The following is a 230686-nucleotide window of genomic DNA, read 5'->3' as shown; positions in this document are numbered from 1 at the left end:
TCTACGCACCGCCGGGCGAGCACCCGGAAACGCCGACCCTGTGTTCCGCGCCGATCACGGTCGGCCGGCGGCTGGCGGCTGAGCATGGCTTCACCCTGATCGAAGGGACCGCCGCCTGGGCGGATCCGGCCGGCCTCGTCAATCGCCTGACCTATGAAGGCCTGCGCGACGAGATTCTGGACCAGCTGCACGCAGCGCTTCCGGTGGACGCCGTCGTGCTTGGTCTTCATGGCGCCATGGTTGCCGATGGCTACGAAGATACCGAGGGCGATTTTCTTGCCCGCGTCCGCGACATCGTCGGCCCCGACATTCTCGTTTGCGCCGAACTCGACCCGCATAGCCATCTGACGGCCAAACGCCTGGCAGCGGCGGACTTCTTCGTCTATTTCAAGGAATTCCCGCATACCGACTTCGTCGACCGCGCCGAGGACCTCTGGCGCATTGCGCTCGACACGCTCGCCGGCCGGATCAAGCCGGTGATGTCCGTTTTCGATTGCCGGATGATCGACGTCTACCCCACCTCACGCGATCCGATGCGCTCTTTCGTCGACAAGATCATGCGGATGGAAGCGGAAGACCCGGACATTCTCTCCATTTCCGTGGTCCATGGCTTCATGGCGGGCGACGTGCCGGAGATGGGGACGAAAATGGTCGTTCTCACCGACGGGAAGCCGGGAAAAGGCGCCGTTCTCGCGCGCGAACTCGGGCTTGAGCTCTTCGCCAAGCGCGGCACATTCATCATGCCGCAGATCGATGAGCAGGAGGCCGTCTCCCGTGCGCTTGCAGCGACCAGTGGACCGGTGGTGATCGCCGACGTCTGGGACAATCCCGGCGGTGGCACGGCAGGCGATGCGACGGTGCTGCTCGCGGAGCTGCTGGCCCGGGGCGCAAAGGATACCGCGGTCGGCACGATCTGGGATCCGATGGCCGTGCAGATCTGCATGGCGGCCGGCGAAGGCGCCGAAATCGGGCTGCGCTTCGGCGCAAAATCGGGGCCTGGAACCGGCAACCCGATCGACGGCATCGTTCAGATCGTCAAGCTGGTCCGCAATGCCGAAATGCGCTTCGGAGAAAGCTACGCGCCTTTTGGCGACGCCGCGCATATCCGTCTCCAAGGCATCGACATCATCCTGAACTCGACCCGCGCGCAGAGTTTCGACCCTAGCCTGTTCTCCGTGATGGGCATCGACCCGACATCGAAGAAGATATTGGTGATCAAGTCGACCAATCACTTCTACGCGTCCTTCGCGCCGATCGCCTCGGAAATTCTCTATTGCTCCGCCGGCACGCCCTATCCGAACAATCCGGCCCGTACGGCCTACCGCCGGGCGCCGCGCGATATCTGGCCTATGGTGGAGAACCCGCACGGTACGGAACGGGGAGCGGCGTGAGGCGCTCGACTTTATCTAGGCCGCTGCATTGATGGATGAATTGTAGAAATCCACGTAGCGAGCCGAAAGGCCTGGAAGCAGGCGGTCGAGGACGAGCAGGGCGATCTGGAAGGCGGAAGCAACATCCGGTGTCTCCTGGATCAGTTTGGTCAGATAGACAACTTCCTCACCATAGTTGTGCGGTGTCTCGCCCACATCCTTGATAAAGGTGCCCAAGGCAAGGCGCGCGTTCGACATCTGGGCGCCCTGGCGCTCCTGTTCGGAAAGTCGCAGGCCGGCCCACATCAGGAAAACATGCGTATCGACGAAACGCAGGAGCGGGGAGAATTTCTCGGCCTCTTCGGGCAAACCTGCCTGCCTGAATAACCGCGCCTTTGACGCCTCCACGCCCTCTCTCCCCGTCCAGCTCCCAAGGTCGTAGCGATAGATCGTCGCCGGATCGTAGGCGAACTTTCCGGCGGCGGCAAAGGCGAAGGAAAGAGCCCAGTCGCAATAGCCGCCGCGCGTCGGATGAGCTTTCTGAAAAAGCGTCGCCAAACCCCGGAAGACATCGGTACGATAGCTGCTGTAGTAGGTGCTGTTGTTTCCCCTCGCCTTGGCATTGTATTCGAGCACGCGCGTGCCGGCGTCGTCAGCCGTGAGCGTGAAACGATCCACTTGCTGCACGCCTTGCGTTGCCGACCATGCATAGCTTCGCGGACGAATGCCAATGGTGTCTTTCGGGAGGTCGACCAGGCTGATGCGCTGAATGCCATCAAGCAGGTAGATCTCGTCGTCATCGCCCATCGGCATGACGAACGGTGTTTCCACATGCGAAAGCGCGTTCAACATATTGACAGCCGGATCGTCACCTTCCGGAACAACGTAGGTGAGGCGGTCGGAACGGTTCTCGAAATACGCTCTCTTGGCGGCATCACCGGAGTTGTCGGAAACGATCAGGCGGCAATCGGCCTTTTCCGCATAGATCAAGGCGGTCTCGATCGCCGCGCGCGCGTTTTGCAGATTGCGATTGCTCGGCATGGAGATAGAAAGCTGGGTCATCGTCGGCAATCCAAGGTGTTGCTGAAACCTCGCATATAGAATGCGACGACTGCCCCAGGCTTGCGCGTCCTGATCTCCCGCAAAACCGCCGCCAGTTTTGCGCCAGTTGCCTTCGCTATTGATGGGCATACCAGATTTTGACGGGATAAAAGATGTCGGCACCTCTGCCAAGGGCGCTCCAAAGCTACAAGGCCCAGAAATACAACGATGCGCTGGAAGCACTGTCGCCGCTGCTTCGAAAACCGCAGTCCCTTGGCATGGATGTCCTGCTGATTGCGGCACAATGCTACGCAAAGACAAATCAGTACGCGAGCGCCGCCGACTTCTACACGAGAGCCGCAGACATGGGCGGGCCGAAGCAGGCGATGCTGCGGACCCTGGCGGCGAATATGCTGAAGGAAGCCAATGAGTCACGCGCGGCCTTGAACAGCGCGCGCATCGCCGCGAAGTCGGCCGCTTTCGATGCTCACGCGGAAGAGAGTTATCGCCGTTATCTGCACGAGTTTCTCTGTCTGGACGAAAGGCTGATGGACGACCAGCGGGTTCTCGACCGGTTGAAGGCGGGGGATGCCCGCTATTTCGACTTCGAATTTCCGCATAACAATATTCTCTGGTGTGCCGACGAAAGCATCAACGCTCGCCAAACCAAGATTCACAACGCGACCGCATTTACGCAGCAAACGAGGGCCGCGCGCCGCGCCGTTCCGCATGCCTTCCAGCAAAAAATCCGCGTCGGTTACCTCTCGGGGGATTTCGGCGATCAGCATCCGACGATGCGCCTGTTTCAGGGCGTGCTTCTCCAGCATGACCGGCAAAAGTTCGATGTGACCCTGTTCTGCCATACCGACGAAGAGACAATCAAAAAAGACCGGGGGATGCGGGCGAAGTATCCAAACGTGATCCAGCTTGGCCACCTGTCCGATCGGGACGCCGCAACCCTCATCCGTCAAAGCGGTATCGACGTTCTCGTTGACCTGAAGGGCCATACCAAGGGTGCCCGGCTCGGCTTGATCAATCTGGGTGCTGCGCCGATTCAGGCAGCCTATTGCGGTTATCCCGGATCCGGGACCGGCATCGATTGCGACTACATCATTGGCGACGCGATCGTCACCCCCGAAAGCAGCCGGCCCTTCTACCACGAGAAGTTCTGCATTCTCCCGGACACCTACCAGCCCAATGACGATACCTACAGGCCGCTTCCACCTGCCACCTCACGACGGGAACTCGGCCTCCCTGAAGACCGCACCGTCTTCGCCTCCTTCAACGCCACGAAGAAAATATCGCCGGCGACGGCGCAGCTCTGGGCGGATATCCTGCTCAGGGCCGAAGAAAGCGTACTCTGGATGATGTGCCCCGACCGGTTTGCCCGTGAGAATTTCGCACAGTGGATGGAAAATGCGGGGATCGGCCCCGATCGTATCATCTTCGCCGATCCCGCCGGCTATGCGGACCATATCGCCCGCCTGCAGGCCGCCGATATCGGCCTGGACACCTTTCCCTGCAATGGCCATACGACGACGTCGGACAAGCTTTGGGCCGGTCTGCCGGTCCCGACATTCAAGGGCAGCCATTTCGCCTCGCGCGTCAGCGAAAGCCTGCTGCGGGCAATCGATCTGGAGGAACTCGTGGCATCCGATCCGCAGGGTTACGTGGATCTGTGCGTCTCGCTCGCCCAATCACCGGACAGGGTCCGAACCTTGAAGGAAAAGCTGAATGCCAATCGCCGGACTGCACCTCTCTTCGACACGCGGCGCTTCACCCGCCATCTTGAAACGGCCTATACGATGATGGTGGATCGGGCGACACAGGGCCTCGAGCCCGATCATATCCAGGTGCCGCCGATGGAGACGCATGGGGCGGGCCGCGGCTGACCGGCGACAGAGTTAAACGTTAGCCACCAGGCCGAGCCTTGACGTGCAAAGCTCGGTTTCCGCGCCCGCAAGCCCGGGACGGGGCATATCTCAGACAGCGCCGGCCTTCAAAAGACCCATGTCGACATCGGTCAATTCCACCCGACGCTCCAGCGCAAGGCCCGCAGTGTCAAAGAGGTGGCAGTCGGCAGCGCCAATGCCGATCGGAACCGTTTCATCCGTCCGGATCGCCGCGCTGCCGGGCAGCATCGCGCAGAAATTCTCGCTTTCACCATCGAGCGAGGCATAGGCGACCGTCTGGGCGCCGAGCCGTTCGATCACCGATGGCACCACCGTCATCGAAAGGTCGGCGCTGCCGATCTGGATGTGTTCCGGACGAATGCCGAGTGTCAACGGCTGTCCGACGAGATCGGAACGGCCGGCAACGGGGATCGTCACCGCCTGTCCCTTGTATTCGACCGCGACACCGGCATCACCGACGGCCTTGCAGACGACGGGCAGCATGTTCATCCTCGGATTGCCGATGAAGCCCGCGACGAACATGTTGGCCGGTTTGTGGTAGAGCTCGAGCGGCGCTCCGGTCTGGGAAATTTCACCTGCATTGAGGACGACGATCCGGTCCGCCATCGTCATCGCCTCGACCTGGTCGTGGGTGACGTAGATCATCGTGGCCTTCAATTGCTTGTGCAGCTTCGCCAGTTCGATGCGCATATCGGCCCGAAGCGCCGCGTCGAGGTTGGAAAGCGGTTCATCGAACAGGAAAATCTTCGGCTCGCGCACGATCGCCCGGCCGATGGCCACACGCTGGCGCTGACCGCCGGACAGCAATCCCGGCTTCTGCTGCAGCCGCTGGTCAAGGTGCAGGATGCGGGCGGCGTTCTCGACCTTCGCCTTCAGTTTTTCCTCCGGCATCTTTTCGACGCGCAGCGGGAAGGCGATATTCTCGAACACCGACATATGCGGATAGAGCGCGTAGGACTGGAACACCATGGCGATCCCGCGCTTGACCGGCGGCAGGTCGTTGACGCGCTTGCCGTCGATCATGATATCGCCCGAACTGGTTTCGTCGAGACCGGCGATCATCCGCAGCAATGTCGACTTGCCGCAGCCGGACGGTCCGACGAAAACGACGAACTCACCTTCTCTGACCTCGAGCTCGATGCCTTTCAGCACCTCGAACGTGCCGTAGAATTTCTGAACCTTGTTGAGATTGAGCTGTCCCAAGAATGTGTCTCCGGCCGCCGGCGAGAAGCGGCCCGTTCGTAGCAGAAAGGTATGGACCGCGAGCCTTGAAAGCTCGCGGTCCGATGATCTTATTTGTACTGTTCGATGTCGGCAGCAGCCTTCTTCAGCGCGTCAGCCGGTTCTGCCTTGCCGGTCACGACCGACTGGACCATCTCGATGATCGCGTTCTGGAAGCCCTTGTAGTCGGTAAAGAGCGGTTCCGGGCCGCCAAAGGCGATACCGTCGATGAACGGCTTCCAGGACGGATCGGCCTTGACGAATTCATCGACCTTGGCACCAGGACGCAAGGGGGTCAGACCGGCGCCGCCCTGCAGTTCATACTCGTGCTGGATATCGGTCGAGGTGATGTATTTGGCGAATTCAGCCGCCTTCTCCTCGACGCCGGTTCCCTTGAATATCGCCAGACTGTCGGTGATCAGAAGCGTGCCTTCACCCTTGGCGGACGGACCAAGCGGCAGGGGTGCGACCCCCCAGTTGATCTTGGTGTCCTTCAGCCGCGCGGCTGCACCCGAGCCGGCCTGGATCATGCCGACCTTGCCGTCGAGGAAAATCGCACGGATTTCGTTCTGTTCGTAGGCGGTGGCACCTTCGACGGAATAGGGCGTGATGTCCTTGTAAGCCTGCAGTGCTGCCAGCACTTCGGGGCTGTCCATGACGATCTTGTCGCCATCGATCACCTTGCCATTGTTGGTATAAACCCAATGCATGAACTGGTGCATCGTGTTGTCGAAGGTCTTGGCGGGCAGGCCATAACCGGCAATGCCGGTCTTTTCCTTGATGGCCTTGGCGTCTGCGATTTCCTCAGCCCAGGTCTTCGGCGGGGTTTCCGGGTCGAGGCCGGCGGCCTTGAACAGGTCCTTGTTCCAGTAGAGAGCCTTGGTCGAGAAGGCGATCGGTACACCCCACTGGTTGCCTTCGAAGGTTACCGTATCGACGATGTTCGGATAGTAGGCCTTCTTTTCGTCATCGGTCATCGGGACCGGGATGATCAGATCGTTCTGCGCGAATTCCTTCAGCGTGCGCGAGCCGACATAGGCCATGCCGACCGGCGTGCCGGCAGCGGCAAGCGTCGTCGCCTTGTCCTGGCATTGTTCCCACCCGACAACCTCGGGCGCGATCTTCCAGCCAGCGTTCTTGCCTTCCCATTCCTTGATGTATTTTTCATGGATCGGGTCGATCTTGTCGCCGCAATAGATCCAGCTGATTTCCTGGTCAGCGGCCTGTGCGGTCATCGCGCCGAGTGCGGTAGAGCCGAGCAAGGCGAGGGCAAATAGCCCAGTCTTGAATTGAATTGTCACGTTTAAGCTCCCATTTTTTCTCTGGTGGTTTGGTTTATTGTTTCACCGCGCCCGCGGTCAGCCCGCTGACGAGATAGCGTTGAAGGAAGAAGATCACGATCATGGCCGGCGCGATGCCGACGAAGCTCGCGGCCATAAGCTCGTTCCAGATGACCTCCTGCCGGCCGAAATAGGCAAAGAGACCGACCGGCAGCGGCGCATATTCCGTCTTGGAATTAAAGGTCAGCGCGAAGATGAATTGTTGGGCGTAGGAGCCGATGAAGGTGGTAATCGCAACCACCGTGATGCCCGGCATGGCGATAGGCAGGATCACGCGGCGCAGGGTGTAGAAATGGCTTGCGCCATCCACGAAGGCAGCCTCGTCGAGTTCCTTTGGGATGCGCATCATATAGGTGCGCAAAAGCCAGATGGCGGAAGGGATCAGGAAAGCGACGCCAGGTACGATGATGGCGAAATAAGTATTCAGCAAGCCGAAGGAGCGCATGAGCCGGAACAGCGGAATGAGCAGCACCGCGCCCGAAAACATGTTGACCGCGAGGAAGGCCCCCAGCAACTGGCTCGATCCCTTGAACTCGAAGCGGGCAAACGCGTAGGCCGCAGGGACCACCAGGATCAGGACGACGGCGGTGACGATGGTCGAGATGAAGAAGGAATTGAAGATGTAGCGTGCAAAGCCCGGAACGCTCACCCACATCGTCCGGTAGGCTTCGAAGGAGCCGTTGACGGGAATGAAGCGGTAGGGCGAGGAAAAGAGCTGGCTGAGCGGCTTGAGCGAGACGAGGAACCCTTCGACGAAGGGCGCCAGCACGAAGGTGAGAAACACCAGGATACCGGCATAGATGCCGATGAGTTCGTACCACGTATAGCGGTTGATCAGCAGGGAAGGCGCTCTCATCGCTTGTCTCCGGAAGAAAGACGGCTGGTCAGGCGGAAATAGCAGACGCAGAAGATCGACAGGAAGATGCAGATCAGCACGGCGCGGGCAGCCCCCTCCCCGTACTTGTTCGACCCGATCGCCGTGCGATACGTGTCGATGATCATCGTCGTGGTCTCGCCGCTTGGGCCGCCGCGGGTGAGAATCCAGATGATGTCAAAGGAGTTGAAGGTCGAGATCAGCGACAGCATCGACATTGTAATCATCGAAGGGACAAGCAGCGGCAGGGTAATGCGGCGGAAACGATAGAAGCGGCCGGCGCCATCGGTCCAGGCGGCTTCATAGAGATCCTGCGGAATCGACTGCATCGCCGCGAGCATATAGAGCGTGACCATCGGCACGCCGATCCAGACGTCGGTAATGACGGTCGCCCAGAAGGCCGTCGAGCCCTGCGCAAGAAAGGCGATCGGCCCATCCGCCAGACCAACGCGCTGCAGGACACCGGAGATCATGCCGAACTGACCGTTGTACATCCAGCCCCACATGAAGATACCGATCGCCATCGGCACGATCCATGGCGGCATGGTCAGGACGCGGAAGAGCGCCCGGCCGGGCACGGCGGCATTGAGCATCGAGGCACCGAACGTGCCGATGATCATCTTGATTGACACCGAGAAGAAGGTCCAGACGAAGGTGCGCAGGATGACCTCGGCGAAGGTCGCATTGAAAATCTTGCCGTAATTGACCCAGCCGACCCAGTTCGTCGTCTTCTTCAGCGAGGCGTCGGTGAACGACAGGATGAACGTGTCCACCAGCGGATAGGCCACAATCACCGTCACATAGAGAACGGCCGGCAGCAGAAGGATCCAGGCGAAGATGAGAGTGCTGCGTTGAACGTTCATCTCCAGCCCCTCCTCACGCTGCGCGGGAATGGAGGGCTTCGTCGAAGCGGTCCCAGACGGGCCGCAGATCGACGACGCTGCGCTTGCGTCGCGCTTCATCCATGGACAGCGCCAGGATACCGGCTTCAAGCGCATCGAGCGTCGAAACGGGCAGCGCGCGGCCGTCGCGGACATGGCCGATGATGTCGGTCGCCATCTGTTCGTCGGCGCCGTAATGCTGCGACAGTTCCGTCGCTGCGTATTTGTTCTCGACGACCTTTTTTCCGCTTAGCATTTCGTGCACATCGAAATAGCCGCGGATGAAATCGCCCTCGGCCATACCGCGCGAACCCATGATGCAGAAACGTCGGAACTGGTCCGGCACGTTGAGATTGGTGTGGAAGTTCATGCCGACGCCGTTGGCATATTCGACGATCGCCACCTGATAATCGATGATGTCGCCGTCGCTGTCGAAAACCTTGTCGGAGCCCATCCAGCCGCTCGGCTTGCGGTGGAACAGTTCGAGGTCATTGATGCCTTCGCGGGCCGGATCGTTGGCCGGAATGAAGCTCTTGCGGCCGCCGAAGCTTGCGACCCGCTCCGGCCGTGCGCCGACGATACCATTGTAGAGATCAAGGTCATGGCAGCATTTTTCCAGCATGAAGCTGCCGGAATAACGCTCGTAGCGGCGCCAGTCGCGCATGAAGAAGGCGCCGTGATAGGGCTCGATATGCTCTGACGCTTCGATCGAGACGATCTGCCCCAGCGTTCCGGCAGCCTGTGCGGCGCGCAGGTCGCGATACATCGGCGCATAACGCAGCACGAGGCCGACCATCAGCCGTTCATGCCCGTATTTCGCCATCAACCGGGCAAGCTCAATGCTCTCTTCGACAGTCGTGACGACAGGCTTTTCGCTGAAGACCTTCAGGCCGGATTCCAGCCCGATGCGGATATGATCGAGATGCATGTGATTGGGCGAACCGATCATCAGAAGATCGAGCTTCTCGTTGGCGATCAGTTCTTCCGGCGTCGCATAGGCAGTGCCGGCGGAAACGCCCTTTTCCAAAAGACCAGGCAAACCGGCCGGGTTCGGATCGACGTAACCCGCGATCTCGAAGCTTTCATCCATGGCCTTGAAAACATAGCCCAGATAGCCAAGACGGAATCCGAGCCCGATGATGCCCACTTTCATTCTTCTGCTATTCCCCGTTTATTGTCGTAATTTATTTTCTCAGATTGAGGCAGATTTTCAAACCCGTCAACCGAAATTCGCGGAATTCCTACTTTTATGAAATTCATTTTCATGGAAGCCATTTCCGCGTGGCAGCTAGGCAAAGGTTGCAAACCAAAATTCCGACCCGTCACAACCATGAGGAACGAGCATCCTCAAGCATCTATTTACGGCTTCAGCTGCCGTACGGTCCGCTTGGCATGTCCGCCGAAAACAGTGCCGCCCCCCCGAATGACTGCACGGCAGCGATGTTTCATCGACTATCGGAGACCTGGTCCGTCAGCGTCTTCTATCCGCCATTGATCAATGCGAGGACGAGCTGGTGGATGTTGCCGCCATTGCTGAGCTCGGCGCGGTCGAAATCACGGCTCTGCTGCCGCTGCGCACGAGAGAGTTCCCCCAGACGCGTCGTCAATTCCGTCCTGATCTTCTGGCACTTCGGATCGCCGGAAACGGTCAGGCCCACGGACACGGCCTCGATCTTCCTGACCATGTCCTTGATCTGCTCGCCGTGCACCAGTTCGTGTTTGTGCACACCCGCCAGGAAGATTTCCCACTGCTTCGCGGTGGCGGCCGGCAATTTTTCGGCAGGTTTCGGCAGCGTATAGGTAATCGTCAGCTTCGGGCGCGCCGAGACGAGGACGCAGGCACCGCCTTGCGGCTCGTATTTCCTGGTCCAGGTCAGCTTGAAATTGGTAAATGCGATCGCCCGGCCGGCATTCCCGACCTTTGGGCCCCGTTCGCCGATCGACGCATAAAGCTCCGCACCTGTGCTGCCGACTATCGAATAGGGCTGCACCTTCTCGACGGCTTGCCACTCCGCGCGCGCGGCGACCGGCAGCGAGGCCAGGCAAGCGGTGAGCACACAAAACCACACGCCTGTTTTCACGCGAAACCTCGCAGGTTCATGCTTCATTGCGGATCACCAGACTGACGCTCCAGTTTTTATCGAACACGCACTCGCCGGGCAGCACATCATTGTCTCCTGACGGGCCTCATGCGGGATGTCGAGCACGGAGACTATGGCCCGGTCGGCTGACAGACAATGCCATCCGCCGTCAAGGCAGCGGATGGCAAGCTTTGAGGGCCTCAGTTCTTGACGGTGTCTTCGAGGAAGAACCGGCCGAGCGGGTTCTGGTCGAAGTTCGCGATGTTCTTGCGCGATACGTTGATATAGGGGCTGTAGTAGAGGTCGATCCAGTGGACGTCGTCCTTGGCCATTTTCTGGATATCGACATACATCGCCTCGCGCTTGACAGGATCGAGCTCAAGCCGGGCGGCGGCCACCATGTCCTTGACCTTGTCGTTCTTGTAGCGGGTCATGTAGTTCATGTTGGTGTCGTGACCGAGAACGAAGGTGGTCTTCTGGTCCGGATCGAGAATGTCGTTGGTCCAGTACATTACCGAGATATCGTAGTCGCCGGCCACCAGCATGTCCCAGCTCTGGCTCGGATCCACCTTCTGCAGATTGACCGTGACGCCAGCCTTCTGAAGCTGCTGCTGCAGGAGAACGGCGATCTGCTCGTCAACCTCGTTGCCGGCATTGACGATATAGTTCAGCGACAGATCGGATGCGCCGGCCTCGGCCAGCATTGCCTTCGCCTTTTCCGGGTCATACGGATACTGGTAGTTGGCATCGTAATGATAGAGCGACCCTTTCGGGATATAGGAGTTGGCGACTTCGCCAAGGCCGAAGGTCACGGTATCGACGATCGCCTTCTTGTCGATTGCCATATCCAGTGCCTGACGAACTTCCTTTTTCGCCAGCGCGCCGTGCTCATGGTTGATCAGCAGATGATCTTCGCGGGTCGAGGTATCGATATGAACGTCAAGGTTCGGATCCTTCTTCAGCTCCTCCACGCGCGAGAACGGCACGAAGATCGCCGTATCCAGTTCACCGGTCTGAACGTTCAGCATGCGGGTGTTGTCGTCCGGCACCGAGATCCACTCGACGCCGTCGAGCTTCACCCGGTCCGCCTGCCAGAAATTCGGGTTCTTTTCGAGGATGACGCGGTCGCCGCGGCGCCATTCCTTGACGATAAAGGCGCCGGACGATGCGGTGGGCTTTTCGGCGAAAGCTTCCTCGCCTTCGGCTTCCAGGGCCTTCTTCGACAGCACTGAAACGTTCGGCAGCGCCAGTGTCGACAGGAACGGCGCAGACGGCGTCTTCAGCTTGACGACGAGCGTGCGGTCGTCGGCGGCTTCCGCCGTTTCGACGATCTTGTAGCTGTCGCTCCACAGCGAGCCTTCATTGTCGCGAATGCGCAGCAAGCTGAAGGCCGCGTCTCCAGCGGTGATCGGCGAGCCGTCGGAGAATTTCGCGTCGCGGATCTTGAACGTGTAGGTCAGACCATCATCGGACACGGTCCAGCTTTCGGCAAGGCCGGGCTCCAGCTTGGTGCCGGTCTTGTCGACGCGGATCAGCACGTCGAAGACGTTGGAGAAAACCCAGTTGTCGACATTCTGCGCCGACTTGATGGGGTCGAACGTGGTCGAATCCTCGCGGCGTCCGATGGTAAGCACACCGGCGGCTTCGGCGATGCTGGCTCCGAATGTGACCACGGCAAGCACCGTGGCTATGCTTAAAGTCTTCCATCTGCTCTTCATTGTCGCTGTTCCCTTTGTTGTTATTGCATGCTGATGAGTGGCTGGCCTCGAACGACCGGCGCCGCTTTCGGCTCGCTCCGTGGGGGCAAATCCCCCCGAGGCAACGGCTTGTCCGGGTCGATATCCGGAATGGCGCCGATCAGCGCCGCCGTATAGGCGTGGCGCGGGTTGGCGAACACCGCGTCGCAGCGGCCTTCCTCGACGATTTCGCCGCGATACATCACGACGACCCGATCACAGAGATTGCGGACGATGGCGAGATCATGAGCGATGAACAGAAGCGTCAGGTTCATCCGCGTTTTCAGATCGCGAAACAGGTCGATGATCTGCGCCTGGATGGTAACATCGAGGGCAGCCACGCATTCATCGGCGATGATCAGTTTCGGATCGACGGCGAGCGCCCGCGCGATGCCGGCGCGCTGGCACTGGCCGCCGCTCAGGCTGCGCGGGCGACGGGTCGCGAATGCGCGGTCCAGTTCGACCAGGTCGAGCAATTCGCCAACGCGTTCGGGAATGCGCGCAGCCGGCGTATTGCCCTGCACCTTAAGAACTTCGGCGAGCATGTCGCCGATGGTCAGGCGCGGGTTGAGGGCATTGTAGGGATCCTGGAACACCATGGCCGCCTCGGTCCGCAGCTTGGCCAGCGTCTGACGGCGCTGCTGGGCCAGATCGGACCCCGCAAAGCTGACATGGCCCGATGTCAGCGGCGTGAGACCGAGAATGGCGCGCGCCAGCGTGCTCTTGCCGGACCCGCTTTCGCCGACGATGCCGACGGTCTCGCCCGGCATGATCCGCAGGCTGACACCATTGACGGCGGCGATCTCTGTCTTGCCCTTCTTGAAAATCCCCAGACCCGGCGCCGGAAAGCGCACCACCAGATCGTCGATTTCCAGCAACGGCTGGAGAGCGATTGGCAGTGCAGCAGGCGTGAGCGGCGTTCCTCCGCTCTCCTCCGGCATCGACGGATGGCTTTTCAACAAACTCACCGTGTAGGCATGCTGCGGCTCGGCAAGCACGCGGCGCTTGGGGCCATGCTCCAACAGCTGGCCGTTGCGCAGCACGGCGATGCTGTCGCAGGTCTGGGCGACGATGCCGAGATCGTGGGTGATCAGGATGATCGACAGACCGCGTTTGTCGCGAAGGTCCATCAGCAGACGCAGGATCTGCGCCTGGATGGTGACGTCGAGGGCCGTGGTCGGCTCGTCGGCAATCAGGATCTTCGGATTGCAGGACAGGGCCACCGCGATCATGGCCCGCTGACGCATGCCGCCGGAGAACTCATGCGGGTAATTGTCATATTGCCGCGCGGGGTCGGGAAATCCGACCTGGCCAAGAATTTCGACCGCAGCGGCTCGTGCTTCCCGCGGATCGAAGCCCTGATGATAGCGGATGCCTTCGGCAATCTGGTCGCCGATACGCATGACGGGATCGAGATGGCTGGTCGGATTCTGGAAGATCATGCCGATCTCGGCTCCGCGCACTGCGCGCATCGCGTCTTCGCTGAGCGTCGCCAGATCCTTTCCGTCAAGCAGAACGGTGCCGCCGGTAATAGCGATCGCGGGCGATGGCAGAAGCTTGACGAGCGCGCGGCAGATCATGCTCTTGCCGGAGCCGCTTTCGCCGACGAGCCCGAGGATTTCTCCCCTGGCGAGGTCGAAGGAGACGGCGTCGATGAGCGTGCGGGTTTCCCCGTCGATCGGAACCTTGACCGTCAGGTCACGGATGGACAGAACCGGGCCGCTCATTCGTTCACCCCCAGCCACTCGCCAAGACCATCGCCCAAAAGGCTGAACCCGAAGGCCAGCACGACGATGGACAGGCCGGGAAACAGCGTGATCCACCAGGCCGTTGTGATGAAGCTCTGGCCCTCGGCAACCATCACGCCCCATTCGGCGACCGGCGGCTGGACGCCGAGGCCGAGATAGCTGATCGCCGCGCCGTTGAGCAGCACCAGCACCGCATCCGACATGGAAAAGACGATGGAGCCGGCCACCGCATTCGGCAAAAGATGCCGGAACATGATGCGGGCGCGGCTGAAACCGAGGCTGACGGCGGCCACCGCATAATCGCTGCTTTTCAACACCAGCATCTGCGCCCGGATCAACCGCGCATAGGAGACCCAGCCGACCAGGGCCATGGCGATATAGAAACTCGATAGCCCAGGGCCGAGAATGGCGATGATCGACAGCATCAGCACGAGAAAGGGAAAGGCGAGGATGATGTCGACCAGCCGCATGAAGACCGTATCGACGATGCCGCCGAAGAAACCGGCAACCGTGCCGATGAAGGTTCCGATCAGAAACGGAAAGACGACGCCGATGACGGCGATCTGCAGGTCGATGCGCGTGCCCCAGATGACGCGCGAGAGAATATCGCGGCCGAAATTGTCGGTGCCGAACGGATGGGCAAGCGACGGCATGGCGAGACGGACGGCGGCGTCCTGATAGATCGGATCATAGGGCGAGATCAGCGGCGCAGCGAGCGCGACAGCGAGGAACAGACCAAGGGTTGCGGCGCCGATCGCCAATGTCATGTGACGGCCAAGAAAGCGGCTCCACGGTACATTCATACGGGTGGCGGCAAGGGCTGAGGTCATAGCCGGACCCTCGGGTCGAGACTGACCGTGACGATATCGGCCAGGAAATTGACCAGCACCGTCGCACAGGCAAAAACCATGGCGACCCCCTGCACCACCATGTAGTCGCGCGAGAAGATGGCGCGCACCAGAAGCTGCCCCATACCGGGAATGGCAAAGACGGTTTCGACCACGACGGTGCCGCCGATCAGCCAGCCGATGTTGACGGCGAGCAGATTGACCGTCGGCACCAGCGAATTGGGCAGGACATGTCGCCAGAAGACGATGCTTTCCGGCATGCCGCGCGCCCGCGCCGCCGTCGCCAGATCCGATTTCAACGCAACGATCATCGCCGCCCTCAGACTTCGCGTCAGCACCGCCGAGAGAGACAGCGCGATGGTGAGGCTCGGCAGGACGAGATGGGCCAGCTTGTCGCCAAGCGTTTCGCCATAGCCGGACACCGGAAAGACGCCGAGCCGGACGGAAAACAGGATGATCAGCATGAGCGCCAGCCAGAAAGGCGGGAAACCGATGCCGAGCGTCGAGACGATCCGCACCACATGATCAGCAAGACGGCCGTTGTTGCGCGCAGCGATCGCCGCCATCGGCACCGCGATCAGGATCGACAGGGCGACGCTGGTCAGAACCAGCGTCAGCGTCGGCTCGATGCGGGTGGCGATCAGCTTCAGCACGTCGATCTTGTAAAGGATCGACTTGCCCATCTCTCCCTTGCCGAGATTTTCGAGAAAGTAGAAATATTGCAGCCAGAGCGGCTCGTCGAGGCCGTATTGCGCCCGGATGCGGGCAATTGCCGTCGGTGTCGAGCGTGTGCCGAGCAGGACGCGGGCCGGATCGCCGGGAATGAGCCGCACCAGAATGAAGGTGATGATGCTGATGCCGAAAAGCACCGGCAGGAACTGCAATGGCCGGGACAGAACGAACCTATAGCGGTGCATGCGCGCGCACCCCTTTCTGCCACCGGATATCGGCCACCATCGGCATTGTTATTGTCATCACGCCGTCCCACGCCGTGAAAGGAAATCGAGCAGGGCCGGATAATAGGCCTGCGGATTCTCATAAAACGGCATGTGGCTCGCGTTGGCAAACACCTTCAATTCGGCATCCGGCAGGCCGAGCTTCATGCGTAGCGCGCAGGCCGGTGTCAGTTCGTCATGTTCGCCGCAGGTGATCAGCACCGGAACCGTGATCTTCGGCAGGTCCGGCACCCGGTTCCAGTCCTTCAGGTTGCCAATATAGAGAAACTCGTTCGGTCCCTGCATGGTGCCATAGGGACCCATGTTCCAGTCGTCGAGCGACCGTTTGACCGGCGCCGGCCAGTCCGGGAGACGGCAGACGTGCCGGTAGTTGAGGATGGTGATCGCCGCCAGATATTCCGGGTGATCGATCGTCCCCTGCGCCTCGTGCTTCTGCATCATGGCGACAGTTTCCGACCCCAAAGCCGCCCGCAGACGCTCGAGTTCCCCAACCAGATGCGGCATATCGGCAACCGTATCCTCGAGGATCAGCGTCTTCAGGTTTTCCGGATAGGTCAACGCATAGTCGATGGCAAGCCAGCCACCCCAGGAATGGCCGAGCATATGCACCTTGCCGAGGCCCAATGCCTTGCGCACCGCCTCGGTTTCCTCGACATAACGGCCGATCGTCCAGAGGCCCGCATCGGTCGGTCGATCCGACGCGCCGGTGCCGAGCTGGTCGAAAGCGACGACGCGGTATCCCTTGTCGATGAGGCAGGAATGCGCCTCACGCAGGTAGTCGCACGGCAGTCCCGGTCCGCCATTCAGGCAAAACACCACCTCGTCGCCGGTTCCAAACGAATAGGCGACGACCTTGAAGCCATCGACCGCGACCTCATATCGCTCATCCGGCTCGATCTCCCGCCACATCGCTGTCTCCACCAAGAAATTCCTTGCCCATCTTTTGAGCATGGCTAATTTTTAGCGGAATAACGGCTCTGCGCCAGCTATAAGAAGTGATAGGATCGCTCCCGGCAGGTTCAGCCGCATGTAGGATGTTGGAGTTCAGCTATGCTTGACGATATCGGTGAGATCAGACAGCGCTTCTCGGCGGCGGCGACGCTGGAAGGCCGCATCGACCAGGTTTTCGAGGCGATGAAGCAGCTGGGCTTCGACGCGCTGATCTACGACTATACACCGGTGCCCTATGATCTGGCGGGCGATCTGATGATCCCGTCGCTCATGAAGCTGCGCAACATTTCCGACGATATGCATGAATACTGGTGCGAACGCGGTTATTTCCGCATCGATCCCGTCCAGCAGCTGGCACTGCGCACCACGACGCCATTCTTCTGGAACTACGACAGGAACGCCGGCACGCTGATCAACCGTTTCATGAACGAGGAGACGGCACCGGTGGCGCATTATCTGCGCGAGCGCGATATGTCTTGTGGAGTCACGGTGCCGGTGCACATGCCGCGCGGCGACTACGCCACCGTGACGGGCCTGCGTCTTGGCGACAAGCGCGATTTCGAGCGCGATGCCGGCCATTCGCTTGCCGATTTTGGCCTGCTTGCCCACGTTTTCCATGAAACCGCCTATCCCGTTTTTGACCGCGATGCGCGCGCATCGACGAAGATGCGGCTGACCGAGCGCGAGCGGGAATGCCTGCGCTATTCTGCCGAAGGCCTATCCGCCAAGGAGATTTCGCGGATCATCGATCGTTCAGTGCCGACCGTCGTCATGCATCTGAACGCAGCGGCGAAGAAACTCGGCGCGAAGAACCGGACCCAGGCCGTGGTGCGCGCCACCCATTATCGCCTGCTGGAAGACACACCCTATTACTTATGATAGCTGCCGCCTCCGCCGCGCCCGCACTATGGTTTCTCCATCTCGAACGAACGGATGGAGACGAATGTGGCGACGGTGGCTGTTGAGGAAGGTTTCGTGCCGTTTCGCGAATACCGGACATGGTATCGCATCAGCGGGTCGCTGGACTCCCCCCTTTTGCCGCTGGTGGTCGCCCATGGCGGACCGGGCTGCACACATGACTATGTCGATTCCTTCAAGGATATCGCCGCCCTCGATGGCCGTGCCGTCATCCACTACGACCAGCTCGGCAATGGCAACTCCACCCGGCTTCCGGACAAAGGTCCTGAGTTCTGGACGGTTCCGCTGTTTCTCGAAGAGCTGGACGCGCTGCTAAAACATCTCGGTATCGCGGAGCGCTATGCTTTTCTCGGCCAGTCCTGGGGTGGGATGCTCGGAGCCGAACATGCCGTGCTGCAGCCAAGGGGGCTGAAGGCGCTGGTCATCGCCAATTCGCCAGCCAATATGCACACCTGGGTTTCGGAGGCCAACCGCCTTCGCCGCGATCTGCCGCAGGATGTTCAGGACACGCTTCTGGCGCACGAGGACGCCGGCACGCTGACAGATCCCGAATACATCGCTGCGTCGCGGGTGTTCTACGACCGCCATGTCTGCCGCGTCGTGCCCTGGCCGCCGGAAGTCGCCCGCACCTTCGCCATCATGGACGAGGACAATACTGTCTATCGCAACATGAACGGCCCGACCGAGTTCCATGTCATCGGCACGATGAAGGACTGGACGATCGAGGATCGCCTGTCGCAAGTCCAGGCTCCGACCCTGTTGATCTCCGGCCGTCATGATGAGGCAACCCCGGAAGTGGTGCGTCCCTACGTGGAAAATGTCCCCGATTGCCGCTGGGTGGTGTTCGAAGACTCCAGTCATATGCCACATGTCGAGGAAAAAGCGCTTTGCCTTGCGACGGTCTCGGACTTCCTCAAGCAGCATGATTCCTATTGATACGGCGCGTTCGCTTGCTCAGCCGAATTTCGAACCATTCGCCGTCAGATAAACGGCATAGAGCGAACTTGTCGCGGTGATGAACAGCCGATTGCGCCTGGCGTCGCCGAAGGTCAGGTTCGAGACGATCTCGGGAATGCGGATCTTGCCAATCAGCGTTCCGTCCGGATCGTGGCAATGGACGCCATCCCCGGCGCTCGCCCAGATGCGCCCTGTCCGATCGACCCTGAAGCCATCGAAGAACCCATTCATGCAGGTCGCGAAAACCTCTCCGCCCGATAACCTGCCCTCATCCGACACCGAAAAACGCCGGATATGACGCGGTCCGTTTTCCAGATGGCTGGCGCCGGTATCGGCGACATAGAGAAGCCGCTCGTCCGGTGAGAAAGCAAGTCCGTTAGGCTTTTCGAAGTCATCGACAACTTTCGTCACGTCACCGGATTGTGGGTCGACGCGATAGACATGGCAGCCGCCGATCTCTTCTTCGCCATAGTCGCCTTCATAATCATGCATGATGCCGTAGGACGGATCGGTAAACCAGATCGAGCCATCGGATTTGACGACGACATCATTCGGCGAGTTGAACCGCTTGCCCTCGAACCTGTCGGCAATGACCTCTACCGTGCCGTCGAAATCCGTGCGCGTTACCCGTCTGGTCAGGTGCTCGCAGGTCACGAGCCGGCCCTGATTGTCCACCGTGTTGCCGTTGGAATTGTTCGAGGGCTGCCGGAAGACCGACACGGCCCCGCTGGTCTCGTCGAAGCGCATCATGCGATTGTTCGGAATGTCCGACCAGACAAGAAAGCGGCCGGGCGCGAACCAGGCCGGCCCTTCCAGCCAGCGCCCTCCCGTCCACAGCCGTTCTACGCGCGCATGGCCGACGAAACATCCAGCAAAGCGCGGATCCAGAACCTCGAACCCCGTCCCCTCAATCTCCCCGAACATACAAACTCCCCCTTCATTGCAATTTTTACCCTGTGCCGGCTGGCGGCCGACCGGTTGTTTCTTGTTGATGATAACGATAACATGATCGCTGATAAACAGGTTTTTGAGACGGTCGTCCGGACGGGAACAGGCAATGACGAAGACATCCGACGGCAAGGTTGGCGACAGCAAGGCGGGCGAAGCACCGACCATGAACGATGTCGCCCGCCGCGCCGGCGTTTCGGCCATGACCGTATCCCGTGCCATGAAGGAAGGCAGCCACGTTTCCAAGGCGACGCGCGAGCGGATCACGCAGGCCATCAATGAACTCGGCTACGTCCTCGATCAATCGGCCGGCAGCCTTTCTTCCCGGCGCACGGGCTTCGTCGCGGCGATCATTCCGTCCATCAACAACTCCAACTTTTCCGACACGGCGCGCGGCATTACCGATGCACTGGAGGGAACCGGGCTGCAACTGCTCCTGGGCTACACCAATTATTCGGTCGAACGGGAGGAGGAACTGATCGAAGCCATGCTCCGGCGGCGGCCCGAGGGCATCATCCTGACCGGAGGCGCCCACACGCCGAAGGGGCGGCGCATGCTGGAGCAGGCCGGCATACCGGTGATCGAAACCTGGGACACGCCAGCCGACCCGATCGACAAGGTCGTCGGCTTTTCCAATGGCGCCGCGATGGAACTGCTGGTCGAGACGCTCGCCGCCAAGGGTTACGAACGCTTCGGTTATATCGGCGGCACCACGGCGCGCGACACGCGCGGCAGCCAGCGGCGTGCCGGGTTCGTGCGGGCGCTGGAACGACTGGGCCTGCCCTCCGATCGGGTGATCTCCTTCGGCGTCCCGCCGATCTCGATGGAACAGGGTGCGCAGGCGGTCGTCAGCATGCTCGAGCGCTGGCCGGATACGCAGGTCGCGCTCTGCGTTTCAGACCTTTCGGCCTTTGGCGCGCTAATGGAATGTCAGCGCCGGGGCATGCGCGTACCGGATGACATCGCCATTGCCGGTTTCGGCGACTATGAAATCGCCGCCTGCTGTCATCCGCGCATGACGACGATCAATGTCGATTGCTACGGCATCGGCCGTCAGGCGGCGCTGAAATTGACCCAGACCATACAGGGGCCATCTGCCGAAACGCCGGAGCGCATCACGCGCACCGGCTTCCGCGTCATCGAACGCGAAAGCACCTGATCAGAACGACAGCTGCACCTTCATCGACCGGCTGCGGTCACCGGCCGCCTCGAACGCCGCCACGGCGTCATCGAGATCGAAGATGCCCGTCAGCAGCGGCTTCACATCGACCCGGCGGTGGTTGATGAGATCGACGGCCAACGCGAACTCCTCGTGGAACCGGAAGCTGCCGCGCATGTCGATTTCCTTCGACACGATGACGTTCTGCGGGATGGAAACATCGCCGCCGAGCCCGAGCTGCATGAGGATGCCGCGCGGTTTCAAGACCTCTAGTCCGGAGCGAACGGCCCGCTCATTGCCCGAGGCTTCGAACATCACGTCGAAATACCCCTTGTTGGCGGAATAGGCGGCAAGCCTGTCGCCGTCGGTGGCAACATTGATGGTGCGGTCGGCACCAACCGCGAGTGCCTTCAAAAGAACGGCGTCCATCACGTCGGTGGCAACTATTTCCTGCGCGCCGTGGGCGCGGGCGGCAAGGATGCACAATGCGCCGATCGGACCGCAGCCGGTGACCAGCACGCGCTTGCCGAGAAGCGAGCCCGCCCGGTTGACCGCATGCAGCGTAACGGCGAAGGGCTCGGCAAAGGCCGCCTCGTTGATGGAGACGCCATCGGCCACCTTATGGCACTGCCAGCTCTCCGCAACGAGCCGCTGGCGAAAGGCGCCCTGAATGTGCGGCATGGGCATGGCACTGCCGTAGAACCGCATGTTGAGGCAATGGTTCTGCCGCCCTTTCAGGCAATAGTCGCAGGCGTTGCAAGGCCGGCTCGGGGACACGGCAACACGATCGCCGACGGCGAGACCGGAGACGCCGCTGCCCAGGACCTTGATCGTGCCGGCGATCTCGTGGCCGAGGATCATCGGCTCGCGCAGCCGGATCGTGCCGAAGCCGCCGTGATTGTAGTAATGCAGGTCGGAACCGCAGATGCCGCCGGCTTCGATGGCGATCTCGACCTGGCCCGGCCCAGCTGTGCCCGGATCGGTTTCTTCGACGCGCAGGTCTTTTGCCGCATGGATGACAACGGATTTCATGATGACTTTGCTCCTCGTCTCAGGCAACCGGTGTCAACAATGGGGCGCCGGAAAAATGCGCCGCCAGATTGTCGCGCACCAGCTTGCCCATCGCTTGGCGCGTTTCCACCGTGCCGCTGCCATGGTGCGGCTGCAGGACCGTGTTTTGCAAGCGCGCAAAGCGCGGGTCGATGGCCGGCTCGTTCAGGAACACGTCCAGCCCGGCACCCCGGATCCGGCCCTGCTCAAGCGCATCGAGCAAAGCCGCCTCGTCCACGGTGGTGCCACGCGAGATGTTGACGAAGATACCATCCGGCCCCAGTGCGTCAATGACTTCGCCGCTGACGATGCCGCGCGTGCCCTCGCCTCCCGCAAGGGTGACGACGAGAAAATCGGATTGCCTGGCGAGCGCGACCAGATCGCCAACGAAGGCATAGGGAAGGTCCGGCTTCGGCGTGCGGGCGAAATAGGAGAGTGTGCAGTCGAAGGCGGCCGCGCGCCGGGCAAAGGCAGTTCCGATCCGCCCCATGCCGACGACGCCGACGCGCTTGCCGCAGACACGGGTCGTCAGATGCATGTTGCCTTTCACCCATTGCCCGTCGCGGACATGGGCGTCGCCGGCGGGAATCTGCCGCGCAGCGGCAAGCAACAGCGCCATGCCGAGATCGGCCACGTCCTCCGTCAGCACATCCGGCGTGTTCGTCACGTGGATACCATTTTCGCGGGCAAAGCGCAGATCGATCGCATCGGTGCCGACGCCGTAGCAGCTGACGATTTCGAGCTTAGGCAGCCTTTTCATCAAATCGGCGGAAGCACCGAGCTCACCGCGCGTCGCAATCGCGCGAACGCTATCGGCATGTTCGGCGAGAAACGCATCCCTGTCTTTTGACTCCCAAAGCCGATGGATGACATAGCGGCTGTCAAGATCCTCCATGTCCCATGTGGGATAGGGGCCGGTCATAAGAACCTCTGGCTTGGACATGTTTACCTCCTGAATTTTCTTGCTTGACTTGATATGTTATCGATAACATATGTGTCAATAGAAACCGGGCGCTGTAAACAGGCAGCGCAAGATGAAACGGTTCGGAAGATGCTGGGAGGCTTTTGAATGGGATTTCCATTGTTCGACTTGAGCGGACGCCGGGCACTGGTGACCGGATCGAGCCAGGGCATCGGCTACGCGCTCGCCGAAGGACTGGCCGCACACGGCGCCGAGGTCATCCTCAATGGCCGCTCGCCGGACAAGGTCGAAGTCGCGGTCGAAGCGCTGCGCAAATCGGGTCATGCAGCGCATCCGGCGGTGTTCGATGTGACGGACAAGGATTCGGTTGCAAACGGGGTCGCCGCGGTCGAAGCGGACCTCGGAGCGATCGACATCCTCGTCAACAATGCCGGCATGCAATTTCGTACCCCGCTCGAGGACTTTCCGGCCGACAAGTGGGACCTGCTGCTCTCCACCAATATCTCCAGCGTCTTTTATGTCGGCCAGGCCGTTGCCAGGCACATGATTGCGCGCGGCAGAGGCAAGATCATCAATATCGCCTCCGTCCAGAGCGAGCTGGCCCGTCCGGGGATTGCGCCCTATACCGCGACCAAGGGCGCCGTGAAAAACCTGACACGCGGCATGTGCGCCGACTGGGCGAAATACGGCATCCAGATCAACGCGATCGCGCCCGGTTATTTCAAGACGCCGCTCAATCAGGCGCTGGTCGACAGCGCCGAATTTTCTGGATGGCTGGAAAAGCGCACGCCGGCGGGCCGCTGGGGCAATGTCGATGAACTGGTCGGATCGGCGGTTTTCCTTGCCGGCAACGCATCCTCTTTTGTGAACGGACACACGCTCTATGTCGACGGCGGCATTACCACCTGCCTTTAAAGGCCCGATCATCGTCATGGGCGTCAGCGGCTGCGGCAAGTCTTCCATCGGCGAGCGGCTTGCATCGCATTTGGGCCTGCCCTACGTCGAGGGCGACAGTCTGCATCCACCGGCCAACATCGCCAAGATGTCGGAGGGCATTCCGCTTGATGACGGCGACCGCTGGCCATGGCTTGAAATCATTGGAAAGCGTCTCGCCGAAGCGGACGATGCCGGCATCGTCATTTCCTGCTCGGCCCTGAAGCGGATCTACCGCGACCAGTTGCGGCAGGCGGCAGGCCGGCCCCTCGCCTTCGTCTACCTGAAGGGATCGCGCGATATCCTGTTGCAACGGATGACGGAACGTCCGGGGCATTTTTTCAAGGCTCCGCTGCTCGACAGCCAACTGGCGACCCTGGAAAGTCCTGAAGGCGAAGGTTTTATCGTGACTGTCGATATCGCCCCCTCGCCCGACGCCATCACCGCAAAGGCCCTCGAAGGCCTTGCCGCCCTGAACGGAGTTAAACCATGACCGATATGCAAGCCTGCAGGGTCGCCGTCATCGGTGCCGGCATCATGGGGTCGGCCATCGCGACACGGCTGATCGAGACCGGGCAGACCGTCACCGTGTTCGACCTCGATCCGGTCAAGGTCAAAGCGCTGACCGACAAGGGCGCCAGCGCAGCGGCCTCGGTGGCCGAGGCGACACGCAACAACGACTTCGTCATTCTCAGCCTCAATCATGCGAATATCGTCCGCGCCGTTGTCTTCGGACCGGAGGGGATCAGTGCCAGTGCGGATGCAACAAAGCTCCTCATCGACATGTCGTCGATCGATCCCGTCGATACGGCCGAGATGTCGGCGCGACTGGCAAGCGAGACAGGGATGAAATGGGTCGACTGCCCGCTTTCGGGTGGCGTGCCGGGCGCGCTTGGCGGACGGCTGACCATCATGGCCGGCGGCGAAGAGGCCGATGTCGAGCGCGCCCGCGCCGTCATGCAACACCTCGCCCGCAATTATACGCGCATGGGCGGAAGCGGCGCCGGGCAGACGACCAAACTGATCAACCAGCTGTTCTGCGCGGTGATCTTCCAGGCGGTGGCCGAGGCGACGAAACTGGCTGAGGCCGGCGGCGTCGATCCGGCCTCCATCCCGGCAGCCCTTGCCGGCGGCCGCGCCGATTCCAGCATCCTGCAGGAGTTCATGGGCAAGTTCGCCACCCGCGACTACGCGCCCACCGGCCGGATCGACAACATGCTGAAGGACCTGGATTCATTGCAGGCCTTCGCGCTGAAGACCAAGACGCCCTTACCGATGACCGGCCAGGTCGTCGAAATCCACCGGCTGCTTTGTGCGGCCGGACTGGGTGCGCGCGATTCCGCCGAGATGATGCGCCTGCTCGACGGCACGCTTTCCTGACAAAATGTGGAGTGGGACGAACATCGGTCCTTGACTAACCGGATATGTTATCGATAACATATCTCAATCGACGCTTTGGGAGGAGCAGAGATGGACAATCGCAAACTCATCGAGTTCAAGGGGATCACCAAAGTCTTTGGCGGAACCCGCGCGCTCGAAAACGTCTCCATCGATCTGCTCCCGGGCGAAATCCTTGCGCTTCTCGGCGAAAACGGCGCCGGCAAGTCGACGCTGATCAAGACGCTTGCCGGTATCTACAAGCCCGATGGCGGCCAGATCCTGTTTCGCGGCGAGCCCTACAGCCACCGCCCGCCAAAACCCAACACCCGCCAGCCCGTCGCCTTCATCCATCAGGATCTCGGCCTGATCGAATGGATGACGGTCGGCGAGAATGTCGGCCTGGCGCAAGGCTTTTCACTCCGCTCGCGGCTGATCGACTGGCGCCGCACGGAAGATCGTGCCCGCGAGGCGCTGGACCTGGTCGGCTGCGACTTCGACCCCAGCACCCGCGTCCAGGATCTTACCCGCACGGAGAAGTCGCTGGTCGCCATTGCCCGGGCGCTCGCGGTCGAAGCCGACGTGCTGGTTCTCGACGAGCCGACCGCAAGCCTTCCGGCCGACGAGGTCGAACGACTGTTCAACGCCATCCGTCCCCTCAAGGAACGCGGCGTCGGCATGATCTATGTGTCGCACCGGCTGGACGAGATTTTCCGCATCGCCGACCGGGTCGCCGTCTTGCGCGACGGCAAGCTGGTGGGCCAGCGCCCGGTCAGCGAGACAAAGCCGGACGACCTGATCGAAATGATCGTCGGCCGCCCGGCCAACCAGCTTTTCGTCAAGGCCGCCTGCACGCCCGGCAAGACAGTCCTTTCTGCGAAAAATCTGATCTGTGCCGGCACTGGCCCCGTGTCCTTTGATATTCGCCAGAACGAACTTCTCGGCCTTGTCGGCCTGCGCGGTGCCGGACAGGAACTGATCGGCCGCGCGCTGTTCGGCTGCGAAGCCTTTGGGGGCACGATCCACCTCAACGGCGAAGCGCCCGATCTTTCCAACCCGGTCGCAGCGATGAAATCCGGTATCGGGCTGATCGCGCGCGACCGGACGGAAGAATCCGTTGCCATGTCGCTGTCGCTTCGGGAAAACACCTTCATAAACCCCGGCGCATCCGGTCGCGGCCTGTTCTCGTTCCTGTCTCCGGCCGACGAGGCTGAACAAGCCCGCAAGATCGGCGAAACCGTGGGCTTGCGCCCGAACGACCAGAGCCTGCCGATCGAGGCATTGTCGGGCGGCAACCAGCAAAAGGTTGTCGTCGGCCGCTGGCTGGTGACCGGCCGCAAGCTGCTGGTTGCCGAAGATCCGACTGCCGGTGTCGATGTCGGCGCCAAGGCCGAGATTTACAAGCTGATTGCCCGGGCGCTCGAAGCAGGCCTGGCTGTCGTCGTCGTTTCCACCGATTTCGAGGAAATCGCCCATATCTGCCATCGCGCGCTGGTATTTTCGCGCGGCCGCATCGTTGCCGAACTTCAGGGCGAGGCCCTGACCACATCCGCCGTCATTTCCGCCGCTTCGGCATCGGAAGCCGCATAAGAGACCACGGGAGCCAGAACCATGCAATCGATCGAATCCACCGCGCTTGAGCCGACGCGCAGCGAACTGGCCGGGCTTACAATGGGCCAGAAGATCGCCCGCTACATCCCGGTCTATGGCCTCGTCATCCTGACGGTCGCCCTGATCCTGCTGTTCTCGATCCTTTTGCCCGGCACCTTCCCGACGCTGCTCAACCTGCGCTCCATCGTCTCCGACAAGGCGATCATCGCGCTTCTGTCGCTTGCCGCAATGATCCCGATGGCATCCGGCCGCATCGATCTCACGGTCGGCTACGGCATCGTGCTGTGGCATATCCTGGCGATCAGCCTGCAGACGATGTTCGGCGTGCCATGGCCGATCGCCGTTGTCATCGTGCTGGCGCTCGGCGCCTTCACCGGTTTCCTCAACGGCCTTCTGGTCGAGGTGGCGCGCATCGACAGCTTCATCGCCACGCTCGGCACCGGCACCATTCTATACGCACTGGCGCTCTGGCACACCGGCGGCCGGCAGGTGGTCGGGGTGCTACCGGAAGGTTTCTATGCGCTCAACGGAACCATGGTCTTCGGCCTGCCGATCACCGGCTTCTACGTGATCGCCATCGCCGTCGCGCTCTGGGTCATCCTCGAATACCTGCCGATCGGCCGCTATGTCTATGCCATCGGCGCCAACCCGAAGGCTGCCGCCCTGAACGGCATTCCCGTTCGTCGTTTCGTCATCGGCGCCTTCGTCTCTTCGGGAACGCTTGCCGCCCTTGCCGGCGTCCTGCTCGCCTCGAAGCTGCGCATCGGCCAGGCCAGCGTCGGGCTGGAATACCTGCTGCCGGCGCTGGTCGGCGCCTTTCTCGGCTCCACCACCATCAAGCCCGGTCGGGTCAATGTCTGGGGCACAATGACCGGCGTTATCATTCTGGCGGTCGGCATTTCCGGCATCCAGCAGATCGGCGGTTCGTTCTTCGTCGAGCCGCTGTTCAACGGCGTCACCCTGCTCGTGGCCATCGGCATCGCCGGGTATGCCCAGCGCAAGAGGGGCGCTGCGGGTAAAGCGGCGGCACCAGGTCTGCCGGTCAAGATACAGAAAAACTGAGGGAACCTATTTTGCAAACCGCACCATCTTCAAAGGGAGGAAGAACCATGAAACGCAGAACACTGATCCAGGGCTCGGTCGCCATGCTGGCGCTGATGCTGGCCGGCCCGGCGCTCGCCGATGCCATGGCGGATGCCAAGGCAGTCGTCGACAAATACGCCACCCGCGTTACCGGTTGGGACGGCCCGAAAGCCAGCCCCAAGGCGCAGGAAGGCAAGACGATCGTCGTCCTGGCCGGCGACCTAAAGAATGGCGGCATCCTCGGTGTCACCACCGGCGTCGAGGAGGCCGCGAAGGCAATCGGCTGGGAGGTCAAGGTGCTGGACGGCGCGGGCTCGATCGGCGGCCGCACGGCAGCCTTCGGCCAGGCATTGGCCCTGAAGCCCGCCGGCATCATCATCAACGGCTTCGATGCCGTCGAGCAGGCCCCGGCCCTCGAGCAGGTGAAGGCCGCGGGAATTCCGCTCGTCGCCTGGCATGCGGGTCCGGTCATCGGTCCGGATGAAAAGACCGGCTTGTTCGCCAATGTCAGCACCGACGCCATGGAAGTCTCCAAGGCAGCGGCGGACTATGCCTATGTCGATGCCAAGGGCAAGCCGGGGGTGATCATCTTCACCGACAGCACCTACGCCATCGCCATCGCCAAGGCCGACAAGATGAAGGCCGAGATCGAGGCGCTGGGCGGCACGGTTCTCGAATATGTCGATACGCCGATCGCCGAAACCTCGCAGCGGATGCCGCAGCTGACGACGTCGCTGCTACAGAAATACGGCGACCAGTGGACCCATTCGCTTGCCATCAACGACCTCTATTTCGACTTCATGGGTCCGTCTCTCGCAGCCGCCGGCAAGGGCGGGACGGATGCGCCGATCAACGTTGCGGCCGGCGACGGCTCGGAATCGGCCTATCAGCGCATCCGCGCCGGCCAGTTCCAGAAGGTGACGGTTGCCGAACCGTTGAACCTGCAGGGCTGGCAGCTGGTCGACGAACTCAACCGCGCCTTCGCCGGAGAAGCCTGGTCCGGCTACCTGTCGCCGCTGCATGTCGTCACGTCGGACAATGTCGAATTCGATGGCGGACCAAAGAACAGCTTCGACCCGGACAACGGCTATCGTGACGAATACAAGAAACTCTGGGGGAAGATGTAGCAGCCTCCCAGGAGCTGGGCATCGCGAATGATGCCCTTTTTTCTTCAGCAATGCGTTCAGACGAAAGCAATCCCATGATCATTCGCTACGCCCTTTTCGAAGGGGAAATCCACGCGGGCAAGGAAACGGAATTCCGCGCCTATGTGAAGGAAAAGCTCGTGCCGCTCTGGACCCGGTTTCCGGGCGCCGAGGAGGTACGGGTGCTGGATGGTGCCGACCGCGATGAAGGCGCGCCCGTCTACGCCATGGCGCTTGCCATCCGCTATCCCGATATCGAGACCTGCAACAGGGCGCTGCAATCGGATGTGCGTTTCGAAAGCCGTGCCGTTACCGGCGGACTGCTGGAGATGTTTTCCGGCCGCGTCCATCACCATGTCTTTACGGCGAACGAGTATCCGACGGTTTAGAGGGCTCTTTGTCGTAGAATGGCGGCCACACGTTAATACGTATGGCCAAGACAGAACGACCATGCCGGCCTTACTTGCCGAGGCGCGTCAATTGCAGCGTTTCCGTCGGCATTTCGCCAAACGCCTCACGATAGAGAACCGAAAAACGTCCCATGTGGGTAAAACCCCAATTGCGGGCCACATCTGAAACTGAAATGCGATCGTGCTTGCCGGCGACAAGCTCGCGGCGAACGCTTTCCAGGCGCAACTGGCGCAGGTAGTTCAATGGCGTCGTTTCCTTGAACTGCTGGAAGGCCACCTGCAACGAACGGATGCTGACGCCGGACGCTTGAGCGATATCCTCGACATTGATGGGGCTGGCAATATTCGCGATCATGTAGTCGATCGCCCGTTTCACCTGCCGCGGCATGGCCGGCGACGCGGGGCGCTCCAGCAGCGCCGAATAGCGGTGTGGCACGCTTTCAAGCATCGCGACCATGATCGTTCGAAAGAAATACTCCGTGGAGCGCGCCGAGATATTTTCCGGTGGACCATTGGCGAGATTGTCCCAGAGGAGTTGCCCAAATGCGGCAAGCTTTGCACCGGCACTGGAGTGCATGTCGCATTCGGTGAAAAGATCGAGGTCATGGATCACCGGCATGTCCAGAAGCTCGGAGAGTTGACGGATTACGGCTTTGCGGCTGAAGGCAATGCCTATGTGGCTTCGCTCGGGATGCAGCCGCAACATCCGGGTCTGGGAGAGATCCGTCGCGATAAGCCTGCCAGGTGTCGATACGAACTGGCGTCCCCGTGTCTCCACCTCCATCGCTCCCGCAAGCGGCAGGTAGATCGCAAAGGCGTCGGGCGGCTCGGAGAAGCTGACTTCCATTCCGGAGCGGCATATGCCCGACCAGATGTCGAAATCGCCCGTCGAGAAATGCGTATCTTCCACCGAGATTGAGGCCCCCCTGTTCAACGTACTGACGCGAACGGGCTTCAGGGTCTTTGCATAGTGTTCACGCATCTGGTCGACGTCCGCCTCGACAACCTTGAAACGGGAGACCTGACCGGGTCTGCTCATCGCAGGCGGCGCCCCGACGGAATGGGCAACTGAACGTCGGAGAGCATTGTTGGGATTGCGACGACGCAGAAAAACATTCGCCCGGCGGGGCCGTCGCCCTCTCGCCTTTCATGCTTCATTATCAAAGCCAGCGTCTCCAGTCATCTGCCTCAGCACGACGAATAGTATGATTATTACACATATTAGCACATTCGCAAACGTTTTTTGGAGCACTTGAATATCCGGTGCGCGAACAAGGTGTCCGGTCCGCGCTCGAAATCGATGGAAAGGCGGCGACCGTCAAACAGAAGGTTCAGCTTTCGGCGGGAAACCGATATTGGCTTGTTAAAGCTAAAAGCGGATTTATACGGGACTTCAAGTTGAAAAATCGACCAGAAGCGGCAAAATGCAACCTTAATGATACTTTCTAAAGGAAGCCACAGTCTTTACGCGAAAACCACTGTTGCCGTCAGAGTGATATTCTTCCCGAAATCGCATGCGTAAACTGGATATTGTTTCGTCATTTGAGTGCACCAAAAATATTACTATTTACTTGTTACTAATGTTTCTAATGCACCATCGGCTTATCAAAAAGCTGAACTGGTGTATCCGGAAACATGCGTCTCATCTCTTTCGCCGCCGCTCGCTCGCGGTTGAAATCCCTGCTCGGTGACAGAAACGGAAACGTTGCGCTGGTCGTTGCAATCACTGCGGTGCCGATGCTTCTCGCCGTCGGCGCCAGTCTTGACTATACCCGCGCCTACAACGTCCAAAACAAGATGCAGGCCGATCTTGACGCCGCCCTGGTGGCAGCCATCAAGCAGGTCGACACCAATGACGAAGTCAAACTGAAAGCAAAGATTGCCGATTGGTTTGAGGCGCAGGCAGACAAGCGGGATTCCAGCTACGACCTGGCGGAAATCAAGATCGACAAATCTGGCCACACGATTACAGCCACGGCCAAAGGAACGGTGCCGACGACGTTAATGTCCCTTGCCGACATCAATTCCGTACCTGTTAGCGTCGCGAGCGCCATCAAAGGTCCGGCCACCTCCCACCTGGAGGTAAATATCGTCATCGACAAATCCCCCTCGATGCTCCTGGCAGCGACAAGCCAAGGCCAGACACTGATGCGCAACAACGCAGGTTGCGAATTTGCCTGCCACAGCACCAATGATCCGGTCACCGTTCAGAAAAAAAAATATCCAACCTACTACGCTTACAGCAAAGCAGCGGGCGTCAAGCTGCGGTCCGACGTCGCGCTTGAGGCGGTGGGCGAGGTTCTCGACATGATCGATAGCGCCGACAATACCCATACGCGGATCAAGGTCGGCCTCTATGGGCTCGGGGAAACAATTTCAGCAGTGTTACCCCCGGATTACTCGACCAGTTCGGCGCGCAAGAAGCTGTCCGATGATAAAAGTAAACTTACAAGCGCAAGTTCGATGGCATCAACCGATTTCCAAACCGCACTCATGGCCCTGAAGACCAAGGTTGGCCCAGCCGGCGACGGCTCATCCGCCAACCAGCCGCTAAAGCTGGTTCTCCTGCTGACCGACGGCGTGCAATCGAAACGCGAATGGGTCACCACGGGCGCCAGCAACTGGGGCAAAGTGGCACCGCTCAATCCGGATTGGTGCGCTTACCTCAAGGAGAGCAAGGCTACCGTCGCTGTTCTCTATACCGAATATTTGGCGATCCCGGCTGATTGGGGATACAACGCCACCGTCGCCAAAACCATGAATAGCAGTGACTGGAAATCGACATGGGGTGGAACGCTGCGCAGCGGCGTCAGCGGCACCACGAGCCGTCAGGACTATATTCCGATAGCGCTGCAGGATTGCGCCTCGTCGTCTGACCTTTTCGTTTCCGCCTCGTCGGAAGATCAGATCAAAAAGGGTCTTTCAGCTCTGTTCACCCAGTATCTAACCTCCGTGCGGCTGACCCAATAATGCGCCCGCGGATCGTCCATCGACTTCTGAAAGATAAATCCGGCGTCGCAGCAATCGAGTTCGCGCTCCTGGCGCTGCCGCTCTTCGTGCTCATTTTTGGCATCGTCGAACTTTCGGCAATGTTCTTCGTCAATACCGCTCTCGATTCCTCCGTGCACAAAAACGCCCGGCTTATCAAAACCGGGCAGGCGGCCGAGCAAAAAATGTCCCTGACGACGTTCAAAGCACGGGTCTGCGGCGACATGGTCTACATGTTGAACTGCGAAAAAAAACTGCTTGTGTCGGCCACAGTCATCACCGACGTCTCGACAGCCGGCGGCATGACGCCCATCGATTCCGAGGGCAATGTCACGGTCACCGAGAGCTTCAACATCGGCTACGGCAGCGACTATATTCTCGTGCAAGCTTTTTTGCCCTGGCCTCCGGTCGTCAATCTCTACTCCCTCTCCAGTCGAACACTGTCTGATGGGAGCTATCTTTTGGGCGCTTCCACATTGTTCCGCAACGAACCGTTCTGAGGAGGTCCACATGAAATCCTTTCAAGATCATTTCGTGTCACGATTGTTGCGGCGCTTCAGAGAAGATCGTGCCGGCGCATCGGCGATCGAATTCGTCCTGCTACTCCCTTTCCTGTTCCTCCTGCTTGCCGGAACCGTCGACCTCGGACAGGGACTGACAGTCCAGAGGAAGATGAACCAGATTGCGTCCACGACGGCCGAAATCGTGTCGATGCAGAGCAGCTGGACCCATTCCGATATCTCGACCATCCTTTCAGGAGTGAGCTCGATCCTCGAGCCGTATGACCTCACGGGTCTCACCATTCTCATCTGTGTGGTGAACATCGACACGAACAATAAAGCGACGGTGGTCTGGTCGGCAGCTTACCATACAACAGCTCTTCCCGCGGGACAGGCGTCACCCATCGATATTCCCAAGGATTTGCGCGAAGACGATACGCAAATGATCGTGACGCGCGTTCAATACAAACTGGAAACCGTTTTCTCGGCCTTGTTTGAACGTTTTACCGGTATTCATGGCTACGAATATGACCGGCATTTCCTCACAAGGCCGCGCAACGGCAACACAATCAGCTACAGCTGAGGATCGCAGCGTCGGCGGCAAGCCGACGGCCGGTTATATCACGATGCGCTCACGACAAAGGCGCTTCAAAAATTTCACCCAGCCGACGACGGAACATGATCGACACGGAACAACGCGAGGGATTTTATGTCTGACAAACGTCTTTTTACATAAGCCGAGATTGCAAGGCAGACACGATTGAAGCAAAGTGCTAATATTCAACTTTAACGACGCCATGAGGGCATTTATGAACAAGGTTCCAAATTCGATTGACGTCCATGTTGGAAGTCGTATCCGCTTCCGGCGAACGACGCTGGGGCTGAGCCAGGAAAAGCTGGGCGATGGCCTTGGCATAACATTTCAGCAGGTTCAGAAATACGAAAAGGGAACCAATCGCGTGGGCGCCAGCCGCCTGCAGAACATTGCTTCGATCTTGAGTGTTCCCATATCTTTTTTTTTCGAGGAAACAGCGATTGCGGCGGGGGAAGGACCGAACGAGATATCCGACATCTCGATGTTCATTTCCAGCTCTGAGGGCTTGGCTCTAAACAGGGCGTTCATGTCGATATCCGATCCCGCAGTGCGTCAGAGCATTGTCAAGCTGGCGAAATCGGTTGCCAAAAACGAAATCGGAAAGGACGCGACGGGGTAAATTTCCGTGGCGCGAACGGGATACTTTCTCCACACATTTGGAGAGCTGAAAGTGCTTGATCCCGACGGCCGGCAGATCTTCCTGCCGGAACGGGGTATTGTGATCCTTGCCTATATGCGTGCCAGTCAACGGTCGGAGGTGTCTCGCGAAATCCTTGCAGGCATGTTGTGGCCGGATGTCGATCGGAGCATCGCATTCAAGAATCTTCGCTCGACTTTGCTTCGCCTGCGAACGGCGGGGCAGCTGAGCGAAGTTCCTCTCGCTGCCGATGGAAAAATGATCCGGCTTCAATCGGATGCATTGCGGTCGGATCTGGATTGCTTCCTTCCTGGTGACGACAAGCTTTCTCGCCTGCGCTTGATCGTTGAGACGATGAAGGAAGAATTCCTCGCCAACGCGCGGAATGTAAATGGTCCCTTGAAGCGGTGGATAGAGGGGCAACGCAGGAGCTATGGCGAGCTTTTAAGGGCCGCGGTCATTGATGCATCCCCGATTGCGTCCGAGCGAGCGGATATACGAGCCGTTAAAATCGCATGCGTTCAAATTCTGCAACGCTCACCGAATGACATGGATATTCGCAATATCCTGGATCGGGCCAAAATCATCGAAACCGGTGACGCACCCGACAGACTCTTTGCCGTTCCGCACAGCCTGCAAACCACGCCGGATACGGCAATCAGCGTTACGCCAACCCCTTCGCAAGCCGAGCGGCCGCTTCTGCCGCGGGTTGCCTTGCTTCCTCCGGACACGGCGGAAGATTCGCGTGTCAACGGATCGGTTGCGAATGCCCTTATCGAGGACGTAACGATTGGGCTGTGTTCTCTCCGGACAGTTTCTGTCGTTGCTCCTTTTACGTCGGAGCGTATTCGAGAAGCGGACGACAAGGCGGCAGTACTCGAAAAGCACGGCGTAATCTATGCGCTCGATACCAAACGATCGGGCGAAGGCCTGTTCACGCAGCTCATTTTTCTGCCGACGGACGAGATAATCTGGGCAGAGCGCTTTCCTCTGACGGCCGAAGGATTGACCACGCAGCGCAGCGAGATTTCCCGGACAATCACGCAAACCATTGCGCGCCAGGTGGAAGAATCTGCGACGGCACAGCTCGATTTCGAGGCGCGCCCGCAAATGTATCTGAATTACCTTCAGGGCATGCAGCATTTGTCGGAACTGTCCCTGCCCGGGATTCGCAGAGCAAGGAAGAAGTTTCGCGAGACCCTGCGCCAATACCCGGATTTTGCGCCCGCACTTGCCGGGATGGCACGTACCTTGACGACTGAATGGCTTCTCACAGCGCGCGGAGACGAAGAGCTGCTTGCCGCTGCCGAGCAGAAGGCAAAGGCTGCGGTTCATCACAATGCCGGACTGGCTGCCGGGCACCGAGAGCTGGGCGTCGTTCAACTGTATCTGCAAAAGCTGGATGAAAGCCTGGAGGCTTTGTCGATCGCCGAAACCATTAGCCCTCATTATGCCGATGCGCTCTACAGTCACGCCGATAGCCTCGTCCACGCCGCGAAGCCAAAAGACGGTTTGAACAAGATCGAAAAAGCGATAGAACTCAATCCACTTTGCCCGGACCTCTATTTCTGGACGGCGGCAGGTGCCAGCTATTTCCTTGGAGAATTCGAAGACGCGGTCGCTTACGTCGGCAAGATGCAGGACGGGCGGCCGGCAGACCGATTGCTTGCGGCAAGCTGGGGCATGCTGGGGGAAAAGAGCAAGGCGCGCAGCTGCCGCCAACGCGTCTTGAGGGACAATCCAAGCTTTAACCTCGAACGCTGGCTCGAGGTGGTGCCAAACAGAGAAAATTGGCAGCGAGAACTTTACCGCGAAGGCCTGATCAAAGCAGGCTTCTAACACAGGAAAACGAGTATGGCGAAAGTAGTGGTAATTGGCATTCCGGGTGAAACAGGCCTTTGGCTGGCGGATCTGACAGCCGGAACGGTAACGGCATTGCCCAAGCCGTTGTCGGGCGACCTTGCAACGGCGGAAGCACTTCGCAGCGCCGGCGGGGCGATCATTAAGGGCGTCGATTTCGCTGTTGCGGTGTCTTCCGCAGCGCAGGTCTTCGCCGGTCACTATGACGGCTGATGACAGGACATGGGTAGGAGACGCAAGCTCCTACCGCATCTCTACGCCTCTTGAGACGCTTTCCCGCGTCGAGCCGCTTCTGAAAAATTTCGGCATTACCCGGGTTGCGCGCCATACCGGTCTCGACAATCTGGGAATACCGGTCTGGTGCGCCTATACACCGAACTCAAAGTCGATTGTCATCGCTCAAGGCAAAGGCATCACCGACGCTGATGCCAAGGCATCCGCCGTGATGGAAGCGTTGGAGCGGGTTGTGGCGGGGCATCCGAGTATCGACATCGTCACAGGTACGATGAGCGGATTGGCGAATCAGCGACGGCTTGCCGATCCGTTGCCCAGCCTGATTGCGGGCGGGCAATCTGATTTACGCCCGGATGAGACGATCGACTGGGTTGCCGGCCGAAATCTCCTGAACGGACAAGAGATTTTCGTACCGCTTGAGGCCGTCATTCTGGATCGTACCCGGCAGGACAATCGCTACTGGATGTCGTCAGACGGCCTGGCGTCGGGCAATAGCGATGATGAAGCGCTTCTCCACGGTCTTTTGGAGCGGATTGAACGCGACGCCTACGTGCTTTGGCAAGTCGCACCGGCCAACTACCGGCATTCGCGATGTGTCGAGCCCTCATTGTATGGCGGCGGAGCCATGGCAGATATTCTCGCGCGCATCGAAAGAGCCGGCCTGGTCCTGCGCCTGTTCGACATCACCTCCGATATCGGCATTCCCTGCTTCACGGCTTTTCTCGGTCCTGCCGGTGTTTTATCCAACAGGCCCCTGCGGTACGTCGAGGTGACGAACGGATCCGGCGCACATCCATCGCCCTCGGTCGCCGCGCTCCGTGCCGTAACGGAAGCGGCGCAATCGCGGCTGACGTATATCAGCGGCGCCCGCGATGACGTCTCCGCGCAGACATACCGGGCATCATTGCCGGATGAAACGCGCGTCTTGTTCACCTGCGCCCCCAAAGAGATGCCGGGTCATCGACAACCGATCCTGCCTACGACCGCTTCGATGATTGAGCATGTGCTGGAGAAATTAAGCGAAGCAAACATTCCATCCGCCATTGCCCTGCGTCTCTCAAGCGGCGATTGGCCCTTTTCCGTCATCAAAGCGCTTGTCCCTGCTCTGGAAAACCCGGATGGAAAGCGCGCCAGACGTTTCGGCGCCCGCGCTATCGCGCGGACCTTGTGGCCATGAAGGTTGTTTTTGTCGGACCAAGTCTGCCGGACGCCGCGCAACTCCGTGCGGCTGACATAACTATTCGCCCGCCGGCGATCCAGGGCGATATCCGAAGAGCGATCGATGAGGGATACAGCCGCATTGGCCTGGTCGATGGCGGTTTTGAGTATCAGCCGCCGGTTTGGCATAAGGAAATACTCTATGGACTGTCCATAGGCGTACGAATCTATGGTTCCTCAAGCATGGGCGCGCTTCGTGCTGCCGAATGCGAGGATTTCGGAATGATCGGCATTGGAACGGTATTCGACGGATTCAAAACCGGAAAGCTGATCGATGATGCCGATGTTGCCTTGCTTCACGGTCCTGAAGAGTTGGGATACCCCGCGCTGACCGTGCCGCTGGTGAATGTCATCGCAACACTCGACGCCCTGCACGAGAATGGCAGCGTGCCGTCCGCGCAACGGGAAATACTGGAAATCAGTGCGCGAAATATCTTCTACAAGGAGCGCACCTGGGGAAAGATCGTCTGCGACAGCGGTCTTGGCACGGACCTTCTGCCCTTACTGAACCGCGGAATGGTCGACGTCAAAAGACAGGATGCCCGGCAATTGCTGGCCGCAATGCAGCGCGCATCGGATGATCCGAGCAAAGAGACCCCGGCTTGGCAGTTGAACCTTCCCGCTTTCTAGCATTGGAGCATTCAATCAAGGCGTGTGCAACGCTCGTGCAACGCCACTTATTCCAGATCTTGTCTACAATTGCCCTCGAAACCTTCAAAACGTGTAGGAATTTTCGAATGGACAGCCTCATCAACGTCTCATCTGAAGCCGAAGAATTCGCCACAATCGCACGAATGCTAACCCACATTCGCGACAGTGCGCGTCAACTTGATGCATCTGCGCTTGAATATTGCATCGAAATGGCGATGAAAGCAGTTTCGAACGAATTAAGGAGCCGAGACGACGTTCCGTTGGCGGATTTCGAGATTGTGCTCAGGCACCTTCAATAGAAGCATTCTGCTGCGTTCCTCGTAGATTTGTGCCCATTCGAACAAACGGACAGGGCCTGCCCCGTGGATTTGACCGATCGGTGGCCGAGAACTGGCGGCCTGCGCCGATAAGGGCGCAGGCGTCATCTGCTTCATTCATCTTCATTCTCGTCATCAGCCGCAAGGCTCATCGCATCCGCCGATATCTGGTGCCTGCTGAGGAGGCCTGCATCCTCAAGCATCTCGATATCGGGCAGATCTCGCAGAGTATCGAATCCGAAGGCGGACAGAAATGCGGGTGCTGTGACATATGTATAGGGAGCGCCGGGTGTCGGGCTGCGCGGGCCGGACGCAAGAAAAGCAGCCTGCCGCAGGGATGCGATCGTGTCGCGGCTGACCTCCTTGCCGAAAATCTTCGATAGCTCGCTGCGGGTTACCGGCTGGAAATACCCGATCGCCATCAGCACGGTCGCTTCATAAGGAGACAGATCAGCCGGCGGCTCTGTCGGTGCGCCGGACGCTCGAATGATGTCGGCATAGGCCGGCTTCGTGCGATGCAGCCAACCGCCGGCGACCGCCACCAGCTCATAGGGGCGGCCGCGCAAGTCCTCGCGCAGATCGTCGATCAGCAGATCGATGCTGCAATCACGGCCGACGACGCGGGCAAGTGTTTCCCGGCTGACAGGTTCCGCGGAAGCAAAGATTACGGCCTCGACCCGGCTCATCCATTCGCGCCAACGCAGATCCGGCGGCAGGTGCGCCAGTTCGGTGTCGATCGGGGTCGATTGCTTCGGTAGCCGCCTCGCCATCGCTAAAGTCCATAAATCCGGAAGGCTGAGCGACCAGACAGCTCACGCACCGCGTCGAGTTCGATCAGCCGCTCGAACAGCCGGCGTGATGCAAACCGCGAGAGTTTTGGCGTCTGCAGCGTACCGGAGACGGCATCCTCCCCGAGCAGCAGCCGGATTGCGTCGCCTGCCCCCTTTGCTCGAAGCTTCGGTGTTACGGCCGCCAGACGGTCGGCACGCCGGGCAATCTCCGTTGCCAGCCGGCAGCCCTCGGCCGCGCCCAGCGCCAACGCCACGCACACCGCCCGTTCAAACGCCGGCTCCTCCGGCCGGACACGTCCCCGGCCCCCGGCGGTGCGAAACGCAGCGGAATAACGTTGTGCCATCAACAGCGGCACGGGGCACTCCCAGCGCATCGCTTGCGCCAGCATCCAGTCGGCCAGCCACCAGGCCAGAGTTTCTGCGTCCGGACGCAGAGCACAGACGCTGGTTGCGATCGATGCGGCAGCAAATGGGCCCGCCTTTCCCGATCGCATGATATCGTCGATTACGCCCGGGACACTCGCAAGCTCGCCGCTCCACCGCAAACCAAGGAGATCGGCGACCGCACGCAGGCTTTTGGCATCAATGGTCGCCGCAGGCGAAGCCGGACAGGATGCCAGGCGGCTCCACGCCATATAAATGGCACCGGCCGGCCCCGTCTCGTCGCCGGGTTTACGCAGCACAAAGGCGTCGCGCAAAGCCGCTTCGTCCTCGCCGCGACCGGCAAACTGCACGGCGGAGACGGCACATTTCAGTGCCTGCCGCTGCCGCCACACGCCGATCCATTCCGGCGCGGCCCGGACGATAGCATCCAGCGAATTCAATGCGCCACCGGCCAGGAACGCGGCTTCGACAGCGCTGATCGCCGTCCCGTGCGCCGCCGCCCATGCCGGCACGAGCGGCGGGCGATAGGCAGCAATGGTGGTGGGCAAGCGCTTCGAATCCATACAACAACAATAGCGAAAATGCGCGGTTTGCGCGACAAAATTTGACGTCAACCGCACAGCCGGTCTCGCAAACACAACAGCCTATAACGCCTGCAGCCGCGACGGCACGATGCCCGCAGTCAAGCCGAGGCCGATCAGCCGGCTCAAGGGTGGTCCATCCGAACAAGATTGTCGCTCTTTCCCTGAGCGATGATCCGCGAGAATTACTGTCCGTTTCGCGAATTGTCCTGAACTTCGAGTGCCTTGCTGAAGCTGAGCGCGATGATGGTGCAGATCGCGCCGGAGAGCAGGTAGTAGCCGACAAAGGGCAGGCCGAATTTGCTGGAGAGCGTCAAGGCGACCAGCGGTGCGAAGCCTGCGCCGACGAGCCATGACAGATCGGACGTCAACGCCGCACCGGTATAACGATATCCTTGGCCGAAGCGGGAGGAGACGACACCGGACGCCTGCCCGAAGGACAGGCCAAGCACGCCGAAACCGATGATGACGAAAGCATCCACCCCGGTCGATCCGGCACCGATCAGCCACGGCGCGATGAAGCTAAAGACAGCGATGATGATGGCACAGACCATCAGCTGTTTGCGGCGGCCGATCCTGTCGGCGATCAAACCGGAAATGATGATCGAGACGATGCCGACGGCGGCACCTGCAACCTGCACGACCATGAACGCGCCGACGGACTGATCGCCGAACAGGGTCATCCAGCCGAGCGGGAAGATCGTCACGAGATGGAACATCGCAAAGCTCGCCAGCGGCACGAAAGCGCCGATGATGATATCGCGGCCGTGAAACCGGATGACCTCTGTAATCGGCTTGGCCTGAAGTTCGTGTTGTTCCAGCAGAGTGCCGAATTCCTTGGTCATGACCAGGCGCAGGCGGGCAAACAGGGCGACGACATTGATCGCGAAGGCAACGAAGAACGGATAGCGCCACCCCCAGCTCAGGAAATCGGTGGTCGAGAGATTGGCGACAAAAAAGCCGAACAGGGTGCTGGCAAGTGCAAAGCCGATCGGTGCGCCGAGCTGCGGGATCATCGCGTACCAGCCGCGCTTGTTCTGCGGCGCATTCAGCGCCAGCAGTGACGCCAGCCCGTCCCAGGCGCCGCCCAGTGCAAAACCCTGTCCGAGGCGAAAGAGCGCCAACAGCGCGATCGACCAGTAGCCGATCTGGTTATATCCCGGCAGAAAAGCGATCGAGGCCGTCGAGCCACCGAGCAGAAAGAGGGCGATGGTCAACTTCGTACCGCGGCCATACCAGCGGTCGATGGTCATGAACACGATCGAACCCACCGGCCGGGCAATGAAGGCAAGGGAAAAGATCGCGAAGGAATAGATCGTTCCCGTCAGACGGTCCGGTGCGAACGGAAACACCAGTTGCGGGAACACCAGCACCGAGGCGAGACCATAGACGAAGAAGTCGAAGAACTCGGACATCCGGCCGATGATCACACCGATGGCAATGTCTCCGGCGGATGCCGGCTTGTCGTCGTGAATCTGGCGGGCATCGCGCTCCAGCGAGGACGATGATGGTCCATATTCGGTTGCGATGTTCATGGATGCCTCCGTCATTGAGACCATTTCGAATAAAGCCTCTGAACGATGTTGATCAACTTCACCGGCTTATCAAGAGCCGATGAAGGAATAAATTGTCACATGGCATCAAATCGGCGCTTGAAATGATCAGCGGGACAGCCGTTTAATGCCCGACGACCCTGGAAGATCGCGTCCCCGGCATTAGATGATTTTTTCAACGGTATGGCCGAGACCAAATCCTTCTAAAACTACTCATGATTTCAATCAGGTGCCTTGCGACATTATACTGCACCGCAACGAATTTGCTGCACTGCGACCAAACACCTCATATCGCTGTCACGTCCAGTGTCTTAGTCCGAAGGTCAATGAAACAAACAAGAGCGTAGAGACGTGCAAAAGCTGGCAAGGTTTTCCCGCCTTTTCTCCCTCCTGCTGCCGATGCTTTCGCTGGCGGGCTGCAACATGGTCGTCATGTCACCCTCGGGCGATATCGCCAACCAGCAACGCGATCTGATCATCGTATCGACGGTGCTGATGCTTTTGATCATCGTTCCGGTGCTTTTCCTGACGCTGCTGTTTGCCTGGCGGTACCGCCGTTCGAACACGACGGCGACATACGACCCCGACTGGCATCATTCGACACGGCTCGAAATCGTCATCTGGTCGGCACCGCTTGCGATCATCATCGCGCTTGGCGCGGTTACCTGGATCAGCACCCACAAGCTCGACCCCTACCGGCCGCTCGACCGGCTCGATGCGGAACGAACCGTTCCGGCAGATACCAACCCCCTGACAGTGGAAGTGGTCGCGCTCGACTGGAAATGGCTGTTCTTCTATCCGGATCTCGGCATTGCCACCGTCAACGAACTGGCCGCTCCGGTGGATGTGCCGATCAATTTCAAGATCACCTCGTCATCCATGATGAATTCCTTCTACATCCCCGCTCTCGCCGGACAGATCTACGCCATGCCCGGCATGCAGACGAGGCTGCATGCGGTGATCAACAAGGAAGGCGTCTTTGACGGCTTCTCCGCCAATTACAGCGGCGACGGCTTCTCCCACATGCGCTTCAAATTCCACGGTTTGACCCAACAGGGTTTCGACAAATGGGTCGGCCGCGTGAAGTCGCAAGGAACCGCGCTCAATCGCGATGCCTACCTGAAGCTCGAAAAGCCGAGCGAGAAGGAGCCGGTGCGCTATTACGCTTCGGCCGAAACCGGCCTCTACGACGCGATCCTCAACCTCTGCGCCACGCCCGGCAAGATGTGCATGAGCGAGATGATGCATATCGACATGATGGGCGGCGGCGGCAAGGAGAGTGCGGAAAATCGCCAGAAGCTCGAATATGACAACCGTCACGCTGGCGACGGCGAAGCGGCGCCTGGCGCGACCTTCCCGGCAACGGGGACTCCGGCCCGCAGCGACGAGAAGCCCAACGGTACCGAAGACGGCGGCGCGGCACCGGCGGACGGCGACATGAATGGCATGGACATGCACGACGGCCATTCCATGCCCAGCATGGACCATGGCAGCGGCGATCCGGCGCCCGCGCAACTCAACAACTGAACCTGGCGCTTTACGCCGTTAAGACATCGATGAACGGGTACTTCCATGTTTTCCAATCTTGACCTGCAGAAGTTCGTCTTCGGTCGGTTGACCCTTGAGGCCATCCCCTATCACGAGCCCATCCTCGTCGCGACTTTCGCGGCCGTTGCCCTTGGCGGCCTGGCACTTGTCATTGCGCTGACCTATTACCGGCTCTGGGCCTATCTCTGGAGCGAATGGTTCACCAGCGTCGACCACAAGAAGATCGGCATCATGTATGTCATCCTTGCGCTCGTCATGCTGGTGCGCGGCTTTTCCGACGCGATCATGATGCGCATCCAGCAGGCCATTGCCTTCAATGGCTCCGAAGGCTACCTGCCGCCCCACCACTACGATCAGGTGTTCACCGCGCATGGCGTGATCATGATCTTCTTCATGGCGATGCCCTTCGTGACCGGACTGATGAACTTCGTCGTGCCGCTGCAGATCGGCGCGCGCGACGTTTCCTTCCCGTTCCTCAACAACTTCTCCTTCTGGATGACCACGGCGGGCGCCGTCATCATCATGATGTCGCTGTTCGTCGGCGAATTCGCGCGCACCGGCTGGCTTGCCTATCCGCCGCTGTCGGGCGCCGATTACAGTCCCGGCGTCGGGGTGGATTATTACATCTGGGGCCTACAGGTGGCCGGCATCGGCACGACGCTGTCGGGCATCAACCTGATCGCCACCATCGTCAAGATGCGCGCACCGGGCATGACCATGATGAAGATGCCCGTCTTCACCTGGACGTCGCTCTGCACCAACGTGCTGATCGTCGCGACCTTCCCGGTTCTGACCGCAACCCTCGCGCTTCTCTCGCTCGACCGGTATGCGGGCACCAACTTCTTCACCAATGATCTCGGTGGCAACCCGATGATGTATGTGAACCTGATCTGGATCTGGGGCCACCCGGAAGTCTACATCCTCGTGCTTCCGGCCTTCGGCATCTTCTCCGAAGTGGTTGCGACCTTCTGCGGTAAGCGCCTGTTCGGCTACGCCTCGATGGTCTATGCGACGGTCGTCATCACTATTCTTTCCTATATCGTCTGGTTGCATCACTTCTTCACCATGGGATCTGGTGCCAGCGTCAATGCGTTCTTCGGCATCACCACGATGATCATCTCGATCCCGACCGGGGCGAAGATGTTCAACTGGCTCTTCACCATGTATCGCGGCCGCATCCGCTATGAAGTGCCGATGCTGTGGACGATCGGCTTCATGGTCACCTTCGTCATCGGCGGCATGACCGGCGTTCTGCTCGCCGTGCCTCCGGCGGACTTCGTGCTGCACAATTCGCTGTTTCTCATCGCCCATTTCCACAACGTCATCATCGGCGGCGTGGTCTTCGGTCTGATGGCCGGCGTCACCTACTGGTTCCCGAAAGCCTTCGGCTTCAAGCTCGATCCGTTCTGGGGCAAGATGAGCTTCTGGTTCTGGCTGACGGGTTTCTACTTCGCCTTCATGCCGCTTTACGTCCTCGGCCTGATGGGAGTCACCCGTCGCGTGTCGCAGTTCGAGGATCCGTCGCTGCAAATCTGGTTCGTCATCGCTGCCTTCGGCGCGTTCCTGATCGCGCTCGGCATCCTGTCCTTCCTCATCCAGCTCGTCGTCAGCTTCAAGCGGCGCGAACAGCTGGCGGACTTTACCGGTGACCCGTGGGACGGCCGGACGCTGGAATGGTCGACTTCGTCGCCCCCGCCCGAATACAACTTCGCCTTCACGCCCGTTGTTCATGATCATGATTCCTACTGGGACATGAAAAACCGCGGCTACGCCCGTCCCGTTTCGGGCTTCAAGGCGATCCATATGCCGAAGGGTACAGGCACCGGCGTCATTCTGTCGGGCTTGAGCGTCGCCTTCGCCTTTGCCATGATCTGGTACATCTGGTGGCTGGCAGCCCTGTCGCTTGTTGCCATCATCGTCGTCTCGATCGCCCATACGTTCAACTACAACAGGGATTTCTACATTCCCGCGAACGAAGTCGTCGAAACGGAAGACAAGCGCACCGAGCTGCTTGCCGGGAAGGTGTAGGACCGTGAGCAATCCCATGATCGATACGACCGAAAAGCCGCAGTTCTACCTCACGGAAGAGCATCACCCCGAAGGCAGCACGATGCTCGGCTTCTGGCTCTACCTGATGAGCGACTGCCTGATCTTCGCGGTGCTTTTTGCCACCTATGGCGTGCTTGGCCGCAACTATGCCGCCGGGCCTTCACCGGCGGACCTGTTCGACCTGACACTGGTGGCAATCAACACGGCCACGCTGCTGCTATCGTCCATCACCTACGGCTTTGCCATGCTGCAGATGGAACGCAACGCCAAGGCGGAGACGCTGTTCTGGCTGGGAATTACCGGCCTTTTCGGGGCCGTGTTCATCGCGCTTGAGCTCTACGAGTTCATTCATCTGATCCATGAAGGGGCAGGACCGTCGCGCAGCGCGTTCCTGTCGGCCTTCTTCACGCTGGTTGGCACGCACGGCCTGCACGTCACCTTCGGCATCGTCTGGCTGGTGACGCTGATGGTGCAGGTGAACAGGCACGGGCTGATCCCGGCAAACCGGCGCCGGCTGATGTGTCTGTCGATGTTCTGGCACTTCCTCGACGTCGTCTGGATCGGTGTCTTTTCCATTGTCTATCTGTTGGGAGTTCTCGGATGAGTTCGCACGCACCCGTACATGAGGATGCTCACGAGGCCCATCACGGGCACAGCCACGGGCATGAGGCCGGCCACGGCAGCCTAAAAAGCTATATGACCGGCTTCGTGCTTTCCATAATCCTCACCGCCATTCCCTTCTGGCTGGTCATGGGCGGCGTGTTCGAGAGCCGAGCGATAACGGCCGTTTTCGTGATTGCGCTCGGTGCCGTGCAGATGGTGGTTCACATGATCTACTTCCTGCACATGAACACCAAATCCGAAGGCGGCTGGACGATGATGGCTTTGATCTTCACCATCGTCATTGTTGCCATCGCGCTGTCCGGTTCCTTCTGGGTCATGCATCACCTGAACACCAACATGATGCCGATGAGCCCGGAAATGATGAAGAACATGCCGTGATGAACAGGACAGGCGACCGGCCAGCCGGCCGCCTCGGGTTCATGGGATGAGCGAACAGCACGCATTGAAAACGCAGCACCGGCGCTCGCCGTTCATCCTTGCGGTTTTCGGCGGGCTCCTGCTGCTTGTGATCATGGGGTTCGCCGCGCTCGGAATCTGGCAGCTCGAGCGACTGTCTTGGAAGCTCGACCTGATCGCCCGAGTCGATGCGCGTGTGCATGCGGCACCAGTACCGCCGCCGGAACGTTCCGAATGGCAAAACATCAATGCCGCTGCTGACGAATACCGGCGGATCACCGTCAGCGGTACGTTTTTGAATGACAGTGAAACCCTGGTCGGCGCCTCGACGGAACTCGGCCCCGGATTTTGGGTCATGACGCCATTGGTTCTTGCCGATGGAACCACGGTCTTCGTCAATCGCGGCTTTGTCCCAAGCGACAGGCGCGACCGGAAGACGCGGCCCGACAGTGAGACAAACGGGATCGTCACCGTCACCGGGCTGATGCGGATGACCGAACCCAAAGGCTCTCTCCTGCAATCGAACGATCCAGCCGCCGGCCGCTGGTATTCCCGCGACGTCGCGGCCATCGCCCAGAGTCTGGGCATGAAGGACGAGGCGCCCTACTTCATTGACGCGGAGGCAGCCCCCGTTCCCGGCCAGTTGCCGGTTGGCGGGCTGACGAAGATCGTGTTTCCCAACAACCATCTCGTCTATGCGATCACCTGGTTCGCACTGGCCCTTATGACCGTTGCCGGTTGTGCCATCGCGATCCGCCACGAGTGGGCGGCCAGGGACCGGCGATAAAACAGCTCAACGCGCTGAATTCATGCCTTCATAAAATGCCTCGCTCTCGTGCCGGCCAATACCGTCTCCGATGGATCATCTGAGCGTATCGTAGAAGCCAGGAGGAATTGGCGTGTTCCGATTGTATCGGGGACCAGAAGTTGGTGACGACCGCCTTGCCGCGGTGGCACCATTCCTTGCCGAATGTCGTTGGGGCCGGATCGGCCATATGGATGGTTGATATCCGGCCGTACTCATTCAACGCATGGTCCACCCCACTGTCCAGAATTGCGCTTTCCAAAGAAAACGATTGAACTTTTTTATTTTGAAAAATATAAATGTTCACAACAGGCCCGGAAGATGGGTAAGCACGCTTTTGGAGGATCACCATCATGTCTCATCCGCAATTGGCCGCGGAGCTTCTTCGCTATCAGGAGAAAAACGGTCCCGTGACCATCGGGCTCGCGGGTGCCGGTCAGATGGGCACGGATATCGTCGTTCAGGTTTCGCTGATGCCGGGCATGCGGATCGGCGCCATCTCCGAGGTTCGGCCACAGGCAGCGATCGACGCGGCATTGCTGGCAGGTCACGATCGCGGCGATATCATACTGGCTTCCGGCGCTTCCGATATCGACCGTGCCATCGAAGCGGGCAAGATCGCGGTGACCGAGGATCTCAATGCGCTGGCTGCTGCGGGGCGCATCGATGTCATCATTGACGCGACGGGCAACCCCAATATCGGCACGCTGTTCGCGCTGGAAGCGATGAGGAACGGCAAGCATATCGTCATGCTGAACGTCGAGGCGGATATCACCATCGGGCGTTTCCTGAAGGACGAGGCTCGCAAGGCCGGCGTCGTCTATACGGGGGCCGCCGGCGACGAGCCCGCCTGCACGATCGAGATCATCGGCTTTGCCCGCAGCCTCGGCTTCGACATCATCGCCGCCGGCAAGGGCAAGAACAATCCGCTGAAGATCGACGCCATCCCGGCCGATTATCAGGAAGAGGCCGCGGCGCGGAACATGAACGCGCGGATGCTGGTGGAATTCGTCGATGGTTCCAAGACCGCCATCGAGATGGTGGCGATTGCCAATGCGACAGGCCTGGTGCCGGACGTTCCCGGCATGCACGGCCCGACCGCGACGCTGGAAGAGCTGGCCGACGTCCTCTGCCCGAAGGCAGACGGCGGCATTCTCAACCGCAAGGGCGTGGTGGACTACTCCATCGGCAAGGGCGTCGCACCCGGTGTCTTCTGCGTCATCGAAACCAAACATCCGCGGGTACTGGAACGCATGATCGACCTGAAGGTCGGCAAGGGTCCCTATTTCACGATCTTCCGGCCCTACCACCTTACAAGCCTGGAAGTGCCACTTTCGGCCGCGCGTGCCGTGCTATTCAAGCAGGCGGATCTCGAACCGCTCGATCATCCGGTGGCGGAGGCTGTCGCTGTCGCCAAGACCGATCTTGGCGCAGGCCAATCGCTTGGCATGATCGGCGAGAACGACTATCGTGGCTATGCCATGACCTGGGAGGATGCCCGCCACAAGGGTGCCATTCCGCTCGGGCTTGCCGAAAAAGCCAAGGTGATCCGGCCCGTCAAGACCGGCGAATTCCTGACCTACGAGAATTGTGTGCCGGATGACAGCATGGTGATCACGCAAATCCGCAAGCGGCTCGACCAGGCCGACGGCCAGTTCGTCACGCCCGCCGTGGCCTGAGGCAGCATGCGCGATCTCGTCATCGGCATCGACGCCTCGACCACGGCCATCAAGGCCGTGGCCATGCGCCGCGACGGCACGGAGGTTGCGCAGACACGTGCTACCTATCCGCTTTCAAGCCCCGCGCCCGGCCATTTCGAACAGGATGCCGAGCACTGGTGGACAGCCCTTCTCGAAGCGCTCTCGGCACTCGCGCGGATCGTTGATCCCGCGCGTTTCGCCGGCCTTTCGATCGCCCACCAGCGCGAGACCTTCACGCTTATCAATGCAGCGGGAAAGCCGCTGATCCCCGCGATTCTCTGGCTTGACGAACGCGCGCGACCGCAGGTGGCCCGGCTTTCCGAAGAGCTTGGGCGGGATACGATCCGGGAATGGAGCGGCAAGCCGCCGGATCCGACGCCCGCGCTTTATGCGCTCGCCTGGCTGAAAGAACATCGAAGCGACCTGCTGCGATCGGCCCACGCGATCGTCGATGTGCATGCTTTCCTCGTCCGCCGGCTGACCGGCGAACTGGTCACCAGCACCGCGTCCGCCGATCCGCTCGGCATCTTTTCGCCGGTGGCGGGGAAATGGCATCCGGAACTGGTCAAGGCGGCAGGGCTCACGAAGGAACAGCTCCCCCGGCTGGTGGCGCCGGGCGAATTGTGCGGGACGCTGACGCCCGAAACCGCCGGTTTGACAGGGCTTCCCGCAGCATTGCCGATCTTCGCAGGTGCCGGAGACGGGCAGGCCGCCGGCCTCGGCATGGGCGTCACGGAGCCTGGCAAGGCCTATCTTTCGCTGGGGTCGGGCGTGGTCAGCGGCATGTTCTCCGATCGCTATGTGACCAGCGACGCCTACCGGACGCTGACGGCACCGATATCGTCCGGGTTCATGCTGGAAACCGTGCTGCGCTCCGGCATGCAGCTTGCCGACTGGGCCGTGCGGACCCTCAATGCCGGTTCCGCAGCGGAACTGGAAGCCCTGGCAAAGACGGTGCCCCCCGGCGCCGAAGGCATGATGGTGCTGCCCTATTGGGCAGGCGTCATGAACCCCTATTGGGACGAGGCGGCGCGTGGCGTGATCATCGGTGCTGCCCTCCACCACAAACCGGCCCATATTTTCCGCGCGACACTGGAAGGCATCGCCTTCGAGCAGGCGATAGCCACGGCGGCGATGGAGAAAAGTTGCGGCGTACAAGCGACAGGTTTCGTGGCTGCGGGCGGCGGAACGAACTGCCGGCTGCTGCTCGACATCATGGCAACCGTACTCGACCGACCGCTTTCAGTCTCCCCTGTCAATGAGGCCGCTGCACTTGGCGGCGGCATGCTGGCAGCAATGGGAGCCGGATGGTTCGCATCCGCCGGAGAAGCCGGCCTTGCGATGCGGATGGAAGCAGCGGAAACCGTCTATCCGGTGGCAAAGCTTGGCGATTTCTACAGGAAGAAAGTGGCGATCTATCGGGATATCTATCCGGCGACCCGCGATCTGCATCGGCGGTTGCTGAACGATTGATTTGCAGGATCAGGACGCCAGCAGCGCCTTTGCGGCTTCCTCATCGGTAATCAGGGCCGAGACCGTCACCCCGCGCAGGACGGCCAAAATGCTGGCCGCCTTTTCCCGCCCACCGGAAACCAGAATGACGTTCGGAACGTCGCGCAGCTCCTGGACCGGGAAAGCACAGGCGCGCCGGTTGACGTCGTGATCGATTACCCGGCCATCCGCATCCAGAAACTGGCAAAGCAGGTCGCCAACGGCACCGGCAGCCTCAAGTTCCTCAAGTTCGCTTGCCTTGATGAATCCATAGTTGGCGATGGGGCTTTCCGGTGACAGCGAGCCGACGCTGATAACGGCGATATTGGCGCGCTTGGCCCGGAAGATCGAATCCTGAACGCTGCGCTGGCTCATGAACATCGCCTGCTGGTCGGGTCGGTCTGCATAGGCGGGCACCGGCAGAAGATAACATTCGGCGCCGATCTTTTCGGCAAGCTCCCAGGCGCATTCAGTCGGGTTCATCGGTTGCGCCCGGGTAAGCCCGCCCAGCAGCGAGACGACCGTGGTACGGCTGAGGCTGCGGCGCGGCAGCTGGTCGATGGCGAATTTCAGCGTCCGCCCCCAGCCGAGCGCGACGACATCGTCGGGATTGATATGATCGGCGAGATAGGTTGCCGCCGCATGGCCGATCATCATCGGCGCATTGCGGCTTTCGGCAGGCGCCGGCGTCACCACCGCGTCCTTCAGCCCGAACCGCTCCTTCAGCTTCTGCTCCAGCACCACGCATTCGACGACGCTGTCGCGGATACGGAACTGGACGATGCCCTCTTCGCGGGCGGCCGAAAGGATGCGGTGAACCTTGATACGGCCAATACCGAGTTCCTCGGAAATGCGTTCCTGCGTCAGACCCTCGACATAATAGTGCCAGGCCGCGCGCGCCTTCAACTCGCTATCGGCGTAGCGGCTGCCATTGTCCCGGCCGCTGGTCTCGTTGTCGCTGCTCATGAAAGCGCTTGCCTCTGCCCCTGTGGCCCTGCCGACGCCGAGCGGCGCCCTACCTATATGTTTATCCATAAAGCAGGCATTGGCGCCCGGCAAAAGGCAAGTTTGAATTTTCAACGCGAAACGCATTCCAGCCGCGTGACACCGATCCGTCTTCAATGTTCGCATTCGGCTCTTGACAATCCCGGCGCCTCGATATTAGCTGAACAAATATATATACGAAAGATAAATTGTTCACTCGGGAGGATGATGTGACGTTTTATCGGAGAGATGCCAACTGCATCCACCGCCCGGCGAAGCATGAGGATGCCAGCCGATGAGTTCCCATATGTCCGAAGCCAAGCCTGCGACGGCCACGTCCGTTGGCGACATGCGTCGCTCGGCGGCGGCCTTCCTGTTTGCCGGAAGTCGCGGCCCGTTGATCGGCCTCGTTCTGCTCTGCCTGGTCCTGTCGGTTTCCACCGATACGTTCCTGACCGTGCGCAATATCCTCAATGTGATGGACCAGATCACCGTCATCGGCATCATGGCGATCGGCATGACGCTGGTGATCCTGATCGGCGGTATCGACCTGTCGGTCGGCTCCATCCTTGCCATCGCGATGATGGTGATGGGCTATGTCGGCCATCCGGACTACATGAACCTGTCGCTGCCGGTCGGCATTCTTGCCGGTCTGGCGGTGGCGGCGCTCTGCGGGCTTGGGTCCGGCCTGATGATCACGGCGATGGGCCTGCCGCCCTTCATCGCAACGCTGGCGATGATGTCCGTGGCACGCGGCCTTGCCAACATCATCACCGACGGATCGCAGATCGTCGGTTTTCCGGACTGGTTCACCAGCCTGTCGATCGTCCGCCATTTCGGCTTCGTGTCGCTGACGGTGGCGCTGATGATCCTTCTGACCGTCGCCACCGGCATCTTCCTGAAGTACCGCGCCACCGGCCGCAACCTTTATGCGATCGGTGGCAGCCCGGAAGTGGCGCGCCTATCAGGCATTCCCGTACGCAGGCTGACCAACTGGGTCTATGCCGTGTGCGGCCTACTGGCCGGCCTTGCAGGCGTTGTTCTGGCAGCACGACTCGACTCGGTTCAGCCCAGTTCCGGCCTCGGCTATGAGCTCGATACGATCGCAGCCGTCGTCATTGGCGGCGCCAGCCTTTCAGGTGGGGTCGGCAGTATCGGCGGGACGGCGGTGGGCGTGCTGATCATCGGCGTACTGCGCAACGGGCTCAACCTGCTCGGCGTCTCGCCGTTCATCCAGCAGATCATCATCGGCGTCGTCATTGCGCTCGCCGTTGCAACGGACGCGTGGAAACGCCGCGCGAAGTGAAGGTTCGTCCCGGTTCATCGGGCCGAATGTGAGGAGATCCGTCCGGATGCGGACGGGAAACGGATCGGGGAGATCCATCAAGCAAGACCGTGACGTATTCCGCGACCCAGCGGCGACCACGGCACAAGAGGAGGAATGCAATGTTCAATCGTCGTACCGTCATGATGGCCACCGCCGCCCTGATTCCGTTCCTTGCCATGTCCGGCATGGCAGAAGCCAAGGATGCCAAGAAGATCGGCCTCGCGGTCGCCAACCTTCAGGCCAATTTCTTCAATCAGATCAAGCAGTCGGTCGAGGCCTATTCCAAGGAGAAAGGCATCGAGGTCGTCACCGTCGACGCCAAGGGCGATTCGGCAACGCAGGTCAGCCAGGTCGAGGACCTGTTGACCCAGGGCATCGACGCGCTGATCTACATTCCGGCCGGTGCCACCGCTGCGTCCGTACCGACCAAGGCCGCCAAGGCCGCCGGCATTCCGGTGATCAACGTCGACCGCAATGCGGACGGTGCCCCCGGCGATACGTTCATTGCCACCGACAGTGTTGCCTCTGCCAAGGCGGTCTGTGACCACATTGCCAAGCAGGCCGGCGGCAAAGGCGACATGTTGATCATCCATGGCCAGAAGGGCACGACGCCGGAAGTCGACCGCTCGAAGGGCTGCGGCGAAGCGCTGGCCGCCTATCCCGACATCAAGATCGTCGGCGAACAGTGGAGTCAGATGTGGTCGCAGGATGAAGGCTTCAAGCTGACCCAGGACCTGCTGCAGGCCAATCCCAGCGTCTCGATCATCTTCGCGCAGGCCGATGGTCTGGCGCTCGGCGCGGCACAGGCCGTCAAGGTTGCAAATACAGGCTCCAAGGTCTGGATTGCCGGCTTCGATGGCGATACGGCGGCACTCGAAGCTCTCCAGAAGGGTGTTTTCGACGTGACGGCGACACAGCAGACTCAGGGCATGGGGCGCATGGCCGTCGATGCCGCGATCGCACTGGTTTCGGGCGGCACCGTGCCGGCAGAACAGCTCCAGGACGCCACATTGACCACCAAGGACAATGTGGAAGGCTTCATCGCCAACCATCCTTGAGGATCAGATGACCGTCCCGCACACGATCAGGCAGGACCAGACGGAGGGCTCCCACAAGGGGCTCTCCGTTGCCGGCCTCTGCAAAAGCTTCGGCCCCATCCGGGTGCTGACCGATGCGAGCTTCGATATCCGCCCTGGCGAGGTCGTGGCCCTGCTCGGCGAGAACGGCGCGGGCAAGTCGACCGTCTCCAATATCATCGCCGGCGCATTCCGGCCGGACAGCGGCACGATCAGCTGGCAGGGCGAGACCTATGCGCCTGCTTCTCCCGCCGCGGCGATCGAAGCCGGGATCGGCATGATCCATCAGGAATTGAAGCTGCTTCCAGATCTCAGCGTCGCGGAAAACGTCTACGTGGGACGGATGCTCACCCGGAACGGCATCGTCGATCGCGCCGCGATGAACCAGAACGCGTCGGTGCAATTGCGCCGCCTTGGCCTCGACGTGTCGCCCGACCAGAAGGTCCGGACCCTGCGCGTCGCCGCGCAGCAGCAGGTGGAAATCGCCAAAGCGCTGACACTCAACGCACGCCTGCTCATCTTCGACGAGCCGACGGCAGCACTTGGCAGCGCCGAGACCGCGCTTCTGTTCGAGCAGATCCGCAAGCTAAAAGCGGAAGGCATGTCCTTCCTCTATATCAGCCACAGGCTGGAAGAGATCGCCGGCATCGCCGACCGTATCGTCGTCATGCGTGATGGCCGCGTCGTTGCCCGGCACCAGACGGCCGATATCCCCATCCGCAGAATAGTCGAGGACATGGTCGGCCGCAGCGTCGACCGCATGTTCCCGCCCCTTCATCCGCCCGCCGAAAGAACTGTACTGGATGTTCGCGATCTTACCTCCCAGGACGACAGTTTCCAGGATGTCAGTTTTTCCGTGCGGGCGGGTGAAATTCTGGGCATTGCCGGCCTGATCGGCGCCGGCCGAACGGAGCTCGTGCGCGCCATCACCGGCGCCGACGCCGTCTCGGCAGGCACCGTTTCCGTCGACGGCGAGGTGGTCAGGCTGGATGGACCGGCAGCCGCCATCCGCGCCGGCATGGTTCTGGTGCCGGAAGATCGCAAGTTGCAGGGCGTCATCCTCGACCAGACGATCGGCGAGAACCTGGCGCTCGGCAATCAGGATCATGTCGCGTCGTCCGGCTGGATCTGGCCCGGCGCAATCAAGGACTTTGCCGAGAAAAGCATCGCGCGCCTCGGCATCAAGGGCCGTCACGACCAGCCGGCCGGCAAGCTTTCGGGTGGCAACCAGCAGAAGGTGGTGATTGCCAAATGGATCGCCCGGCCCCCGAAAGTGTTCATTCTCGACGAGCCGACCCGCGGCATCGATGTCGGAGCGCGCGCGGCGATCTACGAGGTGATTGCCGACCTCGCCCGCTCGGGCATGGCGGTGATCGTCGTCAGTTCCGATCTTGAGGAGGTGCTCGGCCTGTCGCATCGGGTCATGGTCATCAGCCGGGGTCGCCAGCGTGGCATTCTCGACCGGGCCGAGGCCAATGGTGTCGCTGTCATGGAACTGGCGACAAGCTAGGTTCCTTGCTCTAGCGTAAGCAACGACTTTCAAAACGGATACGAATTTTCATGATGAACCTGTTTTCGCTCGGCGGCGATGTCGCCTTCGTTACCGGCGCCGGCAGCGGCATCGGCCAACGCATCGCCATCGGCCTTGCCGAAGCGGGAGCCGACGTCGTCTGCTACGGCCACTCGTCCGGCGGCGGGCTCGAGCAAACAGCCGCCCGCATTGAAGCCCTCGGCCACAGGTCGCTCGCCATTATCGGATCGGTGACCTCAGCCGAGGAGATCGCCGCAGCCATTGCCCGCACAGAACGCGAAATCGGACCTTTGACGGTCGCCGTCAATAATGCCGGCATCGCCAACGCGGCACCGGCAGAGGAAATGGGCGAGGAGCAGTGGAACAGGCTCTACGAGATCAACGTCAACGGCGTGTTTCTCTCCTGCCAGGCACAGGCGCGCGTGATGCTGCCGCGCGCAAAAGGCAGCATCATCAACATCGCTTCGATGTCCGGTTCGATCGTCAATCGCGGCCTGCTGCAGGCGCATTACAATTCGTCGAAGGCCGCTGTCATCCACCTGTCGAAGAGCCTTGCGATGGAATGGGCCGACCGTGGCCTGCGCGTCAACGTTATCAGCCCCGGCTATACGCTGACACCGATGAACCAGCGGCCGGAAGTGGCCGAGCAGCGCAAGATCTTCGAACGCGATACGCCGATGGGCCGCATGGCGACCGTCGATGAAATGGTGGGACCGGCGGTGTTTCTCGCCAGCCGCGCCGCATCCTTTGTCACCGGCATCGACCTGATCGTCGATGGCGGCTTCGTCTGCTGGTAGAAGGAGAAAACCATGCATAAACGCTTCGAAGGCAAGACTGCCGTCATTACCGGCGCCAGCGGCGGCATTGGTGCTGCCTTCGCTGCCCGTTTCGCGGCGGAAGGTGCCGCCGTCGTATTGAGCGCCATCGACGCCAAGGTCGAGGCTGTCGCGGCCGATCTCGCAGCGACCGGCGCCAAGGTTGCCGCGATGCGCATGGACGTCACCGATTCCGGCGCCGTCAAGGCGCTCTACGATCTTGCCGAGGAGCGCTTCGGCCGTGTCGACATCTCGATCCAGAATGCCGGCGTCATCACCATCGCAAAAATCGAGGACATGACCGAAGCCGAGTGGGACAAGGTGATGGCGGTCAACACCAAGGGCGTCTTTCTCTGCTGCCAGGAGGCGATCGCCCGCATGCGCAAGCATGGCGAAGGCGGACGGCTGATCAACACGGCATCGGGACAGGCACGGCAAGGCTTCATCTACACGCCACACTACGCCGCCAGCAAGTTCGGCGTCATCGGCATCACCCAGAGCCTTGCCAAGGAAGTGGCGAAGGAGAACATCACCGTCAACGCCATCTGCCCCGGCATCATCGAGACCGATATGTGGGCCTACAATGACAGCGCCTGGGGGAAATTGCTGGGCGACTACAAGCCCGGTGAACTGATGGCCGAATGGGTGAAGAACATCCCCATGGGTCGGGCCGGCACCGGCGCAGACGTCTCCGGCCTCGTCTCGTTCCTGGCGAGCAACGACGCAGCCTACATCACCGGACAGACGATCAATGTGGATGGCGGACTGATCATGTCCTGAGCCCATCTCGGCTTTTATCGCGTAAAGCTCTTTGGATGCCGTAAAGTGCCGGATCAGCCGCAGCCCTCCGCCTGTGGTTGCGACGGCGCCCGGAGATTTTTGCGTCAAGAAATTATTTTACGTATGAAATCTTTTTGTAGTAGGAATTAAATCGGCAACTTTCTCCGAGCCAAGTTTTGGCTTGCTCCTGGAGAGCAGGCGTTGACATAGCGCATATCCATACGTGGGCGCTCGAATTTTAGAAGTCGAAAGGGCAGATGACCAAGCTGACGCATCGGACCATGGAGGACTTCGCAAGGTCCTGCGGAGTTTCCAGGCCTACGCTTTCGAAGTATTTCGACGATCCGGGTAGCGTCAAATCCGCGACGCGGGAACGGATCGAAATGGCGTTGAACGCCTCCGACTACCGTCCGAACATTTTCGCGCGCAACCTCAACCGCAAGCGCACACGCAATGTCGGCATCCTGGTTCCCGCCATCACCGATCCCTTTTACGCGGAAATGGTCAATCGCCTCGAACTGCGTTTGCGCGACGAAGGTTACTGGCCGATCGTGATTTCCTCGCACGGCCTGCCGGAACTCGAGCTTGAGGCAGCCAATACGATCATGTCTCTGAAGGTCGCCGGCGCCATCGTTGCGCCGCTCGGCCTGACATCCGATCCACGGGTATTCGAGAAGCTGAGCCAGGACATCCCCGTGGTTTATTTCGACACCTATATCGAAGGGAATACACCTTTCATCGGCAACAACAATCGGCAGAGCGTTGCGACGATCGTCGACTATCTGTGTCGTTCGGGCGAACCTCCTGCCTATTTCGACATACCCCACGTGAACCACAATTCGGGCGAGCGTCTCGACGGTTACATCACCACGATGGAAACACTGGGCCTGGAGCCGATCGTTTTTGGCAACACCAAGGACTACAGCTGGGATTTCGAGCGCATTGGCTATGAGCAGACCGAAGCCCTGCTGGCAAAAGGCACGCTCCCGAGCAAGGCGATCCTATGCTCCAACGACCGCCTCGCCTTCGGAGTGATGGCCGCCGCGTATTCGCGGGGCATCGGGGTGGGCCGCAAAAGCGACAGCTATCTCCGCGTAGCCGCGCATGACGACCATCCGCTGAGCCGCTATACGTGCCCGCCGCTCACGACCATGGCGCAGGATTTCGCGGCAATGGCCGGACATAGCGTCGAAATGCTGCTGGCGCTTCTCGACGAGACCGAAGGGCGGCCTGAACCCGCCGTCCGCCGGATAAGCCTCAGCAGCACATTGGTCATGCGCCAATCGGCCTGATCAGGCCGGGTCGAAACTCCGCCATGCGGCAACCGCTTCCTGCACCGTTTCAAGAGCAGCCGGGATATGCCGGCCCATGGAAACAAACCCGTGAATCTGATCCGGCCGGTGCCGCCGCACCAGCGGAACGCGGGTCAGAGCCAGACGCTCCGCATAGGCTAGCCCCTCATCGGCCAGGATATCGTATCCGGCAGTGACAACGAAAGCCGGCGCAACGCCGTCGAGACGGTCCACCGTCAATGGCGACACCCGCCAATCGGCAATATCGGCCTCGCTTCGGATATAGTGATTGCGAAACCACTTCATCGTCGATGTCGAGAGGCCATACCCTTCTGAAAACCTGCGATAGCTGTCGGCAGATTGGGCCGCATCCGTGTTCGGATAGATCAGCAATTGCGCCGATAACGGCGGCACATCGCCGTTGCGCGCCATCAACGCCAATACGGCGGCGAGATTGCCGCCGGCGCTGTCTCCCGCAACGGCAATCCGTGCGGCGTCAATGCCAAGTTCCACGGCGGCACAGGCCATATGGACAAGGGTCGCCGCGCAATCCTGCAAGCCGGCTGGAAATCTGTGTTCCGGGGCAAGCCGGTAGTCGGGACAGACCACGACGCAACCGGCGAGATTGGCAAACCATCGGCAGATTTCGTCATGCGATTCCAGATTGCCGATCACCCATCCACCCCCGTGAAGATAGAGCAAGGCAGGCGCACCGGAAACCGGCGCACCCTTTCCTCGATAGATTCTCAACGCGATCGGAGCCTCGGGGCCGGCGATCCCGATATCCTTGATCACGCTCACGGGCTCCTTGTCACCCTGAAGGGTGGGGCAACCGGCATCATAGGCTGCTCTGGCCTCGTCCGGGGTCCCCGCCTCGAAAGGTACACCGGCAGCGGCACGGCCAAGATCGAGGACACGTTGTGCCCCCGGGTCAAGTGGTACGGTCATCACCAGCGCCCCTATGCCAGCAGACTGCGCGCTTCGTCTTCGCCGAGCAACGGCGGCTGGACGACACTGCCCGCGATGGCAACCGAGGTGCGGCTCTCGCCGGACGCAAGGATAGCCTCCATGATCTCAAGGACATGCAGGGCGAGATCGCCGGAAGCGCGCGGCGCGCGGCCATCGGCCAAAGCCCGGACGAGATCGGCGACGCCGAGCATGCGATAATTGGCCCGATCGGGAGCAGCATATGGCCAGTTGGGGGCACCATAGAGCTCGTCTTCGCTTTCGAAATTCACCCATTCGGCACCGCGTTCCGACAGTGACACCGTTCCGCCGAACGTATCGGGATCCGGCAATCGCAGTGAACCCTCCGTGCCATGCAGTTCGATCGGATGGTTGGAATGTCGGAAGACATCCCAGGAGGCCCCGAAATTGACCGTCGCTCCCGAATGGAACTCGAGCAGGGACAGGACGTTGGTCGGCGTTCCAACGCTGAAAGTGGTGTTCTGAAACGGGCCTTCGGCAGTGATCCGGCGTTCTTCCTGGCCCTTCGTCGCCAAGGCCATGACGCTTTTGACCGGCCCCAGAAGATTGACCAGCATGGTCAAATAATAAGGCCCCATATCAAAAACCGGACCGCCGCCGGGCTGATAGTAGAATTGCGGGTTGGGGTGCCAGTGTTCCATGCCACGGCCCATCATGAAGGCCGTGCCGGTCACGGGGCGGCCGATGGCACCCTTGTCCATCAGGCGGCGTGCACGCCGTCCTGCCGCACCCAGGAACGTATCGGGCGCCGAACCGAGCAGCAGGCTCCGACGCGTTGCTTCCGCCACCAGCTTCCGGCCGTCAGCGGCAGAGGTTGCCAGCGGTTTCTCGGTAAAGACGTGCTTGCCCGCCGACAATGCCGCCAGTGTCACGTCGTAATGGACCGCGGGGATTGTCAGATTGAGGACGAGATCGACCTCCGGATCAGCCAGGAGCGCATCCACGCCCAGTGCGCGGATTCCGTATTCCGCCGCCCGCAACGCCGACATGTCGGCTGAGATATCCGCGCATGCCCTGAGTTCCACCTCACCGAAAAGCGCTGCATTGCGCAGATAGGTCATCGAGATATTGCCGCATCCGATGACGCCAATACCCAGTTTTGTTTTCGCACTCATTGAGTCGACTTCCTCCACCGATTCCACACCCATGACATGCATGCCCGCATCGAAAGGCGGCAGCCTCCCGGAAGCAATAAAGCATTTTATTTATTGACGCGCGACAAATTTTAATGACACATACGGCAAGCTGCTGCGGTTTGGAGGCTGCCAGTTTCCTTGGGAAGAAAAATGACTGATGGTAAAAAACCCCTCAGCGGTGCGTCTTCTGTCGGGCATGTCACGATGGCAGTTCGCAGCAAGTTTTTGCATGGCGCGGTCGGCGTTGATGCCGGAACCACCGTGCTTGAGGTCGGATCCTATCGCCATCCGGCGTCCTGGTGTTCTTCTTCCATCGGCACATCATCGAAGGCCTGACACAGGCGGAATCAGGGAACAAGCCTATGACCAAGGACCTCAAAGTCGGCTGCCAGACCTTCACCTGGGAAATGCTCGGCAGCGCCTTTGCCGGCGGCCCGGACGATCTTCTGCGGGCGATTTCGCAGGGCGGCTACAGCGGCATCGAGATCACCGACACAATGATCGGCCGCTATGCCGGCAAGCCGGCCGCGTTCGCTGCCGCCCTGAAAGACAATGACCTCACGCTCGTTTCCTTTGCCATGGGCTCGAAAAGCGGCTTCACGGTAAAGGAAGAAATCGGCGCCGATCTCGAGACAACACGGCGCTGGATCGATTTCGCCGCAGAATTCCCCGGAGCGATGGTTTCGATCGGCTCGGCAACCGTCGTTTCCGAGGGCCTGCGCGACGACAAGTTTGCCATCGCCGCCGAATTCTACAATCGGGCTGGTGAACTGGGCAAGACATCGGGTGTGGATGTCGCAGTCCATCCAAGCTCGCACCACAATACGCTGCTGTTCGACCGCGCCGACTACGACCGGATTTTCTCGCTGCTCGACAGGGATCTGGTCGGTTGGGTACCGGACACGGGCCATATCCTGCGCGGCCATGCCGACATTCTCGACACGCTGCGGACCTATCGGGATCGTATCCGCTACCTCCACCTGAAGGATGTCGATGCCAGCGGCAAATGGGCCATGCTCGGCAAGGGCGTCTGCGACACGCCGGCGGTGATCGACATCGTTGCCGCCGCACCGAAATTCAACGGCTGGCTCGTCCTGGAAGAAGAATCCGACACCGCGGCGGCCGATCCGGCTGCTGCCGTGAAAGTCAATCGCCAAACGATGCGCAGCTACGGCGCCTGAGGAAGAAGACGATGATCGAAAAAGAAAGCCGGCGTCTGCGCGTTGGCGTGCTGGGTTGCGGGCCGATTGCCCAGTTCGCGCATCTGGAATCCTGCGTCAAGGCCCGAAATGCGGACCTGTATGCGATCTGCGATGCGGCGCCCGATCTTCTGGCGCGCATGGGCGCGACCTACGAACCGCAGAAGATGTATGCCGACTACGATACCATGCTGGCCGATCGGGAGCTGGAAGCCGTCATCGTCGCCACGTCGGATGCCTATCACGTGCCGATGTCGATCAGGGCGCTCGATGCCGGCAAGCACGTGCTTTGCGAGAAGCCGACCGGCGTGACCATCGAGGAAGGCCGGGAACTCGCCGATGCGGTGAAACGTTCCGGCAAGGTGCTGCAGGTCGGCCACATGAAGCGCTTCGACCCGGCGCTGGAAGCGGCCCACGACTTCGTGCGCAACGATATCGGCGACATCTTCGCCATGAAAGCCTGGTATTGCGATTCCACCCATCGCTACACCAACACCGACGCAGTGCAGCCTTTGCCGATCACCAGCAAGCTGGCGAAAAAACCGGCCGGCAATCCCAAGGCCGACCTGCGGCAGTATTTCATGCTGGCGCACGGTTCGCACCTGGTCGATACCGCCCGCTTCTTCTGCGGCGAGATCGTCGCGGTGCGGGCCCGCCTTCTGGAACGGGCCGGCGCCTATTGCTGGTTCGTCGAGACCGAATTCGCCAACGGCGCGCTCGGCCATCTCGACCTGACCGTCGCCGTGCGCATGGACTGGCACGAGGGCTTCCAGCTCTATGGCGAAAACGGCTCCGTCCTCGCCAAGACCTTCAACCCCTGGTACCTGCGGGCAAGCGAAGTCGAAATCTTCCATGAGAAGGACGCAACGACCCGCAAACCGCTGGGTGCCGACGGCCACTTCTTCCGCCGCCAGCTGGAGGGTCTGGCCGATACGGTTCTGACCGGCGCCCCGATGCGCGGGGCCGACATCGAAGACGGCATCGCCTCGATCCGCGCCATGGTCGCCATCGCCCGCTCGGTGGAAACCGGCGAGCGTGTCGAACTGGCCTCAGTAACGGGATCGGTCTGATGCAGATCGGGATCTTCGCCAAGACCTTTGCCGGATCGGACCCGCTGAACGTGCTTGCATCGGTCAGGCAAAGCGGCTTTGCGACGACGCAGTTCAATCTGGCCTGCGCCGGCCTGCCTTCGATGCCCGACAGCATCTCTCTCGGTGTTATCTCAGCGATAAAGACAGCATCGAAACAGACCCGCGTATCGCTGGCAGCACTCTCCGGCACCTACAACATGGCGCATCCCGACAAGGCCGTGCGCGATAGCGGCCTGCGCCAGCTCACCGTCGTGATCGAGGCGGCGGCCGCCCTCTCCATTCCGCTGGTGACATTGTGCACCGGCAGCCGCAATGCCGCCGATCATTGGGCGCACCACCCCGACAATGCCGATCCATCGGCATGGGCGGATATGGCGACCGAGATGGCCAAGGCTCTGGCAATCGCCGAGCAGCATGGCATCGATCTCGGTATCGAACCCGAGCAGGCCAACATCGTCACCTCGGCCAATGATGCCGTCCGGCTGATCGCCGAAATGGGATCGAAGCATCTGCGCATCGTGCTGGACCCGGCAAACCTGTTCGAGCTGGCAACGAAGGACGAGGCCCGCAAGATCGTCGCTGATGCGGTGGAAACATCCGCCGGCCACATTGCGATGGCCCACGCGAAGGATCGCCATGCGGACGGACGTTTTGCCACCGCCGGGCAAGGTGTCATCGACTTCGCCGATTTCGTCGACCGCCTGAAGGCGACGGGATTTGACGGCCCGCTCGTCACCCACGGCCTGTCGGCTGAGGAAGCGCCCGGCGTCGCCGCCTTACTGAAAGGGCTGACCTGATGGTCCGTGTCGCCGACCTTCAGCGCGATGATGCCAAGCTTTGCGTCTTTGACGGCGGCGAAGGACAGCCGGTCGTGTTTCAGCATGGACTCGGCGGAGACGAGGCACAGGTCGCACAGGCTTTTCCCGATGGGTCCGGCGCGTGGCGCAGGGTCACCGTCGAATGCCGGGGACATGGCGGCTCATCCCTCGGCAGCAGACCCGACTTCTCGATCGCGATGTTTGCCAAGGACGTGCTTGCCGCTGCCGATCGCCAGGGCATCCGGCAATTCGTCGCTGGTGGAATCTCGATGGGAGCAGCGGTCGCGCTTCATCTCGCGCATGCCTTTCCGGGCCGGGTGACCGGGCTCATTCTGGTCCGCCCCGCCTGGACGTTTGCCCCAACGCCGGCGAACATGGCGCCCATCCGCGAGATCGCGGACCTGATCCGGTCGAACCCGCTTGAGCGGGCACGTGACCTGTTCCTCCATTCCGACACCGCCCGGCTCCTGCGTGTCGAGGCCCCCGATAATTTCGCATCCCTGCTGGGTTATTTCGATCGGCCGAACGCCGTGCCCTTCGTCGATGTTCTGGCGGGGATCGCTGCCGACGGTCCGGGCGTTTCGAAGGCGGATACTGCCGCATTGCCGCTGCCGGCGCTGGTGATCGGCAATGCGCAGGATGCCGTTCATCCCCTTGATTCAGCCTGGCTGCTGGCTGACGCCATTCCGCATGCCCGGTTCGTCGAGGTTGCCGCCAAGGCGGCCGACAAGACCCGGCATCTGGCCGAGACCCGCGCAGCCATCGACCATTTCCTCATGACCCATTTCAAGAACCGGAGCCTCGTTACGCCATGACGTCCACCCCCCTTTCCGGCCCGGCCACCATCGCCGCCCTGCCGCGCGACCGGCTGCTCGGCGAATTCTCGCTCTGGTCGGCCGACCTTGCCAATATGGAGGCGGATCTGAAGCGTATCGAAGCGCATGTCGATCTGCACCATATCGATGTCGCCGACGCCCGCTTCACGCCCGGCTTTCTGTTTTTCCCGGATTTCGTCGCCCGCATCGCCAAGCTGACCGCCAAACCGATCCACGTGCATCTGATGGTCGAGGCGGAAATCGTCGAGGAACAGACGCGGCAATTCATCGAAGCCGGCGCCGATCTGATCAGCGTTCATGCCGAAAATGGCGAGGCCGGCCTGCGTGCTGTCAAGCTGGCCAAGGAACTCGGCGCCGAGGCCGGGGTCGTGCTGCGTCTGGAAACGCCGGTTGCCGGGGTCGTGCCATTTCTGGCGCATGTCGCCTTCGTGACGCTTCTGGGAACGTCGATCGGGGTCAAAGGGCAAAGCCTCTCGGAAAAGGCCTGCAACCGGCTGATTGAAGCGCGCACTTTGCTGAAGCAGGCAGGCCGCGAGCAGGACATTATTCTGGCTGCCGATGGCGGCATCCGCGAACAGACCGTGCCGCTCCTGCGTGGCGCCGGCGCTCAAACCGTCGTGCTCGGTTCTCTCGCCTTCGGCGACAAGGATCTGGCAGCGCGAATGGCCTGGCTGCATGCTCTGGAGACCGACATCCGATGAGCAAAGTCGCCCTCGCATTTGATCTCGGCGGAACGGAGCTTCGCGCCGCGCTCGTCGATCGCGAGGGTAGACTTCTGGCATTCGCATCGGTTCCCACCCTTGCCAGGGATGGCGTGATGGCGGTTGTCGGCCAGATCGAAATACTGGCTGAAACGGTGCGCAGGGAGGTGCCCGACGCCGTCGTTGCCGGGATTGGCATTGGAGCGCCCGGGCCGCTCGATCCGAAAGCGGGAATCGTTCTCGGTGCGCCGACATTGTCCGGCTGGCACGATGTGCCACTGGCCGGCATTCTCAGCGATCGGCTCGGCTTGCCGGTCCGGCTCGAAAACGATGCCAACGCCGCAGCTCTCGGCGAATGGCACTTCGGCGCCGGCAAAGGCGCCAATTCCCTGGTCTTCGTCACGATCTCGACTGGGATCGGCGGCGGCGTGATTGTCGATGGGCGGATCATGCACGGGCGGCGGGGGCTTGCCGCCGAAATCGGCCACATGACGATTACGGACAAAGGTGAACGTTGTTTCTGCGGCGCGACCGGCTGTTTTGAAGCCGTTGCCTCCGGCACCGCGCTCGGCCGGCGTGCAACAGCGATAACGGTTGCAGGGGATGGTTCGAGGCTGCGTGTCCTGTCCGGCGACGCCGAGGTGACCGGCCGCGATGTTGTCGATGCGGTGCGGGTTGGCGATCCGATGGCAATTTCCCTGCTGGAGGACGAGGCACGATGGCTGGGTATCGGCTTTACCAATCTTCTGCATCTTTACTCGCCGGATGTGCTGGTGATGGGCGGCGGCATTTCAAATGGGTTCGATCTGTTGCGCGAGACAGTCGAGGCGACAATCCGCAACCGCGCCATGCCGGCCTATCGCGATGTGCCGGTCGTACCGGCACAATTGGGCCGGCATGCCGGCCTCATCGGGGCCGCAAGCCTCATACTCCGCGATGAAGACGAGACCGCTTTGCAAGTCTCCACCGGAGAAAATCCGGACAATCACACGGAGACCGAACCCGTAGGGACAAGGGAGGCTATTCATGGCTGAGATGAACCTGGGAGACCGAGCAGATTCAATGAAAGGAATACACCCATGACCGTAACACGGGAAACGCTCGCGTTGACCCATTCGGGCGCCATGACGGCCTTGGCTGCTGCGATCACTCAAGCCGAAGCCATAAAGGTTCCACAATGCATCTTCCTCGTCGATGTGAGCGGAGAGGTGATTGCCAGCGTTCGAATGGACGGAGCCAAATATCTGAGCATGCATACCGCTCGCGCCAAGGCACGAACCGCTGCTTCGATCAATGCGCCGACGGGCGCGATGAGCACCGAATTCGGTACGGCCGCCGGCATCGCCTCGCAAGGCGGCGTTACGCCATTGCCCGGCGGCTTGCCGATCCGCTTCGGCAACCGGCTTGTCGGTGGCATCGGCGTGGGTTCGGGAACTGGCGACCAGGATTTCGAGGTCGCACGAGCCGCACTGGCGGCAATCGGTGCCGACGCCGTTTGACCGGAATGTTTTCAGCCTGAGGCCGATCTTCAAAAAACGAGAGAAGAGTTGGTTGCGCAAGGGCTCGTCCTTGAGCAACCACGCTTAGTCGCCTGCGCCACGTATGAAAAATGCGCCTACCAGTCCCACCACGACGATTGACTGTAGTATGAACATCGGCCATTGATCGGACATTGAATTTCCTCACGCGGCTTTGGTCTAGAATCCACCGCCCATTGATCGGCAGCATCGCCGACCCCATATATCCACTAACGCCCAAGAGGCCGCATTTGGCTCAAGTGCGGCTCGATGAGCCAGCTCTCCAGGCGATCTCTCCCCTTCAATCAATTGAAGCTCGACCGGATGTTGAGCTTGTTTCCAACAGGAGTAAACAGATGTCCAGCACTCAAACGGCAGCAGACGAACCCTACGAAATCAAGCCATTCGCAAAAAAGCACCGCATTTCCATCGAAGATGCGAAGACGATCATCGAAAAGCACGGAGCGGATCGCAAGTCAGCCGACAAGGAAGCTCGGCGCGTCAGTGTCTGAATGAATGAGGTAAGTGGTCATCATCGCCATTCAGCGCCGATGACCCCTCAAGGACAGCCTATCCCGCTTCGGCGGGCAAGGTTGCGGAAATCGATGATCTCCCAAAATATCTGTTCGTCATCGTAGCCTTCCGAAAAGGTGCCGCCGTCGCTTTCGACCGCCCAGCTGCCGCAATGTGGATTGAGGACGCAGTCGGGGAAATTCATGAGGTGGTGCCAGGCGACATCCTTCAAAAGATGCAGGGCAGCGCGGAAATAACGCCACGCAAAAATATCCGAACTCTGAGCCTCGTCGTTATCTGAAACAGCATGGCGGCGTCTGTTTGTCCGGCGGAAATTATGTAAAAGAAGCATATTCCACACAGGCGATACTCTCAGGGTGCATGCTATGAAGAAGATCGGTTTTCTCTCGTTCGGCCACTGGACTCCCTCCCCTCAGTCACAGACGCGGTCGGCTGCTGACGCGCTTCTGCAGTCCATCGACCTGGCGGTTGCTGCTGAGGAACTTGGCGCCGACGGAGCGTATTTTCGCGTGCATCACTTCGCACGCCAACTCGCTTCGCCGTTCCCGCTGCTGGCGGCGATCGGCGCCAGAACCAGCCGTATCGAGATCGGCACGGCCGTCATAGACATGCGGTACGAGAATCCACTGTACATGGCTGAGGATGCGGGTGCCGCCGATCTTATTGCGGGTGGGCGCCTACAGTTGGGCATCAGCCGCGGATCACCAGAGCAGGTCATCGATGGTTGGCGCCATTTCGGTTACGTGCCGACTGAGGGCGAAAGCGAAACCGACATGGCACGGCGCCATGCGGAAGTCCTTCTCGATGTGTTGCGGGGCGAAGGCTTCGCGGAGCCCAACCCACGGCCGATGTTCCCCAATCCCCCCGGCCTGTTGCGTGTCGAACCGCATTCCGCCGGTCTGCGAGACCGCGTCTGGTGGGGAGCAAGCTCAAATGCCACGGCAGCCTGGGCCGCCAGAATGGGGATGAACTTGCAAAGCTCCACCCTGAAGGATGACGAGAGCGGGCTCCCGTTTCACGTCCAGCAGGCCGACCAGATCCGGGTTTTTCGCGAGGCATGGAAGGCGGCCGGTCACGAGCGCGAGCCCAGAGTTTCGGTCAGCCGCAGCATTTTTGCGTTGGTGGACGATCGCGATCGCGCCTATTTCGGTTATGGGGATAAAGACGAAGACAAGATCGGGTTCATCGACGAGAAAACCCGCGCGATCTTCGGTCGGAGCTATGCCGCGGCGCCAGACGTCCTCATCGCGCAACTGATCAAGGACGAGGCAATCGCCGAAGCCGACACCTTGCTGTTGACCGTCCCCAACCAACTTGGCGTGGACTACAATGCCCATGTTATCGAGGCAATCCTGACCCACATCGCGCCGGCTCTTGGCTGGCGCTGACGCCTGTTCAGAAGGCGCAGGGCACCATGGCGACAGGGGGCGGGCGCCCCGGCTTGGTTGTCCTTTTGGAATGCAGTTCGTCTATTGTGATCTTGACCGCGTCTTCGCAAGAGCGGGCATGCCGTCCGGCCGGATCTGCTTCTTGAGGGCTGCGATGCGGAAGATGGCATTGGCGGCGCCATAACCGCGATAGCCGCGCCGTTCGACGATCTCGAAGAAGAACCCCTCGCCATAGGTACCGCTGTAGAGCTGGAAGAATTCGCCGTACTCGTCGCGATCGTAGAGGATGTTTTCCGCCTTCAGCCGCTCGCTGAGCTCCGGATCAAGGCCGAAGCGCGCTTCGACATCGTCGTAATAGTTGGGCGAAATGTGCAGCGGTCGAAAACCGTTCTGTTTTAACGCCGCAGCCGTTGCGAAGATATCGTCGGTGCTGAAGGCCAGATGCTGGATGCCCGAGCCGAAGGTTTCGGCGATGAAGTGGCCGGCGAGCGTGCGCCGGTTTTCAGCGCCGTTCAGCGTGATGCGCAAGGTGCCGGCGGCATTCTCGATCACCTGGCTGCGAACGACGCCGGCCGGATCGATGATATCCACCATCGGTGTCTTCTGCGTCTGGAAGATTGCGGTATAGAACAGCAGCCAGGTCAGCATTTCCTCATAGGCCACCGTCTGGGCGATATGGTCGATGGTACGCAGATGGGCGGATGGACTTTTCTCGTCGTCTTGCACGGTCAGGAAATCAATGTCCCAGATGCGGCCAAGATCGGATTTCTTATCAAGTAGATAGATAACCCCTCCGCCCACACCACGGATGGCGGGAATGTCCACCTCGCCGGAGCCGACCGGTTGGCTGAACGATTCGGCGCCCAGCGCCGTCGCGCGGGCCATCGACTCTGCAGCGTCCTCGACCACCAGTGCCGTGGCATAGGCGGACGGCCCGTGCACCGCATAGGAGGCATTGGCGAAGCCTGCCCGCTCGGTGTTGATCAGCAGCCGGATCTCGCCCTGCTGGTAGACACTGACCTGCTTGGTCCTGTGCTGCGCCGTCTTGTGAAATCCGAGCGTGGACAGGATGGCAACCAGTTCGGCTGCATCTGTTTCATCGACGGAGAACTCAACGAAACCGACGCCTTTCACCGGCGCGCGGTCCGGCATCGCGGCAACGGTAAGCCCCGTCGCATTCGGGCCGCGCCGCACCCGGTCACCAAGCGTGATGAGCGAGCGATGGCCATCGGCGGCGATTGCCTTCGCAGAGCCGCCGCGGAACTGGTCGTTGAAGATTTCCAGCGAGAAATAGCCATCATAACCGGTCTCGGCGATGGCGCTGGTGAAGGCCACAACCGGCAGATCCCCCTCGCCGGGCATGTTGCGGAAGTGGCGGCTCCAGTAGAGCAGGTCCATGTCGATCAGTGGCGCATCGGCCAGCTGGACGATGAAGATCTTCTCCTTGGGAATCGAGCGGATCGAGTTGATGTCGATCTTGCGCGACAGCGTGTGGAAGCTGTCGAGGATCAGGCCGATGTTGGCATGATCGGCGCGCCGGACGATTTCCCAGGCATCGCGATGATCGAAAATATGCCGCCCCCAGGCAAGCGCCTCGTAACCGACCCGGAGGCCGCGTTTCGCCGCCCGTTCGCCAAGCTCATGGAAATCCGCTGCCGCCCGATCGATGCCGCCGAGAGACACCGGCGACACATTCGAGCAAATCAGCACCAGGTCGGTGCCAAGTTGCTGCATGATATCGAACTTGCGCTCTGCCCGATCGAAGGTGCGGGTGCGATGCGGCTCCGGCATGCCTTCGAAATCACGGAACGGCTGGAACAGCGTGATCTCCAGACCGTGATCGCGCACCATCCGGCCCACATCCGCAGGACTGCCGTCAAACGCGAGGAAATCGTTCTCGAAGATCTCGACGCCGTCGAATCCTGCCTTGGCGATCGCCGCCAGCTTCTCCGGCAATTCGCCACTGATCGATACCGTCGCTATGGACGTTTTCATCGCGGATCCTCGCTTGAAAGATTGCCCGATGTCAGACTGTCGAAATGTTGCATCATCCGAACGGCATCCGGCTCCTGTCCGGTAAAGAGACGGAAAGCGCCCACAGCCTGGAACACCGCCATGCCGCCGCCGTTCAATACCCGGCAGCCCCGTTGTCTTGCCGCCTTCAGAAGTTCCGTTTCCAAGGGGAAATAGACGATTTCGGCCACCCAGTGATGGGCTGCCAGCAGGTCCGGGGGAAGCGGAACCCCCGGATATTTTGCCATGCCGGTGGGCGTCGCATGGATCAGACCGGATGCGGTTTGCATCGCTGTGGCCAGATCGCCGCACGCCGAGATGGCCGCTTCCGGGAAAAGAGCCGACATCGCCTCTGCCAACTGCGCTGCCCTTTCCGGCTCGATGTCGAAAACCGTCAACCTCTTCAGGCCGAGCGAAAGGATGGCATAGGCGGTTGCAACGCCTGCGCCCCCCGCACCAATCTGGACAGCCGCATCAAGTGCGGCTCCGGGAAGCCCGCGGCGAAAACTCTCCGCAAAGCCCCACCAGTCGGTATTATGGCCGTACCGTCGGCCGTTCTTGAGAACGACCGTGTTGACGGCTCCAAGCGCACGGGCCTCATCCGAGAGTTCGTCAAGAAAAGGAATGACCAGTTGCTTGCAGGGATGGGTGATATTGAGACCGCTCAACCCCTGCTTTTCGGCCTGGTTCAGGAGGTCCGGCAAGCTGTTCGGCGTCAGGCCGCGCTGGTTGAGGTCGATCAGTTGATAGTCATAGGCAAAGCCTTGAGCGGCACCTTCCTGCATATGCATCGCCGGCGTCAGCGAGGCCTGGATGCCCGCGCCGATCAATCCGGCCTTCAAGGGTTTCAAACGTGTCTCGACCATTGCAGCAGGTTCCGTGATTGTCAGAAAGGATGGGCCGGCCCGCCCGAAGGCGAGCCGGCGGACGCATTATTGGCCGCGGGCAGCCGCAAGTTCCTTGAAGAGCAGCGAGACGGTGTCAGGGCCGATTTCACCGCTGAACTTGTCGACCAGTGGCTTCACGGCATCGCGCAGCTTCTGCGTTTCTTCCGGGCTGAGTTCGGAGACTTCCATGCCGGTCGCCTTGATCTCGGCCATCGCCTTGGCATCCACCTCGCGCGAGACCGTGCGCTGGTAATCGCGGGCCTCAGTCGCAGCCGACTGAAGAACCGCCTTTTCCTCGTCGTTCAGCTTGTCCCAGAAGATCTTGCTGATCAGCACGATCTGCGGATTGTACTGATGGCGGGTCACCGTCATGTACTTCTGCACTTCGAAGAACTTGGCATTGAGAATGTTGGCGGCCGGGTTTTCCTGGCCGTCCACCGTGCCGGTTTCAAGCGCCGTGTAGAGTTCAGTGTAAGGCAGCGGCACGGCATTGGCGCCGAGGCTGTTGAACAGCTCGATCGGGATCGGCGATTGCAGGGTGCGGATCTTCAGGCCCTTGATGTCCTCGAGCTTGGTGACCGGATGCCGGTTGTTGGTGAGGTTGCGGAAACCCAGTTCCCAATAGGCAAGGCCGACGAGGCCGGTATCCGGCAGCTTGTCGCTCAGGCTCTTGCCGAATGGGCCGTCCATGATCTTGTCGGCCTCCTCGCCGCTATTGAACAGGAACGGCAGGTCGACCGCGCCGAATGCCTTGACGTTGCTCGCCAGAATACCGGCGTTCAGCACCAGCATCTCGACGACGCCGCCCTGAAGTGCGGAAACGGTCTGCACGTCGCCTCCGAGCACACCGCCCGGAAACAGCTTGACCTCGATCTTGCCGCCGCTCTTGTCCTTGACGATTTCGGCGAACTTCTCCATGCCGGTAACCTGCGGATGACCCTTGTTGTTGGCACTCGCAAATTTCAGCGTCGTTTCGCGGATCTCCGCCGAGGCGGTCCCGGCCAGAAGCATTGCGGGCAGCGCGAGCCCCAATGCCAGTTTCAACATCCTGTTCAACATGCTTTTCCTCCCAGATTTTGGCCGGGATTTCCCGGCCGGTTGAATGCTTGCGACAACGCCTTTCCGCCTCAATGCCCGAACCATGCAACCGGTGCGGTCACCAGCTGCGGGAACAGGACGAGGAGAAAGAGGACGATCAGTTCGGCGATCAGGAAGGGCATGACGCCCTTCATCAGATCTTCCATCGACAGCTTGGAAACACCGCAGATGACATTGAGCACCGTGCCGACAGGCGGCGTGATCAGGCCGATGGAATTGTTGATGATGAACAGGACGCCGAAATAGACCGGGTCGATGCCCGCCTGCTTGATCACCGGCATCAGGACGGGTGTCATGATCAGGATGGTCGGCGTCATGTCCATGGCGGTGCCGACGAGCACGATCAGCACCATGATGGCGATCAGCAGCAGCGTCTGGTTGTCCATCAGCGGCTCGAGCAGTGCGACGAGATCGCCGGGCACGTCGGCGACGGTGATCAGCCAGGCTGACACTGCGGCACAGGCGACGAGGAACATTACCACTGAGGTAATCTTCGCCGCCGCCACGAAGACATGAAACAGCCGCGACGGCGGCAGTTCGCGGTAGATCACCATGGCGACGAACAGCGAATAAACGGCCGCAACGACACCAGCCTCCGTCGGCGTGAAGACGCCGAATTTCAGACCGAAGACGATGATGACGGGCAGCATCAATGCCCAAATGGCATCGACGAAGGCTTTCATGCGGACCGCACCGCTTTGGCGCGGCGGCAGCGCGAACTGCTCCTTGCGGGCGACCATCAGCCAGGTGATGCACAGTGCCAGCGCGATCAGCAGGCCCGGAACGATGCCGGCCAGGAAGAGCTTGGTGATCGAGACGCCACCAACGACACCATAGAGGATGAAGCCGATCGACGGCGGAATGATCGGGCCGATCACCGAGGCTGAGGCGAGCAGTCCGCCGGTGCGGGCCGGGTCATGCCCGGATTTCAGCATCATCGGATAAAGCAGCGCGCCGAGCGCTGCCGCATCCGCAACAGCCGAACCGGAAAGGCTGGACAATATGCACGCGGCAAAGATGGCGACGAACCCGAGCCCGCCGCGCACATGGCCGACAAGGGCCATGGCGAGATTGACGATCCGCTTGGAAAGCCCGCCGGTATTCATCACCTCGCCGGCCAGAAGAAAGAAGGGAACCGCCATCAGCGGAAAGCTGTCGGCACCGTTCATGACGTTCTGCGCGACGATCTGGGGATCGAAAATGCCCATGTACAGCATCAGCGCGACACCGCTGAGGATGAGCGCGAAGGCGATCGGCACGCCGAGTGCCATGGGGCCGAGAAGAGCGCCGAGGAAGATGGTCAGGGTCATGGCGTACTCCTCAGATTTTCGTCGCGCCGATACCGAGCGCCGGCACGGGGTGATCGTCGAGAGCCACCTGCTCCTCGCTGTCGAGGACGAGTTGTGCGGTCGTCACGTCGATGCGGCCGGTGGCGACGCAAAAGGCATCCCAAAGAATGATCAGGAAGGTGGGGATTCCGAAGGCCAGGCCCGCGCCGTAGAAGAAACCCATGGACAATCCCGTGGCAGGCATGGTCGCCGGCAGGTTGATCAACGTCTGCGTCCAGCTGCCGCTGATCATCAGCGCCGTTGCCACCAGCATCAGCCCCTGCCCCGAAAGCACCGCGAGCTTGGCACCAGCAGGTGGCAGACGCTTCAGCAGCGAATCGACCCCGAGGTGTCCATGTTCGCGCATGGCGACGACGGCCCCCAGAAATGTCAGCCAGATGAAGAAAACCCGGGAGAGTTCTTCGGACGAGGTGATGCCCTGATTGAGTGCGTAGCGCAGCACGACATTGCCGAACACCAGCACGACCATGGCGGCCAGCAGGAAGGCGATGATTGCCTTCAGCCCAAGAAAATAGAAATCGATGATGCGTGTCATGCCCGTCCTCCCGAAAGGATCTCGCCGACGCCCATTGCTTACCATTTGCTGCATCCGCAACGGCCGTACAATGTCGTGACCAGATATCCGCGCCGGAGCCGCCTCCTCAGGAACAACCAGCGCAGGGATAAAATGTACGAACTGGTACGTATGTCAAGAGGCATCTATTGAAAGCAGGCTTCAAGCTCTTTAAGACTTTACAGCCATACCGGAAACTGGATGCGGATGGCCGCGCCAAAGGTGTGCGACTTTGAAGATGACGGCGCCGGAGGGGGAGCGGCGGAGCATGGCAGGCAAAGCTGAGAACGGCAGGAAGAACGACCCCCAGCGCACCCAGGAAAATATCCTGGAAGTGGCAACGGAGGAGTTTTCGACGCATGGTCTTGCCGGCGGGCGCGTCGATGCCATCGCCGAGCGGACCCGCACCTCAAAACGGATGATCTACTATTATTTTGGAAGCAAGGAAGGCCTGTATCTGGCCGTTCTTGAACGCTCTTATCGCAAGATCCGCACGCTGGAAGCCGACCTTCAATTGTCAAACCTGGAGCCGGAAGAGGCGCTGCGGGTCCTGATCTCCACCACCTTCGACCATGACGAGGCGCATCCGGATTTCGTCCGGCTGGTCAGCATCGAGAACATTCATCACGCCGCCCATATGCTGCGCTCGGAGGCAATCCGCGACCTGAACGTCTCCGTCATCGAAACGATCGCCGGCATCCTGGAACGCGGCATAGATCAAGGGGTCTTCACGCGACCGGCCGATCCGATCGACATTCATATGATGATCAGCGCGTTCTGCTTCTTCCGTGTCTCCAACCGCTACACCTTCGGCTCGATCTTCCGCCGCGACCTCTCCGAACCCGGCACCATCGAACGCCACCGCACCATGATCGCCGATGCTGTCATCGGCTATCTCAAGGGGTAATAACGGCGGCGAACGGGCTCCCGTCGACCCTGTTGCGAAAGGAAATGCCACACGACGACGGACCGCTCGGTCAAGCATTGTGCGGCGTCGGAAATATTGTAACCGCCAACTACCGAGCCGTGATTATCGGCGCACATAATCCCCGCTCGACGATCATGCAACCCAGTTCCACGCGGCGCGCAGGCAGGTGTTCGCGGAGAGTCCGCAGGCAATATTCCATTTCATCGAGCGCCATGCGACCGATTTGAGCGAGCGGCGAATGCACCGTGGAAAGCGGCCGGAGCAATATTCGCGTTCCGACCGCTTCCCATCATCATGTCTTGGTATGCAAAATCGCTTATTCGACCGATTGGATCGGCTCTTTCGGAGCCGGATCGAAGCCGATCAAATCAACCGTGAGCTTGGCATAAGTGCCGTCGGCCACTATGTCCGCCAGCGCCTTGTTGATGGCTTTCACCAGCTCGGGCTTGCCTTTCTTGATGGCGAAGCCCTTCTGGATTCGGCTGACGAAATCATCCGTCATCGCAAGCGGCATATGGGCATTCTTGATCGCATAAGCGCCGGCGATCGAGTCGGTAATCGTTGCGTCGATATTGCCGTTGACAAGATCCTGCATGGCGTCGGATTCCGCCTTGTAGCCCTTGACAGTTGCGCCCTTGTCTTCGGCAATTTTCGCAAAGGTGGACGACACGAGAGCACCGACTGTCTTTCCCTTCAGGTCGGCCGCGCTCTTGATCGGCGAATCCGCCTGGACCACGATACGGCCGCCGGATTCAAGCCAGCCATTGGCAAAGGTCACCTTCTTCTGGCGCTCCGCAGTAATGTCCATCGACGCGCTGATCACATCGTATTGGTCCGCCTGCAGGCCAACCAGCAGCGAGTCCCACTTGATGAGGACCGGTGTGTAGGTCAGGTTCAGACGCTTTGCCACTTCCGTCATGACCCGAATTTCCAGGCCGTCGAGCGAGCCGTCGGGCGCGCGCATGCTGAAAGGTGGGAAGGTGCCTTCGGTGGCAACCTGAAGTTTGCCGGCTTCGAGAAGCTCAAGATCGGCGGCGGACGCCGGGGCCTTGGCGGCAACGGCGGCGATAGCAGCGAGAGCGAATGCGATGGATTTGAATTTCATGGCTTGTTCCCTTCTTTTCGATTGGTTCGTTTCACAGTCTTCCGTCGCGGGGGCGACAGTCTTGTTTGCCCGGCGCTGCGCTGCGCCGGGGAGGCCGATGATTGGGGGCCGCAAACTGCTCGACCATCAGCTCTGCAGCGCGTATCGCCGCTCGAGCCAGGCCGCCAGCTGCGTGAGGAAAGTCGTCAGCACGAGATAGATCACGGCAACCGCAATGTAGAATTCGAACGGTCGGAACGTCGCCGCGATCAGGGTCTGGGCATAGAGTGTCAGTTCGACCACGGTGATCGTCGACAACAGCGATGTGTTCTTGAGAGTCGAGATCGCTTCGTTGGTAATCGACGGCAGGATGATACGGAACACCTGCGGCAGAATGATGCTGCGCATCGTCTCGGCCGGACTGAAGCCGAGCGCCAGCGACGATTCCGTCTGACCGCGCGGAATGGCCGTCAGGCCACCTCGAATGATCTCCGCCACATAGGCACCGCTGTTGATCCCAAGCGACAAGACCCCGGCTGTAAACGGCGATAGCCTGACCCCGAACTGCGGTAGTCCGAAGTAGATGATGAAAACCTGAATGAGGGTCGGCGTTCCGCGAATGAACCAGATATAGAAGGCGGCCACCATGCGGACGGCCTTCACCTTCGACCGATGTCCGAGCGCTGCAAGCAAACCACAGACCCAGCTGACGACGATCGTCAGGATCGTCAGCCAGAAAACCGTCCACGCCGCCAGCAGGAAGCCTGGACCGTAGATCTGAACTTCACCAATGAAATCCGTGATCATTGTTGAGTGCCTCCGTAGCCCGCACCCGCGCCGGCAACCTCGTCATGCAGGATACGATGAAGGAACTGGCGCAGCCGGTCGCTCTGCGGATTGCGCAGGATCTCCGGCGGTCCGTCCTCGGCGATCACGCCCTTGTCGAAAAACAGAACGCGGGACGAAACGTCCCGGGCGAAGGCGATCTCGTGCGTAACGACAAGCATGGTCATGCCCTCCCGCGCCAGGGACGCCATCAGAACCAGAACCTCATGAACCAGCTCCGGATCCAGAGCCGACGTCACTTCGTCGAAAAGCATCAGGCTGGGCTTCATCGCCAGCGCCCGCGCAATCGCGACGCGCTGCTGCTGCCCGCCGGACAGCCGGGCGGGATAGCTTTGGCGCTTTTCATAAAGCCCGATACGGGAAAGCAGGGCTTCCGCCTCCTCGATGGCCTGAGCGCGCGGAATCTTGAGCAATTTGATCGGCGCGTGAATGACATTTTGCAGAACGGTCATGTGGGGCCAAAGATTGTAGCTCTGGAACACCATGCCCACTTTCTTTCGCAACGCCTGCAATTGCGTCGCCGTCGGGAAGAAGCGGGATTCCGGATGATAGTCGAAGGAAAGTCCCTCGAAATCCAGGAACCCGGATTGCGGCATCTCCAGTCCGTTGATGGATCTTAGAAACGTGCTCTTTCCCGAACCGCTGGCGCCGATGATCGAGACGACCTCTCCGGCCGTCACGTTCAGGGAAATTCCTTTAAGGACCTGCGTTTCGCCGAAGCTTTTGTGGATATCACGCAGGGCAAGAATGTGCTCCGGCATCAAACGGCCTCCGGGGATGACTTGGAAAGGATGCGCACCGCCACATCCATCGGCGTGCGGGCAGCACCGTTGATGGGTGTCACATCCTGGGGGCAAGCCGAAAGAACCAGCAGAATATCCATTTCGGCGCGCAGCGTCACGCAATCGCCGGCTTTCGAGGCGGGCGGCAGGCGTTCGACACGGCCGTCTTCATTCACCGGCACGTTCATGAAAAGATTGAGCGAGGCGGGCGTAAACGGCACCTCCCTTCCGGAGCCGGACATGGCCTCATGGAAATTATCCGCACAGCTCCGGTGATAGCCCTCGCAACCGAGCTCCTGGTACAGTTCGCCATTGCAGGGACACAGGAGCGTGTCATGCCGCAACCCTGCGCTATCACCGACAAGCGCCAGCATCCGGCGGCGTCGATTGCTGACGACGCTCATGCCACTCTCGAAATAGATGCTGCTGGCGACCGAGCGCGTGTGATCCATCGAACTGACTTCGTTCGCGTCTTCCGCCGAAACAGCCCAGAGATCGACAACCTGACTGCCGTGAGTGTTGGTAATGATCGCGGCCTGGCCGGCGCGCATTATGTACGCGCGCCCCTCACCAGCCGGGACAATGTCCGAATATTCACCCATCTCGAACTCGCCTGTCCATGGAGGGAGGCGGACATGACGCCGATTGCGCGCCATCATTCGCCTTCTCAAAAACTCTCGAAGGCAACTTATTCAGTATACCAATGGAATTCAAGTATGTATTTCAGATACTTATGGGACATTTATTGTGCGCTTCGCATAAATTTTAAACTTGGACGCCTAAACAATGGGCAAATCTCTCGGAGTGAGACCTCCGTAGAAAAATCGCGTAAACACCCAATCGATGTTGGCAGCCTCACGCATGATTGACGGAAGAATACTATTGGTGTACCGAAATTGAAGGGTTGTGAACGCCTTCGATCGAACCAGCCACTCGACAAAAACGATCGGAAGCCGGTACCGCCATGGAGACCAGAGACGTGGCCAGATATTTCCCGCTGGATGAATATGAAGCGCGCTGGGAGCGTGTGCTTGCCGAAATGCAGGCACGTGGCTTCGAAACCGCGGTCGTCTTCGGTCGTGGCGGCGGCACGACTGACAATTGCGGCGATATCCTCTATCTCTCCAACCACTATGCGATCAGCGGCGGCATGGATTCGTCCATCTGGTCGGCGCGGTCGTTCTCCGGCATTGTTCTTCAGCAGGGCATTGAGCCGCAATTGCATATCGATGAGCCGGAGCCGCGCCGGGATCTGGTTTCGATCCGCGACATCCATTGTCACAAGCACCCCTTCAGCGGCGTGGCGAAAGCGATTGCAGAGCGTGGCATCAAAGGCCGGGTCGCCCTTGTCGGAACCAACTTCATTCCCATCAAATATTATCAGCAGCTCGTCGAGGGTGCCCCGGATGTCGAATGGGTTCCGGCAGACGATCTTGTGCGGTCTGTCAGGCGCACAAAGAGCCATCGTGAACTGGATTGCTATCGCATCGCCGGAGAAGGCGCCACCATGGGCCTCAACCGGCTGATGGAAGGCCTGACCAGCGGCCTATCGGAGCAGGAGGCAGCCGGTGAAGCGGCGCGCGAAATCGTCCGGCGCGGCGGCCGGCTGCAGATGATCGGTGCCAACCACGGCGACACGCTTGGTTTCGACCAGCGTTTCCCGCTGACAGGCTACAGCGCCGATGCGCCGAAACCGGGAGATATGGTCACCGGTACGGTGCATGCAGCCTTCTATCAGGGATACTATCTCGACCCGGGCCGCACCGGCGTATGCGGCAAGTCGAATGCGGACCAGCGCCGGCTGATCGAGGCCGCCGCCGGGATCGTGCACCGCCTGACGGACATGATGCGCCCCGGCGTCAAGCTTCTCGATGTCGCCGCCGAAGGCGATCGTATGACCGCCGCGTTTGGCGGCTCGGTGTCAGCGATCATGAAGAACTTCCCGTTCTATGGCCATGGCATCGGCCTTGGCTTCGAACTTCCCCGTATTTCCAGCAGCATGTCGCTGCCCGAAGACACAGCGGAAAAGAACATGGTATTCGGCGTCGAATCCTTTCTTTCCCTCGATGGCGTCGGGGCGGCCTTCTTCGAGAACATCGTCATCATCGGCGACGAGGAAAACGAACTCCTGACCAAATCGCCCAGCTTCTGGTGGTGACAGGGCCAAGCCTTTTCTCAAGGCCTCGACGTGGAGCGAACGCCCACCGCTGACATGGACCGTGACGGGCGGCACGAAAGCCGCCCGCGCGCATGTGATCTGGTCTAGTGTGCGAAAACGCCGTCGAAATCCTTGAAACCCTTGACCTCGATCGGATTGCCGCTCGGATCGAAGAAGAACATCGTGCGCTGTTCGCCCGGCTCCCCTTCGAAACGGACGACGGGCGGAATATCGAAGGCGACGCCGGCATCTTCCAGCCGCTTGGAAAGCGCGAACCAGGCATCAAGCGGCAGAACGACGCCAAGATGCGGCATCATCACCATATGGTTGCCGACCTTGCCGGTGCGGGTGACTTCGAACGGCTTGCCGAGATGCAGCGATATCTGGTGACCGAAAAAGTCGAAATCGACCCATGTCTCTGTCGAACGCCCCTCTTCGCAGCCAAGCACATCGCCGTAGAAGCGGCGGGATTCGTCGAGATCAGTGACATGATAGGCGAGATGGAACAGCGATTTTGTCATGTTGGGCTCCTTCTGGTGTATTGGAAACGTTGGATTGGGTGTCCCATATTCAACGGATGCGCAGGTCGCGGGGCAGGCTGGACAGGGGCTCCGCTCCGTTTTGCGTGACGATGACGGTTTCGGATGCGCCGACGGTCCATACGCCATAGCTGCGCAAGGTCGCCGGCACATGGAAGACCATGCCGGGTTCGATGATGCGCTCGACGCCGGTAAAGAGGCTCAGCAGACCGCCCTCGCCCCAGTCGGGCGCGAAGGCTATGCCCATCGAATAGCCGATGCGCTTGCGAAACGCGGCCGTATAGCCGGCGTCGTCAATGACTTTCTGCGCCGCTTCGTGCGGAACGGCGCAGCGCACACCGGGACGGATCGACTGGAGCGCGCAATCGAGTGCCCGCAATGCGCAATCCATCATCCGGCGCGCCTCGGCGGGCGGGTTGCCGATCCAGACCGTGCGCATCAGGGCGGCATGATAGCGGGCGTGACTGCCGGCAAGTTCCAGGAACACGGCATCGCCGTCTTCCAGCGTCCGTCGCCGCCACGTCATGTGCGGCAAACCGCTTCGCGGCCCCGACGAAACGAGCGGTTCCATCGCCATGGCTTCGGACCCGGCCTTCGTCGCCGCCTGCAGCATGGCGGCTGCGACAGCGTTTTCATTCGTACCGGCTTTGCAAGCCTCGATACCTGCGGCAAGACCGGTCTCGGCATAACGCGCGGCCGCCCGGATCGCCTCAAGCTCGGCTGGCGACTTCACGATGCGGAGAGGCGGAAGAATGGCCGAACCATCAGGCAATGCGCCGACTCCGGCCTCCGCCACGATCTGTGCAGCGAGAACAGGAGAGACGAACCAGCCCGCAAGTTCGATCGCGGTGCGCGACAAACCGCGATCCTTCAATAACACTGCGAGCGCAGTCGCCGGATCCTCGCCGTCCTGGTAGGCAACGATATGGTCAAGCCAGGTATTGGCGACCGCGCCTGCCAGTTCCAGTTGGCGCACGAGAAGAACCGGCTCGCCTTCGGCAGGCATGATAAGCGCCTGAAAGGCGAAATACCCGGCGGTCTGACGGCCTGTCAGCCAGTAGATGTTTTCCGGTCCGGTCACAACGAGCGCGTCATGGCCCGCGGCCCTGATCGCCGCGCGCGCCTGCGCCTGCCTTTCGGCGAATTCCCGTGCAGGAAAAGCGGCTTCCCGGCCGCGCAAATCAGCGAACTCGTTCATGAACTATCGTCTTATCCTTGATTGAAAGCGCCGGACCGGAAGGGCAAGGCCGAACCCCCTCACGGATCCTAATGTCGGTCGAGCCAACGCAGAAAGCGGGTTCGAACACTGTCGAAATGCGTTTCCATCGCGGCGCGCGCACCTGCCGGATCACCGTTCTCGATCGCATCGACGACGGCAATATGTTCGCGCGCCTGCTCGTCGAAACGGTCGTGGGTACGGGTAATGGTACACCGGCGGGCAATGCTGCGCATTTCCGTCAGCATGGCCGGCAAAAGGCTCAAGCCCGCCGCTTCGGCCACAGCCAGATGAAACGCGTCGTCGTCTATCCAGAAATTGTCGAAGGCGACGTCCGCGCCATTCGCATAGGCCCGCATCGCCCGCCGCGATTCGTCCAGCGCCGCGGTCAGCGGACGCTCCGCCGCGCGGGCAGCCGCAGCCCCCTCGAAAAGTCGTCTGATCTGGACGATCTCCAGCAGCTGCTCAACCGTGACCGGACGAACCACGAGCGCACCATTGGCAAGCCGCGACACCACGCCTTCCTTTTCCAGGCGGGAAATGGCGGCGCGCAACGGCGTGCGCGATATGCCGGACTCCAGCGCCAGGGCCCGCTCCGTCATCAGGTCCCCGGCAGCAATCGTCCCTTCGAGAATGCGCTTCTTGACATCCTTGTAGGCCTGTTGGGCAAGGGTTTCTTTCTCGCTCATGACATCACCTGCTCGCCTGTTGGACCATGCCTATATGCAGGGCGGAGGCCTGACGATCCCGCCCCGGCGCCGAAATGGCGTTGATGCGCTCAAGCAGCCGGTCGATCGTGTCTCTTGTCGCGCCGGTCATGCAGACATCCGTGCTGGTTCGTTGAGGGCGGTCGCCGGGCGTTCTCCCGACAGTGCCGCCAGCACATTGCGTGCCGATCCGACTGCAACCCGCCGCAGCGCTTCAACCGTGGCCCCGCCGAGATGGGGCGTGAAAATCACGCGGCCTGTCTTTGCAAGCGGTCCGGTCGGCGCGTCATGGGAATAGACATCGAGGCCGGCGGCGGAGATGCGGCCCGTCTCTATTGCATCAGCCAGTGCAGGTTCATCCACCAGACCTGCCCGCGCCGTGTTGACGAGGATCGCGCCGTGTTTGACGTGCGCGAGCGAACCCTCGCCGATCAGGCCGCGCGTCTCGGGGCGAAGCGGCGTATGGAGCGAAACAAGGTCTGCCTGCCGGAGCCCCTCCAGAAGCGTCGAAACGCGCTCGAACCCGCCGATATCGGTCGCACGCGGTGAGTGGACGAGGATCCTCATTTCCAGTGCCGCCTGCAACATGCGGCCGAGCCCCGCGCCGGTCGCACCCCACCCGACGATGAGCGCCGTCTTGCCGGAGAGCTCCGTGAAGATCTCCATTTCGCGAAAGCCCTGCTTGCCGGAACGCTCACTGCGGTCGGCTGCGGGAATGCGGCGGGCGGCCGCCAGTGCCAGCCCAAGCGCCAGCTCCGATACCGACCGGGCGTTGGCGCCGGGCGTATTGCAGACGAGAACGCCTTTTTGCGTGGCGGCATCCTTGTCCACCGCGTCATGACCTGCGCCGTGCACGACGATCACCCGCAAGATGTCGCTGGCCCGAATGGCGGCTGCGGAAAGTCCTGCGTCCCGCGTGATCACCGCATCGCATCCGGGGATCATCCGCGCCACGGTTTCCATGTCCGGCGAGGGGCACAAGACCGGCTCGACACCCGCCTGCCGCAGCATCGCAAGCCCGTCGGCATGGACCGGTTGAACAATCAGGCATTTCATCGATCTGCTCTTTCCGGAAAGGTTTGAAGTCGTCCGAGAATGGCATCGCGGGCATTGGTAATATGGTCTGCCATCAGCAGCCCCGCCCTCTCCCCATCGCCGGCGCGCAGCGCAGCAATCATCTCAAGGTGCTCCACGCAACTGTTCTGAAAACGGTCCGGCACCTGCGTGTGATCGAACATGCAGGTGCGCCGCCGAAGATCATCGATGGTGCCGATCATCATGGTGCTCCCGGTCGCAGCCGCAAGCGTGCGGTGAAAATCGTCATCCACCCGGCGCTGCTCGTCGTCCTCGCCCGGTCCGTACTTCTGCAGGTCGCGGACGCGCCTCTCCAGCTCGTCCAGCGCGGACGGCGGCACGGCCGTTGCGTTGCGGGCGCAATATGCTTCGAGAATACGGCGGAGAAAGAAGATTTCCTCCACCTCCGCGGCTGTCAGCTGGCGAACTCTCAGGAAGCGGCCTTCCTGCACAGCGAGACCTTCAGCCTCGATACGCTTGATCGCCTCACGCACGGGAGTGCGCGACATGTCGAGCGCCTCGCCGAGTTTCGCCTCCTGAAGAGCATCGCCCGGCATCAGCGAGCCGGACAGGATCATCTCGATGATCTTCCCATAGGCCTGTTTGGCGAGCGGCTGGTTCATTGCGGATGGTCCCCTGAAGCATCGAGAATTGCAGACTTTTCCGCCAGATTCGCCAGGGCGTCGCCCAAAGCAAGTTTTTCCGCGATCAACAGGTCTTCAGCCCGCTCCCGCGAAACGCGCCGGAAGCGGATGTCGCGGCCGCTTGGCGTCTGCGCCAGCCGGGGGAGATCGACCGAAGCGACGGTCGCAATCTTTGGATATCCTCCCGTCGTCTGGCGCTCGGCCATCAGAACGATCGGCCTGCCGGATCCCGGGACCTGGATGGAACCCGGCGCCGTGCCATCGGACACGATGTCGTGGCCGCGCCGTGACAGCAGAACCGGCCCGTCGAGCATCTGCGCCATGCGGTCCCGCATTGCCGAAACGATAAACGGCTGCCCCAGGAAAATTGCCCAGGCCTGCGTGTCGAAATAGTCGTCCTGCGGACCTGGGACAATATGGATGAACCGCTGCGCGGATCGCCATGGCGTGCGCAGGCAAAGGTGTGGGGAGGACACCGCATCGCCGAGCGGCAGACTATCGCCGGCCTGCAGCCGCCGGCCCTGATGCCCGCCCAGACCGCTGCGCAAATGGGTTGCGCGGGAGCCCAGAACCGGCGGCGTGTCGATGCCGCCGGAAATGGCCAAGTAACCCCAGACAGCGTTGCGAAGCCCGCCGATCACCAGCGTCGAGCCGGGGAAAAGGTCATGGCTTTCCCATGGACGCACAGCCTTGTCGTCGATCCTGATGCCGACGGCGCCCCCGGTCACCGCGAAACGCACCGGCCGGGATACCTGGAATGTGCCGCCGGTGCCGGCGAACTCAAGCGCTGCTTCCCCCTTTGCATTGGCGACGAGCGCATTGGCAATGCGGAAGGAGGGGACATCCATCGGCCCGGAACCGGACACGCCTGCGTGCTGCAAGCCCCTTCTGCCGAGATCCTGAACCGTGACCATGGGGCCGGCCTGCTTGACCATCAAGCCGATCATGCCGGCTCCATGATCATGCGCCCGGCTGCAACCGCGCCGTCGAGCTCTGCCGCTTCATCTTGGCCGACCGGCCGGAAGCGGACACGATCCCCGGCCCGCAGCAGAAAGGGTTCCACCCGGTCAGGGTCGAAAAGGCGAAGCGGCGTGCGGCCGATAAAGCGCCAGCCACTCGGCCCGGCGACGGAATTGATGCTGGCTTGCTTGCCGCCGATACCAATGGCGCCTGCCTCGACCCTCTGTCGCGGGGCTTCTAGACGCGGCGTGTGCAGAATGTCGGGAAGCCCCCCGAGATAGGCGAAACCGGGCGCAAATCCGATCATGTAGACCCTGTATTCCGCAGCCGAATGCAATTCGACAAGCCGGGCCGGCGTGAGCCCCTTCATTGCGGCCAGCTCTTCCAGATCAAGGCCCACCTGGCCGCCATAGACCACCGGGATGGTGAACCGGCGCGCGGTGGCATCGCTCGGCTCCAGACCGCGCAGCCGCTTGCCCAGTTCACGTGTCAGAACAGCTCCGCGAATAATGGAGGGGTCATAGACGACCATGAGCGACCGGTATGTCGGCACCACCTCCTCGACCCCCCGCAGCGGATTCGTCGTCAGCGTTTCGGCGAGCGCGATGACCCGGTCGTTGAGCACCTCGTCTATCCGATCCGAGAGCTCGACGGACAAGGCGCTGTCGCCGCATGCAACTATACGCGGAAATGTTACGGCTTCTGCTTCCATGTTCTTCACATCAGAATGGCAGGCGATCGGCCATCGCCGCTGACTTTTCAAACCCGGTGAAATTCAGCGGCATTGCCACCGCACTGTTCATTACGGCACTGCACATGCTCGCTCGATCTCTTGTATTTGCGTTGCTATTTCAGTATACCAACTGTATGTCAATTCAAGCCGGATGATAGAAATATTGCCTTCCCAATGCAACAGGGCGGTCGAATTTATGCATCCGGATGAAACAGGAGCCTTCGGGAAGGAGCAAGCCTCGTGCCAACAATCGACCTGAACTGCGATATGGGGGAAAGCTTCGGCGCTTACACCATAGGCGACGACAAGGCGATGCTGGAGCTCATCACCACGGCCAATATCGCCTGCGGGTTTCACGCCGGCGATCCCGTCGTGATGCGCGAGACGATCTTGGCCGCGAAGGCGAAACACGTCGCGATCGGCGCCCATCCCTCCTTCATGGACCTCTATGGCTTCGGCCGCCGCCGTATTTCGGGCGAGAGGCCGGAAGACATCGAAGCCCAGATTGTCTACCAGATCGCCGCGTTGCAAGGTATGGCGCACGCCCTGTCCTGGCCGATGACCCATGTGAAGACGCATGGGTCTCTGGGAAACATGGCCGCCGTGGATCCGGAACTCGCCGCCGTCTGCGTGCGGGCGATCCATTCTGTCGATCCTTCTCTCATCTTCATCGCTCTGCCCTTTTCCGAAACGATGAAAGCTGCGGAGAAGGCAGGACTGCGTGTCGCCTGCGAAGTCTACGCCGACAGGAGCTATGACGATGCCGGCATGCTCACCTCCCGCCAGCAGGAAGGCGCCGTCATTCACGACCTCAACCAAAGCGTGGACCAGGTTCTTTCCATGGTCCGCGACGGGTTTATCCCGACGACCGGCGGACTGAAGCTGCCGGTTGAAGCCGCGACGGTCTGCGTCCACGGCGACACGCCCGGAGCCGTCGACATGGCACGCGCGCTGCGCGCTGCCCTCACCCGGGAGGGCTGCACGATCGCCCCCTTTGCCTGCCCCGCCAGATAATCAAGGAAATGACATTGAACAGGATCGTCTATCTGAACGGCGCCTGGCTTGAAGAAGCCGATGCCAAGATCTCCATCTTTGATCGCGGCTTTCTGTTTGCCGATGCGATTTACGAAGTGACCGCCGTCATCGGCGGCAAGCTGATCGACTATGCCGGACATGCCGCGCGTCTTCAGCACTCCACCACGGAACTCGGTATCCGCTGCCCGCTGGACCCGGATGCCCTGCTGGCGGTCCATCGCGACATCGTCCTGCGCAACGCGGTCGATGAAGGTCTGATATATCTCCAGATCTCCCGTGGCGCTGCCGACCGCGATTTCGCCTATCCGGAGAACACAACACCGACGCTGGTGCTGTTCACGCAGGCCAAGCCGGTTCTCAACAATCCGCGCATCAAGACGGGCATCTCGATCGCAACCCTGCCGGATTGGCGCTGGGAGCGGCGCGACATCAAGACGGTCCAGCTGCTTTATCCTTCCATGGCGAAGATGGAAGCCGTCAATCGCGGCGCCGACGACGCCTGGCTGGTCGAGGACGGCTTCGTCACCGAAGGCAGCGCCGCGACAGCGCATATCGTCACCCGGGACGGAACGCTAGTGACGCGGCCTCTGTCAAACGCCATCCTGCACGGCATCACCCGCGCGAGCATTATCGACCTGGCACGAAACGCGGGCATTGCCGTGGAAGAACGCGCTTTTACTGTCGATGAAGCCAGGGCGGCGGCGGAAGCCTTTATCACCTCGGCGACAAACTTCGTGCTGCCCGTGGTGCGGATCGACGGCCAAACCATTGGCGATGGCGTTCCCGGTCCCATCTCGAAGCGACTGCGCGCCGCCTACATCGAAAGCCGCCTGGCAAGCGCCATCTGAAAATGCCGTTGTCGATGGAGGCGGATGTGAAGCGTTGCAGGCCTCCTGCCGATCGAAATCCCTGCATCATCCTTTCCCGTTTTCGCTGCGGAAGGCGAGTTTGGACCTCGAACACGATCAAGGTCGCCAAAAGTTGCCCGTTGGACCATGATAACGGCCACTATCTCTTTGGCTATTTCACTGCGGACTCTTCATGCCATTCGTCCCTCTCCCTTTCGTTGTCGCCATCCTGTTGATCATTCTGTTTGTCACCGTCGTCCGGCGCGATGACGGTGCGCAGGCGAATGGACCGTTCCTCGCCTTGATCCTGCTGAGCGTTTTTCAATCGCTGCTGTCGGGTCTGCGCTGGGGGTACGGCGTTCAGGAGGTCATGTATCTTGCACCGGTGGGGGCCGCCACCGTGCCGCCGCTTGCCTATGCCGGGGTCACGGCGCTGGTGCGCAAGAACAGCAAACCGCTGTTGCAGCGTCTTGGTCTACATGCTGTGCCCGCTCTCGTCATCGTCGTCCTGCTGGTGGCGTGGCGGGGCGCTATCGACGTGGCGCTCGTGTTGATTTCCGTCGGCTATGCGGTTGCGATCCTGCTGCTGATGCGGCCGGGGACGGATGCGCTGCGCCTCGCGCCCTTCGAGGGGGCCGCGCCGGCCTACCGCGCCATCCTCTTTGCCGCTCTTGCGCTGCTTTTCTCGGCGGCCGTCGATACCTTTGTTTCTCTCGATCTGGCCTGGACACACGGGGCCTATACGCGGCCGGTGATCGCCATCGGCAATCTCGCGTCGCTGATCATCCTGTCGGTCGCCGCCGCTGCCGCCAGCAAAAGCCATACGCCGGTCGAGACGGAGGATGCCAGTCCAGGGCCGGATTTGGCGGAGGACAGGGAAACCATCGCCGCCGTTCAGGCCCTGATGCAGACGAGGCGCGTCTATCGCGATGTCGATCTCAATCTCGACCGTCTGGCCCGCAAACTGGGCATTCCAGCACGGCAGATTTCCGCGGCGATCAACCGGGCATCGGGCAAGAACGTCTCGCAATATGTCAACGAATACCGGATCACCGAAGCCTGCGGGCTGCTTGCGGAAACGGAAAAACCCGTGACCGAGATCATGTTCGAGGTGGGCTTCCAGACCAAGTCCAATTTCAACCGCGAGTTCCGCCGTGTCACCGAGATGACGCCGCTCGAATGGCGTGAGAGGACAGCCCGGCCGTCCTAGATCGCGATTTAGGACGGCTCAAAACGCGTTTCAGGTCTCGTTTCCGCTCCAGCCGGCCATCATGGCGGCATGAACACACATCTCAACCTTGGCACCGAACACGAGCGAAAACTCGCCGAGACGCTCAAGTCCCTGTCACTTGAATTCGTCTCCCACAACATCAAGACGCCCAAGCCAATGCGCCGGCGTCTTGCCCTTCCGGCTGGTCTTTCAGCTCTGGCTGCTGCCATCATAGGCGTCATCCTCTACCAGCCGATTGTGGTTCGCCATATGGAGACCACGGTCGCCGCCCTGCCAAATCCGGCAGGCACAACAGCTGACACTTTTTCCGTATCCAGAGAAGCAGACGTGGATCAAGGCGGGCGCAAAGCGGAGCGACCGGCCACCCGCAAGCCGGTCCCGACAGCAAGCGAGATTACCGGCTCCGGCGTCGTGGTCGCTCCCCGCATGACGACGGTCTTCTCCAAGTATGAAGGCAGGATCACGCATATCGCGGTGGAGGCGGGCGATCGCGTCGAAGCCGGTCAGATCTTGGTCACGCTCGAGGATGCCGGTGCCCGTTTCGCGCTATATCAGGCGGAGGCTGCGAGGGCCGCGGCCCAACTGGTGCTGGCCAGCCGGACCATCGATCTCTCGCAGGCGCGCGCCTCGCTCGACCGCACCGAAATCCTGGCCCTCAAGGACGCCACATCCCATCAGACGCTTGAAGAAACGCGCACCGCCGCCATCCGTGCATCGAACGCCGTCGCGCAAGCCAAACAGGACCTTGCGCGAACCGGGTTGACCATTCGTATCGCGGAGGAAGCGATTGCCGAACTGACCGTTCACGCGCCCTTTGCCGGCACTGTCACGCGCCTCGGCGCCCAAGTCGGCGACACCGTGCTGGCGCGGGCCGACAGCGTTCGCGAGAGCCAGAGCCTGCTGACGATCACCGATACGACCGTGCTTGTGATCGATGCCGACGTGGCGGAAACCAACATCGCCTCACTCAAGCCCGGACTGCATGGCGAAGCCGTGCTCGATGGCTTTCCCGGTCAGCCCTTCGCCTTCACGGTCCTGCGTCTTGCTCCGGTCGCCTCCACCGAAAAGGGCACCATCACGCTGCGCCTGTCCCTCACCAATCCACCGGCCGGTATCCGGCCGAACATGGCCGCCCGCATTCGCATCCCTCTCATCAGCCAAGGAGACACCACCCGATGACGCAAGGTAACGATCAGGACCCCTATATCGCGCTGCATGGCTTGCAGAAGGGATACCGCATGGGCGGGGAAGCGATCCCGATCTTCTCCGGCCTCGATCTTTCCATCCCGCGCGGCGATTTCGTTGCCGTCATGGGGCCGTCCGGCTCTGGAAAATCGACGCTGCTCAACATGCTGGCCGGTATCGACCGGCCGGATGCCGGAACCCTTCGCATCGGCAACAGCCGTCTCGACCAGATGGGCGAGGCCGCGCGCTCCTCCTGGCGGGCGCACCACATGGGCATCGTCTTCCAGTTCTACAATCTACTGCCGATGCTGACCGCCGCGGAGAATGTCGAATTGCCGCTGCTGCTCAAACCGTTGTCGCGCAAGGAGCGGCGCATCCGGGTCGAAAAAGTTCTCGATCTCGTCGGACTTGCCGGTCGTGAGAAGCAATATCCGGCGATGATGTCCGGCGGCCAGCAACAGCGCGTCGGCATCGCCCGCGCCATCGTCTCCGATCCGGGCCTGCTGCTCTGCGACGAGCCGACCGGCGACCTGGACCGCACGTCCGCCGACGAGGTTCTGGAGATGCTGCGCTTCCTCAACCGGGTGCTGGAGAAGACAATCGTCATGGTGACACACGACCCGCAGGCGGCTCTCTATGCCAGGCGGACGCTGCACCTCTACAAGGGCGATTTCGTCGAAGAGAAGAGGGCTGCCTGATGACCTTCTTCGATCTCGCCCGCAAGAACGCCTGGCGGAAGCCGCTGCGCAGCCTGCTGCTGATGGTCTGCATCGCTGTTGCTTTCCTGATCTATGGCCTGACGGCGAGCTTCCTTGCCGGCACACAAGGCACGTCTGCCGCAAGCGACGATATACTCGGCGTCATGAGCGCCGGCGGCCGCACGCAACCCCTGCCGATGGCGCATGCGGCAAGGCTCGCCGCCGATCCCGATATCGCGGCGCTGGCCTATATGACACGCCTGCGCGGCTTCGTTGCGGCGGAGAAAAATGTCGTCGCCGTCAGCGCGGCCGATCCGGAACGGCTCATCGCCGTCAACGGCAAGGGTCTCGGTCTGACGCCCGAGCTGGTGGCGGCGATCGGCCAGGCCCGCGACAAGGTGCTGGTCGGCCGTGCACTCATGGAGGCACAGGGCTGGACGGTTGGCCAGCACATCGCGGTCACCGCTTTCGATGTCGCAAAGCGGGACGGCAGCCGTGACTGGCGCTTCGAGATAGCCGGTGTCTTCGAGGGCGAGAATGCCGCGTCCGACACCTATTTCATCATCGCCCGCTACGATTATATCAATGCCGCGCGGGCTCGGGGCAAGGACACGGTAGACGCCTTTATCGTCCGCCCGCGCGAGGGTGTGCCGCCGGGCGAGCTTGCCGCCCGCATCGATACGCTGTTTGCCAATTCCGCTGCGCCGACGCGCACGCAATCGGAAAAGCAGTTCCTTGAGGCTTTCCTGCGTCAATATGCCGATATCGGCCTGATCGTCGATCTCGTGGTCGGCGCGGCCTTCGTCACCCTCCTGATGATCGTCGTCAACACCATGGTTTTCGCCGTGCGCGAACGCACCTTCGAGATCGGCGTCCTGAAGACGCTCGGCTTTTCGCGGCTGAAGATCATGGCACTGATCCTCGGTGAGACCTTGTTCATTTTTGCCGTCGGCGGAAGCATCGGCCTCGTATTGGCAAAGCTCGCGACCGTCTTTGCCAGCCCGGCCCTCGGTCTGGTCTTTTCCCCGCCGATAGCAGCCAAGGCACTCATGATCATCGCGGTCCTCGGCCTTGCAACCGGCGCGCTGCCGGCCTTCAACGCGATGCGAACTCCCATCATCAAAGCTTTCAGAACGAGGTAACCGCTATGTCGACCCACACCAAGCAAACGCTCGTGATGATCCGGGCCAATCTCTCCAGCCTGCCGCGCCGCCTGGCCATTTCCGTGTCGATGGCGCTGTCGGTCGCCCTTGTCGTCTGCGTGCTCGCCGGCTTTCTCGCCATGGCCAAGGGCTTCGAAACGGCGCTGACCGGCGCAGGCTCCAAGATGGTCGCCGTTGTCCTCGGCGGCGGCACCAATCAGGAGGCGGGCTCAGACATTCCCGCCGCCGTCATCCGCACGCTGGATGCCATGAGCGGTGATATCGGTGTCTTCCGCGACTCGGTCGGCAATCTCGTTTCGTCCCGCGAAATCGTCGTACCTGTCGATATGAGGCAGGCCGCGGACGGCACCGCGCGGACGCTGGCGCTGCGCGGCATGGACGCCGCTGGACCGTCGATCCGTGAGGGCATCACCCTTTCGGCCGGACGCTTCTTCACTCCCGGTGCGCGCGAGATCGTCGTCGGCGACCGCCTCGCCAGTGAATTCGGTCTGCACGTAGGCGACACAGTCCGGCTCGGTGCTGTCGACTGGACGGTATCGGGACATTTCTCCGCCCGTGGCAGCACCTTCGAATCCGAAATCTGGGCCGACCTCGATGCGGTGCGTTCAGCCTTCGACAGGCAGGGGCAAGTGCAAAGTCTCCGGTTGCGCCTTGCCGATCCCGCTTCCCTCAAACTGTTGCAGGACAAGCTCGCCACGATCACTGCGACACCGCTGGTGGCGCTCTCCGAGGCCGATCTCTATGCCGCGCAATCCGGGCGCACAGCAAGCCTTATCCGGCTGTTCGGCTGGCCGATCGCGCTCCTCATGGCCATCGGCGCGACGGCGGGAGCCCTCAACACCATGATGAGTTCGGTCTCCGACAGAACGGTCGAGATCGCCACCGTCCGTGCGCTCGGTTTCAGCCGTCTCTCGGCCTTTCTGGGAACCTGGGTGGAAGCCATCATCATCGCAAGCGCCGGCGCCATCCTCGGCCTGATCGCCTCATGGCTCGCCTTCAACGGCTGGCAGGCGAGCACCGTCGGGGCGAACAACGCCCGCATGGCCTTCCAGCTTGCCGTCACTACTGATGTCATGCTAACCGCTGGCCTGCTCGGCGTGGCCGTCGGGATGCTGGCAGGCGCAATCTCTGCCATCGCTGCCACGCGACTGCCGTTGACCGCAGCGCTGCGGGCGAAAGGTTAACGAGTACCGTTTATTGCGCCGCTCGGCTGCTACGTTGACGGAGATTTCCCAATAGCACGTCCACACCCACTCCACACACCACAGACTGTTGCGAACTCATCATTGGCAAACAGGCTTGCACACCTTGACGGAAATCGACCCTACACTTGCTCATTTGGGGCGACGACCGCTTGGCGGCTGACCGAAGCTCTCTCTGTAGCGCCGGGCGAAATGCGAACGCGAGGCGTAGCCTGCGGCCTCGGCGGCTGCAAAGCTCGATGCGCCGGAGGCAAGAGCGCTCTGGCCGGCGCGAAGCCGCTCGACCCGGACGATCGTGCGGAAAGATGTGCCCTCGGCTGCGAGACGCCGGCGCATGGTCGAAGCGCCAAGGCCGAGATGCTCGGCGACGCGCTCAACCGTCCAGGCTTCCGAAGGCGCACTTCCAATCAGCCAGGCCACTTCGTCGGGCAGGCTCGCTTCGAACAGCGGACGGGCGGCAGGGATCGGCCGCAGAAGCGTCAGCACTTCCATCAGCCGCACCGCCTTGACCGCCTTGCCTAAAGCTTCGCTGGCGATCGCCGTTGCAGCATGAGCGAGCGTATTCACGAGATCCAGATCAAGTGGCACGCGGAACTGCCTGTCGCCATCGCGAATGCTTGTCTTCTCGCCTGCCGTAAGCGGCGTCATGCCCGCCGGCAGAGCCGGCACCTCCAACAGCAGAGATTCATAGCCGGAGGTGAGCCCTGCCGGGATGTTGACGACGTCCATGGGCACCCGCCCGGGCAGAACGAAGACCGTGCCGGGCTCGAAGACATGGGTCGTATCGCCGAGCCAAACCTCCTTGTAGCCGCGCAACATGATGCCGATGATCGGACACGGGAGTTCGATCGCCCTGAACCGCTCTCGATCGATGGAGCAATAGGAAAAGAGTCGATTGCTGTGCGCATAACGGCCGGCCGTGCGGTTCGGCGCCATCATCGGCCGAAGGCGATCCACGAGCATGGATCGAAGATGGGCGTCGTCGCTGCTTTTGTAATGAATGTTCATGTCGGCAACGATAGCGCAGGACGCGCCTGGAAAAAACCGCATCGGTGAGCGTTTCGGGCTCTAAATAGATCGAACCAGGCCCTCCGCCTCGGGAGGATTGCGTCAAAAGCGGTCTCCACATTCAAGGAGACTGACATGAACCCGATTGCAACGATCCTCTTCGCCAGCGCGGCCCTCATAGTATCCACTGCCCATTCCGCCGATGTCGAGCTTTGGCGGCTCGACTGCGGCGAGATCGAGGTCCGTGACCTTTCGCTATTTTCCGATACCTTCAATCATGTCGGAGAGAAGCGGACGCTGACCGACAGCTGCTACCTTATCCGACACGATCGCGACTACATGCTGTGGGACGCCGGACTGCCGGCAGCCCTCTTGGGAGCGAAGCTGGATCCGACCGCAGTCATGGCGCCGACGCTCGCAAAGGACATCCCGACCCAACTCGCCGAGATCGGCGTGAAGCCCGAACAGATCGACCGTCTCGGCATTAGCCACAACCACTTCGACCATGTCGGTCAGGCGGCGGCATTTCCGCAGGCGACCTTGATGATGGGCGCTGCGGACCTTGCACAATTCAAGGACGAGCCGCTGCCCTTCGCCGTCGATCCGGCATTCATCAAGCCGTGGCTCGACGGCGGCTCGAAGGTCGATGCCATCTCCGGCGATCGCGACGTCTTCGGTGACGGAACCGTCACCATCCTGTCGACGCCCGGCCATACGCCCGGCGAAACAAGCCTTCTCGTTCGCCTGCCAGAAACGGGTGCGGTCCTGCTCTCCGGTGACGTTGCGCACTTTGAGGAGCAGTTCGAGAGCCGCGGCGTGCCGGGTTTCAACTTCGACCGTGCCGAAACGCTGGCGTCGATGGAGCGGCTGATGGGAATCGCCCAGACGCTGGATGCCACCCTCATCGTCCAGCACGACGCGAAGGATATCGCCAAGCTGCCGGCCTTCCCGAAAAGCGCCAGGTAGCGACATTCCGTACCCGGCCGGCCAAAACGCCGGCCGGGTTGGCAACTATCAATCGCCTCTTTGGTATCCTTAAAGTTCCCGGTTCCTTCGATTGAATCGGACTGAAACCAACCGCGTCCTGCGAACGGAAACTAACCAAGGGTCTCGCCGACATATATCGCCCATCCTCACCACCCTGCCTCTTTCCCACCGAAGACTGTTCTACGGGTTTGGCATTTGTGGCAACCGTCCTGGCTTGAGGACGCCCGTCACGAGACACTCCCCCGCTATCGATGCGATTTCGCCCGGCCACGTTGAGAAAGACCCGGGGCCGGCCAGCATCGAAATGATATGCGCGGGAGTGCCTGGCACTGGTTCGTCGCCCTCTTGTTGTGATCCCCGCTACCTATTAGATAATGGACATCTCTTAAAAGCAGGAGCTTCATATTGAACGAGATTCTGGGCGGTGGAACTGGCTTTGTCTTGATCGGCGCTGGCATCACTTTGGCAGGCGTCGTTGCCGGATGGCTGATGTCCACGGCTTCCTCGCGGGTTGGAACACGATCGAAACGGAGCGGGGCATCGGCAGCTGAAGTTCGCCAGCTGGCTCTGCGTACCGTAATCGCACTCGACGAATTCGTCGGGGCCTGCCAGGCGGCGGTCAACGATACGCCTGAATTCAACCCATCCGATCCCTCAGAATTCGTTTTCCATGTGGAGGATCCACGCCTCGCCCTACCAAGAGATGCCGAGTGGAGCATCATGCGTACCGACGTCGTTGAACAGCTCTTGTGGATGCCGAACCGCATCCGCAACGTGCTTGACGCGCTTGATTCTCTGGACATCGTGCCGCCTGCTTTCGACGAGTTGTTCGAGCGCCGCGAAGAGGACTTTTCTCGGCTGGGCCTCAGAGCGTTGGACCTGATCCAAACGATTTCCGCGGAATACGAGCTCCCGATACCCGAGCGGCCGGCCTACTACGACCCCCGTCGCGAATTCCAGAACCGGATCCAGACGATTGCGGATGCTCGGAGCCGCCGCCGCGAGGCCGGCATGGGTCATAAGGGGGATGATGTGTCTAACATTACGCCGCTGTTCCCCAAGCATCGTCGCGACGCTGCCCTGTCTGCTCTGGATGTCGATCCGAAGGCCTGATGACATCTGCTGACGATCTGCAGTGTTGGTAAAACAGGAGATGAGGCCAGCCTGATCCGACCCTATTCATCGTCCTCATCTTGGGGTGCCGTCGCTGAATGTGGCGTGAGCAGAACAGATCTTTGCCCCTGTACCTCTGCCATTATTCTCCCTTCTCTCCGACACGGGCAAGAACGAAATCATGCTCGACCGCCCAGAAATCCCCGTCGAATTCATAAGCCCTGGCGCGGTCCGGATCGTGTGTTTTCCTGAATTCGGCGAGTAGGCTTTCCTTGACGCCGAAGACCGCGTCCGAATTGATATAAGGATCGTCGGGATCGAAGATGTGGGTTATCAGCGTCTCGAAGCCGTGGGCCTTGATGATATAATGCAGATGGGCCGGCCGGTTCGGGTGACGGCCGAGATGATCAAGCATCTGGCCGACCGGGCCATCGTTCGGGATCGGGTAATATTTCGGCTTGACCGCCCGGAACCAGTACTGGCCGTCGGCACCGGTGCGAAAAACGCCGCGCAGGTTGAAATCCGGCTGGATGCCCTGCTGCTGCACATCATAGAAACCCTCGTCATTGGCCTGCCAGACGTCGATCACCGCATCCTTGATCGGTTGTCGATTGGTGTCGAGAATGCGCCCGCCGATCACCATATCCTCGCCTTTGGCATCGAGGCAGATATTGGCGCCCATCTCCAGTTCCGGCGCACCTTCGACATGGAATGGTCCAAGCACCGTACTTTCGGAGGCGCCGGACGGCTTGCGGTTGTTGATCGCATCGACCAGCATCGAGACCCCGAGCACGTCTGAAAGCAGGATGAACTCCTGGCGCCATTCGTTGCACATCTGACCTGTCCGCGTCAGGAACAGGATCGCCTGCATCCATTCGTCCTGCGTCGGTTCGATCTCCTTGACCGCCTCGTGCAGCTTGCGGGTGATCACCTCCATCACCTGCTTCAGGCGTTCATCCTTTGCCGCGCTGTTGCGACCGGTGACGACCTCGACGGAATTTTCCTCGGTGAAGAAGCCCTTTTCGTGCGCGCCCATCATGACCTCACCTTCCCAGAACAGTTGTCAGCGCCCGGCGCAGTTCCGCTTGCGGATCGTCTGCGATGCTATCCTGTCGCCACGCGACATGATGATCGGGCCGCACAAGCAGGATGCCGCTATCGCGGATTTCGCGGATATTGGCCCAGTCGCCAGTAAAATCCTGCCATTGCTGGCGCGGACCGATGACATGCGCGGCGATCTCGATGCCAAATTCCTTGCCGAGGCTGCGGGCCGCATCGATCCAGCCCTGCCCGCCGATACCGGTCAGCACCGTAAATCTGCCATGACCGGCAAGATCGAGCGTCGATATCTTTTCGCCGGTCTGCGAAAATACCCAGGCATGCGGCAACCGGGCGCCCGGCCAACTGGTCTGCTGGCAGTGCAGTTCCGGGTCCTTCGTAAAGGCCGGCTCCATTTGACCGTCGGTCAGAACCGCGTCGGATCGATAACGCTGGTTCATCTCGACACCGTGGCAATCGAACTCGTAGACCTTGTCGGCGATCGCCTTGCGGATGGCGGCGCGCTGTTCTTCAGCCGCAACCGTATTGTTGCAGCGGGCATCCATGTTCTGCTGCATCTTCACGGGGTCGATGGAATCGAGCAAGCCGAGCGCCTTGAAGATCGGGCCGAATTCCTCGATCGATTTGTTGGCGCGGGTGACGATCTGCTTGGCGACAAGAGCGCGCTCGTCCTGATAGCTGTCGAGCAGTTTCGGGCCAGCCCTGCCCTTCAAGACGAAGGCCAGCTTCCAGGCAAGGTTGAAGGCATCCTGGATCGAGGTGTTCGAACCGAGCCCGTTCGACGGCGGATGGCGGTGGATGGCGTCGCCCATGCAGAAGACGCGGCGGTTCGACAGCGTGGTTGCGTACATGTTGTTGACGGTCCAGGTCGAGACGGATTTGATGGTCATTTCGAGATCCGGATCGCCAACGAGATCGCGCACGACCTTCCTGGCATGCGCCTCATCCACAGAGGGGGCCGGTTGGTTGATGTCATAGCCCCAGACGATCAGCCATTCGTCCCATGGCCGCACCATGCGAACCAGGCCCATGCCGATGCCGCCGACATCGGCGCCCGGCTGCAGCACCCAATAAAGCACCGACGGGCGGTGGGCGACGAGACGCGACAGATCGGCCTTGAACAGGATGTTCATCGAACCGGCGACCCCCATCTTGCCCTCGAACGTCAGGCCAGCATGTTCGGCAACCTTGGAATTGCCGCCATCGGCGCCGACCAGATATTTCGAGCGGACGGTGAATTCCTTGCCGGTCAGGCGGTCGAGACATGTCGTCGTCACCCCGTCCTCGTCCTGCACATGGCTCAGATATTCCGTCGACATGCGTGACTGGCTGCCGCGTGAACAGGCAGTCTTGAACAGCAGCGGCTCCATGAATGTCTGCGGCAGGTCGTTCATATGGGTGGGTGACGACAGCTGGTGCTCTGCGCGCGATAGCGGGTGCTTGCCCCAGCTCTTCATCCGGCCGATCTCCTCGCCGGTGAGCGAGGTGCAGAAGACATTCTCCCCCATCAGATCCTGCTCGGCGGCGAACATATAGGCCTCGTCCTCAACGTCGCGGCCGAGATCGCGCAGCACCTCCATGGTGCGCTGGTTGGTGATGTGGGCGCGCGGCGTGCTGGCAAGCCAGCGGTAGCGATTGATCACCAGGTTCTCGACACCGTAGGACGAAAGCAGGGCTGCGGTGGCCGAGCCTGCCGGGCCGGTGCCGATGATGAGTACGTCGGTGGTAATGTCAGCCATGAGGCCCTCCCTTATGCGTGAGATTGAGCGGGCCGCCCTTCAGAACGCGGCGGACCGGAAAAAGCTGGATGCCGGTGCGGTCGGAGAACAATCCCCAGAGGCCGCGCGGCGCAAAAAGCATGATGACGATGCCGAGAAGACCCAGCATCAAAAGATACCAGGAGCCGTAGTCGGCGAGCAGGTTCTGCAGGAGAAAGAAGATGATCACGCCGAGGATCGGACCTTCGATCGTGCCGATGCCGCCGATCACGACGATGAAGATGACATAGGCCGTCCAGTCGGTGACCGAGAAGGCGGCGTCCGGCGAAATGCGTGCCTTCTGCACATAGATCAGCGCCCCGGCAACGCCGGTCATGAAGGCGGTCGCCAGGTAGACGAACGTTTTCATCCGGCGCGCATCGACACCCACGGCACGGGCCGCCTGTTCATTGTCGCGCACCGCGGCAAGCCCGAGGCCCTGCTTGCTGCGCAACAGGCGATAGATGAAGCCGATGGTCAAGACGACGAGGATCAGCGCCAGCCAGTAGGTCAGCGCGTCTCCAGCCTGTGACGCCTTCATGCCGAAGAGATCGCGCATCATGCCGACGCCCATCATATCCCGGGTGGCGTCCCGCGGCAGCGACGTGCCCGTGCCGCCGCCAAGCGTCTTCCATTGCGCCAGCAGCAGTCGCACCACCTCGGCCACCACCCAGGTGCCGATGGCGAAATAGGGACCGTAGAGACGGAAGGTGAAGAAGGCGGTCGGAATTGCCAATGCGACCGAAAACAGCCCGGCAATCAGGATGGCCAGGACCGGATCGACGCCAAACAGGATGACCGCGCCGAACATCGTATAGGCGCCGAAGCCGACGAAAGCCTGCTGGCCGATCGAGATCAGCCCGGCATAACCGGCAAGCAGGTTCCAGTTCTGCGCCAGAACCAGCATGGTGAGGATGAAGAACAGGTCCTGGATGACGCCGCGCGAGACGATAAAGGGTGCAGCAAACGCGAGCAACAAAAGAGCAATGACCGCGATTGCCGTGAGCGGCGACGCCTTGGTGCGCGTCTCGACCGTGAAGGAGGGAATGGCCATGGTCATCGATGCACCTCAATCCACCGCGCGCGGGAAAAGGCCGCGCGGCTTGAACAGGAGAACGGCAAGGAACGCCAGATGCCCGGCAAGGATCTGCCATTCGGGATTGATCGCCGCCCCCACCGTCTGCGCCACGCCAAGGATGATGCCACCGGCAAGCGTGCCCCAGAGCGAACCGAGCCCGCCGATAATCACCGCCTCGAAGGCATAGATCAGCCGCGCCGGCCCCGATGTCGGATCGAAATTGGCGCGCGTGCCGAGATAAAGGGCGGCGATCGTCACCACGACCATGGCAAGCCCGGTCGCCATCGCAAAAATGCGCTGCGGCCGGATGCCCATCAGCCCGGCGGTTACCGGATCGTCGGACGTTGCCCGGAAGGCACGGCCGACGGAAGTGCGGTAGATCAGCTGGTTGAGGCAGACGATGACGGCAACGGCCGAAAAGAAGGTCATCAGCGGCATGATGCCGGCGGTGACGGGGCCGAGATTGACCGAGGCGCTCTCAAGACTGCCGGCAAAGACGCGACGGCTGTCGGCAGAGAAACTTTCGAGCAAGCCGTTCTGGATGACGATCGACAGGCCGAAGGTGACGAGCAGCGGTGGCAGGATATCCTTGCCGAGCGTGCGGTTGAGCAGGAAATATTGCAAGGCCCAACCGATGGCGAACATCAGCGGCATGGCGATCACGGCGGCAACGAAAGGGTTGAGCCCGAGCGCTGTGACCAGCACCAGGATCAGGAAGGCGGCAAGCACGATCAGGTCCCCATGGGCGAGATTGACCAGCCGCATGATGCCGAAGACGAGGCTCAAGCCCGCCGCAAACAGCGCATAAAGGCCGCCGAGCAGGACGCCCTGCAGAATGGTATCAAGCCAGTTCATGGTGTTCCGTCCCGAAATAGGCCTTGTGGATATCGTCGCGGCTGAGATCGGCGGCAGCGCCGGAAAGCGTCACCCGCCCCTCCATCATGCAATAGACGCGGTCGGCCACTTTCAGTGCTTGGGCAATGTCCTGCTCGACGATGACGATCGAAGCGCCGGTTTCGCGGATGCGCGGGAAGGCTGCATAGATATCGCGCACGACGACCGGCGCCAGACCGAGGCTGATCTCGTCGCAGAGCAGCACCTCCGGGTTCGACATCAGCGCCCGGCCGATCGCCACCATCTGCTGCTGCCCGCCGGACAGCGCAGTCGACGGGTTGTGGCGTCGCTCCTTGAGAATCGGGAACAGCGCGAAAATGCTGTCGAGCGTCCACGGCCCGTCGACCTTGCGGCCATATCGGCCGATCAGCAGGTTTTCCTCGACACTCAGCGACGGAAAGAGTTTTCGACCTTCCGGCACCATGGCGATGCCGCGCGCGAGGATATCGGGCGCCGGCAGCGCGCCGATCGGCTCGTCGCGATACAGGATCGAGCCCGCCGCATTGGCGAGCACGCCGGAGATCGAGCGCATCAGCGTCGTCTTGCCGGCACCATTGGCGCCGATGATGGCGATGGTCTCGCCTATACCGACGGTGATATCGACACCGAACAGCGCCTGGAAATCGCCATAGGAGGCAGTCAGTCCCGTGGTTTCGAGCAGCGCCATCAGATTTCGATCCCCAGGTAGATTTCGCGGACATCGCGCGATGCCATGATCTCATCAGGCTTGCCGATGCCGATGACCTTGCCGAAATGCAGTACCAGCAGCCGCTCGACGACGGAATTCAGCGCATGCAGCACGTGTTCGATCCAGATGACGGCAACGCCACGCACGTGAATGGCGCGGATGGTGGCGACCAGCGCCCGGCATTCGCCTTCGGTCAGCCCGCCGGCAATTTCATCGAGCAGCAGCAGCTTAGGCTCCGTTGCCAGCGCGCGGGCGAGTTCCAGCCGCTTGCGCTGCAACAGCGACAGGCTGCCGGCCAGCACGTTGGCCTTGTCGATCAGCCCCGTATCCACGAGGATCTCGGCGCAGCGGTCCGACACCTCGGCTTCACGCTGGCGCGAGCCGAAGACACCGGCGACGAGCAGGTTTTCGAACACCGTCAGTTTCTCGAATGGCTGCGGGATTTGGAAGGTTCGCCCCATCCCCGACAGGCAGCGCGCCATCGGCGGCGTGCGGGTCACGTCGCTGCCAAGAAAACGGATGCTGCCGCTGTCGGCGGTGATATTGCCGGTGATCAAATTGAACAGCGTCGACTTACCGGCCCCGTTCGGCCCAATGATGCCCAGTGCCTCGCCTTCGCCGACGGCAAAGGAAATCTGCTCGGCGACCGTCAGCGCGCCGAATTTCTTGGAGATGCTATCGAGTTCGAGAATAGGCATGGTTATCGTTCCAACGAATGTTCCGCATTGCCCCAGCCCCTCCCCACAAGGGGGAAAGGGGCGATGGCGGGTGCCACATATTCCTTCTCCCCGTTCACGGGGAGAAGGTGGCCGCCCCTGTTGTTTGGAAGAGAGGCCGGATGAGGGGTTCCGCCCCCTACCCGATCGCTTCCATCTTGCCGCCGACCGGAATGTTCGGCGCCGTCTTGTTGTCGGTGATGACGAGATCATAGCCGCCGCCGTCCTTCAGCCGCCACTGGCCACCGACAAGCGGGGTCTTGGCAATGTTCTTGGCAGCAAATGGTGGCAGGCCCTTGCCGTCCCAGGCAATCGGGCCGACCAGTGTATCGAGCCTGGTGGCGGCAACTGCCTGCGCGACGATGTCGCCATCCGTCGGATCTCCGGCGCGCTTCATCACGTCCACCGCCAGTTCGAACAGCGCATGGGCAAAGCCGATCGGTTGCGTCCACGGCCGGCTGGTCGCCTTGGTGAAGGCATCGGCGACCTCAGCCGATGTCTGCCCGGTCAGCGACGATCTGAACGGATGGCTCGGCGTCCACCAGACTTCGGACGACAGGTTGTGGCCGGCATTGCCCAGTGCTTCCACCGTCTGCGGGAAAAGCAGCGCCTTGCCGATCGAGGCGACCTTCGGCGCGAAACCCTGCTGCTTGGCCTGGTTCCAGAAGGTGGTGAAATCCGGCGGGATGACGACGCCGGTGATGATCTCGCACTGACCGGATTTGAACGCATTGATCTGCGCGGAAAAATCATCGGTCATGTTCTGGTAGCGGCCGGGATCAGTGAGCGCATAACCCATTTTCTCCAACACCGGCGGGAAGCCGACGACCTTGTCGCCCCAGGCATTGCCGTCGCCATCGTTGGGAAACAGGCCGCCGACCTTCTTGTTGGTCTCGATCTGCGCCCACATGTTGGTGAAGACGGCGATGACGTCCTCGAGGCCCCAGAAGAAATGATAGGCGTAGTTGAACGGCTTCCAGGATGCCGGATCGCCGGGATTGCCCTGCTGGCCGATGAACCAGGGCTGCCAGGGTGCGACCGTCGAAATGCAGGGCATTTCCTCCGCCTCGCAGGTCGTCGCCACCGGATTGGTGGTCTCCGGCGTCGAGGAGACCAGGATCAGGTTGACCTCGTCATCGACGATCAGTTCCTTGGCCACTTCCGCCGCCCGGTTCGGATTGGACTGGCTGTCCTTGACAACAACCTCGTATTTGAGGCCCATCGACTTCGTGGCGGCCAGGAAATTGTCGATGACGAACTTGTCGGCCTCTCCAAACCCCGCAAGCGGGCCGGTCTGCGGGCTGACATAACCGAGCTTGATCGCCACATCTTGAGCGATCGCAGGCGCCGCAAGACCGGATGTCGCGGCGAGCGCGCCGGTGGCAGCCGTCGTCTTTAGAAAATCGCGTCTCGTAAACATGTTTTCTCCTCCCATTGTCCTCTCCTCCCAGAGATTGACGTGTCTGCGTTCAGTCTATGCCGGCCGCCTGCCCTCGAAGGCATCCTGCAGCAGGGCGCGAATGGACGGCCGGTCGATCGGTCGCGGATTCCAGTAGGGGTTTTCGGTGGCGATCTCAGCGGCGCGGTCGAGATCGGCCTCGCTGAGGCCCAGATCCTTCAAGGCCAGCGGCGCCCCGATCCCCTTGGCGAAATCCCAGAGCCCGCCGCCGACGGAGCCGCCAAAAATGTCGGCGACGGGCGCCAGCAGGTCCGGCACGGAAACGGCATTGTAGGCGGCCGTGTGCGGCAGCATGATCGCATGCGTCTCGGCATGCGGGGTATCAAAGGTTCCGCCCAGCGTGTGGCAGATCTTATGATGCAGGGCCATGCCGACCGCACCAAGCACGGTGCCGCAAAGCCAGGCGCCATAGAGCGCATCGGCGCGCAACGGGATATCCGTCGGCGACCCCACGATCTTCGGCAGGCTGGCCTTGAACGCGCGCAGCCCTTCGGCCGCCATCAGCGACGAGATCGGATTGCGGTCCTGTGCATAAAGAGCCTCGACCGCATGCGCCATCGCATTCAGCCCGGACGTGACACTCATTGCAACCGGCAGGCCTGTGGTCAGCGACGCGTCGTAGATCACCACTTCCGGCAGGATCTTCGCATCGCGCACCGTCATCTTTCGTCCGCCCTCCGTCTGGCCGAGGATCGGCGTCGCTTCGGAACCGGCATAGGTTGTGGGGATGACGATCTGCGGCAAGTCTGTGCGATAGGCGATCGCCTTGCCAAGGCCCGTCGTCGATCCACCGCCGAGCGAAACGACGCAATCGGCCCCCGTCTGCTTCACCACTGCCATCGCCGCTTCGGTCACATCGACCGGCGTGTGCATGACGGCACCGGCAAAGAGGCCGACGCAAAGCGGCCCCAACCGCGCGGCAAGCGCTTCCGCATCGGCTTTCTGATGGGGTGTCGAAAGCACCAGCGCCTTGCCGCAGTTGAGCTTTTCGACCCATTCGCCAACTGCCGCGATACGACCCTCGCCGAAGACAATATGCGCTGGACTGCCGCTATAGAGAAAATTACGGCTCATTCCTCCGCTCCTTTTTTGGACCGGACCATGACGAAGGTGAAGTCCAGCCGCCAGCACGGCCCGCCCTTGTCGTGCCGTTCGAACGCGCGGACCAGCTCCTGCTTGACGCCGAAGATCGCATCCTCGGCCAGATGCGGATCGCTGCCATCATAGATATGCGTGGTGATGGTCTCAAAGCCCTGTGCCTTGATCATGAAGTGAAGATGCGCGGGACGGCGCAGCGGATAGCCGGCGCGCCCGAGAAGCCGACCGACCGGCCCGTCGTCGGGAACGCGGTAACCGGAGGGCTTGATTGTCCGATACCGGAAGCGACCATCGACATCGCTCCGGAAAAGTCCGCGCAGATTGAATTCGGGCTGCAGATCGGGCTGCTGGTTTTCGTAAAACCCTTGCGCATTGGCCTGCCAGGTTATGATCTCGGCATTGGCGATGGGTTCGCCGTCGAGATCCTCTACCCGTCCGGAAACCTGCAGCCTCTCGCCGACACCATCGCGCGAGATATCGCTGCCGAGCGCCAGCTGCGGAACATCAGCGCGGAAGAACGGCCCGCGCACGGTATTCGGTGTTGCAGTCTTCGGGCGGCGGGAATTGATCTCCTCCACCAGCGCCGAAGCCCCAAGCAGATCGGACAGCAGCACCCATTCCTGACGGCGCTCATCGCTGGCATGGCCGACATCGGTCAGGAATTCGATGACCTTGCGCCAATCCGCCTGTGTCGGCCGAAGTTCGCGAATGGCCGCATGCAGATGCGTCACAACCGCCGTCAGAACCTGCGGCAGCGCATCATCAGATTGCGGCAATCGCTGCGCAAAAATTTCGGACGAGTTGGCCTCGCTGAAATTCAGCGCGATGGGACCCGGCGTCATGCGTCTCCTCCAAGGCATTGACTGGTGGAGACAAACTAGCCGATCCGAAAAGGACCGTTGATGATTTTATTCCAACTTAATATAACATATCGCTATGAAAATCGATGAACGCCATCTGGTCCAGCTTGCTGCGGTGGTGAAAACCGGCGGCGTCACCGAGGGAGCAGCCCTGCTCGGCCTGTCGCAACCGGCCGTGTCCCGCACGTTGTCAATGCTCGAAGCCCGCATTGGCGAACCACTGTTCATCAAGGGCCGCCGACCGCTGCAAGCCACGCCGCTCGGACGTGCGCTGGCCGATCATGGCCAGACGATGCTGTCGGCATCGAGAAAGGCCTCCGATGTCGTCGAGAGTTTTCGTGTCGGCAAGAGCGGGGTGGTGCGCGTCGGCGGCACGCCCTTCTTCATGGATGCGCTGATCGCCGGTATGATCGCCGAGTTCCAGAACCTGCACCCCGACGTGCGCATCGACCAGACCTATGGCTATTTCCCGGACCTGCGCGCCGCGCTCAATGCCGACCAGATCGATCTCGCCATCTGCCCGATCGATATTCTCGACGAGGGATCTGGCCTCGAATTCCAGCAGATACTGCCCGGCCGAAATGTCGTCGCCTGTCGCGTCACCCATCCGCTGCTGTTGAAGCGCAAGCCGCAGCCGGCGCAGCTGCTGGACTTCCCCTGGATCGCCCCGCCGCCGGGCAGCCCGCTCTTGGCCGACCTGCGCAGCATGCTGCTCTCGTTCGGCGCAACCGAGATCAAGGTCCGCTATTCCGGCGGATCGCTGATGAGCGTCATCAACTATATGAAGGCCGCCGACGCGCTGACGATCATGCCACATAGCGTCGTCTTTGCGCTGCGCAACGAAAAGTCGATCACGGCCCTGCCCGTCTCCATTCCGCATCCGGAACGTGCCCTCGGCCTCCTCAAGCGCTCTGACGCTCCTCGCGCACCGGCCGTCGATCATTTTGCGCGCCATGTCCGCACGAGTTTCGACAACCTCAAGCACTTGATCAAGCGGCATGAACAGTCGGTGGTCTGGGGTTCCTGAACAGAAGGCTAAATTTTGCTGCAGACATTTGGTTGCCACTTTTCGCCCTAGCCCGGGCGTCTCGCATACGCTTTCCTGCCGGCGGGTTTGAACCATCGACACTGCTATCGAGCGCCTTTCGTCAGCGGCATTTCGGGAACCCCGTCGAAGGCGGTGAGGACTATGTCGCTCAACGTGAAATGGGCCGACTTCACCCGAAGAAAGACGGTCACCGCGCCGGTGGCGGGCGCTGCGGAACTTGCCGAGATCGTCGAACTGCCGTTGCCGCCGATCTTTCCTGTTTCAAAGGGTATTCGGTTGCTTGGCGTGACGCTTTCGTCTCGACACGGTCGAACATGCAGATGCACCACAGCTCGCACTTGCATTGTGAACCACCTTGCCCAGATCCATTTGCTCGCGCCCGTGTTATTTTTGGAATTAAACTTTATCGGGCATCTCCATACTGTCGCACAACCTTGATAGGTTTCCGCCGGTCAACTCGGGGAGGCGCGAATGGATACGAACTATCGGGTCACTGGCAAGAACGCGGCGGCACAATTTTCTCTCACCATCCATCGCGGCGACGGCATGCTGCTTCTGGGAATGGACTGGAAGGATGGCCGGCCCCCGGCAAACTTCGTTGGCTTTGCGATCCAGTATCGAGAGCCTGGAACGGATTTCTTCAAGAACGTGCGTAATCGCATCGGCTTTCCTGGCCAGGACGTCCCCGGGGACGGCATTCGCACCACTGACGCGCCGATCCAAAAATTCCGCTGGGTGCATTTTCCCTTCAACGCAGATCTGCCAGGCGCCTTCATCTACCGAGTGATACCGATGTTCATGGGTGCCGACGGCGCGCTCACCCGCGGCGAGGCGCAGGAAGCGGAACTCGCGCTGATGCGCGAAACCATTCCCGGCAAGCTGAATGTCGCCTTCACCCGGGGCTTTGTCTCATCGCAAGCCTTCGTGCGCAACTTCGCTGCCGGCGGTGAATTGATCACGCTTGTGCCGCCCAACGGGGATGAGGGCTTGGACTTCGTGCCTACCCATGCCGATGCCGCCCGAGCGCTCGCCTGGATGGGGTTCGAAGCGCGCGCGGAAACGCTTTCGCTGCTCGAACGCGCACGCGACGAAGGCGCGGAGGTCCGCGTCGTTGCTTATGACCTCAATCTGCCGGAGGTGGTCGAACGACTGGAAGCGCTTGGGCCAAATCTCAAGGTCATTATCGATGACAGCGCGCGAACCAAGGGTCACGGACGACCGGACTCCCCCGAGACCCATGCCGCCGCACGCCTGATCGCCTCAGCCGGCGCGGAAAACGTGAAGCGCCAGAACATGGCAAACCTGCAGCATCACAAATCGATCGCTGTCCGCGGGGGCGGCATCGATACGGTCGTCTACGGTTCGACGAACCACAGTTGGCGGGGCTTTTATGTTCAGTCGAACAATAGCCTCGTTGTTCACAGCGCAAGCGCGGTCGGAGACTATTTTGCCGCCTTCGAGAATTACTTCGCGGCGGAAGGCGCGGCGGATTTTATCGCCTCGGCCAGTTCCGCCGGCTGGCACGACTTGGGGCTGGACGGCGTCGACGCCAAGGTTGCGTTCTCGCCACACAGCGAAGCCAATGGCCTGCTGAATGAGATCGGCGCCGATATCGACGCCGCCGGCTCGAGCGTGTTCTTCTCGCTCGCCTTCCTCGGCCAGACCACCAGGGGACCGATTGGCCCTGCCTTGGGGCGGGCGATACGGAAACCCGATGTGCATGTCATGGGCATCGCAGACGGGCGGGTTGCAGCCGATAACCTCGGACTGACCGTGTTCAGTCCCGACAATCGCCGCCGTGTCGTGCGGTCAGCAGCCCTGACGGGCAACGTTCCGCCGCCGTTCCTGACGGAACCATCCGGGCTTGCCGGTCTCCATGGAAATCAGCGCGGAACGAGGATGCACCACAAGTTCCTCGTCCTCGACTTCGACAAGCCGACGGCCCGGGTCTACCTCGGCTCCTATAATTTCTCGGAGCCCGCCGATCTCAAGAACGGCGAGAATCTGGTGCTCGTCCGCGATCGCACGGTGGCGACCAGCTACATGATCGAAGCACTCCGGATGTACGACCACTATCGATTCCGCGTGGCATCCGAAGACGGTGAAGAAACCGGGCATCCGCTCGAGCTGCAATTGCCGCCGCAGGCGGGCCAAGCGGCGTGGTTCGAGCGTGACTGGACAGATCCGATACGCGTGCGCGACCGTCAGCTTTTTGCTCGCGCCGACTGATGCCGGTGCGGCGGCCTTATAGCAGCGTAGCGTGCCATCTCGTCGGTCCGCAATTGCCGCAAGCCCGTGGTATTTCAGCCTCACGTTCCTTTACAGCCGAGATCTTCCGATGTCCGTAGTGATGACGTCAAGAAGTATGAGGATTGGCTCGTCACGCAATGCCATGTCGTGAAGGCGGGACTCGACGAAAAGCACGAACGGATGGCACGCGATCAAGACGGGCAACAAGATCTTCAACCGTTATAAGGACGAGGGACTGGAGGCGCTGACGGATCGGTCCCGGCGTCCGGCGCGCTATGCCAACCAGTTGCCCGAGCCGGTCGAAGCGATGATCGTTCGATGCAGGAAGGAGAAGCCGCACTGGGGCGCTCGCAAGATCCGCGAGTTGCTGGTGCGGCGGTTGGCCGACGATGTCGGCAGGAGCGCCACGTAGAAAAGACTCAGTTTTCGCGCTTGTCCGGAATGATCACGACAAATGCCTTTGCGTCTTTGCCACAAATAGCGACCCGTGGTGGAGAAAACCGGATCAAATTGCAAACAGGGCCCGTCGCATTTCCCGTGCTTAACCGGATTTTGACTATCGAAAGAGGAATTTGGGGCGTTGAGACAGCATCCGCAAAGCTGCCGTGGATCGCAACGACCGCAAATTGTTGAGATTTTTCTAGGCCGCCTTGTTTGTGGCCGGCTTCGTCAGCATCATGCTGGCGGCCATTTGACCGATCATCATCGACGGAGCATTGGTGTTGCCGCCGATCAGCGTCGGCATGACGGACGCATCCGCGACACGCAGATTGTCCATGCCTCGCACCAGCAACGTCTGCGGATCGGCCACCGCCATGGTATCGGTGCCCATCTTGCAGGTGCCGATGGGATGATAAACCGTCAGCGCCTCCGCACGTAGATAGGCAAGGATCTCGTCGTCGCTACGCACGTCCGGGCCTGGCAGAATTTCGGGGCCACGCAGAGCGTCGAACGCCTTGTCGGCAAAAATCGAACGAGAAATCTTGATGCCTTCGACCAGCGTCAGCGCATCTTGCTCGTCGGTGAAAAAATGATGGTCGATCTCCAGCACCTTGCTCGCACGGCCTTTGCCTGTAGACAGCCGGATTTCGCCGATACTTTTTGGCCGCAGCACGCAGGTGTGGATCGCATAGCCATGCCCATACTCCACCAACCGGCCGCGATGGCTTCGATAGCCCGGCACGAAGTGGAACTGGATATCCGCCGGCCCGTCGCCCGCAAATTTCGTCTTGGCAAAGCCGCCCGCCTCGACATAGTTGGTCGTCAGCATACCACGGCGAGCGCCGAAATACTGAAATGGCGCGGCAAGCATCGCCGGCAGGTTCTGGATTGACAGACCGAGCGTCCGGCTGCTCTTCGAGCGCACCGTGATCATCCCGTCGACATGGTCGCGCAGGTTCTTGCCGACACCGGGCAGATCCACCAGCGGCGTGATGCCAGCGGCGGCGAGTTCATTTGAGGGGCCGATGCCGGATATGAGCAGCAGCTTGGGCGAGCCGATCGCGCCAGCCGACAGGACAACCTCGCCGCGGCAGCCGATTGTGCGCTCCTGACTGTTCTGCAATACGCGCACGCCCGTGACCTTCCTTCCGTCGAGAACCAGCGACAGCACTTCGGTATCGGCGAGCGTGGTCAGGTTCTTGCGATCGGCAACCGGCTTGACGAAGGCGGTATGCGCCGAAAAACGACGGCCGCGATCCTGCGTGACATTGTAGATGCCGACGCCGAACTGGCTCTTGCCGTTGAAATCCTTGTTCTCCGGCAGGCCGACATGCCTCCCGGCCTCGACAAACACTTTCGACACTTCATTCGGATCGCGCGGCTCATCCACCAGCAATTCGCCAGAAAAGCCATGATAAGCGGGATCCTGCTTCAGCAAGTTGTGCTCGAGGCCTTTGAACACTGGCAGAATATCGTCATAGGACCAGCCGGCGCAGCCGAGCGAGGCCCATTCGTCATAATCTTCGCGGGCGCCTCTGATATAGATCATCGAATTGATGGCGCTCGATCCACCCAGTGCCTTGCCACGATTGACCGGCAGGCAGCGGCCGTTCAGTTCGGGTTGCGGCACGCCGACATAGGCATAATCATAGCGCGGATTTCCATAGAGCGACAGGATACCGGCCGGCACGCTGACCCGCAGGCTGGCATCGCTGCCGCCGCCCTCGATCAGGCAAACGGACTTGGAAGGATCGACACTCAACCGGTTGGCCAGCACGCACCCCGCCGAGCCCGCACCGATGACGATATAGTCGAAGCTCAATTCTTCCATCGGTACACTTCCTTACCAGGCCAAATTTATGCGGCCGCAGCGTCCCGGACCTTGCGCCCATCGACGAACGTTTTGGTCACCTTGAGGTCGGCGATGCCGTCAAGTCGATGCTTAGCAGACTGTCGGAAAGCCCAACGGAGTCGGCCGGTTTGCCGACTTCGGGAATACGTTCCTGATCTTCGCCAGGCATGGTGCTCAATGCCCACCGTTGTTTTTCAACAGACCAAGGATCTCGCGCTTCATGGCGATGAAGTCAGGCTCCATCACCAGATCCATGTCGCGCGGGCGTTCGAAAGGAACGGTGAGATCGGCAAGAATCTGGCCGGGACGGCCGGACATGACGAAGACGCGGTCCGCCAGCAGGATGGCCTCGTCGATATCGTGGGTCACGAACAGCACGGTCTTCTTCGAATGCTCCCACACGCTCAGGAGCAACTGTTGCATCGCATGCCGGGTCTGGCTGTCGAGCGCTCCGAACGGCTCGTCCATCAGCAGCACCTCGGGATCGTTGGCGAGCGCACGCGCAATCGCCACGCGTTGCTTCATGCCACCGGACAGTTGCGAGGGGTAATGACTGCCAAAGGCCGCGAGCCCGATCTCGGTGAGATAATGATCGACGATCCGGTTGCGTTCGGCAGCCGGCATGCCCTTTCGGCGCGGGCCGTATTCGACGTTTTGTCGGACCGTCAGCCAGGGAAACAGCGTATAGGCCTGGAAGACCATGCCGCGATCGGCCCCCGCATCGCTGACCGGCCGGCCGCCGACCTTGATCATGCCGCCAGTGCGCCCCTCCAGCCCAGCAATCAGATAGAGCAGGCTCGACTTGCCGCAGCCCGAAGGCCCGACGATAACGCAGAATTCCTCTTTCTTGACATTCAGCGACAGTCCGTCGAGCGCCAGAACCGCGCCTTCGCCGGTGCCGTAGCGCAGCGCCACCTTTTCGACGGATATGTCGGAGCTGCGTGTCGCGGTATTTGGATTGTTCAGCATCAGCATGGCCTTAGTTTGCCCACGGGGCCGCGACGCGACGCAGCACGCGGAAGATCTGGTCGGTCAACAGACCGAGAATACCGATCATGGCAATGGCCATGAAGATGACGTCGACCTGGAAGCCGCGCATGGCCTTGAGCGAGATATAGCCGAGCCCCGAGCGCGCGGCGACCAGTTCGGCAACCACGAGATAGGTCCATGCCCAGCCCATCGTCACGCGCAATACATCGAAGATGTTCGGCAGGGTCGCCGGAAAGACGATGTGCCAGACAGTGTCACGGCGGCGCGTACCCAGCGTATAGGCTGCATTGACCAGATCGCGTGGAACCGAGCGTGCGGCATCGGCAATCATCACCACCTGCTGGAAGAAGATGCCGAAAATGATCACCGAGACGCGCTGTTCGATACCGATGCCGATCCACAGGATGAACAGCGGCACGAAGGAGGTGACCGGCAGATAACGGATGAAGTTGACGAGCGGATCGAGAAAAGCCTGCACGACGCGATAGGTGCCCATGGTCAGGCCGAGCGGCACCGCGACGATCGAGGACAGCACAAAGCCGATGATGACCACCTGGACACTGGCATAGGTGTGTTCCCACAGTGTGCCGTCGGCGGCCAGCGCCAGCGCCGTGTTCAGAACCTCGTTCGGCTTTGGCAGGAACATCGGCTTGACGAAACCGCCGAATGTCAGCGCGAACCAGACCGCGAGTACCGCCACCCAGACAGCAATACCGAGGAAGACGACGACGCCGTGCGGAATGGCTTGATAGGGTGTCGTCAGGGATTTGAAGAAAGTTCGATCGTTCACCTGAATGCTCCACGCGGGAAAGGCTTTCGCTCCGACTGAAGCAATTGCGATGCCAGATTTTCGCCGAAATCAAGAATGATGAGCCCAATCCGGCTCAGGGGCGGTGGAGGCGGCGGCATGCGCCGCCTCACTGGAGCATGATGCCGAAAAGTGTGTGCGGTTTTCGGCATCATGCTCTAATTTCTTAAGTCTAGAGCCGATTCAGATTTTAGGTTGATTCGACCTAAAATCATCCGACTCTGGACCCCTTATTTGGCACCGAGGAAGGTGGTATCGACGATATCGTCGTATTTCACATCCATCTTCAGCTTCTGCATGCTGCTCCACACTTCACCGCCGAGGGTGACGAGCTTGCCGGCTTCGCCATCCTTGCCGTCCTTGAAGAATTCCTTGTTGCGTGCTTCACCATAGAAATTGACGCCTGCCGCGGACGAAGCGAAATCCTTCGGATCCTTCAGCCAACCGCCAACGCCTTTGGCCATGACTTCATAGGCCTTGGCCTGGTCCGACTTGATCAACTCATTGGCCTTGTAAAGCCCCTTGACCAGCGCTTCCACGTCCTTCGGGTTCTTCTGGATGTAGTCGCAGCTCAGCTCGACCACATCGACGATCACGCCCGGTGAAGCCGACGAATCGATCAAGACCTTTCCCTTGTTGGCCTGCTTCGCAAGCGTCAGATGCGGCTCCCAGGTGACGGCGACGGGGATGCGATCTGCCATGAAGGCAGCGGCGGCATCGTCAGCCGACATGTTGGTTATCTTGACGTCCTTGTTGGTCATGCCGTTCTTCTTGAGCAGGATTTCGAACCAGAACTGCGAGGTCGAACCCTCGTTCATGGCGACTTCCTTGCCCTTGATATCGGCAAAGGACTTGATGTCTGACGTGACCAGCACCCCGTCGCCACCATGGCTGTCGTCCAGCGCATAGACAGACTTGAAGCACAGGTCCTTGGAGCGGTACTTCATGATTTCATCGATGGTCGAGGCGCTGCCATCAAGTTCGCCGGCAGCCACGGCTGCCATGTAGAGCGAAGAATCTTCGATGATCTCGAGATCGACGTCGAGGCCGTTTTCCTTGAAGTAGCCCATGTCACGGGCGAGAAACAGCGGGCCGTAGCCGACCCAGGTGGTCATGCCGAGTTTCATGCTGCCGGCATGGGCAGTGGACATTGCTGCAAGCGCGACACCGGCCGCCAGGGCCACGGTGCGCAGGCGTGAGGACAATTTGGTCATAGCGTTCCCTTTTGATTATATGTCGCTGGCTTCTGCCGCGCCAAAGCTATGATCCGCCCGATTTTCTTCCCAGTCTACATTGGGCGAAGCTCAAACTTTGTTCCGGTGCCTAAAACAAAGCACGGTTCCTTCGTCGCAAAAACAATGATTTTTGGTATTGCTGATTAGGAAAAACCTAAGCACGTGCAGACTTTGGCACGGCGCCCAAATATTCGCCATTCAGCGCTTCTTCTGCCCCATCGCCGGCGGCACCATGCCCGGAATATAAGCATCGGAAATAAACGACCGTGCATGACCAACAAAGGCGGTCAACAAACGTGACTTGCGGATTTGCTTGAGCGTTGCGAGCCCGATCGTCATCGGCCGGTGCTCGCCCGAAAGCCGAACGCGCACCACCTTGCGGCCGTCGAGCGCCAGATCCGATCGCGGCGTCACATTGGCAAGCGTGTAGCCATAGCCATTGGCGACCATCGTGCGGATCACATCGGGATGGGAAATGCGGAAGGCAATGTTCGGCTGCAGCCCTTCCTTCATGAATATCGCCAGGAAATATTCGGCGCTCAGCGGCAGGTCAAGCAGTATCAACGGCAGGTTCGCCAGTTCCTCCAGCGTCACGGCGGAATGGCGGGCCAACGGATGGTTATCGCCGACCACCGCATGAACCGGCAGATCGACCAGCGGCGTGAACTCAACATCGGTCGGGATCTGCAGGTCGTAGGTGATCGCCACGTCTATCATCGCCTTGTGCAAGCCTGACAACAGTGTCTCCTGATGATCGGCATGCGGCCTGATGTTGGCATTCGGGAAGCCGGTCCTGAAGGAAATCGCCAGCTCCGGCAGGATCATCGGCGCAAGTGTAGTCAGGCATCCGACGTTGAGCTGCCCGCGCACCTCGTCGCTGGCCTCCGAGGCCACGGCGTAGAGCGACTCCGCCTGGTCGATCAGTCGCTTCGCCTCGATCAGCATGGTCCGGCCGGCCGGCGTCAGCGACAGTCCCTGCGCGTGATGCCGGACAAACAACTGGACATCAAGCTCCTGTTCGAGCTGAGAGATCGCCGTGGAAATCGATGGCTGCGAGATATTGATGCGCTCGGACGCTTGGGTAATGCTCCCGGCCTCGCCGGCTGCGATGAAGTACTCAAGCTGTCTGAGTGAAAAGCGCATGCGGGCCGTGGGCGGTTGTTGATCGTGAGGCAGTAGTGATCAGTCGCTAGGATGTAGTCAACAGCAGCCGGCGCATAAGCGTGCGCTGCCTCGCCGCCAAACCGTGATCCACACTACTGACTACCCACTCACTAATACCGAATCCACACCGTCTTCAGCCCGGAGAACTTGTCGAATGCATGCAGCGACAGATCCCGGCCGATGCCCGATTGCTTGAAGCCGCCGAACGGCGTCATCGGTGAGAGCGCATCGACCGTGTTCACCGACACTGTGCCGGCCTTCAACTTCGCAGACAGGCGATGGGCACGGGAAAGATTCGCGGTCCAGACAGAAGCCGCAAGACCGTAGATTGTATCGTTAGCCAGCGCCACCGCCTCGTCCTCCGTCTCGAAGGTCGAGACCGCCAGCACCGGCCCGAAGATTTCTTCGCGCATCAGCCGGTCATTGTGGCCGACATCGACAAAGATCGTCGGCTGGACGAAACAGCCCTTGCCATCGACCGACACCCGTTCGCCGCCGGCCACAAGCCGCGCAGTCTTGCGGCCCTCATCGATGAAACCCATGATCCGCCGCGTCTGGTTTTCATCGACGATCGCCCCCATTGTCGCCGTGGGGTCGAGCGGATTGCCGGGCGTATAGCGCCCTACCCGCTCCACAAGCTTTGCAAGAAAGACCTCGGCAATCGACTTCTCGACGTAGAGCCGGGAATTGGCAGAACAAACTTCACCCTGATTGAAGAAGATGCCGAACGCCGCCATGTCGGCCGCCGCATCCAGATTCTCGCAATCGGCAAAGATCAGGTTGGGGCTTTTACCACCACATTCCAGCCAGACCTGTTTCATGTTCGACTGGCCGGAATAGGTCAGGAACATCTTGCCCACCTCGGTCGAGCCGGTAAACGTGATGCAATCGACATCGGGGTGCAGGCCAAGTGCCTTGCCTGTCACCTCGCCAAATCCCGGAACAACATTCAGCACGCCTTCCGGCAGACCGGCCTCGATGGCAAGTTCGGCAAGCCGCAGCGCCGAAAGCGGCGATTGCTCGGCAGGTTTGAGGACGACGGAGTTGCCGACCGCGAGTGCCGGTGCGCATTTCCATGTCGCCATGTCGAGCGGGAAGTTCCACGGGATCACGGCCCCGACAACGCCAAGCGGCTCGCGGCGAATCATCGCCAGATTGCCGGGCTCGGTCGGGGCGATCTCGTCATAGAGCTTGTCGATCGCCTCGCCATACCATTGGAAGATCGCTGCTGATCCCGGGACATCGACGGTCGCGGCGTCATTCACAAGCTTGCCCATGTCGAGACTGTCGAGCAGCGCCAACTCCGTCAGATTGGCGCGAATGAGATCGGCGAGCCTGAGCATCACCGCCTTGCGCTCGGCGGGTGACTTGCCGGACCAGCGGCCATCGTCGAATGCGGCGCGCGCAGATTTGACGGCACGATCGACGTCGGCGGCATCACAGGCCGCGACCTTGGTCAGCAATCCACCGGTGGCCGGATTGATGCAGTCGAACGCGACGCCCGACAACGACGGCACACGCTTGCCATCGATGAATGCCTCGCCGCGCAATGTCAGGCGGGATGCTTCTGTCTGCCAGTCGATTTTGGTGATGTCGTTCATAAGAATCTTTCCAATCGTTTGTCTGCCCCTCATCCGGCTGCCGCGCCTTCACCCCCATCTGGCTGTCGATTGACACCCTGGTATCGAGGCGATCGCAGAGTAGATTCCCTCGCCTCGCCTGCGGGGAGAGAGGGCTAGGGTGAGGGGCCAACATTATTCGTCGCCCGGCACGCCGTAGTTTGGCGCGGCGGTTGGATCCAGCGCGCGTGTCAAATAAGCGTTGAGCTGTGGTTTGTAGAGTTCCCAGAGATCGGCAAGTGCCGTGATCGGATCCTCTTCGTGCCAATCAACGCGCAAGTCAGCGACCGGCCAACTGACCTTGTCGACCACCAGCATGCCGGCGGAATGCACGGGTCCTGCTTCGCCGCCAGCGGCCACGGCTGCCTGCATCGCAACGATAAGCCTGTCTGCCAGATAGCCGGTCGATGCTTCAAACGCGCGCACCATCGCTTCTGGCACGTCCTGGTTCGCCAGCAGATTGCCGGCAGCGACGCAATCCTTGCCCTCGAAGGTCGAAAAAATGCCGAGCGCCTTGTCACCGGAGTAGGATGCGGTGCCGCCATCGCGATCGACTATCGCCAGTTGCCGGAATTCGGTGAATTCGTAGCCATCGAGCAGTTTTGCCAGCGTATCCGTGGCCGAAAGTCCCTCGCCCAGCAGCAGCAGTCCCTTCTGGCCGAGAGCGGGATCGGTGATATTCTGGCTCGCAACCACGCCGGCGCTCGCCTTGGCATGCGCACATCTTGCGGCAACGGCCGGCGATGAGGAACTGATGGCGATGCCCAGCATGCCCGTCTTTGCGCAGCGCGCCGAGATCGAGAACGTCATGTGTTTACGCCTCGTCCGGAATGACGGCGATTGCGTCGATCTCGACCAGCCATTCCGGCCGCGCCAGCGCCGACACGACGATACCGGTGGAAACCGGGAAGACGCCCTTCAGCCACTTGCCGACGACGCGATAGACCGCCTCGCGATAGCGCGGGTCGGTGAGGTAAATGGTGATCTTGGTGACATGGGCGAGTTCCGAACCCGCCTCCTCCAGCAGCATTTTGATATTGGCCATCGCCTGTTCGGTCTGGCCGGCAGCGTCGCCGATCGCAACGCTTGCTGATGTGTCGAGATCCTGGCCGATCTGGCCACGCACGAACACCATCGACCCCTTGGCAACCACTGTCTGGCAGAGATCATTGTCGAGCTTCTGTTCCGGATAAGTGTCCTTGGTGTTGAACATACGGATGCGTTTGTGAACAGGCATGTCAGTGACTCTCAATTGAATATCGAACGGGTGAGATCGGCGAAGGCTAAGCATTCCAATTGGAGCCACATCTCTGCACCGAAGGAAAGAAGGCTTTCCATGGACTGTGCATTTGAAATTCCGAAGTACTATGACGCCTTGGTTAGCCAGATGAGTGCACAGCGGTCGGTACGGCCCTTCCGACTGCATCCGCGATGCTAGATCAAGATATCCAAAGCAACGACGAATTAAATCATTATTTCTCGAAGCAATCGCTTCGATTAGAAATTTGCTTAGCCCGCTCTGCCCCACAGTCGGGATGTCAGGATTGCGATGGAAGGAGCCGGTGCATGACGATTGAACACATCGACACGCTAGTCGTCGGTGCAGGCCAAGCCGGGCTGGCGGCGAGCGAACATCTCACCAACAACAACGTGTCTCACCTCGTCGTCGAGCGTAATCGCATCGCCGAACGCTGGCGCAGCGAACGCTGGGACTCTCTCGTTGCCAATGGCCCGGCCTGGCACGACAGATTTCCCAGCATGACTTTTGCCGATATCGATCCGGACAGTTTCGCGCCGCGCAACAAAATCGTCGACTATTTCGTTGCCTTTGCAGAAAAAATCGCGGCGCCAATCCGTTGCGGCGTCGAGGTCAAGGCTCTCAGCAAGCTCGAGGATGGTTCGGGCTTTCGCGCAGAGACATCCCAGGGCGTGATCGAAGCGAAAAACGTCGTCGTCGCCACCGGGCCGTTTCAAAAGCCGATCGTTCCTGCCCTTTTGCCAGCAAATACCGACATTGTTCAGATCCACTCTGCCGCCTATCGCAATCCCGCGCAATTGCCTGCAGGGGCTGTGCTTGTCGTTGGCGCCGGCTCCTCGGGCGTACAGATCGCCGACGAACTGGCCCGTGCAGGACGGTCGGTTTATCTTTCGGTCGGCCCGCATAACAGGCCGCCGAGAAGCTATCGAGGCCATGATTTCGTCTGGTGGCTGGGGGCTTTGGGACTTTGGGACGTCAAGACCAACGACCCGGCACTTGAGCATGTGACGATCGCGGTCAGCGGCGCACGTGGCGGCCACACCGTCGATTTCCGCGACCTCGCCGCCAAGGGCATCACACTTGTCGGCCGGGCCGAGGCATACCTGGACGGCATGATGCGCTTCGCACCGGATCTGGCGAAGAATATCGCGGCGGGCGACGCGGACTATCTCTCCGTGCTTGACTCCGCAGACGCCTATATCGCCCGCGAAGGGCTGGATTTTCCGGAAGAGCCCGACGCCCGCATCATCGGGCCCGCGCCGCAATGCGCGATCGATCCCGTCCTGGAACTCGATCTCGCCAAGGCCGGAATCACATCGATTGTCTGGGCGACCGGATACAGGCTCGATTTCGGCTGGCTCAATCTCGATGCATTCGACGAAAAAGGTCGGCCTGCACATCAGAACGGCGTTTCGAAAGTGCCAGGCCTTTATTTCCTGGGACTGGCATGGCTGTCGCGCCGGGCATCCCCATTCATCTGGGGCGCATGGCATGATGCCAAATATGTTGCCGAGCAGATTGCAGAACGCGCTCGGTAGCAGGTGTGAGCATAGCCTCCCCAACCCTCTTTCCCGTGTTGCCCCAGGAATCCAGCGCACTGAAGTCCTTGAGTCCATCCAGGGAGGTGTTGAGGGAGGAGACGAACCTAAGCAGCGAGGCGTTTCGTCAATCGCGATAACATCGTCTGGCACTGGGTGAGCTGGTCGATGCTGACGAACTCATCCGGCTTATGTCCCTGATCCATACTGCCCGGGCCGCAGACGATAGCCGTCGTCGAGAGCGCATCCTGAAACAGCCCACCCTCGGTCCCGAACGCCACCTTGATACGCTTCGTCTGGCCGGAAAGCGTGATGGCTTGCGTGGAGATGGCACCTGACGCGTCGGTGCCGAGGCCGGGATATTCATTGAAGATATCGAGCCGGATCTCGGCTTCCGGAAAGCGCCGCCGCTCCTTGGCTGTAATCGCCTCGGCCCGCTCGAAGAACTGGTCCATGATCGTCCCGGGATTGTCGCCGGCAATGTTGCGGATCTCAAACAGCATCTCGCATGTGTCCGGCACGATATTGAGCGCGGTACCACCCTTGATCACACCGGCATGCAGCGTCGTATATGGCACGTCGTAATCCGGATCGCGCAGTCCTGTACGCTCGATCTCCGCCTGCATGGCGCGGATTTCGGTGAGAAAATCCGAGGCGAGATGGATGGCGTTGAGCCCGGTGGGCGCCAGCGCCGAATGCGCGGCATGGCCGCAGCAGGTGGCGCGGATGCCGGTCTTGCCCTTGTGGCCGGTAGCGACCTGCATGAAGGTGGGCTCGCCGATCAGTACCCATTCGGGCCGAATGCCGGCCTTGGCGAGTTCGCCCAGCATTGGCCGCACGCCGACGCAGCCGATCTCCTCGTCATAAGACAGTGCAAGATACAGCGGCCGCGCAAGGTTCGCGTCCTTGGCTGCGATCAGCGCTTCGATCGCGCAGGCGACGAAGCCTTTCATGTCGGCCGTGCCACGGCCATAGAGATTGCCGTTGCGGGCCGCCATCCTGAACGGATCACTCGACCAGGCCTGGCCCTCGACCGGCACCACGTCGGTGTGTCCCGACAGCACGACACCGCCGGCGCCCGGAGGACCGACAGTGGCAAACAGCGAGGCCCGGTCACCACCCTCGCCGGGATAAAGCGCCGCTTCGATCCCGGCCTGCCGTAGCAGCTCTGCCACGTAACGGATGAGGTCGATATTACCGTCGCGACTGACAGTGGGAAAGGCGATCAGTTTCTCGAGCATCGACAGAACCCGGTCCATGCCACACCTCCTGCTTTTCGTCTCAGAGATCCGCCATCGCGGCGAGATAGCTCTTGCGAACATGGTCCGAACGGATGTCCCAGACAACCGCCGTGCCCTTGGCGATGATCCAGGAATCGCCTGGGCCGTAAACTGTCGTCTTGCCGGTGGTTTCATCGGTGACCGCGAGATCGCCGTCAAGCAGCGTCGCATGCTCGTGAAAGGCATAGACGACGCGGTACTTGCCCTTGGTGGCGCTGTATAGGCCGCCGGAAACGGCCGTCTCCAAGGTTCCAAACAGCAATTTTCCGGCGACCTTGATCGGACCGTCGATCGTTGTGGCGCCGATATCTTCCGGCGCGCCCCAGGCATCGAGTTCGATCCTGTCCATCGAGAGTTTGAAAGGCAGCATGTGATGTTTTCTTTTTTATGTCGTTTCTTATATCAGGGGAAGAAGTTCGGCGATCTCGCGCTTGAACGGCAACTGGCCTTCGGCAAGCGGTGCGCCATCGAGTTCCTCGGCATAGCGGTGGCCGGCGTAAGTCGCATGCGCGATGGTGGCCGGGGCCTGGGCATCACCGATCGCCACGATGCTCTCGATACCTGAATCCGCCCACTCGGCCTGGCGTGCCTTGAGATCAAGCAGCAGTTCTTCGTTCGGCAGTCGGGCAGTGACCAACACGACGGCATCGACGGCAACTCGCTCCTGCTTGCCGGTGAAGGTGCAGGCCAGAACGGTCTCTTGCCTTCCTATCGATTTCACCAGCGTAAACGAGCGGATCTTGATGCCCTTTTCCAGCATCCGCTTCTGGATGAAATGCTGTTCCATGGTGTTGCGCGTCCAGGTCGAGGCCTCGGATGCCGGCGTGACATAGGTCACGTCGCAGCCCTTCTCGGCCATCAGTTCGGCCATGACGCCGCCCATATAATAGTGGTCGTCGTCGAACACCACGACCCGGGCGCCGGCGGGACAGTTGCCGCTCATGACATCCGTCGGCGAATAGACCGCTGCCCCCTCCTCGATCGGGATAGGCAGCGTGAACGCATGCCCGACACCATCCTTGCGCCAAGTCGCACCTGTAGCGATCGCCACGCGCGGAATGCCAAAGCCCAGCACATCATCGGCGGTGAGCCGGCTATCAAAATAGATATGGACATTGGCAAGCTGGTTGAGCTGCAGCTTGCGGTAATCGGCCACGCGGACCCAGGCGGAGAGGCCCGGCAGCCGCGATTCCTGCAGCACGCGGCCGCCGAGTTCCTTGTTCGCTTCCGCCAGCGTCACTTCGTAACCCCGCTTGCCGAGCGCCTGCGCAGCCTCAAGCCCGGTCGGGCCGCCGCCGATGATCAACACCGGCTTTTCGCTTTGCTGGCGACGGATCTTTTCGGGGTGCCAGCCCTTGCGCCATTCCTCGGCCATGGTCGGGTTTTGCGTGCAGCGGATCGGTGACTGGGTAAAATCGCCCGATACGCAGATATTGCAGCCGATACATTCCCTGATGTCGTCGAAGCGACCTTCCTCGATCTTCTTCGGCAGGAAAGGGTCGGCGATCGATGGCCGTGCGGCGCCGATCATGTCGAGAATGCCCTTGTTGACCAGGCTGACCATGCGGTCGACTGACGTATAACGTCCCACCCCAACCACCGGCTTCGAGGTCAACCGCTTGATGCCTTCGATGAACGGCTCCTGCGCGCCCTCTTCCGAAAAGCGCGAGGTACGGCTGTCGTTCTCCCAGCCGGCCAGCGTCACGTCCCAGAGATCCGGCAGGTCGGCCATCAGCCCGATCATGTCCTCGACCTCTTCCTTGTAGAGCCCGCCCTCGCCCAGCAACTCATCGACCGAAATGCGCACCGGTACGGCGCAGGTATCGCCGACAGCGTCCTTTGTCTCCTCGGTAATTTCGCGCAGCAGCCGGATACGGTTCTCGATCGGACCGCCATATTCGTCGGTGCGCTGATTGTAGCGGCGCGACAGGAAATGATGCAGGAAACCGAGCGCATGCGCTGCATAGACGTATATGAGGTCAAAGCCCGCAAGCTTGGCACGCTTGACGGCGGCGAGATGCCATTTCCGGACATTGGCAATGTCTTCCTTGTCCATCCGACGCGCCTGCACCGGATCATACATGAAGGTGGCGACCGGCAGATGCGCAGGCCCCATCGGCACTTCGCGCGAATAGAGGTTCGAGCCGTTCATGCCGTTATAGGCAAGCTCGATACCGGCGAGACTGCCATGCTCATGGATCTTGTCGGCCATGCGCGCCAATGCCGGGATATCGCGGTCGTCCCAGAGACGCAGCTCGATGAACGGGGTAATTTCGGATGTGTGGTGCAGCTCGACCTGTTCGGTGCAGACGACTGCCCAGCCGCCCTCGGCCTTGACGCCGCGCATATGCGCGAGCGCCGTCGGGTCGCGATAGCCCATGCCGTTGCAATGCGGCACCTGGTAGAAGCGGTTGCGCGCCGTGACCGGGCCGATCTTGACGGGTTCGAACAGCACGTCGTAGCGCGCGGGACGAGCCAATTTCGTTCCCCAACTCAGCATCTCGTCCATTTCAGCGATTCCTCAAATCCAGTCGGCATATGAGCCATATTGCCGAGCTTCAGGAAAGTAGTGAAAAAAACGTGGTTGCTTCAGAAAAACAAAAACAGAGGGATTATGCGGGCGTTATCCGATCCAGAAACCGGGTGACCATATCCTCGCCCTCCACAGGCTCACTGCCGACCATGGCTGCTACCGCGAAGGCAATCGCTGACGACAAGGGATTATGGCTTGTGGCACCGGCGCGCAAGTTCATCACCAGCGTCGGGCAGAGAAACAGCGCCGACCGGATCACCGGGCGCCAGTCGTCGGGCAGCAGCCCGCGCGCCTTCAACTCCGCCAGCAGCGGCTGCCACAAATATTCCGCCTTGACCGCCAGCAACCCCTCCCGAACGCGGCTGAGCTGCCAGTCGCTATCGAGAAACAGGGTGCCCTTCTCGTAGCGCGCCTTGCCGGAATATCGGGACGCGGCCTCGGTGGGATCATAGAGCCAGAGTGGATGTGCGAAGATGTTGTGGAACGTCGTCTTGACCTCGGCCAGCAAGGTTGGAACGTGCTCGCCGGCGAAGGCGGGATCAAAATAGCAGAGTTTGGCGCCATCCACCGCAGTGCTGTACCAGACATTGGCATTGTGGGCATCGCCGTGCGCCACCACGCCGCCAGCATCCGCCATGCGCTCTCGCCGCAGGCGCTCGGCGGCGCGGCTGAAAAGCTCGCCGATAGTGTCGCTGTAGCGGACGCCGTTAACGACGATACTTGCCGTGGAAAATGTGCCCCAATCAAGCTCGACACCGGGAAAGGCAAATTGCTGGCCGACATAGAAATTCCTGTAACGGCCGCCGGGAAATGTGCCTGCCGGCGGATCGATCAGCCGCTCGTAAAACAGCCGGTGAATGGGTTCATCCGCTGCCTGCTCCGGTGTGATCGGATGAAGCGTCCGCAGGTACACTTCGAGAAGCCTGCCCGACAACTGGCGCTCTGCGGCAATGGCCACCGCTTCCGCTCGTTCGTCCGGCTCCAGATCGAGCCCTCGCAGGACATCTGAAAATCGCGGATCACTGCGTCGCCGATAAATCAGGATCTGCTCGCCGGGCAGCACGGACATATGCAGGGGTTGGTCCACCGGCAATCCAGCGCGGGCGAGGATATCGGCCCGGTAATACTCGCCGGACATCACCTCCTCACCTTCCTCCTGATGAAACTTGAAAAACAGTGCCTCGCCGTCAGCTTCGAAGAAGCCATTCAACGAGTTGAGGCTGTACTGGTCGCGGTTGATAACCACATTTCGCGGCTCGAGCGCGAAGAGCTCGCGCAACAGCGCAGACAGCAGGGAGATTGCAGCCGCTTCATCATCGACGGCTAGGCGGCGGATCTCGGCGGTCCGGCTGATGATCATCGGTCACCGAAGCGGATGATAGTTTTCAATCCCGTTACCTCGCCGCCAAGCAGCCACGCATAGGCGGAAGGCACGTCTTCAACGCCGATTTCCCTGTCGATTAACCGCGTCAGTGCCTCCGCCAGATCGGGCAGCATGGCGACCGCATCTGGCAGCTCGTCCTTGAACGCGTGGCAGCCAAGCAGCGCGATCTCGCGCTCGACCAGCTCGTTGGGGTCAAGATCGATCCGCCCATGGGTAATGCCAACAAGAGCCAGCGATCCGCCGCCGCCAAGCAGATCGAGCACCGTCTTCACGACAGCGATATTGCCGGTGGCATCGAGCACGTGGCGCAGCACCCCAGCCCCCAAAGCCGCTGAAATGGCACCCTTGTCGAGATCGACTATGACAGCGCCGGTGACTTCCGCAACCAGCGCTGCGCGCGAGATGTTACGGTCGGCGACCAGCAGCGGCCCATCATGCAGGCGCGACAGCAGCAGTGCCGCCAGCCCGCCGATCGGGCCGCAGCCAACCATCAGAACAGGCTCACCACTCGGTAAAGCCTGTTTGCGCACGGCGTGCAAAGCCACCGCCAGCGGTTCGGCCATAGCAGCGACCGACGGCTCAAGCCAAGGCTCGTGCTTCACCAGAAGTCGCGCCGGGATGACGGTCTCCTCGGCAAAGCCGCCATCGCAGACTTCGCCAACAAAGCCGAGATTGACGCAGACATTCTGCCGCCCGCTCAGGCAAGCCGGGCATTGCCCACACCAGAAGCGGCTGTCGGCGACAACCGTGTCGCCGACCGAAAATCCAAAAACGCCCTCGCCCAGTTCTGTCACCACGCCGGCAAATTCGTGCCCTGCTATCGATGGCGAACGGCTGATCCACTGGCCGGTGCGAAAGTTGTGCAGGTCGGAGCCGCAGATGCCGGCCGCCGTCACCCGCAGGCGCACCCAACCTGCCTCGAGCGGACCGGGCCGATCGATCTCCTCGACCCTGATATCGCCTGCCGCATAAAGCCGCGCCGCCTTCATCGTCATCCTCACAGATACTGCTTGCGGATTTCGGATACTGCATGCTCATGCGAGGAAAAGCCTTCATACCTCGCCAAGGTTTTGGCGTGTTTGGCAAATTCGGGATAAGCCGACGCCGTGACATAACCGATCGAAGAGCGCTTGACGAAATCGATGACGGAAAGCGGTCCATAGGTGCGTGCCCAGCGGCTGGTTGGCAGCACCGCATTCGGCCCGAGTCCGAAATTGCCGATCGATACCGGTGTATGTGGCCCCATCAGGATCTCGGCGGCTTCGGTGATATGGCCGAGATGCGCAAACGGATCGGTCGACAGGATCTCGAGGTGCTCGGGCGCATAGTCGTTGATAAAGCGATAGCTCTCCTCCACCGACGAGGTCAGCACGATGCCGCCGCAAGCGCCGGTCAGCACCGCCCTGGAAAATGCCACGCGCTGCTCGGTCATCCTTGCCCAATGCTCGGGAAGTGCCGCCAGCGCCTCTTCGGCAACGCGGCGGCTGTGGGTGACGATATAGGCCGACGAATCCGGCCCATGCTCGGCCTCGATCAGCACATCCAGTGCCGCAAGCCCGCCCTTGACCGTGTCGTCGGCGAAGATGATGGCTTCCGACGGCCCCGCAGGCACGCCAGGATCAATGACGCCGCCGAGCAGCCGCTTGGCTGCAACCACCCAGGGACTGCCAGGGCCGACGATTTTCAGCGCCGGCCTGATCGTCTCTGTGCCATAGGCAACGGCGGCAACGGCCTGCGCACCGCCAACCTTGTAGACCGTTTCGACACCGGCCAATCGTGCAGCGACCAATGTCGCGGCATCCACCGAGCCATCCGGCGCCGGTGGCGTGACGATGGCAAGCTCAGGTACCCTGGCCACAACGGCCGGCACCGCTGTCATCATCGTCACCGATGGGAATGCTCCCTTGCCGCGCGGTATATAGAGCGCAACCGACTTGATCGGCGTGAAACGGTCGCCCGCATAGGCGCCGGGCCGCATTTCCTTCAGCCACATCGCCTCCGGCTTCTGTTCTTCGTGGAAATGGCGGATATTGTCGATGCCGAACTTGATGGCGTCGATGACATCCTTTTCGACCTTGTCGAAGGCCGCATCGAATTCGGCCTCGCTGGCCTTCAGGCTTTTGCCAGCGAGATCGGCCTTGTCGAGATCGCGCGCAAAGCGCACCAGCGCGGCATCCCCTTCGGTCCGCACTGCTTCGATGATCGGCTTGACCTTGTCGATGAAGCCGGAAAGATCAGTTTCCGAACGGCGCAGCAGGCTAGCGCGGCCGGCTTTGTCGAGCTTCGAAAAGTCGTGGAAGGAGACGTCGGACATGGTGTTTTCCTGTTACAATTCAAATTGATGCGAGATAGCCGCCGTCGATGGGGATGCAGGTGCCGGTGATATAGGCCGAGGAATCGCTGGCGAGAAACACCACCGCGCCGGCGACATCGTCCATGGCACCGAACCGGCGTTGCGGGATTTTTGCCAGCATTGCCTGCTGCCAGGCCTCATCCTGATAGAACACATCGGTCATGCCGGTGCGGAAATAACCGGGCGCAATCGCATTGACTCGGATGCCGAGCCCGGCCCATTCCGTCGCCAATGCATGCGTCATACCCATCAGCCCGGATTTAGACGATCCATATGGCACGGCGGTCGGCACGCCCACATACGAGGTCAATGAGCAGAGATTGACGATCGCTCCGCCTTTTCCAGAGTTCAGCATCTGCCGCGCGGCGGCCTGGGCGCAGAAAAACGCGCCCTTGAGATTGGTCGAAACGATCTTGTCCCACAGCGCTTCATCGACATCCAGCGACGGCCTGATTTCTTCATAGCCGGCATTGTTGACGAGAATGTCGAGCCCGCCAAGCGCTTCCGCCGCGGTCGCGGTGACTTCACCGCAAGCGCCGACATCCAGCACGTCGAGCGCGAACGCATGCGCGCGCCTGCCCAGCGCCTTTATCCGCGACGTGGTTTCCTCAAGCGATCCTGGATCCCGCGCGGTGACGGCTACATCAGCGCCAGCCGAGGCAAGTGCTTCGGCAATCGCCTGGCCGATGCCACGGCTGGCGCCTGTGACCAGCGCCTTGCGGCCTGTCAGATCGAAAAGTTCCGAGATATCCATATGCTCATCCTGCTCATCCGCCAACGACGCGCCGCCTGCTGCAAAGCAGCATCTTTTTCGAGTCACGTTATACGTGACAGTCGAAAATGACCGGCAGGTCTATGGCCGCCGGCATCGATCTCCGGAAGTACCCGCCGACCCACCGATCATATTCACATATATCCGGCTCTGGCGGCAGATTCTTGCCACGCCCATGCGTGCAGTTTATGCGGCAATCTGGGGTCGGAACAAGGTCTGTTCCCACAGGCACGCTAAGGCAGCACGAAGCGTGAACGTGTATCACCGACTGGCGGCAATTTCCCACTTACATCGTCCCAATGGGGAGCTCTCGCCGTAAATCGGTCATGATCGGTAATGAGCTTCGGTGTTTTGGGTACCGAACCGTTATGTCGAAAGCATTGAAGAAGATTTCGATCAGTTTGTTAATTCTGGCTGCCGTCGTTTCATCGACGATATTCCTTCTCAACACCAATCTTCTCGCCGCACGTCCAGCAGGTGAACCTATCCTTCTTGCACATCGCGGCATTGTACCTCGATACGATATGACGAACGTCAAATCTGACACCTGCACTGCAACGCGAATGCTGCCTTCAGGTGACGTTTTCATCGAGAATACAATCGCTTCCATGAAAGCCAGTTTCGAGGCCGGTGCGGATGCCGTTGAGTTTGACATTCACCCGACGACGAACGGAGAATTTGCGGTATTCCACGATTGGACTCTCGATTGCCGAACAGACGGCCATGGTCGACATCATGCGGCCGCCCGACTGGCCGTGGTGTAAATCCGGTTCTTGTCGACGCTGTATTCCTCGGTCAGCGCCTTGATCAGATTGATAGTGGCATCGAGTGCGTCCGAAGTCTTGGAATCGTCATCGGCGATGATCTCCGCGAATTGCGGAGCAAGACGCTTGGCCTGATCCGCGGGGCTCGCCCATGCGATTGCTCCCAGACCCTGGAACAGGGTGGTTCGTGTTACGTCGCTCGTGGCGCCCGCATCGTGCATGAAGAGTACCAGAGGATAGGATTTACCGACGTCATAGTTCTTCGGCACAAAGAGATTGTAGCGCAGGGACTTAACCGTCCTTGGGTCGTTGAATTCCAGTTGACGGAAATCGTCGACGATTAGGTTCTTTGCCGCTGTAGTGTCGACAATCCTGTCGCTACCGGCAATCACCCGGCCGTTGGTCAACGTGACCGGTCCGGACTGAAACACTGTCGCCGAAGCGGGCGGATAGGTGGTGTCATAGGTCGGGATATCGCCCGCCTGCCCCGGACCCCGCCCAACGCGCTCAAGACACAGGGGACGGGGCTATGGACACCGATTGGGCTCCCTTGGAGCTGGCTAGCGAGCCGTTGCCAACGGCGCGCAGGACCCTCGCTCGACGATCGTGCAACCCAGCTCCACGCGACGCGCAGGCAGTTGTTCGCCAAGTGTCCGCAGGCAATATTCCATCTCATCGAGCGCCATACGGCCGATTTGAGCGAGCGGCGCGTGCACGGTGGAAAGCGGCGGATCCATCATCTGGCCGCGCAGGATGTCGTCGAAACCAAGAACCGAAACGTCTTCGGGGACCCGGTAGCCTCGCTCCTTCAACGCCTGAACAACACCGATGGCGATGTTGTCGGCAAGACAGAACATCGCTGTCAGGTCTCCAAGGCCGCCGTTTTCCTCCAGCCAGCGTCGCATGCTGCTCGCTGCTTCCTCCGGCTCGAAACTGTCGATCATAATGATTGAGCCGCGCGCGCCGATTGCCTCGTGGTCGCGGATTGCCTCGCTATAGCCGTCCTGCCGCTGGCGGATCGTGTATCGCCCCGGCCATCCCACCAACGCGATATTGCGGTGTCCGAGATCGAGCAGATGCTGGACACCGAGCCGCGCGCCATAACGGTTGCCGATACCGACGGAGCCGACCCGCATCGTTGGGTCCTGCCCCGCCAGAAGCAATGCCGGGCGATCGAGCCGCGACACGGCTTCGAGCAACTCCGGATTCTCGTCGAAATAAACGATGATCCCATCGGAGGGCGTCTCCTTGATCCGGCTCAGGATCGGTCCGGGTGTAAACCGTTTTCCCTCCGTCACCAGCGGCTTGATCTGGACGCCACGCGTGGCGCACTCCTTGCGCAGGCTTTCCAGAATGGTCCAGGAGACATAGTTCGTGTCGTTCTGCGGCAGCCTGTCGGCTGAAGCCACCAGCATGACGGATTTCAACGTCGGTTGCATGGCCCGGCGGAGGCGCGAATCGAGATAACCGCTTTCGCGCGCAACCGTCATGACGCGATCGCGCACGCCGTCGGAGATCTTCGCAGTGCCATTCAGCACGTGACTGACCGTGCTCAGGGAGACACCGCTCTGCTCCGCAATCTTCTTGATGCTCACGAGGTCACTTCACTCCACTGCTGGCTACGCCTTCGGTGATATATTTCTGCAGGAAGATGAATACCACGGTTACCGGCAGCAAGGTAACGACCGTCATCGCAAGAATATAGTGCCATTGCACGTTGAACTGACCCTGCAGTGAGCTCAGCCCGATTTGCAGCGTATAGTTTTCCGGGCTCGACAGAACGATCAACGGCCAGAGGAAATCGTTCCAGCGCCAGATGACAGAGAAGATGGCAAGCACGGCCAGCGCCGGCGCGCAGAGCGGCAACACGATGCGCCAGTAGATGCGGAATTCCGAGGCTGCATCCACCCGGGCGGCCTCGATCAGGTCGTCTGGAATGGTCAGCATATACTGGCGCAGCAGGAAGACGCCAGTTGGCGTCGAGACCGTCGAAAGGATCACGCCCCACAGATTGTCGGCAAGGTTCAAGCCTACGATCACCATGAAGGCCGGCACCATGATCACCGACAGCGGGATCATCATGGTCGACAGGATCAGCGCGAACATGGCGTTGCGGCCGGCAAAGCGGTATTTTGACAGCGCGAAAGCCGCCATCGAATTCAGGAGCAGCGTCAGAACCGTGGCCACAACCGTCACGAACACCGTGTTCCAGAGATAACGCAGGAAATCGAACTGCTTCATCGGCTCGGTATAGTTCGAGAACTGCAGATGAAATTCCTTCAGCTGACGCAGTTCCGTAACAGGAACCCGGAAGGTCTCCTCCGGTTTGGCAGGATCGAGTACCGTCGCCGACAGTCCGACTCGGCGGACCAGCGCGACTGTCTGCTCGCTGCCATCGGGCGCCGTCCTGATCCATACCGACAAGGGTTTTTCCTGGCCTTCGACGGTGATCGTCTGGGCAGCACGCGGCACGAGCGCCGGCGGAAAGGAGTTGATCTCGGCTTCCGTTTTCAGCGAGGAAATCACAGCCCAGGCAATGGGGATGGCAACGACCAGCGTCCCGAGAGTGGCCCAGCCCCAGGCCAGCCAGTCGGTGATATCGGTTCGGCCGGGATGCCGGGTGCGTGCGAGAAAAGCGATCATGTCAGACCTGCGCTTTCTTGGCGAGCCAGAGCTGCGAGAGTGTCAGGGCAAGCAGTGCAATCCCCATCAGGACGGAGGCCGCGGATGCCAGACCATAAAGCCGGAGATCCGGCGAAAAGGCCGTCTGATAGATGAACTGCACGATGAATGTATTCGCCGTACCCGGTCCGCCGCCATTGGTCAGCACCCAAGCTTCGTCGAAAACCTGAACTGAGCGGATAAGGAGCAGCACGGTGACGACGAGCAGGTTGGGCATCAGCAGCGGCAGGGTGAGGCACCAGAACTGCCGCCATTGCGAGGTTCCGTCGATCTCGGCCGCCTCGTAGATATCGCGCGGGATCGCCTGCAAGCCCGCAAGGATGATCAGCATGAAGAAGCCCATGTGGAACCAGATGGAGACATAGACGACCCAGACGCGCGACCAGCCGACGTCAAGCAGGAAGATGATCCGCGTATCGAACCAGTCCGTCAGAAAGCCGTTGAGCAAGCCTTCGCGCGCCAGAAACCATTGCCAGATCAGACCGACGACGACCGGCGACAACAGCACCGGATAGAAAAAGACGGCGCGAAAGAAACCGCGTCCCCGCGTCAGCCGATTGAGCACAAGCGCCGTCACCAGCGCGAAAAAAAGCGTGCCGAGCGTGTTGAGGAGCGTATACCACCAGGTATTATGGACGGCGGTCCAGAAAAGATTATAGCGGCATGTGGACGGCTCCAGATAGCTGCCGCAATCGAGCAGCGCCCTGAAATTCTCAAGCCCGACATAGGGCCTGTCCCAGATCAGAAGATTGGTGCCGCCGGTAAAGGCGTAGGCGATGGCAAGGCCCACCGGTACGAAGACGAAGATGGTGAACAGCACCATGTTCGGCAGGATGAAGACATAGGGCATGCGCGCCGCACCCAGGAGCCGCTGCAACGCAGCCATCGGCACCTCCACCACCCGCATCGCCGCATCGAGCCCGTCTCCGAGGCGCTCGCCGCGTATAACGGCAGGCGGCGCAACGCTCGCCGGCGCGCTCATATCCGCGCTCCCTTGAGCGACCGACCATCGGCGGATGAAAACAGATGGGCAAAGACAGGATCGAAAGTGAAGGTGAGGCTTGAACCGGTTTCCGCCTCGAAATGCCCCGGCACATGCACGATCGTCAATTCGTCGCTCTGGCTGGTACGGCCGTAGACGAAGGTTTCGTGCCCCATGCTCTCGACCTGTTCCACCGTCATCGTGCCGCCGCCCGTACCGGGCGTCACAGGCCCGAGCTTGAGATGGGACGGGCGCAGGCCGATCGCGACGTCGTTGCCGACCTGAACGTCGACGCCAATGCCCGGCACGATGAAACGGCCGAGATGGGGGCTGTCGAGCATCACACCGTCGCCGTCGGTCGAAACGACCTTGCCCGGATAGATATTCATACGCGGCGAGCCGATGAAGCCGGCGACGAAGAGATTGGCGGGCCGCTCGAACAGGTCGAGTGGACGGCCGATCTGCTCGACCTTGCCCTTGTTGAGAACGACGATCTTCTGCGCCATGGTCATGGCTTCGACCTGATCATGGGTGACGTAGATCATCGTCGTCTTCAGCTGCTTGTGCAGCTTGGTGATTTCCGAGCGCGTCTGGACACGCAGCTTCGCATCGAGATTGGAGAGCGGCTCGTCGAACAGAAAGACGCGCGGCTGCCGCACGATCGCCCGGCCGATCGCGACACGCTGGCGCTGTCCACCGGAGAGCGCCTTCGGCCTGCGGTCGAGATAGCCATCGATCGCCAGCAATTTGGCTGCCGCATCGACCCGGCGGTTGATCTCCGCCTTGTCCATGCGCAGGTTTTCAAGCCCGAAGGACAGGTTCTTGCGCACGCTCATATGCGGGTAGAGAGCATAGGACTGGAAGACCATGGCGATCTGGCGCTGGGCCGGCGAAAGCTCGTTCACCCTCTGGTCGTCGAAACTCATCTGCCCTGCCGAGATAGGTTCAAGGCCGGAGATCATCCGCAGCAAGGTGGATTTTCCGCAGCCTGACGGCCCGACAAGCGCGATGAACTCGCCGGATTGCACCTCGATATCGATACCGTGGATAACTTCCAGCGATCCGTAGGATTTGCGCAGATCCTTCATGGATATTGCGGTCATTGTTCTTTCCTCCCAATTTCCGTGATGGACGCGCAACCTCAACGAGACGGTCGCGCAGCCTCTCCGTCAGCGCGCCTGCCGTCTCGATTCCATCAGGAACAGACCACCCAGCGCCTGCCCGTAAGGTGTCGGCAGATTTTTGATCCGCCGGTAAAAATCGAGATCCTCACCCATCGGCGTGCCGTCCGAAACATCCATCAAAAGCCCAGTCTCGTCGATGCGCGACAGGATAGCGCTGAGCGAACGCTCTGCGGTTTCCCTGAAACTCTCGTCGATCAGCCCTTCCCGAATGCCGGCAAGGATGCCGTAGCCTATACCCGCCGTGGCGGACGATTCGATCGGGCTAGCTGTATCGTCAAGCAGCGTATGGAACATGCCCTGCTCGTTCTGCAAAGTCTGCAGGGCGCGGACCTGGGTGCGGTAGACTTCCTTCAGGTAACGGGCGGTGGCGCCTTCTGGCGGGGCTAAGCGGAAGAGTTCAGGAATGGCGATGGTGATCCAGGCATTGCCCCTCGCCCACAGAGCGCGCGCGTAATTGTGCCGGCCGAGAAAGGTCCAGCCGTGAAAGAACAGCCCGCTCGGCGGATCACCCAGAAAGCGGATATGGCAGAGATATTGGTAATGCGCATCCTCGATCCAGTCGGGCCGCCCGCACAGCCGGCCAGCCGTCGTCATGAACAGCACCGCCATGAAGAGCGTGTCGTCCCAGAGCTGACCTTCATTGTCACGCTCCTTGACGAGGTGCTGATAACCACCTTCCTCGGTCCGGGGCATCGTCTCGAAAATCCACTGCGCCCAGTCGTGGACGATCGCCTTCCAGTCCTCACGGCCGAATTTTTCGGCAAGCAGGGAAAACACCAGCATTGGCGAAGTGGAGTTGACCTGACGGCGCGGCAGTCCGCGGACGAGCTGGTTTTCGTACCAGCGTATCAGCCGACCGAACGCGGCGTGATCGTCGCGCTCCTCAGCATCGCGGAAATATCCGTAAAGCCCGACGCCCACCTCCCAGTCCCATTCATCGAAGACGATCTCGCCGGTATCGTCATTGGCAGCATCGCCGATTCCCTTCAAACGGCGAAAGCCTCTGGATATCTGCGAAATGGCTGATGTAATGTCCGCGGCCGGGATCATGCGGAAAACTCCTTGATGTCAGTCCAGGGATAAAGCGCGCCGCCATCCGCGCCGATCTGCGGCACGGTGGAAAGCGGTGAGAAAGGCATGGGCGTTCCGACGCGTTGCAGTTCGCCCTCGAAGGGCAGCAGCAACCTACCCTCGGGGTGATCGAGTGTCAGACTGACCGCCTCCGCATCGAAATGTGGCGCAAGGGCAAGGCAGCTTTCCCGGAACGCGGAAAATTCGCCGTGTGTCTCCGCGCTGCCGGCCATCATCAGCCATCCGGCTTTTTCCGCGTGCATGCGCCATTCCATGCCGGCAAACAGGCCGTGCTGGAGAGCCTCAAGTGCAGACGATCCGTAAATGCCGACATACCCGTCCGCGACCCGCGCGAAGATCCAGTTTGTCTCGACAACAACCTCGTCACAAAGCTCAACCGGCACGAAGACATGGGTAAAACGGATGGGATGAGGCTGGCGGGTCAGATCGAACAGCGTCAGCGCCACATTGTCATATTGGGCGACGCGCGGATTGATACCGTTGCCCGCCCAGTAGGACGGTCGGCTGCCGCCCCAGACCTTGAGGTCACCCGGATGGTTGATCCAGAAACGCGCCAGCATATGCCCGGCAAGCTGGATATCGGCCATGTGCTGCTGATGGCCGAGTTCGCCGGTCTTGTATTCCGCGACGCTCGACAATTGCGCATCCGCGCATTTCCACAGCGAAAGCTTGGCGTTCATGTTCAGCCCCTGCGTATAGCGGGCCGTAAGCCGCCTGCCTTTGGGCGGAAATGCAAAACTGCTGGTGATCGTCGGCGGTTCGTAGTCCGACAGGGCAAAGAGAGCAGCCGCGCGATCATGTCCTGCATACCAGGTACCGCCAAAGGCGATTGCTGCGACAGAGGCAAGTTCGGTTGCCGACCCCGCAAACAGTTCCTTTTCGTAGATGCGGCCTTGTGACCCGGACGGAACGCTTTCAAGCGTGTGCAGAGCCGTCATGACGAAGATCTCGTCCAGCAGCTTGGCGGTCCGCTCCTTCAAGCGTGGATCATCGGCGTTTTCAAACAGCGTGAACAGCCCGAGAAAGTCGATCGGGTAGTAGGCGGCCGAGTTCCATTCGGCGAGACCGTGCGCATCGACCGCATCGAACCAGCGGTGCAGCCGCGCCTCGGCCTGCGCCCGATGCTGGGCGCCGGTCTTGCCGCTGTTTGCGAAAATCTCGTCCGGGAACAGGTCGCCGGCCAGGTATTGGGCAATATGGAAGCAGAGGACATGGTTCTCGCTCCAGTACCACATCACGTCATTGCCAGGCTCATCCAGCCAATAGCGGAAATCGAGGATGACGCTGCGCAGCGTCTGCCATGTTTCGTCCGGCAGCTGGGTACCTTCATACTTGCGGTAGATCCACAGGAGCGGCAACAGCCAGAAATCAGCACAGTCATGGCGCTCGATGACGGATGGCAGCGCACTCTCGATCAGCCCCAATGCCTGCTCCGGCTCCTTATTCAGCGCCAGCAGGACCAGGGCCCGCGACGGCTCATTCTTGCCACCGGCAGCCATGACATCGAGTGCCGCCCGCTTGCGGTCAGCGATATGGCTCTGATCAAGCGACAGCGGTGGCGGCAGGATGGAGGTGCCAAGCCCTCGCTCGATCCGCACGCCACCGATCTGAACGACGAAGGTCAGAGAAATGCACCCGGCTCTCAGGCCAGCGATATCGAACAAGTCCGCTGTCGGACTGTCTTTGGAGATCGTAAAGCGGATCGGCTGCGCCGTCTTGCCCACGCCATCCGGCAGCACGTTCATCGTCACCGTTTCGGAGGGATGCCAGTCGGGACCGAGTTCGATTTCCACCGGGCGGTCAGGCAGGTAGTCCGCGATGACGCGCACGGTGCCCTTGTCATAGAATAGCCGGTCGGTTCGAAGACCGTTCAGCGTCGCCTCGACCTCGCGCATGGAATGACTGTCGATCTCGGCCTGAATGCCGGCAGCAAGCCCCTTTCCTTCCAGCAATGTCAGCCTAAAGAAGCAGCTGGTGTCACGCTCGTGCAAGTCCTCGAGAAACACGGTGAGAATGCTTTCGCCCTGCGGAATATCGGCGGAGAAGGTCGCCGAATGCGCGATGTTGCGATCATAGGGTTCATGCGCCAGCACCTTCTTTTCATTGAGCCAGACATGCATACCGCCACAGGTTTCAGCGGCAAAGCGCACCATCTGCGCCATATTCGCATTCACGATGCAGCGCATCCAGCGACGGATGAGAAGCGGGCGGAAACAGAAAGTGGAAAAATCGACGCGGGCGTCTTCACCGCCAAGATAGATGTTGGAAAAATCGATGGATTCCGGCAGCTGGATATCACGTGTGAGAAGCCGCGCACGCAGCGCTTCACGGCAGGGCAGATCACCGGTCGCAACCCATCCGTTGATGAAACGGTAGTCGATTGCGTCCGGCATCGGCCGGGCTTTTCCCGGAAAATATTCGACATCCGCGGCACTGACGTGCCAGCGGTTCAACGCTTCACCCGGCGCAACCGGCCAGAGCGTCGCGCCGGCAGCAAGCCCGTCGGGTTCCATTTCATCTCTTGGAGTTTTCAATGAAATTGTTTTCATTGATTCTCGCGACCTCCACATTTCGTATTTCATTTTTATTGACTTATCTGTAGAAATAGCGATTAAATCGGGCTGAGGCAATGAAATTTAATGATGCAAGTTGTGAAAATTATTTCATTGAGGTAGGAAATATCCAAAACGGGAGGAATGCATGATCTTGAAAACCTTGAAAATTACCGCTCTGGCGCTCGCCTTGAGTACGGCAGCCGTGCCGGCATTCGCCGCGACGATCACGTTCGCCTTCACCGATGACGACCCGAATTATGTCGCCATGATGGAAAAACTGGTTGACCAGTTCGAAGCGGAGAACAAGGATATCACCGTCGATTTCGTCACGGCCGGCTATGCCCAGATGATGGAACAGCTGCCGCTTCAGCTGTCCGTCGGCAAGGGCCCGGACGTGGCTAAGATAACGGCCACCGATCTTCTGAGATACACGGCCGATCTTCGGCCCTATATGAAGGACCCGGACGGCTTTGCGAAGCTGCACGGAAAGTCGCTGGAGCTGATCCGCACCCCGGGTACGGCACCGGACAAGATCGGCGGCTATGTCGCCTCGCAGACGCTCAACCAGCCGTTCGTCAATGTAACCCTGTTCGAGCAGGCCGGCGTTCCGCTGCCCGCCAAGGGGGCGACGCTGGCTGAAATCGTCGACGCGTCGGTCAAGGTCGCGAAGGCCACCGGCGTCGAAATCCCCTTCACCATGGACCGCTCCGGGCATCGCTTCGCCGGCCCGGCCTTTTCCTACGGCGCCCATTTCCTCAAGGAGGGGCAGCTGATCTTCCCCGACGACGCGGCCAAGCGCTACATCGCCGACCTCTACAAATGGACCCAGTCCGGCGCGTTTCCCAAGGAGATGTGGGGCGCTGCCGGCGGAACGCGCTACAAGAACATGGGCGACGAATTCGCCAACGGCAATGTCGTGACCTATCTGGCCGGAAACTGGATGGTCAATCCATTCGTCACGAAGATCGGCGACGCGTTCGATTGGACGGCAATCGACCCGCCCTGCGGCGACGCCGGCTGCGTGCCGATGCCGGGGTCGACATTCGTCGTCGCCTTCCAGCATACCAAGTCGCCTGAAGCCGCCGCCAAGCTCATCGAATTCCTCGGCTCGGAAAAGGTCCAACGCGACATTGCCGAGCAGTTCCTGATCCTCACCGGCGCCCAGATCGACAATCCGCAATACAAGACAGACAGCGCCAACGCCAAATCGTCGATGGAGGCCTTCGCCCGCAATGTCGGCAACGTCCCGGAGGAAGCGCGCACGATTGAAAGGACCCAGGGCGCCAGCGCGGTCTACGGCTCCATCGTTCAGCGCATGAGCCAGTTGATCGTTGGCGAACTGACGCTTGAAGAGACCTATGCCCAGTTGGCCGCCGATGCCAAGGGCGCAAATGTCGAACTCGCAAAATACGCCGCCGCCGCCAAATAACATCGTCGTCTGCAATCGGCGTCGCTCCAGACCGCAGCGCCGATTGCACACCTCAGCGGAGCGCCGTGCATCGGGCGGATGCACGGCGCTCTGCCTGAATCAAGACATCAAGGAATCCCCATGGACATTCGCGACACAATTCACCCCGATCATGCCAGAACGCTCGACACGGACGGCCTGCGGGCGCATTTTCACATCGCCGGCCTCTTTGCGCCCGATGCGATGAACATGACCTACACGCACTACGACCGCGTGATCGTGTTCGGTGTCTGCCCGGTTGGCGGAACGGTCGAGGCGCCGAACGATGTTTCCGGTGTGACCGGCACCGAATTCCTGCTGCAGCGCCGGGAAATGGGGATGATCAACATCGGTGGACCGGGCAAGGCCAGCGTTGATGGCGAAGTCTATGGATTGGGGCCGCAGGAAGCCCTCTATATCGGCGCAGGCGCAAGGACCATCGTGTTTTCGAGCGATGATGCAGCCAATCCCGCCAAGTTCTATGGCAATTGTGCGCCCGCGCACACCCACTATCCCAACAAGCATGTCACGATCGAGGAAGCCTCACCGGTGACGCTTGGCACGCGGGACACCAATAATGAGCGCACAATCTACCGATATCTCCACCCAAAAGTCATGCCGACCTGCCAGCTTTTGATGGGCCTGACCAAGCTTGCTCCCGGCAGCAATTGGAACACCATGCCCGCCCATCTGCATGATCGGCGGATGGAGGTCTATGTCTATTTCGACATGGCACCGGACGCTGTCGTTTTCCATATGATGGGAAAACCGCAGGAAACCCGCCACATCATTATGCGCAATGAAGAAGCGGTCCTATCGCCGCCTTGGTCGATTCATTCGGGTTGCGGAACAGGGAACTACACCTTCATCTGGGCAATGTCGGGCGAAAACCAGGTCTTTGAAGACATGGATATGATCTCCCCGAAAGACCTGAGGTGATTGATGTTTGATCTGACAGGACAGGTTGCGCTGGTGACCGGCGCCCGGACCGGGCTTGGTCAGGCGGCCGCAATCACTCTTGCGCGGGCTGGCGCCGACATCGCGGCGATCGGTTCGCAGCCCATGCCCGAAACGGCGGAACGAATCGCCGCGCTCGGGCGACGCTTTTTCGCGATCCAACAGGACCTCGGATCGCCTTTCGGAGGCGCGGAACTGATCGGTGCGGTAACAGATACCCTCGGCGGGATTGACATTCTCGTAAACAATGCCGGCATCATCCGGCGCAACGATCTTGCCGACTATTCGCTTGAAGACTGGGATGCCGTCAATGCGGTAAACCTGCGCGCCGCCTTCCAGTTGTCACAAGCAGCGGCCGTCGAGATGGTGCGGACCAGGCGCGGCGGCCGCATCATCAATATCGCCTCGATGCTCTCCTATCAGGGCGGCATTCGAGTCGTTGCTTACACCGCCGCCAAGCACGGAATTGTCGGACTGACGAAAGCCATGGCAAATGAACTTGCCACTCATGGCATTACTGTCAACGCGATCGCGCCAGGCTACATGGCGACCGACAACACATCGGTACTCCGGCAGGATACGAACCGGTCACGTGATATCCTTGCACGCATACCGATGGGGCGATGGGGCAAGCCTGACGATCTTGCAACCGCTATCCTGTTCCTCGCATCACCAGCTTCAGGCTACATCACCGCGACGACAATTCCCGTCGACGGCGGCTGGCTGTCCCGGTGAGAGGAAGGACGCCGTTGCTGTGCCCTATCAGTGCCGGTGCCCTCTCCAAGCGCGAAATATGAGACCATCTGCTGTTGCGCATGTACCAGGTCGACCAGACAAACGCCCAGGGTCCACCTTCCTTCGCCCGCCTCGTGCGTGCCAATCTCGTGCATCGCCGCTGAACCGACTGCCTCACAAAGCGACCACCCAGCCCATCAAATGACGCGAGACAGATGATCGTGTGTAAACAGGATCTATGTTGACCCCTTACCAATAAACCGCAACACAACGTCTTCGTCGAGCGGCTCTGGCGGTCGATCAAATGCGAGGAGGTTTACCTTCACGCCTACAAGACCGTGTCCGAGGCCCGCGCTGGCATCGGCAGATATCTGAGCTTCTACAACAGTCGACGCCCATATTCATCCCTTGACCGGCAGACGCCGGATCAGGCCTACTTCAACGCGCTGTCGCCGATGATGGTGGCGGTATAATCGAGGCGGAAATCCACTTAGCAAAACGCCCGGAACTGTTCAGACAAACCGAGCCAGCTCTCTTAGAGCATATGCGATTTTCTGACTTCCGGTTTCGAAACTTGAGGAAAGTTCCCTGTGATCACGACTGGGACCGGCAGCCCAACCGCTGATGCCTCGATTAGTCGTCAATGAGCACACGCTCCGCAGCTCCGTCGAGGTCCTCGTACTGGCCAGAACGGAGCGCCCAAACGAACGCAGCGAGCCCAAGCCCTCCCAGCAGGAGCGCGATCGGCATGAGATAGAGAAGAGTTTCCATCAGGCTTCCACCAATTTGCGTCGACGCTGCACCGACCGCACCAAGCGCCGCATGCATCCCTCGCCCGCCGTCAGTCTCATCGCGTTCCCGATCACGAGTAACGAAGAGCCGGACATCGCGATCGCTGCAATGAGCGGTGTGACGTGTCCCATGATCGCCAAGGGGACGGCGACGAGATTGTAGCCGATCGCCAAGGTGAAGTTCTGCTTCACCAGCCTCTCTGCTTGCCGAGCGACTTTCAAAGAGAGGGGAACCGCATTGAGGCTGTCACGCAGGAAGATAAAGTCGGCAGCACTTCTGCCGATATCGGCCGCTGAGGCAGGGGCCATCGAGACGTGGGCCGCCATCATCGCCGGCGCGTCATTGATCCCGTCTCCGACCATAAGCGCTTGCGAGCCAGTCGCCGAAAGGTGATGCAGACGCTTCACCTTATCGATGGGCAGCACGTCCGCGCTGAAGGCGCGGACTGAAAGCTGCGAAGCGACCTTTGCCACTGCCGATTTCTTGTCACCCGACAGGATCTCCATCCGGATGCCCCCTCGACGCAAATGGTCGACAGCCTCGCCTGCGTCTTTTCTAAGTACGTCAATGAAATCGAACGACGCGACCATCATCCCATCCTTCGACAGCACAGTGCCGACCGTCGCGCAATTTGGCAGAAGAGGCACTGTCGCCCAGGAGGCCCGGCCTAGCCGCCATAGGTGCCCTCCCGCCCTGCCCTCGATCCCAAGCCCTGAATATTCCTTCACAGCCTCCAGCCGGACTGCATCTGAAATGTGGGGATGCGCCTTGGAGATGGCGCGGGAAAACGGATGCCGTGACGAGCGTGCCAGCGTGACCGCGACGCCCAAAGCATCGTCATCTCCATCGGATACCGCCTGCAGAATTGGGCTTCCGGTCGTCAACGTCCCTGTCTTGTCAAAGACGATGGTGTCGATTTCGGCAAGCCGCTCAAGCGCCCCACCGTCCTTCATCATGATCCCGTTCTCAAAGAGCCGCCGAGCGGCCACGACCTGGACGATGGGGACCGCAAGACCGAGAGCGCATGGACATGTAATAATGAGGACGGCGGTTGCGACAGTAATGGCGTGGTGCCAGTCGCCCGTTGCGATCATCCAGCCGACAAATGTCGCCAGCGCTGTGACGTGCACCACAGGCGAGTACATTGCGGACGCCCTGTCAGCCAGTCGCCTGTAGGTTCCTCGCCCATGCTCTGCAGCCTCCATGAGGCCAACCATTTCGGCGAGGAACGAATCCTTCGCCGCGGCGGTGGCTCTGATAGTCAAGGGGCCTGAGAGGTTGTGCGTTCCCGCGAGAATTTTCGCGCCAGGTGAAATGATTCGCGCCGCGCTCTCACCCGTTGCGAGGGAGCAGTCCAGTTCCGATACGCCGTCGACTACCGTGGCATTGACTGGAATTCTCTCTCCCGCCGAGATCACGAGTTCCATGCCGGGCTCGACCTGAGCAATCGGCAGATACTCTCGGCTGCCGTCCGCGGTTATGTGAACAGCTCCTCGGGGCGACAGGCGGACGAGCCCGCTGACTGCGGCCCGCGCCCTGTCCCGCATGACATGGTCGAGAGTCCGCCCGATCAACAGGAAAAACAGAAGCGATACCGAAGCATCGAAGTAGGCATACTCTCCATGCGTGATGGTCTCGTAAAGACTGGTGGAATAGGCCAGCGACACGCCAATTGCGATCGGCACGTCCATATTCATCCGGCCGTGCCGCAGGGCATTCCAAGCGGAGCGGAAATAGATGCGTCCGGCAAACACGATGACCGGAATGGCAATGAGGGCAGACACCCAGTGGAAGAGATCGCGGGTAGCGCCTTCAGCGCCGGACCAGACCGATACAGAGAGAAGCATAATATTGCCCGTGGCAAATCCTGAGATGGCGACGGCCAGCAACAGCTCGGAAAGAGCCTTGTCTTTACCGGATACGAAATCGTCGGTCAGATGCGTTGGATATCCAAGGGAATCCAGCTTCTGGATCATCGGTGGCGCATCCGGCCCCTTCCATTTGACCGCGACCCTTTTGGTTGAGAGATTCACTCGTGCCGAGACCACGTTCTCGAGCGACGCCAATCCAGTCTCGATCGTGGACATGCATACTGCACAGTGCATTGACGGAACGGAAAGGTCGGTCTGGAAATTTCCGTCTCCGAGCTTTCTTGCTGCAAACATGATTTCGGCGGCGGAGGGGCCTGCCGTCTTCAAGGACTCAATGTCCATTGCCATTTCCGCGGAAGGCGCGCAGCAAGTCATTGATATTCTCCGTTGCGGATCGTGATCCTGCGGACGTCGCGGTATGGAATCCTGCGTCCGACCTCGCTGTCAATCTGGACATTCCATGTGCCATCACGGGACGCATGCGCTGCCTCGAACGTGCCGTCGCCCGCTGGCTGCAAGTCAACGTTCCAATCCGCAGCCTCATAGGAAGGGTGCCGGAACTGGATCGAGACAGAGGCTACGGACACCGATTTACCATCGTGGTCAGTCAGGCTATACCGGATCGTACCGTCGACGATCTTGAAGGCGGCGGCCCACTGAAGGGCAACTTGTTCCCGGCTCTGTTTCAATCTACCGTTGAACTCCTGGCTGGCGACATAACTGTTCTCAACAACAAGCCCTCCGAAAGACGATCCGGCCAGCCTCGCCATTACGACATTGACCGCGATGATCGCCCCGAAAAACGCAACCATGATCATCAGCATGTGCCGCCCGGTGAACTCTTTTGCGTGTCGTTGCGTACTCACTGCGGTTTCTCCGGTGAATTGAAGGTGGCGGTGTATTCGGCCCGTTCGCCCGTCGATGGATCGGTTACGACAAACTCAAAGGCGTTCGCTCCGCCCGGAAGGTCCTTTGGATCAGCGCGTACGAAAACCCTGATCGTTTTCAACCTGTCGGGCTCAAGTGTAACTTCGGTTTCAAGGACGTTGGTCGCCCCTGCACCCGCCACGGTCATGGAGGCTCCGGAAAAGTCTTCGTCGAGCTTCAGAACGACTGTCCGTGGCTGTGGCACCATATTGAGCAGCTTGACCGTGTATCCGTTTCGGATCGCACCATCCGAAAGCTGGACGAACTGCGGATTGCGGTCATGGAGAACGTTGAGTTCGAGCCGGTCCCTGGTGGCGAGGGCGAAGGCGATCGACACGCCGACAGCGCTCCATGCTCCGAAATAGATAAATGTGCGAAGGCGCAGCAGCTTGCCGATATGGAAATGCGCCAGCTTGTCCGAAAAAGTTCCGTCGGGACTGCGGACGAGCTCGGGGGTGACACCACACGTTCCAGAGCGGGTCGCGATATCCATGTTTGCATTATATTCGTTCAGCGTCGAATAGCTGATGAGACCGCGCTCCTTTCCGAGCCGCCCCATGACGTCGTCGCAGGCGTCGATGCAAAGCGCACACGTAATGCATTCCAGCTGCTGGCCGTCGCGGATGTCTATGCCCATGGGACATACTGCGACGCAGGCATTGCAGTCGACGCAATCGCCGACGCTCGCCCCGGACGCAGCGGCTCTTTTTGCATGACGTGAGCGCGGCTCGCCACGCCAGTCGTTGTAGGTCACGGTCAGCGACGTTTCGTCGAGCATGGCGGCCTGGATACGCGGCCAGGGGCACATGTACGTGCAGACCTGCTCGCGCATCAGTCCGCCGAACACATAGGTCGTCGCCGTCAGGATGGCCACGGTCGCATAGGCGGTTGGAACGGCGTTCCCGGTCAGGAAGTCCCTCGCAAGCGTAGGGGCGTCCGCGAAGTAGAAAATCCAAGCGCCCCCGGTCAGAACGGCGACGACTAACCATGTTGCGTGCTTGATGACCCGGATGCGAAGCTTGGTGAAAGACCAAGGCGCAGCATCGAGCTTCATGCGAGCATTGCGGTCGCCTTCAAAATAGCGCTCGATGACCAGAAACAGATCGACCCAGACAGTCTGCGGACAGGCATAGCCGCACCAGGCACGGCCAACGGTCGACGTCAGCAGGAACAGTCCGATACCAGCCATCACGAGGAGGCCTGCGACGTAGATGAATTCCTGTGGCCAGATCTCGATGAAGAAGAAGTAGAAGCGGCGGCTCGAAAGGTCGATGAGAACCGCCTGATCGGGTGCGAACGGACCCCGGTCCCAACGGATCCATGGGACGAAATAGTAAATGCCAAGCGTGATCGCCATGACGATCCACTTGAACTGCCGAAATGATCCTGACGCCCGCTTCGGGAAGATTTTCTTGCGGCGGGCGTACAGCGGCTGGCGGCTGGCGGCCGAATTGGTCGCGACGGCATCCAGCCTTGTCACATCCTGATTTTGCATGAGCCGCCGACCTTCCATTGAAACTCACCAACCCCACAAAAAACGGCTGGCACGAATCCATCATGCCAGCCGCGCGGAAGACCCAGCTTGATCGAGATCAAGCAATCTACTTTTCACCACCGCCGAGCGAGTGGACGAAGGCTGCGAGCTCCTTAACGGCCGTTTCTCCAAGACGCGCATCCCAAGCGGGCATCACGCCAACCCGTGGAGCGCGAACCTGTGCAGCAATGGCATCCTCGCCAGACCCATAAAGCCAGATGGCATCGGTGAGGTCCGGTGCCCCCATCTCCTTGTTACCCTTGGCGTTGTCACCGTGGCATGCGGCGCAGTTCTCTGCGAAAACAGTCTTTCCTGGTTCGACAAGCGACGCGTTATGTACCGGTGCGGAGAGGCTTGCGACAAAGGTGCTCACCTGGGAGATCTGGTCGCCGTCCAATACGTCGGCGAACGGCGGCATGATGGAATCCCTGGTCTCGCCATCCTTGGTGAAGCGGATGCCATGCGCGACGGTCTGCTGAATCTGGTCGGCGCTGCCACCCCATAGCCAGTCGTCGTCGTTCAGGTTTGGAAAGCCCTTGGAGCCTTCCGCGCCCGAACCGTGGCATTGGACGCAGTTCATCTTGAATGCCGCGCCCCCCGCGGCGACGGCGACGGTGCGAAGGTCTTCATCCGCAATGATATCATCGATCGACTTCTCCTTGATTGCGGTCATGTATCCGCTCTTCGCGTTGTCGGCCGCGGCAAGATCGCTCCTGACCTCGCTTCTGCTCGAATACCCGAGCAGGCCTTCCGTCGAACCTGTCAGAAGCGGCCAGGCCGGATAGGCCACGGCGTAAAGCAGCGCCCAGACGATGGTCGTGTAGAACGTCCACACCCACCAGCGCGGCATCGGATTGTCCAGTTCGCGGATACCGTCCCATTCATGTCCGGTCGTCGGCACGCCGGATATTTCATCAACGTGTTTATCGCTCATCACAGTCGTCCTTCAGCGGAATCAGTGCGGCCTCGGCGCTGGCGTCCCGGCTTCCGGGACGAAAGACGAAAGCCGAGGCGGAAATGAAAAATACCAGCATCGCCAGAAGACCCCAGCTATCGGCAAAGGTTCGCATCGTGTGATAGTCCATTGTCTTTCTCCTCAGCGGTCGCCACCGGTTTCGTCGTATGTCTTGAAGTCCACCAGCGTGCCGAGCATCTGGAGGTAGGCGACGAGCGCATCCATTTCGGTCAGCGCCTGCGGATCTCCGTCGAAGTCTCCGCTTTTCGCCTTGGGATAGCGGGCGTCGAACGCCGTCGTGTCTGCATCCGGCGTGGACTGGGTCTTCGCATCCTCGACTGCGGCGTCGATCATTTCCTGCGAATAGGGAACGCCGACGCCCGCATTTGCAGTCAGATGCGCAGACAGGTCGTTGATCTGCAGTGGGGTGGACTTCAAGAAGGCGTAGCTCGGCATGATCGATTCGGGCACCACGGACTGCGGGTCAGCCAGGTGCTGGGCATGCCACTCGTTCGAGTACCTTTCGCCGACCCTTGCGAGATCCGGCCCCGTACGCTTGGATCCCCACTGGAAGGGATGGTCGTACATGGACTCTGCGGCAAGGCTGTAATGTCCGTAGCGCTCGACCTCGTCGCGGAACGGCCGGATCATCTGGCTGTGACAGACGTAGCATCCCTCCCGCACGTAGATGTTGCGACCCGCGAGCTCCAGCGGCGTGTAGGGACGCATGCCCTCCACCTTTTCGATGGTGTTCTGCAGGTAGAACAGCGGGGCAATCTCGACGATGCCGCCGATGGTGACCACGAGGAGCGAACCAATCAGCAGAAGAGTTGCATTTCGCTCGATGATTGCGTGTTTGTCCATTAAGGCCATGTCGGGCTCCTATTCGGCAGGCTGGGGGGCAGGAAGCGCTCCGCCGATCGGAGCTTCGTCGCGTTGATATCCAAGGATGGTCATGGTGATGTTGAAGGCCATCAAGAGTGCCCCGGACAGGAAGAGGGCACCCCCCAGCGAGCGGATCAGATAGTAAGGGTGGAGCGCCGCAACACTTTCGACGAAAGAGTAGACCAGGAATCCCTGCTCGTCGTGTTCGCGCCACATCAGACCCTGCTGGATGCCGGAAACCCACATGACGGCGGCGTAAACGACGATGCCGAGAGTTGCCAGCCACAGGTGCCAGCTCACCATGCGCATCGAGTAGAGGCGTTCCCGCGCCCAGAGCTTCGGCACCATGTAGTAGAGTGCCGCGAAAGCGATCAGACCGTTCCAGCCGAGCGCGCCCGAATGGACGTGACCGATGGTCCAGTCCGTGTAGTGTGACAACGAGTTCACCGTCTTGATCGACATCATCGGCCCTTCGAAGGTCGACATGCCGTAGAAGGCGATGGCTGCTACCATCATACGGATGATCGGATCGGTACGAAGTTTGTCCCATGCGCCCGATAAGGTCATCAGGCCGTTGATCATGCCGCCCCAGGACGGCATCCACAACATGATGGAGAAGACCATTCCGAGCGTCTGCGCCCAGTCGGGCAGCGCCGTGAAATGGAGATGATGCGGACCAGCCCAGATGTAGAGGAAAATCAGCGCCCAGAAGTGGATGATCGACAGGCGATAGGAGTAGACCGGCCGGTTAGCCTGCTTGGGCACAAAGTAGTACATCATGCCAAGGAAGCCCGCAGTCAGGAAGAAGCCGACCGCATTGTGGCCATACCACCACTGCGTCAGTGCATCCTGAACACCCGAAAAGGCAGAGTAGCTCTTCGAACCGAGGAACGAGACCGGCATACTGAGATTGTTGACAAGGTGCAGCATCGCAACAGTGACGATGAACGCGAGGTAGAACCAGTTGGCCACATAGATATGAGGCTCCTTGCGCTTTACGATGGTTCCGAGAAAGACGACCAGATAGGCTACCCATACGATAGTCAGCCAGATGTCGACATACCATTCCGGCTCCGCGTATTCGCGGCTTTCGCTGATGCCGAGAAGATATCCCGTGGCGGCCATGACGATGAAAAGCTGGTAGCCCCAGAAGACGAACCAGGCGAGATCACCGCCAAACAGACGCGCCCGCGACGTTCTCTGGACGACGTAAAGTGACGTACAAATCAAAGCGTTGCCACAGAATGCGAAGATAACCCCTGAAGTGTGAAGCGGCCGCATCCGCCCGAAATTGAACCATGGTTCGATGTTCAAGGCGGGATACGTGAGCTGCAGAGCGACGACGACGCCGACGAGCAACCCGACAACTGCCCAGAACATGGTGGCGATCACGCCATAGCGCACCGGTCCGTCCATGTAGGCGGACGGATCGACTGGAGCTACGCGCTGGAAGTTTTCCCGGCGCAGGAGCACGATGACCGAAATGACCAGCACGATAGCCAAGACCCACATGTGGTTCGCGAATGCATTGTCATGCGCGAAGGCTGCGGCAAGAATTGCCAGGAAGCTGAAAACTCCCAGACCGACGATAGACGTTGCGTGCCTCATGGAAAAATCCCCGACTCTTTGGTTGTCGGAGATTTCCCTCATTTGCATCGTAATGGCTTTGATCTATGTCAAGGAAATCGCATTCGACATGAAGCAGTCTCGGTGATCGAAGGAAGTCGGGAGCGGAGCCATGTCAGTCTGCCAAGGTGAAAGCACAGCGCATCAGCGGTCATGCGAAATCAGATGTCTGTCGAGCGAAGAACTCGGCAAGCGGGGTCTGGTAGAGGCGATGACCTTGATCCACGACAGGAAAGTGGGTTTGTGCGAGGAGCTTGAGCACATTGCCGATTGCCTTCCCTCGAATGTCGATGAATTGACGTGCCTTTCAGTGGCCGCGAAGCTGATGCCCATCCTTCGCCTGGCACACGAATACGAAGAAAACGTCATATTCCCGGCCTATGAGAAGGCGGTAGCAGGCACTGGCCAGAGCATGTCTGTCGACAGGCTGCGTGGTGAACATATATCAGACGAGTGCTTTGCTGCGGATTTGACGGTAATTCTGTTGAAAATCGGCCATGGCGGCTATGTCGATCAGGCCGAAACGTTCGGATTCATGCTGCGCGGCTTCTTCGACAGCCTGCGGCGTCACGTGGCATTCGAGAATGAACACGTTGCACCAATCATCAGGAACAGCATTCTCAACCACCAGAGAAAGTTTTCAGGCGAGCTGGGTTGTTGACGACGATATGCCTGCTTTGCCTGACCTGGATAACACCGTCCACGCGGAGCTTCGTCAGCTGACGGCTTACGGTTTCGATGGTCAGGCCGAGGAAGTCGGCGATCTCCAATCGTGACATCGGCAGATCGAATGCGATCACTTCTTGTGGCCGCAGAGCGGGGTCAATGTAGTTCGCGATCAAAAGCAGATAGCTCGCGACCCTCTCCAGCGCATTCTTTCGACCAAGAGTCAGCATCCAGTCCCTCGCTTCATCGAGTTCACGCAGCGCCTGCTTCAGCAGGCTGTGCTCAAGCTGTGGCGACTGTTTGATCAGAGCCTCGAGCGTGCGCTTGGGAAACGAACAGAGGACGACATTGGTGGCGGCTTGCGCGGAAACAGCGCTCTCAGTCTGGAAAGGTCGGCCCAGGAAGTCTGGAGCGAACTGAAGACCCACTATCTGTTCGCGGCCGTCGGGCAGGCCCTTGATGAGCTTGACCACCCCGAAAAGAATGTTGGCATAACCATCGATGATCTCGGCATCGCCGACTAGCTCCGCCCCTATTTCCAACCGCTTCTTAGTAGACGTCTTTGCAAGCGCCATAAGCTGGTCCGCATCGAGTGCGCCGCATACGCCTCGGTGCCTGGCCTCGCAAGCAACGCAGAGGACCGGAACTTCGGACGTGTGCACATCCTGTCGGTGGTTCATCGCAAGCCCATCCTATATCCTCCGGGGTCTTCTAGACTGCCATATAGTCAGTATCTATTTTTCGAAGATTTGATCGAGATCAATTTCTAGCCAACATCCCGCATGTCGCGCAGCTTCATTTGGTCGCGGATGCCAAACCTGTGCCGGGAAATGAGATCGGACAGAGTCTGAATTACGCGAAGGTCGTGTTTCAATCTGGTTGGAACACGTTGGGAAAATGCCTACCGATCGAGGATCAAGGGGCTCTGCCGTCTTTGCAAGCCGAAGGGATTTTGGCGTTGATTTGATCGCCATCAATGATCTTCGTCGTCAAATACACTCTAATCGATGCTGTCGGCGAGTGGTCCGGTGTCCGGCAAGCCTGCCGTCGCCAGTCTTTCGATGCGTCCCCGTGATGAGCGCCGGAGAGATCTGCTAACCGCAACGAAACCCAAAGTCTGGGAAGGCGTCCAAACAATGATTAAATCGCCTGCGAAATTGCAAGTCAAAACCGAGTCCACGGCACCGGTGGCGACCGGGCAATCCCGGAGTCTATGGGATAACCTGCGTCAGGATATCGATCGCCTGTTCGATGGCTTCCATCCCATGTCGTAGCGCTCCCCCTCCAGCCCCGCACTCAGAGGCGACCCTACCTCGGCCGGCACCCGGTGGCAGGTCGCTCCTGCTGTCGGCGTCGTCAAAAGGGACAAGGAATACGAGATTTCTGCCGAACTGCCTGGAATGAATGAAACCAATATCGAGGTCACAGTCTCGAGCGGCCTGCTGATGCTCAGAGGCGAAAAGACCGAGGAGAAGGAGGAACGGTAGCCGCCGCCGATGATTGGGCGATTGACCTAAATCAGCTGGAGCAGGCCAAGATGCCGGCCGGTTGCGTACCGCCCGGCATCTTGGCGAAACTGCATCAATGGGTCATCAGCACGGGAACAATCGACGACTCAAGCATTGCCTTCGTGACGCCGCCGAAAAGGCGTTCCCTCAGACGCGAGTGACTATACCCCCCCATCACCAGCAGATCGGCCGAAACGTCAAGCGCATGCTGATTGAGGACTTCCGCAGCGGGTCTGCCGCCGCTCGCGAGCCGGTCGACCGTGACCGCGATGCCATGCCGCGTAAGATAGGCGGCAACATCAGCGCCAGGCTCCTCTCCGTTTCTCGCGGAAGATGCCTGAGGGTCAACGAGGGTCACATGAACCTCGGCATGCTTCATCATGTCGACCGCTTCACGCGCTGCCCTGGCAGCCTCCAGCCGGGAGTCCCAGGCAAGTATGATCGTCTTGGGAGAAAGCGTTGGCGTGCCACCCTTTGGGACAATGACGACAGGCCGCGCGGACTTGAAAAGGCAGCCGTCGATAGCACGCGCCCGGAGTTCGGGATCCAGTTTAAGGCCCGGCCCAAGCACCGCGATATCGGCATAGGAAGCTCGCTCCCCGATCTCATCGTCGGACCACGCCATCTCCGTGTAGATCGTGTCGACGTCGAAAGATATGCCGGTTTGGGCAAGCATGGCCTTGGCATCTTCCGCCTGTTGCTCAAGTTTCGCAATTTCGCGGTTGCGCTCTTCGAGCCAGCTGACCGACACTGTGGCCGCATATTCACCAATCGGCGGTGGTGCCGACAAGGCGACTATCAGGGCGGAGAGATGCGCGCCGGTCGAACCGCATAGCTCGGCCGCTGCCCGCAGATCATCATCGGACTGATGAATTCCCGTCACACTGAGAATAGTTTTGTAGCTCATTGAATTTCCCCTTCGAAGACCGGTGAACTGTGACTTCGCAGCATAGGCCTTCCCGCCACGGCCACCTTGATCTTGATCAAGGTTTTCCGCGCGATTGGTCAGGAAGAGTGCTTCAGATCCAGCGCCGCCAGGAACAAGCGAGGATCCAGCTTGTGCCGCACGACGACGAACCCGAATTCCCCGCACATTTTGAGCATTTCCTGGTTTTCGCTGAGCACTATGCCTTCGATACACCTCAGGCCGCCCGCCATGGCAACGTCCCTCAAGTGGGCAAGGAGCACCCCCGACGCCATGGCCCTCCAGGTCGGTCCGCAAAAGCAATCCGTACTCGGCAATCTCATGGTCGGGTCGGCCGGAGCAGGCCAATGAAACCGTCCTTTGCTCGCTTCTCTTGATCTGAAATCCTAGCTCCACAAAACCTTCACGGACGCTGACGCAAGGCGCCGATAAAGATCGCGACGGCGCGTAATAGGCCACCAGCCATAAAGAAAAATTTCGAGAGCGCGCCAGTTTGCAACCCATCCAAATATCAGCAGGCTTTCGCTCACCACACGCGAGAATGCGGCCATCTCTGTCAAACTGTTGACCATCTGGCTTGCAATGAGGCTGAAAACCAAAATCGGAATGCCGATAATCAACGCGCGCCGTCCTTCCCGAAGCAGCTCCTGCAATTCCCGATCGGCTTGGGTTGTACGGCCCTCGAAGTTGTATTTCACTGCATGCGTGACAGTTTGCTCGGATTCAGAATTCGTCTCTTCCTCCGGCAATTGGATAACGATTTCAATCGGGACGTTCGCGGGCGCTTCCTGTGCCCACTCGACAATAAATCGCTCCGCATCGTCGTCGAGGTCGCGTTCCCTGAACGGCGTGGGGTCAAGGGAGTTGAAAAGGCGTGCTATTCGGTCGACCCCGATTAGGATTGTGTAATGTCTGGCTCGCATGACGTTCACCGCCGTTAACGCACTCACTGACATGGAGGGCTAGCGGCGACCTTGCCGTATTCGACGCCCCGTCTCCTCCCATACGTCAACCGGCGCAGCTCAAGTTTGACGCACATCAAGTCGCATCCCGCTTTTGACGGCTATGCTAACCGGCAATTTGAAACCCCGGCAAAGGATCTGCTCCTGATGTCTCATCAGCCGATTATCCGTTTTCATGGCGCAGCAGGCACAGTCACTGGATCCTGCTATCTTATCGAATTTCGAGAAACACGCATCCTTGTCGATTGCGGCCTGTTCCAAGGATCCAAGACGGAAAAGGAACTTAACTACAGAGCCTTCCCCTTTGACCCTCGGATGATCGACGCGGTCATTTTAACCCACGCGCATATCGACCATTCCGGGCTGTTGCCGAAGCTCGTCAAAGCCGGATTCGACGGGCCGATCTTTGCAACGCCCGGAACGATCGATCTTTGCTCCGTGATGCTGCCTGACTCCGCCCACATCCAGGAAAGCGAGGTCGAGCACCTGAACCGCCGCAACCGACGTCGTGGTCGCCTGACGGTCGCGCCAATCTACACCGCTGAGGACGCAGCCGTTGCCGTGACGTTGATGCGCGCGGTGGAACTCGAAATATGGGAGACAGCGGCGGAGGGCATCCGTTTCCGGTTCTGGAACGCCGGCCACCTGCTCGGGTCCGCCTCGGTGGAAATGGAAATCGCCGGTTCTCCCACGGTAAGGGTGCTTTTCTCCGGCGACATCGGCCCCAGCCACAAACTTCTGCAATTCGACCCGGAAGCGCCAACGGGCTGCGACTATATCATCTGCGAAAGCACCTACGGCGCTACAGACCGTATTGAAGCCACAGACCTAACCCGGCGAGGGGCATTGCGCACGGAGGTCGTGGCGGCGACGCATCCCAACGGGGCACTGCTCATCCCCTCCTTCGCGGTCGAACGCACGCAAGAACTGGTCGCCGATCTGGTTTACCTGATGCAGGCTGGCGAGATCGCAACATGCCCGATCATAATCGACTCACCGCTGGCCACGCGAGCCAGCGCTGTATTTCGCAAGCATGCGCGGGATTTGGAGAACGGCGCATTGCTGGCCAAGGCCATGCAGGCCAGAAACGTGCGATTCACCGAGACCGTCGAGCAATCCAAGGCGGTCGATTTCATCAAGGGATTTCATATCGTCATTGCCGCAAGCGGCATGTGCGATGCAGGACGCATCCGCCATCGGCTGAAGAACTGGCTATGGCGGGACGAAGCAACGGTGCTGCTAGTCGGATATCAGGCGGCGGGAACGCTGGGTCGCATTCTCGAGGATGGCGCCTCGATGGTCCGCATTCAGGGAGACGACATAAAGGTTCGCGCACGTATTCGCAGGCTCGATATTTACAGCGGTCACGCCGACGGGCCGGAACTGGCTGAATGGGTGCGCGCGCGACAACCTGTTCGGTCCGGTGTCTTTCTCGTCCATGGAGAAGACACGGGAATTTCAGGTCTTCGGCAGCGCCTCTTGGCTTTCCTGCCGGAGCAACGGATCACGTCTCCCCTTTTGGACGCAGCGTTTCGGCTGACACCGGAGGGACCGGTCCATATAACCGATGCGGTGCAGCCGCCGCGTATCGACCCTGTTCGCGTCGGCAATATGGACTGGCACAACGACCTACAATCACTTGTCCTTGATCTACAGGACAAATTGGCAAGGAGTGCCGACGAGAAAGCGAGAGGCGTGGTCATCCGTAAGCTGCGACGGGCGCTGGCGGAGTAATTCCTCTGTTCGGCAATCGTATTTGCTGTTGGCAGGCGTATGATGGGCAAGACTTTCTCGTGAGATGGCACCACAAAGTTTCCTGCTTCTTGATCCTGGTCAATGAGCAAAACCCATGGCTGCATATGCTTGAACCGTAATGGAGGTCGCCGCTACCGTAGGCGGACGGCGTTTCCGGGCTCAAGCCGGCCACAACTGAGTGAGAAACAAATGAAAACTAAGGAGATAAAACAAGACCTCGAAGATCGCCGTCGCGGCATTGAGCGGCGGCTGGCAGCGATTGAAAGCGACCTTGGCAGACAACTGGACCCCGACAGCGCCGACCGCGCGATCGAAACGGAAAATGACGAAGTCCTCATGGGCATGGAACGGAGCGGCCGCGAAGAATTGAAGGCGATTTCATCGGCGCTTGATCGCATAGAAAGTGGAACCTACGGCCGATGCGTCCTTTGCGACGCCGAAATCGGCGAACAGCGGCTCGAAGCACTGCCCTTCACGCCCTATTGCGTCGAATGCGCGCGCGGCGCAGCTCAATAACAATTAAGACTGCCGGTTCGGATCCGAAAATTTCACTTGGAGGAAAACAACGGCATACGTGCGAGTCATTATCGGATGGAAGACCATCGCACTTGTGGTCAGGGCTCCGCCGAAGCGCTGTCTAGCGAGCCCAAAGGAGAAGCGAAATGGAAATTCACGACACCGATGATGACCTTACCACACGCACAGGATTCCGCTTCCACGTCCGCCACGCCACGCCACAGGACAGTGCAATCGTTGCGGAATTCTTCACTCACGTGACGCCGGAGGATCTCCGTTTTCGATTTCTGCCTGGAATGAAGGTCGTGTCCCACGAAAGGCTCGCCGAAATGACATGCATGACGATCCGCCCGTCGTCAATTTTCTTGCCCTATCTCCCAGCGAAACGCTGCTTGCGGTGGCAATGCTGGCCACCGACAAGAATGGTCAGCGAGGCGAGGTCGCACTGACAATCCGTGACGATTTCAAACACTGTGGAATAAGCTGGGAAATGCTTGCCCATATTTGCCGCTATGCGGAACGGCACAAGATCAAAAGCATCAAGTTCATCGAAAGTCGTGAGAACCATTCAGCGATCGAGTTGGAGCGGGATATGGGTTTCAAAGCCCTGGACTACTACGACGACCCGACGCTCGTTCTGCTGCACCGCCCCGCTTCACCCCTATTCCGCGGGGCGGTCAACAGATGATGTCCGAGATAGAGCGTGGCAAATTTCATACGTTACTCTCGCATAAACGATCGCATTTCCTCTTGAGTGACCTTGCCATTCTTGTCGCCGTCGACCTTGTCGAAAATCCGCTTGTGAATGGTGGTTACTTCGTCGAACGAGAGCGCATCATCCCCATCGGCATCCGCGACGGCAAACATAAACTTCATTATATGCCCGCGCATTGCACCCATCGGCATTCCGCCCATCATTCCCGATCGCATCATATTTCTGCCCATCATGCCTGGCTGACCAGATTGCATTCCCTGGTCTGGCATTGTCGCACCGTCCGTTTCGGGTGTTTGCATCTGCGCCAAGGCTACGGTCATCGCGCTTGCGGCAATGAGCGCGGAGCCAATGACGCTGCGGATCAATCTGGCTGAGGTCATAACGTTTCTCCTCCCTTGAGTGATGTCCATGTCGTCGGTGAGGCCCCATCGTGTTTCTCTTCCGATTTGGCCCGCATCAGTATTTGCGATTCCAGGGAATCCCGCATTGCGCTAAATCAAGCCCCGCCTGCCAATGACGGCTGGGCACCGGAGGTAATAGGGACCCCATTTTAGGTCTCATGGTTTTTTGCTATCCAATCCTGGACACTTGCCGGTTATAGCCTCTACGGCGTCCACCGCCCGGCCGTGCCGCGCAACCGCCGACCGGAATGTCAGCACCGTAGCTATCGCACTGGGAATGTCAGCTATCGTCTTTGCTGGCGTGCCGCCCTGAAACCGCTGAAATCTCGATTGCAAAAAACACATGCGGAGACTTTGAATGGACTGGCTGCTGTTGCGGCTTAAAGGCCCCAGGTTCCCACCAATCGATGTTTAGCTGCAGCAGCGACCATGCATGAATCCTTTCCCGGCTCCGGTTCTCCTCATTCTCCAGTTCCCTGAACACGCCGTCGACAACGACGCTCGTCCACTCGTGACCGTGATCGAATTTGTCAATTTCCAGACAGACAAACGGGTTTGCCCGCATCATGTCGAGCTTCCGGCCCGGCATCGTGAAACTGTAGAGCACGTTTCCGTCAACACCGTAGTGTATCGGCACCACGTATGGACGGTCGTCGCGGCAGCAGGCCAGCCGGGCCAGTCGACCCGCCCTTACGAGTTCCATGCAATCGTCCGGTGCTAACTCGCGAAGCTTCATGCTGCAGCCTCCTCTATGCTGTCGTCGCCGGCGCCAATGTTCCGACGGTCGGAGACGTGTGACCAATCAACCCGGTGATAGGCTCACCAGTGGCAAATGGCCACTTGACGAAAATCTCCATCCTACGTGCACAACGCGAGGATACGATTGTTCGCTGAAGGTTTCTTGATCTGGATCAATGCGAAGAGATTTTAGAAGCGCGACACTGTCCACCTTGCGCCATGGAGTGCATCATGTCACCCGGCAGTGCGGAAATCCTTTCGCAGACCAACGGCAGCGCCGAGTTTTCGTCAACGATTGAGGATATGAAGTCGTCGTACGAATCCGAGACCGCGCTTTGCGCCGAGCTGGAAACGATCAGCGGATCCCTGCCAAACCTGATCGATCGGAGTCTGTGCGCGTTCACCGCCGTCAATCTGCGCCTGCTTCTTGAACGCGAACGTAGGGCAGAAGCAGACTTCTCCCCCTTTGCGCAGTTTGACCGAGCAGATGGCAGGATCGGTACACTCCGCGTGCCAAAATCCGCGCGCACCCTAGATAATAGTGGGGCCGAACGCCTGGCAGACCTTCTCGAAGAGATCGGGGATGGGGGGCCGGTCGAAGACCCGGATGCGCTGGGCTTGCGGCTTGCCGCACTTCTCGATGACCTGTGGGATCACCTGGCATTCCAGGAACGTGTGTTGCAAGTCTTAGAAGGTCGGGGCAATCGCGCTGCCAAGATACGCCACGTTGATTAAATGCGAAACGCCGCAAATCAATTTGCGGCTCGCTTTCTGATCGACGGCATCGTCTGAACTGCGTGGCATCCACCTTCACCACCTCAATCGCGCGATCCGATCCATGCTCGAAGGTGGGGGACGCCAGCTCGCCCGGGTCGGGACCGGCTAGAAGCCAGGGCCGAAGCCGATGACGTTCACGTACGTAGGCAGCGCACGGCCGAAGCTGCACCCGGACGAATTTCAGAAGCAGGCCTACTTTCTCCAGCGACCACTAGATCTTCAAGTATGGCGCGCCTTCCCAAATGCCTGCTGATGAAATTTGTCGTATACTGAAATATTTAAGCCAGAGGGCACGAAATGAGACGGCCCAACGAAAAAAGGCGCAACAGGCTATGGGACAGCATCACTCACGATGCCCTGCTAACATTGGCGATTGTCATGCCAATAGCGGCACTCATCTATTCGATTCTGCAAGTTTTGACCTAACTGGACGACCGCAGCAACGAAATACAATCGACAGTTGTCATTTCACCACGGATTCAGCGACTTAGGTGCCCGGATAGTTCCTGAAGCTTGATGAATTTGACGTCATTCTTTGCAGTAGATAGTATAGAAACAACAATTGGAGCTTGAACCCAGCGTGATTGCTTTCCGACCAAATGCGCGCTGCTCGTGCCATTCTCGGGATCGAGCAGCGCGAGCTTACCACTCCCGCCGGCGTCTCGCTGCTAACGATTCAGCATGGGGAGTTGCCGGCGTTGAGCTGATCGCCGACAATGCCGTCAGCGCGAAAAACGGGCGAGGCGGCCGCTTCAAGGAGGCCGCGCCACAGCACAAAGGCCGGCACTCGATAAAGTGGTCGGTCCGCCGCACTTACGGTGACTGAAAGGATTGTCATGATCGGGCGCACCCTGCCTGAACCGCGCTTCCTCGATTTGTTTACTCCAAAGCTGATTACGGTATTCCGTGAACGATACCGGCTCAGCGACCTGCGCGCCGACGCAGTTGCCGGCCTGACCGTCGCCGTCGTGGCGCTTCCCCTGTCCATGGCAATCGCCATCGCCTCGGGCGTCACCCCCGATCGTGGCCTCTATACATCCATCGTCGGCGGCTTCCTGGTATCGGCGCTGGGGGGCAGTCGATTTCAGATCGGCGGCCCCGCTGGTGCTTTCATCGTTCTGGTGCTCGCGACCGTTCAAGTTCATGGAATAGACGGCCTCATTCTGGCGACGCTGCTTTCCGGATTGATTCTGCTGCTCGCAGGCCTTCTGCGGATTGGCACCTTCGTCAAATACATCCCCTATCCTGTCACCGTCGGGTTCACCGCGGGCATCGCCCTGATTATCTTTGCAAGCCAGATCAAGGAATTGCTCGGACTGACCTTGCCGTCCGCGGAGCCCGGCCCTTTGCTGCCGAAGCTTGATGCATTGTGGCAGGCACTGCCTACGACCAACGCAGCAGCGGCGGGGCTCGCCGGATTGACTATCGCAGTCATCATATTCCTTCGGCGCCATAGGCCGCACTGGCCGGGGCTGCTCGTCGCCATCAGCCTGGCATCGGTTCTCGCGCATCTGCTCGCTTTGCCGGTTGAAACGATCGGCACCCGTTTCGGCGGCATTCCGGACTCGCTTCCCGCCCCACATCTGCCGTCGACCTCGTTCGAAAAGATCGTCGCCGTCCTACCCGCTGCCGGCGCATTCGCCCTGCTCGGCAGCATCGAGAGCCTGCTTTCAGCGGTGGTCGCCGATAGTATGACCGGCAGGCGTCACCGCTCGAACTGCGAACTGGTGGCACAAGGCATCGCGAATGTCGCCTCATCCCTATTTGGCGGTATTTGCGTCACCGGCACGATCGCCCGCACCGCAACAAATGTGCGTTCCGGCGCGCGCGGACCGGTCGCGGGGATGTTGCATTCGGTGTTTCTGTTGATGTTCATGCTACTCGCCGCGCCGCTTGCATCCTACATCCCGCTTGCCGCACTGGCCGGGGTGCTGGCGACCGTGGCATGGAACATGGCGGAAAAGCATGCTTTCTCCACGCTGCTCCAGGCATCCATCGGCGACGCAGTGGTGCTGCTTGCAAGTTTCCTGCTGACGATTTTTCGGGACCTGACCGAAGGCATCCTGATCGGTTTCGTTCTGAGCGCGCTGCTCTTTCTGCACCGCATGGCTCAGGCCGTCGAAGTCGAAAGCGCATCCCTCTTGCTGGAGCAGGATAGCGCTGATACCGCGAATGGCAACGACCGTCGGCCGTACGATCCCGCATTGGCCACCGACCGCGACGTAATCGTCTACCGCATTTCCGGCGCTTTCTTCTTCGGTGCAGCGACAAGTGTTGCAGCCGCGCTCGATCGCATCGCCGAGCACCCAAAAGCCTATGTCGTGGACTTTTCGGCAGTGCCGGTCATCGACTCAACCGCTGCCGTCACAATCGAGGGCTTTGTGCGCAAGACCCAGCGTCAAGGAGTGGCCATCTATATCGCCGGGGCTCGTTCACCGGTCCGTCGCACCCTGCTCCTTCACGGCGTACGTCGCCCACTGGTGCGTTTCAAGGCAACGGTAGGCGATGCGGTAAGTGATGCCCACGCAGTGATTGCAGCAAACAGTCAGCCGTGATCCGGCACCGAAATGACACTTGCTCCATAATGCCGCATAGGCGCGTCTATCGCCCGTCATCATGCCGTTCCTAAACGTCAGGCGGCAGCCTCCCGACTGGCATCGGCGACCCTCGCTTGGTTGGAAACGGCGAGATTGTTGCTGAAGCCGGCGCACCCCCGGACGATCTTTGCGAACTGTTCGGCTTTCTCGAGGTCTTGGCTGCAACCGACGTGGCCAGTGAGCGTCACCCAGCGGTCCTCGACCCTTACCCGAAGATCGTTCTGAGGATTCGAGATATTCCATTCGATCATCCGAACCATCCGCCGCGCAATCTCTTCATCAGAATCGAGAAACTCTAGATCGGCGCAAACGTGAATCTTCTGCGCCAGCCCCTTGACCTCAGGCAGGTTGATGACAGCAAACTCGATGACGGCCTTGTGGCTCTTGTCCACGACGTGGCCGGTCAATACGACCACGCCCTGACGCACGGCTACGCCGATGTGAGAAGCCGCGATCAGAGGCAGGCGCTCCAACGTAGCCAAGACCAGATTCCGTAGATCGAGATCGTCCATTGCTTGCTTCCCTTCAGGCGCATGCTGCGCTGAAGTTGCTTTGAAACACGAAAGGGGAAGGCTGTCTTTGACAGGGATCAAACACATCGGCCGGACGGCTTCCGCTTGAACGCACGTCCGTCCGCGGTGGTTATTTGCAAAGGAGCACAAGCTTTTCCGGCTGGATGATTTCAACGGTCTTGGCACCGTGCAGTCGCAAAATCCCTTCCTCGCGGAGCTTTGAAAAACTGCGGGATACCGTTTCGATGGTCATTCCAAGATACTCGCCGATGTCGACGCGCGTCATCTGAAGATCGATGTGGTCGAGGTCGCCCTGGCGTTCCGCAACATCCAGAAGGAACGCCCCCAGTTTTTCAACAGCGCTCTGGCGGCTGACAACGAGTAAATGTTCCTGAGCATGCAACATGCTGCGAAGCGCGAGCGTCATCAGTTCCTGCGATGCCAGCTCCCCTGGAGCATTGGCGAATTTCGACAGCCCGGTATGAACCGTGGCTTCGGCAAAGAAGCTGTGGGTTCGGCCCGCCTCCAGACCGAAGGTCTCTCCGCCAAAATAAAAGGCCACGATCTGGCGGCGGCCATCTGTGTGCAAGCGATACACACGAACCGCACCGAACTCGATCCGATACAGGGCTCCGGCCTGTTCGCCTTGCGCATAAATCTCACCCTCCGGCGCAAACAGGCTGATCTGCCTGGCGCGCGGGAGGAATGAGGGGGCGGGAACGCCCCGAGTGCGGACTGGGTGTGATTGGGTTGCGGTGAGTGCACCTGCGAACATTGTCGTTTCCCCTTGTGATCGTGAGGAAACCATGGACGAGAGAAGCTGTTGGCGAAATTCGGTTGTACCACTAAGGGTTTCTACGTACGCACCCGGTGGAAGTGGCTCACGCCTTCGACGATGTCTGCCCCCTCCAAGGGCTTCGAGATGAGGCGGGTGTTTGCTGATACGTTTGGAGCCGGCATGCCGTCGGTGAGCAGGACGATGCGGCTTGCCGGATCAAGCAAGGACCGTCGAGCGTCGACGTCCTCGCGGCAGATGTCGACATCCACAATCACGCAGAGCGACGTCTCTATCCATTCCCGAGCAGTCTGCCACGAGCCGTAGGACCGGACCACGTACCCCTCGACCCCGAGCGTGAACGCAAGCGAACGCAGCAAGGCGTCATCAGTGGCGATCGCGACAATGGTCTGTGATAGCTGCAACTCGATATCCCGTTGTCCGCAGACGGGGAACCCGCTGCAAACACTCAAGTAACTTCCGAACGGGAAACCATGCCTTGCTTTAAATCAAGCGAAACGCCGAAAGTCATCAAGCGGGACCGAATCCAGCGGCGAGCGCCATCCTGACAAGTTCGGGCAGGCTCTTCGCCTTCATCTTGCCCATAACATTGGAGCGATGGACCTCCACCGTACGGGGGCTGATATCGAGATCATACGCGATCGACTTGTTCGGCAGCCCGGCAACCACGGCCGACAGCACCTGACGTTCGCGTTCGCTAAGTGTCGCAAGACGCTCGCGGACGTCCTCGGCGGAATCTGTTGCGACGCGCTTGTCGTGAAGCTGGTCGGCCGCCCGGCGGATCGCGTCGATGATGACAATGTCTTCGAACGGTTTTTCGATGAAATCGATAGCTCCGGCCTTCATGGCTTCGACGGCCATCGGAACATCGCCGTGCCCCGTGATCACCAGCGAGGGAATTCTATTCGTCAGCATTGACAGATTTCGGATCAGTTCGACGCCCGTCATGTCCGGCATACGAAGGTCGGTTATCAGAACGGCGTCTCGCGCGCCAGGTGCGAACTGCGCGAACGCTGTGGCCGATTCATGCACCCGCACGGCGAACCCGTTCATCGTCAGCATGAACGCAAGCGATTTCCGGACTGGTTCCTCGTCGTCGACGATATGGACGGTGAAATCATCCTTCGACATGGTCGTCTCTCTCATCATAAGCAGGCAGCGTGAATTGGAAGCTCGCGCCCCCAGACGAGGTATGCGATACGGTCATCGTTCCGCCATGCGCTTCCACGATCCGTTTCGATATCGACAGTCCGATTCCCATTCCTCCAGGCTTCGTGGTTGTAAATGGCTTGAATAGCTGTGCCGAGATTTCCTCCGGAATTCCCGAGCCCGTATCCTCGACGATCACGGTCACCTGTCCTGGGGCACCTGGCTGGATCCGAACGATCAGCTCCTTTTTAGGAGCGTCCTTCATAGCCTCGATGGCGTTGCGCATCAGATTGGTCAACACCTGTTGGATCTGGATGTGGTCGACCATCACCATCTCCGCTCCTGCGTGATAGTCAAATACGGTCCTGACACCTTTCTCACGAGATCCGACCAAAGCCAGCGCACCTGCCTCCTCCACTAGTTGTCGGATGTTCTGCGGTGCCTTGTCGGTCTCGCCTTTGCTGACGAACTCACGCAGATGTTTTATGATCTGTCCGGCGCGCAGAGACTGGCTGCCAGCCTCCTCAAGGGCCTCCCTCATCATCACCGCGACGTCGGTGTCCATGCCCCGCAGAAGGCGCGAACACCCGTGCACGTAGTTGGCGATCGCCGAAAGGGGCTGGTTCAGTTCGTGCGCGAGTGTCGACGCCATCTCGCCCATTTCATTGAGGCGGGCCAGTCTGGCAAGCTCACCTTGAATTTCTTCGAGACGGGCAGCGGATTCCTCACGCTCGGTAAGATCTCGGACGAAACCTGTAAAGAATATCTTGTCTCCGGAACGCATCTCACCGACTGCGAGCTTCATCGGAAACGTGGAACCATCCTTCCGTTGTCCGACGACCACGCGATCGACACCGATGATCCGCTTCTCCCCGGTGCTCAGATACCGGTTGAGATAACCGTCGTGTTCCTTGCGATAGGGCTGTGGCATCAGAATGCGGAGGTTCTGGCCGATGACCTCCTCTTCGGCATAGCCGAACTGCCTGACGGCCGCGGCATTGAAGGACACGATCGTCCCATCCTGCTCGCTGACGATGGTTGCATCGAGAACGGTGTCCAGAATGGACTTGAGATGAGCCTCCCGCACACTGAGGGCCTTCTCGGCGTTCTTCGCAGCCAGGAGTGCATCTCTCAGCACTTCGCTGATGAGCGCAATAGCGATGGCAACCACGATGAAGAATCCGAGTTCGACCCATAGCGTTTGGAACGGAGCGCCCGTCCCGGTTTCCATCGCGACCACGACGACGCACAAGAGGCCGGCGACGATCAATGTCGACGTCACCCCACCCACTACCGATACGACGAGCACTGCAGGAATGAACAGATCGACAACCGTCAGACCAGCCAGACCGTTGCGAACAAGGAAGGCAACGAGAATGGAAAAACAGGCCGCCAGCACTGCGAACAGATACGCCCGCCTGCGAGAGATTTTCCTGTCAAGTATCAGCGACGCAAGGCTCGTTCGGGGGGCACCGTTCCTGTGCGGCATCATCTGAGGCTTCACCCGTTGCCCTTGTGTCAACAATCAACACGGACCGTGCCGACGTGGCGGGTTGTAGCATGCAGAAAGATGGGGTGTCCACGCGTGGACACCCGTGCAAACTCAACTTGTACGATCACGGGGTGACGAACAGACGATATTGAAGCCAGGAGCCCCCTCTGAGATCCCGCCGGGGCAACCGACCATCTCCAAGAGCGCTTGCTTGAGTGCAAGGTCCGCTTTGGCATGACCATTTTCGCTAATATCGGTATGAATTGTCTTCATCACAGTGCCTCGATGTCCAGTCGGCTACTTTCAATGTCGGCTGGACAAATCCCGATCAGAGCCCGAGGCTAGCAATGTCGGCATCAAGCCGTTCACGCGCCTTTTTAGGAAACTTGGCGGTCTTGATGGCGTCTAGGTTGGCAGGTGCGTCTCCGACGACCACGACAGCGATCATGCCCATGCCGACATGGGGCGCACACCTCACCGCATAAGCTCCTGGAGCGTCGAACCTGATCTTGATGGTCTCGTTCATCTTGCCCTTGAAAGCCGTTGCACCTTCCGGAATTAGATCCTTGACGGTCTCTGCGTTATGGCTCTTGTCCGTGGGGATGAAGGTGATGCTGTCACCCGTGGCGATCTTGATGCCGCCTGGTTCAAAGACCATCGCGCCGTCCTTGCCCTTGTTCAGCATATGAACCTCGAAGTCCGCTGCACTGGCCGTGAAGCCGAACGATGCCGCCAGAATGACCGAGCCGACGATAGTCTTAATGAACTTCCTCATGTGAATGCTCCTTGAAACAGAAGCCAACTTGGCTTCGTTGCAAAGCAACATAGCGGAGGTGATCGAATCCAATTTGATCTGAGACAAACGCTGAAGCGAATACCCGTCATTTCTCCGCCTCGCCGGCCAATGCGGCAAGCCACGCCACATTAAGGACGGGCAGCTTCTGACGCCCTCCCTCAACAAATCCTTTCACCTCCCACGCGCTGAGAATGCGAGAGACGGCATGAAGCGCGGTTCCTGTCATCTCGGCATATCTCAACGCGAGATTGGGAAGTCGACACGGACGCCTGCGCCCCCCGAAGATGGAGGTGCGCCGATATTGGGGGGAAATGGTGCGGGCATCGATGAGGGGTGGAGCGAGCAGGTTGGTCATGTGGTTCCGGTATTCGAGTTCGCTTCGCGGCAGATCATCCAGACCGTGGAAGGAGAATCGATCGCAGGTCGGTGTACGACTTTGTTCGCGAGCAAACTTCGTCGCATTTCTTTCAGCGCGTTCACTTGCGATGGATCAAAGACATATCGCGCGCCCACGGCTAACACTCAAGGAAACCAAATTTGGCAGGATGGGGCACCCGATGACCAGGACATTGATCGAGAAGTACGGAGAGGAGCGTCTGCCCCGTTACACGAGCTATCCGACGGCGCCTCTGTTTTCGTCCGATGTCGGTCCTGGTGACTGCGTCAAGTGGCTGCAGTCCGTGCCCTCCGGTGAAAGCACCTCCCTCTACCTCCACATCCCCTTCTGCCGCTCGATGTGCTGGTATTGCGGCTGCCACACGACGATCTCCGAAAGAGACCAGCCGATCCTTGACTATCTCAACGTCCTGCAGCGGGAGATAGCCCTGGTCGGCGGATCGCGGAATGAGCGTCTTGAAGTCGGTGAAATCCATTTTGGTGGCGGCACTCCGACGACCATGCGGCCGGAGGAATTCGTTACGCTGATGGACACTCTGCGTGCAAACTTCGCGGTCTGCGCGGACGCCCGCATCGCGGTGGAGATCGATCCCCGGACACTGACTGGTGAAATGACAGATGCCCTCGGGCAAATGGGAGTCACTCGGGCGAGCCTCGGCGTACAGAGCTTTGATCCCATCGTCCAGAAGGCTATAAACCGCATCCAGTCGGCGGAAATCACAGCAGAGGCGGTTTCCCGCCTGCGGGCCAACGGGATCCCGGGGCTCAACTTCGACCTCATTTACGGACTGCCTTTCCAAACGGTGCAGTCCTGCATCGACACTGTCGAGGCCGCGATCACGATGCGGCCGGACCGGCTCGCCGTCTTCGGTTACGCGCACGTCCCCGGCTTCAAGAAGCATCAGCGGCTGATAGACGAAACTGCCCTTGCTGGCGCGCAGGAAAGGAACGAACAGGCGGAAGCGATCACCCACGCACTCATGGCGGCAGGATATAAGCGCATTGGCCTGGACCACTTCGCGCGTCCAGACGACGACCTAGCCATCGCGGCAGACAGCGGCCGACTGCATAGGAATTTCCAGGGATACACCACGGACGAATGCCGGACCTTGATCGGCCTCGGCGCATCGTCGATCGGCAGCTTCGCCGAGGGATTCGTTCAGAACGAAGTCCCACTCGGTCTTTATGCGAAGCGCATCGCGGACGGAGGGCTGGCCACCGCGAAAGGATACGCTCTCACCGCGGAGGACCGGTTCCGCGCCGATGTGATCGAGCGGCTGATGTGCGATTTCACCGTCGACATCGCAGGCCTTGCGTCCGTCCACGGCTTCGATTCAGCGCTCCTGTCGAACGGCAACACGAGACTGCAGGAGTTGATGGACGATGGCGTCGTGGCACTCGATGCAGGTCACGTCCGTGTGAGCGACGGCAACCGGTTCATGATCCGCGCGGTGGCATCCGCATTCGATACCTATTTCGGCAACTCCGGCCGCAGTTTCAGCAAGGCGGCATAGCCACGATTGGAATTGTGGGGCCAGACCTCCGCCCCCCTGGTGCAAGAGCAGAAGGCCCGGCAATCCGGCTTGCCGGGCCTTCGTCGCGGCCTCGCCTCCCTAGCCCCTCAGGCCGCGATATATGGACGGCAGCCGACTGGGAAGCTTGGAGATATTTCCAACCAGAGCGAAGCCGTTCCGTCCGAACGCTGTTGTTCCGGTGGAACATAACGCGGCTGGTTTTCTGGGACGTTGATGCAGATCAACCACGCCAAGTTTAACGATGTTCCCGAACTTGATCGCTGTCAAAGTTCGCCGCTGCGCCTTGCGGGAGCGCAAAACGGGCTTCGCAAAGCCCGACGGCTGATCCCGGCCGAACTGCTCGGTTATCTCACGACGATCCTGCGGCTGGTCTGGCTGGGATCGGAAGTTCTCGCGTTGGCAGATCATCGCAGTCGTGATGAAACTCGCGGCCGCAGGATGGGTCATGTTGATGGCTGTCAGGCTGTGGCGCATGCACGAGAACGATGGCACCCCGGATGAAGTGACGGCGAGACACGTCTATCTGACCACCATGCTGAACCCAAAGGCGCTCATATTCGGTTTGGTCCTTCTACCGGCTCCCGGCGATCCCGAGTTCGCCTCGAAGCTCGGAATTTTCGGTGCCATGGTGATGACGGTGGCTTCGATCTGGGCAGTGCTGGGAGCCTTACGGGGACGGGAAGCAGTGGCGGCGGGCGACTTTATGTGGTTCAGAGGGTCAGCCTCCGGCTGACTGGCTATCGTCTCGATCACGTTGATTGCGGGTGTGACGAGAGCCTAGTTTCGGCACAGTGATCATGTACGCCTCCCGTTTCGGCGCGCTAGAAGCCGTCATTCTGAACATCGCCATTCTGGAATTGGAGCGCGGTATCCTTGGCGTGCAGCGCCGCGATGCCCGGCAGGGCGCACGGCCGCGGACCTGGCTGGAACAACCATGTTCGGCCTGAAGTCGCCCGTCGGATCCTGCCGGTCGATGACGACGTTGCCACACGGTATGCCCATCTGCCTATCCCCGACAGGCGCAATGAAGTCGATGCCCTGATTGCTGCGACAGCACTCATTCGCGGGCTGACGGTTGTCACCCGCAACGTCAAGGACTTCGAGGGGACCGGTGTCATCATCGTTGACCCCGGCTGGGATGACTTTACCGCGTGCGCTTCTCGAGCCAAATCTCTGTTAAAACCGCACTCCTCGTCGTCATCAAATAACGAACGATAATCTTGCCTTATCGATCATTATGCTGTTGACTGCGACAATGGCCGAAATCACCGACTCCAAAAACCACGCCGCCGACCGAGCCGCATTCTTCCACGATAACGGTTCCGATATCGTAAACACCGCGCCGCTGGCACTTGCGCTCCTCGGCCGACGTCGACAAGCGCCATGTGAAAAAGCGGTTCGGCCACTCCTCCCCGGAGCTGGCCCGCAAGTATCAGCGGGGCGAGACCGATTGAGGGTGAACCTCACCAAGGCAGCAAGGCCTTAAAACAATAGATGCCTGCCTCCCCTGCCCCAACGCTACGGCTACAGGATCGGCAACCTATTCCTCATCACCGACCGCCATCTCCACGACTTCGCGACCGGCAGACAGGATCGTTCGCTTGCCGACATGGTTTGCCGACCCGACAAGCCCTTCCCGCTCCATGCGCTCAACCAGCGAGGCGGCTCTGTTGTAGCCGATCTGCAGGCGCCGCTGGATGTAGGAGGTCGAGCACTTCTTGTCGCGCAGGACGACCTTCACCGCCTTGTCGTAGAGGTCGTTTCCGTCTTCCTCGGCCATTGCACTCTTATCGAAGACAGCGGCGTCCTCTTCCGCGGCCTCGTCGGTCTCCTCGGCGTCTTCGGTGACAGTGCCCAGATATTCCGGTCGCCCCTGTGTTTTCAGATGCGCGACGACCTTTTCGACTTCCTCGTCGGACACAAAAGGACCGTGAACACGGGCGATCCGCCCGCCTCCGACCATGTGGAGCATATCCCCCTGCCCCAGCAGGTGCTCGGCCCCCTGCTCGCCAAGGATGGTGCGGCTGTCGATCTTCGAGGTCACCTGGAACGAGATGCGGGTCGGAAAGTTGGCCTTGATCGTGCCGGTAATGACATCGACGGACGGACGCTGCGTCGCCATGATCAGGTGGATACCGGCGGCGCGTGCCATCTGCGCCAGCCGCTGGATCGCGCCTTCGATCTCCTTGCCGGCAACCATCATCAGGTCGGCCATCTCGTCGACGATCACCACGATGTAGGGCATCGGCGCGAGGTCCATCTCCTCCTGTTCGAAGATGGCTTCGCCTGTCGAGCGGTCAAAGCCGGTCTGCACGCTGCACAGCACCGTTTCTCCCTTTGCCCGCGCCATTGCCGCCCGCGCATTGTAGCCGTCGATATTGCGAACGCCGAGCCGCGACATCTTGCGGTAGCGGTCCTCCATTTCCCGGACGGCCCATTTCAGCGCCATCACGGCCTTCTTCGGATCCGTCACAACTGGTGTCAGCAGGTGCGGAATTCCGTCATAGACCGACAGTTCCAGCATCTTCGGATCGACCATGATCAGCCGGCATTCCTCCGGCTTCAAACGGTAAAGCAAGGACAGGATCATGGTGTTGATCGCCACGGATTTTCCAGACCCCGTGGTGCCGGCGACCAGAAGATGCGGCATCTTCGCAAGTTCCGCAATAACCGGTTCGCCGCCGATCGTCTTGCCCAGGCAAAGCGCCAGTTTGAAGCGGGTCTCCCCGTAGTTTTCCGATTCGATCAGTTCGCGGAAATAGACCGTCTCGCGAACCGGGTTAGGCAGTTCGATACCGATGACGTTGCGGCCTGGCACGACGGCGACGCGGGCCGACAGTGCCGACATCGAACGGGCGATATCGTCGGCAAGGCCGATGACACGCGACGACTTTACACCTGGTGCCGGCTCGAATTCATAGAGCGTGACAACGGGACCCGGGCGGACATCGATGATCTCGCCGCGAACGCCAAAATCTTCCAGCACGCTTTCAAGCAGCCCGGCGCTCTGCTCCAGCGCCTCCTGGGTGATAACAGCCGTTTCCTGAACGGATGGCTCCTGCAGAAGCGTAACTGGCGGAAAGATATACTCGCCGGCGCCGGCCGCCACTTCCGGGATCGCGACGAAGGTATCCGGCCGGACCGCCCGAATTGGTTTGGCCACCGTCACCTGCGGCTTCGTTGCGCGCGCAGGCTCGACGTGACTTACGGTCACTGACACGGGCGGCTTGGCTTCCTCCAGCACTCGGGGCGGCGTCTTGATGGGTGCAGGTTCGGAGATGACAGGTCCGGCAAACTGTCGATCGGCCGGCTTGATGCCAATTTCCCGGTAGAGCGCCGTCACCGAGTTGGACGACGAATGAACTTCCGGGGGCTGCCATCGCAGAGCCGGTGCCAGAACATCCATGTCGGCTTCCATGTCCATGGTGTTCCAGAACACTTCGTCGGATACATGCAGGAAAGAGTTCGAGCGTTTGAATGCTGGTTCCGGAACGTTTGTCGACGGCGCCTCCTCCGTCGGAAAACAAACGAGATCGATATCAGCCAGCTCAGTGGCCTCGCAGATCGATGGCACATCCGATTGCGTTTCGATCTCGCGCTTCAGGCGGAGCGAAAGCAGCTGGATACCCGACACGTCCTCGCCCTCCTGTCCAGGCACCAGCGGGCTTTCCGCAGTCGCTCCTGCATTGTCCGTCACGCTGGTGACAGTCTCTCCATTCAAGCTTGCGACTTCCGTTTCCTTGCTTGCTTCAACGGCCGACCGCTTCGAATAGACGCTCTCCGGTGTCCGGGTAAAACGCACGTTCGGGCCAAGCACGAAGGCGCTCTGCCAGACAGGCGCGTCTCCCCTCCCCTCGATCTCCGCCATCGCGTCGGTATCGACTTCGTACGGACTTTCGTCGCTTTTCACGTCGAGGGGTGCCCCGTAGATACGGCGTTGGACATCGGTCTTCATCAGATGGCTTTCAGGGTCTGCGGGCTGTTCTCCCGTGTTATCGAAGGCGTTCGAAAAATTGGTTCGGGAAAGACGCATAGGGACCTGCTCACTCAAAATTCACGGGCAATGGGCACACCCTTTTCAATAGAAAATAAAGGTTAATCAGCCCTTTCTAGCCGACCCTTCTCACAGAATTTCCATTGGCCCTGGCAAGCGCCATGATCATCGGGCCAAGAGCGAATTCGCCCTTTTCCGCCCGTCTTGTCAGATCTCTCAGATAGCCGCCGGCAGAGTTGATATGCCCTGCCCGCTCCAGAATGCAGGCGATGACGGTCGCCGCATTTTCCGGTCCAAGGATCTCGCAAGCCTGTTGATAGGCATCAGGACTGACCCCAAGCATCGATCGAACGACGACAGCCGCGGCCATCAGGTCTCGCCAACTGGAAATAGCCCCCCCGGAGCCATACGGGATGATTTCTGGGCAGGCTTGGAGTACCAGCGCCAGAGGGAATGCCTTCATCCGGGCTGGCGTCATCGAATGGGCTTGCTCACCCCTGGCATTTTTCGGTTTCGCTCCGCCGAGGGTTCGATGATCAACTCGCTTCAGCTCATCTGTCGTCGCGGCAGGAGCGACTTGTTCGCCCTCCGGAATTTTGCCCAGCTTCTGCTCGAAGCTAGGTTCAAGTTCAGAGGAGGATTCGGGATTTGAATTCTGTATGTGCCGATCATTTTGGAAGGGATTGCCGTTCATATTTTTCGTTTTAATCTGCATTTCCAGCTGGTTGACAATCTCTTCCCGCAGCATCTCCATTTCGTCGAGCGCCGTCGTAACCTCTATTGCCGTTGGCGTGCGCGGGATTGCTGTGACAAGCGCCCGGAAATGGGTCGTAACCATCTCCCAGTTGCCGCTCGCCCCCTCTTCCACCGCCGCCTCGATCAGTTTGGAGACATCGCGCCGGCAGAGGGTCAGCCGCTCGCGCAAGCGCTGCAAATGCAGGCGCTCGGCGGTCACTTGCGCCGCCAGATGCTCGATCTCGTCGGCGCGTGCGAGCAACGGTGCCAGGGAGAACCCAAACGCCTCGTCAATCACGCCGCCACCGCTCCTGCGCACGTAGCGCTTGCCGTTCGGGCTGTCCTTGCGGACGATAAGTCCGGCTTCAACGAGAACAGCGACGTGGCGCCTGATCGTCTGTTCGGTCATGCCGTGGGAGCGCAGCGAGAGCTGGGCATTGGACGGGAACACGACAAGACCATTCGTCTCGGAGAGCTCGTCCTTCGGATAGAAGCTCAGCAATGCGCTCATCACTGCCAGCGCCCGATCGGTCACGCCAAGCAGAGGTCTCGCCTCGCAAAGCGCCCGATAGAGCTTCCATTTGTCGACGCTCTTGCCGTCTTCAATATCCTGGGTCGCGAACTGACTTGCCAACATGCCAAGCGTCATCCGCCGCCGCCCAAAGGGCGTCGTCACACTTCTACCTTCCATCGCCTCTGCCTCTCACAAGGGCAAAGCCATCCAGCTCGTCAAAATGACGCCAATCTCAATGAAGAGACTTGACTACGATTCCAGGAAGTGTGATTCTCTCAGTCGCCAAACAGTCGAGAAGGGCTTCCGGAAAGCATTTCGGGGGCCTTTTTCTTTGCCGATTTTTGTCTTTTGCCTATCCTTCGATAGCGGTTGATCTTAAGGCCGCGCCACGGCGACGGCCCGGTGTAAGCTAGTGTCGGCCACCCTGTTTCCGGCTGGCCGTAAACTCCGCATAGAGATCATCCAGACGATCGGCGAGATATCCGCCGAACTCCGGAACCTGGCGCTCATCGAAAACAATCCGCGTCTGGATGTCGTCGCGCTCGATACGTGCCGCTTTCCGCCCTTGTGGACTTCTCCACTCCTGCGCCTTCGGCTTCCGCTTTGCCGGCTCGCCGCCGAGCATTTCGAAGATCCGGCCAAAGCGCGTGTCGCTGTCGGCAGAGAGAAATTCCGCGTCCGTGATCAGCGCGTCCAGCATGTGCTGCTTTCGCTCCGCACGGTCCACCAGCGCCGCCCAGCGCGCCCTGCCTGCCTTTGGAGCCGGGCCGATCGCCTGAACCAGATATTCAGGGATACTGCGGGCAATCGAGATATAACGGCTGAGATCACCCTTATCGGTCGAGAGTGCAGCCATGATCGTTGCGCGATCGTAACCGCCATCCTCGAGGCGTCGAGCAAATTGCGCTTTCTCGATATAGGAAAGGTCCTGCCGGTCGAGATTTTCCTTGCCCTGCGCGATGACGAGTTCGTTGTCCGTCAGCGTCTGCACGATCGCCCGGACCGTCCTGCCAAGCTGGGCTGCCGCACGCAGGCGCCTGCGGCCATAGGCCACCTGGAAACGGCCGGGTGATGCCAGCTGCGGGCGTACCAGAATTGGAACCTGCTGTCCGTTTTCGCGCATGCTGTCGACCAGTGCTTCGAAGCCCGGATCGACGGTTATGGAAATGCGGTCGCTCACCGACGAATGGTCGATGAGCGCTGGATCGAGATCGACGACCGAAGACCCAGAGGCCAACTGTTCCTGGAGTTTGGCAGCGCTGCGCGCGCCCTCGGTCATCTCCTGGAGCGATGCCCCCATGGCAGAGATAGCACCCGTGCGGACGCGATCGGTATTCTTCTCGACACCAGCCACCGGGGGAGACCCCTCGGGCTTTCGCATAAACAGCGTGTTGACGGTATCTTTTCGGCTCACAGCAGGCCACCTTGATTGTATCGCGATCGGCTTGCGTTGGGAGTTCCCAACGATGAATTCCGGCCCGAAACGGACATGTCCGACCTGAGCGCCACGGCCGCCAAATGTCTCCATCGGGTATTGGCTTGGGAGGGGTTGGCCCTCGTTGTTGGGAGTTCCCAACAACTCGAATTTGATGCTTCAACGGGGGTCATTTTGGAGTGCGCCCCCATGCCTGGCGGACAAGAGATTCGATCTCGCCATTGACCGCGTCGAGCGCCTCCATTGCCCGATCATATGTCGAGCGCGTCAGGTTTTCCCGTCCGATCTCGTAGAGGGTCTGCTTCGTCAAGCCGGCATCGGACACGGCAGCCGACTTCACCATCGGATTGGTCATGACGTGATCGTCAAACAGGTTCCGGAGGAGGGCGGCCACTTTGGTCTGTGGTGCATCCTGTGGCTCATAGCGGGTGAGCAGATAGCGAATGAAATCGTATTTCAGCTCTCCACCGGCCTCGCGAACGACGGCCAGCAGATCGTGCGTCATCAGAAGGAACTGGCTCATTGAGGCCACGTCGAGCATCTGGGGATGAATGGTGACCACCATCGATGTCGCGGCACAGAGCCCGCTCAGGGTGAGGTAACCAAGCTGGGGAGGGCAGTCGATAACGACGACATCGTAGTTATCGGCGACTTCATCCAGCGCATGCGCAACCCGCGTGAAGAAAATTCCATCGCCATCGCGGGCGCCGGTTGTCAGCGCGCGCGGGGTCGTGTGTTCGAACTCCATCAGCTCGAGATTGCCGGGGACCAGGTCGAGCCCGTCAAAATAGGTGTTGCGGATAACGTCCGCCAAGGGACGTTTCTCCTCATCGTAACGGATCGCGGCATAGAGCGTCTCATTGGACTTCACATCCGTTTCCGGCAGGACGCCGAGCAGGGCGGAGAGGCTCGCCTGCGGATCAAGGTCGACGGCAAGCACACGGTATCCCTGCAGCGCCAGATACTGGGCAAGGTGAACCGAGGTGGTTGTCTTGCCAGAGCCACCCTTGAAATTGGTGACCGCAATGACCTGCAGGTGATCGTCGGGGCCACGACGCGGCACGAAATTGTAAGCCTCCCGTCCCCGCGCCGTCTGCGCGAGCTTCTCGCGCAGTTCGTTAATCTGGCGAAGGGTATACAGACGACGTCCATTGCTGGTGAGGTCAGGCAGTGGCCCTTCGCCGGCCAGCGTCATCTTGCGCAACGTCGAATCCGAGACGCCCATCAGCCGGGCCGCCTCGCCGGAGGTAAACCGCCGCAACGTCTTGTTGGCAGTCGGCGGGAAGAGCGCTTCGCTGATCGCCTGGAGCTGCGAGCTGATGATTGCCGCATGATCTCCGATCGTCTCATCGACGGTCTTCCGCTCAATCTTGGTCGCTCGAATGGCATTGCTCACGGTCAAAAACTTTCGTCACGGTAAAATGGCCCGATGGGCGATATAACCGTGACGATACGCAACACAACGATTCGTGCAAGAAGTTATTGGTTAACAGACGGTTATGCCGAGCAGATGAGAAATTGAATCTACGGCGAGCCGCGATGCATTTCGCGTATGAATACAAAGCGTTCTCGGTTTCGCCATCTACCGTGACGAGAAACTCCACGCGAAATGATTCATGTGGGCAATCATCCGGCAAATGCGATTCCAAAGGAGAAAAGACGGGTCACCCGTCCGACTCACTCAACACGCACGCAACTCAACCACAAAAATCACGGCATTGTCGCCTGGTGTCGGATTGTTTGATGCCGTGGCAATGACGCTTGAGGCATTCGCGTTTTCCGTGGATCGTCCGCGAGCGGGGCAGGTTGGTCTGGAGCGGAACGCCACAGATGGCTACGGGATCATGACGCAGTCGACCTCCGCTCGCCGCAAGCGCTTTTCGCTGAGGCAAAAGGGGGGCATCCACCCGGACGCCAGTTCGCATCGCCGGCGGTTGAACATCGAACAATTTTAGTTTGAACCAAGAGGAACAATTCGCCTCCCCCCACGTTTTTGGCGTTAGGTCGATTTCTGTCGGCACCAACCACCGCTAACAACGATGAGGATGTGCAGATGAACAACCCTTTGCCCGAACTCCACGAGGGGCATGCCCCGATCACGCTGCATCAACTGTTCCGCGATGCACTCGAAGCCTATGATGACTGGGTTGACGGGACCGAAGCTCCCATCGTCTATCATCAGGGTATGCCGGTTTCGATCGGGATCGTGTTTGATCATATGCGCGACTGCACCGATATTCTGCCGAACAATATGGTCAGTGCCATCACCGAGCGGCTGTCAAAGCCTTTGAGCCGCAATAGCCCGCTGGACGACATGACGTTTTCGACCGCCGCCCGTGTCATGTGCGTTATGGTGCGGAAGAGGCAGCTTCGACGGAGCAGCAGCGACATCAGCGCGTTCATCCGGCGATTTGAAAAGCTGCGCGCCGACCGCGCCGATCCGTGAAACGGAAGTGAATCTGGCCCGGTTTTGACCCTGCCAGCGGCGGCAATAGCGATGTCCGCCGACTAAGTAACGGAAACATATCAAAAATTAACAGTGGGTGAAAACGACTTGATACCCGGAGTTCTCCGTGGTTAAAATAACAAAATACATAGAGTGTCCCGTATATTTCTGAACTGGCGTTTAAGTGAGAGTGCCGAGGTTCAACCATCCAGCCGCATGATGCGGGGAGGAAATGATATGACGGTTCACGGCCTTTCGTCGCCCTTCACTCCCCACGGAGACCAGCCTTTACAGATTGCCATCGTCGGTCGCGGCTTTTCCGGACTGATGATGGCAATCGCCCTTCTGAAATCGGTCGGCCAACCTTTCCGTCTGCGCATGTTCGATCCACGGCCGATCGTCAGTGGCGGTCAGGCCCTGGCAACGGCGCGGTCCACCGAAATCCTCAACAGCCGCGCCCGCGATCTTTCCGTCTCGACTGGGGAGCCGAAGGACTTCACCCGCTGGCTGCAGGCCAATGCTCCTTTCCGCGAAGCGGTGTCGGCGGCGATCCCGGGCTTTGGCCAGATTTTCGTACCGAAGTCGACCTTCAGCGACTATGTGTATCAGCGGTTTTCGGAAGCCCTGGCACAGCGCACGGATGTCAGCGTGCAGATGTCCAACGAAGGCATCACCAGTATCCGCCGCAATGACAACGGCCTGTTCACGCTCGGCTTGGCAGATGGCAGCGAGGCAATCTACAACACCGTTGTTCTGGCCACCGGCTACGGTTTGAAAGTGCCACTGGAAAAGCCCGAGCAGGATCTGGAAGCGACGTTACGGGACCGCCGGAGTGCTCCAAGACATGTCGTCGTCATGGGCAACGGGCTGCGTGCGGTCGATCAGGTACTGCAACTGCGCGACGGCGGATTCGCCGGGCGCATCACGATCCTGTCGCGCCGCGGCTTCCTGCCGCAACCGCACACCCGGATGCCGGCAGATGCAGTCTTTCCCTCTCAACCCATGCCTTCACAGCTCCGAAACATCGTCCGCTTCGTCCGCAAGGCGTGTGCCGAGGCGGAAGAAAACGGCTGGAGCTGGCAGGCCGCCATGAACGGATTGCGCAAACGCGCTCGCACCCTGTGGGCTTCTCTGCCGCCGAGCGAAAAGCGGCAGTTCAACCGGCATCTGAGAGCAATCTACGACAGCCATCGCAACCGGCTCCCGGCGGACGTTCACGCGAGGCTCGAACGTGAACTGGCCGGCGGCTTAACCGAGATGAAACGGGGCACCACGCTCAAGCACATGCCGGATGGGCTTTTTGTGCGATGGGCCGGCCAAACGACCGGGGAGCACTTTGCCGCCGACAAAGTCATTGACTGCCGATGCCTGTCGCCTGACCTGAAAGATCCGGTGGTTGCGGATCTTCTTTCCGCCGGCCTTGCGACCACCGACGAACTCGATCTCGGTCTGGCCGTCAATCCGGCCGGCGAACTTTTGACACAGAGGGGGAGGCCAGTCGGCCTGTTTGCCATCGGCCCCCTCGGCCTCGGCTCGCTTCCCGATATCGACCTCGTTCCGGAGATCGTGACGCAGACCTATGCCGCCGCGGCACTGATCGACGCAAGAGCGCGACCGCAGCTGCAGGCGGGCTGATAGCGGTCCACGGGATCAACCCGCCAGACGGCACCGACGTTGCGGCCCGGGATCGCCGCCGTTCGCCCTCATTCCATAGCCGGAACCGAAGCGTCCTGCTTTGCGGGGCGTAACGCCTCAAGAAGTCATGCAATCCGAACGGATTTTCCGTAGCCGATTAAATTTATAGATATAATTATTTTGCAGTCGCGGCCATTCCCGGAAAGACTGGGGCCGAACCATTCCATATTTTGTACACGCTGGAGACAATCACCCCATGAGCACCGTTCCGGAAAAGATCGACGTTCTCTGGTTCCTGCCGACCCATGGCGACAGCCGCTATCTCGGCACGTCCATCGGCGGCCGCAATGTCGACCTCAACTACTTGAAGCAGGTTGCCCAGGCTGCCGACACGCTTGGCTATTACGGCGTCCTGATCCCAACGGGCCGCAGCTGCGAAGACAGCTGGATTGTCGCCTCCGCGCTGGCACCGCTCACCGAGAAGCTGCGTTTCCTCGTTGCCGTTCGTCCCGGGTTGCTGAGCCCGACGTTGGCCGCCCGTATGACCGCGACGCTCGACCGGATCTCCAACGGCCGTCTCCTCATCAATGTCGTCACCGGCGGCGACCCGATCGAGAACAAGGGCGACGGCATCCACTACTCCCATGAGGAGCGTTATGAGGTCACCGAGGAGTTCATCAACATCTACAAGGCGGTGCTGCGCGGCGAGGATGTGACGACGAAGACCAAGCACTTCGACATCGAGGACGCAAAACTCCTGTTCAAGCCGTTTCAGGATCCGCATCCGCCGCTCTATTTCGGCGGCTCGTCCGGGGTCGGCCAGCAGGTTGCCGCCCGCACGATTGACAAATACCTGACCTGGGGCGAACCGCCGGAAGACGTCGAGAAGAAGATCGCCGAGGTGAGAGCCCTGGCGGCGGCGGAAGGCCGCGAGGTCACCTTCGGCATCCGTCTCCACGTCATTGTCCGCGAGACGGCCAAGGAAGCCTGGACGGCGGCCGATGAGCTGATCAAATATGTCGACGAGGACACGATCGCCGCAGCGCAAAAGGTCTTCTCGCGAATGGATTCCGTCGGCCAGAGCCGGATGAGCAAGCTGCATGGCGGCAGCAAGGACAAGCTGGAAATCAGCCCGAACCTGTGGGCCGGTGTCGGCCTCGTTCGCGGCGGAGCAGGCACGGCATTGGTCGGCGATCCCGACCAGGTCAAGGCGCGCATCGACGAGTATCGGCAGATCGGTATCGATACTTTTATCTTCTCCGGCTATCCGCATCTGGAAGAAGCCTACAAGTTCGGTGAACTCGTGCTGCCCAACCTGCCGCTCAACCACCCGGTCAGGACTCATGCCGCCAGCGCCAACACAGGTCCCTTCGGCGAGACGATCGCCGGAGATCACCGGCCGAAGCTCAAGGTCTCCCAATCCTGACAGGCACAAAGCTCAGGCCGCCGATGGTTCCCTTTGGAAAAAACGGCAGCTTGGCGGTTTTATCTGCGACGCAACGATTAAACCGTAACGTTCAACCGTTAACCAGGGCAGTGGTCACAGAGCGGCCGCTGCCCGTGTTCGGTTGACAAACTCAAGGCAAGGCTAAAGAGTAAAACTGGTCAAAACGGCAGCGTTGGGGAGGACTTTTGTCTATGCGCGCGTTTATGCGGATTTCAGCGATCATTCTCGGTGCCCTTGCATTTTCACCCGCGCTCCATGCGGCGGAAACGGGCCGGCATGCCGTCACGACGCAGGACGGCGATTATTTCGGCTTCGATCTGCGGACGGAACAGAATGTTTCCCTCGCCGACTGCGCGAAGGTCTGCGTTGCCGATTCCTCCTGCCGTGCCTTCACCTACAATCCGAAGGTGAAGTGGTGCTTTCTCAAGTCCGACTATAACAAGCTGAATACGTTCAACGGCGCTGTCGCTGGCAAGATCATCGAAGCCACCGCATCGAACGAGCCGGATATCGGTGCGCCACCGGCGCTGTCCTTCATCACCGAACAACTCGTTGCGGACGCCCGCACCGCCAGGAATAATCTTGCGCTGACAAGCGATCAGGAAGGGCAGGGGATCAATAGCCTTCTCGCCACCGCCCATCGCGAACTTGCAGCCGGCAACGTTGCACCGGCGCTGAAAGCTTTCCAGGGCGCGCTGTCGATCACGCCGGATGACGGCGCCCTGTGGATCGAAGCGGCCCGGGCCGCCAACCGGGTCTATGGCAATACCGATTTTGCCACGCAGGCCGCACTTGCCGCGCTCAACGGGTACCAGTTGACCCGCACCACGCAGTCACGCGCCGATGCCTTGGCCGTTCTGGCGACGGCGCTTAAAAACGCCGAAAATTTCCGCGCCGCGTTGAGCGCTTTCAAGGCGAGCCTCGAACTGGTTGAAGCCAAAACCGTCCGCGCCGATTATACGGATCTGAGAACCCGGCAGGGCTTCCGCGTCACCGAACACACGATCGATTCCGACAGCGCCACGCCGCGGGTTTGCGTGCAGTTCTCCGAACCGCTGGTGAAGGCCGGCGTCGACTACACCCCGTTCGTCCTGCTCGATGGCGCCACACCCAAGGCGCTTGAAGCCAAGGGCAGCGAGATCTGCGTCGAGGGCCTGAACCACGGCCAGCGCTATAAGCTTGCCTTCCGTTCCGGCCTCCCGTCATCCGTCGATGAGCCGCTGGAAACCAACGTCAATCTCGACGTCTTTATCCCGGATCGCGCGGCGATGGTACGCTTCACCGGCGACAGCTTCGTCCTGCCGGGAACGGCGCGGCGCGGCATTCCGATCGTCTCGGTCAACACCGCCAGCGCCAACCTGAAGCTCTACCGTATCGGCGACCGCAACATCGCCTCGCTGCTGACAACCTCGCAGTTCCTGACGCAGCTCGACGGTTACAGCGCCCAGCGCATCCAGGATGAAAACGGCGAGATGGTCTGGCGGGGATCGATCGATATTTCGACGGACCTCAACAAGGAAGTGGTGACCAGCTTTCCTGTCGATGAGGCCCTGCCTCAGCGCAAGCCCGGCGTCTATGTGCTGACCGCTGTCTCGGCAACGGGAGCGAGCAACGAGTGGGACAGCCAGGCGACGCAATGGTTCGTCATTTCGGATATCGGCCTGTCCACCTATTCCGGCACGGACGGACTCTCGGTCTTCGCCCGCTCGCTCGCCAGCGCCAAGCAACTCGCCGGCATCGAATTGACGCTGCTTGCCAAGAACAACGAAATCCTTGGTTCCGCGACCACCGATGCCGATGGGCGCGTGACATTTGACGCCGGCCTGCTGCGCGGCACCGCGGCGATGGCACCGGCTGTCATCACCGCAAAGAGCAGCGCCGACGATTTCGTTTTCCTCGATCTTACCCGCGCCGGTTTCGACCTTTCGGATCGCGGCGTCACCGGGCGCGCAGCGCCGGGTGCCATAGATGTGCTGACCTGGACCGAGCGCGGCATCTATCGTGCCGGCGAAACCGTGCACGTCTCGGCCCTTGCCCGCGACAGCGCGTCGGTCGCAATCGAAAAACTGCCGCTGACTTTCGTCTTCATGCGCCCCGATGGTGTCGAAGACCGCCGCGTCGTCAGTGACGGCGGGCTGGCCGGCGGATATGCGCTCGATCTTCCCCTGCAGCCGAACGCCATGCGCGGCACCTGGACCGTACAGATCTACACCGACCCCAAGGGCACGGCGATCAGCGAGAAGCAGTTCCAGGTCGATGACTTCGTGCCCGACCGGGTCGAGTTCGATATGGCGAGCACCGTCAAGCAGATCGAGATCGGCAAACCGACGCCCGTCACCATCGACGGCCGCTTCCTCTATGGAGCGCCGGCCGCGGGGCTGGAGCTCGAAGGCGAGGTTGGCCTGAAGCCGACCCGCGAAAGCGCCGACTTCAAGGGTTACTTCTTCGGCCTCGCCGACGAGGAAGCGACGGAAGACAGCCGCACGACGCTGGAAGGTCTCGAACCACTCGACGAGGACGGCAAGGCAACCTTCGATGTCGATCTGACCGAAACCCCATCGACCACGCAACTGCTCAATGCCAACATCACCGTGCGCGTCCAGGAAGCCGGCGGTCGGGCTGTCGAACGGTCGCTCGTCCTGCCGGTCAAGCCGGAAGGCGCGATGATCGGCATCAAGCCGGAATTTTCCGGTGACCTTGCAGAAAACGCCGTCGGCAAATTCCATGTCATCGCCATCGACCAGAGCGGCGAGAAGCAGGCCAAGTCCGGCCTGACCTGGAAGCTTCTGCGTGTCGAGCAGGACTATCAGTGGTACCGCGACGGCACCGCATGGAAATACGAACCGGTAATTTCGACCAAGCAGGTCTCGACCGGCACGCTCGACGTCACCAAGGATGGCGGCGAGATTTCGCTCTCGGCCGACTGGGGCCGGTACAGGCTCGAAGTCGAGACGTCCGATATCGATGGACCGACATCCAGCGTGGAATTCGATTCCGGCTGGTATGTGACGACCACCTCGACGGAAACGCCTGACGGACTGGAGGTCGCGCTCGACAAGGAAAACTACGCACTCGGCGACACAGCCAAGCTGCGTATCTCGCCGCGTTTTGCCGGCGAAGTTCTGGTGACGATCGGCTCGGAAAAGCTGATCGGAACGAAAACCGCGACTATTTCTGCCGAAGGTGGCGAGATCGATATTCCGGTCACCGCCGATTTTGGCGGCGGCGCCTATGTTACGGCAACGCTCTATCGTCCGGGCGATGCCCAGGAAAGTCGCATGCCGATGCGGGCCATCGGCATCAAGTGGCTGGCCGTCGATCCGGCCGACCGCAAGCTCTCCGTCAAGCTCGACCTGCCGGAAAAGACGCTGCCGCGGCAAACGCTGAATATTCCGGTAGAGGTCACCGGGGCAGGGGTTGGCGATGAAGCCTATGTGACGATCGCCGCCGTCGATGTCGGCATCCTCAACCTGACCCGCTACGAAGTGCCTGATCCGGATGGCTGGTATTTCGGCCAACGCCAGCTTGGCCTTGAAATCCGCGACCTCTACGGCCGCCTGATCGATGGCTCGCTCGGCGCGACAGGACGCCTGCGCACCGGCGGCGACGGCGGCCAGATGCCGCTTCAGGGCAATCCGCCGACCGAAAAGCTGGTGGCGTTCTTCTCCGGTCCGGTCCAGCTCGATGCCGGCGGCAAGGCGATCGTCAGTTTCGATATCCCGCAGTTCAACGGCACCGCCCGCGTCATGGCGGTCGCCTGGTCGAAAACCGGCGTCGGCCATGCCAGCGCCGATGTCATCATCCGCGATCCGGTCGTGGTGACGGCAAGTCTGCCGCAATTCCTTGCGCCGGGAGACAAGGCCGAACTGCGGCTGGATATCGCCAATACCGACGGTCCGGCAGGAGATCTCAATCTCAAGGTCACCAGCAGCTCCGCTGTCGTGATCGATGCTGCCGAAGCCGAGCAGACCTTCAGCGTCAAGCCGGGTGGTAAGTTCGACCTCACCCTGCCGCTGTCCGGCGTTCATCCTGGTGATGGCGCCATCTCGATCGAGCTTTCGAGCGCCGATGGCCTGTCACTGCAGCAATCCGTTTCCGTTCCGGTGCGGCCCGCTGCCCTGCCGGTGACGACACGACACCCGATCACCATCCAGCCGAATACCAGCCTGAAGGTGGATGGCGAACTGCTGGCCGAAAGCATGCTGCAGGGTTCGGCCGTCAGCATCAGCGTGACACGCTCCGCCGCCTTCGACATTCCAGCCCTTCTGACGTCGCTCGACCGCTACCCCTATGGCTGCGCCGAGCAGACGACCAGCCGGGCGCTGCCGCTGCTCTATCTCAGCGAACTCGCCAAGCAATCCGGCCTGCCGGAGGATGGCGACGTTCAGAAGCGCGTGCAGGAAGCGATCTACCGCGTGCTGTCCTATCAGTCGTCGACAGGCAGCTTCGGTCTCTGGAGCCCCGGCTCCGGCGATCTCTGGCTCGACGCCTATGTCACGGACTTCCTGACCCGGGCTCGCGAACAGAAGTATCAGGTGCCCGATCAGGCCATGGTGCAGGCGCTCGACAACCTGCAGAATGCGCTGAGCTACGACATCGACATGAAGAGCCAGGGTAACGAAATCGCCTACGCGCTCTATGTGCTGGCCCGTAACCGCAAGGCTGCGATCAGCGATCTGCGCTACTATGCCGACACGAAGCTTTCCGAATTCCCGACACCGCTATCGAAGGGTCATCTGGCCGCGGCACTTGCCCTTTACGGCGATGCGCAGCGTTCCCAGAGCATTTTCGAAGATGCCCTGCAGATGACGACGACGGCGACCAATATCAGTCTTGACCGTTCCGACTACGGCTCGGCCCTGCGCGACGATGCCGCCGTGCTGACGTTGGCCGCTGAAAGCCGTCCCGTCCCGACGATCATCCCGCAGCTTGCCAAGATCGTTGCCCGCGAATGGGAAAAACAGTCCTACACAAGCACGCAGGAGCAGATGTGGACGCTGCTTGCCGCCCGCGCCATCCAGGGCGGAGATCAGGATCTGAAGCTCGACATCAATGGAACGGCGCGCAGCGGCGGTTACGCGGCTCGTCTCACCGGCGATGAAATCCTCGATCAGCCGGTGACGATCACCAACCGGTCGAGCGAGCCGGTGGCTGCCGTGGTGACCACCGTCGCAGCACCTGCTTTCCCGCTGCCCGCCGGCGGCAACGGCTTCAGCATCCAGCGCACCTACTATACGCTCGACGGCGAGGAAGCCAATGTCACTGAGGCCAAGCAGAACGAGCGCTATGTGGTCGTCATCAACGCCACGGAGAGCAACAGTTGGCCGTCGCGCGTGCTGATCACCGACCTCCTGCCGGCCGGTTTCGAAATCGACAATCCGACCCTGGTCGATAGCGCCAAGCTGTCGAACTTCGAATGGATCGGCGAAGTCGAGGCGGCGCATACGGAGTTCCGCAGCGACCGTTTCGTCGCCGCTTTCGATCGGTCGGCCGGTGATAATCGCACCATCACGGTCGCCTATGTCGTTCGCGCCGTCACGCCGGGCACCTATGATCATCCGGCGGCAAGCGTCGAGGACATGTACCGGCCGCAATTCTCCGCGCGCAGCGCGGTGGGTCGCATGGAGGTTCAGGCGGTCGAATAATGTCTCTCTGGTGGAAATCCTGCGCCGCATTGCTGGGCTCCGCGCTTTTGTGCGTGGCCGCGATGTTCGGCCTTGACGCAGCCGACCGTGCCTATCCGCCGCCGCTGGACACGGCGCGCACCGTATCCGCCGAAGTTCTCGATGCGGATGGGCAGCTTTTGCGCGCCTTCGCGACACCCGAGGGCCGCTGGCGGTTGCAGACGACGGCTGCGGATGTCGATCCGCAATTCGTCCGCATGCTGATTGCCTATGAGGACCAGCGTTTCTGGGAGCATAAAGGTGTCGATCCCTGGGCTCTCATGCGCGCCGCCTGGCAGTTCGCAACCCACGGCCGGATCGTGTCCGGCGCGTCCACACTGTCGATGCAGGTGGCGCGCCTGATCGAGCCGCGCGAAGGCCGCTCCTTTACGGCCAAACTCCGCCAGCTTGCGCGCGCCATCCAGATCGAACGTCGCCTGAGCAAGGCAGAAATCCTCGACCTCTACCTGACGCACGCGCCCTATGGCGGCAATCTCGAGGGCATCCGCGCCGCAAGTCTTGCCTATTTCGGCAAGGAGCCCCGGCGCTTGAGCGTTGCCGAGGCAGCCTTGCTTGTCGCTCTTCCTCAATTGCCGGAAAAACGGCGTCCCGATCGGCACCTGAAAACGGCGGAAACTGCGCGCCAGCGTGTACTCGAACGCATGGCGGTTTCGGCCGTTATCGGGGAAGGGGAGGCGGAGCGCGCCGCTTCCTTTGCAGTTCCTCACCGTCGCCTACAACTGCCGGCCCTTGCAGCCCATCTCGCAGAAGCGGCGCTGAGAAAAGAGCCTAAAGTCACCCAGCATCAGACGACGCTGCGACGCTCCATCCAAACGGGTCTCGAAACGGTCGCCAAGGAAGCCGCTGCCCGGCTTGGCCCGAAAGTGTCGATTGCCATGGTCATGGCCGACGCGCGCACCGGCGAGATCGTCGGCGAACTCGGTTCCGCCGATTATTTCGATGCCAGCCGCTCCGGCTGGATCGACATGACCCGCATTGCAAGATCGCCGGGCTCGACGCTGAAACCCTTCATCTACGGCCTCGCCTTCGAAGAGGGGCTGGTCTCGCAGGAAACCATCATCGAGGATCGGCCGGCGGATTTCTTCGGCTATCGCCCACGCAATTTCGACATGACCTATCAGGGCGATGTCAGCATCCGGCAGGCGCTGCAACTGTCGCTCAACGTTCCCGCCGTCCGGCTGCTCGATTCCGTTGGCCCGAGCCGACTGATGATGCGCTTCCGTCGCGCCGACGTCAGGCCGATCCTGCCGCAGAACGAGGCACCCGGCCTTGCAATTGGCCTCGGCGGACTGGGTGTCAATCTGAAAGACCTCGTGCAGCTCTACGCAGCGCTTGCCAATCGCGGCAAGCCGGTACGACTGGGCGACGGCATCCAGGGGCAAGCTGGCGCCATCGAGAGCGAGCCGCTTCTCGACCCGGTCGCCACGTGGCAGGTCGCCGACATCCTCTCGGGGGTGCTGCCGCCGGCCGGCGCCGTTCAGCGCGGCATCGCCTACAAGACCGGAACGAGCTACGGCTACCGCGACGCGTGGTCGGTCGGTTTCGATGGCCGTTATGTCCTCGGCGTCTGGGTCGGCCGTCCGGACAACGGCGCGGTACCGGGCCTGACCGGCTACGGAACCGCCGCGCCGATCCTGTTCGAGGGCTTTGCCAAATCCGGTATCGCCATCACGCCGCTGCCGCGTGCCCCGGCCGGCGCAGTGCGTATCGCCCAATCGCAATTGCCGATCAGCCAGCGGCGTTTTTCGCTGACCTCAAGCGGTCTCGTCTCGGCGACTGTCCGCGAGGCAGCTCCGCAGATCGTCTACCCACCAGAAGGCGCCCGCGTGGAATTGGGCGTCGATACCGCTGGCACGCCCATGCCGCTTGTCCTCAAGTTGCAAGGGGGGCGGGCGCCGTTCCGCTGGCTTGCCAATGGAAAACCGCTGGCGGAGACATCGCGCCGGCGCGTCAATCAATGGATACCCGATGGTGCCGGCTATTCCACATTGACAGTCATCGACGCGGCCGGCCGGGCTGCAAGCGTGCGGGTCTTCCTCAACTAAGGCCGCCTCTTGTTGTCATCATACTGAGTGCAACGGCCAACCGATTGGGCGTCTCCCAATTCTGCCCCCTCATGAATGGGGATTCCCGAAAGCAACCTCATGATTTATCAGTGAGCGATGACTTGGCCCAACCTGATTCGAAAATTCGCTTCACCACGATCTTTCTTCGAAGGAACAGACCGCGGCCATTTGCCTTTTCCGAGCCTCTCAACGCTCCAATATTCGCTCGCCGGCATCATTCTATCGCTTGGCCTAGCGGGTTGCGCTGGCCGCGAGGGCGTGCGGCTGTCCGATACGGCAACCACCGTTCCGGATGAAACCGCGCTCGCCCTGCCGGCACCCGGCGGGCCTGCAATCGTCAACATCGTCGAACGCCGTTTCAGCAACGCGACCCAGCAGGATATATTCCTGTTCACATCCGCATCCACACCCGGCCAGAATGTCCTGCGCGTGCAATTGTTCGGGCCGGTCGGGTCGCAGCTCGATGGGCAAAAATCGCTCGCCTATTCCTCCATTCGAGCCAGCGACATCGCCAAGGAAATGCGCCGCGAGTTTCCGGGCATCGCACTCAGGCAGTCACCTCTGTATCTGCAAAACAACTACGGGCCCTTCAGCTACGCCTACGGCCACGGCCGCGGAAACGATGCGTGCCTCTATGCGTGGCAGCAGGTTCGTTCGCCCGAGGAGGCAAGAACGGTCTTCCAGAACAGAGGCACGATCCAGGTCCGCCTGCGTCTCTGTGAAGAGGATGCGAGCGAAGAGAAGTTGCTGGGCACGATGTACGGATACACGATCCGGGGCGCATTCAATGCCGCCGGCTGGAACCCTTACGGCGAACCGCCGAGCGTTGAGCCAACGCTCGGCCGGACCGGAAACCCGATCTACCCCAAGAGCAACGACCTGAGAGACGATGCCCCGCCGGCGATGGAGGTCGTTCGGCCCCGAGCTGTTTCGCGGCAAAGGCAAGCCGTTCTCCCCGCCGAAAAGGTCGAGCCGATCAAACAAGCTGCGTCGAAAGAAACCATTCCTTTACCAACAAACGCGGATATAGACGCTGTCGTTGTCCCTTCGCCGGACTGTATGAAACAGTCGGAGGGGCCCGGACACTGCAAATAACCTCGGCATGATTCGAATTGCCGATCGCAGTTTGTGTTGACCATGGCGTTTTGAGGGCTTCCGTTGGCAAATGACCCGCCATCGGCCGGCCTCCTGAAAGGCAGCCACCATGCGCAAGGCCGGTATTATCCTTTTCTGGGCAATTGCCTCCCTCTGCGTCATTGCGCTGGTCACATTGCCGATCAACCTGCAAACACAGTTGATCGCCAGCATCGCCGTCGTCACCTTCATGGCCGTGCTCAAGATTCTTCGGGCAGAAGGAACATGGCGCCTGACCGCCCTTGCCTTCGGCACCGCGATCGTCATGCGCTATGTCTACTGGCGCACGACCAGCACGCTGCCGCCGCTGAACCAGCTTGAAAACTTCATTCCCGGCTTCCTGCTCTATCTGGCAGAAATGTACAGCGTCATGATGCTGGCGCTGAGCCTGTTCGTCGTTTCAATGCCGCTGCCGTCACGCCCATCGCGCGCAGCATCGCCGGGCAAATATCCGAGCGTCGACGTCTTCGTGCCAACCTACAATGAAGACTCCCACCTCCTCGCCAACACTCTGGCTGCAGCCAAAGCCATGGACTACCCGGCAGACAAGCTTACCGTCTGGCTTCTCGACGACGGCGGCACGTTGCAAAAGCGGACTTCGGCGAACCTTCTCGAAGACCAGATGGCGAAGGCCCGGCATCAGGAACTGCAGATCCTCAGCGAGGATCTCGGGGTGCGCTATCTGACGCGCGATCGCAACGAACATGCCAAGGCGGGCAATCTCAACAACGGCATGAAGCATTCGCAGGGCGAACTGATCGCGGTCTTTGACGCCGATCACGCGCCTGCCCGGGACTTCCTGCTGGAGACTGTCGGTTATTTCGAAGACGATCCGAGACTGTTCCTCGTCCAGACGCCGCATTTCTTTCTCAATCCCGATCCGGTCGAGCGCAATCTGCGCACTTTCGAGAAGATGCCGAGCGAGAACGAGATGTTCTACGGCATCATCCAGCGCGGCCTCGACAAATGGAATGCCTCGTTCTTCTGCGGCTCGGCGGCCGTACTGCGGCGGCAGGCGCTCGACCAGACCGGCGGCTTCAGTGGCGTCAGCATCACCGAAGACTGCGAAACCGCGATCGATCTTCATGCCAGCGGCTGGAACAGCGTCTATGTCGATCGGCCGCTGATTGCCGGATTGCAGCCGGCGACCTTTGCCAGCTTCATCGGCCAGCGCAGCCGCTGGGCGCAGGGCATGATGCAGATCCTGCGATTCAAGTTCCCGCTCCTGAAGCGTGGCCTGTCGATCCCGCAGCGCCTTTGCTATATGTCATCGACGCTGTTCTGGCTCTTTCCGTTCCCGCGCACCATCTTCCTCTTCGCGCCGCTCTGCTATCTGTTCTTCGATCTGGAAATCTTCACCGCGTCCGGCGGCGAGTTCCTTGGCTACACGCTCGCCTACATGCTCGTGAACCTGATGATGCAGAACTACCTCTACGGTTCGTTCCGCTGGCCGTGGATTTCGGAACTCTACGAATATGTCCAGACGGTCCATCTTCTGCCCGCCGTCGTTTCGGCAATCGTCAATCCGAGAAAACCGAGCTTCAAGGTGACGGCGAAAGACGAATCCGTTCTGGTCAGCCGCCTGTCGGAAATCAGCCGGCCGTTCTTCATCATATTCGCCGTTCTGCTTTTCGCCCTGCTCGTCACCGCCTATCGCGTCTATACCGAGCCCTACAAGGCCGACGTCACCCTGGTGGTCGGCGGCTGGAACCTTCTCAACCTCATCCTCGCCGGCTGCGCGCTCGGCGTTGTTTCCGAACGAGGCGAGAAATCGGCGACACGGCGGGTCAAGGTCACGCGCCGGTGCGAGTTTGGGCTCGACGATAACTGGTATCCGGCAACCATTGATGACGTCTCTGTCCATGGCGCCCGGATTAACGTCTATGCGAAGTCAATCGGATTGCTGGCCGTCGACACGCGTGGCCTGATCCGGTTCAAGCCCCATGGCAGCGACATCGAGGAGATCCTTCCGGTCGCCGTCCGGAACACGCAGGTCGATGGAGATATTGTTACGATCGGCTGTCAATATCTGCCGGAAGCTGCCCGCCATCACAGCCTCGTCGCCGATCTGATCTTCGCGAATTCGCAGCAATGGACCGAATTCCAGCTGTCGCGCCGGGGCAACCCCGGTCTCTTTCGAGGCACTCTCTGGTTCTTCGGGCTTGCCTTTTACCAGACAAGCCGGGGCCTGGCCTATTTCTTCAGCAACCGAGGAGCGGGCGACAAGGCGCGGAAATCCGCAGGGGCGAAAAAATGATGCGGCATCTGCTTCTCGCTCTGACCTTCGCTGCATTGTCGAACACCTTGCTTCATGCTCAAACGCTGCCGTTCGACATGACGCCGGAACGTCCGGCACTGACTTCCCCGACGGAAGGGCAGGGGGGAAATGGCACGGTTCAGCCTGCGCCGGCCGTTACGCCTGTTGTCGAACCGGCGGAAACCGAAGCCTTCCAGCGATATATTCTTCCCAACGGCAATCTGGGGCTGACCGGCGAGTTCGAAGACCGCACCTGGTCGGTCTACCTGACCCCACGGCAGGCAGCCAGCGGGGCAAGACTCAATCTCGGCTACCAGAATTCGATTTTCGTCGCACCTGAAGCCTCCCGCCTTTCGGTAGAGGTCAACAACACGAATATCTCGGATCAGCCTATCCGTTCGCCCGAATCCGTCTCGGAACTGAGCCTCGATATTCCGAAAGGCCTGCTGAAGCCGGGGTCGAACCTGATCAGGCTGCGCTCAAGCCAGCGTCACCGTACGGATTGCTCCATTCAATCGACATACGAACTCTGGTCGAACATCGACGCGGAAAAGACCTATCTGAGCTTTGCCGACAATGCGGCACAGGTTTTTCAAAGCCTTGACGATATCAGGGCGATCGGCGTCAACGAAAGCGGCCTTACCCGGTTCAATTTCGTCGTCCCCGCGCTGGAGCAGCCCGGCACCACGATATCGCTGATGCGCCTTGCGCAGGGTCTGGCCGTCCTCGCCGACATGCCCAACCAGTCCTTCTCGTTCGATACGGATCACATGATCGCATCACGGCCCGGCGAAATGACAGTCCTGGTCGGCACGCCCGCCGAGCTGCAGCCCTATCTTCCGTCCCTGCCGACCGGCGCCGGCTCCGCGCCGGTTGCCGGATTTGTCGAAGATCCGAAGACCGGTACGCCTGTACTCGTTCTTACCGGCCCGACATGGCAGGCAATCCGCACGGCCATCGAAAGCATCGTCGCACCAACCGACGTCGTGGCTCCGGTCCGTCGCGACGTGATCACGACGCAACGGTGGCGCGCTCCCGACGCACCGTTCCTTTTTTCCGACACCCGGCTTCGCTTCTCCCAGCTCGGCCTCAACACGGAGCAATTTTCCGGCAGGCGGTTCCGCACGGATTTCGCAATCGGCGTTCCCTCCGACTTCTATGCAGCCGCTTACGGAGAAGCCGTCATCCTTCTCGATGCTGCCTATTCCCCAAACATTCTGCCCGGCAGCCATATCGATATCTACGTCAACGGAAGCATTGCTTCCACGGTTCCGATTACCTCCTCCGGCGGCGGCATCCTCCGCCATCTGCCAATCAACGTGACGATGCGGCATTTCCGTCCGGGTGTGAACACGATTGCCATTGAGGCCATCCTTAAGACCGAGGACGACACAGTGTGCGCACCCGGGGCGACCGGCGCGGAAACGCCGCGGTTTGCTCTTTTCGATACGTCCGAATTCCACATGCCGGACTTCGCCCGCATCGGCCAGCTGCCCAATCTGGCGGCAACGGCCGGCACAGGCGCTCCTTACGGCAGGATCCTGGAGGCCATTCCGCTCTTCATGGATCGCATCGACGCCGATACGCTTTCTGCTGCCGCAACATTCCTCGGGCGACTGGCCGTTGGCGCGGGGCATCCGATTGCAGTCGAGACGGTTGCGTCTCCGGCATTGATTGGCAACAGAAGCGCGATCTTCATCGGCTCCCTCTCTCAGATGCCGCAAATGGTCTTTACCCAGATGAATATAGCGGAGACAAGCCGCAACACCTGGGGGCCTGATCCCGGTGGCCAGGCCGAAGGCGTCGATACGCAGGCCGCCCTCGACGAATGGCGCCAAAAGCTGCGCGGCGGCCTGTGGAGCGGACAGATCAACGCGTTCGAGGCCTGGTTGAAGCGGAACTTCGACATAACGTTGACATCGCTGCGTTTCGCAGCCACGTCCGAAAGCAGCTTCACGCCGTCGAACGAGGCATCGCTGCTGGTGGCGCAGGGACCAAGTCCCGATGGCAACGGCACATGGACCGTCGTGGCCGCACCGACGGGCAGGGGGCTGCATGAGGGCATGCAGGCTCTGAGCGCGCAATCAAATTGGGAGCAACTTGCCGGCCGCATCACGACCTACCAGCGCGGCACCAAAACGGTTGAGGCCGTGCCGGTCAACGCCTTCGATTTCATGCCGACCCAGCCTGCGTCATTTTCCAACTATCGGCTCATCGCCGCCAACTGGCTGTCGACCAACATCCTGTCCTATGCTGTATTGCTGGCAGGCCTTGCCATCATACTGGGCCTGGCGACCGCCACGCTGCTCGGCAATCTCGGGCGGCGGCGATGACGGGGAAACTGCTTGCGGCCCTCCTTGCAGGCATTTTCAGCTTCTGCCTGATAAATACTCCGGCTGCTGCACAGCAACCCTTGATCGCCGCCGAGGCCTGGCAGGCCTACAAGGACAAATTTCTCGATCCAGGCGGCCGCATCATCGATGATGCCAACGGCAATATCAGCCACAGCGAAGGGCAGGGTTATGGGCTGCTTCTCTCGGTCCTTGCCGGCAGCCCTGCGGATTTCGAACTGATCTGGGCCTTCACGCGGACGGAATTGTTGCTGCGCAACGATGGGCTGGCCGCCTGGAAATGGAACCCCGGCACCAAACCGCATGTCACCGACATCAACAACGCGACAGATGGGGATATCCTGATTGCCTACGCACTGGGTCTCGCGGGACAACAGTGGAGGCGACAGGACTACATCGCGGCAGGATCGAACATCGCCCGCGCGATCCTGGAAAAAACCGTCATTCAACACGCAGGCCGTACCCTGCTGCTGCCGGGTGCAGCCGGATTTTCCGCCGCGGACAGGCAGGACGGTCCGGTCATCAATCCGTCCTACTGGATATTCGAAGCCTTTCCGGTACTCGATAGACTGGCGCCGTCGCCGGATTGGGCGAAGCTTCGCGATGATGGTATCGTGATTATCCGGGACCTTCGCTTCGGCCCCAGGCAGCTGCCATCGGATTGGGTATCGTTGACATCACCACCCGGACCCGCGGCCGGCTTTCCCGCCGAATTCGGCTACAACGCGCTGCGAATCCCACTGTATCTCGTCCGTGGAGAGGTGACGGACCGAGAATTTCTGGCCAGATTGATGCGGGCAACGTCGGGTGCAACCGGAACAGTGACAACCATAGATATATTGTCCGGCACAACGAAGGACAACCTCTCGGATCCGGGTTATCGAATTGTTAACCATATTCTGGCCTGTGTGATGGACAAGACCCCTCTGCCGGCAGATGTGAAACTGTTCACGCCGACACGATACTACCCTTCGACGCTCCACTTGCTGGGGTTATCTTTTGTCGCTGCGAAGCAGCCGGAGTGCTTATGAAGTCGTCGTTCATCGCTTTATCAGTAGCGATCATCGCGACCGTCAGCATCGTCGGGATGAAGAAGCCCGACTATGTGAAGCATGCGATGCAGACTTTCTCGCCTTCGAGCGAGGAAGAGCGTACCCCACTGTCTTCGCAGCTGGCTCAACAGCAACCGGCCCTGCGCACCGATAGCGAAAAGGCGCCGGTATTTCAGGAAATCAAGCGTCCGGCCCAGCCCGTGATCGATACCGTCGTCACCGCCGCAACGGCGTCCGTGGTCGATGAAAGTGCATTGCGCTATTTTGCCAGCCGTGGCGATACGGCAAGGTTGCAGGCGGAAATCTCCCGCCTGAAAGCGCTTTATCCGGATTGGGTTCCGCCGAAGGATCCGCTGGCCGTTCCTCAGAACGAAGACAAGCAGCTGGAAACCATGTGGCAGCTCTATTCGCAGGCGCGTTATGCCGAGGTCCACAAGGCCATTGCCGAACGGCAGGCATCGGAGCCCGCCTGGAAACCGCCCGCAGACCTGATCGATCGTCTGACCGTCGCTGAAGCCCGCACGCGCCTGATCAACGCCTCGGATCTGAAGCAGTATGAAACCGTCGTGCGGATCGGATCGGAAACGCCGAGCCTGCTCACCTGCAGCGAAGTCGACGTGTTGTGGCGCGTGGCCGAAGCTTTCTTCCGCACAGACAAGGCCCAGCGAGCGACGGACGCCTATACCTATATTCTGAACAATTGCCAGAATGCCGCCGAGCGCCTTGCCACCATCCAGAAGGCTGCCGCCATTCTCCCCGCCAAGAGCATCGAGGATCTGCTGTCCAAGGAGAAAACGGCGCCTGACGGCACGATGGAATTCGACAGTATCCGCGACGATCTCGCCCGCCGGTTTATCGCGGAGGCGAACGGCGACGGAAAGATCGTCGTCCCGCCCCAATATATCTCGCGCTTGGAACGGCTGGCCGAGACCGGTGGACTTGCCTCGGACGCCCTGCTTCTCGGTTGGTACTACCTGCCGCGTGGTGACATGGAGGCGGCGGAAAAATGGTTCCGCAAAGCCCACGACAAGGAAGACACCGCCTCTGCATCGCAAGGGCTGGCGCTCGCGCTGATCGACCGCAACGATCAGCTCGCGGCCGAAGACACGATGTATCGCTGGCGCGACGATTCCAAGGATGCCAAAGCGGTCTATCTTGCAGCCACGGCGAACCTGCTCGCGCTTGATCCACCGGTCTCCATCACGGCCGAGGTGCTGAAGCGGATTGCCGCCGAGGTGATAAAATCACGCGACGCGGTCACTGCCCAGCAATTCGGCTGGTACGCCCGCGCCCTGAACCAGCCGCAGACGGCCCTGCAATGGTTCAAGACCGCGCTCGGCTGGAAGCTTGACGACGAGCCTTCTGCCTACGGTCTGGCCGTGACGTATCTGCAACTGGAAGACATGAAAGGCCTTGCCGAAATCCAAAGGCTTTGGGCTGGCCGGTCGGAACGCATCGCCAGGGTCGGGGAGGTGGAAGAAGCGCCGAAGACCACGGAAAAGCGGTTGCCGCTTCCCAAGGAAACGGTTGTCGCCAGACGCCAACCCCGAACGGCAGCAGTCACCGAAGAAGCCGGCTACGACCAGGCAACCGAGGTCGTCGTCACACGACCGCGTAGAACCGTCACGGTCAGCCGCGGCTGCAAATCCACGGTCAATCCGCAAACCCTGGCGCCGGAGGCCGCGCTGACACGCGGCTGGTGCCTGATGGAATTGAACAGGCCAATGGAAGCAGCTGCCGCCTTCGAGGTCGGCATGCTCGGATCGTCTGCGAAAACACGCGAGGACTCAGCCTATGGCCAGAGCCTTGCCTATCTCCGCGCCGGCCTTGCAAGCAAGGCGGCCGTCTCCGCCATCAAGGCGCCGCAGAACCGCAAGCGTGCATTCGAACTGCAACAGGCCATTCTGGCCGACAAGGCCGTCGCAGCCTTCGACGCCGGCCGGTCCCGGGAAGCCTTGCTGGTACTTGACCAGTTGAAACAGCTTGGGCCCGAACGAACGGATCTCTTGTCCTTGCGGGGCTATGCCTATCTCAGGCTGAAACGCTATGCCGACGCGCGACGGGTTTTCGAGGCGCTCGCTTCCATCGGCAATCGCGACGGCCAGCGTGGACTTGGCATTCTCTACCAGATATTCAACGACAAGGATTGACCGGGACCAAGGGCTCCCCCGGCTTTCCGGTTTTGCAATCGGGAGCGGAGTGGAAGAACGTGACGACATCCCCCTTGGATATCCCGGTCAAGACAGCTGACGGACGCCAAACAACGCTTGCCGAGTTTCGCGGGCGCGTGATGCTGGTCGTCAACGTCGCCTCGAAATGTGGCTTGACGGTGCAATACGAAGGACTTGAAAAGCTTTTTGAGGCCAAGCGCGACGAAGGCCTTGTCGTCCTTGCCTTTCCGGCCAACGATTTCATGGGACAGGAGCCGGGAACGGAAGCCGAGATCGTCGAGTTCTGCACCAGCACCTACGATGTGCAGTTTCCCATCTTCGCAAAGATCTCGGTCAAGGGGGAGGCGATCCACCCGCTTTACCGCAGCCTGACCGCCACGGCACCCGATGCGATCGGCGAGGGACCGATGCGCGACCGGCTCAAGGGCTACGGTGTCGTGCCCGACAATGCCGCAGATGTGCTGTGGAACTTCGAAAAATTCCTGATCGGCCGCGATGGGAATGTCGCCGCGCGTTTTTCACCGGATGTCACAGCCGATGACGGACGCCTGGTTTCCGCGATCGAAAGAGAGCTCGCGCGTTGACCGTCACGTCTGCGTCGCAATGATCGAGTGCTCGACACTCAAGCTCGGCGGGGCCATGCATCCTATTCGCGTTGGCCCACTGCCGTCTCGCGCCGGAAGGCACTCGGGCTCTTCGACGTCCATTTGCGGAAGGCGCGATGAAAGGCGCTGGGCTCCGAATAGCCGAGCTGCGCGGCGATCTCTCCGACACTGTTCGCGCCATGCAGCAGCATCTCGACGGCGAGGTCACGTCGGATCTCGTCCTTGATGCCGGCATAGCTTTGGCCTTCGCTGTGCAGACGGTGGCGAAGCGTCGATGGCGACATGCGCATCTGCGCTGCAAGATCGCCGAAGCCAGCCCAGGCAGCCGGCGTCGTCTGACGCAACCGCTTGCGCACGTTGGCGGACAGGCCGGCGTCGTATCGGTAGCGCACAAGAATATTGGCCGGGGCGCCGCGCAGAAACTGCTTCAGAGCCTGCTCCGTTCGCACGATCGGCAGCTTGAGCACCGTGCGATCGAAGGCAAGGCGGCTGACAGCTTGCGAAAACTGCACCGGCGCGCCAAAGAACAGACGGTAATCTGCCCCCTGCGGCGGCTCGGCACAGCGGAAATCCACCCTGCGGATCGGAATACGCCGGCCGACCAGCCAGCAGGTGATGCCGTGTAGCAGGATCCAGTAAGTCCGGTAGGCGAAGGCAGAGCGGGCCTCGCCATTGTCGGTCAGCACGATCTCGGCAAGTCCGTCGCGTATGACGAGTTCGCCGTTCGGATCCTCCAAAATGACATTAAGAAAGCGCAAGGCACGACGAAGCGCCTGTTCCAGGGTTTCGGCGTGCAGGATGCAATGACAAAGCAGCGTGAAACTGCCGCGCCGCATCGGCCGACCGCCCATGCCGAAGAATTCGTCGTCCACTTCGGCGGCAACGGCCAGCCAGAGGGCGCCATAGGTTTCGGCCGAAATCGGATTGTTGACAGTTGCCGGCAGACCCAGCGAAGCGAGCAGCGGCGCAGTCGGCTTGCCCTGCCGCCGCAGGCAGTCGAGTGCTTCCGCAACGAAGGAAGGCGCGATCATCCGTCGGTCTGCATCAGCCATCGATCATTCTCCAACATGGCAAAAGTGGCCGAAAAAGGAAGGACAGTTCAGTCATCGCTTGCAATACAGCGTCAGCGTAGAGTTCGGCAAGATACGATCGCTGCAAAGCTGGTATCATTGATGAAATGTGGCTTGGGAGGGCTGCGTGATGAATCGCAAATCAAAACTCGCATGCCTTCTGAACGGAAGGGCCGTATCATGCTGATCCCGGGCAAGGTCTTTGTGGTCACCGGCGCGGGCTCTGGCCTGGGCGCCGCTGTCGCGCGCCTGCTGGTCGAGGCGGGAGCATGCGTTATTGTCGCCGACATCAACGCTGAAGCAGGCGGACAGGTTGCCGCCGAACTCGGAGAGAGCGCCCGTTTCGTCCGCACCGACGTCACCAGCGAAGCGGACGGGCTTGCCGCGGTCAACGCGGCGATCGGGGCCTTCGGCCATTTGCATGGCCTGGTGAACTGCGCCGGCATTGCGCCCGGGGAAAAGGTTCTGGGCCGCGACGGCCCGCACCGGCTTGAAAATTTCGCCCGCGCGGTCGGCATCAATCTGGTCGGTACCTTCAACATGATCCGCCTGGCCGCATCGCTCATCCAGAACGAGGAGCCGGACAGCGAAGGCGAGCGGGGCGTCATCGTCAACACTGCGTCGGTGGCTGCTTTCGACGGACAGATCGGCCAGGCCGCCTATGCGGCGTCTAAAGGCGGCGTGGTCGGCATGACCCTGCCGATCGCCCGCGAACTCGCACGCTACGGCATCCGCGTCGTTTCCATCGCGCCCGGCATCTTCGAGACCCCGATGATGGCGGGCATGCCGCCCGAGACCCAGGAAGCCCTCGGCAGGAGCGTGCCGTTTCCGCCGCGACTGGGACGGCCGGCTGAATTCGCCGCACTGGTGCGCCATATCTGTGAGAACAGCATGCTGAACGGCGAGGTGATCCGTCTCGACGGCGCCCTGCGCATGGGGCCGCGTTGAGACCGGTTCGGGAGGTTGAAATGACATTGCATGATCCCATCGTCATCGTCGGTTCCGCCCGCACCGCCATGGGCGGATTTCAGGGCGACCTGCAGGGCGCCACCGCGCCCGAACTCGGGGCGGCAGCCATCCGCGCCGCGCTGGCGCGAAGCGGCGTGGCACCTGAACTGGTCGAGGAAGTCGTGTTCGGCTGTGTCCTGCCGGCAGGGCAGGGGCAGGCACCGGCGCGGCAGGCCGCCATCGGCGCAGGCCTTCCGTTCGCAACGGGTGCCAGCACCGTCAACAAGATGTGCGGCTCCGGCATGAAAGCGGTGATGCTGGCCCATGATCTGATTCTGGCCGGCAGCGCCAATGTCGCCGTCGCCGGCGGCATGGAAAGCATGAGCAATGCGCCCTATCTGCTGGATCGTGCCCGCAGCGGTTATCGGCTCGGCCATGGCCGCGTCATCGACCACATGTTCCTCGACGGGCTGGAGGATGCCTATGACAAGGGACGTCTGATGGGAACATTCGCAGAGGATTGCGCCGAGGCCTACCAGTTCACGCGGCCCGCGCAGGACGACTTTGCCGTGACGTCGCTCACCCGCGCACAGAAGGCCATCCGTGACGGTCTGTTCGACGCCGAGATCACGCCAGTGACCGTGAAGACGGGAAAGACCGAACAGGTCATCAGCCGTGACGAGCAGCCGGGCAAGGCGCGGCTGGAAAAGATCCCGACCCTGAAACCCGCCTTCCGTGAAAACGGCACGGTGACAGCAGCCAATGCCAGCTCGATTTCGGATGGCGCGGCGGCGCTGGTGCTGATGCGCCGCTCCGAGGCGGACCGGCGGGGCCTGACGCCGCTTGCCACCATCACCGGCCATTCCACCCATGCGCAGGCACCCAATCTCTTTGCGACGGCCCCGATCGGTGCACTGAAAAAGCTCAGCGAACGCACGGGATGGGATTTGAACGATGTCGACCTGTTCGAGATCAACGAGGCTTTCGCCGTCGTCGCCATGGCGGCGATGCGCGATCTCGACCTGCCGCATGACAAGGTGAACGTGCATGGCGGTGCCTGCGCGCTCGGTCATCCCATTGGCGCGTCCGGCGCCCGCGTCATCGTCACCCTGCTGGCGGCACTCGAACGCTACGATCTGAAGCGCGGCATGGCCTCGCTGTGCATCGGCGGCGGCGAGGCGACGGCCATCGCAGTCGAGCGGCATTGAACGGGCAGGGGAGGAGACCCACACATGATCCTGTCTGAACAACAGATCCAGATCCGCGACATGGCCCGCGATTTCGCCCGCGAGCGACTTATGCCGGGTGCTGCCGAACGCGACGTGTCGCACGCATTTCCGAAAGACGAACTGAAGGAAATGGGCGAGCTCGGCTTTCTCGGCATGCTGGTGCCGGAGGCCTATGGCGGCTCTGAAACAGGCACCGTCGCCTATGCCGTGGCGCTCGAGGAAATCGCCGCCGGTGACGGGCCATGTTCGACCATCATGAGCGTGCACAGTTCGGTCGGCTGCGTGCCGATCCTGAAATTCGGCACCGAGGAGCAGAAGCAACGCTTCCTGCCGAAGCTCGCTTCCGGCGAATGGATTGGCGGCTTTGCCTTGACCGAGCCACAGGCCGGTTCGGATGCGTCGAACCTCCGCACCCGTGCCCGCCGCGACGGCGACCACTATGTACTAGACGGTGCCAAGCAGTTCATCACATCCGGCAAGAACGGCAATGTCATCATTGTCTTCGCCGTGACCGATCCAGACGCCGGCAAGAAGGGCATCACCGCCTTCATCGTGCCGACAGATACGCCGGGCTACGAGGTGGTGCGCGTCGAGCACAAGCTCGGCCTGCATTCCTCCGACACCTGCCAGATCGCCTTTACCGATATGCGCATTCCGGCCGACCTGCGCCTGGGCGCGGATGGCGAGGGCTACAGGATCGCGCTCGCCAATCTCGAAGGTGGCCGCATCGGCATCGCGTCGCAGTCCGTTGGCATGGCCCGCTCGGCCTTCGAGGCGGCGCGCGACTATGCCCGTGAGCGCATCGCCTTCGGCAAGCCGATCATCGAGCATCAGGCCATCGCCTTCCGTCTTGCCGACATGGCGACCCAGATTGAGGTGGCCCGGCAGATGGTGCTGCACGCCGCCGAACTGAAGGAGGCCGGCCAGCCCTGCCTGACGGAAGCCTCCATGGCCAAGCTGTTCGCCTCCGAGATGGCAGAGAAGGTCTGTTCGGACGCGATCCAGATCCATGGTGGCTACGGATATATGTCGGACTACCCCGTCGAGCGCATCTACCGCGATGTCCGCATCTGCCAGATCTACGAGGGAACAAGCGACGTGCAACGTATCGTCATTGCACGTAGTCTATAAGAAAATGAACCCTACTTCCGGGAGGAGACTGGAAGACAGGGGTAACAATGGGAGGAAGAACGAGGCATGACCGAGTTCCCGCAATTGAGCCTTCATGTTCCGGAACCGGCCGTCCGGCCCGGCGGCATGCCGGATTTCTCCAACGTCAATATTGCAAAGGCCGGCTCGGTGCCGCGCCCGGAGGTCGATGCGGCATCGGAAGATATCCGCGATCTCGCCTATTCGATCATTCGCGTGCTGAACCGCGACGGCGAAGCGGTCGGCCCGTGGGCCGGACTGCTGTCGGACGAGGAGTTGCTGACCGGCCTCAAGCACATGATGAAGCTGCGCGCCTTCGACGCCCGCATGCTGATGGCGCAGCGGCAGGGCAAGACATCCTTCTACATGCAGCATCTGGGCGAGGAGGCCGTCAGCTGCGCCTTCCGCAAGGCGCTGAAGAAAGGCGACATGAACTTCCCGACCTATCGCCAGGCGGGCCTCTTGATCGCCGACGATTATCCGATGGTCGAGATGATGAACCAGATCTTCTCGAACGAGATGGACCCGCTGCGCGGCCGCCAACTGCCGATCATGTATTCGTCCAAGGAGCATGGCTTCTTCACCATCTCCGGCAATCTCGCCACCCAATATGTCCAGGCTGTCGGCTGGGCCATGGCGTCCGCTATCAAGAACGACACGAAGATCGCCGCCGCCTGGATCGGCGACGGCTCGACGGCCGAATCCGATTTCCATTCGGCACTGGTCTTCGCCTCGACCTACAAGGCGCCGGTCATTCTCAATATCGTCAACAATCAGTGGGCCATTTCCACCTTCCAGGGCATTGCCCGCGGCGGTTCCGGCACGTTTGCCGCCCGGGGCCTCGGCTTCGGCATCCCGGCCCTGCGGGTCGATGGCAACGACTATCTCGCCGTCTATGCCGTCTCCCACTGGGCGGCCGAGCGCGCCCGGCGCAATCTCGGCCCGACGCTGATCGAATACGTCACCTACCGCGTCGGCGCGCATTCCACTTCCGACGATCCGAGCGCCTATCGCCCGAAAACGGAATCGGAAGCCTGGCCGCTCGGTGATCCCGTCCTGCGCCTGAAGAAGCACCTGATCGTGAAAGGTGTCTGGTCCGAGGAGCGGCACGTACAGTCCGAAGCCGAAATCCTCGACGAGGTGATCCAGGCGCAGAAGCAGGCGGAAGTGCACGGCACGCTGCATGCCGGCGGAAAACCGTCGGTGCGCGATATCTTCGAAGGCGTCTATGCCGAGATGCCGCCCCATATTCGCCGCCAGCGGCAGAAGGCAGGATACTGACATGGCCAGAATGACGATGATCGAGGCCGTGCGCAGCGCCATGGACGTGTCGATGGAGCGCGACGACGACGTGGTGGTCTTCGGCGAAGATGTCGGCTATTTCGGCGGCGTCTTCCGCTGCACCCAGGGGCTTCAGGCGAAATACGGCAAGACCCGCTGCTTCGATGCGCCGATCAGCGAGAGCGGCATCGTCGGCACGGCGATCGGCATGGCCGCCTATGGCCTGAAGCCCTGCGTCGAGATCCAATTCGCCGACTACATGTACCCGGCCTATGACCAGATCACCCAGGAAGCCGCCCGCATCCGCTACCGCTCCAACGGCGATTTCACCTGCCCGATCGTACTGCGCATGCCGACCGGCGGCGGTATCTTTGGCGGGCAGACACACAGCCAGAGCCCGGAAGCGCTGTTTACCCATGTCTGCGGCCTGAAAGTCGTCGTTCCGTCGAACCCCTACGACGCCAAGGGCCTGCTGATCGCCTCGATCGAAGACCCGGACCCGGTAATGTTCCTCGAGCCGAAGCGCCTCTATAACGGCCCCTTCGACGGCCATCATGAAAAGCCGGTGACGCCGTGGTCCAGGCATGAACTGGGCGAGGTACCGGAAGGCCACTACAGCATCCCGATCGGCAAGGCCGAAATCCGCCGGCAGGGTTCTGCTGTGACCGTGATTGCCTACGGCACCATGGTTCATGTCGCGCTGGCGGCGGTCGAGGAAATGGGCGTCGATGCGGAGGTTATCGACCTGCGCAGCCTGCTGCCGCTCGATCTCGACACGATCGTGCAATCCGTCACCAAGACCGGCCGCTGTGTCGTCGTGCACGAGGCGACCCTGACCTCGGGTTACGGCGCCGAACTCGCAGCACTCGTGCAGGAACATTGCTTCTATCATCTGGAAGCGCCCATCGTTCGAGTCACGGGCTGGGATACGCCTTATCCACACGCCCAGGAATGGGATTATTTCCCCGGTCCCGCCCGCGTCGGACGCGCGCTTGCCGAAGTCATGGAGGCGTGATCATGGGTGAATTCGTCATCAAGATGCCGGATGTCGGCGAAGGCGTGGCGGAGGCCGAACTCGTCGAATGGCACTGCAAGGTCGGCGATCCCGTCCGCGAGGACATGGTGCTTGCAGCCGTCATGACCGACAAGGCGACGGTGGAAATCCCGTCACCGGTTACCGGTACCGTTTTGTGGCTCGGCGCCGAGATCGGCGATACCGTTGCGGTCAAGGCGCCGCTGGTGCGCATTCAGGTCGCGGGCGAGGGCGGTGAGGCGGAGGCGGTTCCGATGGCGGAAACGGTGACGATCGCTCCCTCTTCTCCCCAGCGGGGAGAAGATGCCCGAAGGGCGGATGAGGGGGACTCTCCGCCCCCTCTTGGTCAGTCATTCACCTCATCCGACTCTGCGGGCCACCTTCTCCCCGCTGGGGAGAAGGGAAGCCGTGCCGCACTCGACACGCTCGCCAAGCCGCTTGCCTCGCCCGCTGTCCGGCTTCGCGCCCAGGAAGGCGGCATCGACCTGCGCCAGGTGCCGGGCACCGGGCCTGCCGGTCGGATCACCCATGACGACATCGACCAGTTCCTTACCCGTGGCGTCCAACCACAACCGGCGGCGACCGGCCTTGCCCGAAAAACCACCGTCGAGGAGATCAAGGTCACCGGCCTGCGCCGCCGCATCTCGGAAAAAATGGTGCTGGCGACGTCGCGCATTCCCCACATCACCTATGTCGAGGAAATCGACGTCACCGATCTGGAAGACCTGCGCGCGACCATGAACGCCAGCCGCAAGCCGGACCAGACCAAGCTGACGATCCTGCCGTTCCTGATGCGGGCTCTGGTGAAGACCGTTGGCGAGCAGCCGGGCGTCAACGCCACCTTCGACGACGACGCCGGCATCATCAGCCGCCACGGTGCCGTTCATATCGGCATCGCCACCCAGACCCCTGCGGGCCTCACCGTCCCGGTCGTGCGTCATGCGGAAGCACGCGGTGTCTGGGATTGTGCGACCGAAGTGGTACGGCTGGCGGAAGCCGCCCGCACGGGGTCGGCGCTGCGTGAGGAGCTTTCGGGCTCGACCATCACCATCACTTCGCTTGGCGCGATGGGCGGCATCGCCACCACGCCGATCATCAACCACCCGGAAGTGGCGATCGTCGGCGTCAACAAGATCATGACCCGGCCGGTCTGGGACGGCAGCCAGTTCATTCCGCGCAAGATGATGAACCTGTCGTCCAGCTTCGATCACCGCGTCGTGGACGGATGGGATGCCGCGACCTTCGTCCAGCGGATCAAGGCCCTGCTCGAAACCCCCGCGCTGATTTTCATCGAAAGCTGATGCCCATGAAAGAGATCGTCTGCAAACTTCTCGTCATCGGCGCCGGACCCGGTGGCTATATCTGCGCCATCCGCGCCGGACAGCTCGGGGTCGATACCGTCATCGTCGAAGCCGTCAAGGCCGGTGGCACCTGCCTCAATATCGGCTGCATTCCGTCCAAGGCGCTGATCCATGCGGCCGAGGAATTCGAGAAGATCAACCATATGGCAAATGCCAAAAGCCCGCTCGGCATCTCGGTCGAGGCGCCAAAGCTCGACCTCGCAAAAACCGTCGCCTGGAAGGACGGCATCGTCGGCCGCCTGAACAGCGGCGTGCTGGGCCTGTTGCGCAAGGCCAAGGTCAAGATCGTCCATGGGAGAGCAAGGTTCCGCGATGGCAAGACCGTCGAGGTCGAGACGGAAACCGGAACGCAGGTCATCCGCGCCGAAACGGTGGTGATCGCGACCGGCTCGGAGCCGGTGGAGCTGCCGTTTCTGCCCTTCGGCGGGCCGGTCATCTCCTCGACGGAAGCGCTGTCGCTAAAGACGGTGCCGCAGAAGCTGGTTGTTGTCGGCGGCGGTTATATCGGCCTGGAACTCGGCACCGCGTTTGCCAAGTTGGGCGCGCAAGTCACAGTGGTTGAAGCGACCCAGCAGATTCTGCCACAGTATGATGCGGAACTGGTGCGGCCCGTCGCCAAGCGGCTCGGAGAACTCGGCATCCGCGTCCTGACCGGCGCCAAGGCCAAGGGGCTGTCGGATGAAGGCGTTGCGCTCCTGATCGAAACCGCCGAAGGCGAGGAGCAGCGGCTTCCAGCCGACAAGATCCTCGTGACGGTCGGCCGCAAGCCACGCACCGAGGGATGGGGGCTGGACGAGCTGGACCTCGACCGCGCCGGCAAATTCCTGCGCATCGACGACCGCTGCCGGACCTCGATGCGCGGCGTCCATGCCATCGGCGATATCACCGGCGAGCCGATGCTGGCCCATCGTGCCATGGCACAGGGCGAGATGGTCGCCGAGATTGTCGCCGGCAAGAAACGGACATGGGACAAGCGCTGCATTCCGGCCGTCTGCTTCACCGACCCGGAAATCGTCACGGCCGGGCTCTCCCCGGACGAGGCGCGCGCGCAGGGGTACGAGATCCGTGTCGGGCTGTTTCCGTTCAATGCCAACGGCCGCGCCATGACGATGCTCTCGGAAGACGGCTTCGTCCGCATCGTGGCGCGTGCGGACAGCAATCTCGTTCTCGGCGTGCAGGCCGTCGGCACCGGCGTTTCCGAGCTGTCGAGCGCCTTTGCGCTGGCCATCGAAATGGGCGCCCGTCTGGAAGACATCGCCGCGACGATCCATGCGCACCCGACACGCAGCGAAGGCTTCCAGGAAGCCGCCTTGAAAGCCCTCGGCCATGCCCTCCACATCTGAACCCAAGCAGGCAGAAGCAGAAACGCTGGTCGACCGCCACGGCGCGCTTGGCCGCATCCGGCTCAACCGGCCGAAGGCGCTGAATAGCCTGACGCTGCGGATGGTGCGCGATATCGAGGCAGCGCTGGACGATTTCGAGCGGGATCCGGCCATCGCAGCCGTGCTTGTCACGGGGGAGGGCGAGCGCGGCCTGTGCGCCGGCGGCGATATCCGTGCGATTTATGACGGTGGAAAAACCGGGTCCGATCTGCCGGAAACCTTCTGGCGTGAGGAATACCGGCTCAACGCCCGCATCGGACGCTATCCAAAACCCTATGTCGTCGTCATGGATGGCATCGTCATGGGCGGCGGTGTCGGTATATCCGTCTATGGCAGCCACCGGATCGTCACCGAACGCACCCGTTTCGCCATGCCGGAAACCGGCATCGGCTTTTTCCCGGATGTCGGCGCATCCTGGTTCCTGACGCGCCAGGCCAATGAACTCGGCACCTATGTTGGACTGACCGGCGAACCGCTTGGAGCTGCCGATGCCATTCTCGTCGGTCTAGCCGACATTTTTGTCCGGTCCGAACGGCTTGCGGAATTGACCGAGGCTTTGGCATCGCTGCCAGTGGGAAGTTCACGCGAGGCAATGTCAGCCGTGATCGCAGGCTTTTGGGAAATGCCGCCAGCCGGCGTTCTGGGGTCACACCGACCGGCCATCGATCGCCTTTTTGCCTTCGATACCATCGACGATATTCTCACAGCCCTGCATGCGGATGGCAGCCCTTTCGCCGAAAAGCTTCTCGCCGTTCTCTCGACCAAATCGCCGCTCAGCCTCAACGTGACGCTCCGGCTGCTGCGGCTTGGCCGCAAAACCGGGAGGCTGGAAGATTGTCTGGAACGGGAATTCGCGGCCACGGCCGCTGTCCTGCGCAGCCACGATTTCTACGAGGGCGTGCGCGCCGCCGTGATCGACAAGGACCGCAATCCGCAATGGCGGCCGGCGCGGCTCGCAGACGTCACCGCAACGGATGTCGATGCCTATTTCCAGCCATCCGCCCATCCGCTCTTTGCGGATAAGACCAAGGAAGGATCACCAACATGACGATCGGCTTTATCGGTCTCGGTCACATGGGCGGCCCGATGGCTGCCAATCTCGTCAAGGCAGGTAACACTGTCAAAGGTTTCGACCTCTCACAGCCCTTGCTGGATGAAGCGCGCGGCAAGGGTGTGACCGCCTGCGCGTCGCTCGCCGAAGCGGTCGCGGGTGTCGACACCGTCATCACCATGCTTCCCGCCGGCAAACACGTGCTGTCGGTCTGGCAGGAACTGCTCGCGACGGTCCCGTCGGGCACGCTCCTGATCGACTGCTCGACCATCGACATTGACAGCGCCCGCAAGGCGCATGAGATGGCCGCCGGAAAAGGCTGCCCCTCGCTCGATGCGCCGGTATCCGGCGGCGCCGGTGGCGCGGCAGCGGGAACGCTGACCTTCATGATCGGTGGCGAACAGGACGTCTTCTCGAAAGCCCAGCCAGTGTTCGAGGCGATGGGCAAGAAGATCATCCATTGCGGCGGAGCAGCGGCAGGGCAGGCGGCGAAGATCTGCAACAACATGATCCTCGGCATCAGCATGATCGCTGTCGGCGAGGCCTTCGTACTCGGCGAAAAGCTCGGCCTCTCGCATCAGGCGCTATTCGACGTGGCGTCGGTCTCGTCCGGACAATGCTGGTCGCTCACCACCTATTGCCCCGTGCCAGGCCCGGTTCCCACATCCCCGGCCAACAACGACTACAAGCCAGGCTTTGCCGGCGCGCTGATGTTGAAGGACCTGAAGCTGTCACAGGAGGCAGCACAATCCGCCGGCGCCACCACGCCGCTTGGCGCCAAGGCCGCTGAACTCTACGCACTGTTCAACGAACTCGGAAACGCAGACAAGGATTTTTCCGGCATCATCGACATGCTACGGCAGAAATCCGGCGGCACTGCCAAGCCCTGAAACGCCCGCTAGAGGATCACGCCCATGGAAAAACCGATCATCATCGAGCAGCAGGACCGGGTCGTCATCGTCACGCTGAATCGCCCTGCCGCCCGCAATGCGCTCAATTCCGAGATCATGAACGCGCTGGCAACGGACCTTGCACCGCTCGACCGCGACCCGGGTGTCGGCTGCTTTGTGCTGAAGGGCTCGGACAAGGCGTTCGCCGCCGGGGCCGATATCAAGGAGATGGCCGACAAGTCGTTCGCTGATATGTTCGGCGAGGACTTCTTTGCCGCCTGGGACCGGTTCGCATCGTTCCGCACGCCGAAGATCGCCGCCGTCTCGGGCTATGCGCTCGGCGGCGGCTGCGAACTGGCGATGATGTGCGACATGATCTTTGCCGCCGACACCGCCATGTTCGGCCAGCCGGAGATCAAGCTCGGCGTCATCCCCGGCATGGGCGGCTCGCAGCGGCTGACGAAGCTGGTCGGCAAGGCGAAGGCGATGGACATGATCCTGACCGGACGGATGATGGACGCGACGGAGGCCGAACGCTGCGGCCTCGTCGCCCGCGTCCTGCCGGCGGATACATTGATGGACGAGACGCTTGCCGCCGCCCGCACGATCGCCGGCTACGGCAAGGCCGCCACCATGGCCGCCCGCGAGGCGGTCGATCGCGCGCTGGAAGGCGGTTTGCGCGAAGGCATCCTGTTCGAACGCCGGATCTTTCACGCCCTGTTCGCCACCGCCGACCAGAAGGAAGGCATGGCCGCCTTCATCGAAAAGCGGCCGCCGCAATTCCAAGGCAAATAGGCGAGGGGGACTGTGACACTCGGCAGGGATAGCGCGTGTCACGACTTGCCCAGGACCACCGTCTCACCGTCATGAGGAATCAGCAGCCGCGAGGGCGCGATGCCTCTCGCTTGTGCCGCCTTGCGCAAATCCAGCCGGCTGACCGTGGCGTGATCGAGCGCCTCCATGTGGGTGGCAATGACGATGGTGTTCTGCGAGGCTTCGCACACCGCAATTGTTTGCTCGGCGTCCATGACGATCAGGTCGCCATCCCAGCGTGCGCCACAGGAATGGGTGACGATGATGTCGGGTTTGGTCTCCCGGATCACCTCCGCCACCGGCGGATAAAGCACAGTGTCGCCGGCCCAGTAGAGGGAAGGCTCACCCGCCGCCTCAAGGCTGAAGCCCATGACCGAGCCCATCAGTTCGACCACGGCCCCAAGGCCGTGGCTGCCTTCGCGGCGTGTCAGCGTCAGCCCTTCCCAGGTCGCTCTTCCGGCCAACGGGGTCACGTCGGCGAACCCGGCCTCGCGAATCGTTGCCTCATCGCCCGGCTGACAGAAAAGCGGCAAATGTTTCGGCACCCGCTCCATCGCGACGCTGTCGAAATGATCGTCGTGCAGATGCGAAACGATCACCAGTTCCACGCCGTCAAGGATGTCTTCGATATCGACGGGCAATTCGACCATCGGATTGAGCGAACGACCGGTGAAGGACTCCAGACTGTGCTTCGGCGCGAAATAGGGATCGATGAGCACGATGCGCCCGGCATAGTCGAGCTTCAACGTGGCATTGCGGAACAACTGAAGTTTCATGCGGTTTCCTGACGAAGCGTTGGCGAATGTGTTTCGACACCCATCGTCGCGACCGCTGCAACAAAATCAAGTCCCGAAAGCATGTTGCGGCGATCACGATGATTTCAGGAGATTGTCGCACTTGAAAATGGAATCTGCCCCAGCTAGACGTAACACATATCGCATAACCTAATTTATGGAACTTGGACGTTGGTTGACTTCATTATGCAGGGGAAAATTTGCCAGTATTTTCCACGCACAATTAGTTCTTCACGCCGTTCGGTTCGGATTTGAAAGCTGGGTCAGGCGCCGAGCGTACGAGGTATTGAGGCGACCGGTGGCCTCGCCCCTCATTCGCCGATTATTTTTTGTTCTGCCGATTGGCGATCAAATCATCCACCACGGCCGGATCAGCCAACGTCGACGTGTCGCCCAGGGCGCCGAAATCGTCCTCGGCGATCTTGCGCAGGATGCGGCGCATGATCTTGCCGGAGCGGGTCTTGGGTAGGCCAGGCGCGAACTGGATCTTGTCTGGCGAGGCGATCGGGCCGATCTCGGTGCGCACGTGGCCGACCAGCGTCTTGCGCAACTCGTCGGAGCCTTGCACACCAGCCATCAGAGTGACGTAGCAATAGATGCCCTGGCCCTTGATGTCGTGCGGATAGCCGACCACCGCCGCTTCGGACACGTCGTGATGCGAGACCAACGCTGATTCGACTTCCGCCGTGCCGAGCCGGTGACCTGAAACATTGAGCACGTCATCGACGCGGCCGGTGATCCAGTAATAGCCGTCCTCGTCGCGGCGGCAGCCGTCGCCGGTGAAATACTTGCCTTTGTAGGTGGCGAAATAGGTCTGGATGAAACGCTCGTGGTCGCCATGGATCGTGCGCATCTGGCCGGGCCATGAATCGGTGATGCAGAGATTACCGTCCGTCGCACCCTCGAGCACCCTGCCCTCACCATCGACGAGTTCTGGTTTGACGCCGAAGAACGGCCGCGTCGCCGAACCGGCCTTCAGATCGGTGGCGCCGGGCAGCGGCGTGATCATGATGCCGCCGGTCTCGGTCTGCCACCAAGTATCGACAATAGGGCAGCGGTCGTCACCGACCACGTGATAATACCATTCCCAAGCCTCGGGATTGATCGGCTCGCCGACCGAACCGAGCAGGCGAGGCGATGAGCGCGACGAACGCTTGACGAAATCGTCGCCGGCGCCCATCAGCGCGCGGATCGCCGTCGGCGCGGTGTAGAAGATGTTGACCTTGTGCTTGTCGACGACCTCCCAGAACCGGCCCTGATCGGGATAATTCGGCACGCCTTCGAACATCAGCGTCGTGGCGCCATTAGCGAGCGGGCCATAGACGATGTAGCTGTGGCCCGTGACCCAGCCCACATCGGCCGTGCACCAGTAGATATCGCCCTCGTGATAATCAAAGACATATTGATGGGTCATCGAGGCATAGACGAGATAGCCGCCGGTCGTATGCAGCACGCCTTTGGGCCTGCCGGTGGAACCTGACGTATAAAGGATGAAGAGCGGATCCTCGGCGTTCATCGGCTCGGGCGCGCAGTCGGCACTCACTTTGGCGCATTCTTCGTGATACCAGAGGTCACGGCCCGGCGCCCAGCCGGTGGGATTGCCGGTGCGGCGCACGACGATCACGTCCTTGACCATAATATGGCCACGCGCCGCGATATCGATCGCCTTGTCGACATTGTTCTTGAGCGGAATGGGCTTGCCGCCGCGCAGGCCTTCGTCGGCGGTGATTACGAAGGTCGACTCGCAATCAACGATGCGGCCGCCAAGGGCGTCGGGTGAAAAGCCGCCGAACACCACGGAGTGGACAGCGCCGATACGGGCGCAGGCCAGCATCGCATAGGCCGCCTCGGGAATCATCGGCATGTAGACGGTGACACGATCACCTTTCTTGACGCCCCGCGCCTTCATTACATTGGCGAGGCGGCAGACCTGCTCGTGCACTTCGCGATAGGTGATCTTCTTGCTGAGAGACGGATCGTCGCCTTCCCAGATAATCGCTACCTGGTCGGCATGTGTCGCAAGGTGCCGGTCGACGCAGTTATAGGAGACATTGGTCTCGCCATCCTCGAACCATTTGATCGAGACATCGCCCTCGAAGGATGTGTTCTTGATCTTGGTAAAGGGCTTGGACCAATCGATCCGCTTGCCGTGCTCGCCCCAGAAGCGCTCCGGGTTTTCAATGCTCTCACGATACCAGTTCTGGTAGGTTTCGTTGTCAATCAGCGCTCGATTATTTGCGGGTTTCAGGACCGGATAGATCTTCGCGAACATGGGCACCTCCTTGTCATTGCTTTGTCCCGATCGACCCGAATTGGATCACCGGCTCAGTTTCTAGAAAATCTTAGGATGCTCTATCGACAGAAGGTCCACGCTCGACACGGTCGTGGTGCTGATCGTCCTATTATTGCTATACGTAATATGCAGCCGCCGACCAAGTGGAGGCTTGGGAGTTCTCACAACTTGGCCGGCGACAGAGGGTGCTCAGACGCACCGGATCATGACATGTCGGACTGAAGTGTAATCTTCCAAGGCATAGACAGACATGTCCTTGCCGTAGCCGGATTGCTTAACACCCCCATGAGGCATTTCTGTCGTCAGCATGAAATGGGTGTTGATCCAAGTGCAGCCATACTGCAGCCGTGAAGCGGCCGTCATGGCTTTGGATATATCCCGAGTCCAGACTGATGATGCCAATCCGTAGTCACTGTCGTTGGCCCAGTTCACTGCCTCATCATCGCTTGTGAATCGAGTGACCGAAACGACTGGACCGAAGATCTCGCGCTGCACCACCTCATCGTCCTGAATTGCGCCAGCAATGACGGTAGGCTGATAGAAAAAACCTTTCTCGCTACCAAGCGAACCGCCGGTTGTGATTTCGATGTGCTTTTGCTCCTCAGCACGACTTACAAAACCGGCAACGCGATCGCGTTGGCGAGCCGAAATCAATGGCCCCATCTCGTTAGTGGCGTCATCGGGATCGTTGTAACGGATTGTGGAAACAGCCGAGGTCAAATCTGCTACAAACTTTTCGTATACGCCCGCCTGAGCGTAGATTCGGCATGCGGCTGTGCAATCCTGCCCTGCATTGTAGTAGCCGAAGGTGCGAATGCCCTCAACCACGGCTTCCAGATCTGCATCGTCGTAGATGATGAGGGGGGCCTTGCCTCCAAGTTCCAGGTGAGTCCGCTTAACCGTCGTCGCGGCGGCCTGCATCACTTTCTTACCAGTTGTTATATCACCAGTTATCGACAACATCGCGATACCCGCATGATTGATGATTGCATTCCCGACAGTTTCACCGCGACCGTGAACGACATTGACAACGCCTGCGGGAAGAATTTCCGCTAGGAGCCCCGCCATCTTTAACGCAGTAAGCGGAGTTTGCTCGGAGGGCTTGAACACCACCGTGTTGCCTCCAGCGATTGCGGGTGCCAACTTCCACGCCATCATCATCAACGGGTAATTCCATGGCGCAATTGATCCGATCACGCCAACCGCATCGCGGCGGATCATTGATGTATACCCTTGCAGATACTCCCCGGCGACAGGGGCATGCATTGTTCGCACGGCGCCGGCGAAAAAGCGCCAACAATCGATAATCGCCGGCAATTCGTCATTTCGGACAGCGGTGATTGGCTTACCGCAATTCAGTGCCTCAAGCGTGGCAAAATCGTCAGCATGTCGTTCTATCGCGTCTGCAACCCGCAACAAATAACTTGCGCGTTCCGAGGGCGTAGTGCGCGACCAGCTACCGAATGCCTTTTGCGCTGCAGTCACAGCTGCATTGACTTGGCGTTCGGAGGCTTCAGCAAGCTCAATAATCTTCAGGCCGGTTTTCGGGTTAATGACCTCCCCTTCAAACTCGGTACCAAGCTCGAAGCTTGATCCAATCAGCAATTGTGCGTCCATGGTTCTCTCCATCGGTGGGCATAATTTCGCGTAGCCTCGTCACTGCTGTGCCGGGCCGCGCTTTTTCGATTCAGGTCAGAAATTCCACAAAAACAGTGTCTTGGCTCAAGGGCTTTCGATGGCCATGGGAAGCAGGAAACTAGGCCACCGAAGACACTTCCATGAGCTAAGCCGATCGTGGTTAGAGCATCGCAAATGAAAACCTGGGGGTGTCCCTCAGAAGTCTCTGTGTTTCACTCGCCACCGGTGTACGCAAGACGTCTTCAACTTTGCCAAACTCGACAATGCTCCCGTTCTGCATCACTGCGACGTGCTGCGCGATGTTACTCGCAACCGCGAGGTTGTGCGTAACGAAAAGCATTGCAAGGTCATGATCCCGCTGAAGCTGCTCAAGTAATTCAACAACTACGGCTTGTACCGACACATCCAGTGCCGACGTTACCTCGTCGCAGATTAACAGTTTCGGCTTGACGATAAGAGCACGGGCGATTGCCACTCGCTGCCGTTGCCCGCCGGAAAGTTGCTGCGGGTAGCGATCGGCAAATCCGGACGGCAAAGACACTTCGTCCAATGCCGCGAGAACCCGTTTGCGCGTCTCGACCACGGACATCGGTTCAAATTGTTCAACCGCCATCGCGACTGACTGACCGATCGTCTTCCTCGGGTTCAGGGATGCGTAGGGGTTCTGAAAAATGTACTGGATTCGCTGGCGAGCGCTGGCTGAACGTTGAGAAGCGTGAGGCGCTACGACTTCCCCGTCGAAGATAATTCGGCCACTCTGATTTCCATGGAGACCAGCTAGACAGCGCGCCGTAGTGGTCTTACCCGATCCCGACTCTCCCACCAAGGCAACACAGCTGCCGCGGTGAATTGTAAAAGATAGGCCTTTTAGTATCCGCGAGGCACCATGGAACGCTTCGAGGTTCGAAACCTCCAGAGCGACCTGCCGATCGGAAAATGCTTCGACTTGGATCGACCGAACGGAAGGCTCGACCTTTCTGATTTCTCCGGCCCTTATGCAATTGACGTAATGCCCCCCGTTCAACTCTTTGGTAGGCGGGGTCAAGGTCCTGCACCGCTGCTCGGCGCTCTCACATCGCGGCGCGAACGCGCATCCGATGGTGCGACGAGTCGGTTCAGGCGCGCTACCGGGAATGCCGCTGACAGCGGAATCTCTGTCAAGATCAGGAACAGCATGAATGAGGGCGCGGGTATAGGGATGCGCTGGGTTAGAAAGGAGCTGGGAAGCGCTACCATGCTCTACGATTTGCCCCGAATACATGACCGCGATACGATCGCAAAGGGCTCCAACAACTGCAAGATCGTGGCTTACGTAAATCGCCGCGACCGAATGCTCGCGACAGAGGCCGCGAATGGTATCCAAGACGTGGGATTGGGTCGTGACGTCGAGACCTGTTGTCGGCTCGTCCATCACGATCACCCGTGGCCGGTTAGCGAAGGCCATAGCGATACCGACACGTTGCTGTTGGCCGCCGGACAGTTGGTGGGGATAGGCCCTTAAAAATCCACTCGACTCAGGCAATTTCACAAGACGCAACAGTTCCATTAGCATCTGCTCGGTGACCGAGCTCCTGTGATCAAAGCACTCCGCCAGTTGTGTCCCAATGCGCAGGATTGGATTAAGGGCGGTACCTGGATCCTGCGGTATTAATGACACCAAGCGACCTCGGACCTTCTGTCGCTGCCGGGGACTTAACGACAGAACGTCTTGCCCATCAATAATGATAGACCCTCCGCTGATAGCCAACCCTTTCCGACAGTATCCCAGGGCTGACAAACCAACGGTAGTCTTTCCTGAGCCGGACTCACCGACTAGCCCGAGGATTTCCCCTGGGGCGAGGGAAAATGAAACCGACTTAACGATATCAACATTGGTTCTCGCGATCGAGACGCGCAGGTCTCTCACTTCAAGCGCCAAATTCGGAACAGGCTGCGCATTCGCATTGTTCTGGATCATAATCATCCCCGTATCTCGCCTGCTGCGTTGTCGCTATTGGTTTCCAACGTCTTTCCGGCACTCAATTTCTCATCGTCTTTGGGGTCATCGGCGGGACCAGATGGCATTCCGCGGTTTGATCTTCCTAGAGAGTCGGCGAAGATATTTGTTCCGATCGTCAGAACAGCAAGAATGAGTACCGGCGTCGCGACGGCCCAGGCATTCGACAGGAGGCCGATCCTATTTTCGTTGACCATCATTCCCCAATCGGGAATTGATGGGTCCGCCATCAGGCCGAGAAATCCCAATCCAGCGATCAGCGCAATCGAGTATGTAAAGCGCAATCCGAGCTCGACCATGAGAGGCGCTGTCAGGTTAGGGAGTATTTCTCGCGTAATGATCCGCGTCATCGACACACCGATTGCCTCTGCATATCGGATGTAGTCCTCCTCAGAGACTCGCAGTGCCACCGATCGCATGACCCGAGCGACTTGAGGTATGTGGATTGCGGCAACCAGTATGGCGATCAGCCAGGATTTCGGGCCGACTATACTGATGAAAAGCAACGCGAGGACAGTCTGCGGAAAAGCCATCGCAACATCCAGCAACCTCATTATGATGTCGTCGGTCCTTCCCTTCAGATACCCACCGACGATGCCCAACAACGTGCCGATAAGTACCCCAATCACCGTTGCGAGGGCTGAGAGGCCGAGGATTTGCGTGCCACCGTGAAGTACTCGTGAAAGCACATCCCTGCCCATGAAATCCGTTCCGAGCATGGCGTCCTGGGAGGGCGGGTCAAATGGCGCGCCGACGAAATCTGTGGGAGACACCGTTGCCAGCAGCGGACCGATGAGGGCGCCTCCGATGATAATAAGCCCAATCGCCAGCCCAACTAAACCGGCTTTGAGCTCAGACATCCGCCGCCAAAGCGCGTACCCGCTGCCTGAGCGGTTTTTGCTGATTAGGTCGTTTGCCATTGGCGAGCGCTCATTTTTGGTGTGAGTAACATTGCGATCAAATCGGCCACAAGGTTGAGGAGAACGTATACCGTAGCGAGAAGCAGAACAGTCAACTGTATGACCGGAATGTCTCGCGCAACCACTGCATCAAGTAGTCCTTGACCAATACCGGGATATCCGAACACGAATTCGACCAGGACCACGCCACCAGCGAGGTAAGCCAGTGTAAGGGCAACAACCTGCACCACTGGTGCCAGTGCATTCGGTAACGCATGAAGGAAGACGAGCCGAAGCGTGCTGATTCCCTTCAAGCGAGCCATTTCGATGTACTCGCTCGCTAGAACTTCAAGCACCGCCGAACGTGTCATACGGAAGAGGTAAGGGAAGCAGACCACAGAAAGGGTCAAGACCGGCATCACCAGAATAATCGGGTTCTGAAGGACCGAGCTCCCGGGAGGGACCAGGGAAACCGCCGGAAATATATGAAATAGTGATGTCGAGAGAAGGAGAATGAGAAGAATGCCGACCACAAACTCCGGCAGCGCGGCCAAAGCGAGAGCAATGACAGAAAGGCTCGTGTCTACGACACGCCCCACATACAATGCGGCAATAACTCCCAGAGCAATCGACAGCGGCACACTGGCTAGAAAGGTTAGCACAAGTAGCACCGCAGAGTTTACCGCGCGAGGATATACGATGTCGATCACCCTCATTCCGTTAACCAGCGACTGACCGGGGTCGCCTGTCAATATCCCGGAAAACCACGACCAAAACTGGATGATCATCGGCCGGTCCAGTTGGAGTTGAGCGCGGATTTCCATCAGGCGTTCCGGAGTCGCATTTCGGCCCAGTACGGCTCTCGCCGCGTCGCCGGGCAATATTTGCGTCGCGGCGAAGACGATCACGCAAACAGCCAGTAGTGTTAGAGCGCCAAGAAATACGCGACGGATGGTGAACCTCAGCATTGGGCTCGAAACCATGGGAGTCTCCGCTTCTGCTGCACTGCGCCGTTTGCCACGATGCATTGTCACCATGGCAAAAAGGCGAGTGAGAACGGTCTTAATAGTGAGCGAATCCCCTGGCATCACGAGAGCCAAACCGATTTCCACGCGAAGTGTCCCAGCGCATAGCCGGTCCGAGCTTCCGTGAGACCCTCAACATTGCTGGCGAGAAGATCCACGACCTTGTTGAAGGACGGAATGATATATCCGCCGTCTTCGAAATCGATCTTCATCAAGTCGTGGACGATTTCTTTTCGCATGCCTGCGTCAAGCGTCCCGATCGCTTCGTTGTAGAGCTTGGTATACTGCTCGTTGCCCCAGTGGGTCTCATTGAAGGTGGCCCCGGGTAGGTGGCATTCGGCAATTTGAGGCAGGTACGGAAAATGCAACCAGAAATCCTGCGCAAATGTCCATTGTAGGTACTGATCACCGTAGAAGACGTCAGTCGTTACTTGCCGCACGGAAACTTCAACGTTTGCGTCTCGCGCTTGCCGTGCGAAAACTTGGGCCATCTGCGGAACACCGTTGGCGAAATCAGAGGTGACCAGTTCGATCTTCATATTCTCTTGGCCGGCTTTTTTGAGCAAGAATTTCGCCTGATCGAGATCACGGTGCCTTTGTAGGGATGTGTCGTAGAATGAGTCCCACCGCGAAAACACGTCGTTGCCCACTTCGCCGTAGCCGCTGAGCGCGACCTTGATCATTTGCTCCCGGTCAACCAACAGCCTGAAAGCCTTACGAACATTTGGATCGTTGAATGGCGGTTGATCCACTCTCATGGTGAAAGGTGTCCACTGACCAGGTTTGGAGACCAACGCCTTGATGGCGCCACCGGTACCAACCTGACGGACTAGTGAGAGGGGGGCGGCGGCAAGAGCGTCGATCTGGCCGCTCTGCAGAGCATTGAACGCCGCGACGTCGGACACAAAGGAGCTGATCGTCAGTGTGTCGATATGCGCTCCTTCGTCCCCCCAGTAATCGTCAAAGCGCTCGAATATGCTTTGCTGCCCGGGGGTGAAACTCTGAAACTTGAATGGGCCGGTACCGATCGGGTTTGCCGCATCGAACCCTTCGGGGACAATTGCGTAATAGACCGCGGAACAGATGCTCTCCGGGAAGACCGCAAACGGTGCCTTCATAGGCACCTTTAATGTGAGATCATCAATGATCTGTATATTGTCGGCATCAAGAGGAGCCAAAGTTATGGCTCCGGTGAGTGGCGCTTTCGGATTTACAATTCGCCTGAAAGTGTAAGCGACATCTTTCGCTGAAAGTGTTCGGCCATCATGAAACTTCACGCCTTTGCGAAGACGGATCGTCCATTCAGTCGCGTCTGCGTTCGGCTCCATCGTTTCAGCAAGCGCGTTCTTGATGCTAGCGTCCGGCTGCATCTCCACCAAAGGCTCATAGAGCCCCAGTGCGCGCGCGAAATCTGCTTGGAGGACCCCCGAATGTGGATCCAGCGTCTCAGCTGAAGACGCACCAAGCGTGGCGACGCGGAGGTTGCCTCCTCGTTTGGGAACCGCGCTTTGAGCACGCGCCGACAAGGAGGCACTGCCGAGAGCCAGTCCGACGCCGCCGACTAGGGCGCCACGTAGGACGGTACGACGCGAAACTTCCAACATTTGTAAGGTTTGTTCATCAGACATTTGCATTCCCCTTATTGTTTTATTGCTTCCCGAACGCCTGCAACCCGCTATCGGGCGCCGCTACAGCTCAGCCTCGTACATATTTGGCTGAGCCCACCTCGCCGAATTAGGTCGCGCTGTTGACCAATTTCGTGCGCATTTCATCATTACGTTCACGAACCTGTCGTTGCTTCAGACGATAACGTCGATCGGTTCCGGCCGCAGGAAACGGTGAAGGACATTGCCTGTCATTCGCGCGACGTTGTTGTCATATCCGTTGTGCGACAAGGAGGCCGTAAACGCGATCGAACCGACCGAGAAGAACGCGCCACCGCCGTGAAGTGGGCAAAGAACGATATCTGATCGGACGCTTGGCTGCTCCGTACCTCCGATTCCTGGAATAGATTCATAAACCTCTTCCGCAGCGAGTAGGTAGGCATCTGAGAGCGGACCTGAAGTCGCTATTACAAGTGTTCCAGGAGGGCTGCCGAGCACAGGTTGATAGCAGTCGATTTCAGCGCCCGCAGCGCCGCCGCCCATAATCCCGAAAGCCCCAATCTGTTCATCGGCTCCAATGCCCTCGAATACGAAGCGTGCGATTGGATTATGACTGTCTTCAAGGCGCTCGTAGTGGGTGCACTTATCGAACCCCTGAGCCGCGAACCCCACACCCACCAGTCGCTGTGGCGGCAGCCCCTTGTTGCGCCAGAGGCCGGCAATCTCTCCCGATGTGGTGTGGCGCTGGTCGCCGTAAGGCGACTGGTGCGGACGCGTCCCTCCATCGGAACGTCTAAGCTCCATCAAAGATGGCTCCTCGGGATCAAACGATACCGTTGCAAAGAAGCCGTTGCCGCCAAGATACATTAGTCGACCGCCCCGACTTGTGAACTCGTCGATCGCGCCAATTTCATTGCGAGTGACATATTCGGGATGGCTTCCCGTGATGAGGACCTTATAATCTTGCAACAGACCATAGCCTTCCCGGTCCAGGTCCTCGTCCGTAATTGCGTCGAAACCGAGATCCATCATCTCAAGCCAATGAACAATGCACAGATCCGCAGGAAGCCCCCATACTCCCTCCGCTTGGAACCAAGCCCGATGCTTCGGCTGAAGTGTAAGGATGGGTCGGCGCACGCTACCAAACACAACGCCAGTTCCATCGTTATGGATTTCGTAGCATGAGCGCCCAAACTCCGGGTGATCCTGAAGTACCAAATCCCCACGATCAATGATCGGGGTGCGGCTTACGATGATTTCGGCGCCATTGGCCTCGAACGCAATTCTGTCGTTGCCATAGGCCAGATATGTAGCGGTCGAGAAGAGGACGGCGATCTGCGCCTTCTTTTCGCCGGCGCGCACAAAGAAGGGGATATAGTATTCTGCGTGTTCACTCGTCAGTTTCGCTGCGTATACGCCGCTGGATAAATCCCCCGGGACCTCAAATGTGAAAGCCGCCGGCCATTGGGCATCCGTGATGTCATCGTCGTGGAAATGGATGGCATCATATTCATCGGGGACCAGACGAAAATCGTCCGTCAAACCCGCGAAATTGGACCCCGTCACACCTCTCGTCGGCGCGTTATAACAACGGCCATGCAGCATATTAGGCGATTCATCGATAACCTCCCTAAGCAGAAGGCCGTCGGTACGGACGCTGCGCCCAAAGTGCCAGGCTGCGACTAGGTCCTGCGGAGTCGCGTCAGAACCCCCACGCTTTATTGTAATCCCGCCGATCTTCCCATTAAAGGTGTTGGTCGGCAACCACCGGTCCCCATCCCGGCGCGCGAGCCCGCCGATCCGGAATGGCGAGGCGCTCCCAAACCTTTGTTCGGAGATCTCGACCGAGGTTGATTCTGCCTGGAACCCGGTCGCCTGATCCGAGCATCGGTTCATGATGTTACGAATAGGGTTTTGTTCGAGATAGATTGTGCCTTTGCTGGTCGAAATCCGAACCGCTAGCCGATACCATTGGTGAGCCTGTACAGGGCTGTCTAAACACAGCCTGCAAGCCTTTATGCCATCACTCCATATGAAAGCCGGCCTGCCTTCATCGAGGATCAGGGCATAGCCCTCTTGCGTCGCAGCTGACCAATTTCCGAGCAATGCCTGAAAAACTGAAGTACTACCAAAAGAGTTTTGCGTTACATGATAGGCGCCGAAGTTACCCGACCTCATCCCTTGCGGCAGAGTCGGAAAAATATCGATTTCAATCGAGAGTTCTTCTAAGGAGTCGAGAATCCCTTTTTCATCCGGAACCTCAACGTAAGACCCGGGCTGACAGGTGTACCGCCTACCTGGGTAGTTCCCTTCTATATCGGAAGGTATTTCGGCTTCCAAGAAGCCTGGGCCGGCCTCTCCCGTAAATCCATGGCGGAGTCGGACAATCGAGGCCTTGTAGCTGTCGACATTTTCGCAACTGATATGAAAGGAGAGCGATTGGCCCGGTCGCGCAGCGAACCTGTCACTATAACCAAAAATTTGTTGCGTACCGTGTGTCATTGCGCGCTACCTACTTCTTCCATATCGCTGGCCTCGCAGCCGGACTGAGAGCCTGCAAAAAAAGCCTGCCTTCTTATCGCGAAGACACGCCGAAGCGCTTCTTCGTAGCTGGTACAGACCTGCGGAAGGCGGACGAAATTTCCCGGCTCGCCAAGGACGATCCGGCCGATTCCCCACGGTCCATTTTCGCCTAGGGAGATGACTATCTCTTTCCCTGCAATGGCAGCCCGGCCCAAGGCGCGAACCACCCTGGCGGTTTTATCGTTATGCGGGCCGAGCGGCGACGCGTCGAAGGCGACGACGACATCGTGGGTAAACCTTTCCAGAAGAAGGGCGCGGGAACGTCGCTCAAACACGCCGTCCAATTCGTTCAATCGGTGCTCGCTGGTGCGCATCATTATGCCTCGCAGCGCCCGACGACGACTACCCGCTTTCTGACTTCGGGTTTGGTGCTTACTAGTCGCATTTTTACAGTCTCCTCCGTCACCGATGTGAGGGCAATTGTCCTAGTCGGTGAACGAAGTCACCATGCCCCGATCCTCTCCTGAGACGCAGCTGCAGGGTCGATCCTCGACAAAATAGGACTTGGTCTTTCGCGCGTATATCATCACAGCGCACGGCGACTTGCTCGAGAGTGCACAGACTCCAGGCCAAAGGCATGGCTTACGACGGACACGATCGTTTAGGGAGCACTTGGGCGTTTGGCATATGCGGCCCTCACAGATGGGGTGCGTTGACCGGTGTCAATCTTACTGGTATTTTGCTTGTCCAGCGCGGGAGCAACAGCGCGTGTTAAGTTTGACCAAGACAGTATTTTCAATAAGTAAATCGCAGCAGGCCGGCAGCGCGCAGCGTTGGTGCGACTATATGGGGGAGGTTTACTACCCACTAGACTGCACCCCACTAGACCCACGCTCGTTTGAAGGCAGTCTTACGGCCCTACAACTTTCCAATCTGGGAATATCGAAATTTACGGCCGATGCGTTGCGCACAGTTCGCAGGCAACAGCTCTCGGGTACCGAGGAAGTAGTATTTATATTCCCAACGCGGGAGCGCGAACATTTTGGCCATCTCGGAATAGAGGACGAGGTAGGCCCAGGTGAAATGTATGTCCTGAACTCGTCCGAGCCCTATTGGACCCAGATCGCCAACAAAACGCAGAATGTAACGATTAAAGTGCCGGCGAATTGTGTCCGAGAGCGGTTTCCCCTTCTCGACAGAACCTATGGCCGTCGAAACATCGCGAATGCTGGCATGGTCCCGATCGTGGCGCAGTTAGCGCTCCAAACTTTCAATATGGTGCCACTTGTCGACCCGCAGGTTCTCAAACGGACCGAAGACAATATCCTCGATTTGATGTGCATCATGCTAGAAACACGCAACGTTAGCGATGTTCCAGAAAGCACTACAGTCGCTCTATCGGATATAACCTTTCAACGGCTTTCGTCTTTCCTTTCACTCCATTTCCGAGACCCCGGCCTGGCGCCTGAGCACGCCGCTATTTCTTTGCGGGTTTCACTGCGGTACGTTCACAAAGTGTACCAACTACATGGGACGACCTTCGGCCGCGAACTCATGGGACTTCGACTCCAAGAAGCAGATCGCCTGTTGAGAGCACCGTATGGGAAGAACTCCTTGCCGCTTCCTATTTCCGAAGTAGCCTACATCTGTGGCTTTTCCAGCCAATCTCATTTCTCTGCTCGTTACAAAGAGCACTTTGGCTTCACACCAAACGAGCGTCGCTTGAATCCTTCGGAGGACACAGCCTGATATGCCTGACTGAACAAGCCGATATCGCGGAAGTCAAACCGCGACTGCTTGTGCCCTTTGAACAGCCGCAGGTACTTGTTGCAACTATTTTCCGTTTTACCGCAAGAAAATCAATCTGAACTAGAGAAGCAAAGGTGGAGGTATCAACACCTGCGCCGTCCGCTAGATTTGGCCCGCTCCAATATCGAACGCCTTGAACGGAATCGAACCGTCGGCCACTAGAATTGATTTTGCTAAGCTTCTAATTCGTAAGCTACGCTGTCCCAAATCAGAAAAGTTTCGTTTATGAGACTTGATACCGCCGGTTCTGCAATTTCAAGGAGGGTTGCAAAACGTCCTCGGAGAGGCCGAATAGCAGGGTGAAGCTCTCCAAATTTCTAGTCTTGTCATCTGCGGAGACATGCGGACATATCTCCAGCATTGGAGGACGCTCGTGAAAATTTTGCTCATCGAGGATGATATGGAGTTGGCAGAATGGCTCATGAAGGCCTTGAGCCAACGATACGAGTTCATGACAGAATGGGCGGAGGATGGCCTCGTCGCCGATAAGCGCCTCCAGATGGAGGAATTCGACGCCATTGTTCTCGACCTCGGATTGCCGGAGATGGATGGACGGTCTCTGCTGTCTGCAATGCGATCGAGAGGTGACACCACGCCTGCTCTCATACTGACTGCGCGCGATTCTCTTGCGGAGCGTATCGCAAGCCTCCATCAGGGAGCGGACGACTTTCTGGCCAAACCTTTCGCCATCGAGGAGCTGGAAGCGAGGCTGGTCGCGCTCGTGCGACGGGCACATGGCAAGAATACCGGCACATTTGCATCCGGCCCCTTGAGCTATCATTCCTCCGAGCAACGCTTTTCCCTTGATGGCATGGCTCTGGAGCTCACCCCACGAGAGCATTCGATGCTCCGCATCCTTCTGCAACATGCCGGCGAACCAATGTCGAAGCAAAAGATTATGGACCGGATGTTTTCCTATGATGCAGACATTCAGCTCGATGCAATCGAAGTCATTGCCCACCGATTGCGCAAGAAACTAGGGGATGCCGTACATATTCGGACCCTACGCGGGTTGGGCTATGTGCTGGAAGTTGATCCGACGTGACCGGCCGGCAGATCGAAGCGCGGTCTGGACGCCGGCTGGCGGTCACGCTGGGTCTGTGGACCTTGCCGGCCTTGATAGTTGGGATGACTTCAACCCTTTGGTTCAGCGCAACGACTATCAACGAATTGGCAGACAGCGCCTACGATCGCTCACTGGCCGGTGCCATTCGCGCTATCGACGCAAATATTTCTACGGAGAGCGGTGGCGTCGGTGTCGAACAACCATACCAGTTGTTCAAATTCTTCGAGCTGACGGCACAAGGCGCGGTATACTTCAACGTCACGACCGACGACGGGTTCGTGCAGATCGGCGACGTCCTGTTGCCACCTCCTCCAGAACTCTCCAGCGGCGAGATCAACTTTTCGGACGACACGTACCTCGGCCGAACAATCCGCGTTGGTTCACTAAAGCGGCCGCTGTCGCCGGCCACTCCTGAAGGTACTCAGATCATCATTCAGGTTGCCGAGACGAAGGGCTCACGGACGGCGTTTCAGAATGAGTTGATTAGCCGTGCGATCCTGCGGGATATCATGGTTATCCTGGCACTGGTGTTGCTCCTTGCCGCCGGGGCCTATGCGGCGGTCAAGCCGCTCAACCGACTGCGTGAAGCGATCGATACACGGGACCCTGATGATCTGACACCTGTGGAGGTCGCGTCGCTGCCGCTTGAGGTGCGGCCGCTGGTGGAGGCGGTCAATCGGTTGATGCAACGAAACGTCGAGCAAGCGGACCAGCAACGACGCTTCTTGGACGATGCTTCCCATCAGCTACGAACGCCGATGGCGATTATGAGGACACAGCTCGATGTCGCGCTGCATCAGCAGAATCTCGACGATGTCAGGAAGACATTGCTGTCATCACGCAGCGTCCTCGATCGATCGGTTCGCACCACAAACCAGTTGCTCGCACTTGCGCGCGCGCGGACCTCTCAAGGTTATGACGCCTATCCACAGGAACTGATCTCGCTTGAAGAGACGATCGCCGACACGGTGCGAATGCTATGGTCACGTATTCGCAGCCAGCGCATGGATTGCGTGTTCGAACCGGCGGAGGTCAGGGTGGTTGTGCGGGCAAACGAGGGGTTGCTGCAGGAAGCTCTGGTCAACATTCTCGACAATGCCGTTGCCTATGCACCACCCAGCTCGCTAATTTCGATCCGCCTGAGGGTCGAGGGCGATTGGGCCTTCACGGAGATCATAGACGAGGGCCCTGGCATGAATGACGAGGAAATCGCCCATGCGGGTTCGCGATTCCGACGCGGATCGAGCAAGCGGTCGGTCGATGGAAGCGGCCTTGGACTGGCGATTGCACTCACCGTCGCCCGTGCTTTCGGTGGCACAATGACGGTTTGCAATCGCCCGGATAGAAGCGGCCTTGTGGTCACCATCAGCCTGCCTGTCATCTCAGCCCTCCCCGGTTGAAAGCTGTTTGAAAGCTTCGATCCGATATAGCGCTTGTACGCAGATGGAGGTCTGCGAAATCTGGGAGGAAATTCTTGATGAACAAGCGTATTCAAGCCACTATTGCGTCCGTAGCCATGTTTACTTTTCCGGCGATAGGCAAAGCCGAGCCTTCGAAACCCGAATGCATCGCGCCTGCACAGCCAGGCGGCGGTTTCGATATTACATGCAAGCTGGCTCAGGCCTCGCTGCAAAACTCTGGCGCCCTCAAAGCGCCGCTGCGCGTCTCGTACATGCCGGGCGGCATCGGCGCCGTAGCGTACAACGCTATTGTCGGCCAGCGGCGTGCGGAAGCAGGAACGATCATCGCGTTTTCCGCCGGTTCGCTTCTCAACATCGCACAGGGTAAGTTCGGCGCCTACACCGAAAAGGATGTCCGGTGGGTCGCAAATATTGGCACCGACTACGGTGCCGTTGTGGTTCAGCAGGACAGCGTACACAAGTCGCTGACCGAATTGATGGCGGCGATCAAGGCCGACCCGACATCGGTGATTATCGGTGCAGGCGGAACGATCGGCAGCCAGGACTGGATGAAAGCCGCGATGACGGCCCGCGCAGCCGGCATCGACTACAAGACGATGCGCTTCGTGGCATTCGAGGGCGGCGGCGATTGCGCGACGGCGCTGCAAGGTGGTCACGTCCATGTTTGCATGAACGATGTTGGCGACAGCCAGGCGGCAATCGATGGTGGCGCGCCTTTGAAGCTGCTAGCGATTTTCTCCGAACAACGCCTTCCCGGCAAACTAGCTGAGGTGCCGACCGCAGCCGAGCAGGGTTTCGACATCAAGTGGCCCATCGCCCGCGGTTTTTACGTCGGACCCGACGTCAGCGATGCCGACTACAAGTGGTGGGCGGATGCCTTTGCCATGACGATGAAGTCGCCTGATTACGCGCAGCTTCTCCAGGAGCGCAACCTCTTCACGCTGCCAATGACTGCTGAGGAAACGACGGCTTTCGTTCACAGTCAGGTTGCTGCCTACAAGACGCTTGCCGCCGATTTCGGCCTCACGACCAAGTAGGGCTGTAAACATGACCCAGGACCGCTTCCTCGGACTAGCCGCCCTTGCGCTGGCGGCCGCGATGGTCGCCTACGGTTACGGCCTTCAGGCACCTTTTGCCTACGAGCCTGTAGGACCCCGCGCGTTCCCGTTGATGGCAGCCGCTGTCATCGCGGTGTGCGGCATCATCCTTGTATTGAAACCCGGTGAAGCGAACACGACCGAAGGATCGGGCGTCACTCGCCCGATCCTCATCCTTTCGGCCTGCCTACTGGCCTATGCCCTGCTGTTTCAGCCGCTCGGCTTCGTACTGTCAACGACATTGCTCATGGTTCCCATCGCAATGGTGTTCGGGGCGTCGTGGTGGCAAGGGCTGATAACAAGTGCGGTGTTGGCAATCTCTTCCTATCTGCTCTTCGACAGGCTTCTCGACGTCATTCTGCCCATTGGTCCGTTCGGGGGATTCATCTGATGGAAACACTCTCCTATCTGGCGCACGGTTTCGGGATCGCGCTTGCCCCGACAAATCTGCTGCTGGCCACCGTCGGCGCAATCGTCGGCACCATGGTCGGCGTTTTGCCGGGGCTTGGGCCAATCAATGCCGTCGCAATGCTCGTGCCGGTCGTCTTTGCTCTCGGCCTGTCGCCCGAATCCTCGCTGATTTTGATGGCGGCGATCTACATCGGGTCCGAATACGGGGGTCGCATCAGTGCGATCCTGCTCAATGTCCCGGGCGAAGCGTCTGCTGTCATGACTGCCATCGAAGGATATCCCCTCGCGCGACAGGGAAAGGCTGGGATAGCGCTGTCGTTGTCTGCCTGGACCTCCTTTGTCGGATCGGCGATTGCCACCTTTGGGATCGTGATTGCCGCGCCGCTCCTGGCAGGATGGGCACTGGCCTTCGGACCCATCGAGTATGTCGCGCTGATGGTGTTCGCCTTTGCGTGCCTTACCGGCCTGCTAACCGATCAGCCCGTCAAGGCTCTGCTTGCGATCATGCTCGGCCTCGGGATCTCAACGATAGGCATTGATGCCAACTCCGGCGTCTACCGCTACACTTTCGATTCACCGAACCTGGTCGACGGCGTGCAGTTTGCGACTGTGGTCATCGGTCTTTTTGCCATCAGTGAATTGCTGATCATGCTCGAAAGCATGAAAGGAGGAGCTGCCCCCCGTATTGAGCAGCTCGGCCGCCCACTGTTCAACCGCGCCGAAATGAAATTCACCAATGCGGCGACAATGCGCGGATCGCTGATCGGGTTCTTCGTGGGCATCCTTCCCGGCGCCGGCGGCACGGTCGCCTCAGCACTTGCCTATACGACGGAAAAGCGCGTGGTTGAGCGTACTGACCCTGAGGGCAGCCGTTTCGGCCAAGGCGACATGCGCGGGCTTGCTTCAGTGGAAGCAGCAAACAACAGCGCATCCAACAGCAACTTCATCCCGATGCTGACGCTCGGTATTCCAAGCTCCGGAACCACGGCGATCATGCTGGGCGTCTTGACACTCTATAACATCACCCCGGGGCCAGCACTTTTCCGATCGCAACCCGACCTTGTCTGGGGTCTGATCGCTTCGCTGTTTATCGGCAACATCATTCTGCTGGCGATCAACATCCCGTTGGTCGGCCTGTTTGCAAAAATGCTTTCTGTCCCAGCTTGGATTCTCGTGCCTTTTATAGTGGTGGTCAGTACAATCGGGGTGTATTCGGGTAAATCGACGACATTCGATCTTGTGCTTATGGTGGCCCTCGGCGTGGGCGCGTATTTCCTGAGGCGCTTCGGGGTCCCGATGGCACCGCTCATCCTGGGTCTGGTGCTTGGAAAGATTCTCGAGCAGAGCCTGCGTCGCGCGTTGTCACTGTCTGCCGGCGACGTGGCAATCCTCTGGTCCAGCCCCATCGCGATCGTTCTCTGGTCAATGGCCACAGCAGTGTTACTGGTTCCGCTTCTCATGCCCAGGTTCAGACGTTGGCGCGAGAAAGCAGTCGCTGAGCAGGATTGAGGTGGTCCAATGCCTTATCTTGTTGGCAATGACATTGAAGCCCGCCCTGCCGGAGAGCGCCTTCGTGAATTATTGGGCGAACCTTCCATCGTCCGAATGCCGGGCGCTCATAACGGACTCGCCGCGCTGCAGGCAAAGCAGGCAGGTTTCCAAGCACTCTATCTCTCGGGCGCGGCTATGAGTGCTTCGATGGGCCTGCCAGATCTCGGCATTCTCACACTCGAAGACGTGCTGTTCTTTACCCGCCAGATTGTTCGCGCCAGCGGCTTACCGCTGCTGGTCGATGCTGACACCGGGTTTGGGGAAGCGCTGAATGTCATGCATACCGTTCGAAACCTGGAGGATGCCGGAGCTGCCGCTGTCCAGATAGAAGATCAGCTGTTGCCGAAAAAATGCGGCCACCTGAACGACAAGAAGCTCGCACCAGCCGAAGATATGGCCGCGAAGGTCGCCGCCGCCGTCCGTGCACGCCGTTCGTTGCTGATCCTTGCGCGAACGGATGCTGTCGCAGAAGAAGGCATCGACCGGGCCATCGACCGGGCGAGGCTTTACGTAAAGGCGGGTGCTGACGCGATTTTCCCCGAGGCGCTGACGACGGAAACAATGTTTGCGGAATTTTCCGAGGCAATGAGAGGTGTTCCGCTGTTGGCTAACATGACCGAGTTCGGCAGATCCCCCCCAATAAAGGCAGAGCGGTTGGAAGCACTTGGCTATCAGATGGTTATCTGGCCCGTGTCTTCGCTGCGTGTGGCAAACCATGCCCAGCAGAAGCTTTACGGGGATCTGGCGCTTACCGGTACGACGGAAAATCTGCTCCCATTGATGCAGACCCGCGCTGAGCTCTACGAAGCGATTGGCCTCGACGCCTATGAAGCGCTGGACACGTCTATCGCGAAAAGCCGCGTGCCAATCTGACACACCGCAAAGACAGGCTCTCCGAAGACGGATCACAGCGCCTTGAACGGATATGAACCATCGACCCGCTCGGCACTTCTCCAGCACGGAACTGCGAACGAGTTACGAGCGACTAGCGCAAAGATACCAATGTCTAGTCCGCGCAAG

At 60.2% G+C, this 230686-nt stretch carries 205 protein-coding genes and 8 pseudogenes (1 of these 213 cut by a window edge); 103 read left to right on the top strand and 110 right to left on the bottom strand.

What is annotated here, in order from left to right; genetic code table 11:
• On the top strand, positions 1 to 1391 hold the 3' portion of the coding sequence (locus J2Z75_RS17690) for a M81 family metallopeptidase (RefSeq protein WP_209854076.1). Its footprint begins 85 nt before the window's first position; the window shows 1391 of its 1476 coding nt (coding positions 86-1476); its start codon lies beyond the left edge, outside the window; the stop codon is at positions 1389 to 1391.
• 15 nt (positions 1392 to 1406) lie between these two features.
• Here J2Z75_RS17690 and J2Z75_RS17685 read toward each other — a convergent pair whose 3' ends face one another.
• Positions 1407 to 2603, bottom strand: a complete 1197-nt coding sequence (locus tag J2Z75_RS17685) for a glycosyltransferase family protein (protein WP_209854075.1) — start codon at positions 2601 to 2603, stop codon at positions 1407 to 1409.
• On the opposite strand from J2Z75_RS17685, the gene J2Z75_RS17680 reads away from it, so the two are divergent.
• Positions 2585 to 4303, top strand: coding sequence for an O-linked N-acetylglucosamine transferase, SPINDLY family protein (locus tag J2Z75_RS17680; protein ID WP_209854074.1), 1719 nt, complete (start codon positions 2585 to 2587; stop codon positions 4301 to 4303). The genes J2Z75_RS17685 and J2Z75_RS17680 overlap by 19 nt on opposite strands.
• Positions 4304 to 4393: 90 nt before the next feature.
• On the opposite strand, the gene J2Z75_RS17675 is transcribed toward J2Z75_RS17680, so the two are convergent.
• The 11 genes from J2Z75_RS17675 to J2Z75_RS17625 all read right to left on the bottom strand — a co-directional run bounded on the left by J2Z75_RS17675 (position 4394) and on the right by J2Z75_RS17625 (position 16918).
• Positions 4394 to 5527 carry an ABC transporter ATP-binding protein gene (locus tag J2Z75_RS17675; protein ID WP_209854073.1) on the bottom strand — a complete coding sequence of 378 codons (1134 nt, stop codon included), beginning with the start codon at positions 5525 to 5527 and terminating at the stop codon, positions 4394 to 4396.
• Between the two features lie 89 nt (positions 5528 to 5616).
• Positions 5617 to 6846: an ABC transporter substrate-binding protein gene (locus J2Z75_RS17670; protein ID WP_209854072.1), complete on the bottom strand. Its 1230-nt coding sequence runs from the start codon at positions 6844 to 6846 to the stop codon at positions 5617 to 5619.
• Positions 6847 to 6880: 34 nt separating this feature from the next.
• Positions 6881 to 7741 carry a carbohydrate ABC transporter permease gene (locus J2Z75_RS17665; RefSeq protein ID WP_209854071.1) on the bottom strand — a complete coding sequence of 287 codons (861 nt, stop codon included), beginning with the start codon at positions 7739 to 7741 and terminating at the stop codon, positions 6881 to 6883.
• Entirely contained in the window at positions 7738 to 8622 is an 885-nt protein-coding gene (locus J2Z75_RS17660; protein ID WP_209854070.1) for a carbohydrate ABC transporter permease, read from the bottom strand. The genes J2Z75_RS17665 and J2Z75_RS17660 overlap by 4 nt, the downstream gene beginning before the upstream one ends.
• A gap of 13 nt (positions 8623 to 8635) precedes the next feature.
• Positions 8636 to 9793, bottom strand: coding sequence for a Gfo/Idh/MocA family protein (locus J2Z75_RS17655; protein ID WP_209854069.1), 1158 nt, complete (start codon positions 9791 to 9793; stop codon positions 8636 to 8638).
• 328 nt (positions 9794 to 10121) lie between these two features.
• Positions 10122 to 10748: a DUF922 domain-containing Zn-dependent protease gene (locus tag J2Z75_RS17650; protein WP_209854068.1), complete on the bottom strand. Its 627-nt coding sequence runs from the start codon at positions 10746 to 10748 to the stop codon at positions 10122 to 10124.
• Between the two features lie 173 nt (positions 10749 to 10921).
• Positions 10922 to 12439, bottom strand: a complete 1518-nt coding sequence (locus J2Z75_RS17645) for an ABC transporter substrate-binding protein (protein ID WP_209854067.1) — start codon at positions 12437 to 12439, stop codon at positions 10922 to 10924.
• 20 nt (positions 12440 to 12459) lie between these two features.
• Positions 12460 to 14184, bottom strand: a complete 1725-nt coding sequence (locus J2Z75_RS17640; protein ID WP_209854066.1) for a dipeptide ABC transporter ATP-binding protein — start codon at positions 14182 to 14184, stop codon at positions 12460 to 12462.
• Positions 14181 to 15008 carry an ABC transporter permease gene (locus tag J2Z75_RS17635; protein ID WP_407692780.1) on the bottom strand — a complete coding sequence of 276 codons (828 nt, stop codon included), beginning with the start codon at positions 15006 to 15008 and terminating at the stop codon, positions 14181 to 14183. The genes J2Z75_RS17640 and J2Z75_RS17635 overlap by 4 nt, the downstream gene beginning before the upstream one ends.
• A gap of 23 nt (positions 15009 to 15031) precedes the next feature.
• Entirely contained in the window at positions 15032 to 15970 is a 939-nt protein-coding gene (locus J2Z75_RS17630; RefSeq protein ID WP_209854064.1) for an ABC transporter permease, read from the bottom strand.
• Between the two features lie 57 nt (positions 15971 to 16027).
• Entirely contained in the window at positions 16028 to 16918 is an 891-nt protein-coding gene (locus J2Z75_RS17625; RefSeq protein WP_209854316.1) for a proline iminopeptidase-family hydrolase, read from the bottom strand.
• Positions 16919 to 17059: 141 nt separating this feature from the next.
• Here J2Z75_RS17625 and J2Z75_RS17620 point away from each other — a divergent pair, with 141 nt between their 5' ends.
• Together J2Z75_RS17620 and J2Z75_RS17615 are read left to right on the top strand one after the other, a co-directional pair.
• Positions 17060 to 17839, top strand: a complete 780-nt coding sequence (locus tag J2Z75_RS17620; protein ID WP_209854063.1) for a LuxR family transcriptional regulator — start codon at positions 17060 to 17062, stop codon at positions 17837 to 17839.
• Between the two features lie 54 nt (positions 17840 to 17893).
• Positions 17894 to 18814 carry a proline iminopeptidase-family hydrolase gene (locus tag J2Z75_RS17615; protein ID WP_209854062.1) on the top strand — a complete coding sequence of 307 codons (921 nt, stop codon included), beginning with the start codon at positions 17894 to 17896 and terminating at the stop codon, positions 18812 to 18814.
• A gap of 18 nt (positions 18815 to 18832) precedes the next feature.
• Here the strand turns inward: J2Z75_RS17615 and J2Z75_RS17610 are convergent, their stop codons facing one another.
• The gene (locus tag J2Z75_RS17610; RefSeq protein WP_209854061.1) at positions 18833 to 19759 is read right to left on the bottom strand and encodes an SMP-30/gluconolactonase/LRE family protein; all 927 of its coding nucleotides are present in this window, start codon (positions 19757 to 19759) and stop codon (positions 18833 to 18835) included.
• 133 nt (positions 19760 to 19892) lie between these two features.
• Here J2Z75_RS17610 and J2Z75_RS17605 point away from each other — a divergent pair, with 133 nt between their 5' ends.
• Positions 19893 to 20942: a LacI family DNA-binding transcriptional regulator gene (locus J2Z75_RS17605; RefSeq protein WP_234937404.1), complete on the top strand. Its 1050-nt coding sequence runs from the start codon at positions 19893 to 19895 to the stop codon at positions 20940 to 20942.
• On the opposite strand, the gene J2Z75_RS17600 is transcribed toward J2Z75_RS17605, so the two are convergent.
• The gene (locus J2Z75_RS17600) at positions 20943 to 21974 is read right to left on the bottom strand and encodes an L-idonate 5-dehydrogenase (protein ID WP_209854060.1); all 1032 of its coding nucleotides are present in this window, start codon (positions 21972 to 21974) and stop codon (positions 20943 to 20945) included.
• 19 nt (positions 21975 to 21993) lie between these two features.
• Positions 21994 to 22935, bottom strand: coding sequence for a 2-hydroxyacid dehydrogenase (locus J2Z75_RS17595; protein WP_209854059.1), 942 nt, complete (start codon positions 22933 to 22935; stop codon positions 21994 to 21996).
• 126 nt (positions 22936 to 23061) lie between these two features.
• Between J2Z75_RS17595 and J2Z75_RS17590 the strand changes: the two genes are divergently transcribed.
• From J2Z75_RS17590 to J2Z75_RS17560, 7 genes are all read left to right on the top strand, one after another.
• Positions 23062 to 23829, top strand: a complete 768-nt coding sequence (locus J2Z75_RS17590; RefSeq protein ID WP_209854058.1) for an SDR family oxidoreductase — start codon at positions 23062 to 23064, stop codon at positions 23827 to 23829.
• Positions 23798 to 24340: a gluconokinase gene (locus J2Z75_RS17585; protein ID WP_234937403.1), complete on the top strand. Its 543-nt coding sequence runs from the start codon at positions 23798 to 23800 to the stop codon at positions 24338 to 24340. Before J2Z75_RS17590 ends, J2Z75_RS17585 begins: the two co-directional genes overlap by 32 nt.
• The gene (locus J2Z75_RS17580) at positions 24337 to 25227 is read left to right on the top strand and encodes an NAD(P)-dependent oxidoreductase (protein ID WP_209854057.1); all 891 of its coding nucleotides are present in this window, start codon (positions 24337 to 24339) and stop codon (positions 25225 to 25227) included. The genes J2Z75_RS17585 and J2Z75_RS17580 overlap by 4 nt, the downstream gene beginning before the upstream one ends.
• A 90-nt stretch (positions 25228 to 25317) precedes the next feature.
• On the top strand, positions 25318 to 26814 hold the full coding sequence (locus J2Z75_RS17575; protein ID WP_209854056.1) for a sugar ABC transporter ATP-binding protein: 1497 nt from the start codon (positions 25318 to 25320) through the stop codon (positions 26812 to 26814).
• 21 nt (positions 26815 to 26835) lie between these two features.
• On the top strand, positions 26836 to 27897 hold the full coding sequence (locus J2Z75_RS17570; RefSeq protein WP_209854055.1) for an ABC transporter permease: 1062 nt from the start codon (positions 26836 to 26838) through the stop codon (positions 27895 to 27897).
• Positions 27898 to 27944: 47 nt separating this feature from the next.
• Positions 27945 to 29045, top strand: a complete 1101-nt coding sequence (locus J2Z75_RS17565; protein ID WP_209854054.1) for an ABC transporter substrate-binding protein — start codon at positions 27945 to 27947, stop codon at positions 29043 to 29045.
• Between the two features lie 74 nt (positions 29046 to 29119).
• Positions 29120 to 29452: a hypothetical protein gene (locus J2Z75_RS17560; protein WP_209854053.1), complete on the top strand. Its 333-nt coding sequence runs from the start codon at positions 29120 to 29122 to the stop codon at positions 29450 to 29452.
• Between the two features lie 70 nt (positions 29453 to 29522).
• On the opposite strand, the gene J2Z75_RS17555 is transcribed toward J2Z75_RS17560, so the two are convergent.
• Positions 29523 to 30512, bottom strand: a complete 990-nt coding sequence (locus J2Z75_RS17555; protein ID WP_209854052.1) for a helix-turn-helix domain-containing protein — start codon at positions 30510 to 30512, stop codon at positions 29523 to 29525.
• 596 nt (positions 30513 to 31108) lie between these two features.
• On the opposite strand from J2Z75_RS17555, the gene J2Z75_RS17550 reads away from it, so the two are divergent.
• The 9 genes from J2Z75_RS17550 (at position 31109) to J2Z75_RS17510 (ending at position 38455) form a co-directional block, all read left to right on the top strand.
• The gene (locus tag J2Z75_RS17550; protein ID WP_209854051.1) at positions 31109 to 32443 is read left to right on the top strand and encodes a TadE/TadG family type IV pilus assembly protein; all 1335 of its coding nucleotides are present in this window, start codon (positions 31109 to 31111) and stop codon (positions 32441 to 32443) included.
• Entirely contained in the window at positions 32443 to 32961 is a 519-nt protein-coding gene (locus tag J2Z75_RS17545; RefSeq protein ID WP_209854050.1) for a TadE/TadG family type IV pilus assembly protein, read from the top strand. Before J2Z75_RS17550 ends, J2Z75_RS17545 begins: the two co-directional genes overlap by 1 nt.
• Before the next feature lie 10 nt (positions 32962 to 32971).
• Entirely contained in the window at positions 32972 to 33544 is a 573-nt protein-coding gene (locus tag J2Z75_RS17540) for a TadE/TadG family type IV pilus assembly protein (RefSeq protein ID WP_209854049.1), read from the top strand.
• 226 nt (positions 33545 to 33770) lie between these two features.
• Entirely contained in the window at positions 33771 to 34175 is a 405-nt protein-coding gene (locus J2Z75_RS17535; RefSeq protein ID WP_209854048.1) for a helix-turn-helix domain-containing protein, read from the top strand.
• Positions 34176 to 34226: 51 nt separating this feature from the next.
• On the top strand, positions 34227 to 36032 hold the full coding sequence (locus tag J2Z75_RS17530) for an adenylate cyclase (protein WP_209854047.1): 1806 nt from the start codon (positions 34227 to 34229) through the stop codon (positions 36030 to 36032).
• A gap of 15 nt (positions 36033 to 36047) precedes the next feature.
• The gene (locus tag J2Z75_RS17525) at positions 36048 to 36266 is read left to right on the top strand and encodes a hypothetical protein (RefSeq protein ID WP_209854046.1); all 219 of its coding nucleotides are present in this window, start codon (positions 36048 to 36050) and stop codon (positions 36264 to 36266) included.
• Entirely contained in the window at positions 36256 to 37464 is a 1209-nt protein-coding gene (locus tag J2Z75_RS17520) for a YcaO-like family protein (protein WP_209854045.1), read from the top strand. The genes J2Z75_RS17525 and J2Z75_RS17520 overlap by 11 nt, the downstream gene beginning before the upstream one ends.
• On the top strand, positions 37461 to 38135 hold the full coding sequence (locus tag J2Z75_RS17515; RefSeq protein WP_209854044.1) for a TfuA-like protein: 675 nt from the start codon (positions 37461 to 37463) through the stop codon (positions 38133 to 38135). Before J2Z75_RS17520 ends, J2Z75_RS17515 begins: the two co-directional genes overlap by 4 nt.
• A gap of 107 nt (positions 38136 to 38242) precedes the next feature.
• Positions 38243 to 38455 carry a hypothetical protein gene (locus tag J2Z75_RS17510; protein ID WP_209854043.1) on the top strand — a complete coding sequence of 71 codons (213 nt, stop codon included), beginning with the start codon at positions 38243 to 38245 and terminating at the stop codon, positions 38453 to 38455.
• 131 nt (positions 38456 to 38586) lie between these two features.
• On the opposite strand, the gene scpB is transcribed toward J2Z75_RS17510, so the two are convergent.
• The 3 genes from scpB to J2Z75_RS17495 form a co-directional block, all read right to left on the bottom strand.
• Positions 38587 to 39243, bottom strand: a complete 657-nt coding sequence (scpB, locus tag J2Z75_RS17505) for an SMC-Scp complex subunit ScpB (RefSeq protein WP_209854042.1) — start codon at positions 39241 to 39243, stop codon at positions 38587 to 38589.
• 2 nt (positions 39244 to 39245) lie between these two features.
• Entirely contained in the window at positions 39246 to 40196 is a 951-nt protein-coding gene (locus J2Z75_RS17500) for a DUF1403 family protein (RefSeq protein ID WP_327791267.1), read from the bottom strand.
• Between the two features lie 218 nt (positions 40197 to 40414).
• Positions 40415 to 41764, bottom strand: coding sequence for an MFS transporter (locus J2Z75_RS17495; RefSeq protein ID WP_234937402.1), 1350 nt, complete (start codon positions 41762 to 41764; stop codon positions 40415 to 40417).
• A 369-nt stretch (positions 41765 to 42133) separates the two neighbouring features.
• Between J2Z75_RS17495 and cyoA the strand changes: the two genes are divergently transcribed.
• Genes cyoA through J2Z75_RS17470 form a run of 5 tightly spaced genes read left to right on the top strand, consistent with a single transcriptional unit; the run spans position 42134 to position 47186 of the window.
• Positions 42134 to 43309: a ubiquinol oxidase subunit II gene (cyoA, locus tag J2Z75_RS17490; RefSeq protein ID WP_209854040.1), complete on the top strand. Its 1176-nt coding sequence runs from the start codon at positions 42134 to 42136 to the stop codon at positions 43307 to 43309.
• A gap of 45 nt (positions 43310 to 43354) precedes the next feature.
• Entirely contained in the window at positions 43355 to 45358 is a 2004-nt protein-coding gene (gene cyoB / locus J2Z75_RS17485) for a cytochrome o ubiquinol oxidase subunit I (protein ID WP_209854039.1), read from the top strand.
• A 16-nt stretch (positions 45359 to 45374) separates the two neighbouring features.
• Positions 45375 to 45983 carry a cytochrome o ubiquinol oxidase subunit III gene (gene cyoC, locus J2Z75_RS17480; RefSeq protein WP_234937401.1) on the top strand — a complete coding sequence of 203 codons (609 nt, stop codon included), beginning with the start codon at positions 45375 to 45377 and terminating at the stop codon, positions 45981 to 45983.
• On the top strand, positions 45980 to 46381 hold the full coding sequence (gene cyoD, locus J2Z75_RS17475) for a cytochrome o ubiquinol oxidase subunit IV (RefSeq protein ID WP_209854037.1): 402 nt from the start codon (positions 45980 to 45982) through the stop codon (positions 46379 to 46381). The genes cyoC and cyoD overlap by 4 nt, the downstream gene beginning before the upstream one ends.
• A 46-nt stretch (positions 46382 to 46427) precedes the next feature.
• Positions 46428 to 47186: an SURF1 family protein gene (locus J2Z75_RS17470; RefSeq protein ID WP_209854036.1), complete on the top strand. Its 759-nt coding sequence runs from the start codon at positions 46428 to 46430 to the stop codon at positions 47184 to 47186.
• A 28-nt stretch (positions 47187 to 47214) separates the two neighbouring features.
• Here J2Z75_RS17470 and J2Z75_RS17465 read toward each other — a convergent pair whose 3' ends face one another.
• Positions 47215 to 47559 (bottom strand): hypothetical protein, encoded by a 345-nt coding sequence (locus tag J2Z75_RS17465; RefSeq protein ID WP_209854035.1) that lies wholly within the window; start codon positions 47557 to 47559, stop codon positions 47215 to 47217.
• Here J2Z75_RS17465 and J2Z75_RS17460 point away from each other — a divergent pair.
• Positions 47558 to 48883 carry an NAD(P)H-dependent oxidoreductase gene (locus J2Z75_RS17460; protein ID WP_209854034.1) on the top strand — a complete coding sequence of 442 codons (1326 nt, stop codon included), beginning with the start codon at positions 47558 to 47560 and terminating at the stop codon, positions 48881 to 48883. The two genes, J2Z75_RS17465 and J2Z75_RS17460, sit on opposite strands and share 2 nt — an antisense overlap.
• A 6-nt stretch (positions 48884 to 48889) precedes the next feature.
• Positions 48890 to 50377, top strand: a complete 1488-nt coding sequence (locus tag J2Z75_RS17455) for a xylulokinase (RefSeq protein WP_209854033.1) — start codon at positions 48890 to 48892, stop codon at positions 50375 to 50377.
• Positions 50378 to 50386: 9 nt separating this feature from the next.
• Here J2Z75_RS17455 and J2Z75_RS17450 read toward each other — a convergent pair whose 3' ends face one another.
• Complete coding sequence (locus tag J2Z75_RS17450) at positions 50387 to 51361, bottom strand: sugar-binding transcriptional regulator (RefSeq protein ID WP_209854032.1); 975 nt, start codon at positions 51359 to 51361, stop codon at positions 50387 to 50389.
• Positions 51362 to 51674: 313 nt separating this feature from the next.
• On the opposite strand from J2Z75_RS17450, the gene J2Z75_RS17445 reads away from it, so the two are divergent.
• The 6 genes from J2Z75_RS17445 to J2Z75_RS17420 all read left to right on the top strand — a co-directional run bounded on the left by J2Z75_RS17445 (position 51675) and on the right by J2Z75_RS17420 (position 58200).
• Positions 51675 to 52685, top strand: a complete 1011-nt coding sequence (locus J2Z75_RS17445; RefSeq protein WP_407692774.1) for an ABC transporter permease — start codon at positions 51675 to 51677, stop codon at positions 52683 to 52685.
• 140 nt (positions 52686 to 52825) lie between these two features.
• On the top strand, positions 52826 to 53764 hold the full coding sequence (locus J2Z75_RS17440; RefSeq protein WP_209854031.1) for a sugar ABC transporter substrate-binding protein: 939 nt from the start codon (positions 52826 to 52828) through the stop codon (positions 53762 to 53764).
• Between the two features lie 7 nt (positions 53765 to 53771).
• Entirely contained in the window at positions 53772 to 55292 is a 1521-nt protein-coding gene (locus J2Z75_RS17435; RefSeq protein ID WP_209854030.1) for a sugar ABC transporter ATP-binding protein, read from the top strand.
• Between the two features lie 53 nt (positions 55293 to 55345).
• A complete protein-coding gene (locus J2Z75_RS17430) occupies positions 55346 to 56110 on the top strand; it encodes an SDR family oxidoreductase (protein ID WP_209854311.1) in 765 nt (254 codons plus the stop codon).
• 12 nt (positions 56111 to 56122) lie between these two features.
• Positions 56123 to 56908, top strand: a complete 786-nt coding sequence (locus J2Z75_RS17425; RefSeq protein WP_209854029.1) for an SDR family oxidoreductase — start codon at positions 56123 to 56125, stop codon at positions 56906 to 56908.
• Positions 56909 to 57165: 257 nt separating this feature from the next.
• Positions 57166 to 58200, top strand: coding sequence for a LacI family DNA-binding transcriptional regulator (locus J2Z75_RS17420; protein WP_209854028.1), 1035 nt, complete (start codon positions 57166 to 57168; stop codon positions 58198 to 58200).
• Here J2Z75_RS17420 and J2Z75_RS17415 read toward each other — a convergent pair whose 3' ends face one another.
• The 3 genes from J2Z75_RS17415 to J2Z75_RS17405 form a co-directional block, all read right to left on the bottom strand.
• Positions 58201 to 59148 carry an alpha/beta hydrolase gene (locus tag J2Z75_RS17415; RefSeq protein WP_209854027.1) on the bottom strand — a complete coding sequence of 316 codons (948 nt, stop codon included), beginning with the start codon at positions 59146 to 59148 and terminating at the stop codon, positions 58201 to 58203.
• An 11-nt stretch (positions 59149 to 59159) separates the two neighbouring features.
• Positions 59160 to 60302: a Gfo/Idh/MocA family protein gene (locus J2Z75_RS17410; protein WP_209854026.1), complete on the bottom strand. Its 1143-nt coding sequence runs from the start codon at positions 60300 to 60302 to the stop codon at positions 59160 to 59162.
• Positions 60303 to 60392: 90 nt separating this feature from the next.
• A complete protein-coding gene (locus tag J2Z75_RS17405; RefSeq protein WP_209854025.1) occupies positions 60393 to 60611 on the bottom strand; it encodes a hypothetical protein in 219 nt (72 codons plus the stop codon).
• Between the two features lie 74 nt (positions 60612 to 60685).
• Between J2Z75_RS17405 and J2Z75_RS17400 the strand changes: the two genes are divergently transcribed.
• The 8 genes from J2Z75_RS17400 to J2Z75_RS17365 all read left to right on the top strand — a co-directional run bounded on the left by J2Z75_RS17400 (position 60686) and on the right by J2Z75_RS17365 (position 66997).
• Positions 60686 to 61504 (top strand): sugar phosphate isomerase/epimerase family protein, encoded by an 819-nt coding sequence (locus J2Z75_RS17400; RefSeq protein WP_209854024.1) that lies wholly within the window; start codon positions 60686 to 60688, stop codon positions 61502 to 61504.
• An 11-nt stretch (positions 61505 to 61515) separates the two neighbouring features.
• Positions 61516 to 62592, top strand: coding sequence for a Gfo/Idh/MocA family protein (locus J2Z75_RS17395; RefSeq protein ID WP_209854023.1), 1077 nt, complete (start codon positions 61516 to 61518; stop codon positions 62590 to 62592).
• Positions 62592 to 63410 carry a sugar phosphate isomerase/epimerase family protein gene (locus J2Z75_RS17390; RefSeq protein ID WP_209854022.1) on the top strand — a complete coding sequence of 273 codons (819 nt, stop codon included), beginning with the start codon at positions 62592 to 62594 and terminating at the stop codon, positions 63408 to 63410. The genes J2Z75_RS17395 and J2Z75_RS17390 overlap by 1 nt, the downstream gene beginning before the upstream one ends.
• Positions 63410 to 64246: an alpha/beta fold hydrolase gene (locus J2Z75_RS17385; RefSeq protein WP_209854021.1), complete on the top strand. Its 837-nt coding sequence runs from the start codon at positions 63410 to 63412 to the stop codon at positions 64244 to 64246. The genes J2Z75_RS17390 and J2Z75_RS17385 overlap by 1 nt, the downstream gene beginning before the upstream one ends.
• Complete coding sequence (locus tag J2Z75_RS17380; RefSeq protein ID WP_209854020.1) at positions 64243 to 64968, top strand: ribulose-phosphate 3-epimerase; 726 nt, start codon at positions 64243 to 64245, stop codon at positions 64966 to 64968. The genes J2Z75_RS17385 and J2Z75_RS17380 overlap by 4 nt, the downstream gene beginning before the upstream one ends.
• Positions 64965 to 66002 (top strand): ROK family protein, encoded by a 1038-nt coding sequence (locus tag J2Z75_RS17375; RefSeq protein ID WP_209854019.1) that lies wholly within the window; start codon positions 64965 to 64967, stop codon positions 66000 to 66002. Before J2Z75_RS17380 ends, J2Z75_RS17375 begins: the two co-directional genes overlap by 4 nt.
• Before the next feature lie 45 nt (positions 66003 to 66047).
• Positions 66048 to 66467, top strand: coding sequence for a GlcG/HbpS family heme-binding protein (locus J2Z75_RS17370; RefSeq protein WP_209854018.1), 420 nt, complete (start codon positions 66048 to 66050; stop codon positions 66465 to 66467).
• Positions 66468 to 66841: 374 nt separating this feature from the next.
• Positions 66842 to 66997, top strand: a complete 156-nt coding sequence (locus J2Z75_RS17365; protein WP_209854017.1) for a hypothetical protein — start codon at positions 66842 to 66844, stop codon at positions 66995 to 66997.
• 47 nt (positions 66998 to 67044) lie between these two features.
• On the opposite strand, the gene J2Z75_RS17360 is transcribed toward J2Z75_RS17365, so the two are convergent.
• Complete coding sequence (locus J2Z75_RS17360) at positions 67045 to 67359, bottom strand: hypothetical protein (RefSeq protein WP_209854016.1); 315 nt, start codon at positions 67357 to 67359, stop codon at positions 67045 to 67047.
• Between the two features lie 25 nt (positions 67360 to 67384).
• Here J2Z75_RS17360 and J2Z75_RS17355 point away from each other — a divergent pair, with 25 nt between their 5' ends.
• Positions 67385 to 68407: an LLM class flavin-dependent oxidoreductase gene (locus tag J2Z75_RS17355; RefSeq protein WP_209854015.1), complete on the top strand. Its 1023-nt coding sequence runs from the start codon at positions 67385 to 67387 to the stop codon at positions 68405 to 68407.
• An 81-nt stretch (positions 68408 to 68488) separates the two neighbouring features.
• Here the strand turns inward: J2Z75_RS17355 and J2Z75_RS17350 are convergent, their stop codons facing one another.
• From J2Z75_RS17350 to J2Z75_RS17330, 5 genes are all read right to left on the bottom strand, one after another.
• Positions 68489 to 70402, bottom strand: coding sequence for a bifunctional sugar phosphate isomerase/epimerase/4-hydroxyphenylpyruvate dioxygenase family protein (locus J2Z75_RS17350; protein WP_209854014.1), 1914 nt, complete (start codon positions 70400 to 70402; stop codon positions 68489 to 68491).
• Entirely contained in the window at positions 70399 to 71286 is an 888-nt protein-coding gene (locus tag J2Z75_RS17345) for a shikimate dehydrogenase (protein ID WP_209854013.1), read from the bottom strand. The genes J2Z75_RS17350 and J2Z75_RS17345 overlap by 4 nt, the downstream gene beginning before the upstream one ends.
• Before the next feature lie 66 nt (positions 71287 to 71352).
• Positions 71353 to 72366, bottom strand: coding sequence for a TRAP transporter substrate-binding protein (locus J2Z75_RS17340; RefSeq protein ID WP_209854012.1), 1014 nt, complete (start codon positions 72364 to 72366; stop codon positions 71353 to 71355).
• Positions 72367 to 72434: 68 nt separating this feature from the next.
• Positions 72435 to 73715, bottom strand: coding sequence for a TRAP transporter large permease (locus tag J2Z75_RS17335; RefSeq protein ID WP_209854011.1), 1281 nt, complete (start codon positions 73713 to 73715; stop codon positions 72435 to 72437).
• 10 nt (positions 73716 to 73725) lie between these two features.
• Complete coding sequence (locus J2Z75_RS17330) at positions 73726 to 74289, bottom strand: TRAP transporter small permease (RefSeq protein ID WP_209854010.1); 564 nt, start codon at positions 74287 to 74289, stop codon at positions 73726 to 73728.
• Positions 74290 to 74575: 286 nt separating this feature from the next.
• Between J2Z75_RS17330 and J2Z75_RS17325 the strand changes: the two genes are divergently transcribed.
• The gene (locus J2Z75_RS17325; protein WP_209854009.1) at positions 74576 to 75214 is read left to right on the top strand and encodes a TetR/AcrR family transcriptional regulator; all 639 of its coding nucleotides are present in this window, start codon (positions 74576 to 74578) and stop codon (positions 75212 to 75214) included.
• A 337-nt stretch (positions 75215 to 75551) separates the two neighbouring features.
• On the opposite strand, the gene J2Z75_RS17320 is transcribed toward J2Z75_RS17325, so the two are convergent.
• The 4 genes from J2Z75_RS17320 to J2Z75_RS17305 form a co-directional block, all read right to left on the bottom strand.
• Entirely contained in the window at positions 75552 to 76340 is a 789-nt protein-coding gene (locus J2Z75_RS17320) for a transporter substrate-binding domain-containing protein (RefSeq protein WP_209854008.1), read from the bottom strand.
• Positions 76341 to 76466: 126 nt separating this feature from the next.
• Positions 76467 to 77126, bottom strand: coding sequence for an amino acid ABC transporter permease (locus tag J2Z75_RS17315; protein ID WP_209854007.1), 660 nt, complete (start codon positions 77124 to 77126; stop codon positions 76467 to 76469).
• On the bottom strand, positions 77123 to 77926 hold the full coding sequence (locus tag J2Z75_RS17310; RefSeq protein WP_234937400.1) for an amino acid ABC transporter ATP-binding protein: 804 nt from the start codon (positions 77924 to 77926) through the stop codon (positions 77123 to 77125). Before J2Z75_RS17310 ends, J2Z75_RS17315 begins: the two co-directional genes overlap by 4 nt.
• Complete coding sequence (locus J2Z75_RS17305) at positions 77926 to 78549, bottom strand: DUF1989 domain-containing protein (protein ID WP_209854006.1); 624 nt, start codon at positions 78547 to 78549, stop codon at positions 77926 to 77928. The genes J2Z75_RS17310 and J2Z75_RS17305 overlap by 1 nt, the downstream gene beginning before the upstream one ends.
• A gap of 377 nt (positions 78550 to 78926) precedes the next feature.
• Between J2Z75_RS17305 and J2Z75_RS17300 the strand changes: the two genes are divergently transcribed.
• Positions 78927 to 80105, top strand: coding sequence for a M24 family metallopeptidase (locus tag J2Z75_RS17300; protein WP_209854005.1), 1179 nt, complete (start codon positions 78927 to 78929; stop codon positions 80103 to 80105).
• Positions 80106 to 80209: 104 nt separating this feature from the next.
• Here the strand turns inward: J2Z75_RS17300 and J2Z75_RS17295 are convergent, their stop codons facing one another.
• The 8 genes from J2Z75_RS17295 to pxpB form a co-directional block, all read right to left on the bottom strand.
• Entirely contained in the window at positions 80210 to 80626 is a 417-nt protein-coding gene (locus J2Z75_RS17295; RefSeq protein ID WP_209854004.1) for a VOC family protein, read from the bottom strand.
• A gap of 49 nt (positions 80627 to 80675) precedes the next feature.
• On the bottom strand, positions 80676 to 81842 hold the full coding sequence (locus J2Z75_RS17290; protein ID WP_209854003.1) for a M24 family metallopeptidase: 1167 nt from the start codon (positions 81840 to 81842) through the stop codon (positions 80676 to 80678).
• A 68-nt stretch (positions 81843 to 81910) separates the two neighbouring features.
• On the bottom strand, positions 81911 to 82549 hold the full coding sequence (locus tag J2Z75_RS17285) for a GntR family transcriptional regulator (RefSeq protein WP_209854002.1): 639 nt from the start codon (positions 82547 to 82549) through the stop codon (positions 81911 to 81913).
• A gap of 4 nt (positions 82550 to 82553) precedes the next feature.
• Entirely contained in the window at positions 82554 to 82679 is a 126-nt protein-coding gene (locus tag J2Z75_RS29535; protein WP_268842082.1) for a hypothetical protein, read from the bottom strand.
• Positions 82676 to 83623 (bottom strand): NAD(P)-dependent oxidoreductase, encoded by a 948-nt coding sequence (locus J2Z75_RS17280; RefSeq protein ID WP_209854001.1) that lies wholly within the window; start codon positions 83621 to 83623, stop codon positions 82676 to 82678. Before J2Z75_RS17280 ends, J2Z75_RS29535 begins: the two co-directional genes overlap by 4 nt.
• A complete protein-coding gene (locus tag J2Z75_RS17275; protein WP_209854000.1) occupies positions 83620 to 84264 on the bottom strand; it encodes a GntR family transcriptional regulator in 645 nt (214 codons plus the stop codon). Before J2Z75_RS17275 ends, J2Z75_RS17280 begins: the two co-directional genes overlap by 4 nt.
• The gene (locus J2Z75_RS17270) at positions 84261 to 85232 is read right to left on the bottom strand and encodes a 5-oxoprolinase subunit C family protein (RefSeq protein ID WP_209853999.1); all 972 of its coding nucleotides are present in this window, start codon (positions 85230 to 85232) and stop codon (positions 84261 to 84263) included. The genes J2Z75_RS17275 and J2Z75_RS17270 overlap by 4 nt, the downstream gene beginning before the upstream one ends.
• Entirely contained in the window at positions 85229 to 85957 is a 729-nt protein-coding gene (gene pxpB, locus J2Z75_RS17265; RefSeq protein WP_209853998.1) for a 5-oxoprolinase subunit PxpB, read from the bottom strand. The genes J2Z75_RS17270 and pxpB overlap by 4 nt, the downstream gene beginning before the upstream one ends.
• A gap of 261 nt (positions 85958 to 86218) precedes the next feature.
• On the opposite strand from pxpB, the gene J2Z75_RS17260 reads away from it, so the two are divergent.
• Together J2Z75_RS17260 and J2Z75_RS17255 are read left to right on the top strand one after the other, a co-directional pair.
• Positions 86219 to 86992, top strand: a complete 774-nt coding sequence (locus tag J2Z75_RS17260; protein ID WP_209853997.1) for a LamB/YcsF family protein — start codon at positions 86219 to 86221, stop codon at positions 86990 to 86992.
• 8 nt (positions 86993 to 87000) lie between these two features.
• Complete coding sequence (locus tag J2Z75_RS17255) at positions 87001 to 87861, top strand: D-amino-acid transaminase (protein WP_209853996.1); 861 nt, start codon at positions 87001 to 87003, stop codon at positions 87859 to 87861.
• 22 nt (positions 87862 to 87883) lie between these two features.
• Here J2Z75_RS17255 and J2Z75_RS29800 read toward each other — a convergent pair.
• Positions 87884 to 87961 (bottom strand): annotated as a pseudogene (locus J2Z75_RS29800) (IS6 family transposase); the annotation flags it as partial.
• Positions 87962 to 88054: 93 nt separating this feature from the next.
• Here J2Z75_RS29800 and J2Z75_RS17245 point away from each other — a divergent pair.
• The 5 genes from J2Z75_RS17245 (at position 88055) to J2Z75_RS17225 (ending at position 93322) form a co-directional block, all read left to right on the top strand.
• Positions 88055 to 89071 (top strand): helix-turn-helix domain-containing protein, encoded by a 1017-nt coding sequence (locus J2Z75_RS17245; RefSeq protein ID WP_209853995.1) that lies wholly within the window; start codon positions 88055 to 88057, stop codon positions 89069 to 89071.
• A 69-nt stretch (positions 89072 to 89140) separates the two neighbouring features.
• Positions 89141 to 90271 carry an efflux RND transporter periplasmic adaptor subunit gene (locus tag J2Z75_RS17240; protein ID WP_209853994.1) on the top strand — a complete coding sequence of 377 codons (1131 nt, stop codon included), beginning with the start codon at positions 89141 to 89143 and terminating at the stop codon, positions 90269 to 90271.
• Positions 90268 to 90975: an ABC transporter ATP-binding protein gene (locus J2Z75_RS17235; protein ID WP_209853993.1), complete on the top strand. Its 708-nt coding sequence runs from the start codon at positions 90268 to 90270 to the stop codon at positions 90973 to 90975. Before J2Z75_RS17240 ends, J2Z75_RS17235 begins: the two co-directional genes overlap by 4 nt.
• On the top strand, positions 90975 to 92117 hold the full coding sequence (locus J2Z75_RS17230) for an ABC transporter permease (protein WP_209853992.1): 1143 nt from the start codon (positions 90975 to 90977) through the stop codon (positions 92115 to 92117). Before J2Z75_RS17235 ends, J2Z75_RS17230 begins: the two co-directional genes overlap by 1 nt.
• A 5-nt stretch (positions 92118 to 92122) precedes the next feature.
• Positions 92123 to 93322, top strand: coding sequence for an ABC transporter permease (locus tag J2Z75_RS17225; protein ID WP_209853991.1), 1200 nt, complete (start codon positions 92123 to 92125; stop codon positions 93320 to 93322).
• Positions 93323 to 93472: 150 nt separating this feature from the next.
• Here the strand turns inward: J2Z75_RS17225 and J2Z75_RS17220 are convergent, their stop codons facing one another.
• Positions 93473 to 94348: a helix-turn-helix domain-containing protein gene (locus J2Z75_RS17220; RefSeq protein WP_234937399.1), complete on the bottom strand. Its 876-nt coding sequence runs from the start codon at positions 94346 to 94348 to the stop codon at positions 93473 to 93475.
• Between the two features lie 135 nt (positions 94349 to 94483).
• Between J2Z75_RS17220 and J2Z75_RS17215 the strand changes: the two genes are divergently transcribed.
• Both J2Z75_RS17215 and J2Z75_RS17210 read left to right on the top strand, forming a co-directional pair.
• Positions 94484 to 95314, top strand: a complete 831-nt coding sequence (locus J2Z75_RS17215; protein ID WP_209853990.1) for an N-acyl homoserine lactonase family protein — start codon at positions 94484 to 94486, stop codon at positions 95312 to 95314.
• Between the two features lie 426 nt (positions 95315 to 95740).
• Positions 95741 to 96448, top strand: a complete 708-nt coding sequence (locus J2Z75_RS17210; protein WP_209853989.1) for a hypothetical protein — start codon at positions 95741 to 95743, stop codon at positions 96446 to 96448.
• 142 nt (positions 96449 to 96590) lie between these two features.
• On the opposite strand, the gene J2Z75_RS17205 is transcribed toward J2Z75_RS17210, so the two are convergent.
• From J2Z75_RS17205 to J2Z75_RS17165, 9 genes are all read right to left on the bottom strand, one after another.
• Complete coding sequence (locus J2Z75_RS17205; protein WP_209854308.1) at positions 96591 to 97484, bottom strand: intradiol ring-cleavage dioxygenase; 894 nt, start codon at positions 97482 to 97484, stop codon at positions 96591 to 96593.
• 7 nt (positions 97485 to 97491) lie between these two features.
• Positions 97492 to 99246, bottom strand: coding sequence for an FAD-dependent oxidoreductase (locus tag J2Z75_RS17200; RefSeq protein ID WP_209853988.1), 1755 nt, complete (start codon positions 99244 to 99246; stop codon positions 97492 to 97494).
• Positions 99239 to 100324: a branched-chain amino acid ABC transporter permease gene (locus J2Z75_RS17195; protein ID WP_209853987.1), complete on the bottom strand. Its 1086-nt coding sequence runs from the start codon at positions 100322 to 100324 to the stop codon at positions 99239 to 99241. The genes J2Z75_RS17200 and J2Z75_RS17195 overlap by 8 nt, the downstream gene beginning before the upstream one ends.
• 9 nt (positions 100325 to 100333) lie before the next feature.
• Positions 100334 to 101197, bottom strand: a complete 864-nt coding sequence (locus J2Z75_RS17190) for a branched-chain amino acid ABC transporter permease (RefSeq protein ID WP_209853986.1) — start codon at positions 101195 to 101197, stop codon at positions 100334 to 100336.
• Positions 101184 to 101903 (bottom strand): ABC transporter ATP-binding protein, encoded by a 720-nt coding sequence (locus tag J2Z75_RS17185; protein WP_209853985.1) that lies wholly within the window; start codon positions 101901 to 101903, stop codon positions 101184 to 101186. The genes J2Z75_RS17190 and J2Z75_RS17185 overlap by 14 nt, the downstream gene beginning before the upstream one ends.
• Complete coding sequence (locus J2Z75_RS17180) at positions 101903 to 102622, bottom strand: ABC transporter ATP-binding protein (protein WP_209853984.1); 720 nt, start codon at positions 102620 to 102622, stop codon at positions 101903 to 101905. Before J2Z75_RS17180 ends, J2Z75_RS17185 begins: the two co-directional genes overlap by 1 nt.
• A 157-nt stretch (positions 102623 to 102779) precedes the next feature.
• Positions 102780 to 104060, bottom strand: a complete 1281-nt coding sequence (locus J2Z75_RS17175) for an ABC transporter substrate-binding protein (protein ID WP_209853983.1) — start codon at positions 104058 to 104060, stop codon at positions 102780 to 102782.
• A 54-nt stretch (positions 104061 to 104114) separates the two neighbouring features.
• A complete protein-coding gene (locus J2Z75_RS17170) occupies positions 104115 to 105173 on the bottom strand; it encodes a maleylacetate reductase (RefSeq protein WP_209853982.1) in 1059 nt (352 codons plus the stop codon).
• A complete protein-coding gene (locus J2Z75_RS17165) occupies positions 105170 to 106039 on the bottom strand; it encodes a dioxygenase family protein (RefSeq protein ID WP_209853981.1) in 870 nt (289 codons plus the stop codon). The genes J2Z75_RS17170 and J2Z75_RS17165 overlap by 4 nt, the downstream gene beginning before the upstream one ends.
• Before the next feature lie 94 nt (positions 106040 to 106133).
• Between J2Z75_RS17165 and J2Z75_RS17160 the strand changes: the two genes are divergently transcribed.
• The 4 genes and pseudogenes from J2Z75_RS17160 to J2Z75_RS17145 form a co-directional block, all read left to right on the top strand.
• Positions 106134 to 107084: a LysR family transcriptional regulator gene (locus J2Z75_RS17160; protein WP_209853980.1), complete on the top strand. Its 951-nt coding sequence runs from the start codon at positions 106134 to 106136 to the stop codon at positions 107082 to 107084.
• 162 nt (positions 107085 to 107246) lie between these two features.
• Positions 107247 to 107543, top strand: a complete 297-nt coding sequence (locus J2Z75_RS17155; RefSeq protein ID WP_234937398.1) for a hypothetical protein — start codon at positions 107247 to 107249, stop codon at positions 107541 to 107543.
• A 33-nt stretch (positions 107544 to 107576) separates the two neighbouring features.
• On the top strand, positions 107577 to 109334 hold the full coding sequence (locus J2Z75_RS17150; RefSeq protein WP_209853979.1) for a phospholipase D-like domain-containing protein: 1758 nt from the start codon (positions 107577 to 107579) through the stop codon (positions 109332 to 109334).
• 214 nt (positions 109335 to 109548) lie between these two features.
• Positions 109549 to 109749, top strand: a pseudogene (locus J2Z75_RS17145) (helix-turn-helix domain-containing protein); the annotation flags it as partial.
• A gap of 246 nt (positions 109750 to 109995) precedes the next feature.
• Here J2Z75_RS17145 and J2Z75_RS17140 read toward each other — a convergent pair.
• The 8 genes from J2Z75_RS17140 to J2Z75_RS17105 form a co-directional block, all read right to left on the bottom strand.
• A complete protein-coding gene (locus J2Z75_RS17140) occupies positions 109996 to 111627 on the bottom strand; it encodes a GMC family oxidoreductase (RefSeq protein WP_209853978.1) in 1632 nt (543 codons plus the stop codon).
• Positions 111628 to 111822: 195 nt separating this feature from the next.
• A complete protein-coding gene (locus J2Z75_RS17135; RefSeq protein WP_209853977.1) occupies positions 111823 to 112617 on the bottom strand; it encodes an ABC transporter ATP-binding protein in 795 nt (264 codons plus the stop codon).
• 10 nt (positions 112618 to 112627) lie between these two features.
• A complete protein-coding gene (locus J2Z75_RS17130) occupies positions 112628 to 113428 on the bottom strand; it encodes an ABC transporter permease (RefSeq protein ID WP_327791266.1) in 801 nt (266 codons plus the stop codon).
• Positions 113429 to 113676: 248 nt separating this feature from the next.
• The gene (locus tag J2Z75_RS17125; protein WP_209853976.1) at positions 113677 to 114660 is read right to left on the bottom strand and encodes an ABC transporter substrate-binding protein; all 984 of its coding nucleotides are present in this window, start codon (positions 114658 to 114660) and stop codon (positions 113677 to 113679) included.
• Between the two features lie 219 nt (positions 114661 to 114879).
• Positions 114880 to 115824 (bottom strand): LysR family transcriptional regulator, encoded by a 945-nt coding sequence (locus tag J2Z75_RS17120; RefSeq protein WP_209853975.1) that lies wholly within the window; start codon positions 115822 to 115824, stop codon positions 114880 to 114882.
• A 131-nt stretch (positions 115825 to 115955) separates the two neighbouring features.
• A complete protein-coding gene (locus J2Z75_RS17115) occupies positions 115956 to 117446 on the bottom strand; it encodes an aldehyde dehydrogenase (RefSeq protein ID WP_209853974.1) in 1491 nt (496 codons plus the stop codon).
• 153 nt (positions 117447 to 117599) lie between these two features.
• Positions 117600 to 118274 carry a DUF1028 domain-containing protein gene (locus J2Z75_RS17110; RefSeq protein WP_209853973.1) on the bottom strand — a complete coding sequence of 225 codons (675 nt, stop codon included), beginning with the start codon at positions 118272 to 118274 and terminating at the stop codon, positions 117600 to 117602.
• A gap of 4 nt (positions 118275 to 118278) precedes the next feature.
• Positions 118279 to 118701, bottom strand: coding sequence for a RidA family protein (locus tag J2Z75_RS17105; RefSeq protein ID WP_183687360.1), 423 nt, complete (start codon positions 118699 to 118701; stop codon positions 118279 to 118281).
• Positions 118702 to 119030: 329 nt separating this feature from the next.
• Between J2Z75_RS17105 and J2Z75_RS17100 the strand changes: the two genes are divergently transcribed.
• On the top strand, positions 119031 to 120260 hold the full coding sequence (locus J2Z75_RS17100; RefSeq protein WP_209853972.1) for a flavin-containing monooxygenase: 1230 nt from the start codon (positions 119031 to 119033) through the stop codon (positions 120258 to 120260).
• 107 nt (positions 120261 to 120367) lie between these two features.
• Here J2Z75_RS17100 and argE read toward each other — a convergent pair whose 3' ends face one another.
• From argE to J2Z75_RS17065, 7 genes are all read right to left on the bottom strand, one after another.
• Positions 120368 to 121519 carry an acetylornithine deacetylase gene (gene argE, locus J2Z75_RS17095; RefSeq protein ID WP_209853971.1) on the bottom strand — a complete coding sequence of 384 codons (1152 nt, stop codon included), beginning with the start codon at positions 121517 to 121519 and terminating at the stop codon, positions 120368 to 120370.
• 22 nt (positions 121520 to 121541) lie between these two features.
• On the bottom strand, positions 121542 to 121910 hold the full coding sequence (locus J2Z75_RS17090) for a cupin domain-containing protein (RefSeq protein ID WP_209853970.1): 369 nt from the start codon (positions 121908 to 121910) through the stop codon (positions 121542 to 121544).
• A gap of 27 nt (positions 121911 to 121937) precedes the next feature.
• Positions 121938 to 124049 (bottom strand): oxidoreductase, encoded by a 2112-nt coding sequence (locus tag J2Z75_RS17085; protein ID WP_234937397.1) that lies wholly within the window; start codon positions 124047 to 124049, stop codon positions 121938 to 121940.
• A gap of 103 nt (positions 124050 to 124152) precedes the next feature.
• A complete protein-coding gene (locus J2Z75_RS17080) occupies positions 124153 to 125367 on the bottom strand; it encodes a hypothetical protein (protein WP_209854305.1) in 1215 nt (404 codons plus the stop codon).
• A gap of 62 nt (positions 125368 to 125429) precedes the next feature.
• Positions 125430 to 126446: a zinc-dependent alcohol dehydrogenase gene (locus tag J2Z75_RS17075; protein WP_209854304.1), complete on the bottom strand. Its 1017-nt coding sequence runs from the start codon at positions 126444 to 126446 to the stop codon at positions 125430 to 125432.
• A gap of 8 nt (positions 126447 to 126454) precedes the next feature.
• Positions 126455 to 127771, bottom strand: a complete 1317-nt coding sequence (hisD, locus tag J2Z75_RS17070; protein WP_209853969.1) for a histidinol dehydrogenase — start codon at positions 127769 to 127771, stop codon at positions 126455 to 126457.
• A 19-nt stretch (positions 127772 to 127790) separates the two neighbouring features.
• Positions 127791 to 128564: an SDR family NAD(P)-dependent oxidoreductase gene (locus J2Z75_RS17065; protein WP_209853968.1), complete on the bottom strand. Its 774-nt coding sequence runs from the start codon at positions 128562 to 128564 to the stop codon at positions 127791 to 127793.
• A 386-nt stretch (positions 128565 to 128950) separates the two neighbouring features.
• Between J2Z75_RS17065 and J2Z75_RS17060 the strand changes: the two are divergent.
• Positions 128951 to 129334 (top strand): annotated as a pseudogene (locus tag J2Z75_RS17060) (glycerophosphodiester phosphodiesterase family protein); the annotation flags it as partial.
• Here the strand turns inward: J2Z75_RS17060 and J2Z75_RS17055 are convergent.
• The 7 genes from J2Z75_RS17055 to J2Z75_RS17025 all read right to left on the bottom strand — a co-directional run bounded on the left by J2Z75_RS17055 (position 129316) and on the right by J2Z75_RS17025 (position 137799).
• Entirely contained in the window at positions 129316 to 129753 is a 438-nt protein-coding gene (locus J2Z75_RS17055) for a hypothetical protein (protein ID WP_209853966.1), read from the bottom strand. The pseudogene J2Z75_RS17060 and the gene J2Z75_RS17055 overlap by 19 nt on opposite strands.
• 153 nt (positions 129754 to 129906) lie before the next feature.
• The gene (locus J2Z75_RS17050) at positions 129907 to 130941 is read right to left on the bottom strand and encodes a LacI family DNA-binding transcriptional regulator (RefSeq protein ID WP_209853965.1); all 1035 of its coding nucleotides are present in this window, start codon (positions 130939 to 130941) and stop codon (positions 129907 to 129909) included.
• Positions 130942 to 130945: 4 nt separating this feature from the next.
• Complete coding sequence (locus J2Z75_RS17045; RefSeq protein ID WP_209853964.1) at positions 130946 to 131989, bottom strand: carbohydrate ABC transporter permease; 1044 nt, start codon at positions 131987 to 131989, stop codon at positions 130946 to 130948.
• Position 131990: 1 nt separating this feature from the next.
• Positions 131991 to 133010 (bottom strand): carbohydrate ABC transporter permease, encoded by a 1020-nt coding sequence (locus tag J2Z75_RS17040; protein WP_407692773.1) that lies wholly within the window; start codon positions 133008 to 133010, stop codon positions 131991 to 131993.
• Positions 133007 to 134113 carry an ABC transporter ATP-binding protein gene (locus tag J2Z75_RS17035; RefSeq protein WP_209853963.1) on the bottom strand — a complete coding sequence of 369 codons (1107 nt, stop codon included), beginning with the start codon at positions 134111 to 134113 and terminating at the stop codon, positions 133007 to 133009. The genes J2Z75_RS17040 and J2Z75_RS17035 overlap by 4 nt, the downstream gene beginning before the upstream one ends.
• Positions 134114 to 134179: 66 nt before the next feature.
• Positions 134180 to 135244 (bottom strand): beta-galactosidase BglB, encoded by a 1065-nt coding sequence (gene bglB / locus J2Z75_RS17030; RefSeq protein ID WP_209853962.1) that lies wholly within the window; start codon positions 135242 to 135244, stop codon positions 134180 to 134182.
• The gene (locus J2Z75_RS17025; protein ID WP_209853961.1) at positions 135241 to 137799 is read right to left on the bottom strand and encodes a hypothetical protein; all 2559 of its coding nucleotides are present in this window, start codon (positions 137797 to 137799) and stop codon (positions 135241 to 135243) included. Before J2Z75_RS17025 ends, bglB begins: the two co-directional genes overlap by 4 nt.
• A 187-nt stretch (positions 137800 to 137986) precedes the next feature.
• Between J2Z75_RS17025 and J2Z75_RS17020 the strand changes: the two genes are divergently transcribed.
• The 4 genes and pseudogenes from J2Z75_RS17020 to J2Z75_RS17005 all read left to right on the top strand — a co-directional run.
• Positions 137987 to 139270 (top strand): ABC transporter substrate-binding protein, encoded by a 1284-nt coding sequence (locus tag J2Z75_RS17020; protein WP_209853960.1) that lies wholly within the window; start codon positions 137987 to 137989, stop codon positions 139268 to 139270.
• Between the two features lie 120 nt (positions 139271 to 139390).
• Positions 139391 to 140227: a 5-dehydro-4-deoxy-D-glucuronate isomerase gene (kduI, locus tag J2Z75_RS17015; RefSeq protein ID WP_234937396.1), complete on the top strand. Its 837-nt coding sequence runs from the start codon at positions 139391 to 139393 to the stop codon at positions 140225 to 140227.
• A 3-nt stretch (positions 140228 to 140230) separates the two neighbouring features.
• A complete protein-coding gene (gene kduD, locus J2Z75_RS17010; protein WP_209853959.1) occupies positions 140231 to 140980 on the top strand; it encodes a 2-dehydro-3-deoxy-D-gluconate 5-dehydrogenase KduD in 750 nt (249 codons plus the stop codon).
• 266 nt (positions 140981 to 141246) lie between these two features.
• Positions 141247 to 141453: pseudogene (locus J2Z75_RS17005) on the top strand (integrase core domain-containing protein); the annotation flags it as partial.
• Positions 141454 to 141613: 160 nt separating this feature from the next.
• On the opposite strand, the gene ccoS reads toward J2Z75_RS17005, so the two are convergent.
• From ccoS to ccoN, 8 genes are all read right to left on the bottom strand, one after another.
• A complete protein-coding gene (gene ccoS, locus J2Z75_RS17000) occupies positions 141614 to 141751 on the bottom strand; it encodes a cbb3-type cytochrome oxidase assembly protein CcoS (RefSeq protein ID WP_113562716.1) in 138 nt (45 codons plus the stop codon).
• Positions 141751 to 144018 (bottom strand): cation-translocating P-type ATPase, encoded by a 2268-nt coding sequence (locus J2Z75_RS16995; RefSeq protein ID WP_209853958.1) that lies wholly within the window; start codon positions 144016 to 144018, stop codon positions 141751 to 141753. The genes ccoS and J2Z75_RS16995 overlap by 1 nt, the downstream gene beginning before the upstream one ends.
• On the bottom strand, positions 144015 to 144509 hold the full coding sequence (locus tag J2Z75_RS16990; RefSeq protein WP_327791265.1) for a FixH family protein: 495 nt from the start codon (positions 144507 to 144509) through the stop codon (positions 144015 to 144017). The genes J2Z75_RS16995 and J2Z75_RS16990 overlap by 4 nt, the downstream gene beginning before the upstream one ends.
• The gene (gene ccoG, locus J2Z75_RS16985; RefSeq protein WP_209853957.1) at positions 144506 to 146065 is read right to left on the bottom strand and encodes a cytochrome c oxidase accessory protein CcoG; all 1560 of its coding nucleotides are present in this window, start codon (positions 146063 to 146065) and stop codon (positions 144506 to 144508) included. Before ccoG ends, J2Z75_RS16990 begins: the two co-directional genes overlap by 4 nt.
• Positions 146066 to 146171: 106 nt before the next feature.
• Positions 146172 to 147038 carry a cytochrome-c oxidase, cbb3-type subunit III gene (gene ccoP, locus J2Z75_RS16980; protein WP_209853956.1) on the bottom strand — a complete coding sequence of 289 codons (867 nt, stop codon included), beginning with the start codon at positions 147036 to 147038 and terminating at the stop codon, positions 146172 to 146174.
• Positions 147028 to 147189, bottom strand: coding sequence for a cbb3-type cytochrome c oxidase subunit 3 (locus J2Z75_RS16975; protein WP_112840407.1), 162 nt, complete (start codon positions 147187 to 147189; stop codon positions 147028 to 147030). Before J2Z75_RS16975 ends, ccoP begins: the two co-directional genes overlap by 11 nt.
• 11 nt (positions 147190 to 147200) lie before the next feature.
• A complete protein-coding gene (gene ccoO, locus J2Z75_RS16970; protein WP_209853955.1) occupies positions 147201 to 147932 on the bottom strand; it encodes a cytochrome-c oxidase, cbb3-type subunit II in 732 nt (243 codons plus the stop codon).
• A 9-nt stretch (positions 147933 to 147941) separates the two neighbouring features.
• Positions 147942 to 149552, bottom strand: coding sequence for a cytochrome-c oxidase, cbb3-type subunit I (gene ccoN, locus J2Z75_RS16965; protein ID WP_209853954.1), 1611 nt, complete (start codon positions 149550 to 149552; stop codon positions 147942 to 147944).
• Positions 149553 to 149682: 130 nt separating this feature from the next.
• On the opposite strand from ccoN, the gene J2Z75_RS16960 reads away from it, so the two are divergent.
• Entirely contained in the window at positions 149683 to 150231 is a 549-nt protein-coding gene (locus tag J2Z75_RS16960; protein ID WP_234937395.1) for a hemerythrin domain-containing protein, read from the top strand.
• Here J2Z75_RS16960 and J2Z75_RS16955 read toward each other — a convergent pair.
• Positions 150191 to 150916: a Crp/Fnr family transcriptional regulator gene (locus tag J2Z75_RS16955; RefSeq protein ID WP_209853953.1), complete on the bottom strand. Its 726-nt coding sequence runs from the start codon at positions 150914 to 150916 to the stop codon at positions 150191 to 150193. The two genes, J2Z75_RS16960 and J2Z75_RS16955, sit on opposite strands and share 41 nt — an antisense overlap.
• A 720-nt stretch (positions 150917 to 151636) precedes the next feature.
• Between J2Z75_RS16955 and J2Z75_RS29695 the strand changes: the two genes are divergently transcribed.
• A complete protein-coding gene (locus J2Z75_RS29695; protein ID WP_407692779.1) occupies positions 151637 to 151723 on the top strand; it encodes a hypothetical protein in 87 nt (28 codons plus the stop codon).
• A gap of 94 nt (positions 151724 to 151817) precedes the next feature.
• Here the strand turns inward: J2Z75_RS29695 and J2Z75_RS16945 are convergent, their stop codons facing one another.
• The 3 genes from J2Z75_RS16945 to J2Z75_RS16935 form a co-directional block, all read right to left on the bottom strand.
• Entirely contained in the window at positions 151818 to 152651 is an 834-nt protein-coding gene (locus J2Z75_RS16945; RefSeq protein ID WP_209853952.1) for a universal stress protein, read from the bottom strand.
• A 98-nt stretch (positions 152652 to 152749) separates the two neighbouring features.
• Positions 152750 to 152902 carry a hypothetical protein gene (locus tag J2Z75_RS29610; RefSeq protein ID WP_209853951.1) on the bottom strand — a complete coding sequence of 51 codons (153 nt, stop codon included), beginning with the start codon at positions 152900 to 152902 and terminating at the stop codon, positions 152750 to 152752.
• A gap of 153 nt (positions 152903 to 153055) precedes the next feature.
• Positions 153056 to 153592, bottom strand: coding sequence for a hypothetical protein (locus tag J2Z75_RS16935; protein ID WP_209853950.1), 537 nt, complete (start codon positions 153590 to 153592; stop codon positions 153056 to 153058).
• 186 nt (positions 153593 to 153778) lie between these two features.
• Here J2Z75_RS16935 and J2Z75_RS16930 point away from each other — a divergent pair, with 186 nt between their 5' ends.
• From J2Z75_RS16930 to J2Z75_RS16920, 3 genes are all read left to right on the top strand, one after another.
• Positions 153779 to 155365, top strand: coding sequence for an MBL fold metallo-hydrolase (locus tag J2Z75_RS16930; RefSeq protein ID WP_209854298.1), 1587 nt, complete (start codon positions 153779 to 153781; stop codon positions 155363 to 155365).
• A 102-nt stretch (positions 155366 to 155467) separates the two neighbouring features.
• On the top strand, positions 155468 to 155902 hold the full coding sequence (locus tag J2Z75_RS16925) for a TraR/DksA family transcriptional regulator (RefSeq protein WP_234937394.1): 435 nt from the start codon (positions 155468 to 155470) through the stop codon (positions 155900 to 155902).
• A 334-nt stretch (positions 155903 to 156236) separates the two neighbouring features.
• On the top strand, positions 156237 to 156590 hold the full coding sequence (locus J2Z75_RS16920) for a GNAT family N-acetyltransferase (protein ID WP_234937393.1): 354 nt from the start codon (positions 156237 to 156239) through the stop codon (positions 156588 to 156590).
• A 32-nt stretch (positions 156591 to 156622) separates the two neighbouring features.
• On the opposite strand, the gene J2Z75_RS16915 is transcribed toward J2Z75_RS16920, so the two are convergent.
• Entirely contained in the window at positions 156623 to 156997 is a 375-nt protein-coding gene (locus J2Z75_RS16915) for an EF-hand domain-containing protein (protein ID WP_209853949.1), read from the bottom strand.
• A 301-nt stretch (positions 156998 to 157298) separates the two neighbouring features.
• Positions 157299 to 157754: a pyridoxamine 5'-phosphate oxidase family protein gene (locus tag J2Z75_RS16910; RefSeq protein ID WP_209853948.1), complete on the bottom strand. Its 456-nt coding sequence runs from the start codon at positions 157752 to 157754 to the stop codon at positions 157299 to 157301.
• A gap of 233 nt (positions 157755 to 157987) precedes the next feature.
• On the opposite strand from J2Z75_RS16910, the gene J2Z75_RS16905 reads away from it, so the two are divergent.
• Together J2Z75_RS16905 and J2Z75_RS16900 are read left to right on the top strand one after the other, a co-directional pair.
• Positions 157988 to 158491 (top strand): hypothetical protein, encoded by a 504-nt coding sequence (locus J2Z75_RS16905; RefSeq protein WP_209853947.1) that lies wholly within the window; start codon positions 157988 to 157990, stop codon positions 158489 to 158491.
• 878 nt (positions 158492 to 159369) lie between these two features.
• Positions 159370 to 161088: a SulP family inorganic anion transporter gene (locus J2Z75_RS16900; protein WP_209853946.1), complete on the top strand. Its 1719-nt coding sequence runs from the start codon at positions 159370 to 159372 to the stop codon at positions 161086 to 161088.
• Between the two features lie 77 nt (positions 161089 to 161165).
• On the opposite strand, the gene J2Z75_RS16895 is transcribed toward J2Z75_RS16900, so the two are convergent.
• From J2Z75_RS16895 to J2Z75_RS16865, 7 genes and pseudogenes are all read right to left on the bottom strand, one after another.
• Positions 161166 to 161642 (bottom strand): BON domain-containing protein, encoded by a 477-nt coding sequence (locus J2Z75_RS16895; protein ID WP_209853945.1) that lies wholly within the window; start codon positions 161640 to 161642, stop codon positions 161166 to 161168.
• Between the two features lie 130 nt (positions 161643 to 161772).
• Positions 161773 to 162417 carry a helix-turn-helix domain-containing protein gene (locus J2Z75_RS16890; RefSeq protein WP_209853944.1) on the bottom strand — a complete coding sequence of 215 codons (645 nt, stop codon included), beginning with the start codon at positions 162415 to 162417 and terminating at the stop codon, positions 161773 to 161775.
• An 80-nt stretch (positions 162418 to 162497) separates the two neighbouring features.
• On the bottom strand, positions 162498 to 162842 hold the full coding sequence (locus J2Z75_RS16885) for a transcriptional regulator (protein ID WP_209853943.1): 345 nt from the start codon (positions 162840 to 162842) through the stop codon (positions 162498 to 162500).
• A 106-nt stretch (positions 162843 to 162948) separates the two neighbouring features.
• Positions 162949 to 163569 (bottom strand): response regulator FixJ, encoded by a 621-nt coding sequence (gene fixJ / locus J2Z75_RS16880; RefSeq protein WP_209853942.1) that lies wholly within the window; start codon positions 163567 to 163569, stop codon positions 162949 to 162951.
• Complete coding sequence (locus tag J2Z75_RS16875; protein WP_209854296.1) at positions 163556 to 165076, bottom strand: PAS domain-containing sensor histidine kinase; 1521 nt, start codon at positions 165074 to 165076, stop codon at positions 163556 to 163558. Before J2Z75_RS16875 ends, fixJ begins: the two co-directional genes overlap by 14 nt.
• Before the next feature lie 331 nt (positions 165077 to 165407).
• Positions 165408 to 165854: a pseudoazurin gene (locus J2Z75_RS16870; RefSeq protein WP_209853941.1), complete on the bottom strand. Its 447-nt coding sequence runs from the start codon at positions 165852 to 165854 to the stop codon at positions 165408 to 165410.
• A 106-nt stretch (positions 165855 to 165960) separates the two neighbouring features.
• Positions 165961 to 166145: pseudogene (locus J2Z75_RS16865) on the bottom strand (helix-turn-helix domain-containing protein); the annotation flags it as partial.
• A 287-nt stretch (positions 166146 to 166432) separates the two neighbouring features.
• Between J2Z75_RS16865 and hemN the strand changes: the two are divergent.
• The 3 genes and pseudogenes from hemN to J2Z75_RS16850 form a co-directional block, all read left to right on the top strand.
• Complete coding sequence (gene hemN / locus J2Z75_RS16860; protein WP_209853940.1) at positions 166433 to 167785, top strand: oxygen-independent coproporphyrinogen III oxidase; 1353 nt, start codon at positions 166433 to 166435, stop codon at positions 167783 to 167785.
• A gap of 472 nt (positions 167786 to 168257) precedes the next feature.
• On the top strand, positions 168258 to 168539 hold the full coding sequence (locus tag J2Z75_RS16855) for a hypothetical protein (protein ID WP_209853939.1): 282 nt from the start codon (positions 168258 to 168260) through the stop codon (positions 168537 to 168539).
• 64 nt (positions 168540 to 168603) lie between these two features.
• A pseudogene (locus J2Z75_RS16850) lies at positions 168604 to 168937 on the top strand (PIN domain-containing protein); the annotation flags it as partial.
• A 409-nt stretch (positions 168938 to 169346) separates the two neighbouring features.
• Here J2Z75_RS16850 and J2Z75_RS16845 read toward each other — a convergent pair.
• The 4 genes from J2Z75_RS16845 to repA all read right to left on the bottom strand — a co-directional run bounded on the left by J2Z75_RS16845 (position 169347) and on the right by repA (position 175880).
• Complete coding sequence (locus tag J2Z75_RS16845; RefSeq protein WP_209854295.1) at positions 169347 to 171674, bottom strand: DNA translocase FtsK; 2328 nt, start codon at positions 171672 to 171674, stop codon at positions 169347 to 169349.
• A gap of 241 nt (positions 171675 to 171915) precedes the next feature.
• A complete protein-coding gene (gene repC / locus J2Z75_RS16840) occupies positions 171916 to 173226 on the bottom strand; it encodes a plasmid replication protein RepC (RefSeq protein ID WP_209853938.1) in 1311 nt (436 codons plus the stop codon).
• Positions 173227 to 173458: 232 nt separating this feature from the next.
• Positions 173459 to 174463, bottom strand: a complete 1005-nt coding sequence (gene repB / locus J2Z75_RS16835; RefSeq protein ID WP_209853937.1) for a plasmid partitioning protein RepB — start codon at positions 174461 to 174463, stop codon at positions 173459 to 173461.
• 190 nt (positions 174464 to 174653) lie between these two features.
• Positions 174654 to 175880 (bottom strand): plasmid partitioning protein RepA, encoded by a 1227-nt coding sequence (repA, locus tag J2Z75_RS16830; protein ID WP_209853936.1) that lies wholly within the window; start codon positions 175878 to 175880, stop codon positions 174654 to 174656.
• Between the two features lie 657 nt (positions 175881 to 176537).
• Here repA and J2Z75_RS16825 point away from each other — a divergent pair.
• From J2Z75_RS16825 to J2Z75_RS16775, 11 genes are all read left to right on the top strand, one after another.
• Entirely contained in the window at positions 176538 to 176930 is a 393-nt protein-coding gene (locus tag J2Z75_RS16825; protein ID WP_209853935.1) for a BRA0787 family protein, read from the top strand.
• Positions 176931 to 177167: 237 nt separating this feature from the next.
• The gene (locus tag J2Z75_RS16820) at positions 177168 to 178565 is read left to right on the top strand and encodes an FAD/NAD(P)-binding protein (RefSeq protein WP_209853934.1); all 1398 of its coding nucleotides are present in this window, start codon (positions 177168 to 177170) and stop codon (positions 178563 to 178565) included.
• 256 nt (positions 178566 to 178821) lie between these two features.
• Entirely contained in the window at positions 178822 to 179991 is a 1170-nt protein-coding gene (gene ssuD, locus J2Z75_RS16815) for an FMNH2-dependent alkanesulfonate monooxygenase (protein WP_209853933.1), read from the top strand.
• A 212-nt stretch (positions 179992 to 180203) separates the two neighbouring features.
• Entirely contained in the window at positions 180204 to 185657 is a 5454-nt protein-coding gene (locus tag J2Z75_RS16810; RefSeq protein ID WP_209853932.1) for an alpha-2-macroglobulin family protein, read from the top strand.
• Entirely contained in the window at positions 185657 to 187741 is a 2085-nt protein-coding gene (gene pbpC / locus J2Z75_RS16805; protein WP_209853931.1) for a penicillin-binding protein 1C, read from the top strand. Before J2Z75_RS16810 ends, pbpC begins: the two co-directional genes overlap by 1 nt.
• A 189-nt stretch (positions 187742 to 187930) precedes the next feature.
• Complete coding sequence (bcsN, locus tag J2Z75_RS16800) at positions 187931 to 188857, top strand: cellulose biosynthesis protein BcsN (RefSeq protein WP_234937392.1); 927 nt, start codon at positions 187931 to 187933, stop codon at positions 188855 to 188857.
• A gap of 109 nt (positions 188858 to 188966) precedes the next feature.
• Positions 188967 to 191153 carry a UDP-forming cellulose synthase catalytic subunit gene (gene bcsA / locus J2Z75_RS16795; RefSeq protein WP_209853929.1) on the top strand — a complete coding sequence of 729 codons (2187 nt, stop codon included), beginning with the start codon at positions 188967 to 188969 and terminating at the stop codon, positions 191151 to 191153.
• Entirely contained in the window at positions 191153 to 193486 is a 2334-nt protein-coding gene (locus tag J2Z75_RS16790; RefSeq protein WP_407692778.1) for a cellulose biosynthesis cyclic di-GMP-binding regulatory protein BcsB, read from the top strand. The genes bcsA and J2Z75_RS16790 overlap by 1 nt, the downstream gene beginning before the upstream one ends.
• Positions 193483 to 194535, top strand: a complete 1053-nt coding sequence (locus J2Z75_RS16785; RefSeq protein ID WP_209853927.1) for a glycosyl hydrolase family 8 — start codon at positions 193483 to 193485, stop codon at positions 194533 to 194535. The genes J2Z75_RS16790 and J2Z75_RS16785 overlap by 4 nt, the downstream gene beginning before the upstream one ends.
• Positions 194532 to 196706: a cellulose synthase gene (locus J2Z75_RS16780; RefSeq protein WP_209853926.1), complete on the top strand. Its 2175-nt coding sequence runs from the start codon at positions 194532 to 194534 to the stop codon at positions 196704 to 196706. Before J2Z75_RS16785 ends, J2Z75_RS16780 begins: the two co-directional genes overlap by 4 nt.
• 59 nt (positions 196707 to 196765) lie before the next feature.
• Complete coding sequence (locus J2Z75_RS16775) at positions 196766 to 197311, top strand: glutathione peroxidase (protein WP_209853925.1); 546 nt, start codon at positions 196766 to 196768, stop codon at positions 197309 to 197311.
• A 62-nt stretch (positions 197312 to 197373) separates the two neighbouring features.
• On the opposite strand, the gene J2Z75_RS16770 is transcribed toward J2Z75_RS16775, so the two are convergent.
• Complete coding sequence (locus tag J2Z75_RS16770; RefSeq protein ID WP_209853924.1) at positions 197374 to 198384, bottom strand: AraC family transcriptional regulator; 1011 nt, start codon at positions 198382 to 198384, stop codon at positions 197374 to 197376.
• A 198-nt stretch (positions 198385 to 198582) separates the two neighbouring features.
• Here J2Z75_RS16770 and J2Z75_RS16765 point away from each other — a divergent pair, with 198 nt between their 5' ends.
• From J2Z75_RS16765 to J2Z75_RS16720, 11 genes and pseudogenes are all read left to right on the top strand, one after another.
• The gene (locus J2Z75_RS16765) at positions 198583 to 199350 is read left to right on the top strand and encodes a 3-hydroxyacyl-CoA dehydrogenase (RefSeq protein ID WP_209854294.1); all 768 of its coding nucleotides are present in this window, start codon (positions 198583 to 198585) and stop codon (positions 199348 to 199350) included.
• A 20-nt stretch (positions 199351 to 199370) separates the two neighbouring features.
• Complete coding sequence (locus tag J2Z75_RS16760) at positions 199371 to 200558, top strand: acetyl-CoA C-acyltransferase (protein ID WP_209853923.1); 1188 nt, start codon at positions 199371 to 199373, stop codon at positions 200556 to 200558.
• Between the two features lie 24 nt (positions 200559 to 200582).
• Positions 200583 to 201710, top strand: coding sequence for an acyl-CoA dehydrogenase family protein (locus J2Z75_RS16755; protein ID WP_209853922.1), 1128 nt, complete (start codon positions 200583 to 200585; stop codon positions 201708 to 201710).
• Between the two features lie 66 nt (positions 201711 to 201776).
• Positions 201777 to 203009: a thiamine pyrophosphate-dependent enzyme gene (locus J2Z75_RS16750; RefSeq protein ID WP_209853921.1), complete on the top strand. Its 1233-nt coding sequence runs from the start codon at positions 201777 to 201779 to the stop codon at positions 203007 to 203009.
• A 1-nt stretch (position 203010) separates the two neighbouring features.
• Entirely contained in the window at positions 203011 to 204024 is a 1014-nt protein-coding gene (locus tag J2Z75_RS16745; RefSeq protein WP_209853920.1) for an alpha-ketoacid dehydrogenase subunit beta, read from the top strand.
• Between the two features lie 2 nt (positions 204025 to 204026).
• Positions 204027 to 204315: pseudogene (locus J2Z75_RS29690) on the top strand (biotin/lipoyl-containing protein); the annotation flags it as partial.
• 134 nt (positions 204316 to 204449) lie between these two features.
• Positions 204450 to 205343 (top strand): annotated as a pseudogene (locus J2Z75_RS16740) (dihydrolipoamide acetyltransferase family protein); the annotation flags it as partial.
• 5 nt (positions 205344 to 205348) lie between these two features.
• Positions 205349 to 206746 (top strand): dihydrolipoyl dehydrogenase, encoded by a 1398-nt coding sequence (gene lpdA, locus J2Z75_RS16735; RefSeq protein ID WP_209854293.1) that lies wholly within the window; start codon positions 205349 to 205351, stop codon positions 206744 to 206746.
• Positions 206730 to 207833 (top strand): enoyl-CoA hydratase/isomerase family protein, encoded by a 1104-nt coding sequence (locus J2Z75_RS16730; protein ID WP_209853918.1) that lies wholly within the window; start codon positions 206730 to 206732, stop codon positions 207831 to 207833. Before lpdA ends, J2Z75_RS16730 begins: the two co-directional genes overlap by 17 nt.
• Complete coding sequence (gene mmsB / locus J2Z75_RS16725) at positions 207830 to 208726, top strand: 3-hydroxyisobutyrate dehydrogenase (protein WP_209853917.1); 897 nt, start codon at positions 207830 to 207832, stop codon at positions 208724 to 208726. Before J2Z75_RS16730 ends, mmsB begins: the two co-directional genes overlap by 4 nt.
• A gap of 24 nt (positions 208727 to 208750) precedes the next feature.
• Entirely contained in the window at positions 208751 to 209521 is a 771-nt protein-coding gene (locus tag J2Z75_RS16720) for an enoyl-CoA hydratase (protein WP_209853916.1), read from the top strand.
• Positions 209522 to 209559: 38 nt separating this feature from the next.
• Here J2Z75_RS16720 and J2Z75_RS16715 read toward each other — a convergent pair whose 3' ends face one another.
• From J2Z75_RS16715 to J2Z75_RS16675, 9 genes are all read right to left on the bottom strand, one after another.
• The gene (locus tag J2Z75_RS16715; RefSeq protein WP_209853915.1) at positions 209560 to 210315 is read right to left on the bottom strand and encodes an MBL fold metallo-hydrolase; all 756 of its coding nucleotides are present in this window, start codon (positions 210313 to 210315) and stop codon (positions 209560 to 209562) included.
• Positions 210316 to 210655: 340 nt separating this feature from the next.
• Positions 210656 to 212605, bottom strand: coding sequence for an acetate--CoA ligase (gene acs / locus J2Z75_RS16710; protein WP_209853914.1), 1950 nt, complete (start codon positions 212603 to 212605; stop codon positions 210656 to 210658).
• A gap of 210 nt (positions 212606 to 212815) precedes the next feature.
• The gene (locus tag J2Z75_RS16705; protein WP_209853913.1) at positions 212816 to 214243 is read right to left on the bottom strand and encodes a gamma-aminobutyraldehyde dehydrogenase; all 1428 of its coding nucleotides are present in this window, start codon (positions 214241 to 214243) and stop codon (positions 212816 to 212818) included.
• A gap of 181 nt (positions 214244 to 214424) precedes the next feature.
• The gene (locus J2Z75_RS16700) at positions 214425 to 216221 is read right to left on the bottom strand and encodes a dipeptide ABC transporter ATP-binding protein (protein ID WP_209853912.1); all 1797 of its coding nucleotides are present in this window, start codon (positions 216219 to 216221) and stop codon (positions 214425 to 214427) included.
• 2 nt (positions 216222 to 216223) lie between these two features.
• A complete protein-coding gene (locus J2Z75_RS16695; RefSeq protein ID WP_209853911.1) occupies positions 216224 to 217180 on the bottom strand; it encodes an ABC transporter permease in 957 nt (318 codons plus the stop codon).
• On the bottom strand, positions 217165 to 218271 hold the full coding sequence (locus J2Z75_RS16690; RefSeq protein WP_209853910.1) for an ABC transporter permease: 1107 nt from the start codon (positions 218269 to 218271) through the stop codon (positions 217165 to 217167). The genes J2Z75_RS16695 and J2Z75_RS16690 overlap by 16 nt, the downstream gene beginning before the upstream one ends.
• Positions 218247 to 219812, bottom strand: a complete 1566-nt coding sequence (locus tag J2Z75_RS16685) for an ABC transporter substrate-binding protein (protein WP_209853909.1) — start codon at positions 219810 to 219812, stop codon at positions 218247 to 218249. The genes J2Z75_RS16690 and J2Z75_RS16685 overlap by 25 nt, the downstream gene beginning before the upstream one ends.
• A 171-nt stretch (positions 219813 to 219983) precedes the next feature.
• On the bottom strand, positions 219984 to 222290 hold the full coding sequence (locus tag J2Z75_RS16680) for a N,N-dimethylformamidase beta subunit family domain-containing protein (RefSeq protein ID WP_209853908.1): 2307 nt from the start codon (positions 222288 to 222290) through the stop codon (positions 219984 to 219986).
• Positions 222287 to 222688, bottom strand: a complete 402-nt coding sequence (locus tag J2Z75_RS16675; RefSeq protein ID WP_209853907.1) for a hypothetical protein — start codon at positions 222686 to 222688, stop codon at positions 222287 to 222289. Before J2Z75_RS16675 ends, J2Z75_RS16680 begins: the two co-directional genes overlap by 4 nt.
• 391 nt (positions 222689 to 223079) lie before the next feature.
• On the opposite strand from J2Z75_RS16675, the gene J2Z75_RS16670 reads away from it, so the two are divergent.
• The 7 genes from J2Z75_RS16670 to prpB all read left to right on the top strand — a co-directional run bounded on the left by J2Z75_RS16670 (position 223080) and on the right by prpB (position 230539).
• A complete protein-coding gene (locus J2Z75_RS16670; RefSeq protein WP_209853906.1) occupies positions 223080 to 224060 on the top strand; it encodes a helix-turn-helix domain-containing protein in 981 nt (326 codons plus the stop codon).
• Positions 224061 to 224493: 433 nt separating this feature from the next.
• Complete coding sequence (locus J2Z75_RS16665) at positions 224494 to 225165, top strand: response regulator (protein ID WP_209853905.1); 672 nt, start codon at positions 224494 to 224496, stop codon at positions 225163 to 225165.
• The gene (locus tag J2Z75_RS16660) at positions 225162 to 226586 is read left to right on the top strand and encodes a sensor histidine kinase (protein WP_209853904.1); all 1425 of its coding nucleotides are present in this window, start codon (positions 225162 to 225164) and stop codon (positions 226584 to 226586) included. The genes J2Z75_RS16665 and J2Z75_RS16660 overlap by 4 nt, the downstream gene beginning before the upstream one ends.
• Before the next feature lie 77 nt (positions 226587 to 226663).
• Positions 226664 to 227644 carry a Bug family tripartite tricarboxylate transporter substrate binding protein gene (locus J2Z75_RS16655; RefSeq protein WP_209853903.1) on the top strand — a complete coding sequence of 327 codons (981 nt, stop codon included), beginning with the start codon at positions 226664 to 226666 and terminating at the stop codon, positions 227642 to 227644.
• Positions 227645 to 227654: 10 nt separating this feature from the next.
• The gene (locus tag J2Z75_RS16650; protein ID WP_209853902.1) at positions 227655 to 228095 is read left to right on the top strand and encodes a tripartite tricarboxylate transporter TctB family protein; all 441 of its coding nucleotides are present in this window, start codon (positions 227655 to 227657) and stop codon (positions 228093 to 228095) included.
• The gene (locus J2Z75_RS16645; RefSeq protein ID WP_209853901.1) at positions 228095 to 229624 is read left to right on the top strand and encodes a tripartite tricarboxylate transporter permease; all 1530 of its coding nucleotides are present in this window, start codon (positions 228095 to 228097) and stop codon (positions 229622 to 229624) included. Before J2Z75_RS16650 ends, J2Z75_RS16645 begins: the two co-directional genes overlap by 1 nt.
• Positions 229625 to 229633: 9 nt before the next feature.
• Positions 229634 to 230539, top strand: coding sequence for a methylisocitrate lyase (gene prpB / locus J2Z75_RS16640; RefSeq protein WP_209853900.1), 906 nt, complete (start codon positions 229634 to 229636; stop codon positions 230537 to 230539).
• Positions 230540 to 230686: the final 147 nt, after the last annotated feature.

The organism is Rhizobium herbae (assembly GCF_017873135.1).
GTDB classification, from domain to species: Bacteria; Pseudomonadota; Alphaproteobacteria; order Rhizobiales; family Rhizobiaceae; genus Pararhizobium; species Pararhizobium herbae.
The sequence above is the reverse complement of the archived record's forward strand: the minus strand, read 5'-3'. Positions and strand labels throughout refer to the sequence as shown.

Bases quoted from the DNA above. Each gene is read 5' to 3' on its own strand.
- J2Z75_RS17680 (WP_209854074.1), top strand. From the start codon at position 2,585: ATGTCGGCACCTCTGCCAAGGGCGCTCCAAAGCTACAAGGCCCAGAAA.
- J2Z75_RS17665 (WP_209854071.1), bottom strand. From the start codon at position 7,741: ATGAGAGCGCCTTCCCTGCTGATCAACCGCTATACGTGGTACGAACTC.
- J2Z75_RS17660 (WP_209854070.1), bottom strand. From the start codon at position 8,622: ATGAACGTTCAACGCAGCACTCTCATCTTCGCCTGGATCCTTCTGCTG.
- J2Z75_RS17655 (WP_209854069.1), bottom strand. From the start codon at position 9,793: ATGAAAGTGGGCATCATCGGGCTCGGATTCCGTCTTGGCTATCTGGGC.
- J2Z75_RS17650 (WP_209854068.1), bottom strand. From the start codon at position 10,748: ATGAAGCATGAACCTGCGAGGTTTCGCGTGAAAACAGGCGTGTGGTTT.
- J2Z75_RS17645 (WP_209854067.1), bottom strand. From the start codon at position 12,439: ATGAAGAGCAGATGGAAGACTTTAAGCATAGCCACGGTGCTTGCCGTG.
- J2Z75_RS17640 (WP_209854066.1), bottom strand. From the start codon at position 14,184: ATGAGCGGCCCGGTTCTGTCCATCCGTGACCTGACGGTCAAGGTTCCG.
- J2Z75_RS17635 (WP_407692780.1), bottom strand. From the start codon at position 15,008: ATGAATGTACCGTGGAGCCGCTTTCTTGGCCGTCACATGACATTGGCG.
- J2Z75_RS17630 (WP_209854064.1), bottom strand. From the start codon at position 15,970: ATGCACCGCTATAGGTTCGTTCTGTCCCGGCCATTGCAGTTCCTGCCG.
- J2Z75_RS17625 (WP_209854316.1), bottom strand. From the start codon at position 16,918: ATGTGGCGGGAGATCGAGCCGGATGAGCGATATGAGGTCGCGGTCGAT.
- J2Z75_RS17620 (WP_209854063.1), top strand. From the start codon at position 17,060: ATGCTTGACGATATCGGTGAGATCAGACAGCGCTTCTCGGCGGCGGCG.
- J2Z75_RS17615 (WP_209854062.1), top strand. From the start codon at position 17,894: ATGGAGACGAATGTGGCGACGGTGGCTGTTGAGGAAGGTTTCGTGCCG.
- J2Z75_RS17610 (WP_209854061.1), bottom strand. From the start codon at position 19,759: ATGTTCGGGGAGATTGAGGGGACGGGGTTCGAGGTTCTGGATCCGCGC.
- J2Z75_RS17605 (WP_234937404.1), top strand. From the start codon at position 19,893: ATGACGAAGACATCCGACGGCAAGGTTGGCGACAGCAAGGCGGGCGAA.
- J2Z75_RS17600 (WP_209854060.1), bottom strand. From the start codon at position 21,974: ATGAAATCCGTTGTCATCCATGCGGCAAAAGACCTGCGCGTCGAAGAA.
- J2Z75_RS17595 (WP_209854059.1), bottom strand. From the start codon at position 22,935: ATGTCCAAGCCAGAGGTTCTTATGACCGGCCCCTATCCCACATGGGAC.
- J2Z75_RS17590 (WP_209854058.1), top strand. From the start codon at position 23,062: ATGGGATTTCCATTGTTCGACTTGAGCGGACGCCGGGCACTGGTGACC.
- J2Z75_RS17585 (WP_234937403.1), top strand. From the start codon at position 23,798: ATGTCGACGGCGGCATTACCACCTGCCTTTAAAGGCCCGATCATCGTC.
- J2Z75_RS17580 (WP_209854057.1), top strand. From the start codon at position 24,337: ATGACCGATATGCAAGCCTGCAGGGTCGCCGTCATCGGTGCCGGCATC.
- J2Z75_RS17575 (WP_209854056.1), top strand. From the start codon at position 25,318: ATGGACAATCGCAAACTCATCGAGTTCAAGGGGATCACCAAAGTCTTT.
- J2Z75_RS17570 (WP_209854055.1), top strand. From the start codon at position 26,836: ATGCAATCGATCGAATCCACCGCGCTTGAGCCGACGCGCAGCGAACTG.
- J2Z75_RS17565 (WP_209854054.1), top strand. From the start codon at position 27,945: ATGAAACGCAGAACACTGATCCAGGGCTCGGTCGCCATGCTGGCGCTG.
- J2Z75_RS17560 (WP_209854053.1), top strand. From the start codon at position 29,120: ATGATCATTCGCTACGCCCTTTTCGAAGGGGAAATCCACGCGGGCAAG.
- J2Z75_RS17555 (WP_209854052.1), bottom strand. From the start codon at position 30,512: ATGAGCAGACCCGGTCAGGTCTCCCGTTTCAAGGTTGTCGAGGCGGAC.
- J2Z75_RS17550 (WP_209854051.1), top strand. From the start codon at position 31,109: ATGCGTCTCATCTCTTTCGCCGCCGCTCGCTCGCGGTTGAAATCCCTG.
- J2Z75_RS17545 (WP_209854050.1), top strand. From the start codon at position 32,443: ATGCGCCCGCGGATCGTCCATCGACTTCTGAAAGATAAATCCGGCGTC.
- J2Z75_RS17540 (WP_209854049.1), top strand. From the start codon at position 32,972: ATGAAATCCTTTCAAGATCATTTCGTGTCACGATTGTTGCGGCGCTTC.
- J2Z75_RS17535 (WP_209854048.1), top strand. From the start codon at position 33,771: ATGAACAAGGTTCCAAATTCGATTGACGTCCATGTTGGAAGTCGTATC.
- J2Z75_RS17525 (WP_209854046.1), top strand. From the start codon at position 36,048: ATGGCGAAAGTAGTGGTAATTGGCATTCCGGGTGAAACAGGCCTTTGG.
- J2Z75_RS17520 (WP_209854045.1), top strand. From the start codon at position 36,256: ATGACGGCTGATGACAGGACATGGGTAGGAGACGCAAGCTCCTACCGC.
- J2Z75_RS17515 (WP_209854044.1), top strand. From the start codon at position 37,461: ATGAAGGTTGTTTTTGTCGGACCAAGTCTGCCGGACGCCGCGCAACTC.
- J2Z75_RS17510 (WP_209854043.1), top strand. From the start codon at position 38,243: ATGGACAGCCTCATCAACGTCTCATCTGAAGCCGAAGAATTCGCCACA.
- scpB (WP_209854042.1), bottom strand. From the start codon at position 39,243: ATGGCGAGGCGGCTACCGAAGCAATCGACCCCGATCGACACCGAACTG.
- J2Z75_RS17495 (WP_234937402.1), bottom strand. From the start codon at position 41,764: ATGAACATCGCAACCGAATATGGACCATCATCGTCCTCGCTGGAGCGC.
- cyoB (WP_209854039.1), top strand. From the start codon at position 43,355: ATGTTTTCCAATCTTGACCTGCAGAAGTTCGTCTTCGGTCGGTTGACC.
- cyoC (WP_234937401.1), top strand. From the start codon at position 45,375: ATGATCGATACGACCGAAAAGCCGCAGTTCTACCTCACGGAAGAGCAT.
- cyoD (WP_209854037.1), top strand. From the start codon at position 45,980: ATGAGTTCGCACGCACCCGTACATGAGGATGCTCACGAGGCCCATCAC.
- J2Z75_RS17470 (WP_209854036.1), top strand. From the start codon at position 46,428: ATGAGCGAACAGCACGCATTGAAAACGCAGCACCGGCGCTCGCCGTTC.
- J2Z75_RS17460 (WP_209854034.1), top strand. From the start codon at position 47,558: ATGTCTCATCCGCAATTGGCCGCGGAGCTTCTTCGCTATCAGGAGAAA.
- J2Z75_RS17465 (WP_209854035.1), bottom strand. From the start codon at position 47,559: ATGATGGTGATCCTCCAAAAGCGTGCTTACCCATCTTCCGGGCCTGTT.
- J2Z75_RS17455 (WP_209854033.1), top strand. From the start codon at position 48,890: ATGCGCGATCTCGTCATCGGCATCGACGCCTCGACCACGGCCATCAAG.
- J2Z75_RS17450 (WP_209854032.1), bottom strand. From the start codon at position 51,361: ATGAGCAGCGACAACGAGACCAGCGGCCGGGACAATGGCAGCCGCTAC.
- J2Z75_RS17445 (WP_407692774.1), top strand. From the start codon at position 51,675: ATGAGTTCCCATATGTCCGAAGCCAAGCCTGCGACGGCCACGTCCGTT.
- J2Z75_RS17440 (WP_209854031.1), top strand. From the start codon at position 52,826: ATGTTCAATCGTCGTACCGTCATGATGGCCACCGCCGCCCTGATTCCG.
- J2Z75_RS17435 (WP_209854030.1), top strand. From the start codon at position 53,772: ATGACCGTCCCGCACACGATCAGGCAGGACCAGACGGAGGGCTCCCAC.
- J2Z75_RS17430 (WP_209854311.1), top strand. From the start codon at position 55,346: ATGAACCTGTTTTCGCTCGGCGGCGATGTCGCCTTCGTTACCGGCGCC.
- J2Z75_RS17425 (WP_209854029.1), top strand. From the start codon at position 56,123: ATGCATAAACGCTTCGAAGGCAAGACTGCCGTCATTACCGGCGCCAGC.
- J2Z75_RS17420 (WP_209854028.1), top strand. From the start codon at position 57,166: ATGACCAAGCTGACGCATCGGACCATGGAGGACTTCGCAAGGTCCTGC.
- J2Z75_RS17415 (WP_209854027.1), bottom strand. From the start codon at position 59,148: ATGACCGTACCACTTGACCCGGGGGCACAACGTGTCCTCGATCTTGGC.
- J2Z75_RS17410 (WP_209854026.1), bottom strand. From the start codon at position 60,302: ATGAGTGCGAAAACAAAACTGGGTATTGGCGTCATCGGATGCGGCAAT.
- J2Z75_RS17405 (WP_209854025.1), bottom strand. From the start codon at position 60,611: ATGGCGATAGGATCCGACCTCAAGCACGGTGGTTCCGGCATCAACGCC.
- J2Z75_RS17400 (WP_209854024.1), top strand. From the start codon at position 60,686: ATGACCAAGGACCTCAAAGTCGGCTGCCAGACCTTCACCTGGGAAATG.
- J2Z75_RS17395 (WP_209854023.1), top strand. From the start codon at position 61,516: ATGATCGAAAAAGAAAGCCGGCGTCTGCGCGTTGGCGTGCTGGGTTGC.
- J2Z75_RS17390 (WP_209854022.1), top strand. From the start codon at position 62,592: ATGCAGATCGGGATCTTCGCCAAGACCTTTGCCGGATCGGACCCGCTG.
- J2Z75_RS17385 (WP_209854021.1), top strand. From the start codon at position 63,410: ATGGTCCGTGTCGCCGACCTTCAGCGCGATGATGCCAAGCTTTGCGTC.
- J2Z75_RS17380 (WP_209854020.1), top strand. From the start codon at position 64,243: ATGACGTCCACCCCCCTTTCCGGCCCGGCCACCATCGCCGCCCTGCCG.
- J2Z75_RS17375 (WP_209854019.1), top strand. From the start codon at position 64,965: ATGAGCAAAGTCGCCCTCGCATTTGATCTCGGCGGAACGGAGCTTCGC.
- J2Z75_RS17370 (WP_209854018.1), top strand. From the start codon at position 66,048: ATGACCGTAACACGGGAAACGCTCGCGTTGACCCATTCGGGCGCCATG.
- J2Z75_RS17365 (WP_209854017.1), top strand. From the start codon at position 66,842: ATGTCCAGCACTCAAACGGCAGCAGACGAACCCTACGAAATCAAGCCA.
- J2Z75_RS17355 (WP_209854015.1), top strand. From the start codon at position 67,385: ATGAAGAAGATCGGTTTTCTCTCGTTCGGCCACTGGACTCCCTCCCCT.
- J2Z75_RS17350 (WP_209854014.1), bottom strand. From the start codon at position 70,402: ATGAAAACGTCCATAGCGACGGTATCGATCAGTGGCGAATTGCCGGAG.
- J2Z75_RS17345 (WP_209854013.1), bottom strand. From the start codon at position 71,286: ATGGTCGAGACACGTTTGAAACCCTTGAAGGCCGGATTGATCGGCGCG.
- J2Z75_RS17340 (WP_209854012.1), bottom strand. From the start codon at position 72,366: ATGTTGAACAGGATGTTGAAACTGGCATTGGGGCTCGCGCTGCCCGCA.
- J2Z75_RS17335 (WP_209854011.1), bottom strand. From the start codon at position 73,715: ATGACCCTGACCATCTTCCTCGGCGCTCTTCTCGGCCCCATGGCACTC.
- J2Z75_RS17330 (WP_209854010.1), bottom strand. From the start codon at position 74,289: ATGACACGCATCATCGATTTCTATTTTCTTGGGCTGAAGGCAATCATC.
- J2Z75_RS17325 (WP_209854009.1), top strand. From the start codon at position 74,576: ATGGCAGGCAAAGCTGAGAACGGCAGGAAGAACGACCCCCAGCGCACC.
- J2Z75_RS17320 (WP_209854008.1), bottom strand. From the start codon at position 76,340: ATGAAATTCAAATCCATCGCATTCGCTCTCGCTGCTATCGCCGCCGTT.
- J2Z75_RS17315 (WP_209854007.1), bottom strand. From the start codon at position 77,126: ATGATCACGGATTTCATTGGTGAAGTTCAGATCTACGGTCCAGGCTTC.
- J2Z75_RS17310 (WP_234937400.1), bottom strand. From the start codon at position 77,926: ATGCCGGAGCACATTCTTGCCCTGCGTGATATCCACAAAAGCTTCGGC.
- J2Z75_RS17305 (WP_209854006.1), bottom strand. From the start codon at position 78,549: ATGGGTGAATATTCGGACATTGTCCCGGCTGGTGAGGGGCGCGCGTAC.
- J2Z75_RS17295 (WP_209854004.1), bottom strand. From the start codon at position 80,626: ATGACAAAATCGCTGTTCCATCTCGCCTATCATGTCACTGATCTCGAC.
- J2Z75_RS17290 (WP_209854003.1), bottom strand. From the start codon at position 81,842: ATGAACGAGTTCGCTGATTTGCGCGGCCGGGAAGCCGCTTTTCCTGCA.
- J2Z75_RS17285 (WP_209854002.1), bottom strand. From the start codon at position 82,549: ATGAGCGAGAAAGAAACCCTTGCCCAACAGGCCTACAAGGATGTCAAG.
- J2Z75_RS29535 (WP_268842082.1), bottom strand. From the start codon at position 82,679: ATGACCGGCGCGACAAGAGACACGATCGACCGGCTGCTTGAGCGCATC.
- J2Z75_RS17280 (WP_209854001.1), bottom strand. From the start codon at position 83,623: ATGAAATGCCTGATTGTTCAACCGGTCCATGCCGACGGGCTTGCGATG.
- J2Z75_RS17275 (WP_209854000.1), bottom strand. From the start codon at position 84,264: ATGAACCAGCCGCTCGCCAAACAGGCCTATGGGAAGATCATCGAGATG.
- J2Z75_RS17270 (WP_209853999.1), bottom strand. From the start codon at position 85,232: ATGATCGGCTTGATGGTCAAGCAGGCCGGCCCCATGGTCACGGTTCAG.
- pxpB (WP_209853998.1), bottom strand. From the start codon at position 85,957: ATGGAAGCAGAAGCCGTAACATTTCCGCGTATAGTTGCATGCGGCGAC.
- J2Z75_RS17255 (WP_209853996.1), top strand. From the start codon at position 87,001: ATGACATTGAACAGGATCGTCTATCTGAACGGCGCCTGGCTTGAAGAA.
- J2Z75_RS17245 (WP_209853995.1), top strand. From the start codon at position 88,055: ATGCCATTCGTCCCTCTCCCTTTCGTTGTCGCCATCCTGTTGATCATT.
- J2Z75_RS17240 (WP_209853994.1), top strand. From the start codon at position 89,141: ATGAACACACATCTCAACCTTGGCACCGAACACGAGCGAAAACTCGCC.
- J2Z75_RS17235 (WP_209853993.1), top strand. From the start codon at position 90,268: ATGACGCAAGGTAACGATCAGGACCCCTATATCGCGCTGCATGGCTTG.
- J2Z75_RS17230 (WP_209853992.1), top strand. From the start codon at position 90,975: ATGACCTTCTTCGATCTCGCCCGCAAGAACGCCTGGCGGAAGCCGCTG.
- J2Z75_RS17225 (WP_209853991.1), top strand. From the start codon at position 92,123: ATGTCGACCCACACCAAGCAAACGCTCGTGATGATCCGGGCCAATCTC.
- J2Z75_RS17220 (WP_234937399.1), bottom strand. From the start codon at position 94,348: ATGAACATTCATTACAAAAGCAGCGACGACGCCCATCTTCGATCCATG.
- J2Z75_RS17215 (WP_209853990.1), top strand. From the start codon at position 94,484: ATGAACCCGATTGCAACGATCCTCTTCGCCAGCGCGGCCCTCATAGTA.
- J2Z75_RS17205 (WP_209854308.1), bottom strand. From the start codon at position 97,484: ATGGGCGCGCACGAAAAGGGCTTCTTCACCGAGGAAAATTCCGTCGAG.
- J2Z75_RS17200 (WP_209853988.1), bottom strand. From the start codon at position 99,246: ATGGCTGACATTACCACCGACGTACTCATCATCGGCACCGGCCCGGCA.
- J2Z75_RS17195 (WP_209853987.1), bottom strand. From the start codon at position 100,324: ATGACCATGGCCATTCCCTCCTTCACGGTCGAGACGCGCACCAAGGCG.
- J2Z75_RS17190 (WP_209853986.1), bottom strand. From the start codon at position 101,197: ATGAACTGGCTTGATACCATTCTGCAGGGCGTCCTGCTCGGCGGCCTT.
- J2Z75_RS17185 (WP_209853985.1), bottom strand. From the start codon at position 101,903: ATGGCGCTGCTCGAAACCACGGGACTGACTGCCTCCTATGGCGATTTC.
- J2Z75_RS17180 (WP_209853984.1), bottom strand. From the start codon at position 102,622: ATGCCTATTCTCGAACTCGATAGCATCTCCAAGAAATTCGGCGCGCTG.
- J2Z75_RS17175 (WP_209853983.1), bottom strand. From the start codon at position 104,060: ATGTTTACGAGACGCGATTTTCTAAAGACGACGGCTGCCACCGGCGCG.
- J2Z75_RS17170 (WP_209853982.1), bottom strand. From the start codon at position 105,173: ATGAGCCGTAATTTTCTCTATAGCGGCAGTCCAGCGCATATTGTCTTC.
- J2Z75_RS17165 (WP_209853981.1), bottom strand. From the start codon at position 106,039: ATGACGCCGGGTCCCATCGCGCTGAATTTCAGCGAGGCCAACTCGTCC.
- J2Z75_RS17160 (WP_209853980.1), top strand. From the start codon at position 106,134: ATGAAAATCGATGAACGCCATCTGGTCCAGCTTGCTGCGGTGGTGAAA.
- J2Z75_RS17155 (WP_234937398.1), top strand. From the start codon at position 107,247: ATGTCGCTCAACGTGAAATGGGCCGACTTCACCCGAAGAAAGACGGTC.
- J2Z75_RS17150 (WP_209853979.1), top strand. From the start codon at position 107,577: ATGGATACGAACTATCGGGTCACTGGCAAGAACGCGGCGGCACAATTT.
- J2Z75_RS17140 (WP_209853978.1), bottom strand. From the start codon at position 111,627: ATGGAAGAATTGAGCTTCGACTATATCGTCATCGGTGCGGGCTCGGCG.
- J2Z75_RS17135 (WP_209853977.1), bottom strand. From the start codon at position 112,617: ATGCTGAACAATCCAAATACCGCGACACGCAGCTCCGACATATCCGTC.
- J2Z75_RS17125 (WP_209853976.1), bottom strand. From the start codon at position 114,660: ATGACCAAATTGTCCTCACGCCTGCGCACCGTGGCCCTGGCGGCCGGT.
- J2Z75_RS17120 (WP_209853975.1), bottom strand. From the start codon at position 115,824: ATGCGCTTTTCACTCAGACAGCTTGAGTACTTCATCGCAGCCGGCGAG.
- J2Z75_RS17115 (WP_209853974.1), bottom strand. From the start codon at position 117,446: ATGAACGACATCACCAAAATCGACTGGCAGACAGAAGCATCCCGCCTG.
- J2Z75_RS17110 (WP_209853973.1), bottom strand. From the start codon at position 118,274: ATGACGTTCTCGATCTCGGCGCGCTGCGCAAAGACGGGCATGCTGGGC.
- J2Z75_RS17105 (WP_183687360.1), bottom strand. From the start codon at position 118,701: ATGCCTGTTCACAAACGCATCCGTATGTTCAACACCAAGGACACTTAT.
- J2Z75_RS17100 (WP_209853972.1), top strand. From the start codon at position 119,031: ATGACGATTGAACACATCGACACGCTAGTCGTCGGTGCAGGCCAAGCC.
- argE (WP_209853971.1), bottom strand. From the start codon at position 121,519: ATGGACCGGGTTCTGTCGATGCTCGAGAAACTGATCGCCTTTCCCACT.
- J2Z75_RS17090 (WP_209853970.1), bottom strand. From the start codon at position 121,910: ATGCTGCCTTTCAAACTCTCGATGGACAGGATCGAACTCGATGCCTGG.
- J2Z75_RS17085 (WP_234937397.1), bottom strand. From the start codon at position 124,049: ATGGACGAGATGCTGAGTTGGGGAACGAAATTGGCTCGTCCCGCGCGC.
- J2Z75_RS17075 (WP_209854304.1), bottom strand. From the start codon at position 126,446: ATGAAGGCGGCGCGGCTTTATGCGGCAGGCGATATCAGGGTCGAGGAG.
- hisD (WP_209853969.1), bottom strand. From the start codon at position 127,771: ATGTCCGACGTCTCCTTCCACGACTTTTCGAAGCTCGACAAAGCCGGC.
- J2Z75_RS17065 (WP_209853968.1), bottom strand. From the start codon at position 128,564: ATGGATATCTCGGAACTTTTCGATCTGACAGGCCGCAAGGCGCTGGTC.
- J2Z75_RS17045 (WP_209853964.1), bottom strand. From the start codon at position 131,989: ATGATCGCTTTTCTCGCACGCACCCGGCATCCCGGCCGAACCGATATC.
- J2Z75_RS17040 (WP_407692773.1), bottom strand. From the start codon at position 133,010: ATGAGCGCGCCGGCGAGCGTTGCGCCGCCTGCCGTTATACGCGGCGAG.
- J2Z75_RS17035 (WP_209853963.1), bottom strand. From the start codon at position 134,113: ATGACCGCAATATCCATGAAGGATCTGCGCAAATCCTACGGATCGCTG.
- bglB (WP_209853962.1), bottom strand. From the start codon at position 135,244: ATGATCCCGGCCGCGGACATTACATCAGCCATTTCGCAGATATCCAGA.
- J2Z75_RS17025 (WP_209853961.1), bottom strand. From the start codon at position 137,799: ATGGAACCCGACGGGCTTGCTGCCGGCGCGACGCTCTGGCCGGTTGCG.
- J2Z75_RS17020 (WP_209853960.1), top strand. From the start codon at position 137,987: ATGATCTTGAAAACCTTGAAAATTACCGCTCTGGCGCTCGCCTTGAGT.
- kduI (WP_234937396.1), top strand. From the start codon at position 139,391: ATGGACATTCGCGACACAATTCACCCCGATCATGCCAGAACGCTCGAC.
- kduD (WP_209853959.1), top strand. From the start codon at position 140,231: ATGTTTGATCTGACAGGACAGGTTGCGCTGGTGACCGGCGCCCGGACC.
- ccoS (WP_113562716.1), bottom strand. From the start codon at position 141,751: ATGGAAACTCTTCTCTATCTCATGCCGATCGCGCTCCTGCTGGGAGGG.
- J2Z75_RS16995 (WP_209853958.1), bottom strand. From the start codon at position 144,018: ATGACTTGCTGCGCGCCTTCCGCGGAAATGGCAATGGACATTGAGTCC.
- ccoG (WP_209853957.1), bottom strand. From the start codon at position 146,065: ATGCAAAATCAGGATGTGACAAGGCTGGATGCCGTCGCGACCAATTCG.
- ccoP (WP_209853956.1), bottom strand. From the start codon at position 147,038: ATGAGCGATAAACACGTTGATGAAATATCCGGCGTGCCGACGACCGGA.
- J2Z75_RS16975 (WP_112840407.1), bottom strand. From the start codon at position 147,189: ATGGACTATCACACGATGCGAACCTTTGCCGATAGCTGGGGTCTTCTG.
- ccoO (WP_209853955.1), bottom strand. From the start codon at position 147,932: ATGGCCTTAATGGACAAACACGCAATCATCGAGCGAAATGCAACTCTT.
- ccoN (WP_209853954.1), bottom strand. From the start codon at position 149,552: ATGAGGCACGCAACGTCTATCGTCGGTCTGGGAGTTTTCAGCTTCCTG.
- J2Z75_RS16960 (WP_234937395.1), top strand. From the start codon at position 149,683: ATGTCAGTCTGCCAAGGTGAAAGCACAGCGCATCAGCGGTCATGCGAA.
- J2Z75_RS16955 (WP_209853953.1), bottom strand. From the start codon at position 150,916: ATGAACCACCGACAGGATGTGCACACGTCCGAAGTTCCGGTCCTCTGC.
- J2Z75_RS29695 (WP_407692779.1), top strand. From the start codon at position 151,637: ATGAATGAAACCAATATCGAGGTCACAGTCTCGAGCGGCCTGCTGATG.
- J2Z75_RS16945 (WP_209853952.1), bottom strand. From the start codon at position 152,651: ATGAGCTACAAAACTATTCTCAGTGTGACGGGAATTCATCAGTCCGAT.
- J2Z75_RS29610 (WP_209853951.1), bottom strand. From the start codon at position 152,902: ATGGCGGGCGGCCTGAGGTGTATCGAAGGCATAGTGCTCAGCGAAAAC.
- J2Z75_RS16935 (WP_209853950.1), bottom strand. From the start codon at position 153,592: ATGCGAGCCAGACATTACACAATCCTAATCGGGGTCGACCGAATAGCA.
- J2Z75_RS16930 (WP_209854298.1), top strand. From the start codon at position 153,779: ATGTCTCATCAGCCGATTATCCGTTTTCATGGCGCAGCAGGCACAGTC.
- J2Z75_RS16925 (WP_234937394.1), top strand. From the start codon at position 155,468: ATGAGCAAAACCCATGGCTGCATATGCTTGAACCGTAATGGAGGTCGC.
- J2Z75_RS16920 (WP_234937393.1), top strand. From the start codon at position 156,237: ATGCATGACGATCCGCCCGTCGTCAATTTTCTTGCCCTATCTCCCAGC.
- J2Z75_RS16915 (WP_209853949.1), bottom strand. From the start codon at position 156,997: ATGACCTCAGCCAGATTGATCCGCAGCGTCATTGGCTCCGCGCTCATT.
- J2Z75_RS16910 (WP_209853948.1), bottom strand. From the start codon at position 157,754: ATGAAGCTTCGCGAGTTAGCACCGGACGATTGCATGGAACTCGTAAGG.
- J2Z75_RS16905 (WP_209853947.1), top strand. From the start codon at position 157,988: ATGTCACCCGGCAGTGCGGAAATCCTTTCGCAGACCAACGGCAGCGCC.
- J2Z75_RS16900 (WP_209853946.1), top strand. From the start codon at position 159,370: ATGATCGGGCGCACCCTGCCTGAACCGCGCTTCCTCGATTTGTTTACT.
- J2Z75_RS16895 (WP_209853945.1), bottom strand. From the start codon at position 161,642: ATGGACGATCTCGATCTACGGAATCTGGTCTTGGCTACGTTGGAGCGC.
- J2Z75_RS16890 (WP_209853944.1), bottom strand. From the start codon at position 162,417: ATGTTCGCAGGTGCACTCACCGCAACCCAATCACACCCAGTCCGCACT.
- fixJ (WP_209853942.1), bottom strand. From the start codon at position 163,569: ATGTCGAAGGATGATTTCACCGTCCATATCGTCGACGACGAGGAACCA.
- J2Z75_RS16875 (WP_209854296.1), bottom strand. From the start codon at position 165,076: ATGCCGCACAGGAACGGTGCCCCCCGAACGAGCCTTGCGTCGCTGATA.
- J2Z75_RS16870 (WP_209853941.1), bottom strand. From the start codon at position 165,854: ATGAGGAAGTTCATTAAGACTATCGTCGGCTCGGTCATTCTGGCGGCA.
- hemN (WP_209853940.1), top strand. From the start codon at position 166,433: ATGACCAGGACATTGATCGAGAAGTACGGAGAGGAGCGTCTGCCCCGT.
- J2Z75_RS16855 (WP_209853939.1), top strand. From the start codon at position 168,258: ATGGCTGTCAGGCTGTGGCGCATGCACGAGAACGATGGCACCCCGGAT.
- J2Z75_RS16845 (WP_209854295.1), bottom strand. From the start codon at position 171,674: ATGGCGGAGATCGAGGGGAGGGGAGACGCGCCTGTCTGGCAGAGCGCC.
- repC (WP_209853938.1), bottom strand. From the start codon at position 173,226: ATGGAAGGTAGAAGTGTGACGACGCCCTTTGGGCGGCGGCGGATGACG.
- J2Z75_RS16825 (WP_209853935.1), top strand. From the start codon at position 176,538: ATGAACAACCCTTTGCCCGAACTCCACGAGGGGCATGCCCCGATCACG.
- J2Z75_RS16820 (WP_209853934.1), top strand. From the start codon at position 177,168: ATGACGGTTCACGGCCTTTCGTCGCCCTTCACTCCCCACGGAGACCAG.
- ssuD (WP_209853933.1), top strand. From the start codon at position 178,822: ATGAGCACCGTTCCGGAAAAGATCGACGTTCTCTGGTTCCTGCCGACC.
- J2Z75_RS16810 (WP_209853932.1), top strand. From the start codon at position 180,204: ATGCGCGCGTTTATGCGGATTTCAGCGATCATTCTCGGTGCCCTTGCA.
- pbpC (WP_209853931.1), top strand. From the start codon at position 185,657: ATGTCTCTCTGGTGGAAATCCTGCGCCGCATTGCTGGGCTCCGCGCTT.
- bcsA (WP_209853929.1), top strand. From the start codon at position 188,967: ATGCGCAAGGCCGGTATTATCCTTTTCTGGGCAATTGCCTCCCTCTGC.
- J2Z75_RS16790 (WP_407692778.1), top strand. From the start codon at position 191,153: ATGCGGCATCTGCTTCTCGCTCTGACCTTCGCTGCATTGTCGAACACC.
- J2Z75_RS16785 (WP_209853927.1), top strand. From the start codon at position 193,483: ATGACGGGGAAACTGCTTGCGGCCCTCCTTGCAGGCATTTTCAGCTTC.
- J2Z75_RS16780 (WP_209853926.1), top strand. From the start codon at position 194,532: ATGAAGTCGTCGTTCATCGCTTTATCAGTAGCGATCATCGCGACCGTC.
- J2Z75_RS16770 (WP_209853924.1), bottom strand. From the start codon at position 198,384: ATGGCTGATGCAGACCGACGGATGATCGCGCCTTCCTTCGTTGCGGAA.
- J2Z75_RS16765 (WP_209854294.1), top strand. From the start codon at position 198,583: ATGCTGATCCCGGGCAAGGTCTTTGTGGTCACCGGCGCGGGCTCTGGC.
- J2Z75_RS16760 (WP_209853923.1), top strand. From the start codon at position 199,371: ATGACATTGCATGATCCCATCGTCATCGTCGGTTCCGCCCGCACCGCC.
- J2Z75_RS16755 (WP_209853922.1), top strand. From the start codon at position 200,583: ATGATCCTGTCTGAACAACAGATCCAGATCCGCGACATGGCCCGCGAT.
- J2Z75_RS16750 (WP_209853921.1), top strand. From the start codon at position 201,777: ATGACCGAGTTCCCGCAATTGAGCCTTCATGTTCCGGAACCGGCCGTC.
- J2Z75_RS16745 (WP_209853920.1), top strand. From the start codon at position 203,011: ATGGCCAGAATGACGATGATCGAGGCCGTGCGCAGCGCCATGGACGTG.
- lpdA (WP_209854293.1), top strand. From the start codon at position 205,349: ATGAAAGAGATCGTCTGCAAACTTCTCGTCATCGGCGCCGGACCCGGT.
- J2Z75_RS16730 (WP_209853918.1), top strand. From the start codon at position 206,730: ATGCCCTCCACATCTGAACCCAAGCAGGCAGAAGCAGAAACGCTGGTC.
- mmsB (WP_209853917.1), top strand. From the start codon at position 207,830: ATGACGATCGGCTTTATCGGTCTCGGTCACATGGGCGGCCCGATGGCT.
- J2Z75_RS16720 (WP_209853916.1), top strand. From the start codon at position 208,751: ATGGAAAAACCGATCATCATCGAGCAGCAGGACCGGGTCGTCATCGTC.
- J2Z75_RS16715 (WP_209853915.1), bottom strand. From the start codon at position 210,315: ATGAAACTTCAGTTGTTCCGCAATGCCACGTTGAAGCTCGACTATGCC.
- acs (WP_209853914.1), bottom strand. From the start codon at position 212,605: ATGTTCGCGAAGATCTATCCGGTCCTGAAACCCGCAAATAATCGAGCG.
- J2Z75_RS16705 (WP_209853913.1), bottom strand. From the start codon at position 214,243: ATGGACGCACAATTGCTGATTGGATCAAGCTTCGAGCTTGGTACCGAG.
- J2Z75_RS16700 (WP_209853912.1), bottom strand. From the start codon at position 216,221: ATGATCCAGAACAATGCGAATGCGCAGCCTGTTCCGAATTTGGCGCTT.
- J2Z75_RS16695 (WP_209853911.1), bottom strand. From the start codon at position 217,180: ATGGCAAACGACCTAATCAGCAAAAACCGCTCAGGCAGCGGGTACGCG.
- J2Z75_RS16685 (WP_209853909.1), bottom strand. From the start codon at position 219,812: ATGTCTGATGAACAAACCTTACAAATGTTGGAAGTTTCGCGTCGTACC.
- J2Z75_RS16680 (WP_209853908.1), bottom strand. From the start codon at position 222,290: ATGACACACGGTACGCAACAAATTTTTGGTTATAGTGACAGGTTCGCT.
- J2Z75_RS16675 (WP_209853907.1), bottom strand. From the start codon at position 222,688: ATGATGCGCACCAGCGAGCACCGATTGAACGAATTGGACGGCGTGTTT.
- J2Z75_RS16655 (WP_209853903.1), top strand. From the start codon at position 226,664: ATGAACAAGCGTATTCAAGCCACTATTGCGTCCGTAGCCATGTTTACT.
- J2Z75_RS16650 (WP_209853902.1), top strand. From the start codon at position 227,655: ATGACCCAGGACCGCTTCCTCGGACTAGCCGCCCTTGCGCTGGCGGCC.
- J2Z75_RS16645 (WP_209853901.1), top strand. From the start codon at position 228,095: ATGGAAACACTCTCCTATCTGGCGCACGGTTTCGGGATCGCGCTTGCC.
- prpB (WP_209853900.1), top strand. From the start codon at position 229,634: ATGCCTTATCTTGTTGGCAATGACATTGAAGCCCGCCCTGCCGGAGAG.